At 45.5% G+C, this 172,892-nt stretch carries 153 protein-coding genes, 2 tRNA genes, 1 rRNA gene, 1 other RNA gene and 1 pseudogene (1 of these 158 only partly in view); 59 read left to right on the forward strand and 99 right to left on the reverse strand.

The features are described 5' to 3' along the window. Together corC and lnt are read left to right on the forward strand one after the other, a co-directional pair. Positions 1-733, forward strand: the 3' portion of a protein-coding gene (gene corC / locus UF05_RS15765) for a CNNM family magnesium/cobalt transport protein CorC (RefSeq protein WP_005483493.1). Its footprint begins 167 nt before the window's first position; the window shows 733 of its 900 coding nt (coding positions 168-900); its start codon lies beyond the left edge, outside the window; the stop codon is at positions 731-733. Positions 734-772: 39 nt separating this feature from the next. Continuing rightward, positions 773-2,290: an apolipoprotein N-acyltransferase gene (gene lnt / locus UF05_RS15770; RefSeq protein WP_025535088.1), complete on the forward strand. Its 1,518-nt coding sequence runs from the start codon at positions 773-775 to the stop codon at positions 2,288-2,290. Positions 2,291-2,384: 94 nt separating this feature from the next. On the opposite strand, the gene UF05_RS15775 is transcribed toward lnt, so the two are convergent. Further along, positions 2,385-2,855, reverse strand: a complete 471-nt coding sequence (locus UF05_RS15775; protein ID WP_005454505.1) for a zinc ribbon-containing protein — start codon at positions 2,853-2,855, stop codon at positions 2,385-2,387. A gap of 155 nt (positions 2,856-3,010) precedes the next feature. Between UF05_RS15775 and leuS the strand changes: the two genes are divergently transcribed. The 12 genes from leuS to lipA all read left to right on the forward strand — a co-directional run bounded on the left by leuS (position 3,011) and on the right by lipA (position 15,577). After that, complete coding sequence (leuS, locus tag UF05_RS15780; protein WP_045545476.1) at positions 3,011-5,584, forward strand: leucine--tRNA ligase; 2,574 nt, start codon at positions 3,011-3,013, stop codon at positions 5,582-5,584. A 171-nt stretch (positions 5,585-5,755) separates the two neighbouring features. Next, positions 5,756-6,298, forward strand: a complete 543-nt coding sequence (locus UF05_RS15785; RefSeq protein WP_005454508.1) for an LPS-assembly lipoprotein LptE — start codon at positions 5,756-5,758, stop codon at positions 6,296-6,298. Between the two features lie 5 nt (positions 6,299-6,303). Beyond that, entirely contained in the window at positions 6,304-7,323 is a 1,020-nt protein-coding gene (gene holA / locus UF05_RS15790; RefSeq protein ID WP_045545477.1) for a DNA polymerase III subunit delta, read from the forward strand. 90 nt (positions 7,324-7,413) lie between these two features. Beyond that, positions 7,414-7,731: a ribosome silencing factor gene (gene rsfS, locus UF05_RS15795; RefSeq protein WP_005456130.1), complete on the forward strand. Its 318-nt coding sequence runs from the start codon at positions 7,414-7,416 to the stop codon at positions 7,729-7,731. Between the two features lie 4 nt (positions 7,732-7,735). Beyond that, a complete protein-coding gene (gene rlmH, locus UF05_RS15800; RefSeq protein ID WP_005456129.1) occupies positions 7,736-8,206 on the forward strand; it encodes a 23S rRNA (pseudouridine(1915)-N(3))-methyltransferase RlmH in 471 nt (156 codons plus the stop codon). 29 nt (positions 8,207-8,235) lie between these two features. Beyond that, on the forward strand, positions 8,236-10,161 hold the full coding sequence (gene mrdA, locus UF05_RS15805) for a penicillin-binding protein 2 (protein ID WP_005483660.1): 1,926 nt from the start codon (positions 8,236-8,238) through the stop codon (positions 10,159-10,161). Continuing rightward, positions 10,161-11,282 carry a rod shape-determining protein RodA gene (rodA, locus tag UF05_RS15810; protein WP_005483658.1) on the forward strand — a complete coding sequence of 374 codons (1,122 nt, stop codon included), beginning with the start codon at positions 10,161-10,163 and terminating at the stop codon, positions 11,280-11,282. Before mrdA ends, rodA begins: the two co-directional genes overlap by 1 nt. Before the next feature lie 2 nt (positions 11,283-11,284). Then, positions 11,285-12,088, forward strand: coding sequence for a septal ring lytic transglycosylase RlpA family protein (locus UF05_RS15815; protein ID WP_005483406.1), 804 nt, complete (start codon positions 11,285-11,287; stop codon positions 12,086-12,088). 92 nt (positions 12,089-12,180) lie between these two features. Further along, entirely contained in the window at positions 12,181-13,359 is a 1,179-nt protein-coding gene (locus UF05_RS15820) for a serine hydrolase (protein ID WP_005488796.1), read from the forward strand. Between the two features lie 138 nt (positions 13,360-13,497). Continuing rightward, complete coding sequence (gene ybeD / locus UF05_RS15825; RefSeq protein ID WP_005488798.1) at positions 13,498-13,776, forward strand: DUF493 family protein YbeD; 279 nt, start codon at positions 13,498-13,500, stop codon at positions 13,774-13,776. A gap of 176 nt (positions 13,777-13,952) precedes the next feature. Next, positions 13,953-14,615 (forward strand): lipoyl(octanoyl) transferase LipB, encoded by a 663-nt coding sequence (gene lipB, locus UF05_RS15830; RefSeq protein WP_045545478.1) that lies wholly within the window; start codon positions 13,953-13,955, stop codon positions 14,613-14,615. Beyond that, positions 14,612-15,577, forward strand: a complete 966-nt coding sequence (lipA, locus tag UF05_RS15835; protein ID WP_005496220.1) for a lipoyl synthase — start codon at positions 14,612-14,614, stop codon at positions 15,575-15,577. Before lipB ends, lipA begins: the two co-directional genes overlap by 4 nt. A 261-nt stretch (positions 15,578-15,838) precedes the next feature. Here lipA and glyA read toward each other — a convergent pair whose 3' ends face one another. Further along, positions 15,839-17,089 (reverse strand): serine hydroxymethyltransferase, encoded by a 1,251-nt coding sequence (glyA, locus tag UF05_RS15840; RefSeq protein WP_005479594.1) that lies wholly within the window; start codon positions 17,087-17,089, stop codon positions 15,839-15,841. 347 nt (positions 17,090-17,436) lie between these two features. Here glyA and UF05_RS15845 point away from each other — a divergent pair, with 347 nt between their 5' ends. After that, positions 17,437-18,039, forward strand: a complete 603-nt coding sequence (locus UF05_RS15845) for a YitT family protein (RefSeq protein ID WP_005496223.1) — start codon at positions 17,437-17,439, stop codon at positions 18,037-18,039. Between the two features lie 90 nt (positions 18,040-18,129). Continuing rightward, positions 18,130-19,182: pseudogene (locus tag UF05_RS15850) on the forward strand (winged helix-turn-helix domain-containing protein); the annotation flags it as partial. Between the two features lie 76 nt (positions 19,183-19,258). Here UF05_RS15850 and treC read toward each other — a convergent pair. The 4 genes from treC to gmhB form a co-directional block, all read right to left on the reverse strand. Continuing rightward, positions 19,259-20,944: an alpha,alpha-phosphotrehalase gene (treC, locus tag UF05_RS15855; protein WP_045545479.1), complete on the reverse strand. Its 1,686-nt coding sequence runs from the start codon at positions 20,942-20,944 to the stop codon at positions 19,259-19,261. A gap of 87 nt (positions 20,945-21,031) precedes the next feature. Further along, positions 21,032-22,456: a PTS trehalose transporter subunit IIBC gene (treB, locus tag UF05_RS15860; RefSeq protein WP_045545480.1), complete on the reverse strand. Its 1,425-nt coding sequence runs from the start codon at positions 22,454-22,456 to the stop codon at positions 21,032-21,034. 176 nt (positions 22,457-22,632) lie between these two features. After that, positions 22,633-23,580: a trehalose operon repressor TreR gene (gene treR, locus UF05_RS15865; protein ID WP_023623214.1), complete on the reverse strand. Its 948-nt coding sequence runs from the start codon at positions 23,578-23,580 to the stop codon at positions 22,633-22,635. Positions 23,581-23,682: 102 nt separating this feature from the next. Further along, on the reverse strand, positions 23,683-24,234 hold the full coding sequence (gmhB, locus tag UF05_RS15870) for a D-glycero-beta-D-manno-heptose 1,7-bisphosphate 7-phosphatase (RefSeq protein ID WP_005459163.1): 552 nt from the start codon (positions 24,232-24,234) through the stop codon (positions 23,683-23,685). Positions 24,235-24,576: 342 nt separating this feature from the next. On the opposite strand from gmhB, the gene metN reads away from it, so the two are divergent. From metN to UF05_RS15885, 3 genes are read left to right on the forward strand one after another with little or no spacing between them, the layout of a single operon-like run. Next, positions 24,577-25,611 carry a methionine ABC transporter ATP-binding protein MetN gene (gene metN, locus UF05_RS15875; RefSeq protein WP_005459161.1) on the forward strand — a complete coding sequence of 345 codons (1,035 nt, stop codon included), beginning with the start codon at positions 24,577-24,579 and terminating at the stop codon, positions 25,609-25,611. After that, positions 25,601-26,278, forward strand: coding sequence for a methionine ABC transporter permease (locus tag UF05_RS15880; RefSeq protein ID WP_005459160.1), 678 nt, complete (start codon positions 25,601-25,603; stop codon positions 26,276-26,278). Before metN ends, UF05_RS15880 begins: the two co-directional genes overlap by 11 nt. Before the next feature lie 32 nt (positions 26,279-26,310). Then, positions 26,311-27,120, forward strand: a complete 810-nt coding sequence (locus UF05_RS15885) for a MetQ/NlpA family lipoprotein (protein ID WP_005459159.1) — start codon at positions 26,311-26,313, stop codon at positions 27,118-27,120. Between the two features lie 104 nt (positions 27,121-27,224). Here UF05_RS15885 and UF05_RS15890 read toward each other — a convergent pair whose 3' ends face one another. Together UF05_RS15890 and syd are read right to left on the reverse strand one after the other, a co-directional pair. Next, the gene (locus tag UF05_RS15890; RefSeq protein WP_005459158.1) at positions 27,225-28,001 is read right to left on the reverse strand and encodes a Zn-ribbon-containing protein; all 777 of its coding nucleotides are present in this window, start codon (positions 27,999-28,001) and stop codon (positions 27,225-27,227) included. A gap of 2 nt (positions 28,002-28,003) precedes the next feature. Next, positions 28,004-28,549, reverse strand: coding sequence for a SecY-interacting protein (syd, locus tag UF05_RS15895; protein ID WP_020840191.1), 546 nt, complete (start codon positions 28,547-28,549; stop codon positions 28,004-28,006). 108 nt (positions 28,550-28,657) lie between these two features. Here syd and queF point away from each other — a divergent pair, with 108 nt between their 5' ends. The 6 genes from queF (at position 28,658) to UF05_RS15925 (ending at position 37,065) form a co-directional block, all read left to right on the forward strand. Beyond that, positions 28,658-29,503: an NADPH-dependent 7-cyano-7-deazaguanine reductase QueF gene (gene queF, locus UF05_RS15900; protein ID WP_020840190.1), complete on the forward strand. Its 846-nt coding sequence runs from the start codon at positions 28,658-28,660 to the stop codon at positions 29,501-29,503. A gap of 162 nt (positions 29,504-29,665) precedes the next feature. Continuing rightward, positions 29,666-31,948 carry a tetratricopeptide repeat protein gene (locus UF05_RS15905; RefSeq protein WP_031816724.1) on the forward strand — a complete coding sequence of 761 codons (2,283 nt, stop codon included), beginning with the start codon at positions 29,666-29,668 and terminating at the stop codon, positions 31,946-31,948. A 98-nt stretch (positions 31,949-32,046) separates the two neighbouring features. Then, entirely contained in the window at positions 32,047-33,612 is a 1,566-nt protein-coding gene (locus tag UF05_RS15910; protein WP_029830098.1) for a GGDEF domain-containing protein, read from the forward strand. A 289-nt stretch (positions 33,613-33,901) separates the two neighbouring features. After that, the gene (gene ppnN, locus UF05_RS15915) at positions 33,902-35,263 is read left to right on the forward strand and encodes a nucleotide 5'-monophosphate nucleosidase PpnN (RefSeq protein WP_005496242.1); all 1,362 of its coding nucleotides are present in this window, start codon (positions 33,902-33,904) and stop codon (positions 35,261-35,263) included. 73 nt (positions 35,264-35,336) lie between these two features. Continuing rightward, positions 35,337-36,119 carry a flap endonuclease Xni gene (xni, locus tag UF05_RS15920; RefSeq protein ID WP_005459149.1) on the forward strand — a complete coding sequence of 261 codons (783 nt, stop codon included), beginning with the start codon at positions 35,337-35,339 and terminating at the stop codon, positions 36,117-36,119. Between the two features lie 193 nt (positions 36,120-36,312). After that, positions 36,313-37,065, forward strand: a complete 753-nt coding sequence (locus UF05_RS15925; protein WP_045545481.1) for a DNA/RNA non-specific endonuclease — start codon at positions 36,313-36,315, stop codon at positions 37,063-37,065. 91 nt (positions 37,066-37,156) lie between these two features. On the opposite strand, the gene rlmM is transcribed toward UF05_RS15925, so the two are convergent. From rlmM to pomA, 7 genes are all read right to left on the reverse strand, one after another. Continuing rightward, positions 37,157-38,248, reverse strand: a complete 1,092-nt coding sequence (gene rlmM / locus UF05_RS15930; RefSeq protein ID WP_015296337.1) for a 23S rRNA (cytidine(2498)-2'-O)-methyltransferase RlmM — start codon at positions 38,246-38,248, stop codon at positions 37,157-37,159. Next, positions 38,245-38,643 (reverse strand): DUF423 domain-containing protein, encoded by a 399-nt coding sequence (locus tag UF05_RS15935; RefSeq protein WP_005496247.1) that lies wholly within the window; start codon positions 38,641-38,643, stop codon positions 38,245-38,247. The genes rlmM and UF05_RS15935 overlap by 4 nt, the downstream gene beginning before the upstream one ends. Continuing rightward, the gene (locus UF05_RS15940) at positions 38,633-39,256 is read right to left on the reverse strand and encodes an alpha/beta fold hydrolase (protein ID WP_031782197.1); all 624 of its coding nucleotides are present in this window, start codon (positions 39,254-39,256) and stop codon (positions 38,633-38,635) included. The genes UF05_RS15935 and UF05_RS15940 overlap by 11 nt, the downstream gene beginning before the upstream one ends. Beyond that, positions 39,237-40,157, reverse strand: coding sequence for a transcriptional regulator GcvA (locus UF05_RS15945; protein ID WP_011105705.1), 921 nt, complete (start codon positions 40,155-40,157; stop codon positions 39,237-39,239). The genes UF05_RS15940 and UF05_RS15945 overlap by 20 nt, the downstream gene beginning before the upstream one ends. A 547-nt stretch (positions 40,158-40,704) precedes the next feature. Next, on the reverse strand, positions 40,705-42,153 hold the full coding sequence (gene thiI, locus UF05_RS15950) for a tRNA uracil 4-sulfurtransferase ThiI (RefSeq protein ID WP_045545482.1): 1,449 nt from the start codon (positions 42,151-42,153) through the stop codon (positions 40,705-40,707). 294 nt (positions 42,154-42,447) lie between these two features. Continuing rightward, the gene (locus tag UF05_RS15955; RefSeq protein WP_005460634.1) at positions 42,448-43,395 is read right to left on the reverse strand and encodes a flagellar motor protein MotB; all 948 of its coding nucleotides are present in this window, start codon (positions 43,393-43,395) and stop codon (positions 42,448-42,450) included. Positions 43,396-43,410: 15 nt separating this feature from the next. Continuing rightward, a complete protein-coding gene (pomA, locus tag UF05_RS15960; protein ID WP_005482965.1) occupies positions 43,411-44,172 on the reverse strand; it encodes a flagellar motor protein PomA in 762 nt (253 codons plus the stop codon). Positions 44,173-44,433: 261 nt separating this feature from the next. Between pomA and xseB the strand changes: the two genes are divergently transcribed. Genes xseB through dxs form a run of 3 tightly spaced genes read left to right on the forward strand, consistent with a single transcriptional unit; the run spans position 44,434 to position 47,468 of the window. Next, positions 44,434-44,676: an exodeoxyribonuclease VII small subunit gene (gene xseB / locus UF05_RS15965; protein ID WP_005381566.1), complete on the forward strand. Its 243-nt coding sequence runs from the start codon at positions 44,434-44,436 to the stop codon at positions 44,674-44,676. A gap of 21 nt (positions 44,677-44,697) precedes the next feature. Then, entirely contained in the window at positions 44,698-45,582 is an 885-nt protein-coding gene (gene ispA / locus UF05_RS15970; RefSeq protein ID WP_015296332.1) for a (2E,6E)-farnesyl diphosphate synthase, read from the forward strand. 20 nt (positions 45,583-45,602) lie between these two features. Then, a complete protein-coding gene (dxs, locus tag UF05_RS15975) occupies positions 45,603-47,468 on the forward strand; it encodes a 1-deoxy-D-xylulose-5-phosphate synthase (RefSeq protein WP_045545483.1) in 1,866 nt (621 codons plus the stop codon). Between the two features lie 76 nt (positions 47,469-47,544). Here the strand turns inward: dxs and pgpA are convergent, their stop codons facing one another. From pgpA to UF05_RS16045, 14 genes are all read right to left on the reverse strand, one after another. Beyond that, a complete protein-coding gene (gene pgpA, locus UF05_RS15980; protein ID WP_005482983.1) occupies positions 47,545-48,051 on the reverse strand; it encodes a phosphatidylglycerophosphatase A in 507 nt (168 codons plus the stop codon). Between the two features lie 37 nt (positions 48,052-48,088). Continuing rightward, positions 48,089-49,054 (reverse strand): thiamine-phosphate kinase, encoded by a 966-nt coding sequence (gene thiL, locus UF05_RS15985; RefSeq protein WP_045545484.1) that lies wholly within the window; start codon positions 49,052-49,054, stop codon positions 48,089-48,091. A gap of 83 nt (positions 49,055-49,137) precedes the next feature. After that, complete coding sequence (gene nusB / locus UF05_RS15990) at positions 49,138-49,605, reverse strand: transcription antitermination factor NusB (RefSeq protein ID WP_005456038.1); 468 nt, start codon at positions 49,603-49,605, stop codon at positions 49,138-49,140. Beyond that, positions 49,605-50,075: a 6,7-dimethyl-8-ribityllumazine synthase gene (gene ribH / locus UF05_RS15995; RefSeq protein ID WP_005440184.1), complete on the reverse strand. Its 471-nt coding sequence runs from the start codon at positions 50,073-50,075 to the stop codon at positions 49,605-49,607. Before ribH ends, nusB begins: the two co-directional genes overlap by 1 nt. Positions 50,076-50,244: 169 nt before the next feature. Next, positions 50,245-51,354, reverse strand: a complete 1,110-nt coding sequence (gene ribBA, locus UF05_RS16000; protein WP_020840184.1) for a bifunctional 3,4-dihydroxy-2-butanone-4-phosphate synthase/GTP cyclohydrolase II — start codon at positions 51,352-51,354, stop codon at positions 50,245-50,247. Positions 51,355-51,523: 169 nt separating this feature from the next. Beyond that, positions 51,524-52,177, reverse strand: a complete 654-nt coding sequence (locus UF05_RS16005; protein WP_045545485.1) for a riboflavin synthase — start codon at positions 52,175-52,177, stop codon at positions 51,524-51,526. Between the two features lie 12 nt (positions 52,178-52,189). Beyond that, positions 52,190-53,314, reverse strand: coding sequence for a bifunctional diaminohydroxyphosphoribosylaminopyrimidine deaminase/5-amino-6-(5-phosphoribosylamino)uracil reductase RibD (gene ribD, locus UF05_RS16010; protein ID WP_045545486.1), 1,125 nt, complete (start codon positions 53,312-53,314; stop codon positions 52,190-52,192). Between the two features lie 7 nt (positions 53,315-53,321). Then, on the reverse strand, positions 53,322-53,771 hold the full coding sequence (gene nrdR / locus UF05_RS16015) for a transcriptional regulator NrdR (protein WP_005482986.1): 450 nt from the start codon (positions 53,769-53,771) through the stop codon (positions 53,322-53,324). 127 nt (positions 53,772-53,898) lie between these two features. Next, the gene (locus UF05_RS16020) at positions 53,899-55,149 is read right to left on the reverse strand and encodes a glutamate-5-semialdehyde dehydrogenase (protein ID WP_045545487.1); all 1,251 of its coding nucleotides are present in this window, start codon (positions 55,147-55,149) and stop codon (positions 53,899-53,901) included. A gap of 17 nt (positions 55,150-55,166) precedes the next feature. Continuing rightward, the gene (gene proB, locus UF05_RS16025; protein ID WP_005483011.1) at positions 55,167-56,306 is read right to left on the reverse strand and encodes a glutamate 5-kinase; all 1,140 of its coding nucleotides are present in this window, start codon (positions 56,304-56,306) and stop codon (positions 55,167-55,169) included. 121 nt (positions 56,307-56,427) lie between these two features. Then, on the reverse strand, positions 56,428-56,817 hold the full coding sequence (gene crl, locus UF05_RS16030; RefSeq protein ID WP_005455997.1) for a sigma factor-binding protein Crl: 390 nt from the start codon (positions 56,815-56,817) through the stop codon (positions 56,428-56,430). Between the two features lie 116 nt (positions 56,818-56,933). After that, positions 56,934-58,181 carry an esterase FrsA gene (gene frsA, locus UF05_RS16035; protein ID WP_005455935.1) on the reverse strand — a complete coding sequence of 416 codons (1,248 nt, stop codon included), beginning with the start codon at positions 58,179-58,181 and terminating at the stop codon, positions 56,934-56,936. Positions 58,182-58,272: 91 nt separating this feature from the next. Beyond that, positions 58,273-58,737, reverse strand: a complete 465-nt coding sequence (tet(34), locus tag UF05_RS16040; RefSeq protein WP_005381590.1) for an oxytetracycline resistance phosphoribosyltransferase domain-containing protein Tet(34) — start codon at positions 58,735-58,737, stop codon at positions 58,273-58,275. A gap of 268 nt (positions 58,738-59,005) precedes the next feature. Further along, positions 59,006-60,295 (reverse strand): NCS2 family permease, encoded by a 1,290-nt coding sequence (locus tag UF05_RS16045; RefSeq protein ID WP_005456001.1) that lies wholly within the window; start codon positions 60,293-60,295, stop codon positions 59,006-59,008. Between the two features lie 1,022 nt (positions 60,296-61,317). Between UF05_RS16045 and UF05_RS16050 the strand changes: the two genes are divergently transcribed. Continuing rightward, positions 61,318-62,790: an aminoacyl-histidine dipeptidase gene (locus UF05_RS16050; RefSeq protein WP_015296328.1), complete on the forward strand. Its 1,473-nt coding sequence runs from the start codon at positions 61,318-61,320 to the stop codon at positions 62,788-62,790. A 76-nt stretch (positions 62,791-62,866) separates the two neighbouring features. Here the strand turns inward: UF05_RS16050 and UF05_RS16055 are convergent, their stop codons facing one another. Continuing rightward, positions 62,867-63,406, reverse strand: a complete 540-nt coding sequence (locus tag UF05_RS16055) for a DUF3332 domain-containing protein (protein ID WP_005455994.1) — start codon at positions 63,404-63,406, stop codon at positions 62,867-62,869. A 330-nt stretch (positions 63,407-63,736) separates the two neighbouring features. Here UF05_RS16055 and UF05_RS16060 point away from each other — a divergent pair, with 330 nt between their 5' ends. Together UF05_RS16060 and UF05_RS16065 are read left to right on the forward strand one after the other, a co-directional pair. After that, positions 63,737-64,807 carry a succinylglutamate desuccinylase/aspartoacylase family protein gene (locus UF05_RS16060; protein ID WP_005455969.1) on the forward strand — a complete coding sequence of 357 codons (1,071 nt, stop codon included), beginning with the start codon at positions 63,737-63,739 and terminating at the stop codon, positions 64,805-64,807. Positions 64,808-65,016: 209 nt separating this feature from the next. Then, a complete protein-coding gene (locus tag UF05_RS16065; RefSeq protein WP_025442216.1) occupies positions 65,017-65,460 on the forward strand; it encodes a hypothetical protein in 444 nt (147 codons plus the stop codon). Between the two features lie 87 nt (positions 65,461-65,547). Here UF05_RS16065 and UF05_RS16070 read toward each other — a convergent pair whose 3' ends face one another. Next, positions 65,548-65,850, reverse strand: a complete 303-nt coding sequence (locus tag UF05_RS16070; RefSeq protein ID WP_005455950.1) for a DUF3622 domain-containing protein — start codon at positions 65,848-65,850, stop codon at positions 65,548-65,550. Positions 65,851-66,119: 269 nt separating this feature from the next. Next, positions 66,120-70,028 carry a phosphoribosylformylglycinamidine synthase gene (purL, locus tag UF05_RS16075; protein WP_045545488.1) on the reverse strand — a complete coding sequence of 1,303 codons (3,909 nt, stop codon included), beginning with the start codon at positions 70,026-70,028 and terminating at the stop codon, positions 66,120-66,122. 299 nt (positions 70,029-70,327) lie between these two features. Between purL and mltF the strand changes: the two genes are divergently transcribed. Together mltF and UF05_RS26665 are read left to right on the forward strand one after the other, a co-directional pair. Then, positions 70,328-71,905, forward strand: coding sequence for a membrane-bound lytic murein transglycosylase MltF (gene mltF, locus UF05_RS16080; RefSeq protein ID WP_005455996.1), 1,578 nt, complete (start codon positions 70,328-70,330; stop codon positions 71,903-71,905). A 308-nt stretch (positions 71,906-72,213) separates the two neighbouring features. Then, positions 72,214-72,348 carry a hypothetical protein gene (locus UF05_RS26665; RefSeq protein WP_005488686.1) on the forward strand — a complete coding sequence of 45 codons (135 nt, stop codon included), beginning with the start codon at positions 72,214-72,216 and terminating at the stop codon, positions 72,346-72,348. 57 nt (positions 72,349-72,405) lie between these two features. Here the strand turns inward: UF05_RS26665 and tadA are convergent, their stop codons facing one another. From tadA to UF05_RS16110, 6 genes are all read right to left on the reverse strand, one after another. Continuing rightward, positions 72,406-72,930: a tRNA adenosine(34) deaminase TadA gene (gene tadA, locus UF05_RS16085; RefSeq protein ID WP_020840176.1), complete on the reverse strand. Its 525-nt coding sequence runs from the start codon at positions 72,928-72,930 to the stop codon at positions 72,406-72,408. Between the two features lie 166 nt (positions 72,931-73,096). Then, complete coding sequence (locus UF05_RS16090; RefSeq protein WP_045545489.1) at positions 73,097-74,656, reverse strand: AbgT family transporter; 1,560 nt, start codon at positions 74,654-74,656, stop codon at positions 73,097-73,099. A 287-nt stretch (positions 74,657-74,943) separates the two neighbouring features. Then, the gene (locus UF05_RS16095) at positions 74,944-75,354 is read right to left on the reverse strand and encodes a type IV pilus modification PilV family protein (protein ID WP_045545490.1); all 411 of its coding nucleotides are present in this window, start codon (positions 75,352-75,354) and stop codon (positions 74,944-74,946) included. Next, the gene (locus UF05_RS16100; protein WP_025818551.1) at positions 75,344-76,585 is read right to left on the reverse strand and encodes a hypothetical protein; all 1,242 of its coding nucleotides are present in this window, start codon (positions 76,583-76,585) and stop codon (positions 75,344-75,346) included. The genes UF05_RS16095 and UF05_RS16100 overlap by 11 nt, the downstream gene beginning before the upstream one ends. Continuing rightward, positions 76,585-77,211, reverse strand: coding sequence for a PilW family protein (locus UF05_RS16105; RefSeq protein ID WP_031778398.1), 627 nt, complete (start codon positions 77,209-77,211; stop codon positions 76,585-76,587). The genes UF05_RS16100 and UF05_RS16105 overlap by 1 nt, the downstream gene beginning before the upstream one ends. A gap of 8 nt (positions 77,212-77,219) precedes the next feature. After that, positions 77,220-77,735, reverse strand: coding sequence for a GspH/FimT family pseudopilin (locus tag UF05_RS16110; protein ID WP_021487286.1), 516 nt, complete (start codon positions 77,733-77,735; stop codon positions 77,220-77,222). Positions 77,736-77,838: 103 nt separating this feature from the next. On the opposite strand from UF05_RS16110, the gene UF05_RS16115 reads away from it, so the two are divergent. Then, entirely contained in the window at positions 77,839-78,270 is a 432-nt protein-coding gene (locus UF05_RS16115; RefSeq protein ID WP_024700118.1) for a type IV pilin protein, read from the forward strand. A gap of 68 nt (positions 78,271-78,338) precedes the next feature. On the opposite strand, the gene dnaJ is transcribed toward UF05_RS16115, so the two are convergent. From dnaJ to grpE, 4 genes are all read right to left on the reverse strand, one after another. Continuing rightward, a complete protein-coding gene (dnaJ, locus tag UF05_RS16120; RefSeq protein ID WP_005482993.1) occupies positions 78,339-79,484 on the reverse strand; it encodes a molecular chaperone DnaJ in 1,146 nt (381 codons plus the stop codon). A 204-nt stretch (positions 79,485-79,688) separates the two neighbouring features. Next, positions 79,689-81,602 carry a molecular chaperone DnaK gene (gene dnaK / locus UF05_RS16125; RefSeq protein WP_005455943.1) on the reverse strand — a complete coding sequence of 638 codons (1,914 nt, stop codon included), beginning with the start codon at positions 81,600-81,602 and terminating at the stop codon, positions 79,689-79,691. A 345-nt stretch (positions 81,603-81,947) separates the two neighbouring features. After that, positions 81,948-83,222, reverse strand: coding sequence for a dicarboxylate/amino acid:cation symporter (locus tag UF05_RS16130; protein WP_017448814.1), 1,275 nt, complete (start codon positions 83,220-83,222; stop codon positions 81,948-81,950). Positions 83,223-83,639: 417 nt separating this feature from the next. Further along, on the reverse strand, positions 83,640-84,236 hold the full coding sequence (grpE, locus tag UF05_RS16135) for a nucleotide exchange factor GrpE (RefSeq protein WP_005455958.1): 597 nt from the start codon (positions 84,234-84,236) through the stop codon (positions 83,640-83,642). A 145-nt stretch (positions 84,237-84,381) separates the two neighbouring features. On the opposite strand from grpE, the gene nadK reads away from it, so the two are divergent. The 4 genes from nadK to bamE all read left to right on the forward strand — a co-directional run bounded on the left by nadK (position 84,382) and on the right by bamE (position 89,138). Next, positions 84,382-85,266, forward strand: coding sequence for an NAD(+) kinase (gene nadK / locus UF05_RS16140; protein WP_005455932.1), 885 nt, complete (start codon positions 84,382-84,384; stop codon positions 85,264-85,266). Between the two features lie 250 nt (positions 85,267-85,516). After that, a complete protein-coding gene (locus UF05_RS16145) occupies positions 85,517-86,707 on the forward strand; it encodes a DUF3103 domain-containing protein (protein ID WP_190970632.1) in 1,191 nt (396 codons plus the stop codon). 167 nt (positions 86,708-86,874) lie between these two features. Continuing rightward, positions 86,875-88,539: a DNA repair protein RecN gene (gene recN, locus UF05_RS16150; RefSeq protein WP_045545491.1), complete on the forward strand. Its 1,665-nt coding sequence runs from the start codon at positions 86,875-86,877 to the stop codon at positions 88,537-88,539. A gap of 239 nt (positions 88,540-88,778) precedes the next feature. Then, positions 88,779-89,138, forward strand: a complete 360-nt coding sequence (gene bamE, locus UF05_RS16155; RefSeq protein WP_005455981.1) for an outer membrane protein assembly factor BamE — start codon at positions 88,779-88,781, stop codon at positions 89,136-89,138. A gap of 100 nt (positions 89,139-89,238) precedes the next feature. Here bamE and UF05_RS16160 read toward each other — a convergent pair whose 3' ends face one another. After that, entirely contained in the window at positions 89,239-89,586 is a 348-nt protein-coding gene (locus UF05_RS16160; RefSeq protein ID WP_031858987.1) for an RnfH family protein, read from the reverse strand. Then, complete coding sequence (locus UF05_RS16165; protein ID WP_005381641.1) at positions 89,576-90,019, reverse strand: SRPBCC family protein; 444 nt, start codon at positions 90,017-90,019, stop codon at positions 89,576-89,578. Before UF05_RS16165 ends, UF05_RS16160 begins: the two co-directional genes overlap by 11 nt. A gap of 118 nt (positions 90,020-90,137) precedes the next feature. Here UF05_RS16165 and smpB point away from each other — a divergent pair, with 118 nt between their 5' ends. The 3 genes from smpB (at position 90,138) to UF05_RS26580 (ending at position 91,573) form a co-directional block, all read left to right on the forward strand. Beyond that, complete coding sequence (gene smpB, locus UF05_RS16170; protein ID WP_029830164.1) at positions 90,138-90,623, forward strand: SsrA-binding protein SmpB; 486 nt, start codon at positions 90,138-90,140, stop codon at positions 90,621-90,623. Positions 90,624-90,690: 67 nt separating this feature from the next. Continuing rightward, positions 90,691-91,058, forward strand: a transfer-messenger RNA (tmRNA) gene (ssrA, locus tag UF05_RS24875). 398 nt (positions 91,059-91,456) lie between these two features. Next, complete coding sequence (locus UF05_RS26580; protein WP_231583882.1) at positions 91,457-91,573, forward strand: lipase family protein; 117 nt, start codon at positions 91,457-91,459, stop codon at positions 91,571-91,573. Between the two features lie 66 nt (positions 91,574-91,639). On the opposite strand, the gene UF05_RS16175 is transcribed toward UF05_RS26580, so the two are convergent. Next, positions 91,640-92,203, reverse strand: a complete 564-nt coding sequence (locus tag UF05_RS16175; RefSeq protein ID WP_005483028.1) for a porin family protein — start codon at positions 92,201-92,203, stop codon at positions 91,640-91,642. Between the two features lie 399 nt (positions 92,204-92,602). On the opposite strand from UF05_RS16175, the gene UF05_RS16180 reads away from it, so the two are divergent. The 4 genes from UF05_RS16180 (at position 92,603) to UF05_RS16195 (ending at position 97,505) form a co-directional block, all read left to right on the forward strand. Next, a complete protein-coding gene (locus UF05_RS16180; protein WP_024699669.1) occupies positions 92,603-93,493 on the forward strand; it encodes a LysR family transcriptional regulator in 891 nt (296 codons plus the stop codon). A gap of 135 nt (positions 93,494-93,628) precedes the next feature. Next, complete coding sequence (locus UF05_RS16185) at positions 93,629-95,161, forward strand: bifunctional GNAT family N-acetyltransferase/carbon-nitrogen hydrolase family protein (RefSeq protein ID WP_005464264.1); 1,533 nt, start codon at positions 93,629-93,631, stop codon at positions 95,159-95,161. Between the two features lie 222 nt (positions 95,162-95,383). Continuing rightward, positions 95,384-95,971: a DedA family protein gene (locus UF05_RS16190; RefSeq protein WP_031791282.1), complete on the forward strand. Its 588-nt coding sequence runs from the start codon at positions 95,384-95,386 to the stop codon at positions 95,969-95,971. 166 nt (positions 95,972-96,137) lie between these two features. After that, entirely contained in the window at positions 96,138-97,505 is a 1,368-nt protein-coding gene (locus UF05_RS16195; RefSeq protein ID WP_005464256.1) for a Na+/H+ antiporter NhaC family protein, read from the forward strand. 75 nt (positions 97,506-97,580) lie between these two features. On the opposite strand, the gene UF05_RS16200 is transcribed toward UF05_RS16195, so the two are convergent. From UF05_RS16200 to UF05_RS16210, 3 genes are all read right to left on the reverse strand, one after another. Further along, a complete protein-coding gene (locus tag UF05_RS16200; protein WP_045545492.1) occupies positions 97,581-98,420 on the reverse strand; it encodes a 3-keto-5-aminohexanoate cleavage protein in 840 nt (279 codons plus the stop codon). Further along, positions 98,411-99,742: an aspartate aminotransferase family protein gene (locus UF05_RS16205; protein WP_045545507.1), complete on the reverse strand. Its 1,332-nt coding sequence runs from the start codon at positions 99,740-99,742 to the stop codon at positions 98,411-98,413. Before UF05_RS16205 ends, UF05_RS16200 begins: the two co-directional genes overlap by 10 nt. Positions 99,743-99,949: 207 nt before the next feature. Next, complete coding sequence (locus tag UF05_RS16210) at positions 99,950-101,218, reverse strand: O-acetylhomoserine aminocarboxypropyltransferase/cysteine synthase family protein (RefSeq protein ID WP_045545493.1); 1,269 nt, start codon at positions 101,216-101,218, stop codon at positions 99,950-99,952. Between the two features lie 291 nt (positions 101,219-101,509). Between UF05_RS16210 and UF05_RS16215 the strand changes: the two genes are divergently transcribed. Further along, positions 101,510-103,255 (forward strand): amidohydrolase, encoded by a 1,746-nt coding sequence (locus UF05_RS16215; RefSeq protein WP_045545494.1) that lies wholly within the window; start codon positions 101,510-101,512, stop codon positions 103,253-103,255. Positions 103,256-103,409: 154 nt separating this feature from the next. On the opposite strand, the gene UF05_RS16220 is transcribed toward UF05_RS16215, so the two are convergent. The 3 genes from UF05_RS16220 to UF05_RS16230 form a co-directional block, all read right to left on the reverse strand. Then, on the reverse strand, positions 103,410-104,546 hold the full coding sequence (locus UF05_RS16220) for a lipase family protein (protein WP_005464246.1): 1,137 nt from the start codon (positions 104,544-104,546) through the stop codon (positions 103,410-103,412). A 20-nt stretch (positions 104,547-104,566) separates the two neighbouring features. Then, positions 104,567-105,133, reverse strand: coding sequence for a DUF6795 domain-containing protein (locus UF05_RS16225; protein WP_017448840.1), 567 nt, complete (start codon positions 105,131-105,133; stop codon positions 104,567-104,569). Between the two features lie 152 nt (positions 105,134-105,285). After that, entirely contained in the window at positions 105,286-106,206 is a 921-nt protein-coding gene (locus tag UF05_RS16230; protein WP_045545495.1) for a LysR family transcriptional regulator, read from the reverse strand. 107 nt (positions 106,207-106,313) lie between these two features. Between UF05_RS16230 and UF05_RS16235 the strand changes: the two genes are divergently transcribed. Both UF05_RS16235 and UF05_RS16240 read left to right on the forward strand, forming a co-directional pair. Continuing rightward, positions 106,314-107,570 carry a D-amino acid dehydrogenase gene (locus UF05_RS16235; protein WP_045545496.1) on the forward strand — a complete coding sequence of 419 codons (1,257 nt, stop codon included), beginning with the start codon at positions 106,314-106,316 and terminating at the stop codon, positions 107,568-107,570. Between the two features lie 304 nt (positions 107,571-107,874). After that, the gene (locus UF05_RS16240; RefSeq protein ID WP_005464242.1) at positions 107,875-109,422 is read left to right on the forward strand and encodes an alanine/glycine:cation symporter family protein; all 1,548 of its coding nucleotides are present in this window, start codon (positions 107,875-107,877) and stop codon (positions 109,420-109,422) included. Between the two features lie 104 nt (positions 109,423-109,526). On the opposite strand, the gene UF05_RS16245 is transcribed toward UF05_RS16240, so the two are convergent. The 6 genes from UF05_RS16245 to guaB all read right to left on the reverse strand — a co-directional run bounded on the left by UF05_RS16245 (position 109,527) and on the right by guaB (position 118,176). Beyond that, a complete protein-coding gene (locus UF05_RS16245; protein WP_045545497.1) occupies positions 109,527-110,507 on the reverse strand; it encodes an HAD family hydrolase in 981 nt (326 codons plus the stop codon). Positions 110,508-110,692: 185 nt separating this feature from the next. Further along, positions 110,693-111,283 carry an acetate uptake transporter gene (locus UF05_RS16250; RefSeq protein ID WP_005460258.1) on the reverse strand — a complete coding sequence of 197 codons (591 nt, stop codon included), beginning with the start codon at positions 111,281-111,283 and terminating at the stop codon, positions 110,693-110,695. Between the two features lie 171 nt (positions 111,284-111,454). After that, complete coding sequence (locus UF05_RS16255; protein ID WP_029865746.1) at positions 111,455-113,158, reverse strand: chitinase; 1,704 nt, start codon at positions 113,156-113,158, stop codon at positions 111,455-111,457. A 214-nt stretch (positions 113,159-113,372) separates the two neighbouring features. Next, entirely contained in the window at positions 113,373-114,893 is a 1,521-nt protein-coding gene (locus UF05_RS16260) for a Na+/H+ antiporter NhaC family protein (RefSeq protein ID WP_045545498.1), read from the reverse strand. 164 nt (positions 114,894-115,057) lie between these two features. Beyond that, positions 115,058-116,611, reverse strand: a complete 1,554-nt coding sequence (gene guaA / locus UF05_RS16265) for a glutamine-hydrolyzing GMP synthase (protein ID WP_005460250.1) — start codon at positions 116,609-116,611, stop codon at positions 115,058-115,060. Positions 116,612-116,709: 98 nt separating this feature from the next. Next, positions 116,710-118,176 (reverse strand): IMP dehydrogenase, encoded by a 1,467-nt coding sequence (guaB, locus tag UF05_RS16270; protein ID WP_020840142.1) that lies wholly within the window; start codon positions 118,174-118,176, stop codon positions 116,710-116,712. A gap of 232 nt (positions 118,177-118,408) precedes the next feature. Between guaB and xseA the strand changes: the two genes are divergently transcribed. Next, the gene (gene xseA / locus UF05_RS16275) at positions 118,409-119,740 is read left to right on the forward strand and encodes an exodeoxyribonuclease VII large subunit (RefSeq protein ID WP_020840141.1); all 1,332 of its coding nucleotides are present in this window, start codon (positions 118,409-118,411) and stop codon (positions 119,738-119,740) included. A 21-nt stretch (positions 119,741-119,761) separates the two neighbouring features. Here the strand turns inward: xseA and UF05_RS16280 are convergent, their stop codons facing one another. The 20 genes from UF05_RS16280 to trmJ form a co-directional block, all read right to left on the reverse strand. After that, entirely contained in the window at positions 119,762-119,986 is a 225-nt protein-coding gene (locus tag UF05_RS16280) for a zinc ribbon domain-containing protein (RefSeq protein WP_005460239.1), read from the reverse strand. 293 nt (positions 119,987-120,279) lie between these two features. After that, entirely contained in the window at positions 120,280-121,161 is an 882-nt protein-coding gene (locus tag UF05_RS16285) for an alanyl-tRNA editing protein (protein ID WP_045545508.1), read from the reverse strand. Between the two features lie 233 nt (positions 121,162-121,394). Further along, positions 121,395-122,891 (reverse strand): ribosome biogenesis GTPase Der, encoded by a 1,497-nt coding sequence (der, locus tag UF05_RS16290; protein WP_005483018.1) that lies wholly within the window; start codon positions 122,889-122,891, stop codon positions 121,395-121,397. A gap of 167 nt (positions 122,892-123,058) precedes the next feature. Next, on the reverse strand, positions 123,059-124,219 hold the full coding sequence (gene bamB / locus UF05_RS16295) for an outer membrane protein assembly factor BamB (protein ID WP_045545499.1): 1,161 nt from the start codon (positions 124,217-124,219) through the stop codon (positions 123,059-123,061). Between the two features lie 15 nt (positions 124,220-124,234). Next, positions 124,235-124,849 (reverse strand): YfgM family protein, encoded by a 615-nt coding sequence (locus UF05_RS16300; RefSeq protein WP_005460236.1) that lies wholly within the window; start codon positions 124,847-124,849, stop codon positions 124,235-124,237. Positions 124,850-124,974: 125 nt separating this feature from the next. Next, the gene (hisS, locus tag UF05_RS16305; protein WP_020904180.1) at positions 124,975-126,243 is read right to left on the reverse strand and encodes a histidine--tRNA ligase; all 1,269 of its coding nucleotides are present in this window, start codon (positions 126,241-126,243) and stop codon (positions 124,975-124,977) included. Between the two features lie 26 nt (positions 126,244-126,269). Further along, entirely contained in the window at positions 126,270-127,388 is a 1,119-nt protein-coding gene (ispG, locus tag UF05_RS16310; protein WP_005460234.1) for a flavodoxin-dependent (E)-4-hydroxy-3-methylbut-2-enyl-diphosphate synthase, read from the reverse strand. 6 nt (positions 127,389-127,394) lie between these two features. Then, a complete protein-coding gene (rodZ, locus tag UF05_RS16315; RefSeq protein WP_045545500.1) occupies positions 127,395-128,345 on the reverse strand; it encodes a cytoskeleton protein RodZ in 951 nt (316 codons plus the stop codon). Positions 128,346-128,758: 413 nt separating this feature from the next. After that, complete coding sequence (locus UF05_RS16320) at positions 128,759-129,886, reverse strand: bifunctional tRNA (adenosine(37)-C2)-methyltransferase TrmG/ribosomal RNA large subunit methyltransferase RlmN (RefSeq protein ID WP_015296287.1); 1,128 nt, start codon at positions 129,884-129,886, stop codon at positions 128,759-128,761. Positions 129,887-130,105: 219 nt separating this feature from the next. Next, positions 130,106-130,531 carry a nucleoside-diphosphate kinase gene (ndk, locus tag UF05_RS16325; RefSeq protein WP_005460254.1) on the reverse strand — a complete coding sequence of 142 codons (426 nt, stop codon included), beginning with the start codon at positions 130,529-130,531 and terminating at the stop codon, positions 130,106-130,108. 86 nt (positions 130,532-130,617) lie between these two features. Beyond that, positions 130,618-131,916, reverse strand: coding sequence for an aminopeptidase PepB (pepB, locus tag UF05_RS16330; RefSeq protein WP_029799231.1), 1,299 nt, complete (start codon positions 131,914-131,916; stop codon positions 130,618-130,620). A gap of 171 nt (positions 131,917-132,087) precedes the next feature. Further along, positions 132,088-132,282 carry a Fe-S cluster assembly protein IscX gene (gene iscX, locus UF05_RS16335; protein WP_005460231.1) on the reverse strand — a complete coding sequence of 65 codons (195 nt, stop codon included), beginning with the start codon at positions 132,280-132,282 and terminating at the stop codon, positions 132,088-132,090. Positions 132,283-132,326: 44 nt separating this feature from the next. Next, positions 132,327-132,665: an ISC system 2Fe-2S type ferredoxin gene (fdx, locus tag UF05_RS16340; protein WP_005460237.1), complete on the reverse strand. Its 339-nt coding sequence runs from the start codon at positions 132,663-132,665 to the stop codon at positions 132,327-132,329. Positions 132,666-132,677: 12 nt separating this feature from the next. After that, the gene (gene hscA / locus UF05_RS16345) at positions 132,678-134,531 is read right to left on the reverse strand and encodes a Fe-S protein assembly chaperone HscA (RefSeq protein WP_045545501.1); all 1,854 of its coding nucleotides are present in this window, start codon (positions 134,529-134,531) and stop codon (positions 132,678-132,680) included. Between the two features lie 21 nt (positions 134,532-134,552). After that, positions 134,553-135,068 (reverse strand): co-chaperone HscB, encoded by a 516-nt coding sequence (gene hscB, locus UF05_RS16350; RefSeq protein ID WP_005460241.1) that lies wholly within the window; start codon positions 135,066-135,068, stop codon positions 134,553-134,555. 55 nt (positions 135,069-135,123) lie between these two features. Then, positions 135,124-135,447, reverse strand: coding sequence for an iron-sulfur cluster assembly protein IscA (iscA, locus tag UF05_RS16355; protein ID WP_025795048.1), 324 nt, complete (start codon positions 135,445-135,447; stop codon positions 135,124-135,126). A 71-nt stretch (positions 135,448-135,518) separates the two neighbouring features. Further along, entirely contained in the window at positions 135,519-135,902 is a 384-nt protein-coding gene (gene iscU / locus UF05_RS16360; protein ID WP_005483070.1) for a Fe-S cluster assembly scaffold IscU, read from the reverse strand. Positions 135,903-135,939: 37 nt separating this feature from the next. Next, positions 135,940-137,154, reverse strand: coding sequence for an IscS subfamily cysteine desulfurase (locus tag UF05_RS16365; RefSeq protein ID WP_005483767.1), 1,215 nt, complete (start codon positions 137,152-137,154; stop codon positions 135,940-135,942). A gap of 28 nt (positions 137,155-137,182) precedes the next feature. Beyond that, on the reverse strand, positions 137,183-137,689 hold the full coding sequence (gene iscR, locus UF05_RS16370; RefSeq protein WP_005496331.1) for a Fe-S cluster assembly transcriptional regulator IscR: 507 nt from the start codon (positions 137,687-137,689) through the stop codon (positions 137,183-137,185). A 125-nt stretch (positions 137,690-137,814) separates the two neighbouring features. Beyond that, complete coding sequence (gene trmJ / locus UF05_RS16375; protein ID WP_005460175.1) at positions 137,815-138,534, reverse strand: tRNA (cytosine(32)/uridine(32)-2'-O)-methyltransferase TrmJ; 720 nt, start codon at positions 138,532-138,534, stop codon at positions 137,815-137,817. 231 nt (positions 138,535-138,765) lie between these two features. Between trmJ and suhB the strand changes: the two genes are divergently transcribed. Beyond that, complete coding sequence (suhB, locus tag UF05_RS16380) at positions 138,766-139,569, forward strand: inositol-1-monophosphatase (RefSeq protein ID WP_005460178.1); 804 nt, start codon at positions 138,766-138,768, stop codon at positions 139,567-139,569. 222 nt (positions 139,570-139,791) lie between these two features. Here suhB and secF read toward each other — a convergent pair whose 3' ends face one another. The 6 genes from secF to UF05_RS16410 form a co-directional block, all read right to left on the reverse strand. Next, positions 139,792-140,739 carry a protein translocase subunit SecF gene (gene secF / locus UF05_RS16385; RefSeq protein WP_025795050.1) on the reverse strand — a complete coding sequence of 316 codons (948 nt, stop codon included), beginning with the start codon at positions 140,737-140,739 and terminating at the stop codon, positions 139,792-139,794. Positions 140,740-140,753: 14 nt separating this feature from the next. After that, a complete protein-coding gene (gene secD, locus UF05_RS16390) occupies positions 140,754-142,610 on the reverse strand; it encodes a protein translocase subunit SecD (protein ID WP_005460193.1) in 1,857 nt (618 codons plus the stop codon). A gap of 21 nt (positions 142,611-142,631) precedes the next feature. Beyond that, positions 142,632-142,961, reverse strand: coding sequence for a preprotein translocase subunit YajC (gene yajC / locus UF05_RS16395; RefSeq protein WP_005460204.1), 330 nt, complete (start codon positions 142,959-142,961; stop codon positions 142,632-142,634). A 165-nt stretch (positions 142,962-143,126) separates the two neighbouring features. After that, complete coding sequence (gene tgt / locus UF05_RS16400) at positions 143,127-144,260, reverse strand: tRNA guanosine(34) transglycosylase Tgt (RefSeq protein ID WP_005460199.1); 1,134 nt, start codon at positions 144,258-144,260, stop codon at positions 143,127-143,129. A 147-nt stretch (positions 144,261-144,407) separates the two neighbouring features. Then, positions 144,408-145,460 carry a tRNA preQ1(34) S-adenosylmethionine ribosyltransferase-isomerase QueA gene (gene queA, locus UF05_RS16405; RefSeq protein ID WP_020840131.1) on the reverse strand — a complete coding sequence of 351 codons (1,053 nt, stop codon included), beginning with the start codon at positions 145,458-145,460 and terminating at the stop codon, positions 144,408-144,410. 305 nt (positions 145,461-145,765) lie between these two features. Further along, positions 145,766-146,914, reverse strand: coding sequence for a S1 family peptidase (locus UF05_RS16410; protein ID WP_020840130.1), 1,149 nt, complete (start codon positions 146,912-146,914; stop codon positions 145,766-145,768). A gap of 317 nt (positions 146,915-147,231) precedes the next feature. Here UF05_RS16410 and UF05_RS16415 point away from each other — a divergent pair, with 317 nt between their 5' ends. Then, positions 147,232-147,690 (forward strand): CBS domain-containing protein, encoded by a 459-nt coding sequence (locus UF05_RS16415; protein ID WP_005460159.1) that lies wholly within the window; start codon positions 147,232-147,234, stop codon positions 147,688-147,690. 78 nt (positions 147,691-147,768) lie between these two features. Here UF05_RS16415 and aceA read toward each other — a convergent pair whose 3' ends face one another. The 3 genes from aceA to UF05_RS16430 all read right to left on the reverse strand — a co-directional run bounded on the left by aceA (position 147,769) and on the right by UF05_RS16430 (position 152,338). Next, the gene (aceA, locus tag UF05_RS16420) at positions 147,769-149,079 is read right to left on the reverse strand and encodes an isocitrate lyase (protein ID WP_005460165.1); all 1,311 of its coding nucleotides are present in this window, start codon (positions 149,077-149,079) and stop codon (positions 147,769-147,771) included. 118 nt (positions 149,080-149,197) lie between these two features. Further along, positions 149,198-150,826 (reverse strand): malate synthase A, encoded by a 1,629-nt coding sequence (gene aceB, locus UF05_RS16425; RefSeq protein ID WP_045545502.1) that lies wholly within the window; start codon positions 150,824-150,826, stop codon positions 149,198-149,200. Between the two features lie 606 nt (positions 150,827-151,432). Then, positions 151,433-152,338, reverse strand: coding sequence for a hydrogen peroxide-inducible genes activator (locus tag UF05_RS16430; protein ID WP_005460156.1), 906 nt, complete (start codon positions 152,336-152,338; stop codon positions 151,433-151,435). A 199-nt stretch (positions 152,339-152,537) separates the two neighbouring features. Here UF05_RS16430 and UF05_RS16435 point away from each other — a divergent pair, with 199 nt between their 5' ends. From UF05_RS16435 to ppk2, 3 genes are all read left to right on the forward strand, one after another. Continuing rightward, positions 152,538-153,149: a peroxiredoxin C gene (locus tag UF05_RS16435; protein ID WP_005381738.1), complete on the forward strand. Its 612-nt coding sequence runs from the start codon at positions 152,538-152,540 to the stop codon at positions 153,147-153,149. 285 nt (positions 153,150-153,434) lie between these two features. After that, complete coding sequence (locus UF05_RS16440; protein ID WP_025500762.1) at positions 153,435-154,178, forward strand: copper homeostasis protein CutC; 744 nt, start codon at positions 153,435-153,437, stop codon at positions 154,176-154,178. A gap of 69 nt (positions 154,179-154,247) precedes the next feature. Continuing rightward, complete coding sequence (ppk2, locus tag UF05_RS16445; protein WP_025624332.1) at positions 154,248-155,024, forward strand: polyphosphate kinase 2; 777 nt, start codon at positions 154,248-154,250, stop codon at positions 155,022-155,024. A 60-nt stretch (positions 155,025-155,084) separates the two neighbouring features. On the opposite strand, the gene phoU is transcribed toward ppk2, so the two are convergent. Genes phoU through UF05_RS16465 form a run of 4 tightly spaced genes read right to left on the reverse strand, consistent with a single transcriptional unit; the run spans position 155,085 to position 160,543 of the window. Then, positions 155,085-155,783: a phosphate signaling complex protein PhoU gene (gene phoU, locus UF05_RS16450; protein ID WP_005440349.1), complete on the reverse strand. Its 699-nt coding sequence runs from the start codon at positions 155,781-155,783 to the stop codon at positions 155,085-155,087. Between the two features lie 30 nt (positions 155,784-155,813). Next, positions 155,814-156,632: a phosphate ABC transporter ATP-binding protein PstB gene (gene pstB / locus UF05_RS16455; protein WP_005460191.1), complete on the reverse strand. Its 819-nt coding sequence runs from the start codon at positions 156,630-156,632 to the stop codon at positions 155,814-155,816. A gap of 2 nt (positions 156,633-156,634) precedes the next feature. Next, a complete protein-coding gene (gene pstA / locus UF05_RS16460; protein WP_045545503.1) occupies positions 156,635-158,308 on the reverse strand; it encodes a phosphate ABC transporter permease PstA in 1,674 nt (557 codons plus the stop codon). Positions 158,309-158,338: 30 nt separating this feature from the next. Further along, complete coding sequence (locus tag UF05_RS16465) at positions 158,339-160,543, reverse strand: ABC transporter permease subunit (protein WP_045545504.1); 2,205 nt, start codon at positions 160,541-160,543, stop codon at positions 158,339-158,341. Positions 160,544-160,751: 208 nt separating this feature from the next. Between UF05_RS16465 and ppk1 the strand changes: the two genes are divergently transcribed. Together ppk1 and ppx are read left to right on the forward strand one after the other, a co-directional pair. Beyond that, positions 160,752-162,842: a polyphosphate kinase 1 gene (ppk1, locus tag UF05_RS16470; RefSeq protein WP_005460183.1), complete on the forward strand. Its 2,091-nt coding sequence runs from the start codon at positions 160,752-160,754 to the stop codon at positions 162,840-162,842. After that, positions 162,826-164,331, forward strand: coding sequence for an exopolyphosphatase (ppx, locus tag UF05_RS16475; protein WP_017448858.1), 1,506 nt, complete (start codon positions 162,826-162,828; stop codon positions 164,329-164,331). Before ppk1 ends, ppx begins: the two co-directional genes overlap by 17 nt. A gap of 24 nt (positions 164,332-164,355) precedes the next feature. Here ppx and UF05_RS16480 read toward each other — a convergent pair whose 3' ends face one another. From UF05_RS16480 to phoB, 3 genes are read right to left on the reverse strand one after another with little or no spacing between them, the layout of a single operon-like run. Continuing rightward, the gene (locus UF05_RS16480) at positions 164,356-165,315 is read right to left on the reverse strand and encodes a PstS family phosphate ABC transporter substrate-binding protein (RefSeq protein WP_015296276.1); all 960 of its coding nucleotides are present in this window, start codon (positions 165,313-165,315) and stop codon (positions 164,356-164,358) included. Continuing rightward, complete coding sequence (gene phoR / locus UF05_RS16485; RefSeq protein WP_025542575.1) at positions 165,315-166,613, reverse strand: phosphate regulon sensor histidine kinase PhoR; 1,299 nt, start codon at positions 166,611-166,613, stop codon at positions 165,315-165,317. The genes UF05_RS16480 and phoR overlap by 1 nt, the downstream gene beginning before the upstream one ends. Before the next feature lie 40 nt (positions 166,614-166,653). Next, positions 166,654-167,343: a phosphate regulon transcriptional regulator PhoB gene (gene phoB, locus UF05_RS16490; RefSeq protein WP_005460184.1), complete on the reverse strand. Its 690-nt coding sequence runs from the start codon at positions 167,341-167,343 to the stop codon at positions 166,654-166,656. Between the two features lie 226 nt (positions 167,344-167,569). Between phoB and rdgC the strand changes: the two genes are divergently transcribed. The 3 genes from rdgC (at position 167,570) to UF05_RS16505 (ending at position 170,307) form a co-directional block, all read left to right on the forward strand. Next, positions 167,570-168,484 (forward strand): recombination-associated protein RdgC, encoded by a 915-nt coding sequence (rdgC, locus tag UF05_RS16495; RefSeq protein WP_025506702.1) that lies wholly within the window; start codon positions 167,570-167,572, stop codon positions 168,482-168,484. 165 nt (positions 168,485-168,649) lie between these two features. Then, on the forward strand, positions 168,650-170,050 hold the full coding sequence (gene trhP, locus UF05_RS16500; protein ID WP_045545505.1) for a prephenate-dependent tRNA uridine(34) hydroxylase TrhP: 1,401 nt from the start codon (positions 168,650-168,652) through the stop codon (positions 170,048-170,050). 2 nt (positions 170,051-170,052) lie between these two features. Then, entirely contained in the window at positions 170,053-170,307 is a 255-nt protein-coding gene (locus UF05_RS16505) for a YfhL family 4Fe-4S dicluster ferredoxin (protein WP_005460170.1), read from the forward strand. A gap of 42 nt (positions 170,308-170,349) precedes the next feature. On the opposite strand, the gene UF05_RS16510 is transcribed toward UF05_RS16505, so the two are convergent. From UF05_RS16510 to rrf, 6 genes are all read right to left on the reverse strand, one after another. Then, a complete protein-coding gene (locus tag UF05_RS16510) occupies positions 170,350-170,658 on the reverse strand; it encodes a hypothetical protein (protein ID WP_020840122.1) in 309 nt (102 codons plus the stop codon). A 309-nt stretch (positions 170,659-170,967) separates the two neighbouring features. Beyond that, on the reverse strand, positions 170,968-171,804 hold the full coding sequence (mepA, locus tag UF05_RS16515; protein ID WP_025633544.1) for a penicillin-insensitive murein endopeptidase: 837 nt from the start codon (positions 171,802-171,804) through the stop codon (positions 170,968-170,970). A 12-nt stretch (positions 171,805-171,816) separates the two neighbouring features. After that, positions 171,817-172,149, reverse strand: coding sequence for a DUF1904 domain-containing protein (locus UF05_RS16520; protein ID WP_005483015.1), 333 nt, complete (start codon positions 172,147-172,149; stop codon positions 171,817-171,819). Between the two features lie 365 nt (positions 172,150-172,514). Then, positions 172,515-172,591: transfer RNA gene (locus UF05_RS16525), tRNA-Trp, on the reverse strand. A gap of 35 nt (positions 172,592-172,626) precedes the next feature. Continuing rightward, positions 172,627-172,703: transfer RNA gene (locus tag UF05_RS16530), tRNA-Asp, on the reverse strand. 30 nt (positions 172,704-172,733) lie between these two features. Then, positions 172,734-172,849: ribosomal RNA gene (gene rrf / locus UF05_RS16535) — 5S ribosomal RNA — on the reverse strand. Between the last annotated feature and the right edge of the window lie 43 nt (positions 172,850-172,892).

Here is a 172,892-nt window from a genome sequence, read left to right on the forward strand (position 1 = left end):
TGACCACGACACTCGCGATATGCTCGAAGGTGTTATGGAAATCTCCGAAATGCGTGTGCGTGACATCATGATCCCGCGTTCGCAAATGGTCACCGTTGAGCGCACTGACGATTTAGATACTCTAATCGCACTTATTACCGATGCTCAGCACTCTCGCTACCCAGTAATCAGCGAAGATAAAGACCATGTGGAAGGTATTCTTCTTGCGAAGGACTTACTTAAATACTTAGGCTCAGGCAGTAACCCATTTGATATTGAAGAAGTAATTCGACCTGCAGTTGTGGTACCGGAAAGCAAACGTGTTGACCGCCTGCTAAAAGAGTTCCGTGAAGAACGCTATCATATGGCGATTGTTGTCGATGAATTCGGTGGTGTTTCTGGTCTTGTGACCATTGAAGATATCCTGGAAGAAATCGTCGGGGATATCGAAGATGAATTCGATGAAAGCGAAGAAACAGACATTCGTAAGCTAAGCAAGCATACGTTTGCTGTCAGAGCGCTGACAACCATCGAAGAGTTTAATGAGACATTCGGTACCAACTTCAGCGATGAAGAAGTAGATACGGTAGGTGGCATGGTCATGACTGCCTTTGGTCACTTACCTTCTCGCGGCGAATTGGTCGAAATTGAAGGCTACAACTTCAAAGTCACCGCTGCCGATAACCGTCGTGTCATTCAACTCCAAGTGACCATTCCAGACGAAGAAACGCTGGTTGAAGCCACTCAAGAGTAACGCGATACCCTACTACCGGGAATATCAGAAAAAACAATAATGATGAATTTACTCTTTCATCGCCTCAAGCGGCCCTTAGTGGCCGCTTTTGTTGGCGCCTCCACTACCCTAGCATTTGCTCCTTACCAGTTGTGGCCAATTGCCATTCTTAGCCCTGCAATATTGCTAATTCTTCTTGCAAACCAAACACCTAAGCGCGCGCTTTGGATAGGTTATGCTTGGGGGTTAGGCCAATTTGCAACAGGTGTTAGCTGGGTTTATGTCAGCATTTCTGGCTTCGGCGGGATGCCGCTGATTGCGAACCTCTTCTTGATGGGTATGCTCATTGCCTACCTTGCAGTTTATTCCGGATTGTTCGCTTGGCTAAACAATAAGTTTTTCCCTCAATTTAGCCTCAGTAAAGCGCTCCTTGCCGCACCAGCCTTATGGTTAATTACCGATTGGTTACGCGGTTGGGTGATGACCGGCTTCCCTTGGTTGTGGTTGGGCTATAGTCAAATTGATGCGCCACTAGCAAGCTTTGCACCGATCGGTGGTGTAGAACTGCTCACGCTGTTTGTTCTTATTAGTGCAGGTGCATTAGCATATGCGTGGATTCACAAACAGTGGTTGATGATTATCATCCCTGTTGTTTTGATGAGCGCAGGTTTTGGGATTCGGCAATATGATTGGGTGACACCTCGCCCAGAAGACACCACCAAAGTGGCGTTGATTCAAGGTAACGTCGACCAGAACCTCAAATGGCTGCCAAGCCAACGCTGGCCAACCATCATGAAGTACGCCGACCTGACGCGTGAAAACTGGGACGCCGACATCATTGTCTGGCCAGAAGCAGCAATCCCTGCATTTGAAGTTGAAGTGCCTTCCTTCTTGAGCAACATCGACAGTGCCGCGAAGATGAACAACAGCGCCATCATCACAGGCATTGTTAATCAATCGGAGGACAGGCAGTTCTATAACAGCATTCTGTCGCTAGGCGTCACACCATACGGTGATTACAGCTTTGATATGAGCGAACGCTACCACAAGCATCACCTATTACCGTTTGGTGAGTTTGTTCCGTTTGAAGATATCTTGCGCCCGCTCGCTCCATTCTTCAATTTACCAATGTCGTCGTTTAGTCGTGGGGCGTTCGTGCAACCTAATATCGTTGCGAACGGCATGCACATGGCACCAGCGCTCTGTTACGAGATCATTTTTAATGAACAAGTGCGTCAAAACGTTACTGACGAAACCGACTTCATTCTAACGCTTTCGAACGATGCATGGTTTGGACATTCGATTGGACCACTTCAACATATGGAAATCGCTCGCATGCGTGCTCTGGAACTGGGCAAGCCGCTGATCCGTTCAACAAACAACGGCTTAACAGCAGTAACCGATTATAAAGGCAAGATTGTAGAGCAAGTTCCTCAATTTGAAACAGCTGTACTACGTGCAGAGCTCACCCCAACAGATGGAACAACACCCTACCGAACGTTTGGCACTTGGCCATTGTATTTTTGGGTTGCGCTGAGTTTAATGCTGGCTTGGTGGTTACCGAGAAAGAAAGACTAAAAACGTCATTTTTTGACATAAGACGAATAACGAAAAAGAGGCCACACGGCCTCTTTTTTCTTATCAAGCAAATACAAAAAGATTGTATAGGTGGCTATGGTTTCAAGGACTGACGACTAAAGCCTTTGTGGCCACATTTGATACATGGAATGATGATAGTTGGATGGTTGTAGGTAGTTTTATGTCCGCACTCATCACAGACAAGTGTGCCTAAGCCGATAACCTCGCCAGCTTCATACAAGCCTTGATGCTCCAAGTCATCAAAAAGCTCTACCCATTCAACTTTGGTACGGTCCGTAATCTCTAGTAAGCCTTGCCAAATGGAATCCGCTACCGTTAAGTAAAAAGGACCGCTTTTGCTGTCTTCATAGCTCTCAGAAAACTCTTTTAAGTCGGCTTTCACATACGCGGCAATTAAGGCCAACTCATCTTTGGTCAAGTCATTGGCGGCTTCCACCACTTTGCCCGACGTTTCTAAAGCTTTGTTAACTTCTTCCGGACTTTGCTTCAAGGTTTCAATCACATCCTCGAGCATTTCCTCATAACCTGTTTTACGTTTAGGCATAACTGACCTCCATTCTTTCTCCTACCTAGGCGCATTCAGTGCGCATGGGTACAGATTGGCTATTGTTGTGATCCCTAGCTTTAGGTATTCTATGACGATCTATTTAAGTCTGTTCTAACCGAACTCACAAATTCCAAGATAACCGGATATCATCGATGCAAGAACAATACAATCCACAAGACATTGAACAGAAAGTTCAAAAGCACTGGGATGACAACAAGACCTTTGTTGTAAGTGAAGACCCAAATAAAGAAAAATTCTACTGTCTATCTATGTTCCCATACCCAAGTGGTCGACTGCACATGGGTCACGTGCGCAACTACACCATCGGTGACGTAGTATCTCGATTCCAACGCCTACAAGGCAAAAATGTAATGCAACCAATTGGTTGGGATGCGTTCGGTCTACCAGCAGAAAACGCAGCGGTGAAAAACAACACAGCACCTGCGCCATGGACTTACGAAAACATCGAATACATGAAAAACCAGCTTAAATTGCTAGGTTTTGGCTACGACTGGAATCGTGAATTCGCAACTTGTACGCCTGAGTACTACCGTTGGGAACAAGAGTTCTTCACTAAGCTTTACGAAAAAGGCCTAGTTTACAAGAAAACGTCTTCTGTTAACTGGTGTCCAAATGACCAAACCGTTCTTGCAAACGAACAGGTTGAAGACGGCTGCTGCTGGCGTTGTGACACTCCAGTAGAGCAAAAAGAGATCCCTCAGTGGTTCATCAAGATCACAGAATACGCGCAAGAGCTACTTGACGATCTAGACAAACTTGAAGGTTGGCCAGAAATGGTTAAGACCATGCAACGCAACTGGATTGGTCGCTCTGAAGGTGTGGAACTGAAGTTTGAAGTGAAAGGTCAACAAGACCTAGAAGTTTACACAACGCGTCCAGACACACTAATGGGTGTAACTTACGTTGGTATCGCAGCGGGTCATCCTCTAGCAACGCTAGCTGCAGAGAACAACCCAGAGCTTGCTGCATTCATCGAAGAATGTAAGAACACCAAAGTTGCTGAAGCTGAACTGGCGACAATGGAGAAGAAAGGTATGGCAACTGGCCTTACTGCTATTCATCCATTGAACGGTCGTGAAGTACCAGTTTACGTCGCAAACTTCGTATTGATGGACTACGGTACAGGCGCTGTAATGGCAGTACCTGCACACGACCAACGCGACTTCGAATTCGCAACTAAGTACGGTCTAGACATCATCCCAGTGATCAAACCAGCAGATGGTAGCGAGCTGGACATCTCTGAAGCGGCATACACAGAGAAAGGTGTATTGTTCGATTCAGGTGAGTTCGACGGCCTAGAATTCCAAGCGGCATTCGATGCAATCGCAGCGAAGCTAGAAGCGGAAGGTAAAGGCACTAAGACAGTTAACTTCCGTCTACGTGACTGGGGTGTATCTCGTCAACGTTACTGGGGTGCACCAATCCCAATGGTAACCACTGAAGACGGTGAAGTTCATCCAGTACCTGCTGACCAACTACCAGTGATTCTTCCAGAAGACGTGGTAATGGACGGCGTAACCAGCCCAATCAAAGCAGACAAAGAATGGGCGAAGACCACATTCAACGGCGAACCGGCTCTACGTGAGACAGATACGTTCGATACGTTCATGGAATCTTCTTGGTACTACGCACGTTACTGTTCACCACAAGCTGACGATATCCTAGATCCAGAAAAAGCAAACTACTGGCTACCAGTAGACCAGTACATCGGTGGTATCGAGCACGCTTGTATGCACCTATTGTACTCACGCTTCTTCCACAAACTGCTACGTGATGCAGGCTACGTAACGTCTGACGAGCCGTTCAAACAACTACTATGTCAAGGCATGGTACTGGCTGACGCGTTCTACTTCGAGAACGAGAAAGGCGGTAAAGAGTGGGTTGCACCAACAGATGTTGCTGTAGAGCGTGACGGTAAAGGCCGCATCATTTCTGCTAAAGACAACGAAGGCCGTGATGTAACACACTCAGGCATGATCAAAATGTCTAAGTCTAAAAACAACGGTATCGACCCTCAAGAGATGGTAGACAAGTACGGTGCTGATACAGTGCGTCTATTCATGATGTTCGCATCTCCAGCAGACATGACGCTTGAGTGGCAAGAGTCTGGCGTAGAAGGTGCAAACCGCTTCCTAAAACGTGTTTGGAAACTAGTGAAAGAACACGCAGAGAAAGGCGCAGCAGAAGCAGTGGATACAGCAGCACTTTCTGGTGAGCAAAAAGCACTTCGTCGTGACGTTCACAAAACTATCGCGAAAGTGACTGACGATATCGCTCGTCGTCAAACGTTCAACACAGCAATCGCAGCAATCATGGAACTGATGAACAAGCTAGCGAAAGCACCTCAAGAATCTGCACAAGATCGTGCAATTCTTGATGAAGCGCTAAAAGCGGTTGTAACGATGCTTTACCCAATCACTCCGCACATTTCATACGAGCTATGGACTGCGCTTGGTGAGTCAGACATCGACAACGCAGCATGGCCAACGTTTGATGAGAAAGCGCTAGTTGAAGACGAAAAAACTGTCGTTGTTCAAGTTAACGGTAAGCTACGAGCGAAGTTAACAGTAGCGGCAGACGCAACGAAAGAACAAGTTGAAGAGCTTGGTCTAAACGACGAAAACGTTACTAAGTTCACAGATGGCCTAACAATCCGTAAAGTAATTTACGTACCAGGTAAACTGCTGAACATCGTTGCAAACTAAGCGGTCACTGTAAGCAAATTACAGCTTGCAATAACGCAACGCAGAGCGAACTAATTCGCGCGCTAAGAGTCTTTAAACAGGGTAGTTCACTACCCTGTTTATTTACCTTAAACCATTCACAGTGAGTGGTTTAAGGTAAATAACCCCTTCAATTTAGGATGAATACAATCAATGCGCTTTTTCTCTTTGATTAAACTACCAGTGGTATTGGTACTAGCGGGGCTTCTTTCTGCCTGTGGTTTCCACCTTCGTGGCGAGTATTCCGTTCCGGAAGAGCTGCACACCATGTCATTCTCTAGCTACGATGAATACAGCAAACTCACACGCTATGTACGCTCTCAGCTGCAACTCAACAAAGTTGACCTAGTTCAGCCGTCATCTTCAGTACCAAATCTGCATTTAATCAAAGCAACCATGGATGAGAGAACACTCTCGCTTTACCAAAACAGTCGTGCGGCAGAAAAAGAATTGACTTACGTGGTGCAATATCGCGTCACAATTCCAGGATTTGGCTCAAAAAATTTCACCACAACCGTGAACCGCAACTACCTAGACAACCCGTTAACGGCATTGGCAAAATCGGTTGAACGTGACGTAATCGAAGACGAGATGCGTCAACAAGCAGCGAAACAGATGATGCGTCAGCTTGGCCGAATCCGTGCCGAGTACGAAGCGGGGCAAATTGCAGCGCCAACTGAGAAAACAAACTCTTAATCAACATGCGAATTTATGCTGACAAGCTAGCTGACCATCTAGCCAAACACTTAAAGCAGGTTTATCTGATCTTCGGAAACGAACCGCTACTGATCCAAGAAAGCCGCCAAGCGATTCAAAAAACCGCTCTACAACATGGTTTTGAAGAAAGACACCGTTTTGCTGTCGATGCAAGTTTAGATTGGAACCAAGTATATGACTGCTTTCAAGCTCTGAGCTTATTTTCTAGTCGACAACTCATTGAGCTTGAGATCCCAGAAAGCGGTGTCACTACAGCTATCAGCAAAGAGCTACAGACTCTGTGTGACATGCTGCATGATGACATCATGCTAGTGATCATCGGAACGAAGCTGACTAAAGCGCAAGAAAATGCCAAATGGTTTAAAGCACTGAATGCCAAAGGCGACTGGGTCAGCTGCCTAACCCCGGATCTTCAGCGTTTGCCTATGTTTGTGCAAACGCGCTGCCGCGCATTGGGTTTAAAGCCCGATCAGCAATCCTTACAGATGTTGGCACAGTGGCATGAAGGCAACTTATTTGCACTTTCTCAGAGTCTAGAGAAACTGGCTTTGCTCTATCCTGATGGCGAACTGACAGTTGTACGCTTAGAGGAAGCCTTAAGTCGACACAACCACTTTACGACGTTTAACTGGATTGATGCATTACTTGCAGGTAAAGCTAATCGTGCTCAACGCATCCTGCGTCAGTTAGAAGCCGAAGGCATTGAAACGGTCATTCTCATCCGAAGTGTGCAGAAAGAGTTCAACCAACTATTAAGCATGCATCAAGATCTGACTCAAATGCCGATTAGCCAAGTCTTTGAGAAGTATCGCGTTTGGCAAAATAAACGTCCGCTTTATAACGCCGCGTTAATGCGCTTATCAGCAAGCCGTATTTGCGCCCTAATCTCCTTGCTTGCGCAAGCTGAGATTAAAGCCAAAACCCAGTATGACGAGTCCGTCTGGCCAACTATTCATCAATTGAGCTTAGAAAGCTGCTCTCCTGATATTAAGCTGGCAATTTAAAAATCAAAGCGTGCTATAGTGCGCGACCTATTTTGCCCAACTACACGCAAAATAGATGAGATGTAAAAGAGATAACCCGAGGAAAACCGAGTGCTTCGCGAAGAACTGAAAGACTTTTTAGCAGACAAAGCCGACGATATGAAAGCGGAAGATATTGTCATCCTAAACGTGGAAGACAAATCCAGCGTAACAGACTACATGATCATTTGTACGGGTACGTCTAAACGCCACGTTTCATCCATCGCCGATCACGTTGCATCTGAAGTAAAAAAAGCAGGCCTTGAACCTTTAGGTATGGAAGGAGAAAACGAAGGTGAATGGGTTGTCCTAGATATGGGCGACGCGATGCTGCATGTCATGCAGGAAGAACACCGCTCTCTGTACCAATTAGAAAAACTCTGGGGTTAATCTTTTGAAAATTCAACTAATTGCCGTTGGCACAAAAATGCCAAAGTGGGTTGAAGAAGGCTTCCAAGAATACCGTCGTCGTTTCCCTCATGATATGCCACTAGAGTTGGTTGAAATCTCAGCAGGAAAACGTGGCAAAAACGCTGATATTGCTCGAATTCTACAAAAAGAAGGCGAAGCGATGTTAGCAGCAGTGCCAAAAGGCAATCGTATCGTGACCCTAGATATTCCCGGTAAAAAGTGGGACACCCCACAACTGGCAGAGCAGCTAGAAGCTTGGAAACTCGATGGTCGTGACGTTTCTATTCTGATAGGTGGTCCTGAAGGTTTAGCACCTGCATGTAAAGCCGCAGCCGACCAAAGTTGGTCACTGTCAGCGCTAACGTTACCGCACCCACTTGTGCGTATCGTCATGGCAGAGAGTTTATACCGAGCGTGGAGCATTACCGCTAACCACCCTTACCATCGCGAATAATCGTTGTTTAACTTTAGAGCCAAGCGTTAATGATTCGTAGACGCCGCAGTCAAATCCGAGATTATCAAGCCGAAGCGCGCCTATTCGCCAGCCGCGCTATCGTTGCTTTTTTCGGCATCGTTATATTGATGGGCTTGCTGGTCGCCAATATGTACAACATTCAGGTGAACCAGTTTCAAGATTATCAAACCCGTTCAAATGACAACCGCATCAAAGTGGTTCCTATTGCGCCAAACCGCGGTCTTATCTACGACCGAAATGGTGTCCTGTTAGCCGAAAACCGTCCTGTCTTTAACTTGGAGCTGACTCCAGAAAAAATCAAAGACATCGACGCTACTATCCAAGAATTGCAAACCATTCTGGAAATCACACCAGAACAGATCGAACGCTTCCATCGTGAGCGTAAGCGTACCCGTCGATTCAAATCCGTCCCATTGCTAACCCAGCTGAACGAAAAGCAGGTCGCGGTCTTTTCCGTCAACCAATACCGTTTTCCTGGTGTTGAAATCAGTGCCACACTCAAACGTTACTACCCTTACGGGGAAGTGTTAACGCACGTAATCGGCTATGTTTCTCGTATCAATGACCGAGACATGCAGCGTTTGATTCGAGAAGAAAAAGACGCCAACTACCAAGCGACTCGTGACATCGGTAAGTTGGGCATCGAAAAATACTACGAAGATCTGCTGCACGGCACTGCTGGCTACCAAGAAGTGGAAGTCAACAGCCGAGGACGCGTGATTCGCACGTTAAAATACGTACCGCCAGTTCCGGGCAAAGACATTGTCTTAAACCTCGATATCAACTTGCAGCTTTACGTTCATCAGCTTTTGGATGGTCGACGTGGCAGCGCTATCGTGCTTGATCCTCGTGACAATGGGGTGCTAGCTATGGTGTCTAGCCCAAGTTACGACCCGAACGCTTTTGTCCACGGCATTTCAGGTAAAGCCTATCGCGACTTGTTGAACGATAAAAACCGCCCGTTGGTAAACCGCACGACCCTAGGTATTTATCCGCCAGCTTCAACAATCAAGCCATTTATGGCAGTCGCAGCGTTGCAAGAAGGCGTAATCACGCCAAATACTACTCGCAACGACCCAGGTTATTGGCGCATTCCTAACTCAGACACTCGTCCATTCCGTGACTGGTTGCGTTGGGGACATGGCCGCGTAGATGTCATTAAATCCATTGAAGAGTCTGTTGATACGTTTTACTACCAAATTGCTTATGACTTGGGGATCGACCGAATTTCAAACTGGATGATGATGTTTGGTTTTGGTGACTACACAGGCATCGATATCTACGAAGAAAGTAAGGCTAATATGCCAACTCGTGATTGGAAGATGTCTCGTCACAAAACGCCTTGGTATAAAGGTGACACCATTCCTGTTGGTATCGGCCAAGGCTATTGGACGGCGACACCTATGCAAATTGCGAAAGCAACATCGGTGTTAGTGAATAATGGTGCGGTTTCCGCTCCTCATCTCCTAAAGTCCACCATCGATAATGGTGATAACTTTGAGGAACAAGAAACCTCTGAATACGTAACCTACCCACCGATTCAAAATGTGCCAGAAAAATACTGGGATATTGCGAAAGAAGGTATGCGCCGTGTAAACCATGGTACTCGTGGTACGGCTCGTCGTTCTTTCTACAATATGAGCTACCAGACAGCCGGTAAATCAGGTACAGCGCAGGTCTTTGGCTTGGGCGAGAACGAAGAGTACAACGCAGATGAAATCGCGGAACACTTGCGTGACCACGCCCTGTTTACGGGCTTTGCTCCGTTTGACGATCCAAAAGTTATCGTTACTCTCGTGCTAGAAAACGCAGGCGGTGGCTCAAGTAACGGTGGCCCAATGGCGAGAAAAATCTTTGACCGAGTGGTACTTGGCCCAGAAGAAATCAAACCAGAAGATGACAAAACCAACGCGCAAAAAGAGGTTACACGCTAATGAAGATGGATCCCTCTACAGGTAAAAACCGCGCCTTGTTTGAGCGCTTCCATATCGACTTGCCCCTCCTACTCGGCATCTTTGCTTTAATGGGTTTTGGTCTTGTGATCATGTACAGTGCCAGCGGACAAAGTTTGGAGATGATGGATCGCCAAGCAATGCGCATGGTATTGTCTCTTGTCGTGATGGTGGTTCTGGCTCAACTTTCTCCACGAACGTATGAAAGCCTGGCGCCACTAATGTTTGTTGCCGGTGTAGTTTTACTATTTGGCGTACTGTTCTTTGGTGAGGCCTCGAAAGGTGCGCAACGCTGGCTCAACCTAGGCTTTGTTCGATTCCAACCGTCCGAATTACTCAAACTTGCGGTACCGTTGATGGTTGCGCGCTATATCGGTCGCCAACCATTACCACCAACATTCCGAACGCTGATTGTTGCGCTAATCATGGTGTGCTTACCAACGATTCTTATCGCGAAACAACCAGATTTGGGAACGTCGATTCTGATTGCGGCTTCAGGTATTTTCGTTATTTTCCTAGCAGGCATCAGTTGGAAGATCATCGCAGCGGCTGCCATTGCCTTAGGTGGTTTCATACCAATTTTGTGGTTCTTCTTGATGCGCGAATACCAAAAGGTTCGCGTTCGTACTCTGTTCAATCCAGAATCTGACCCACTTGGCGCGGGTTACCACATTATCCAAAGTAAAATTGCGATTGGTTCTGGCGGTATTTCCGGTAAAGGTTGGTTGCACGGTACGCAGTCACAACTGGAATTTCTTCCTGAACGACACACTGACTTTATCTTTGCAGTAATTGCTGAGGAATGGGGTATGATTGGCTTCCTTTGCCTATTAGCCATCTATCTCTTCATTATTGGTCGAGGTTTGTACCTTGCTAGCCAAGCACAAACCGCGTTTGGACGAATGATGGCAGGCAGTATTGTACTTAGCTTCTTCGTGTATATTTTTGTAAATATCGGCATGGTGAGTGGCATCCTACCTGTTGTAGGTGTACCGTTACCACTGATCAGCTACGGCGGTACCTCGATGGTGACCCTAATGGCTGGTTTTGGCATTTTGATGTCGATTCATACGCACCGAAAAGCATTCTCTAAGGCGACCTAGACATGCAAAAACGCGCTTTATATTCCTTAGTTTTTTCTGCACTGATTTTGGCTGGTTGTTCATCCACCAGCCAAAAGACACAAGAAGGCCGTTACGAACTTGAATCCGATGTAGCACCTGATACACCGCTTTCAGTCGAACACATCGAGGATGCGCATCCCAAATACGAACCTTACAGTCTAGGTGGTAATACCGATTACCACTTGCGCGGTAATGATTACAAGATCGTTCGCGACGCAAAAGGGTTTACTGAAAAAGGTCGTGCATCTTGGTACGGTAAAAAGTTCCAGGGGCATTTGACGTCTAACGGTGAAATCTACGACATGTACTCCATGACCGCTGCACATAAAACGCTACCGTTACCAAGTTATGTGAAAGTGACCAACACCGACAATGGCAAAACCACAGTCGTTCGAGTAAATGACCGAGGTCCGTTTCACGATGGCCGTATCATTGACTTAAGCTACGCCGCTGCGCATAAATTGGATGTCATAAAAACAGGAACAGCGAATGTTGAAATCGAAGTTATCAGCGTAGAGAAACCTACCGATCAAAAGTCGCTAGAATCTCACCCAAAGTACGTCATTCAAGTCGCATCTTCAAAAAATGAAGATCGCGCACGAACTTTAGGCGCAGAGCTTGGTCAAAAGCTGGATACCGAAACTTTCTTAGAAAACGCGAAAGAGTCTTATCGCTTGTTATTGGGTCCATTTACTGACTATTCCCTGACGCAAGCCACACTGGATAAAGTAAAGTTGCTCGGCTATTCGTCCGCATTTATTAAAAAACACAACACTGCGAAATGACCTTGAGTCATGAATTTCTAAACGAATCCCCTCTTACATAAGTGGGGATTCTGGTAAGATGTGTGCAGTTAAACCCAAAAATTTGAATTACCATGAATAAAAATAAGTTTGTGAAATCTATTCTCGTTTCTTCGGTTGCCCTTTCTGCAACCTTCGCTCAATCTGCTTTTGCATCACCAGTCGTTGTTCCAGATGCGCCTCAAATTGCGGCAAAAGGCTACGTACTGATGGATTACCATTCAGGTAAAGTGCTAGCAGAAAAAGAGATGAACACAAAATTGTCTCCTGCTAGTCTAACTAAAATGATGACCAGCTACGTAATCGGCCAAGAGCTAGCGCGTGGTAATATCTCAGAAGATGATGACGTAACCATCAGTAAGAATGCATGGGCGAAAAACTTCCCAGATTCTTCAAAAATGTTCATTGAAGTAGGTACTACGGTAAAAGTACGCGATCTTAACCGTGGTATCATCATTCAATCAGGTAACGATGCTTGTGTGGCAATGGCTGAACACATCGCAGGTTCTGAAGATGCATTTGTTGACCTAATGAACGCGTGGGCAAATACCCTAGGCATGAAGAACTCTCATTTTGCCAACGTTCACGGCCTAGATAACTCAGAACTGTACTCAACACCTTACGACATGGCGCTACTTGGTAAAGCCCTGATTCGTGACGTGCCAGACGAGTACCGTGTTTACTCTGAAAAGAAATTCACTTACAACGGCATCACCCAATACAACCGCAACGGTCTACTTTGGGATAAGAGCATGAACGTTGATGGCATCAAAACTGGGCACACAAGCAACGCAGGTTACAGCCTAGTAAGCTCGGCAACAGAAGGCCAAATGCGTTTGGTTGCTGTAGTGATGGGCACTAAAGATGCAAATGCTCGTAAATCAGAAAGTAAAAAACTACTGAGCTACGGCTTCCGCTTCTTCGAAACAGTAGCGCCTCATAAAGCGGGTGAAACCTTCGTAGAAGAAAAAGTGTGGATGGGTAACAAAGACACCGTTGCTCTGGGTCTTGATCAAGACACTTACGTAACACTGCCACGCGGTGAAGCGAAAAACCTAAAAGCAAGCTTCGTACTTGAAAAAGAGCTAGAAGCCCCAATTAATAAAGGTGATGTAGTCGGTAAGCTATACTATCAAATCGATGGTGAAGATATTGCTGAATACCCGCTAATGGCGCTAGAAACCGTAGAGCAAGGCAGCTTGTTCAGCCGTTTGTGGGATTACATCGTATTGTTATTCAAGAGCTTCTTCTAAACGAGTCGCAGAATAGCAAACTTATTCGCAAAGCCGCCAATTATGGCGGCTTTTTAAGTCTGTGATCCTCACCTTGAGTTCACCCTAATTTGACTGTACTATTTCGCACCGCAACGAATACCAACTGGAGTTATCGATATGCTAACCATCAACTCTGATGCAAAATTGAAAGACCTGCTTGAGTTCCCTTGTTCTTTTACTTACAAGGTAATGGGTCATGCAAAGCCTGAACTTCCAGAACTCGTTCTTGAAGTAATCCAGCGCCATGCTCCAGGTGACTACAGCCCAAAAGTCAAACCAAGCGCTAAAGGCAACTACCACTCAGTGTCTATCAACATCACTGCAACATCTATCGAGCAGGTTGAAACCCTATACAAAGAATTGGGCGAAATCGACATCGTTCGTATGGTTCTATAATTTTTTGATAGATTAAATTTTTTTTGAAAGCAGCTTCGGCTGCTTTCTTTTTATTTATCAACCAGATAACTCGATATCCTTGTGCTTTCAGTTAAAAATCTGTTACTCAGCGGTAGAGCATCTGGGTCATCCGGTTTATAATCCAAAAACTTTATATATTAGCGACAGGAATTCCCATGCAACACCAACTTGTTGTAAAACGACTTGGCCGCCAAGACTATGAGCCTGTATGGAAGGCGATGCATGAGTTCACCGACCAACGCACAGAAGAAACCCCTGATGAAGTCTGGTTGGTCGAACATAACCCAGTATTTACCCAAGGGCAGGCAGGCAAAGCCGAGCACTTAATTAACACTGGTGATATTCCTGTCGTACAAAGTGACCGTGGTGGTCAGGTAACCTATCATGGTCCTGGTCAACTCGTGGCTTACTTCTTGATCAACCTACGTCGCAAAAAATTAGGCGTACGAGATCTCGTTACAACCATCGAGAACCTCGTGATCAACACATTAAAAGCATACAATATCGACTCTGCCGCAAGACCAGACGCCCCTGGCGTTTACGTCGATGGCAAGAAAATATGCTCTCTCGGTCTACGTATTCGTAAAGGTTGCTCATTCCATGGGTTAGCCCTGAATGTAAATATGGACTTAACGCCGTTCCTACGCATCAACCCTTGTGGTTATGCAGGCATGGAAATGGTTCAAGTGAGCCAATTTAACGGCCCGAGTGACGCAGAAACCGTAGAAAAACAATTAATAGAAGAACTCGTTACTTTGCTCGATTACGAGCGAGTAGAATTCAGCACAGAAGCACCTTCTCAAGGTAATAAAGCATGAGCAAACCAATCCAGATGGAAAAAGGCGTTAAATATCGTGACGCCGATAAAATGGCATTGATTCCCGTAAAGAACATGCCTACAGAGCAGAAAGAAGTGCTACGTAAGCCTGATTGGATGAAGATCAAGCTACCAGCCGACAGCCAACGAATTCAAGACATCAAAGCTGCGATGCGTAAGAACAAGCTTCACTCCGTATGTGAAGAAGCGTCTTGCCCTAACCTAGCGGAATGTTTTAACCACGGTACAGCAACCTTCATGATCCTAGGTGCTATCTGTACTCGTCGTTGTCCTTTCTGTGACGTTGCTCATGGCCGTCCATTACCACCAGAAGCAGAAGAGCCACAAAAACTGGCAAGAACTATCGCCGACATGAAACTGAAGTACGTTGTTATTACTTCAGTAGACCGTGACGACCTACGTGATGGTGGCGCACAACACTTTGCCGATTGTAACCGTGAGATCCGCGCGTTAAATCCAGACATCAAGATCGAAACACTGGTTCCTGACTTCCGTGGTCGTATGGACGTAGCGCTTGACCTGATGAAAGACAACCCGCCAGATGTCTTCAACCACAACCTAGAAACTGCACCGCGTCTTTACCGTAAAGCTCGCCCAGGTGCGAACTACAAGTGGTCACTTGAGCTTCTTAAGAAGTTCAAAGAACAGCATCCAGATGTACCGACCAAATCAGGTCTGATGATGGGCCTTGGTGAAACCAAAGAAGAAATCATCGAAGTGCTTAAAGATCTGCGTGCACACGGTGTAACGATGCTAACTCTAGGTCAGTACCTAGCGCCAAGCCGTCACCACTTGCCTGTAGAACGTTACGTTCCACCATCAGAGTTTGACGAGCTAAAAGAAGTCGCACTAGAGCTAGGCTTCACGCACGCAGCATGTGGTCCATTTGTTCGCTCTTCATACCATGCCGATATGCAGGCACAAGGTCTTGAGATAAAATAAGCATCTTGAACTCGAAAACTGAAAAGGTTGGCTTAGTGCCAACCTTTTTTGTATCTGCCAAACAAGAGATGCCCTGCACTACTCTCTTTTATTCGATGGCACGATTAAACAATCCCAGACGCCAGAAAAACAAAAAGGCCCTCAATTGAGGACCTTTAGTATTTTCAAATTGATTTGTTTCTAGTTCAAGGAAAAGGCGCGCAGTTTACAACTGTAAATGGGCACCTTTGACGCAGAAATAGAGTGAATCAGACAGAACAATTAGGCGTAAACCGGTAGACGCTTACAGATTTCTAATACTTTCTGTTTAGTCGCTTCGATAACTTCTTCGTTGCCGATGTTATCTAGGACGTCACACATCCAGTTTGCTAGATCTTTTGCGTCTTCTTCAGTAAAACCACGACGAGTGATCGCTGGTGTACCTACACGAATACCAGACGTTACGAATGGGCTGCGTGGGTCATTTGGTACTGAGTTCTTGTTTACTGTGATGTTTGCTGCACCTAGTGCCGCGTCTGCATCTTTACCAGTGATGTCTTTGTCGATTAGATCAACAAGGAACAAGTGGTTTTCTGTGCCGTTAGATACGATTTTGTAGCCACGCTCTTGGAACTGACCAACCATTGCTTTTGCGTTTTTCACTACGCGAGCTTGGTAAGCTTTGAACTCTGGCTCCATCGCTTCTTTGAACGCTACTGCTTTACCAGCGATAACGTGCATTAGAGGGCCACCTTGACCACCAGGGAACACAGCTGAGTTCAGCTTCTTGTACATATCTTCGCCAGCATTAGACAAGATAAGACCACCGCGAGGGCCTGCTAGTGTTTTGTGCGTCGTTGTTGTTACTACGTGAGCGTGTGGAACAGGTGTTGGGTATTCGCCTGCTGCGATAAGACCAGCTACGTGTGCCATATCAACGAAAAGGTAAGCATCTACTTTGTCCGCGATTTCACGCATGCGCTTCCAATCAACGATTTGCGAGTAAGCAGAGAAACCACCGATGATCATCTTAGGCTTGTGCTCAAGCGCTAGCTGTTCCATCTCGTCGTAATTGATTTGACCCGCTTCATCGATACCGTAAGGGATAACGTTGTAATGCTTACCAGAGAAGTTTACTGGAGAACCGTGAGTCAGGTGACCACCGTGCGCTAGGCTCATACCTAGTACTGTATCGCCTGGGTTAAGAAGCGCCATGTAAACTGCGCTGTTTGCTTGAGAACCTGAGTGAGGTTGTACGTTCGCGTACTCACAACCGAATAGTTTGCATGCACGATCGATAGCAAGCTGTTCTGCTTTATCTACGTACTCACAACCGCCGTAGTAACGCTTGCCTGGGTAGCCTTCAGCGTATTTGTTCGTTAGCTGAGAACCTTGCGCTTCCATTACACGTGGGCTTGTGTAGTTTTCAGAAGCGATAAGTTCAATGTGTTCTTCCTGGCGAAGGGTTTCTTCCTGGATAGCTGCGAACAGTTCCGCATCGTAATCTGCGATGTTCATATCACGCTTAAGCATCTGTATCTCCTGACTCAGATTAGTACTGAAAGTTGCAAAAAAACTGGTTAACGACCTAACGCAAACGTTTTCGTCGCATCAATGGCGCGCATTCTACATAATTTGATCTAGGTCATAAAGAGAAATTTACAATTTTTCTCATGCAGTTTTTTCATGATGACAAGCAATAGTTATCATGGTGATGTTGCAATTGTTCAACCACGATTTATTGCCTGTCAATTTTGTGCTTTACACCCTGTAAAACAGCAATTACATAGGTTTACCGCAAATTTTACCCTCTAGCTACCGAAAAGATCATCTTTTTACTACTATGCACGCCTTATTTCTCACCGATGACTGCACTTTTGATGGAAAAACACTCAAGAAAAGAAGACTGGATAGCAATTCTCACTGGTACCTTTTTGGTCGCTCAGGGCGTTTTCTTTCTCCAATCCGCGAACCTTCTAACAGGAGGCACGACTGGATTGGCATTGCTAATAAGCCAATTTACACCTTTTACCTTTGGTGTGCTGTACTTTTTGGCAAACTGTCCTTTTTACTTACTCGCATGGAAACGCTTCGGCCGTCATTTCGCAATCAATAGCGCTATTTCTGGCGCTTTGGTTTCTATCTTTGCCGATCACCTTTATTTGCTGATCTCACTCGAATCGGTTAACGAAATTTATTGCGCGGTAGCTGGTGGCCTATTGATGGGATTAGGTATGCTGATTTTGTTCCGACATCGCTCCAGCCTAGGTGGCTTTAACGTGTTGTGTTTGTTTATTCAGGACAAGTTTGGCATTTCTGTTGGCAAAAGCCAGATGGCAATCGATGCATGTATCCTGTTTGCTTCATTCTTCTTTGTCACTCCAGAGGTGATTGGCCTTTCGATTTTGGGTGCCTTTGCACTGAATGTCGTATTGGCGATGAATCACAAACCACACCGATATTCCGTTACCTACGGTTCATAAACTTTTGATGATAATTGACGCGCGATTTATAAGATTTCGCGCTTCAATAACTATATAATATTTCGCGATTTCCAAATAACTCGGTACGGTATGCGCGACTTTCTACAACAAGCCAAACAAACTCATAGTTGTATTGCGATTGGCGAGTTGGTCTACAATCCGAAAACACAGACTCTTCATCAAGACACTATCGCGATTGATCTCGAACCTCGTACCATTGAGTTATTAGAACTTCTGCTAACAAGCGTGGGGCATCCGCTCTCTGCCGACACCATTATCGAAACCATTTGGCAGAGCAAATTCATCTCCAAGAATGTGCTCACTAACCGCATTAGCACCTTACGTGCGCTGCTACAGCAACACCTACCCGAGTACGATGCGGCTAAGCTCGTGGTCACTTATCCTCGCAAGGGCTATTTTCTTAACCCTGCCAATATCCGTTTAATACCACCAGCGAAAAGCCATCGACGCGTTATTCCAACTCAGGTTGCGAGTAATAAGAACTTCAAGCTAATTTTTGCTTATAGCTTGTGTGCCATACTTGCGGTTTGTAGTGTGACGCCCGCAAGCTTGCTATGGCAACGCCAAGAGATTTCAACACAACAAACACGTCATCAGTTACTTATCCCCAAAGTCGAGTTGCTGCTCAACCGTGTCGATGCAATCGGCTCTCAGGCGCGAAAATATCGCACACTGGTCAAAGCCGTCTTACTGCAACAACAAGTTGAATATCCATATACCGACATCGCTAACCAAGACGCTCCAAGTTACTTTCTGGATCCCATTGGTCATACACCGTATTTCCCTGGTGTACGAAATATGCAAACCAGTGATTACGAACTCAACATAGAGTTAAAAGACGGCGCAGAACAAGGCACCTTGAAAGCGCAGATGAACCTTATTTATCCTGCGACAGGGAAGCTGGCATTTCGCAATGAATACACACTGCGCTTATCCGACCTACAATCGGACATCTTCCAAATTCACTCGGATGTCGCACAATACTTCAACTTGCCTGCACCTTCGGCAAGCACATGGCAGCTGTCAGACGTTCACCAAAAAATGCTGTTTGAGAATGTCTTTTCTAACCAACCTCTCCAACAAGCTGATGAGTTTGCGGCTATCACAGCCGCAAGGTATCTCAAATAAAAGAAGGCTTTGGGGAGCACACCAAAGCCTTCATCTCGAACATCAATCCTAGGGGTGATGACACCCGAGTTTATTCTTCTATCAATAAAATAAGAGTTTCGTAAGGTCGTAACACTTGATGGTTTGACGCGACTGCGCTCGCTGAGTTTTGATAATTGGATAGCAAGTTTTTCGCTTTACTCAGTTCAAAACGTTCTGGCAGAACGCATTCCACCTCTTCAGCGTAGTAGTTATTGATACAGAGCAGCGTTTGTTTGTCGTTCTGGCGAGCGTAAGCAAAAATGCGTTGATGCTCTGGCAGTAAATCTTCATAACGGCCATCGGTGATCACCGGAACCTGTTTACGTAGCTCAATCAAACGTTTGTAGAAGTAGAACACCGAGTTCAAATCAGCAACCGCCGCTTCTGCGTGGATTTCAGAGTAATTCTGCGCCACCTCAAGCCACGGTGTGCCTTCGGTAAAACCAGCGTGCTTTTGGCTATTCCACTGCATTGGCGTACGTGAGTTATCACGCGACTTCTGCGCCAAAATCGCCATCATCTCCTCGTGTGATACGCAATCGCGGTTGACCATGATGTCGTACATGTTGGTGCTTTCTACGTCGCGGTACTGGCTGATCTCAGTGTAACCAGGGTTGGTCATACCAATCTCTTCACCTTGATAAACATACGGCGTGCCTTGCATCATATGTACAGACGCCGCCAGCATTTTCGCCGACTCAACGCGGTATTGTTTATCATCACCTAAGCGGCTGACCACACGAGGCTGATCGTGGTTACACCAGAACAGTGCGCCCCACCCTTTGCCATTTAAGCCCGTTTGCCAATGGTTGAAGATCTGCTTTAACTGAATGAAATCAAACGGCGCTTTGGTCCATTTTTCACCATTCGGATAATCGACTTTCAGGTGGTGAAAATTGAACACCATCGACAGCTCTTTGCCATCTAATGAAGAGTATTGCTGGCAGTGCTCTAGCGTGGTCGAAGACATTTCCCCCACCGTCACGCTGCCGTACTTTTGAAACACGGCTTCGCTGATTTCTTGCAGATATTCGTGCACGCGAGGACCATCAGTATAGAAACGACGGCCATCGCCAATATCATCACTTGGGAAGTCTTGCTGTTTAGAAATCAGATTGATGACGTCGAGACGAAAACCATCCACGCCTTTGTCTGCCCAGAAACTGATGACTTCTTTGACTTCTTCACGCACCGCTGGGTTTTCCCAGTTCAAATCCGCCTGCTCTTTAGCAAAAAGGTGCAAGTAGTACTGCCCTGTCGCATCATCCAATTCCCAAGCATTGCCTCCAAACTTCGATTGCCAGTTGTTAGGTTCAGCGCCATCAATCGGATCTTTCCAGATGTAGTAGTCACGGTATGGGCTGTTTTTGTCCCCTAACGCGGATTGGAACCAATGATGCTCAGTCGACGTGTGGTTCACTACAATGTCCATGATGATACGAATACCCAACTGATGCGCTTCTGCCAGCAAGGTATCGAAATCATCCATAGTGCCAAACTCTGGATTGATCGCGTAGTAATCGGAAATATCGTAACCGTTATCAACCATTGGAGACTGATACACTGGCGTCAGCCAAATCGCATCCACACCAAGGTGTTTTAGATAATCCAGTTTAGAAATGATCCCTTTAATGTCGCCCGTGCCTTTACTGCCACTGTCACAAAAGCTTTTTGGGTAAATTTGGTAGATGGTTGCGGTTTTCCACCAGCTCTCATCATGCTTGGTCATAGCCATTTCTAACACTCACTTACCAGTAATCGGAAACTTAAAATTTGAAAAGAAAAACAGGAGGAGGCAGCCAAGTCACTGCCTCAAATTGAATTACGCGTTTGCCGCTTCAAGCTCACCTTTCGCTTGTGCACGCTTATAGAGAATTAATGTTAATGCGGCAGGTACCACCATCGCGACTAGCATCGCCAGAGCAAAGATACCCCAGAACTGCGGCTGGATAGATAAGATACCCGGCAAGCCGCCTACGCCGATACCGTTCGCCATTACGCCCGCACTACCACAGATAGCAGCAGCACATGCACTACCGATCATCGCGCTCAACATTGGGAACTTGTATTTCAAGTTGATGCCGTACATGGCTGGCTCTGTTACGCCAAGGTAGGCAGAAATCGCCGCAGGCACTGAGATTTCACGCTCATCCTGCTTTTTACTGATGATAATGATGCCAACCACTGCCGATGCTTGAGCAATGTTCGATAGTGCAATTAAAGGCCAAATCGGAGTGCCACCCAATTCTTGCATCAACTGTAAGTCAACGGCATTGGTTGTGTGGTGGATACCAGTAATCACAAGTGGCGCGTATAGGAAGCCGAAGATGGTTGAGCCAATCATCGCGAAGTCACCCGTCATGGCCGCTTTTGCTGCGAATGCCACGCCATCACCCAACATACGACCAAATGGACCAATGATCGAGTGCGCTAAAATCACCGAGGCAATGAGAGAAACAAACGGCACGACCACAAGGTATAGATAAGATGGGATGATGCGTTTTAAGTGCGTTTCGATAAACGCCAGTGCCATACCCGCTAACATCGCTGGAATCACCTGCGCCTGATAGCCCACTTTCTCAATCACAAACAATCCGAAATCCCAAACTTCTGGTGCTTGTTTACCGATCAAGTACGCGTTCATTAACTGCGGCGAAACCAACGTCACACCGAGCGTGATGCCCAGAATCGGTGTACCGCCGAGCTTTTTCACGGTCGACCAACACACACCAACGGGTAGGAAGAAGAAAATCGCTTCACCAATTAACCATAGGAATGAGTGAACAGTCGCCCAAAACTGACTGATTTCCGTTAGGGTTTGACCATCAAACATTTTGATGTCGCCAATCACATTACGGAAACCAAGGATCAGACCACCAGTGATGATCGCAGGCAGCAACGGTACAAAGATTTCTGCAAGGTGGGAAATACCGCGCTCAACAATATTCATGTTTTGACGAGCAGCGTTCTTGGATTCGTCTTTGCTCGCTTCACTTTTACCGCTTAGCTCGATCAGAACTTTGTAAACCTCATCAACTTCAGTGCCGATGACGACTTGGAATTGACCTGCGTTGGTAAAACAGCCTTTCACCATACGCAAGGCTTCTAACTGTTTCATGTCCGCTTTGTCGGTATCATTTAGAACAAAACGCAAGCGAGTTAAACAGTGGCTTACACTGGCAATATTGTCCGGCCCCCCGACCAGCTCAATAAGACGCTCCACGTCTTTACGCGCAATCTTACTCATAACTTTGTCCACCCTGTATTGGATACATTCGATTCATCATTTTATTTTTATAAATGGGAACATTCCCATTTCTTAATTTTAATATTGCCACCCAAAGACAAAAAACAAAATGGGAACAGTCCCATTAATTGAGAATGATCACAGTATAATTTTAGAGCAGATCGTTTTAGAACGGGTTAACGGCAAACAGGATGTTGAGTGAAGTGAACGACTTCTTCATCGCCATTTAATTGATTAATCAGCATCTTAGCGGACTTTTCACCCGCAAGGGTATAACCCGGGTCAACACTAAATACTTTAGGGAAAAGGAAAGAAAGCAACTCGTTACCACCCACGCCTGTCACGACCACATCTTCACGACCTAACTCTTGAAGACGCTTAATTACTCCTAATGCAATGGTATCGCTGGCACACACAATCGCTTGCGTGTCTGCTTTTAAAACGTGATCCACCAACTGATAAGCACTTTCATGGCTGAGCTTACCGGTTTGGAAACAAGGTGTGAGTTGTTTACGTTGACACCAAGCTTTATAAGCATTTAAACGCGCCAAGCCTGTGGTTTTGTCTTCAGGATCAACACCAATGTAAGCAATGCGAGATAAAGCTTGCTGCTCAAGATGAGACAAAGCCATGTCTATCACACCTTGGTTATCATAATTGATGGAAGAGACGTTATTGGTATCCATCGCAATCACCACAATGCGATTGCCCCACTCGGCTAAGGCTTGCTCATCGCACCCAGTAAAGCCAAACACGATCACCCCATCCACATTGCGACGCTTAAGCACGTTTAGGTGTTCGTTGGTTTTGTCGCGATCAAACTGGCTTTCCATGATCACCGCATCATAACCAGCGGAATACAATGCATTGAGCATTGTACCAACAGCACGATTTTCGGATGGCGAGTCCAGACGGGAGATAATAACTCCAATGACTTTTTGGCTACCGCCTCGCATTGATTGCGCAGATTTGGACGGTATATAACCAGATTCACGAATGATTTGCTCTACTTTCTCTCGCGTTTGAGGTTTCACTTTTGGATCGTTGGTAAGCACACGGCTTACTGTTGATTTGCCAACGCCTGCCAATTTCGCGATATCAAGAATGGTGAGTTTTTTGCTCATAAGTGATCAAACTAGAATGGATGAATGCTTAGGTGACTGAACTTTAACAGCAATAAAAGAAAAGGGAAGCAAACGCTTCCCTTAAACATGCAAATTGTGGTGTTATTTTTGTAAATACGCTGGCACATCTGCGATGCTATCGAGCACTACTGTAGCTAATGCTTCACCTTGCTCGGTGATTGGCTTACCTGTGCGAACCAGAATCTTAGTGCCAACACCTGCGGCTTCTGCTGCCATCATGTCTTCGGCTTTATCACCAATCATCACAGATTTTTCCATGTCGATTTTCAAGAAGTCGCGAGCAGAGATAAACATACCAGGTTTAGGTTTACGGCAATCACAATCTTGCTTGTAGTCACCGATGCCATGCTCAGGATGATGTGGACAGTAGTAAAAACCATCAAACTCAACGCCATTATCAACGAAGTTCCAGTCCATCCATTGTGTCAGAGACAAGAAACGGTCTTCACTGAATTTACCGCGCGCGATGCCCGATTGATTCGTTACAAGCACCAACAGGTAACCTTTATCTTTCAGCGCTTTTGTCGCTTCAAACACACCGTCAATGTACTCAAAATCATGTTCGTCATGAACGTAGCCGTGGTCAACGTTGATCACGCCGTCACGATCGATAAAAACAGCAGGTTTTGCCAAAACGTATTTCTCTATTAACTCGGTTTAATCAGATTATTACATACCTTATAAACTTCAACACTATCTAATTCGTTCTAGGCCTCGACAAAACGGTTGATTTGTTGGGCAAGAATCGGTAAATCTGAGGGTGCCCCTCCGCTCATCTTCTTGTTGTTATCTACGCCTCTTTCTTTCCAAAACAGAACATCCATACATTTAGACGTCTAGACGTAAAAATATCTATTGACTTCATTCTGGTTAACCCATAGCATCAACTGAGAATTGAGATAAAGCTCAAAATTAAGTTCTGTCAAAGGCCGTTTTTGACAGCGAAGTTCCCCTTATCTCTGGGCAGGTTGAAACATGATAGAAATAAAAAACGTCAATAAAGTGTTCTACCAAGGCAGTAAGGAAATCCTTGCCCTGAAAGACATTAACCTACACATCGCCAAGGGCACCATCTTCGGTGTTATCGGTTCATCAGGCGCTGGTAAAAGTACTCTGATCCGCTGTGTAAACATGCTAGAAGCACCAAGCTCTGGATCCATCATCGTTGATGGCGTTGATTTAACAACACTCAGCAAAAAGCAGTTGGTTGAAACGCGCCGCAACATTGGCATGATCTTCCAGCACTTCAATCTGCTTTCGTCTCGTACTGTGTTTGATAACGTGGCTCTACCACTGGAACTGGCTGGCAAAGACAAATCGCAAATCACAACAAAAGTGACTGAGTTGCTAAAGCTTGTTGGCTTAGCGGACAAGCACGAAAGCTATCCGTCCAACCTAAGTGGCGGCCAAAAACAACGTGTGGCTATTGCTCGTGCATTGGCATCCGACCCAAGCGTACTGTTGTGTGACGAAGCCACCAGCGCACTGGATCCTGCAACGACTCAATCCATCCTTGAGCTATTAAAAGAGATCAACCGCAAACTCAACATCACGATTCTACTGATCACCCACGAAATGGAAGTGGTAAAAAGCATCTGTCACGAAGTGGCGATCATCGGTGGTGGTGAATTGGTTGAGAAAGGCACGGTTGGCGATATTTTTGCGCACCCGAAAACGGAACTGGCTCACGAGTTCATTCGTTCCACATTGGATCTTTCCATTCCAGAAGATTACCAAGCGCGTTTGCAACCAAATCGAGTTGAAGGCAGCTACCCTCTTGTCCGTATGGAATTTACTGGCGCAACCGTAGATGCACCGTTGATGTCGCAGATTTCGCGTAAGTACAACATCGACGTCAGCATTCTGAGTTCCGATCTTGATTACGCTGGCGGCGTGAAGTTCGGCATGATGGTCGCAGAGCTGTTTGGTAACGAACAAGACGACAGTGCAGCAATTGAATACCTGCGCGAGCACAACGTAAAAGTAGAGGTACTTGGTTATGTCCTTTAATACGATTTTTGAATGGCTAAGTTTAAACAGCAAACTACTTTTAGGTGCTACGTGGGAAACCATCTATATGGTCGCGGTTGCTGGCGTAGTGGGTTTTGCGGTCGGCATTCCATTGGGGGTGATTCTGCATATTACTAAGAAAGGCGGCTTGCTAGAAAACACCAAACTGAACGGAATTCTTGGTGCAGTGGTTAACGTTGGGCGCTCAGTTCCTTTCCTTGTTTTGATGGTTGCGATCATTCCAGTAACTAAGATGTTAGTGGGCACTTTCATTGGTACAACTGCGGCAATCGTTCCGCTGACTATTGGTGCGATTCCGTTTGTCGCTCGTCTCATTGAAGGGGCATTGCTGGAAGTACCAACTGGCTTGGTTGAGGCTGCGCAATCCATGGGCGCAACACCAACGCAAATCATCACAAAAGTTCTCCTACCAGAAGCAATGCCGACTATTGTTAACTCAGTGACGATTACTCTAGTGACATTAGTGAGCTACTCTGCGATGGCAGGAACGGTGGGCGGCGGCGGCCTCGGTGACGTAGCCATCCGATACGGCTTCCACCGTTACGACATTACTATCATGGCAGTAACCGTTGTGATGTTGATTGTTCTAGTACAAATTATTCAGTCTATCGGTGACGCAGTGGTGCGCCGTGTAGACCACCGATAAGCATTGAAAATACATATTATAAGGAGATAAACATGAAATTTAGCCTTAAAGGTCTTTTGACTGTAGCAACTGCTGCTTCTGCTCTTGTTCTAGCCGGTTGTGGCGATAAAGAAGTGGACGTTAACAAGGTAAAAGTTGGCGTAATTGCAGGTGCTGAAGCGCAAGTTGCTGAAGTAGCGGCAAAAGTAGCGAAAGAAAAGTACAACCTAGACGTTGAACTGGTTACGTTCACGGACTACGTAACACCAAACGCTGCGCTAGATGACGGCTCTGTAGACGCGAACGCTTTCCAACACAAACCTTACCTAGATCAACAAGTTAAAGATCGCGGCTACAAACTGGCTATCGCAGGTAACTCGTTTGTTTACCCAATCGCAGGTTACTCAAAGCAAGTAAAATCAGTGGATGAAATTCAAGATGGCGCACGCATCGCGGTTCCAAACGATCCAACCAACCTAGGTCGCTCACTACTGCTTCTTGAGCAACAAGGTTTGATCACTCTACGTGATGGCGTTGGTCTACTCGCTACAGTACGTGACATCGTAGGCAATCCTAAGAACATTGAAATCATTGAGCTAGAAGCACCGCAACTTCCTCGCTCTCTGGATGACGTAACGCTGTCTATCATTAACACCACTTACGCAAGCTCTATCGACCTGTCTCCAGAGCGTGACGGTGTGTTTGTTGAAGATAAAGAATCTCCATACGTAAACCTAATCGTAGCGCGTGAAGAGAACGTTAATGCTCAAAACGTACAAAACTTCGTAAAAGCTTACCAAACTGAAGAAGTTTACGAAGCAGCGAAAAAACTATTCAAAGGCGGCGTAGTGAAAGGTTGGTAATCCCACTTTTCTAAAACCGAACTATTCGAAAACAAAAGGGCTGATGTGAAAACATCAGCCCTTTTTAGTCTTTCTCAATCTATCAAGTTAGGCCAAGTAAGAACCTATTTAATATGATCCCAAGAGATGTTCGAAACAATTCGGCACGAGTCGCACTTAAAATAGAAGATGTCATGCAATGGCTCATCAAGCAGCCATTCTCCACCACACTTCGGACACTTACGTGCTTTCTCGCTCTCCAACGACTGACCACCCACACGATACTGATAATAGTAAGTTGGAATCTTGGTGATGTATTCGATACGACCACGCAAATCCCAACCGCGGCGGAACAACACACTGTCTACGTCGCAAATCTCGTGCAGTGCCGCATGCTCTGCGCGGCACCCACCCGCCATTTGGATTTCATCGCACGCTTGCCATTCCGTCTGCCATTTGATGACCGCTTTATGATCGCCATTGAGTGTCGGATCATTACGATACAGTGGAATTGGCAACAAAGTTTCACCACTGCGCAGTGGCGAGCACGTGTGCACATACGTCGTGTAGAGCACTTGCCAACTTGGCGCTTCGTCTTCGGCCGCTTGTTCTGAATTTAAATCACGACCAAGCATACGCATTTTCGGCGCAAGCAAAGACGCATCCGACAAACGATTCATGCACACTTTAACGAAATCTGAATGATAACGCGGATGCAAACTGTCTTGCTCCGGGCAAACCACGCGCACAAAAAATTCGCCGTCACCCATCACTATCGGGAATTCACGACCTAGCACTTGGCCGTTGTAACGTAACGCATCCATCAAACCGTTAATGGCTTTATCTACCGCACTGACGGTGGTGTTATCAAAACACTCAAATTGCAACTCAACAACGTACATGCTTACACCGCAGCCTCAATTTTGGCCAAAAACTCCACAATATTCTCTGCGAGCACTTCGCGCTTATCTGTTCCTAAACGCTCTAAAATCACATTGCCCGTTAAGTTACAAATTGAAATCACGTCCAATTCTGCATCCGTCGCTGCAATAAACACCGTCGGTTTTAGCTTTAGACGACGCTGTGTCACCAAGTGACCCAAAATGTTCTCTTGTAAGCGAACAAAATCGTCATCGCTCCAAACTTGAAGCAATGTCAGAGGATTCGTCTGCCACGTTGCGTCCATATCCGCACTGTATTGAGAGCCATAAAACGCTTTAATGTCTTCATGCAGCGTCAACTCAATCGCATTTTCAACGTTAGTGAAATCCGCCATCTCTTCTCGCGGGAATGCTTTCCACAATACCGCGCCGTCACACTTCTCTTCGACACATGGAGAAACAAGATCAGCAAGCTCCTCATTGCGAGGCAATTCATTGTGCTTATTTTGCCAAGCTTGTTGGTAGCGCAGGCTGAAGTCTTGTAGCGCCTGAGTAACGGTTTGGGTCATGAAGGTCTCCTCATTCCTTATTTGTCAGATAGCAGAATTTGCCGGATAGCAATTAATCAGCGGATTCAGTAAAATTCTCGCCATTCTAATCGAAAACGACCACAAAGTATGAGCAAATATTCTGACGCTAAAGAGCTTGCTGGCCTGACTCTGGGCAAAAAGACTGAGTACGCTAACCAGTACGATGCAAGCCTACTGCAACCTGTACCTCGCAGCCTAAACCGTGATGACCTTGAACTAGGCGACACCTTACCTTTCTTGGGACATGACATTTGGACTCTGTACGAACTGTCTTGGCTAAACAGCAAAGGCTTGCCTCAAGTGGCCGTTGGTGAAGTGTACATTCCTGCAACCAGTGCAAACTTAATTGAGTCGAAGTCATTTAAGCTCTACCTAAACAGCTACAACCAAACCCGTTTCGCGAGTTGGGAAGAAGTAGCGGAGCGTTTAACGCAAGACCTATCCGCGTGTGCGGGCGAAAAGGTATTGGTCGAAGTGAACCCTGTAGGTCACTACACCAACCGACCTATCGTGACAATGGAAGGCGAATGCATTGACGACCAAGACATTGAAATCAACAGCTACGATTTTGATGCTGATTTGCTAGCAGGTGCTGCTGGCGAAGAGCAAGTAGAAGAAGTGCTGCATAGCCATCTGTTGAAATCGAACTGTTTGATCACCAACCAGCCAGACTGGGGTAGCGTTGAAATTCGCTACCAAGGTGCCAAGATCGATCGTGAGAAGTTGCTGCGCTATTTGGTGTCTTTCCGTGAACACAACGAGTTCCATGAGCAATGTGTAGAGCGTATTTTCACTGACCTGATGAAATACTGCCAACCAAACAAATTGACGGTGTTTGCGCGTTACACTCGTCGTGGCGGCTTGGATATCAACCCTTACCGTTCGACAGAACAAGATAAGCCAGCTCATAATCATCGCATGGCTCGTCAATAATAGCGTGATAGGCAGAAATAAGTTCGGCAATCAAAAGGATTGCCGGGCGTTTTTATTGCCCAAGCATGTTACTATACCAAACGACTTCAACCGGCTATAAAAAGCAAGTTGAAGTCATTTGGGTTTATCCGCTATCTAAAACAGTTCGAGGGAACGAAAAGAATGTTTTGGGACAGTTCGCGTCTAATTAAATTAATAGGCTTTTTTTGTCTACTCTTGGCACAGCCACTCTACGCGACCATTTTATCTTCGGCTTTGCTTAACGAAGCACAACAACTGGCTGAGATAGAACCAGCTCAAGCAAAGCAAGCAGCCAAAAACTACTTATCGCAACGCGAACTGACCGAACGTAAAGAAAGCGGTAGCCCTTCTGCGATGTCTCGAGAAGAGACCGACCGCAGCATTCGTACCCCAGCCAGCACCATCGAAGCACACAAGATCATTGCGCAAGCCGACTATACGATGGGCAATGTCCGCTCAGCGATCGATAACCTCAATGAAGCAGAAAAGCTCGCGAAAGAATACCAACTGCCTTACATGACTTTGGATGTGCAACTCATGCGCAACCAAATGATTTGGATGTACGACCACAACTATTCAGCAGCCGAAGACACCCTCAATCAAATTGAAAAACAGCTAGACGAAGCCGACTCTGTACTTCAACGTACAGACAGCGTCCGTTATCGTCTAGTGATGCAACGAGCCCTGCTAGCGGCTCATCGTGGCGATAACGTTGGCGCAGAGCGTTTGTATGCTCAAGCGAAAAGCATGCTTGAGGACAGTCGTTCCGATTTGGCCTTAATTGATTACTACACTTCTGTTGGTGAGTTTTACCTTAACAGTAAAAAATACAACCTTGCGCTTTCAGAACTGCTTTACGGTTATTGGCAGTCCATAGAAAGTGACAGCGGTACTCGCCTTGCTAAAGTAAACCGCTTGCTGGCGAGACTTTTCCAAGAGCGTCGTGTGTACGACAAAGCCATTGAATATCTGTCTCAGGCTGCAGATTTCTACGACTCTTACCCAAGCTCCCCTATTTTGGCCGATGTGCTTGAACAAATGGGCGACATCTATTTTTATCAAGGCAAGTTCAATCTTGCTTTGGTGCACTACTTCAACGTACTGGATCACGAAAGCACCAGTCGTAATATCAATCGCACCATTAAGATTCGGTTGAGCTTGGCTGCGACTTACCTGCAACTCTACAACTACGCACTTGCAGAGCAATATCTGGAACGTGCGACAGAGTTACTGGAATACGCGGATATCCCTCAGCTTGAAGCGAAAGCCGCCCTACTTCAGTCTGGTCTCGCTTATCATCAGAACGACAGCAAAAAAGTAATTGAAAACGCGAAGAAAGCCTTAGAGCTTGTCGAAAAAGCGCCGGAAAACAAAAACTTCATCAAACAGCAATCTTACCGTTTGTTGGGCTTGGGTTACGAACAGGCGGGCGAATATCAACTGTCACTGCAAGCGTACAAAAAATACACCAGCTTAGTGCGTTTGGAGCAAAAACAACTCAACCAAATTAGTGAAGATGCGTTCCGTCAGCAAAAAGAGTTTGCGGAACAGACCATTCACTATGTCGGTCAATCAGAGCGTCTAGAGCAGGTGGAAATGGAACACCGTAAGTTCCAGAAAATTTCCTTTGCCCTATTCATCACCGTTCTGGTTATGTTTTTGTTCATTATGCGCCGCGGCGTGATCATGCAGCGCCAAGCGGGTGAAATCGAAAAACTTCGTAACGACCTCTTTACCCATTCCCGCTCTCGCTTACGTAATCTGCGCATGCTGAACGTGAAGTTGTCTCGCTCACTGAAAAAATCGCGTGACACTTTTGAACAGTGGCAAATGGGTGAACTTATCCATGAACCGCTCAACGACCGACTACGTTTTGTGATGATCGACCTACCGTTCTTACGCAGCATGTACGTTCAAAATGGTTACAAAGCGGGCTTGGAATTAGAACGCGCATTCGGTGAATACCTAGCAGAGCGCATCGAAAAACCGGCACGTTTATACCACTTCTCGGATGCAAACTTACTTTACATCGAACCTAACGCAGACCGTGACGCCTCTGCTGAAGTCATGTTTGAAAAATTCCAAGCGTGGGTAGACGAATTTGCGACTCAACATAACGTCAATCGCATCATTCGTATGGGCATCAGCGACTACCCATTCTTGCCTCGTGCTTACACCGCTATCAATGATGAAGAACTGCTCGATTTACTGCTACTTGCGACGCACATTGCACGCGAAGTTAGCCTCAAAGATAAACAAAGTCATTGGGTATTTTTGAAAGCCATTGACAACGCGCCAGCAGCGAGCTTTGCAACCGGTAACATAAGAACCGCTTGCCAACACGCCATCAACCAAGGCCTGATCAAGATCCACTCCTCTTACAAGAATGAGGACGACATCAAGAAAATATTAAAAAATGGATAATTAACCATCGGTTAAGCGTAATAACTAATGACGCTATAAAGTTTTTTGTTATTATCAGTTAATTGTCAGTAGTACATGGGCTTAACCGTAGTCGTTTCATGGGAATCTTGGAATCCGATATTCAGTCGCAGCTTCATCAGCTGAGTTGTCAACTTGACCAACTCAGGCTGACACATCGTGATACTTCGCTCAAATTTAAGCGAGAACAACAAGTTCTCAAGCGCGTTGTGGCATCTTTGTCGTCTGCTTGCCAAGGCTCAAACACCCAAGTTGCTAACTATCTGTTTGAAATTCAGCAAGAGCTGCAACATCAAAAAGACATCAGCACTCTGATCCCGCGTTTGGCGGTACTTGAAAGAATGCTCAAACAGCAGTCGAAAACGATGGATAAACAGAACGGCTACCTCGATGAACAAATCAAACACAGCGGTGAGACACTCCAACGTGTTACGGGTTTGCCAGCGCAGTTAAAACGCGAACTGCGCAACTTAATGAGCTTCTCGGAAGTACACGCAGGGAAGAAAGTCGATCAAGCTACCCGTCTACTGAGCATCTACGAACGCGCGATTAAAATCATCACTTCGAACTCGCGTTTACAACTCAGCGAATTCGAAAACAACCCAGACAAATCTCAACTAGAATGCCTCGCCGTCGATCTACAACATACGATTACAGAACTTGATTTTGAAGGCGAATGTGGCGAGAGACTGCTTGATATTCGTGCAAAACTGTTGCTTGGCGTGAATGCAGAATCCTTAATCGAGCTGACGTTAAGCACTCTGAAGTTAGTCGTCGAAGCGACTAAGTTTGAGCGCAAAGCATCAAGCCAATTTCTCGATCAGTTAAACTCAGCGCTGGCGAGTAACCTCAAAACCGTCCATCAAAACGTCGATCAACACCATACTTATTTTGAGCATCGCCAAGAGCTGAATGCGGAAATGAATGGTTTGGTTGAACTCAGCCAACAATCTCTCGACCAAGCACAGGATTTAGCAGAACTCAAACAAGAAGTCGCTCCATTGCTGGCAAAAATGGCCTCGTTAACCGAGCGCCTCAAGATGACGGAAGAGAGAGAACAGGCCCTGCAAGAGCGTTTAAGCTACAGCAAAAATCAGCTTGAAGCGGTGTTTGAAACCACACAAGATTACCGCCGCCGCTTAGACGACCAGACACAGCGAATGTTGCTTGATCCACTCACGAAGGTTTACAACCGAACAGCATTTAACGATCGTCTTGAGCTCGAATACCGTCGTTGGATTCGCTCTCAACAAAATCTACGAGTGGTACTGTTTGATGTCGATAACTTCAAAGCCGTAAACGACAGTTATGGTTATACCGCTGGTGATAAAGCGCTGAAGATCATCGCTCGAACCATCAATAAGCGCGTGTCTGATACCGAAACCGTCGCTCGCTTTGGCGGTGAAGAGTTTATTCTGCTGATTCCAGAACAAAGTGAAGAATACACGTTAGAGCTGATGAAGAATATTCAGCGCGATATCTGTCAGCTGCCGTTTAAGTTCCGCGAGCAAAACATCATCATTACTCTGACAGCCGTCTCTACTTCATTTAAGGAATCAGACGCACCAGAATATGTGCTCGATCGCCTTGGGCAAATGCTCACTGACGCTAAAAAACGGGGCACAAACCAGCTAAACTGGAACTAAAAGCCGTTCAAAAAACAAGCAAACAAACACTTTTATCCCCTCTCAAACGCTCATAACCTCCCATTTTCAACGAGTTATCACATTTATCCCCTTTCAGTCTGCTAAGCTGTTAAAACCCAAGTCACTTCAAGATGATGTATTCATTCATGACGAATATGGCATCTTGAGGTTGCTTGGGACTCGATAACCATAAAACCAAACCCTCCAGCCATCTGAGTAAAACGACACGTACAACTAAGTAAGATGCGTTGGAACTATCCCTCAAAATAATGCAACACAAGGAGGCGTTATGATTACCCATATAAGCCCCGCAGGTAGCATGGACTTGCTATCCCAACTGGAAGTTGAACGCTTAAAGAAAACCGCTTCGAGTGATCTTTACCAGCTTTATCGTAACTGTACGTTAGCGGTATTGAACTCTGGTAGCCACACAGATAACTCCAAAGAGCTTCTCGATAAACACCAATCGTTTGATGTGAATGTAGTGCGCCGCGAGCGTGGCATTAAGCTAGAGCTGACCGACCCACCAGAGCATGCGTTTGTCGATGGAGAGATCATTAAAGGCATTCAAGAACACTTATTCTCTGTACTGCGTGACATCGTTTACGTGAACATGCACTTGGCTGACAGTCAGCGCCTCAATCTCACTAACCCAACGCATATTACCAACCTTGTGTTTGGTATTTTGCGTAACGCAGGCGCGCTCACTCCCGGTATTGAACCAAATCTCGTCGTCTGTTGGGGCGGCCATTCAATCAATGGCGTTGAATACCAATACACGCGCGAAGTGGGTAACGAGCTTGGCTTACGTGAACTTAATATCTGTACGGGTTGTGGACCAGGTGCGATGGAAGGCCCGATGAAAGGAGCGGCAATCGGTCACGCTAAACAGCGTTACACCGAGCAACGCTACCTTGGCTTGACGGAGCCTTCAATCATTGCCGCTGAGCCGCCAAACCCAATCGTTAACGAGCTGATCATCATGCCGGACATCGAAAAACGTTTAGAAGCGTTTGTTCGTATGGCACATGGTATTGTGATCTTCCCGGGTGGTCCGGGTACTGCCGAAGAGTTGCTGTACATTCTTGGTATCATGATGCATCCAGACAATGCTGATCAGCCGATGCCGATTGTGTTAACCGGACCAAAAGAGAGCGAAGAATACTTCCGTTCTATCGATGCGTTTATTCGCGATACCTTAGGTGAAGAAGGTCAAAAACACTACCAAATCGTCATTGATGATCCTGCCGAAGTTGCACGTATCATGAAGCGCTCGATGGAAGATGTACGCCTTCACCGTAAAGAAAAAGGCGATGCTTACAGCTTCAACTGGTCATTGAAAATCGAACCGGATTTCCAACTGCCATTTGACCCAACGCATACATCAATGGAAGGGTTGAATTTGAACTTGGATCAAGAACCTCAGGTTCTGGCGGCTAACTTACGCAAAGCCTTCTCTGGTATTGTGGCAGGTAACGTCAAAGCCGAGGGCATTCGTGAAATAGAATGCAAAGGTCCATTTTCCATTCATGGCGATCCTGTACTGATGAAGAAGCTCGACAAGCTACTGCAAGACTTCGTTGAACAACATCGAATGAAATTGCCAGGCGGTTCTGATTACGAACCATGCTATCGAATTGCCCATCCATAAATTGGTGGTCGATAGTCTGGCTTGCATTCGTTACACTAGGGGCATTACGCCCCTTTTTTATTGCTAAGTCATTATGTCTATTCATCTTGTTATTATTGATGCCCTCAACTTGATTCGCCGTGTGCACTCTGCACAACCGGATCCAACTGACATCGCAAGAACCATCACGACGACTCAGCGAACCCTTACGCGTATTCTTTCCGAAGCGAAACCAACACATATCATCGCGGTGTTTGATCACCATGAACAAGATAGAGGTTGGCGCGCTGAAATCCTTCCTGACTACAAGCAAAATCGCAAACCGATGCCAGAGCCGCTGATGCAAGGTTTGGATGCCATCCAACAAGCATGGTGGGAGCAAGGTATTGATTCACTGCTATCAGAAGGCGATGAGGCGGACGATTTAGTTGCGACACTGGCGACCAAAGTGGCAAGCCACGGCGAGAAAGTAACGATCGTTTCAACCGACAAAGGCTACTGCCAGTTACTTTCACCGACACTGCAAATTCGCGATTACTTTCAACACCGTTGGTTGGATGAACCGTTTATCGAGAAAGAGTTTGGAGTAAAGCCAAGCCAACTCGCTGATTATTGGGGGTTAACTGGCATTAGTTCAAGCCAAGTGCCGGGCGTTCCGGGCATTGGACCAAAAGCTGCCAAAGAGATCCTAACTCAATTTGAAGATATTGAAGCGGCCTACGCCAGCGATGAACTTGCACCGAAATATCGCAAGAAGCTGGATGAACACATTGAGTCTGCACGTCTATGTAAACGAGTAGCGGCGTTGAAATGCGATATCGAGCTAGGCTTTAACCTGCAAGACATTCGCTTTACCGGACCAAATAAAGCCGAGTAAGCACATCTCTTTTACGCTGTGAGTTTTGGGTTAGACAACACGTTTATAAAATCTGTTGTGTAACCCTTTACATTCACGGCAATGATATTTGCCTCACCATTAACCTACAAGATACTGATTAGTTTATAAGCTAATTCACAGTCTTAGTGAGTAATTTCATTATTTTTAAATCTCTTAATAACGGAGAAAAATAATGAAAAACATCATCTTAGTATCTTTAGTCACACTCCTATCCTTCCATACTCTTGCTGAAACTTGCGGTCAACACCTTGATAAAGGCATACCTTCAAGCAACAGCGATCAGTTCCTTTGCCGAGATGGCTATGCGGTTGGGTACAACTACAACACCAAAAACGCAGACTGGGTTGCTTACCACATTACCGCGGAAAGCGTGAACATCACCAACAAACGCAGTAACGCCTTCCAAGAAGACACTGAAATGCCGGATTACGCACGCTCTACCTTAGCGGACTACAAAGGCTCAGGATACGACAGAGGGCACCTTGCGCCGTCAGCGACAATGGATTTCACCCAAGAGTCAATGAAGCAAAGCTTTTTGATGAGCAACATGTCGCCTCAACTGCCGGGGTTTAACCGCGTTGGTTGGCGCGTTCTAGAGGAACATGTTCGTGATCTCGCCAATGAGTACAATGAGCTTTATGTGGTGACCGGACCGATTTACCAAGGTAACGAAGGAACAATCGGTAATGGTGTGGCGATCCCGAGCGCATTTTACAAAGTCATTCTTGATCCAAGCTTTGATGAAGCCATTGCGTTCATTGTCCCGCATCGTGATGTTTCAAGCTCTGAGTTAGCCAACTTTATTACCACCATTGACGAAGTTGAACGTCAAACTGGATTAGACTTTTTTGCTCAAACGCCAGATAGCATCGAAGACAACATGGAATCAGTAAAATGGGAAGAGATGTGGCCAACCAACCAGTAATTGAGTGACTGTCGCGATTCCTAAACCGCAATAAAAAAGCGCCTGAAGTAGGCGCTTTTTTATTAATGTTCAACCACATAGAAACGATAACTTAGTGTGGAGAGATATTAGATAGACACTGAATGTGAATCGTGATCTCTTCACGGTCATGATACAGATGCTTCGCTTGCAGCTTGAATTTCACCTTGTTCTCAATCAAGAACATTTTTAGATTTTCAAGATCTTGCAATACTTCATCGTAACGACCTTTCATAGGCAATTTCAGGTTAAAGATGGCTTCTTTCGCCCAACCTTTAAGCAGCCATTGGCCCATAAGATGTGCCACGCGAGCTGGTTTCTCAACCATATCACACACAATCCAAGTCACGTTCTTGCGGTCTGGTTCAAACTTAAAGCCATCCACCATGTGGTGCTTAATTTGACCGGTTTCCATCAAGCTGTCTGCCATCATGCCATTATCAACACAATGAACGAACATAGAACGTTTCACTAATTGGTACGTCCAACCACCTGGACATGCACCTAAGTCAACGCCCCACATGCCTGGCGCCAAACGCTCATCCCACTCATCTCGCGGAATAAATACGTGGAAAGCTTCTTCCAGTTTTAGCGTTGAACGGCTTGGTGCGTCTGCTGGGAATTTCAAGCGAGGGATACCCATAAAGAACTGCGAGTTGTTGCCTGGTAGTGAGTACCCCACGTAGCAATGACCCGGTGCGACAAAACAGATGTGTAGCACTGGCTTCTTCGCGTTGTCTTTATTCCACATCAAGCCTTTTCCGCGCAACGCTTGGCGCATTGGTACGGTGAACTTGCGGCAGAACTTCAATAGCTCTTTTGCTTCGTTCGTGTCTGGCGTTTCGATACGTAGATCACCACAACGTGGGAACGATTCAAACTCTGACAGCTCGGCAAGAATTGGGCTGATGCGGTCTTCACTTGGCAGCGCTTCAAACTCAGCCGCTACAGCAAACATCTGACGCGCAAAAATCAATGAGCTAAAGTCTAAGCCTTTAACTAGCTTCTCTGCGTCTCCATCTTGGTAACACTCGAAGACAACATAACCTGAGTTTTTCTTCACACGAGGGAAGCCATACACTTCCAACTGTGTCGCTTTGTCCTGAATTTCACCAGCACACTCTTTCTCAAAGCCAGCACGGCAATAGAGCATTAGTTGTTTCACTTGGAGACCTCTTTGATATTAAACGCAGCAAAAAAGAACAGACACCAGCCGATCATGAACATGAATCCTCCCATTGGGGTGATGGGTCCAAACCATTTAATGCCCGTCAGCGCCAGCGCGTAAAGACTGCCGCTAAAACAAAAGATGCCGATGATAAAGCAAATCGCCGCGATGAAAAAATATTTTTGTGCTTTTTGTCCCAAATTGAGCAGAAGCAAAATGGCACAAAATGCAACCGCTAAGGTGTGGATGAACTGATACAACACGCCCGTCTCAAACACGCCAAGCAAATAAGGCGCAAGCTTGGCTTTTAGGCCGTGCGCTGCGAAAGCGCCTAGTGCAACAGAAACTAGTCCCGAAAGTCCCGTAAAAGAGAGTAACCACTTACTTTTCACTGTACACCTCATTGATGAATGCTGACAGTTGCTCTACTGCAAGTGCAATATTGCCCGCTTCGGTATGTCCCGAGCTCTTGCGCGGCTTAAAGCTATGATCGCCATCAGGTAAGAAGCTCACTTTCACTTGCTGAGAAAACACAAACTCATCAAACTCTTCACGCTTACCAAAAGTATCTCGCTCACCTTGAAGAATCAGAGTGGGCTTGTCGATGCTTGCAAGATGATCACCTTTGAATTTTTCTGGCTTACCCGGAGGGTGAAATGGAAAGCCTAAACAGGCAATGCCCGCCACCAGCTCGTGCTCTGCGAGTAAACTCGCCATTCTCCCTCCCATCGACTTGCCACCAATGACCACGGGAGAAGAAGCAAAGTGAGCGTTCACTTCGCTGTATGCTTCGAGCAACTTTGGTGCGCGATCGGGCGGACGCTTTTTGCCATCTTCCGAACGTTTCACCATGTAAGGGAAATTAAAACGCACCACACGAATGCCTTGCTCAACTAATCCTTTGGCGACAGCAGTCATGAAGTCATGCTCCATCCCCGCCCCTGCGCCGTGAGCAAAAACAAACAGCGGCCCGTTTTCAGGCCCCTCAACTATCCACTGGCTCATCCAATACTTCCTCTTGTTCTTTTCTCGCCGTTGCCAGCATCCAATCTCTAAATGTCGCGATGCGTCCCATGTCTGCCTGCTGCTCATGGCACACCACATAGAAGGCATTTTTGGAGATAAGCACCTCATCAAACGGCGCAATCAGTCGTCCCGCTTCCATTTCTGGTTTCGCTAACACGTTGTTGCCCAATGCTACGCCTTGTCCGTGTGCAGCAGCCTGCAGCACCATAGTCGAGTGACTGAAAATCGGACCGTGATTCACGTTAATGCCTTCGATATTGTAATGACGAGCGAACTGCTTCCAATCTTTACGCGAAGTATCATGTAACAAAGTGTGTAATTTGAGGTCACTTAGAGATTCTAATGGTTTGTTACCTAAAAGTAACGAAGGTGAACAAAGTGGGATCAGAAACTCTTGGTACAGTTTATCCGCTCGCAAACCCGGCCAGTTCCCACGGCCGTAGTAGATCGCTACATCTACATCATCAGTCAGTGAACCTTCATCCATATCCACGGCTTTGATGCGCACATCGATGTCTGGCTCTTGAGCATTAAAGTCCGCCAAACGAGGCACCAACCACTGAATGGCAAAGCTCGGTGGCAAGCTGATGGTCAACGCGCCTTTTTCACTACGTTCCAATACCTTATCGGTCGCTTCAGCAATCGAGGTAAAGATGTCTTTGATGTCGAGAAAGTAACTTTGCCCTTCTTCTGTTAACAGCAAAGAACGGTTACGGCGACGGAAAAGTTTTAGAGATAGAAACTCTTCTAGGGCTTTAATTTGATGACTCACTGCGGCTTGAGTCACAAATAACTCTTCTGCCGCACGCGTAAAACTGAGATGACGAGCGGCTGCTTCAAATACTCGAAGCGAATTTAAAGGAGGCAATCTGCGAGACATATGGGACCTCAAATAGGATTAGTTTTTTTAATCTGAAACATTATAAAATGTCCGTTGTCGAACAGCCAGATAAATTCTATATTTCACCCCGCAACACGAGCCTGAACGGCTTGATTTCCTTGGAAATCAATTGGCTTCGTTGTTGCGATGTTGTGTTTGCAAACTCGTATTTCGAGTTAGGTAGATTTCTACCATGATGTTTTGTCCACACTCCCTGTGACAAAACAGATACTTCCTGTATTTATTTTTGACCTGTCTGTCAAATTTGTTACACCGCCTTTTTAGGCGGTGTTTTTTTATCTAAAGAAAATCCCACCTTTCAAATCTGGCATCAACATCACTTTTTATCTGTATTTCGGATTAATTATCGTTATATCAACACAACCAATATAGCTTTGCGATAAGCCTCAACATTATGCCGAGTTACGCTTCTTTATTGCGCGATCAAAAACAAAAAAGCGCAAATTACATCAGCAATTTGCGCTTTGGGTCTGCTTCAGATCACCGCCATTGGCGGCCATCGAAAGTGTGTTTATTTACTGAGTGACTATGGACGGTAAACTTTCACGTTGTTAAAGCCTTGCTCTTGCAAGTAAAGTGCTTGCAGACGGCTCATTACGCCACGGTCACAGTACAGTAGGTAAGTTTTCGACTGGTCTAGGTCACCGAATTGCGTACCCAGCTTGTAGAACGGAATGTGTTTCACATCCACACCATCGATTTCTAATGGGTTATCGTCTTCCTCATCAGGGCTACGAATATCCAATACTACCGCGTGTTCTTCTACTGCTTGTACTTGCTCAACTTCTGGTGCCGCTTGCTCAGATTCTTTTGCGATATCACGAATGTCCATTTGACGCGCTTCGTAAACCACTTTTTCTAGAATGCTGAAGTCAAACTTCGCTTCTTCTGCTTCTAGCTTCTCTTTCACCGCTTTTACTGTTGGCTTCTTAGAGATCACGCCACAGTACTCAGGCATAGTTTTCGCGAAGTCTTCTGTACCGATTTCACGAGCTAAGTTGATGATGTCTTCTTTATCCCAGTTGATAAGAGGACGCAGAATCAGCGTATCCGTAACATTATCGATGTGACGAAGGTTCGTTAGCGTTTGGCTAGATACCTGGCCAAGAGCTTCACCCGTTACCAACGCTTCAATCTTAAACTTCTCAGCAATCATGCCAGCAGCGCGCATGAACATACGCTTCAAGATGACGCCCATTTGACCGTCATCTACTTTCTCAAGAATTTCAGCAACCACAGGTTCGAAATCAACAGAGATGAAACGCACCTTCGCTGATGAGCCGTATTTGTTCCATAGGTAGTGAGAAACCTGCTTAACGCCGATTTCATGAGCTGGGCCACCTAGGTTAAAGAAACAGTAGTGAACTTTAGAGCCACGTTTGATGTGTAGGTAGCTTGATACGCCAGAGTCGAAACCACCTGAGATCAGGCTTAGTACGTCTTCTTGAGTACCTAGAGGGAAGCCACCTAGACCTTTGTGACGTGCCAACACTTGGTTAAGTTTGTCACCCGACACTTCAACTTTTACCGTCACATCAGGGTTGTGCAATTTAACGCGTGCGCTTTCTACTGCTTGGTTTAGACCACCACCAACGTAACGTTCAAGCTCGATAGACGTGAAGTCATGCTTACCACGGCGTTTTGCACGAACCACAAACGTTTTATTTTCAATAAGCGGACGGCTAAGTTCCAGCACCTGCTCGTAGATGTCGTGCAGGTCTTTAAACTCAGATTGCTTCACTTCTAGAACGTGATGAATGCCTGGCGTGTGAATCAGGATTTCTAAAACTTCAGCGTGGTATTCGTTGCTCTCAGAGGTCACTTCAATGTGATCACGACGGTTAAATACTGCGACAGATTCCGTGCGGCTCTTGACGATATTACGAATGTTGCACTCTAAAATCTTTGTGAAGCGCTTACGCACAGATTCACTTTTTACAAAAATTTCTGGATGGGGCTTTACAATAAATTTCATAGTCTAATTCGCAGGTTAGTTTCGCAATCAACAATGAGTGAACTCTCATAACTATAGAATCAAATCGAAATCCGCGTGAAAGGCACGCCATTTTCAACGATGTAATGAGCTCACTTTTAGGGCGCAAGATTATATACCCAAACAACCTTAAGATGCTAGGTGCAGCGAGAATGCCTTGGATTGCAGGCAAGGCTTCGATTTTAAGAACAAGCGACTCTCGACTAAAAATCTTCAATAAAAAAGCGAGCACTCTGCTCGCTTTTTATCTTCTGAACTATTTATAGACGCGCTTTGTTATTGAATAACGGGCACTTCTTCACTGTATAAAGGTTCACCTTGCATGATACTGATTTCAACACGACGGTTAAGTGCGCGGTTTTCATCAGAATCATTTGGCACCAAAGGCTCGGTATCCGCCATACCTCGCACACGAAGACGCTGATGCGAGAAACCTCTGACCTTTTCCATCTCTTGAGCGACCGACACTGCACGCTGCGATGACAAGTCCCAATTCGAGCGATACAGCTCAGAATCCAAACGCTGATTGTCTGTGTGACCAGAGATTCGGACAATACCTGGCACATCTTTCACTAGCTCAGCAATCTGTCTCACTAATGGTCTGAACTTCGGTTGCAGGAATGCAGAACCTTCTGGGAATGCGCCTTTCTCTCGCATTCGTATAACGATTTGCTGACCGAGGTTCTCCACTTCAATCGCGCCTTGTTCGATTTCACGTTCGAGCGCCTTCTTGATGCTCTCCATCAAGGTTTCCATCTCTTGTGACATCTCTTCAGACTGCTGCTGTTGCATGTCTGACTCTGCGGACTGATTGCTTTGCGTCGAGGTTTCCGGTGATTGACCGCCCGTCAGCTTGCCTTCATCACGCTTAGTACCACCAGCTCGGTCAGACTCACCTTCGTGGAATTCTAGCGTCTGCTGAGTGATATCCATGGTTTGTTGCATGATGACATCAATCGGTGTCGGCTCAGGACGGCCTGGTCTAAATTCTTGTGCGATGATGCTGGTGCCTTTAGGAATGTCTTTCACTTCCAGTTGGTTTTGCACACCAAATGCAAATTTCATCGAACCAGCAATCTGTTTGAACTTCAAAACATCCATTTCAGAGAATGAAAGCAGCAGTACGAAGAAGCACATCAACAGCGACATCAAGTCCGCGAATGTCCCCATCCACAACGGGAGACCGGGTGGCGGACAATCGCATTTGTTATCTTCATCATCCATCACAAATCTCCGCGATTACTCATCAATCTCAAGAGCACGTTTACCCTCGTTGAGGTAGTTCTTCAGGTAGCTGTCGATAACTCGTGGGTTTTGACCATCTTGAATGGCAAGTACGCCGTCCATGATCAAACGGCGGTTAAGCGTTTCTTGATCACGGCGTAAAGAAAGCTTATCGGCAATTGGGAAGAACAGCATGTTTGACAACACCGCACCGTAAAGTGTGGTTAACAGGGCTACCGCCATTGCAGGGCCGATCGCTTTTGGGTCATCCATGTTCGAAAGCATCGCAACCAGACCAACCAGCGTACCGATCATCCCCATCGCTGGAGCAACGTCACCAAACGCCCGGAAAACACCAGTGCCTTGCGTGTGTCGCTCATCCGTCAAGGCAATGTCTTTTTGCAACGCAGCGCGAACCACATCCGCATCGTGACCATCCACCAAAAGGTCAATGCCTTTCTGCATAAAGCTGTTGTTGATTTCCATCTCTTCCAAAGCTAGGAAACCGCCTTTACGCGCCGCATCAGCCATTTCAACAATCTTTGCGATGAGGTCTTCTGGCTCATCGGCTTTAAACATGAATGCCTTGCCTGCAATTTTCGCCGCACCAAAGAACTGGCCGAGCGTAAACTTCATCAATACTACAAATGCAGAGCCACCTACTACGATAAGGATCGATGTAACGTCGACGAACATGCCGATACTGCCACCTAGCACCATTGCCATGATGACGAAGGCAAAACCACCGATCAAACCTATTAGGGTTGCTAAATCCACAAAGCACTCCTCACGCTATTTTAATACTGCCGTTAGGCGGATTATTACTTGTATCGACAACTAGAACAGATTTTTTAGGAAAATCTTAGCTAATAGATCACAAATTAACGCCAACAACCTTAACTAAAATATGGGGTTTGTCTAATCAGACCCGTTTAGAGCCAATTTTGTGACAATTATGTAAGGTTAAATTTGACCAAGTAACTAGGCTAAGGTAACTTTCGTGCATCCTATTCAAGGCTTGATTAAGGCAGAAAAAAGATGGCGGTCAAGAAACCAGAAAACATGACCTTCGAAGCAACCATTGAAGAGCTTGATAGCTTGGTTGATCAATTAGAAAACGGCGATCTTGCCCTAGATGATGCCTTACGTAAATTTGAACGAGGCATTGCCTTAGCTCGTGCTGGCCAAACCAAACTGAGCGACGCAGAACAGCGCGTAAGCATTCTTCTTAGCGAAGATGACGAAGCCCCTCTTAGCGACTTCAAACCAGATTCAGAATAACCATCAGTAGTGAGCAATGTGATGCAACAGACATTGACGTCTTTCCAAGAAAGAAACAATCAGCAATTGAATTTGTGGCTAGAACAGCTTCCATATCAAGAGCAGCCATTGATTCAAGCAATGAAATACGGCCTTTTGTTAGGCGGCAAACGCGTTCGCCCATTTCTTGTTTACATCACAGGTCAAATGCTCGGCTGTAAACCTGAAGATCTAGACACTCCAGCTTCAGCCATCGAGTGTATTCATGCCTACTCGCTCATCCATGACGATCTTCCTGCTATGGATGATGATGATCTGCGCCGCGGTCAGCCAACCTGCCATATCAAATTTGATGAAGCGACCGCCATTTTAACCGGTGATGCCCTACAAACTCTTGCTTTTACCATCATTGCTGACGGTCCGTTGAGCCCAAGCGCAGAAAGCCAACGTGTCAACATGATCAAAGCGTTAGCTCACTCCTCTGGTGCGAACGGCATGTGTGTCGGCCAAGCATTGGATTTGGGTGCGGAGAATCGCCAAGTTTCTCTTGCAGAAATGGAAGAGATACACCGTAAAAAAACCGGAGCCCTGATTGATTGTGCGGTAAAATTAGGTGCTCTGGCCGCTGGTGAAAAAGGTATCGAGGTTTTACCTCATTTAGAACGCTATTCAAAAGCAATTGGTTTGGCGTTTCAGGTTCAAGACGATATTCTTGATATCATTAGTGACACAGAAACATTGGGTAAACCTCAAGGTTCAGACCAAGAACTGAACAAAAGCACTTACCCATCCCTGCTGGGTTTAGAGGGAGCCATTGAGAAAGCTCACACTCTATTACAGGAAGCACTTCAAGCATTGGAAGCTATCCCATACAATACTCAGTTACTCGAAGAGTTCGCCCGATACGTCATCGAGCGCAAAAACTAACACTATAAGCGCGCATTTATATGACTCTTGATATTTCAAAGTACCCAACACTGGCGTTAGCAAATACACCGGAAGAATTGCGTCTTCTTCCAAAAGAAACATTACCAACTCTGTGTGATGAGCTGCGAACGTATCTGCTAAATTCAGTGAGCCAATCTAGCGGACACTTAGCGTCTGGCTTAGGCACCGTAGAGCTAACTGTGGCTCTGCATTATGTTTACAACACACCCGTAGATAAACTTATCTGGGATGTTGGTCATCAGGCTTACCCACATAAAATTTTGACGGGTCGTCGCGATCAAATGCCAACGATTCGTCAGAAAGACGGCTTACACCCTTTCCCTTGGCGCGAAGAGAGCGAGTACGACACGCTATCAGTTGGTCACTCTTCTACTTCCATCAGTGCAGGGCTTGGCCTAGCCATCAGCGCTCAAAAAGAAGGTAAAGGTCGTAAAGTCATCAGTGTGATTGGTGATGGTGCGATTACTGCCGGCATGGCATTCGAAGCCATGAACCACGCAGGCGATGTTCACCCTGACATGTTGGTGATTCTGAACGACAATGAAATGTCGATCTCAGAAAACGTTGGCGCTCTAAACAACCACCTAGCGAAAGTGCTTTCCGGTAGTCTTTACACCTCTATCCGTGAGGGTGGGAAAAAAGTGCTATCAGGTGTACCACCAATCAAAGAACTGGTTCGTCGCACTGAAGAACATCTAAAAGGCATGGTTGTCCCTGGCACTCTGTTTGAAGAGTTTGGCTTTAACTACATTGGTCCAATTGATGGGCACGATGTGAATGAGCTCGTTAAAACACTGAAGAACATGCGTGAGCTTAAAGGCCCTCAGTTCCTGCACATCATGACTAAGAAAGGCAAAGGTTATGAGCCAGCAGAGAAAGATCCTATTGGCTACCACGGCGTCCCTAAGTTCGATCCAAGCCATAACTGCTTACCAAAAAGCAGTGGCGGCAAACCAACTTTCTCAAAGATTTTTGGTGACTTCTTATGTGACATGGCAGCGCAAGATCCTAAGCTAATGGCAATTACGCCAGCAATGCGTGAAGGTTCTGGCATGGTGCGTTTCTCGAAAGAGTACCCAGACCAATACTTTGATGTGGCAATTGCAGAGCAACACGCAGTGACACTTGCAACGGGTATGGCAATTGCTGGCGATCATCCGATCGTTGCTATCTACTCAACCTTCTTGCAACGTGGTTACGATCAACTTATCCATGACATCGCTATCATGGACTTACCAGTAATGTTCGCTATCGACCGCGCAGGTTTGGTGGGTGCAGATGGTCAAACACACCAAGGTGCATTTGATCTTAGCTTTATGCGCTGCATTCCTAACATGGTGATCATGGCACCAAGCGACGAAAACGAATGTCGCCAAATGCTGTACACCGGTCATAAGCACACTGGACCAAGTGCCGTACGTTATCCTCGTGGTAGTGGTATGGGTACAGAGATCGAAAAAGAGTTTACCGCTCTTGAGATTGGTAAAGGTCGAGTGGTACGCAAAGGTGAAAAGGTGGCAATCCTGAGCTTCGGTACTTTCTTACCGAATGCACTAGAAGCAGCTGAAAGCCTCAATGCAACGGTTGCTGATATGCGTTTCGTCAAACCTCTTGATGAAGCATTGATTCGCCAACTCGCTGATGAACATGACGTTCTTGTCACACTAGAAGAGAACGCAATCGCAGGTGGTGCTGGCGCAGGTGTAGTTGAGTTCATGATGAAAGAAAAAATCATCAAACCAGTACTCAATCTTGGTTTACCTGATAAATTCATCCATCAAGGTACTCAAGAAGAGCTTCATGAAGAACTTGGTTTGGACGCAAAAGGGATTGAAAAATCCATTGCGGAATACCTTGCGAAGTAAGCAATTAAATAGCAAAAAGGGATGCCAGTGGCATCCCTTTTTAATTCTTGTTGTTCTTCGAGTGATAGGTGATGTACTAACTCATCCAACCCGCATACTTTGCAACGAGAAACAAAGCAATACCCGCCATAATACCCGCCACAATATCATCGAGCATAATGCCAAGCCCGCCATGGATGCGTTTGTCTAACCAACCTATTGGCCACGGTTTGACCATATCGAAAAAGCGGAAAAGAATGAAACCCGTCAACAACCATTTCCATTCCGTGATAGGAATATTCAGGGCTGGTACAATACTCATGGTGATCCAAAAGCCCGCAAACTCATCCCATACAATTGAACCGTGATCATGCACCTTCATATCATCTGACGTGACTTGACAGATTTTGATGCCAATCACGCACGAAAGTAATACCACAACGACATAAGCCGGAAATGGCAGCTGAGCCAACAACAGAAAAAATGGAACCGCAGCAAGCGTCCCCATTGTTCCAGGAACTACTGGCGACAAACCACTGCCAAACCCCGTCGCCAACAAATGCCACGGGTTCTTTAATGAGATCAGAGAAAGAGGGTTGGTCATATCCTTAAACCTATACTGCTAGTTTAACTCGATGAGCTTATTTAAAGTGGTCGAAACCACTTAAATCCCAGTCGAGAGGTTGGTTGTTATCGTGAAGCTCAAACGTTCCATTTGGTCTAATTTGGCCAATGCACGTCACTTTGCACCCGCTATAAGACAAAGCACTCTGCAAAGAACCTCGATTTTGTTCTGATACAGTGAAGCACAACTCGTATTCTTCACCGCTAGATAAAGCATACTGCTGTGCGCTGACCTTATCATCTAAAAATTGTACCAGCTCAGAAGAGATTGGTAATTGAGACACATCGATACTCACACCAACTTGTGAGCGTTTTAAAATATGTTTGATATCCAAAATCAGGCCGTCTGAAATATCAATCGCCGAAGATGCTAATCCTACCAAAGCTTGCCCCGCTAACACTCTCGGAGTACTTAGGTAGTGGGCTTTTTCTAGTTCATCAGCACCAATGCGACTGCGAAGTGTTTCATCTAAGATGACATCCAGCCCTGCTTTTGCGTCACCCAAATTCCCCGTGACATACACCCAGTCCCCGACTTTCGCGCCAGAGCGAGTCAACGCTTTGCCCTCAGGCACAAAACCTTGCACTGTCAGTGTTAGGCTTAATGGGCCTTTCGTTGTATCACCGCCGATTAACTGAATACCAAAGTAATCCGCCAGTTCGAAAAACGCATCACAGAAGGGTGCGAGCCATTCTTCATCCGCTTCAGGCATGGTCAATGCAAAGCTTACCCAAGCAGGTGTTGCGCCCATGGCAGCTAAGTCGCTGATGTTGGATGCAAGCGCCTTGTGAGCAACCCAAGCAGGGTTCGCGTGAGGAAGGAAATGGGTTCCAGCAACCAAGGTATCAGTGCTGATAGCAATCTGTACATTTGCTGGCGCCTTAACGAGAGCGCAATCGTCCCCTGCGGCGAGGTGTACGTCTTTGCGCTGGTTTTGTCGGCCAACAAAATACTTATCAATCAGGTTAAATTCACCAGACATAATTCATTTATCTTTTCATGCCAATGGCATTGATATCATACAAAAAAGGTCAGCATGTGCTGACCTTTTTATTGAAGAAATCGTTATTTCTTACGTACGTGTGGTGCGGCTTTATCTAGCACACCGTTCACGAATTTGTGGCTGTCTTCTGCAGCGAATACTTTAGCAAGTTCAATCGCTTCGTTGATTACCACTTTGTAAGGAACATCTTCGCGACGAGTCATCTCGTACATAGCAAGGCGAAGAAGAGCAAGTTCCATCATATCTAGATCCTGCATAGGACGAGATACGTAAGGACGAATTTTGCTATCTAGCTCAGCGTGGCTAAGTACAACACCGCTTAATAGTTCACGGAAGTAAGCAACGTCTGTTTCTGGAGCAGCAAGTGCTGGCTCAGATGCACGAAGTTCTTCTTCATCGTATTTGTCGCCAGACAAAAACTGTTCTTCAATCGTGGCAACATTCTCTTTAGTAATTTGCCATGAGTAGATCGCCTGTAGAGCGAATTGACGTGCGTTACGACGTGCGGCTGGTTTCACACTGGCCCCCATTAGGAATCAATTTCAGATAGTACATTAATCATTTCAAGTGCGCTTAGTGCAGCCTCTGCACCTTTATTACCAGCCTTGGTTCCTGCGCGTTCAATCGCTTGATCGATAGTATCAACAGTCAGCACACCGAATGCGACTGGAAGACTGTATTCCAGAGACACTTGTGCTAGGCCCTTGTTACATTCACTACAAACATAATCAAAGTGTGGTGTACCGCCACGGATTACTGTACCTAGAGATACGATCGCATCGTATTTACCAGTTTTAGCAACACGTTGAGCTACTAGAGGTAGTTCTACGGCACCTGGACAACGTACAACAGTGATGTTGTCTTCGCTTACTTGTCCGTGACGCTTTAGTGTATCGATCGCACCAGAAAGTAAGCTTTCGTTAATAAAACTGTTGAAGCGAGAAATAACGATAGCAATTTTTGCATTTGGCGCTGGGAAGCCACCCTCGATCACTTTCATAAGCTTTCCTTTAACTCTATTTATAAGTGAAATTTGTTCATCAAGTGAGAATCGCCGGATTCTAGCACAAATTTGTGAGCAATATCTAATGGAAATTGGCCGCGTGTCACGAGTTCCTAGTCCACACCAAAATAGGTGTGCATGGGACTAGGAACTTATCGTTCACTTCTTATTCGCAAACGTATTCAACCACGTTCAGGCCGAAACCGCCCAATGCATGGTATTTTTTGTTAGTCGAAGACAGAAGACGCATATCGTGAACACCAAGGTCTGCGAGAATTTGCGACCCCACTCCCACGCGGCGAGACGTGCCCTGCTTTTTCGCTAAAGTAGGTGCTTCGCCTTTATCTTGCGCTTCGAACATCTTCACGCGGTGGATGAGCAACTCGGTTGATTCTTCATTGCCAAGTACAACCAGAACACCGCCTTCTTCACCGATACGCTTCATCGCTCTATCCAGTGTCCAGCTGCGCTCTGCATTGCGGTCACTGCGTAATACATCGGTGAATACGTCTTGTAGATGCACACGAACCAGCGGCGCTTCGCCGGCCAAATCACCTTTACACATCGCGTAATGCACTTGATTATCGATGGTGTCTTTGTAAGTCACCAAAGTGAACTCACCGTGTTCAGTTGGCAGTTTGCATTCTGCTACACGCTCAATGGTCGTTTCTGTGTTGTTGCGGTATTCGATAAGGTCCGCAATAGTGCCTAACTTCAAGCCGTGTTTTTCAGCAAAGATTTCAAGATCAGGGCGGCGAGCCATGGTGCCGTCGTCGTTTAGAATCTCAACAATCACAGAAGCAGGCTCAAGCCCCGCAAGGCGAGCTAAATCACAACCCGCTTCGGTGTGACCAGCGCGAGTCAATACACCACCATCTTGCGCAGCAAGAGGGAAAATATGCCCCGGTTGAACCAAGTCTGCCGCTTTTGCGTTTGGCGCAACCGCAGCTTGAACGGTACGTGCGCGGTCAGCCGCTGAAATACCCGTGGTTACGCCTTCAGCAGCTTCGATAGAAACGGTAAAGTTAGTGGTGTACTGCGCGTTGTTGTCTTGCACCATTGGCGGCAAGCCGAGATTTTCACAACGCGCTTTAGTCATGGTCAGACAGATCAAGCCACGACCGTAAGTCGCCATAAAGTTGATCGCTTCCGGCGTAATATGCTCGGCAGCCATGATCAAGTCACCTTCATTCTCACGGTCTTCATCATCCATTAGGATGACCATTTTGCCTGCACGAATATCATCAATAATTTCTTGTGGTGTACTGATTGGCATATTCTGTTTCCCGTTATTCTAAAATTTATTTTCCGACAGCAATGCGTGAAATCTTATTGCAATGGTAATGACATCAACAGTTTGAGCCTTGCACAATGCAAGTCAATTGCCCTAACGATGTTCTGTGAATCCGGTCTGTTATGGCAATTATCGCAACGTGGCTGAGCGCTTACGCAAAGCCATTTTGTTGTAAGAAATCCATGGTGATGCGAGATTCAGGCAGCTCTTCTTGCTGACCTTGCAGCAAGCGTTCCATGTAACGCGCCAACACATCCACTTCTAAATTCACTTTGCGGCCCACTTGGAACTGGTCAATGGTGGTTTCTTCACTGGTGTGAGGCACAATCGTCAGTTTGAATGCGTTTTTACGTAAATCATTCACCGTTAAGCTGATACCATCAACGGTGATAGAGCCTTTTTCTGCCACGTACTTGCTGATCTCAGCAGGCATCGCGACCCAAAACTCTATCGCACGACCAACTTGATTGCGCTCCACAATTTCACCCACGCCGTCCACGTGTCCAGATACAATGTGTCCGCCAAAACGTGTCGTCGGCAGCATGGCTTTTTCTAAGTTAACCTTTTCGCCTACTTGGTAGTTTGCAAAACCGGTTTTTTTCAAGGTCTCGAGAGACAAATCCGCGCTGTAGTAATTGCTTCCAAAGTCAATCACCGTTAAGCACACACCATTAGTTGCGATGCTGTCGCCTAACTTTACGTCAGACATGTCTAACTTACCTACTTCTACCGTAACGGTAATGTCTTCGCCTTTTGGCGTAATCGCAGTTAATTTACCAACTGCTTCTACAATTCCTGTAAACATAGTGCTTCTTTTCTAAATTTCTTTACGTACAAGGGTGGCGGTAATACGGATATCTCTGCCCACCATTCGCACATCAGTAATATTTAAATCGATGACCTGCGCCATCTCCGTCAATCCCAGCGCGCCAATTAAACCACGTCCATCGCTTCCCATTAGCTTCGGAGCGAGATAGACAATCAACTCATCTACAAGGTTAGCTTTGATTAGAGAACTCGCGAGCGTCGCGCCAGCTTCCACCCATAAATGGTTGATATTATGCTGAGTCGCGACCGCTTTTAGGGTGGCAGCTAAATCAATTTTTCCGCTTTGATCGAGTTGTGGGCAAACATCGCCTTCGCTGCTGACAATAATTCGCTCACCTTCGGTACTGAACAGTTTAAGGTCATCACTCAGTTGCTGTTGACGGTCGAGTATTACCCTTGCTGGTTGGCGAACTTCCGTCAGCTCATAGTGCGCTTGAACACTCTGCGGCAAATCTTCCCAACGAACGTTGAGAGAAGCGTTATCATCCATCACTGTTTTGCTTGTAGACAGAATGCCACCGCTTTGCGCTCGATAACACTGCACGTCTTGGCGAGCCTGTGGGGAGGTGATCCATTGGCTCTTGCCATTACTTAGCGCACTCTGTCCATCTAAGCTTGCTGCCATTTTTAATTGGATAAATGGCATGCCTGTTTGCATGAATTTAATGAAGCCACGATTGAGCTCAATCGCATCGTTTTCTAACAGTCCAACCTGAACCTCAACTCCGGCTTCACGTAGCATTTGGATGCCACGTCCAGCCACTTTTGGATTCGGATCTTCCATCGCACACACTACTCGCGCCACTTTGGCTTTTATCAGCCCTTCAGCGCAAGGTGGCGTACGTCCATAGTGGGAGCACGGTTCAAGGGTAACGTATGCCGTTGCACCTTCAGCTTTATCACCAGCCATGCGCATCGCGTGCACTTCAGCATGCGGCTCTCCAGCGCGATGATGATAACCTTCACCAATGATCACGCCATCACGAACAATTACGCAACCGACGTTCGGGTTTGGAGCCGTCGTATAAATGCCGCGTCGAGCTAACTTGAGCGCACGCGACATCATTGAAAAATCTTGAGGAGAAAATGGAGATGCAGAAGTGTGTTGAGGCATGATTTAATCAGTCTTCAAGGCGGGCAATTTCTTCGCCGAATTCACGAATATCTTCAAAGCTACGATAAACCGATGCAAAACGGATGTAAGCCACTTTGTCGAGCTCTTTAAGCTGATCCATAACCAAGTTACCAATCATTTGGCTCGGTACTTCACGCTCACCAGTTGCGCGGAGTTGCGACTTAATCATACTGATTGCAAGCTCGATAGAGTCGGCACTTACCGGACGTTTCTCTAATGCGCGCTGAATGCCACCGACCATTTTATCTTCATCGAATGGTTCACGATTGCCATTCGACTTAATGACTTTAGGCATGACCAATTCTGCCGTTTCAAACGTAGTAAAACGTTCACTACAGGCTAAACACTGGCGGCGGCGACGGACTTGATGACCATCCGCAACCAATCGGGAATCAATTACTTTTGTATCGTTCTCTGAACAAAAAGGACAATGCATATCACCTCCAAATAACGTGCCTTTGGGGCCGTCCCAAAAGCCAGACTAGTGTAGCGGAATTGATATGTGAGAGAAAACAAAAAGGGGCACTAGTGCCCCTTTTTCAATCAATATCGAGTCGAATCTGTTAACTGCGTGCTAAGTAGTTCGCTTTGCCGACCCATTTGTAGCTTGTTAATTCTTCCAAGCCCATCGGGCCACGTGCATGCAGCTTTTGAGTTGAGACGGCCACTTCAGCCCCCAAGCCAAACTGAGCACCGTCAGTAAAGCGCGTTGCCGCATTCACATAAACTGCAGCCGAGCCCACCGAATTGATGAACAACTCTGAGTTAATCAAGCTGTTGGTCATGATTGCATCTGAGTGACTCGCATTGTGAACTCGCATGTGTTCAATCGCATCTTTCACGTCAGCGACAACTTTTACACCTAACGTGTAGCTTAGCCATTCGGTATCAAAATCACCTTCTACGGCATCGCGAATTTGCGTAGCTTGAGCCATTAGCGCTTTCGCTTTTGGTTCTGCTACAAACGTCACTTTGTCACTCATTCGCTCGACAATCATTGGCAAGAATTTCGCCGCCACTTTCTCGTGAACAAGCAGTGTGTCTAACGAGTTACATGCCGAAGGACGTTGAGCTTTCGAGTTTTCAACCACGTTTAGCGATTTCTCTAGGTCCGCGGATTCATCAACAAAAATGTGACTGATACCAAAACCGCCGATGATCACTGGAATTGTGCTGTTCTCTTTACACATTTTGTGCAGACCCGCTCCACCACGTGGGATGATCATATCAACGTAGTCATCCAGTTTAAGCAGTTGAGAAACCAGCTCGCGATCTGGCTTTTCAATGTACTGTACTGAAGCGGCTGGCAAGTTTGCTTTTGCAAGGGCTGATTGGATAACTTTCACAAGTTCCATGTTAGAGAAAAACGTCTCTTTACCACCGCGTAGGATGCTGGCGTTACCCGTTTTCAGGCACAGTGCGGCAATGTCGATGGTCACATTTGGACGCGCTTCATAAATCACACCCACAACACCAAGTGGTACACGGCGGCGAGAGAGAGACATGCCGTTTTCTAGCACTTTACTGTCGATTTCGCTGCCCACAGGATCGTTTAGGCTGATCACATTGCGAACATCATTTGCAATGCCCGTTAAGCGTTCTTCATTCAGCAGTAGACGGTCTAACAGCGCATCGGTCAGACCAGCTTCGCGACCAAGTTCGATGTCTTTTGCGTTTGCTGCCAAAATCGCAGCTGAGTTTGCTTCTAGCTCATCTGCGATGATCGCTAGAGCTTGGTTCTTTTGAGCAGTTGACGCCGTCGCCAATTCGAAAGCTGCATCTTTAGCAGCTTTACCCATATTCGTTAAATCCACGTTGCTTCCCTCAATTTCTATTCTTGAATGACGACAAGATCATCGCGATGAATCACTTCTGAGCCGTAGTCATGACCCAAAATAGAGATGATGTCTTTACTGTGTTTGCCAGTAATTTTTGCCAAGTCTTCACTTGAGTAGGCACTAATACCACGCGCAACCAGTTTGCCATGAGAATTTGTTACGCGAGCAACTTCACCACGGGCAAAATCACCGCTCACCTTGATGACCCCTTTTGCTAGCAGGCTGCTGCCTTTGCCAACAACCGCATTTACCGCACCATCATCGATGATAATATCACCCGATGCTGCAGGACCAGCGAGGATCCAACGCTTACGGTTTTCCAATGCTTCTGAACAAGGTAGGAAACGCGTACCTTGAGGCTCCGTGCTCAACGAGTCAAAAATTACGTTTGGCGCACTACCTGCTGCGATAATAACTTCAATACCCGCGCGACGTGCGATGTCGGCTGCTTGAAGTTTCGTCGCCATACCACCCGTACCGAGTGTTGTACCGCTGCCGCCAGCAATTTTACGCAACGTGTCATCAATGGTTTTAACTTCTTTGATCAGCTCTGCATTCGGATCTTTTCGTGGGTCAGCAGTAAACAGACCTTTTTGATCTGTCAGTAGCAATAACTTATCTGCACCACACAAAATACCCACTAAAGCCGATAGGTTGTCATTGTCGCCGACTTTGATTTCACTGGTGGCTACTGCATCATTTTCGTTCACGATTGGAATAATATCGTTCGCCACAAGCGCATTGATGGTGTCACGCGCATTAAGAAAACGCTCACGATCATCCAAGTCAGCACGAGTCAGTAGCATTTGACCAATCTTGATACCGTAAATACCAAACAAAGACTCCCATGTTTGAATCAAACGACTCTGACCCACAGCAGCAAGCAACTGTTTGCTCGCCATCTCGTTGGGCAGTGCGGGGTATCCAAGATGCTCACGGCCTGCTGCAATTGCACCAGACGAAACCATTACCACTGAATGGCCTTGTTTCTTAAGCTCAGCACACTGACGCGCTAGTTCAACCATGTGAGCGCGATCTAGCGCCAATGTGCCGCCAGTCAGCACACTTGTACCCAGTTTCACAACGACGGTTTGTGGTTGCGAAACAACTGCGTTTTGTTGATTCGTTGTCATGATGTCTTCTGAAGTGAAAAACAAATAAAGAGAGGATGTTTTAACAATCAAATAGGGATTTAACAAGAGAAAAGGTGCGAAAACGCACCTTTTTGTTCAGTCGAAAAAGAAAACCGCCAAATCAGGCGAAATCAAATGACTCGGTATGATATTCCACTTCGAGTTTGAAGTGTTCAGCCAAGGTATCAATGAGCTTCTGATGAAAGGTACTTTGTGTAAAGTACACTTCCTCTACCACTTTTTGCGGCAGAGCTTCAGACACCCATTTCCCTTCTTTGTTGTATTTCCCAATATGGTACTTAGCGGTAAAGCCCCCTTCGATGGATTCTAGATCCATCCACCAGCCCCAGAACTCGCGTTTCTCAGGTGACTTTTTGTCATCTACACAAACAGATAGACAATCAAAATAGTAGCGCCCTTCTTGTGATTGCGGTTCACGCAGGTAAGGCCCAATGGCCTTCAGCTTTGACATCAAGCGAAAGTGTGTTGGACCCTGAGTCGTCTCTGACATATGAATCTCCGTTTCCATATAGTTAAAGTAAACACCCAATAATGATTATTATTTTTTATTATCATGAGCTTATTTTTTGCTCAGGTATATCACTCTTAACTAAATTAGGAGATTTGTCATCTTAATAATTCATCTTCCAACCACTTTATCGCCAAATCGAGGGATTGCTCATATCCTTTTGTAATTGTCTTGGAACTGATCTTCTTCGCCTGCCCATAGTGGCTAAATAGCGCGACTAACTGGTTGTCACTGTAAGGAGAAACGGGGTCACCTTCTAAGCTCAACGCTAAAATGGGCACCTTAGTTTTACGACTGCTCAAGAAGCCTTGAACTTTCAATGACCAAGCCATCATCTGTCCAGCCATGCTGTTGATATCAACTGCGCTTTTACCCAAACGAGAAGCCAGCATATCCAGATACATCTTCGGCATTTTTTGCAGCTTTTTCGGCGAGGTAAACAGATCATGCACAGGTGCGCCTAGTGCCACACACGCTTTGATCTTTTCTTGCTCAAGAAAAGACAGACGAACCATGGCATTGCCACCAAAACGAAAACCGACCAAACCAACTTTGTGATGATCGACGTAAGGAATGGAATAAAGCTCATTCAACACGGCTTGATGAAGACAGCTTGAATCTTCCGTCAAAGGCCAATGAGAACTGTGTCCGACTGATGGCATATCGACGGTTAACATTGCAATATCTTTAGGAGCAAAGTGATTGCGGAACAAACGCCACATGTCGGTTTGTAAACTGTCAAGTCCTGCACTCACCATCACAACTGGCAGCTGCTTATCGGTTCTTGGCAAATGCAAGTTAGCGATAATTTTGCGTTTTTGGTAAGGCACCTCAATTTGCTTGATGGTGTATTGAGTTTTCTCAGCCCCTTCAGAATAGGCTTTGTTTGCTAACACCTGAGCCTGAAGCGCCAAGTTGTCGTTTTTTAAATGAGGATAGCCCGCAATGCTGAAACACAACGATGCGGTAAACAGCTCGTCGGCAGCATCCTCACCTTTAAGATCATTGGCACGTCGTTGGTGTTCCATACCTAACTTGATCCACTCAAACGTCCAGTTACCGCTGTGATACCCCATCACAGTATCTAACCAATCATCGTGAGTACGAGAATGCGTTGACGAAGCAATGCGCGACAATACGCCTTCCATTTCAATTGGAGATAAGCCTTGCCACGCCCACTGCAAGCGACGCAAATGACGATACCAAGCACGATCTTCTTGCTGTTCTCGATCATCAAGAATCTTTTTGCTGGTTGGCATGTATTGAGTGAGCGCGGAGGTTTCTTTCGCTTGCTTATGTTTTACGAACAAAGTCTCGGAAAGATTTTTACTGACGTCTTCAGACATAGGAAGAACCTTTGGCTATTAGCATTAGCTGTAATGATAATAAAAAAAATGCCCCTATAAAGGGGCATTTCTCAATATTCTTCGCTAGCGATTACTTTTGCTTGCGGTTTACTGGCTCTGCATACTGGATAGACATATCCCAAGGTTGCTCGATCCAAGTGTCTTGCGCGATGTCTACTACGTAGTCATCTAACAATTCTTTACCCGACGGTTTTGCACATACTGCAATCATTTTTGCTTTCGGGTACATTTCACGCAGTTTACGCGCTGTATCACCGCTATCTACTAGGTCTTCAACGATTAGGTAGCCTTCACCATCGCCTTCAGGTGCTTTAAGCACTGTCATATCACGTTGATGATCATGGTCGTAGCTTGAGATACAAATTGTATCAACGTAGCGAATACCCAGTTCACGAGCCAAGATAGCACCCGGTACTAGACCGCCACGGCTTACCGCCCAAATACCTTTCCATTGCTCAGCTGGCATCTGTTTCTCAGCCAGTTCACGGCAGTAAGTCTGCATCGCATCCCAAGTGATAATGAATTTTTTACTCATTGTAATAACCTAATAATTTGAAAATATGCATCCTCAAAATCTAGCGAAACGGCTTTAAAGCGGAATATTCACTATGCTCTCCAGAGGTCAGGAGACGAGGATTTCAAGCTGCGCAAACGATTATTCTACCGAAACACACCGTTAATACCAACGGTGATATCAAAATTCTCCGCCTATTACGCAGAAAAATCGAATTCAGTGAACAACGCTAAAAGCAAAAAGCCAGCACGAACAGCTTTTGCTGCTCGCGCTGGCTTTTTAAAAGTAATTACCCAGCTAGGTATTTAACGATGAAGATGGCAGACATAACCCAAACACTCATCGATACATCGCGGCCTTTGCCACTAAACAATTTGATTGCAGCATACGCAATAAAGCCTAGGGTGATGCCTTCTGCAATAGAGAAAGTAAGCGGCATCACAAGACAAGTTACAACGACTGGAGATGCTTCAGTTAGGTCACGCCAATCAATGCTCACCAAGCCAGAAAGCATCAAAATTGCTACATAGAACAATGCACCTGACGTTGCATACGCAGGGATCATACCCGCTAGTGGCGAGAACAATAGTGCAAGCAGGAAGAGTACACCAACAACCACTGCGGTTAAACCAGTACGACCACCAGCAGCTACGCCCGAAACACTTTCAATGTATGAAGTCGTGTTTGACGTACCTAGCAACGCACCAACAGAAGTCGCTGTTGAGTCAGCAAGTAGTGCTTTGTTTAGACGAGGAATGTTGCCATTCTCATCCGTTAGACCGGCTTTTTGAGAAACGCCAACGAGCGTACCAGCCGTATCAAATAAGTCGACGAATAAGAAAGCGAACACAACAGAGATCATGCCGACTTCAAATAGACCTGAGAAATCCAATTGCAAGAATGTTGGTGCGATACTTGGTGGGGTTGACATGACACCGTTCCATTGCACATCACCAAATAGAAGACCAAGCGCCGTCACACCCAAAATCGCGATCATCACTGCACCTTTCACACCACGGTGAACAAGCGCGATAGTAAGGAAGAAACCAATCGCCGCCAACACTGATGGCAATGACGTGATATCGCCCATTGAAACCAATGTCGCTGGGTTATCAACCACAATACCTGCGTTTTTAAGGGCGATAAACGCCAAGAAAAGGCCAATACCTGCAGAAATGCCGGTGCGAAGCGAATGCGGGATCGAGTTAATGATCCATTCACGAATCTTAAAAATGCTCAGCAGAATAAATAAAACACCTGAAACAAACACTGCAGCCAGCGCGACTTGCCATGTGTAACCCATGCCTAACACAACGGAATATGTGAAGAATGCGTTTAGACCCATGCCCGGAGCCTGAGCAATTGGGTAGTTTGCGACTAAGCCCATAATGAAACAGCCAATCGCGGCGGCAAGACACGTTGCAACAAAGATCGCACCACGATCCATACCGGTATCAGACAAAATAGCTGGGTTTACAAAAATAATGTAAGCCATGGTAAGGAAGGTCGTAATACCTGCAATGATCTCAGTGCGCACATTTGTGCCGTTTTCACTAAGTTTAAAGAGCCTTTCGAGCATGATCGAATCCTGTAAAGGTAAAAAGTAAACGGTTGCGTAATCGATTGGCAGGAATTATAAAGTTATCAAATAGCAAATTCTAGATAGAATCATCACTCTAAAGCGATTTTTTTCGCAGGATATGAAACCCATCCGTTAGTATTTAAAATCAAGAATGAATATAACGCTTATTAAACAATAACTAACCGCTCATGTTCACTTTGCCTTCAATGCGTGCAAATTGAGCAATGTTCTAAACTTTCAAACAAAAATGGACGTTAAAGGACAATATTCACTCACAATTTACTGCGTAAGTGGGATTCCTTTTAGCAGCAATAAGAGAATGGAGGCTTAGTGGTGGAAATTTGGTCGGAAGTAGAAAAAAGAGATAAAAAAACGCCACTCAATTTGAGTGGCGGTGAATCATGTCAGCACTATCACTGAAAAAAAATTCCAATTTATAGGGGTGAACAAACTGTTCGAGTCACATGCGTTGACTTCACTTAGTAGCCAAAGCTTGTTGGGTATACAAAGTTACCGGTATATACAGATTTGCTATTCCAGAACATTGCACTTGGTAAACCTTTCATAAATATCACCTTCTAAATCAATTAAAACAGTCGTTGATTTCTCGGTTCCTTGGAGGCGATAAACGGACTCATCCTTTGAGCATTTCATTCTTCATCTCAGAAGCTGGTTACAAATATACCACCAAGAAATTTAATTACAAGCATTTTAGTGATAAAAGTCACAAAAAATCCATAAATTGACGTCAATCAAATTTTAACTGTAATTAAATTACATTTTTGTGAATTAAAAATTATTCTACTTTCAGTTCATATAAACATAAGCGCATTTACGACTTATACCATGTTCATAAAGTGTGACAGTGAGGAAGGAAATCCTTTTGTTCTCGACTACTAGTAGCCTTCGTCTGGTGGTATCCTTGAGCTAATTCATGCCAAATATCATTAGCATTTCCTGCTAATCACACATTATTTATACGGTATATATTTGGCAAAGCACATCAAAAGGAGTCTTCCGTGTCTGAATTCCATTCTGAAATCAGTACCTTGTCACCTGCTCCACTTTGGCAGTTTTTCGATAAGATTTGTTCCATCCCTCATCCATCTAAGCATGAAGAAGCATTAGCACAGTACATTATCAACTGGGCAACAGAGCAAGGCTTCGATGTTCGCCGAGACCCAACGGGCAACGTATTCATCAAAAAGCCAGCAACGCCTGGGATGGAAAACAAAAAGGGCGTGGTTCTTCAAGCACACATTGACATGGTGCCACAGAAGAATGAAGACACTGACCACGACTTCACAAAAGATCCAATTCAACCGTACATCGATGGTGAGTGGGTAACAGCGAAAGGCACGACGCTTGGTGCAGACAACGGTATTGGTATGGCTTCTTGTCTTGCTGTATTAGCATCTAAAGATATCAAGCATGGGCCAATTGAAGTTCTACTAACAATTGATGAAGAAGCAGGCATGACTGGTGCATTCGGGCTTGAAGCAGGTTGGTTGGAAGGTGATATTCTTCTAAACACCGACTCCGAGCAAGAAGGCGAAGTGTACATGGGCTGCGCTGGTGGTATCGATGGTGCGATGACTTTTGACATCAAACGCGACGCGATCCCTACTGGCTTTGTGACTCGTCAGCTAACCTTGAAGGGTTTAAAAGGCGGTCACTCTGGTTGTGATATCCACACTGGTCGTGGTAATGCCAACAAACTGCTTGGCCGATTCCTAGCGGGCCATGCACAAGAGTTGGATCTTCGCTTGGTTGAATTCCGTGGTGGTAGTTTGCGTAATGCTATTCCTCGCGAAGCTTTCGTAACAGTTGCTGTTCCTGCTGAAAACCAAGAGAAACTTGCAGAGCTTTTCAACTACTACACTGAGCTATTAAAAGCAGAGCTTGGCAAAGTAGAAACGGGTATTGTGACGTTCAATGAAGAGATCGTAACCGAATCACAAGCTTTCACCGCGGCGGACCAACAACGCTTTATTGCTGCTCTCAACGCATGTCCAAATGGCGTGATGCGCATGAGCGACGAAATTGAAGGTGTGGTTGAAACGTCACTGAACGTTGGCGTGATCACTACTGAAGAAAATAAAGTCACGGTTCTGTGTCTGATTCGCTCTTTAATTGATTCTGGCCGCAGCCAAGTAGAGAGCACGCTACGCTCTGTTGCTGAACTCGCAGGAGCACAAGTTGAGTTCTCAGGCGCTTACCCTGGTTGGAAACCAGACGCTGATTCAGAAATTATGGCGATTTTCCGTGATATGTACGAAGGCATTTACGGTCACAAACCAAACATCATGGTTATTCACGCAGGTCTTGAATGTGGTCTATTTAAAGAGCCATACCCGAACATGGACATGGTTTCTTTCGGCCCAACGATCAAGTTCCCTCACTCTCCTGATGAAAAAGTGAAGATTGATACCGTTCAACTGTTCTGGGATCAAATGGTAGCGCTTCTAGAAGCAATTCCTGAGAAAGCGTAATCCAAACGCGACAACAAAACAAAAAGGGTGCCGAGGCACCCTTTTTTATTGCTATTTGTCACGAGAGTATCGCGAATTATGCACGAGTTTGCGCGTACGCTGCTAGCTCATCCATAGAAGTCTTCGCGACCACTTCACCATTGATGTAGTAAGTAACAAACTCACCCTCACGTACACCCATTAATGTCGCTTTTTCGCCGTTGTTGTATGTGATGTTCATCTGAACCGTATTTTCATCGATTTGGTGCATTTGACCTTGCTCGATAACGCGGTTGTTTGTAAGTGGGCCAATCGGCGCTGTTGTAAGCGACTTATCTAGCTGGTGGTTTACATCAATGTAAGTGTCCATCTTAGTATCGAAGATGTGTGGTTTGCCGTTTAGCGGGTTTTTACCAGTCCAGAACTCTAGAGAGTTAAATACGATGTAGTCAGCTGCGATTGCCACACCGTAAACTGGTGCCATAAGCATGTTTAGACCACCACGAGCGTAACGGTTATCTACCGCTTTCAAGTTGAAACCCATAACATAGCCAGTTACCGCGTTGCTGCCAACACAACCTGAAAGTGAAACTGCCACAGCAGTCAATGCGCCAATTTTAGCAATTGCCTTTTTCATCAAAACCTCTAGTTAGAAAGTATTAGGTCGAAAATTCGGCGCGGATATTAGCTTATAAAAACTAGGGATAAAAGACAGAATTTTCCGAAGAAAGCATCTTTATTATTTTTAATACGTGGACATTTATCTAAACAATAAATAACCAATTAAAGATAAGGGTGACGAGATGTTCAGCAAATAATAAACGTCACATTTACAACAAACTTTCCACAAAAGGTTATTATTCGCCCTCCTTGATTAAAATAATTTGTCGTATCCTTAATTAGAATGATTAGTGTGATTTTGACGCGATTGTTACATTGTTGCTAACTTATTTGACAGAGATGGTTTATGGCCAGAAGTAAAACAAGCAAAGTATTTGAGCTGCTCGGGCATAAAATACAACCAGGACAGCGTTTAGAAGTAGAATTCGAAGCTGCTCAGCTATACACGCACTCTCCACTTTCTATCCCTGTGGAAATCATTCACGGGAAACAAGAAGGTCCAGTGCTGATGGTGAACGCCGCAATCCATGGTGATGAGCTTAATGGCGTAGAGATCGTTCGTCAGATGATCAACCAGTTAAACCCATTAAAGCTAAAAGGTACGGTTATTGCGGTGCCAATCGTAAACGTATTTGGCTTTATCCATAAGTCTCGTTACTTACCCGATCGCCGCGATCTAAACCGTTGTTTCCCTGGCAGCGAAAAAGGCGCACTCGCCTCGCGTATGGCGTATGGATTCTTCAATAATATAGCGAAACGTTGTGATTACATTTTAGATTTACATACAGGTGCGATTCATCGTACTAATCTACCCCAAATACGCGCTAACCTGAGCAATCCGGAAACACTGCGCATTGCTAAAGCATTTGCCACGCCAGTGATCGTTGACTCTGCATTGCGTGATGGCTCGCTACGTAGCGAAGCCGAGAAGTGTGATATCCCAGTATTGACTTACGAAGCTGGTGAAGCACTTCGCTTTGATCCGCTATCTATCAGTGCTGGTGTTTTAGGCGTTCAACGCGTTATGCAAGCGATCGGTATGTTAAGAGCCAGCCGTAAAAAACTGCCTGAACCTGTTATCGCGAAATCGACCAGCTGGGTTAGAGCGCCAGGCAACGGTATTTTGCGCACGGTGGTGAACCTAGGCGATAAAGTAGAAAAAGGTGAAACCTTAGCTTACATCAGCTCACCCCTCGGTCACGATGAAATAGAGCTAAAAGCACCTAAAAGTGGTTTAGTGATCGGTCAGCAAACGCTGCCATTGGTAAACGAAGGCGATGCCATTTTCCACCTCGCATACTTCAGCCAAAGCGACGATGAAGTAGAACAAGCGGTAGAAAGCTACATTGAAGGATTAACTGAGTTTGACGTCGAACAGGTAACGACGGGACAAATCCCACTCGACACTCAGTCATAATTGCATGCTCTATGATCTCAAAGCCCAGTACCTAGTGCCGGGCTTTTTTGTTATGTTTACTCACCAATATTATTTATTACAAATACTTAAACACGAAAACTCAACGTTTGTGCTTCGTGTTTAGCTTATTTCAATTCATCTTGTTCATCGCACAATTGCACAGCGTTTTATTTATTCGTATTATGTTTTCTTTTTGCTTGCACACATCTATGAATAAAACACAACTCATTAGCTGTTTGTTGGGACTTGGACTTTCTGCAAATCTCCTCGCTCAAGAATCTGAAAACATCGCTCAATACTTACAAGAACAAAGTCAACAACATTCACTAGAAGATCATTATGCTTCATCTGTTCCAGATGAACTCAACTTGGACGCGCAACGCTCAGAACTCAAATGGCGAGAGGAAGGCAAGCCAGATCATTGTTACCAAACAAAAAATAACGCCGAGGTTACAACAGACTTTGACTATGGTGAGGCCAACGATCTTTCGGATGGCTTACATCATATTGATTTACCGCCTGTGCATACGCGTAATAACAAATCATCTCATCGTGTTTACGCAAACAATCCTCACTTACTGCCTGGCAACCAACAGTTTGCCGCACCTTCCGAAGGCTCTTTTGGCTTCTCGGTTTCTTCTGACTGCTTATGAAAATGAGCCAACAAAAAAGCCCTGAAGAAAACTTCAGGGCTTTTTAGCATTACCGACAGATCGAAACATCAATCGGAATATATGCCATTATTCTTCGTCAGCTTCAGCTTCGCGTGCTTTACGAGCTTCTTCTTTGCGAACTTTTGCCGCAAGTTGCTCTGCTTCACGTTCTTGACGCTGTACAGCTTTACGCTCATTACGAACAACTTGGTTTTCGATGAAGCCCGCAAGTTCTTGTTCAGCCCAAGCTTGTGCTTTTTCTTCGCTGTCAAACCCAGTTTCACGTTTTGAAACCATTGTTTTGCGAGACGTTACTTGACGAGTGATTTCTGCGCTCCAACCGTTACGTTTTTCAGTTACGCGGATAGCAAATTTTGGATTTTTAGACATCTATTTCAGTTCCTAAGGGATTAATCAGGGATTCGGTCAACTTGATAACTCCATCTAAGCTGAGCTGTTTAACACCATCCCTTGGTAAGCGCGGTATTAGAGCATAAATCATTATGATTGGCTGCAAAAATTTTATTTTCCACACTTAAACCACATTGGTTGTTGGCAATAAGTGTACTAGCCCGTTTTCGACTTCGCACTTCCACAATCCCAAAAAAGAAAAGCGCAGATCTTTCGATCTGCGCTTCGCGTTTGTAAAGTATTAATACTTAACCGATGTTCTTGCGCGCGTTTTGGAACATACGCATCCAAGCGCCATTTTCACCCCAACCTTCCGGAGCCCAAGAGTTTGCAACTGTGCGGAATACACGCTCTGGGTGAGGCATCATGATGGTTACACGGCCACCTGCGGTAGTCAGACCGGTAATCGCATTCGGCGAACCATTCGGGTTGTTCGGGTATTGTTGCGTTGGGTTACCGTTATTATCAACGTAACGTAGCGCGACAGTACCTGACGCTTCAATTGCGTTTAGGTGCTCACCGTCACGTACTTCGACACGACCTTCACCGTGAGAAACCGCGATAGGCATACGTGAGCCAGCCATGCCGTCGAAGAACACAGAATCAGACTTCTGTACTTCAACCAGGCTAAAGCGTGCTTCAAAACGCTCAGATTCGTTGCGAACAAAACGTGGCCACAAGTCTGCACCCGGGATAAGCTCTTTCAGGTTAGAAAGCATCTGACAACCGTTACAAACACCTAGAGAGAATGTCTCTTCACGGTTGAAGAACGCTTGGAACTGCTCACGAGCTTGTGCGTTAAACAGGATAGACTTCGCCCAACCTTCACCCGCACCTAGCACGTCACCGTAAGAGAAACCACCACAAGCTACCAGACCTTGGTATTCATCAAGTACCGCTTGGCCTGTCAGAATGTCGCTCATGTGGATATCAGTTGCTTCAAAGCCAGCACGGTCAAAGGCTGCTGCCATTTCAACGTGAGAGTTAACACCTTGTTCACGAAGAATCGCCATCTTAGGTTTCGCGCCTTTCGCAATGTAAGGTGCTGCGATATCTTCATTCACATCAAAGCTTAGAGATACGTTCAGACCAGGGTCAGTGTTGTCTTTCTTCGCTTCAAATTCTTGGTCTGCACATGCTGGGTTATCACGTAGCGCCTGCATTTTATGCGTAGTTTCTGCCCAGATAACACGTAGTTCGGTACGTGAACGCTTAAGCACAACATCATCACCAGAAGTGATAACAAAGTCGTCTGATGCTTCAACAGAACCAATTACATGTGAACATGCTTCTAAGCCATTCGCTGCTAGCGTAGACAGAACTGAATCCAGATCGTCGTTTTTAACCTGAACAACCGCGCCTAATTCTTCGTTAAATAGGACCGCCAGCGCATCTTCACCCAGCTCTGCGATGTTCGCCTTTACGCCACAGTGACCCGCGAACGCCATCTCAGCCAACGTTACAAATAGACCGCCGTCACCTTTATCGTGGTAAGCAAGCAGCTTGTCGTTACGTACGAGATTTTGCATTGCATCGAAGAAGCCTTTTAGTTGCTCTGCGTTGTCTACGTCTGCCGGCTTATCACCCAGCTGCTTGTAAACCTGTGCCAGTGCTGTTGCACCCAAACGGTTTTTGCCGTTACCTAGGTCTACAAGAACAAGTGAAGTGTCACCTAGTCCTTCCAAGGTATCAGATGTGCGTAGCTGAGGCGTTACTGTCTTACGTACGTCTTCAACACGACCAAACGCAGTGATAACTAGCGATAGTGGCGAAGTCACTTCTTTGCTTTCGCCATTCTCTTCCCACTTAGTCTTCATTGACATTGAGTCTTTACCAACCGGGATAGTCAGACCTAGCGCCGGACATAGCTCTTCACCAACCGCTTTCACTGCTTCGTAAAGACCCGCATCTTCACCTGGGTGACCCGCTGGAGACATCCAGTTCGCTGACAGCTTAATGCGTTTGATATCGCCGATATCTGTCGCTGCGATGTTAGTCAGAGATTCACCAACCGCCAGACGAGCAGACGCGCCGAAGTCTAATAGAGCAACCGGAGTACGCTCACCCATCGACATCGCTTCACCGTGGTATGTGTCGTAACTTGCCGCCGTAACTGCACAGTTCGCCACAGGCACCTGCCAAGGACCAACCATTTGGTCACGAGCAACTAAACCAGTAACTGAGCGGTCACCGATCGTGATCAGGAATGTTTTCTCAGCAACCGTAGGAAGACGAAGTACGCGATCTACCGCTTCGTTGATTTCGATACCGTCGCGTACGATCGCTGGGCTATCTACTTTCAAAGTCGTTGCTTCACGGTGCATCTTCGGTGTTTTACCAAGCAAGATATCCATTGGCATATCAATTGGCGTGTTATCGAAGTGAGAATCTTCTAGCGTCAGATGACGCTCTTCTGTTGCCACACCAACCACTGCGTAAGGTGCACGCTCGCGCTTACAAATCGCATCGAACGCTTCCATGTTTTCTGGTGCTACCGCAAGAACATAACGCTCCTGAGATTCGTTACACCAGATTTCCAGAGGGCTCATGCTCAATTCATCATTTGGTACGTCACGTAACTGGAACTTACCGCCACGCTCACCGTCGTCACAAAGCTCAGGAAGTGCGTTAGAGATACCGCCCGCACCCACATCGTGGATAAATGCGATTGGGTTCGCTTCACCTAGCTGCCAACAGCGGTCGATCACTTCCTGACAACGACGCTCCATCTCTGGGTTTTCACGTTGTACTGAAGCAAAGTCCAGATCTTCCGCTGACTGACCAGATGCCATTGAAGACGCCGCACCGCCACCAAGACCGATGTTCATTGCAGGCCCACCAAGTACGATCAGGCTCGCACCCACTGGGATCTCTTTCTTCTGTACGTGTTCGTCACGGATGTTACCCATACCACCAGCAATCATGATTGGCTTGTGGTAACCACGAATTTCTTCACCCGCGTGAGAAGTCACTTTCTCTTCGTAGGTACGGAAGTAACCTAATAGGTTTGGACGACCAAATTCGTTGTTGAATGCTGCGCCACCCAGAGGGCCTTCAAGCATGATATCTAACGCGTTTACGATACGACCCGGCTTACCGAAGTCGGTTTCCCAAGGCTGTTCAAAACCAGGAATACGCAAGTTAGACGTTGTAAAACCAACCAGACCCGCTTTTGGTTTACCACCGATACCCGTCGCGCCTTCGTCACGGATTTCACCACCAGAACCGGTTGATGCACCAGGCCATGGAGAGATAGCCGTTGGGTGGTTGTGCGTCTCTACCTTCATTAAGATGTGTGCATCTTCATGGTGGTAAGTGTATTGACGAGTTTTAGGATCTGGGAAGAAACGACCCACTTTAGAACCAGTCATTACCGCTGCATTATCTTTGTAAGCAGACAGAACATGGTCTGGTGTCGTTTCGAATGTGTTTTTGATCATCTTAAACAGAGACTTCTCTTGGTCTACGCCATCGATAGTCCAGTCTGCATTAAAGATCTTATGACGACAGTGCTCTGAGTTCGCCTGAGCAAACATCATCAGCTCGATGTCGTTAGGGTTACGACCTAACTTAGTGAAATTCTCCACCAAGTAATCAATTTCATCTTCTGCGAGTGCCAAACCAAGGGAAACGTTTGCTTCTTCAAGCGCAAGACGACCGCCCGCTAAGATATCAACATGCGCCACAGGCTTTGGCTCTGCGACTGTAAACAGCGCTGACGCGGCTTCAAGTTCTGTGAACACCGTTTCCATCATGCGGTCGTGAATTAACGCTTTGACAGCGTCAACTTGAGCTTCTGATAGAACAACTGAAGATTCTACGTAGTAAGCCGTACCGCGCTCCAGACGCTTAACAGTGTCCAGACCACAGTTAATAGCGATATCGGTAGATTTAGAAGACCAAGGCGAGATAGTGCCTGGACGAGGCGTAACAAGAAGTAGAAGACCTTCTGGCTCATGCTCTTCAATTGTTGGGCCGTAAGTTAGTAACTTTTCAAGTTTTTCTAACTCTTGGTCATCAAGGTCAGACTTTAGATCTGCAAAATGCATAAACTCTGCATAGATGCCAGTTACAGGCAGATCTTGTTCACGACAAAGTTCCAGTAGTTTATTAACACGAAACTCAGAAAGAGCTGGGGAGCCACGCAAAATTCTCATGTGCTTAGGTCTCTTATGCAATTGATTAAGGTGATATTGGAATAAATTCAGACACTTAACTTGAGCTCTATCGAACCTATGCCGATTCCACCTCGTCATTGCGAGCGCATTATATAGCAATTGTTTTTGTGATGTAACACCAAAAGCAACCGTTTGCGTCATTTTTTTTGTCAAATTTGAGTTGTAGCCGAAATGTCGATAAAACACACAATGTCGCACTCTATCTGTCCGATTCGCTTTGCCCCACCTCCGCGCTTTGATATAAAGACCACTAGAAATTTTCTGAGATGTACCGATCAATGCAAATACGCCACTTCAACCGACTCAAGCGCAGCGTCCTACTTTTTGCTTCTGTGCTACTGCTTTCTGCCTGCCAAATTGAGTCGCAGCCGAAAAGTGAATTCGAGAAAATCCAAGAGCGCGGAGTGCTACGCGTTGGCACGCTCAACAACCAACTCTCGTACTACATTGGTCCTGATGGCCCTGCGGGTTTGGATTATGAGCTGGCGCGTAAATTTGCAGAAGAGTTGGGCGTAAAGCTAGAAATCAAACCCGCTTTCAGACAAGCCGACCTTTTCCCTGCCTTAAAGAAGGGCGACATCGATATTATTGCTACGGGGCTTAATCAAACATCACAAGCCGTCAAGCGTTTTAGACCTGGCCCTGCTTATTATTATGTAAGCCAGCAAGTGGTCTACAAAAAGGGCCAGCTTCGTCCTCGTGATATTGAGCAGCTTATCGAGTATCAAGCATCCAAAGACAGTCAATCAGAAGAAGACGTGAATGCTGGCGCGCAAACATTGAAAATTGTCGAACAGTCTCAATATGTTCCGACACTGACGGCATTGAAAAAGCAGTATCCTGAATTGCAGTTTGAAATCGTGGGCGATGCTGACACTCGCGATTTACTGAAACATGTATCGACTGGAGAACTGCGTTTCACCGTCACTGATTCCGTAGAACTGTCTCTCGCGCAGCGCCTGTATCCAGATTTAGCACTTGCTTTTGAGCTCACCGAAGATCAACCAGTATCATGGTTTACTCGCCGCTCAGAGGATGAGAGCTTGTATGCGATGCTGATTGAGTTTTTCGGCAATATCAAACAATCTGGCGAGCTAGCTTCTCTTGAAGAGAAGTACATTGGCCATATTGAAGCGTTTGACTACGTGGACACGCGAGCCTTTATTCGTGCTCTTGATGATAAGTTGCCAAGATGGGCTCCGCTGTTCCAAAAATACAGCGAAGAGTTTGATTGGCGTCTCATTGCCGCTTTGGCCTACCAAGAATCTCATTGGAAACCAAAAGCAAAATCGCCTACGGGTGTTCGTGGCATGATGATGCTGACTCTACCAACTGCGAAAAGTGTTGGTGTAACCGATCGTCTAAACCCAGAGCAATCTGTTCGTGGTGGTGTGGAATACCTGCGTCGCATCGTCGCTCGCGTACCTGATACGATTAACGAACATGAAAAAATTTGGTTTGCATTGGCATCGTACAATATTGGTTATGGCCACATGATGGACGCGCGTCGATTAACCAAGGCACAAGGTGGCGATCCAAACGCATGGGCAGATGTAAAAGACCGACTACCGCTGTTACGACAAAAGCGTTACTACAGCCAAACCCGTTATGGCTACGCTCGTGGAGACGAGGCGCGTAATTACGTTGAAAATATTCGACGCTACTACCAATCAATCATTGGGCATGTCAGTCAAAAGCCTTCCATTGATGAAGATACGGATGATCTACAGGTTATCCCACCACTAAATCCAGAGTTGCTTATTTCTGGTGCGGTGGAAACCATTGCAGAAGAAGTGTCTGGAGCCTCTGATATCACCAATGAAGTCGATGAAGATTTAGACCAAGAAGAAGAATAAACACGCAAAAAAGACGAGTGTGAAGCTCGTCTTTTTTGTTGAGTCCAAGGTAGAACTTATCTAAAATCCGATGTTCCGAACCAGACCGGTCATCATAGTAAGTGTATACAAACGTGATTGGTCAACACCTTACTGCAGCGTCCATACCCGTTAATTGATGCTTGCGGAATAAATCGGTTCGGTTGGTTTCCCTCTCTCCTAATTTGAAGTGACTCCATCACTAGAATGTCATCCACAATGCAAAGTAGATGCAGCGTGCGCTGTATCGCGAGAGGGTGTTTGTAGTCTTGTCTGCAGGAGGTTCGGATATGAGAAGACGTAGAGTGCAGTCAAAGCGTTTGAATAAGACAGTGGCTGCGATTCGCCGCAAGCGAAAGCTGACAACGATGAAAAAGAAAGTCAGCTCACGCAATCGTGTATTCGTTCACTTAGTAAATCACTAAGAACTTAAAGCAAACATCTACACACCCGTAGATGTTTGCTGAACACAACTCACCAACTTAATCTTCTTGCTTACCTTCTAATACTTTTTTCTCTTGTTTCTTAGCCTTAATTTCTTTGCGACGACGCTTGAAAAAGGCCTGCAACTGCTCACGGCACTCATCCTCTAACAGCCCTTTTTCGACCGTTGCGTAATGGTAAGCCGCTTGGCTCTCAAACAAGTTCAATACCGTACCAGCCGCGCCAGCTTTAAGATCTGGCGCGCCAAATACCACGCGTTTCACTCTGCTGTGCAACAGTGCTCCTGCGCACATCGGGCAAGGCTCTAGTGTGACATAGAGAGTGGTGTCTAAAAGTCGATAGTTTTCTAATACAGTCCCAGCTTTACGTAGAGTCTGAATCTCCGCATGTGCTGTTGCATCATGAGAGCAGATAGAGCGGTTCCAGCCTTCTGCAATCACTTCTCCATCTTTAACTAATACCGCTCCCACAGGCACCTCTCCTTCCAATTCAGCTTGTTCAGCTAATGCAAGTGCACGGCGCATAAAAATTTCGTCTTGTGGGGTAAATTGATGCTCAGACAAAAGGGCTCCAGAAAGGAAGGTAACTATGAATAGCGAAATATTACCACCAACATCGCTTTCACTACAGCAGGACATAAGTTTTGGAGATGCGCCTCTTTCGTAATGGCACCTCAAAACAAAAAAACGCAGACCTTTCGACCTGCGCTTTTCTCTAATATTCGATCATTTACATCGTGTATGTGTACGGTGCTTGAATACCTAGTGGGATACCTACCATCCAGTAAAGAACTAGGAAGATTGACCAACCAATCAACATAGCAATCGAGAATGGCATCATCAGTGACGCAAGTGTACCAATGCCTGTCGACTTCACGTAACGTTGACAGTAAACCACTACAAGAGGGAAGAATACCATCAGAGGCGAAATGATGTTCGATACTGAGTCACCCACACGGTAAGCCGCCTGAGATAGTTCAGGAGAAATACCTACCGCCATTAGCATTGGAACTAGGATTGGACCAATCAAAGCCCATTTCGCAGAAGCGGAACCGATAAGTAGGTTTACAGCCGCTGTTAGCAAGATCATACCAATAATGGTTGCTTCACCTGGTAGGTTCATCGCTTTTAAGCCTTCAGCACCATACAACGCTAGCATCGTACCGATGTTTGACTGAGCAAATGCAGATAGGAACTGAGCACAGAAGAACGACATGACAATGTATGCGCCCATGGTCGACATGGTATCCGCCATCGCTTTGATGATGTCGTTACTTGTCTTAAAAGTGCCAGATACTTTACCGTAAACGTAACCTGGGATGATAAATAGAATGAAGATCAGTGGAACAATCGACTTCATGATAGGCGCAGAAAACGCCGTAATTTCGCCTTCAGGAGAACGAAGTGCCGAGTTCTCAGGCAATAACGCGGCAACAAGAAGTGCGATACCCACCATCATAGCCCAGCCAGCGTAGCGGAATGCTTTTGATTCCAACTCAGTGAAAGAGCCTAAGTTTGGTGCCGTTTCTGCATCTTCATCAATTGGCATCTTTGCAAGACGTGGCTCGATGATTTTCTCAGTCACGTACCAACCGATAGCAACGATGATCACTGAAGATAGACCAGTGAAGAAGATGTTTGCTAGAGGGTTAACCACGTATTCAGGATCAAGAACCTGTGCTGCCGTTTGTGTGAAACCAGCGAGCAATGGGTCAATACCTGAAGGAATGAAGTTTGCAGAGAAACCACCAGACACACCAGCAAATGCTGCTGCGATACCAGCTAGAGGGTGACGACCAGCGGCATGGAAAATGATACCACCTAGAGGAATAACCAAAACGTAGCCCGCATCAGCCGCGGTATGCGAGATGATTGCGACAAGAATAAGCATTGGTGTAAGTAGCTTCGCTGGAGTGAAGTTCAGCATCTTCTTAAGGCCAGTCGTGATAAAACCAGAAGAATCCGCAACACCTACACCCAACATTGCAACTAATACGATGCCTAGAGGTGCAAAACCAGTAAACGTAGTGACCATGTTAGCAAGGAAACTTGCTAGAGCTTCACCCGTAAGTAAGTTAGTAATGGTAAGAGCTTCGCCCGTTCGAGGGTTTGGAAGGTCGAAAGTAACATTCGACAAAAGTGCAGACGCAGCCCAAGTAATGATCAGTGCCCAGAAAAACAAAATCGCAGGATCAGGAATTTTATTACCTGCACGCTCGATAAAGTTTAGAAAGCGATCCATCCAGCTCGGCTTCGATGATGGTGCCTTATTTACAGCTTGGTTACTCATGGTAACTCCATATGAATGATGTTGGTGCCAAGGCCTATTTGAATAATTATAATGGCCTATTATCAACACAGCATTCTAGTAAATAAGGATAGGGAAAGCACAAGGTTCTATGATTTTTTCCATAATTGGAGACATATTTTGCAAAAACGCCACTCCGATTAAACATAATAAAAACAGTAGCACACCAACCACATTAACAGTTCAAAAACCATTCATTAACCGAGACAAACCCGGTATCAAAAAGAAATTATCCGCGACTTTGTCTCAAGCTATGTATGCAATTGAACTTAGTTTTCGAATTCACTGTACTGTGAAATCATAGTTTTCAACTGAACTGATTGCGTTTGTCCCACTCTGTCTTTCCAACTGGTCGTAATAGTAATGGTTTTAAGAGATCCAGACACAGTAGCCGACGGCACAACCCACTCCACTGTATACGCACCAGTAGCGGAAGATCCTGTTACAATAGAGGCAAAGCTAGCCGTAGAGATCGTCGAAAGCGCATCCGAGGCTCCACGCGTACGGAACCATTCAAACTGGTTCTCTGCTAGACGCAGTGCTTCAATACTTTTTATTGCATATTCGGATTCACGTTCGAGATACACGTTTAGCTTTGTTAAACCTAGAGCCCCGACACCGATAAGCAAAAAAGAAATTAGAACCTCAAGAAGGTTAAAACCTTTTTGTTTAGAGATCATTCCAAGAGCCCTTTTTCCATTTAATTTTCTTGTGATCATTGGGTACAGATGTTGAATCAAACTCCAGGTTAACTGCAGCACCAAAGACACTTAACCCACCAGGGGTGTCGAAAACATATCCACCTACAGGCTTAAAAGCGCCACGGGAAAAAAAAGTAAGTTTCTTTATTTCGTCTGTAGAGAGTCCTCCTATAAATGGAGTGACTGAGACATCCGATGTCCATCTTGCGGTCATGTCACTAACTGTAGAAGTAAACAATTGGTAAACAGTTCCGGGAAAAGAGTCAGCACCATTAACCGACAATAATCCATTCTCGATAACAAGAAGCTTAGGGCTAGCATTGAGACTGGTTCCTATACCAGTTTCTAGGTCACAATCACCAACCACCCAAACTTTGTCGCTCACAGAAAACGCACTGACAATTCTATCAACACAAGATTGAGCTGTTGACGAGCTGCTTGCCACACTCCCATCAATCACCACAAATCCATTTTTTATTTGAGTTAATTGGGAGCGAGGGTAACCAAAAAAAGCTTCAAAAGGGTCAAGGTTTGGGTCATGAACAAAATCATGCTCAAACATCTTTTCGTCGCCAATATAATTTTGATTGTTACCAATGACTTTCACTTTGTAGTCGTTTATGCCACCAGAATCATCACAGTTAGAGTCACCAGAAACGCATAACCCTGAGCGTGCAGTATTAGTCATATGAGATGAACTACACGTTTTTCCAGAAGGGTGTGTAGTAACAAAAGCGCCCTCCATTGCTACTGATGTCATAAATCGGACAGACACACAAATATCCGGTTCGACAAATTCAGGCGTAAAAAGATAGGAGCCCATTAACTTCAAATCAGAGCGGGCTTGTATAGCTCCGCTTGGTCTACCAACCACTTCAATACTTTTGAAGGTCTCAACTCGGTTATTTACGCTTGAAGATAGCTCGTAGAATTTGGGATCCACCAAAGATTGAGTTGCGACAACAGTACTTTGTAAACAACTAGAGTAGTCTTGCGTATTTGGTGTGATCGACATATCCGCTTTATTTATCGCGTAGCCACACTCCAATCCCCCCTCTGCACGCCAATACTCTTGTCGTGCTTCAATTTGATTGTTGGCTCGTTTAATTTGGTAAAAGAGGGATTTATAGCTACCGAGAGACATCATTAATGCCGCAACTAGCAATACGCTCACAACTAATAACGCAGCTGCACCTTGTTGTTTCTTCATTACTGCCAGTTCCTTTGCATTGCAGTAAACGACTGCTGCGTGCGAATATCAGTCGCGTCTTTCAATTCGGTTCCCAATGTAATAGTCACCAGTGCACTTTTTGCATCAGTGCTTTCTAGCAATTCACTAGTCAGGTCAAATCGATTAACGTGAATAACTTTTTTATCAAAGAGAGTGTTACATGAGCCTGTGCCTGCAAGGTTGACCACGTCATTAACATCCCATATCGTTATTTGCTTTTTTTCACACACAAATAGCGACTCTGGCGTGTTAACTCGTTGCTCATAAGCCACGTTTTTATACAAAGGAGCAGAGCCAGAAACACCTATGTAATAGACGTAAGCAATTAGCCCTCTATCAACATCATCAAGAGTGTAAATTGTGTTCGCTGAGCCCGATATTTTTATAGAATGACCATCGTTACCGTCAAAACCAGCACGCTGAATGTCACTCTTGAGCATCTGCACGACACTTGCAGAGTTCTGTAACAACATTAACTCTTTCGAACGTTCCATTATCACTCGTTGACCACTCACATAGATTGACCCCACTGTCGCTAGAGAAATAAGCCCAAGTGCAGATGCGATCATAAACTCAACAAGGCTCGCCCCTTTTTGTTTAAACATAGCCATCCTTAAGAGCAAGTTGAATAACCGTAATATTCTGTGCCGCTGTTATCACTACATACTCTTACGCGGGCTGATAAAGTATGAGAAATGAGTTTTAAGGCTTTTGATGATTCACCAACAGGATAAAACTTCAAGTTTCCTGATGATGGTCGCCCATGGACATCGTCGAAGCTGATTTGATCGGAAGCATAGCTCGGGGTAACGACAATACCGTCATACGGCTTACCTGATAAAGAGAACAACACAGTTCCAGCCCCCTCAGCCGCGTTGTCTGTCAAATCAATACGCCAGTTTCCGTCACTGGATGAACTCCCAGACATGATGATGTGCGCCCAGAGTCTTTCGCGCCGTAATACTGCTTCAGACTTACCTTCAATAACAAAGCCATGTAATTCATTAGCTAAACGCTGCATTTTATTGGTTTCAAAGACATTCTTGAAAGATGGTGCAGCTGTAGCCAATAAAGCACTCAGTACAGCAACAGTGATCATAAGTTCCAACAACGTAAACCCGCGAGGCATTTCCCAAATTCCTATGCAAACGGCTAGTCGACCGTAATTCATCTTGCACAGATGCTATCACCTGCCAAAAATAGGCGGAAAAGTGAAAAGGAAACTACTCGTGATGATTCGAATTTCTCGTTGTAACAGCTACAAAAAAAGATTGAGAGGGATGACATTGATCGAATTACTGATAGCCGTAACGATCGTCGGAATCATTGCAGCAATCGCCTACCCTTCTTATACCAATCATGTGATCAAGTCCCATAGAACGGTTGCCTTGAGCGATCTTAGTCGAATTCAACTGGAACTAGAGACATCTTATGATGGTGGGTATGACTGGAGTCATATTATTTCTGGTGGCGCCTGTACTCTATGTGATTCCGACACAGATCGATTTTCGTTCGATATTGCGAGCTCTGCAAGCACAGCCTACATCATTACAGCAACAGCAAAATCGGATCTTGGACAGGACGACGACGAGTGCTTGAATGGCACTACAACTATTACTTTAACGTCAACAAATGTTGAATCACCAAGTGCTTGCTGGAACTAAAAAACTACAAATGCAAAAAGGCCTGCGTTTCAGCAGGCCTTTGTTTTTGAGCTTTTAGTGAACTTATCTTAGCTGGTTAAATCATCAAAGAACTTCTTCACACCATTGAAGAAGCCTTCAGATTTTGGTTTGTGTTTAGTTGCAGCTTCACCGCCACAAGACTCTTCAAACTCTTTCAACAGTTCTTTTTGGCGAGAGCTTAAGTTAACTGGCGTTTCTACAACCAATTTAACGATCAAGTCACCAATACCACCGCCACGGACGCCTTTCACACCTTTACCGCGCATACGGAACATACGGCCAGTTTGTGTTTCTGACGGCACTTTTAGGCTTACTCGTCCATCAAGAGTTGGAACTTCAACTTCGCCGCCGAGTGCAGCCATAGCAAAGCTTACTGGCACTTCACAATAGAGGTTGTTGCCGTCACGCTCGAAAATGTGGTGCTCTTTCACGTGTACTTGTACGTATAGATCACCTGATGGTGCACCCATTTCTCCCGCTTCGCCTTCGCCAGATAGACGAATGCGATCGCCAGTATCCACGCCAGCTGGGATTTTAACGTTAAGTGTTTTCGTTTTTTGCTTGCGACCTTGACCATGACACTCATTACAAGGGTCTTTAATGATCTTACCTTTACCATGACAGGTAGGACAGGTTTGCTGAACAGCGAAGAAACCTTGACGCATTTGCACTTGGCCATGGCCATGACAAGTACCACATGTTTCCGCTGATGAGCCTTTCTTCGCACCGCTACCGTCACAAGAGTCACAGTGAACCAGTGTCGGAACTTCAATCTCTTTAGTTACACCACGAACGGCTTCTTCTAGCGTTAGTTCCATGTTGTAACGTAAGTCGGCACCACGTTGCGCACGATGACCACCGCCACCACGGCGACCGCCACCGAAGATATCGCCAAACACATCACCAAAGATGTCGCCGAAGTCAGCGCCGCCTCCACCAAAGCCGCCGCCGAAACCACCGCCACCTTGTTCAAAAGCAGCATGGCCATATTGGTCATAAGCCGCTTTTTTCTGAGAGTCGGTTAGAACTTCGTACGCTTCTTTTACTTCTTTAAACTTGTCCGCCGCAGACTCATCACCCTGGTTTCTGTCTGGGTGGAATTTCATCGCTAGGCGCTTGTACGCCTTTTTGATATCACGCTCTGAGGCATCACGGCTTACGCCTAATACTTCGTAAAAATCACGTTTTGACATGTTCTTCGTCACCAGTTAATTACTACAAACGGCATCGATTCACCGCTTGGTGTTTGTATCGTTCTAGGTAAGTGCACTTATTGCAAAATACTTAACTAGAAAGACAGCGTTTACAAACAGACGGGCGTAAGAGTCACCCCAAACGCCCGCACACCGAAGTCGTATCGACTCCAGATGGCTTTGCAGCCATCTGGTTAAGAAAGATTATTTCTTGTCGTCTTTAACTTCTTCGAACTCCGCATCTACAACGTCGTCATCTTTTGACTGTGCGCCAGCGTCAGCACCTTGTGCTTGTTGCGCTTGAGCTTGTTGTTGAGCGATTTCCATTAGTTTTTGAGCAGCAGTCATAAGAGCTTGAACTTTTGCGTCAATTGCTTCTTTGTCTTCGCCTTTACGTGCTTCTTCTAGCTCTGAGATAGCAGTTTCAATCTTCTCTTTCTCTTCAGCTGGAAGTGCGTCACCCGCTTCTTCCATTTGCTTACGAGTACCGTGAATCATTTGGTCTGCTTGGTTACGTGCAGTTGCTAGCTCTTCGAACTTTTTGTCCGCTTCTTTGTTAGCTTCTGCTTCTTGAACCATTTTCTCGATTTCGTCGTCGCTTAGACCACCAGAAGCTTGGATTGTGATCTTCTGCTCTTTACCAGTCTGCTTGTCTTTCGCTGATACGTGTAGAATACCATCCGCATCAAGGTCGAAAGTTACTTCGATTTGTGGCATACCACGTGGTGCAGGCTGGATGCCCTCTAGGTTAAATTGACCTAGAGACTTGTTGTACATCGCTTGCTTACGCTCACCTTGTAGAACGTGGATAGTTACCGCGCTCTGGTTGTCTTCTGCAGTAGAGAAAACTTGGTTCGCTTTAGTTGGGATAGTTGTGTTCTTCTCAACTAGCTTAGTCATTACGCCACCCATAGTCTCGATACCTAGAGACAGTGGAGTTACGTCTAGTAGTAGAACATCTTTAACTTCACCAGCAAGTACACCACCTTGAACTGCAGCACCCATTGCTACTGCTTCGTCAGGGTTCACGTCACGACGCGCTTCTTTACCGAAGAACTCAGCAACTTTCGCTTGAACCATTGGCATACGAGTCTGACCACCAACTAGGATTACGTCAGTGATGTCGTTTACTGATAGGTCAGCGTCAGCTAGAGCTACTTTTAGTGGCTCAAGAGAGCGTTGTACTAGGTCTTCAACTAGAGATTCTAGTTTCGCACGAGTCACTTTGATGTTCATGTGCTTAGGACCAGTTGCATCAGCAGTAACGTAAGGTAGGTTTACGTCTGTTTGAGAAGTAGAAGAAAGCTCAATTTTCGCTTTTTCTGCTGCTTCTTTAACACGCTGCATTGCTAGTGGATCGTTTTTAAGATCGATACCTTGCTCTTTCTTAAACTCGTCTACTAAGTAGTTGATAAGACGGTTATCAAAGTCTTCACCACCTAGGTGAGTATCACCATTAGTTGCTAGAACCTCGAATGTTTTTTCGCCTTCAACTTCATCGATTTCGATGATTGAAATATCGAATGTACCACCACCAAGGTCGTATACAGCGATAGTGCGGTCACCGCCTTTCTTGTCTAGGCCGTAAGCTAGCGCAGCTGCTGTTGGTTCGTTGATGATACGTTTAACTTCTAGACCTGCGATACGGCCAGCATCTTTCGTTGCTTGACGCTGTGCATCGTTAAAGTAAGCAGGTACTGTGATAACTGCGCCGGTTACTTCCTCACCTAGGAAGTCTTCAGCAGTTTTCTTCATTTTCTTAAGAACTTCAGCAGAAACCTGAGGAGCTGCCATTTTTTGGCCTTTCGCTTCTACCCAAGCGTCACCGTTGTCAGCCTTAACGATTTTGTAAGGCATGATTTCGATGTCACGCTGAACTTCTTCGTCTTCAAAACGACGACCAATTAGACGCTTAATTGCAAATAGCGTGTTAGTTGGGTTAGTTACTGCTTGACGTTTCGCAGGTTGACCTACTAGCGTCTCACCGTCAGTGTAAGCAATAACCGATGCAGTAGTACGTTCACCCTCTGCGTTTTCAATTACACGTGGTTTGTCGCCGTCTAGTACAGCAACACATGAGTTAGTAGTACCTAAGTCAATACCAATGATTTTACCCATCTGGCTATCTCCGAATAAATTCTATTTTCGTTTGGTTATAACCCCAATGTGGGGGGAGGAGAATCGGGTTTCAACCCTTGCTCACAAACAAAAATAATCAATGTTTGCTTCTCTATGCCACATAGATAAGGGCGTCAAAACGCTTTTCAAGGGCAGAATTGAAAAAAAGCGTATTTTTTATGAATTAATTGATTTCTTTCAAGCTTGTTGGGAATGCATCACATTCCAGCGACAACTTCCAAAGTAAACATGATGAAAAGCGGTTATTTTTCTGTGACATAAAAACAAGAAAGCGAGCTCATTCCGCTCGCTTTCTATATATGGATTCAACTCTATTGTTCAAGACTAGGCATTAGCTTGTGCAGGCTGCGCCTCTACTTCTTCTTGATTGCCAATCTCACCTTCTGTTTTGGCGACAATAGTGTTCACTGCGGTATCCCCTACCACGTTCGAAGAGGTACAGAACATATCGTTGATACGGTCAACCGCTGCAATGATAGCTAAACCTTCTGGTGGAAGACCCAATTGGTGAAGAAGCACACCAACCATCACCACACCACCACCTGGTACGCCACCAGCACCAATAGAAAGAAGAAGAATCGTCAGACCGAGTGTAAACACATCAGCGGTGTTAATTGGCTGGCCAAACGCGTTAGCAACGAAAATTGTTGCAAGCGCGATGTAAATAGATACACCTGACATGTTCATCGTCGCGCCTAGCGGTACACCAAAACCCGCAACTGATTTAGAAACTTGCAGTTTCTCTGTCAGAGTACGCATGGTTACAGGGATGGTTGCATTTGAACTTGCAGTAGATAGAGAAAATAGGATTTGTTCACGAGTTGCACGGAGAAACGCCTTTGGAGAAGTTCCAGTCGTAATGCCAACTGCCATTGGATAGAAGATGAAAATCCAGAACACAAGCATAGCCACGACAAGCGCAACGTAACCTGCAACAGACATCAATGTATTCGCATTTAAGGTTGCACCTAGTTGAATCATCAGAGCAAACACACCGTAAGGTGCTAGACTCATGACCAAACCAACCAGCTTCATCATGATCTCATTGGCCATCTTAAACGTGCGGATAGCAGGGCCACCACGAGAATCCAGAGCTTGAATGGCTAGACCTGTCAAAATAGCCATAAAGATAATTTGTAGCATGTCGCCGTTAGCAAAAGCTTGTACTGGATTGCTTGGTACAATGTTTACCACGAGCGAGAAAATATCTGGTGTTTCAGTTGTCGTCAGCTTGACGGTTTCAGAAACCGTACCCGCTAAGTTTGCACCAGCACCCGGTTGGAAAATTAAACCCACGGTCAACGCTGCTGCGATCGCAATGATGGTATTGAGAATGTAGAGAGTAAAAGTTTTCCCACCAAGACGACCAAAAGCACTAATGTCTTTCAAATCGACAATGCCGCACACGATTGAAACATACACAAGAGGCACAACCAAAAGCTTGATCAGCGAGACAAACATGCCGCCAACCCCTTCTGCCGTTCCAAGTAGGTAAGTATCAAAAATCGCAATACCACTAAATAAGTACTGAATAGCTGTGCCCAGCACAAGGCCGGCAAACAAGCCTATGAAAATCTTACTAGAAAGCGATTTATCCATTATAAATCTCCGATATGTTGTGTTTGCTATTTACATTTTTGTAGTTATATCTGCTTATTTCTAAAGCAGTGTTCGCAAATAATACATATCAAAGTTACAAAATAAAGCGATAATTTACATTTTTGTTAACAATAAAATTCAGCAAAACAAACTATGAATACATTCATATTCAGAACAAAGCTCACTTAGTCAAATGATAACAACCAGTTATCGGTTTAGGGTTGTATAACTACGCAGTTGATAGAAAGAAAATTCCCTATAAGAAAAAATATCCTCAATAGGAAAAACTTTGAAAGGGATCAAATTTTAGATATCTATGGTTCAGCGAGACGGAGGGAGCACACCTTTGTTTAAAACAAAAATGCCCATCACAAACGTGACAGGCATTTTGTATCTACTTTGCAGTGACTTGCGTCGTTATTTAGCAACCATAACCATTGCAGGACGAATCACACGGCCGTTTAACTCATAACCCTTCTGCATAACAAACATCACGGTGTTTGATTCATGATCTGGGCTTTCTTGAATAGACATTGCTTGGTGGAATTCAGGGTTGAACGTTTCACCTTCAGGGTTGATTTCTTTCAAACCAAACTTAGCAACCACATCAACAAACGTCTTGTGAGTCAGCTCAACACCTTCAAGGATCGGCTTAATCACTTCGTTTTCTGTATCTGCTGCTTGAATCGCACGCTCTAGGTTATCGATAACAGGAAGCAGTTCTTCAGCGAACTTGTTAAGAGCGTATTTACGCGCTTTGTCGATTTCCTGTTCAGTACGACGACGCATATTTTCAACTTCAGCTTTTGCACGAAGCACTGCGTCTTGCTGATCTTTTACTTTGGTTTCGCTAGACAATAATGCCGCTTCTAGTTGAGCAATCTTAGCGTCTTTCTCGTCACCAATTTCTTCAAGTTCTGCTTCAGCTTCTTGAGCCGCAGCTTCTACTTTTTCAGCCTCTTCGATGATTTGATCAAGCTCTTCTTCTGTAACTTTGTTTTCTTCGTTGCTCATGATATCTCCAGAATTCAACGTAATGCCCTTAAAGCCATGCTCGTTTTGCGGGCTTTAACCACATAAAAATTCGCATATTTAGGTAACTTGCCATTATTATGGGGATGAAGATTCCTGATTCAAGCCTCTTTAATGCGGAAATGCTATGAAAAATCCATGTAACGTGATCGCGATTATCGGAAAACCAAGAGATCAACAAGCGATTCAGACTCATAAAGAGCTTTACGAATGGCTGACCTCAGAAGGTTACAAAGTGTTTATTGACGATCGCCTTGCAGCGATTTTGGACGAGATCCCGCAAAACCACTTCGCCAGCTTAGTTGAGTTGGGCAAAAACGCAGACCTTGCGATAGTTGTCGGCGGTGATGGCAACATGCTGGGCGCAGCGAGAATTTTATCGCGTTTTGACGTGCCTGTGATTGGCGTAAACCGTGGCAATCTAGGCTTTTTAACTGATTTAAACCCAGACGATTTCCAAGCGGCACTCAAAGCCGTACTTGCGGGAGAGTACATTGAAGAAGAGCGTTTCTTACTTGAGGCAGAAGTGCATCGTCATGGTCAAATAAAAAGTCATAACGCCGCTTTAAACGAAGCCGTACTCCATCCTGGGCAAATCGCACATATGATTGAGTTTGAGGTGTACATTGATGAAAGCTTTGCCTTCTCTTTACGCGCCGATGGGTTGATTGTCTCCACACCAACTGGCTCGACAGCATACTCACTTTCTGGTGGTGGCCCTATTCTGTCACCAAGCCTGAATGCCATTTCACTGGTGCCTATGTTCCCTCATACCTTATCTAGCCGACCGTTGGTGGTTGATGGCAAACGCAGAATCAAACTGATTGTGTCACCAGAAAATCGCGGTACACAAGAAGTAAGTTGTGATGGACAAGTGTCGCTGCCAGTTTCTCCCGGCGATGAGATCCACATTTATCAAAGCCCAAATGTACTCAAACTCATCCATCCGAAAGACTACAGCTACTATCACGTATTAAGGAACAAACTCGGTTGGTCTAGTAAGTTATTCTAGCTTTCATGAACACGAATTTAAGCCAGTTGCTGATTGCTGCTGGCTTTTTTCTTTTTTGGGATAACACGTAAAACCTTACTAATAAGGCGACGCGATATATCCTGCCGTTAAAACGAAATTTATAAACTTTGATCCTGTGTGCAAAGTTTAACTTATTCCAGAAAAGCAAATTGAATGGAGTATGTCGGGTGATATTCTCACCATGAATAGAGTATTAACTCTATTTCATAAAATCAATAAAGGACATACTATGAAAAAAACTATCATTCTGTCTGTTCTCAGTACATTAGCACTGATAGGCTGCCAATCTGAAGATACTAAAGTGACAAACGTATCTAATGCGCGTGCGGACGACATTACACAAACCAAACGGGAACTTGCTCAACAACTGAGCGAAAACTATACGGCAATTGAGCCAATGTTGAGAAGAGATATTACTGCTCAACAAACCAATGTTCCTGTCTCCTCTTTCATTGAGCAAAACCCTACTGCAGAATTTAGCCAACAGCTCGTTGAAGCCGACACTCAAATTCGTAGCTGGAAAGGCATTACTGAATTCTCAGATCAATTGCTAGAAGTGCGCTTAGCCAACGAAAAAATGCTAGGAGCATGGCTCAATGGCGACGTTGCACCACTCTTTGCCTTTGAACCAAGCGGTGATGATGAAAGCTGGCAATACATCGAAGCGTTTGACGTTTACGGGCAAATTCATCAACTTGATGTGTATCAGCTTCCTGACGTTCCCGTTCTAGTTGTCGATAACAACAGCTCTGCAGAGCTCAAAGCAGGCTTACAGGCGATGCAGGCAGAAATGAAAAAACTGGGGCAGCCAGCTCTAATTCAGCCTTATTATTCAGAGAGTCAAAAACAATCTTCACCAATGCTACAAAGCGCAGTGACAAGTGATGTCGCTCCGATTCAAACAACTCAACTGAAGAAAATTCGCTTAGCGGATGACAAAGAACCGTGGATCTCTGGCAAAGCAGAGGTTTACGCCATCGTGACAGGTGTCAATCCAAGCCGCGACGAGCCGACAATTGATCTGGTAGAGCTTCCTTACTTGGATTACGACAACCAAGATTACTACCCAAATCAAATCATCATTCACTGGTCTCGCTACCGCTGGGGCGCTGCAGATATTGTTCTGATGGAGCAAGATGACGGCACAGACTACAAACAGCTGGCTAAACTATTGGTGCAAGTCGCTGAAGAAGTTCTGAAAGCCATCCCAGATCCGCAAGTTCAGGCATACGCAGTCATCCCACAAATCACAAACAAGATCATCGATGCCATTCCAGATGGTGTGCTTACCAACGATGATGACTTTGTTGACGTTTTCTACACGTTGATGCAAGACACGTCGTATGTCGATCACCCAGGAGCAAGTGTTAATGCTGTCGTGACACTAGAGCCACTGACGATCAATCCAACTCGCCCATAACCCTTTCAATTTCAATGAGTCGTTGTCGAGACTTCGACTCATTTTTCCCACCTCATCACAAAAAATAACCTGTTAGATAAAAATATTCCCGCTCATCTTTACTGTATAAAGAAACAGTATATACTGTTCTCATATACAGTATTGTTCAGTTATACAGGTAAATAAAAATGCTGGCTCATCTAAGTGTTAATAATTTTGCGATTGTTAAGTCTTTACAACTCGAGCTTTCTAAGGGCATGACCACCATTACAGGTGAAACAGGCGCTGGTAAATCTATTGCGATTGATGCGTTAGGTCTGTGCCTAGGCGGACGTGCCGATGCAGGTATGGTGCGTCAAGGTGAAGAGAAAACCGAAGTCAGTGCCGCCTTTTTACTGGACAACAACCTACATGCAACGCGTTGGCTAGAAGACAACGATCTGCTGGATGGCACTGAATGTATCTTGCGTCGCATCATAACTAAAGAAGGCCGTTCAAGAGCCTTCATCAACGGCAGCCCAGTACCACTTTCACAATTAAAATCTCTTGGGCAGCTGTTAATTAACATCCATGGACAACACGCGCATCATCAACTGATGAAAAGCGAATACCAAATGGCGATGTTGGACCAATATGCCGGACACTTAAATCTATTAAAGAGCACACGCAGTGCGTACCAACATTGGCGTCAGGCAGACAATAGCCTCAAGCAACTCAAGGAAAATAGCCAGCAGAATCAGGCGCAAAAACAGTTGCTTGAATACCAAATCAAAGAACTGAATGAGTTATCGCTAGGTGAAGAAGAATTCGCAGAACTCGAGCAAGAGCACAAACGACTGTCCAATAGCGGTGAACTCGCCGCTACCTGTCAGCAAGCCCTCGAACTTATTTACGAAGGTGAAGAAGTCAATGCGCTTGGTATTTTGCAATCGGCCAATCACTCCCTAATTCAATTAGCGGAATTAGATGAGAAATTAGCCGAGCTACCAAATATGCTGGCTGACGCGATGATCCAGCTAGAAGAAACCAAAAACGAACTTCGTAACTACTTGGATGGCATCGATGTCGATCCAGGTCGTATGGCTTATGTCGAAGAGCGTTTTTCTAAAGTGATGTCGATGGCTCGTAAGCATCATGTTATGCCTGATGAGTTATACCAACATCACCAAGACCTTCTAGCACAAATCGAAGCATTGGATTGCTCTGATGAACGTCTGGATGAATTAGCTCAAGAAGTGGAACAGAAATACCAAAGCTTCCTGACTCAAGCGGAAAAGCTGCATAAATCACGCAGCCGTTACGCAAAAGAACTGAACAAGCTGATCACACAAAGCATGCACGAACTGAGCATGGAAAAAGCCGTCTTCAGTATTGAAGTAAACAACGAAAACACACATCCGTCGCCATTGGGGATGGACAGTGTGTGCTTCTTGGTCTCCACTAACCCGGGTCAACCTTTGCAACCAATTGCGAAAGTTGCGTCAGGTGGTGAGTTGTCCCGTATCTCGTTAGCGATCCAAGTGATCACTGCTCAAAAAGTAGACACACCAAGTTTAATCTTCGATGAGGTGGACGTGGGTATTAGTGGCCCAACAGCTGCGGTAGTAGGCAAAATGCTACGCAAGCTTGGAGAATCGACTCAAGTCATGTGTGTCACACACTTACCGCAAGTAGCCGGTTGTGGCCACCAACAAATGTTTGTCGCAAAACACACCAAAGGCGGTCAAACGGAAACACAAATGCGCGCACTAGATGAAGAACAACGTGTGGCAGAACTGGCTCGTTTACTCGGTGGTAGCCAAATCACTGATTCAACATTAGCTAACGCGAAAGAGCTCCTTATCGCCGCCTAACCCTATGACACAGAGTCATCGGCAATCCAGTTGATGACTCTTTTCATATTAATCACTTCAGTGACTCGGCTAACGAAAACACTATTGGGCTCCCTATCACCCCTTAATATCTGCCAATAAATGCAACTCAACTCAAAATTCGTTGTCAGATTCCCTACCATGCGACGCATAGCTTTTTACATCTGCGTCGAGCTTGTTTATTATCAGCGCAGTATTTTAAAGGTTACTAAGAAATTATTATGCAATTAAAGAAGTGGTTAGTTGCCGTACCATTAGCAATGACATTGCTGACAGGATGTTCGGTATTGGAAAAACTGGTTTATCGTATTGATATCAACCAAGGCAACTATGTAGAACAAAGTGCGGTTGATAAATTAAAGTTTGGGATGACTAAAGCACAGGTTCGCTTCGTACTTGGATCGCCAATGCTTATCGAAAATGGCTATCCTAACACTTGGTATTATATCTACCATCACACGCCAGGCCACGGTGACCCAGTACAGAAAGATCTTGTCGTAAACTTTAATGACCAAGGAACGCTGGCCGATATCAGCGGTGACTTCCCGAAAAGTGACGCGTTTTACGAACAGATCCAATAAACCAATCCTGTCATTACATCGATTGGCATCATAAAACCTTTATGCAAAAAAACCTCCCACTTGGGAGGTTTTTTATCATCTAAAATATCGCTTATTCTGCTTACTTGCGCAGAGCATTTGGCTTGCCACCAGTCACTGGATCGGCATTCCCAGCCGCTTTTGCTTGCTCTGCTCGCTTACGACGAATCTCTTTTGGATCTGCCAATAAAGGGCGATAGATTTCAATGCGGTCTTTATTACGTACGGTCGCGTCTAGTTTTACATTACGACTAAACACACCTACTTTGTTTTTTGCTAAATCAATTTCTGGATACAATTCCAAGACACCCGACTGACGAATGATCTCTTCAACCGTCGCGTGGTTATTCACAACTAAGTTAAACACGCGTTGCTCATGAGGCAATGCATACACGACCTCAACGTGAATCATGTCTGACTCAATACTCATAACACTCGTACACCTGTTTCGCGCGTTTGGTAAATGCATTAACCATATTGCTAGTTAGCTCGTTAAAAATCTTGCCGAACGCCATTTCAATCATTTTGCTCGAAAACTCAAACTCAAGCTTAAGTTCAACCTTACATGCCTGCTCATCCAACGCAGTAAAAATCCAACCACCTCGGAGCGTTTTAAACGGACCATCAACCAAGTTCATCATAATAGCTTGGCCAGGAATAAGCTCATTGGACGTAGTGAACGTTTTACTGATGCCCGCTTTCGCAACATCGACAGAAGCGACCATGCCATTACCCGAAGACTCAATAATTCGAGAGCCCGAACAACCAGGCAAAAATTCAGGGTATTTAGCAACATCATTGACCAGATTAAACATCTGTTCTGCACTAAAAGATACCAACGCAGAACGGCTGACTTGCTTCATACATACTCCTATCGATACATGTACAGATTTAAAGCTCGCGACAATTTTACTTTTATTCCACGATTGCGCAAATAAAAGGATTTCCTATCCGATATCCAACCCGTATAATGACGCCATTATGGCAAAGAAAAAATCAAAACAAAAAGCGGGTAGTAACACTATCGCGCTGAACAAAAAAGCTCGCCACGAGTTTTTCATCGAAGATGAAATCGAAGCTGGCTTGGAGCTCCAAGGTTGGGAAGTGAAAGCCCTTCGCCAAGGTAAAGCCAATATTTCTGAAAGTTACGTATTCATGCGTGACGGTGAAGCCTTTGTGAGTGGCATGACAATCACTCCTTTAAATCAGGCATCGACACACGTAGTGGCGAACCCTACTCGTGTGCGCAAACTACTTATGAGTCGTCGTGAACTTGACAACCTACTCGGTCGCATTAACCGTGAAGGTATGACACTTACGGCACTCTCTCTGTACTGGTCTCGCTCTTGGGTGAAGATAAAAATAGGTGTAGCAAAAGGTAAAAAGCTTCACGATAAACGTACAGATCTTAAAGAAAAAGACTGGGCAAGAGAAAAAGCACGCGTAATGAAGAGCGCACTGCGTTAATCTTGACCACTTAAACGCATAGTGCTGGACAGCTAAGTCTTTTCTGTTACTATGCGAATCATACCTTGGGGCTGATTTAGGATTCGACGGGAATTCAGAAGTCTGAGGTGCATGCCGAGGTGCGGTAGGCCTCGTTAACAAACCGCAAAAAAATAGTCGCAAACGACGAAAACTACGCACTAGCAGCTTAATACCCTGCTCAGAGCTCTCTCGCCCTAGCTTCCGCACGTAAGACGGGGAATAACGAGAGATCAAACCCAAACGCGCTAGCCCGGATTCTCCCGCCTGAGAGATGAACGGCGAATTATAATTCAGGATAGTCATTCATTAGCGTGTCGGTTCGCAGGTGGATGGTGAATTTAAAGATCGACTAAGCATGTAGTACCAATGATGAAAGGTTTTCGGACGCGGGTTCAACTCCCGCCAGCTCCACCAAACGTTTGGAAAAGGCCACCTTCGGGTGGCCTTTTTTGTATCAACAATCATATTGCCTTCTTTTCTCAGGCACTCATGCTACCTGATAACTTATCACAAGCATTACTGCGTAACTTTACAACCTATGCTAATTTAAAAACTCGTTGAGTATTAAGTCGCAGACTATATGCTCATAAGTACAACACCAACCACACATGAGAATTCAAAAGTACTCACTAAAAGGTAGAAAGTGTGTACTTACTATATACTTTTCAATTTAAAGTTCTCTAAGCTTTTGGGATATCAGGTACCTCATCCGGTTACAGAGCACATGCAGGTTTTGTAGATCTCTTCAATACAATAAAGTTGCAGCATACATCGCTGGTTATTCGAAAAAGAACATAAAAGCACCAAAGTTAATACACTGCGTAGGTCATAGTTTAGGTGGTGCTCTTGCTTCATTAGCAACAGATCGGGTGAGTAAAATAGTCTCTTCAATTTTGACCTTACTACGAATTTCAGGTCGATTCATATAACACAACAAAAAATGCGAAGCTATTTAAGCTTCGCATTTTTATTATGGCTTAGAATTATTAGCAATATTAGAATCTATATTCCACACCTAAAGATGCTTGTTTAAAGTCTGTATTTGTATTCGCACCATCAAATACATTTTCTGCATTCAGTTCCACATCGTACCAAGTGTATTCTGCGTTAACTAAAAAGTTATCTGTTACTTTAAAACCTACACCAGCACCAGCAAATACCCCTTCGTCATCTTTGTTTCCATGGAATCCAGCAACGTTATAGTCTGTCGAATACCACATTTGGCCACCTTTCGCGTACACATCCACTCTATCGGTGATTGGAGCCGTCACTTTCAATGCTGCGGTATAACCATCCGTCTCTGCATTAGCCAAGTTGTTACCATAGCTACCAAAATCAATGTAGCCACCTTCCAACGCTAAGTAACGGTTAAAGCGATAACCCACCAATGCTTGCATTGCATCGCTGTCGTCATCGAAATCATCTTGTCCATCAACTTTTAAATAACCGTAGTTCGCACCTACATAAACGCCATGATCTTTGGAGTCCGCTGCGTAAGATAAAGTACTAAACGTTGTTAGAGAAAATAGACCAACCAGAGTAACAACATTGCTTTTCATTTCGTTCTCCTAAATTAACTGATTATCGAAAATTCCAGTCATAAATTGCAAAAGCAATGCCAATATTAAATTCATGAAAAGCTATTTTAATTTAATAAGATTCTGACAATTAGCTAAAAACACTCGTACAAAAAACAAAATACAGGCTATTTATTTACCTTACACAAACAATATAAATTTAGGATAAATATAACTAGTGAAAAAGCTTCTCGCTAATTTGTAGTTTTTTCAAAATAAAAACACACAGCGTGAATATTCTTGAGTTGTTAAATAGTCATTGAAATATCGCGTTGCGTGTTTATTAGAAAGGAAGCCAATCACACATCCGTCGTGCCTTGCTTTGCTTAAAAGCACAAATCCTCTACTCTGTGCCTAAGCAAATTCAATGGAATTGAAAGAATGATAAAAGGCAGTGAGTACCCTTCCATTCGTGCGTTGAGGACTTTTGTTGCTGTGGCTAACTATCTCAGCTTTTCTAAAGCCGCCGATGACCTGTGCGTAACACAAGGAGCGGTCAGTAAACAGATGGCATCTTTAGAGCAACTCGTTGGGCTTCCTCTCATTCATCGAGGGTTAAACGGCGTGGAGCTAACAGAGGAAGGAAAGCGCTATTTGCCCCAAATAACAGAAGCTCTGGAGCTCATTCAGCATGCAACCGCCAGCCTAATTCAGACCAATACTGATCAAGAGCTGTTGGTTGTCGATGTCACACCCTCATTTGCCAGTCTTTGGCTGGTGCCAAATATCGATGATTTCCACCAGCGCCATCCAAATATTCGCGTGAAAATTCTTACCGGAGATGGCGCAGTTAAAAACATTCATGGCGAAAGTGATCTGCATGTGCGGTGTTTGCCTCTTTCTACTCATTATGAATATAGCCAGCTCTTATGTGAGGAAACCTTGTTGCTGATTGGCAACACCAACCTACCAAAACTGTCAGACAACCAAGCTATCAGCCATTACCCATTTATTCCGCAAACGACTCGCCCGCAGCTGTGGGAGCAATTCAAACAGGAGAACGATTTAGAGTGCCCAATCACCTATCACTCCGTCGGGTTTGAGCATTTTTATTTGGCGTGTGAAGCCGTGAGAATGGAGAAGGGCTTGGCTTTGCTGCCCGATTTTATGGCGCAATTTTCTATTTTACGTGGTGACATCCAACATATTGGGAATCTAAAGCTTCACAGCGGCTATGGCTATTATGTGGTGATCCCAAACTTCCGGTTAACGTCAAGAAAAGTGGCACTTTTTCATGACTGGTTAAAAGACAAACTTACCCATCATACCTAAAGCTACCGATATGAAACCAGTATAAATATGAAGATTGTGCAGAGCCTATCACCTACCGCGCCTCAAATGTAAGTATGGTTAAATTTATGGCATTCTCATCCATACTATTTGAAAAGGATAAATGGATAGTAGGATATGGACAGCAACACGCCAAGACTCTCTTTACGTACCATTGAGCCGACCGATTACCCAGAGCTCGCGGAATTAATGGACCTCGTTTTTCCTGATGTGGGCGGCTCATGGCCACGCCTGACCATCATGGATCTCATTCATCAGTTTCCCGATGGACAAATCTGTATTGAGGATAACGGCAAAATTGTCGGCGCAGCGCTGACGATCAAAGTGGACTACAACCGATTTTCACTTCCTCACCTGTACACTGACATCATCACCGAAAATAACGTCATTCAGAACCAAGTGACAGGCGATGCCATGTATGGCCTAGATGTGTTTGTTCACCCTGATTACCGTGGGCTTCGCTTGGGCCGACGTCTTTACGACGCGCGCAAAGAGTTGTGCCGCAGCAAAAACTTTAAAGCGATACTAGCCGGTGGCCGCATTCCGAATTACCACCAATACGCGGATGAACTGAGCGTTGCAGAGTACATCGACAAAGTAAAACGCCGCGAATTGCACGACCCGATCCTCTCATTCCAGCTTGCGAATGACTTTGATGTTAAACGCATCATGCGAGGCTACTTGCCAGAAGATAACGCCTCAAAAGGCTACGCCACGTTGCTAGAGTGGGACAATTTTTTCTACGAGGAAGACATTCAATCCGTTCACGACATTGAGAAAACCTTGATTCGTATTGGCGTGGTGCAGTGGCAAATGCGCGCGATGAACGATTTGGAAGACTTGCTCGATCAAGCCGAGTTTTTTATCTCCTCTCTGGCCAACTACAAAGCCGACTTCGCTTTGTTTCCCGAGTTCTTCAACGCTCCGTTGATGGGATTGCAAAACGATCAAAACTCGGTTGAAGCTATTCGCTTTCTTGCTAGCTTTACAGAAGAGATCAAAAACCGTTTCTCACAAATGGCGGTCACTTACAACATCAATATCATTGCTGGCAGTATGCCGCTCATCGAAGATGGCAAGCTCTACAACGTTGCGTACTTACTGCAACGCGATGGGGAAATTAACGCTCAGTACAAAATCCACATCACGCCACACGAACAAAAAGACTGGGTAATTGATGGCGGTGATAATGTACAAGTGTTCGAAACCGATGCTGGTAAAGTCGGCATTCTGATTTGTTACGACAGCGAGTTCCCTGAGTTGGGTCGTATGCTCGCCGAACAAGGTGCGCAAATTATTTTTGTGCCATTCTGGACCGATACCAAAAACGGCTATCAACGTGTGCGGATCTGTTCTCAATCTCGCGCGATCGAAAACGAGTGTTATGTGGCGATTGGCGGCAGTGTCGGCAACTTACCGCGCGTGGACAACGTGGACATTCAATATGCTCAATCAGCGGTGTTCTCACCTTCAGACATTTATTTCCCCCACGACGCCACATTGACGGAAGCCAGTGCGAATACGGAAATGATCATCTTTGCCGATGTTGACTTAACCAAACTGAAACAGCTCAACACCGAAGGCTCGGTAACGAACTTGCGCCATCGACGCCTCGATTTGTACGGTGCGTTCACAACACCAAAAGAGTAGCCTGAGACCCAAGCCATGGTAATGACCGCTCGCCGTCACGAATCAAACGGCGAGCGGAATCCAGAACAACAGCGCATCAGGTAAACACAATTATCAGAGGTGTGTCAGTTTTTCTCGGGAATGAGAAACAAGAATTGACCAGAGAAAACAACAGGAGTATCACTCCAATTTCCTTCCGATTTTATTAGAGGAAAGCATTTGGAACACATTAACGCTTTACTCATCTCCATGAAGCCTCTGCTGGAGCAGTACGGTTACCTTGCGCTTATTGTCAGCATCTTTTTTGAAGGTATTGGCATTCCCATGCCTGGGCAATCTTTGATGATCGCAGCATCAATTCTGGCCTCAGAACAAGTCATGAATCTGAGTATGGTTATGGTTATATCTTGGCTCAGCTGCTTTTTGGGCAATACTTGTGGTTACTTACTTGGTTACTACTTTGAAGGATGGCTAGATAAAAAAGGTTACATCTCTGGCCCTAAAATGCAGAAGCTCCAAATCACCATTCAAAAATATGGCCCTGCTTGTTTGGTGGTCAGCCGGTTTATTGAAGGGATGAAGCAATTTATGCCTCTGGCGTGTGGGATAGCAAAAATGCCACGCAGAGAGTTTTTACTCGGCAACGCACTCGCTGCCACCATTTGGGTTTTGGTGTTCAGTTTACTTACGCATTTTGCATTTGAGCACCTCAGCGCACTCAGCCATTTATATAGCCACTACAAATACGCAATCTGGGCGAGCGCCGCGGTTGTGTTCGCATTGATGCTCCTAGGCTTACTCAAGCGAAAAAAAGCAAAATCGTCGCTATAAATGCACTTTCAATAAAGGCTCATGGTATCAGTAAGATAGATGCCATGAGCTTTTTTCTTTCATCCAAATACAAAAATTACGCAGCCATTTAGACGTCTAGACGTTGACAATAAAAGTCGGTGAGATTAGTCTGCTCACTTCTCTTATTATTATCTTTGTCGTTTACATGTCCGGTTCCCAACAAACTACTAAAACAGTTGCACCGTCTGCGGTCGCACTGATCCCATTGATCGTATTCCTTGCGCTATTTATTGGCGTAGGCACGTACTTATCTTTGCAAGGTGTTGAATTTGCCTTCTACCAGCTGCCAGCACCAATTGCGGTATTACCAGCCATCATCATTGCGTTTCTTCTCAGCAAAGAGAAACTTAACCGCTCTATCGAACATTTTATGCGTGGTGTTGGTCATCAAGACATCATCGCGATGTGCATGATCTACTTGCTTGCAGGTGCGTTTGCTGCCGTTGCAAAGGCTTCTGGCGGTGTCGATGCTACCGTAAACTTAGGTCTATCTGCCATTCCGACCAGCATGATTTTGCCTGGTATTTTCATGATCTCAGCCTTCATTGCGACAGCGATGGGCACTTCGATGGGCACCATCGCTGCCGTTGCACCTGTGGCTTTGGGCATTGCTCAATCTGCAGGTATGAGCTTGCCATTAACCGCTGGTGTTGTGCTCAGCGGCGCGATGTTTGGTGATAACCTTTCTATCATCTCTGACACCACCATCGCGGCAACACGCTCTCAGGGCTGTGAAATGAAGGACAAGTTCAAAGAGAACATCCGCATTGCACTGCCTGCAGCACTGGTTGCTATGGGTATTTTTGCGTTCAACAGCACTGCGACTCAAGTGCCAGAGACTGGCCCAATTGAATGGTTAAAAGTGCTACCGTACGTCACCATTTTGATTTTGGCGGTTTCAGGGCTTAACGTATTTGTTGTACTGACTATCGGTATTTTATTGGCGGGTGGCGTAAGCTTGGTTTCGATTGACGACTACGGTCTAACGAACCTAGCACAAGACGTGTACAGCGGTTTTGGCAACATGCAGGAAATCTTCCTACTATCGATGCTGATTGGTGGTCTGAGTGAGTTGATGCGTCGTCAAGGCGGTCTTGCTTTCCTAACCAACTTAGTGAGCAGCATGATCCACGCGTTTGGCTCTAGCCATTCAAAACACGCGAACAGCCGCGCAAGTGAGCTAGGTATCGCGGGCTTGGTTTCTATGGTGAATGGTTGCACGGCAAACAATACGGTCGCCATCATCGTATCAGGTAGCGTGGCGCGCCAGTTGGCGGAAGAGAACAATGTCTCTCCTCGTCGCTCAGCAAGCTTGTTGGATATTTTCTCGTGCGTGGTACAAGGCATTTTGCCTTACGGCGCGCAAGTATTGTTGCTAGGCTCAGTATTTAACCTTTCTCCATTAGAAGTGGTTGCCAACTCTTACTACTGTTTCGCGCTGGCAATTGCAGCTATTGTGGCGGTGTTTATCAAACACCCAGCTCGCCAACCCGCAGTGCAAACCGAAAACTAACGACAAATACCGAAAAGGCTCCGATGGAGCCTTTTTGCTTTCCGTTCTTCTTTATTTTCCTGGCTTCAAACAGATTCACTTTAAAACTGAACGCAAACTTTGCGCACTGTGTAAAGGAATCGCGAAGCGATGCGCCACATCGCGTAGAGCCTCCACCTGATCCGCGTTACTGATTGCTAATTCGCCTGCCACATCGAAGTGGTTATTCTCAAACCCAACTCTCACATCGAATCCAAGTAACATCGCACTCGCTAAGCAGTCTTGCTCTCGCGCGCCAAAAGCACAAATGGCACATCGAATTTCTTCCTCGTCAAAACGCGCCAAATTCAAACCTCGTAAATCCCATGGCGAAGACTGTTGAGCTTGGTGATAACGCCCTAACACCACTAATGCATGCTGATACGTTTTAGGTAACACGCCCGCATCGCGTAGTTGGAAATAACGTTCAATGTCGGTTGTATCGTAGAAAATAATTTGGCTCACGATGCTGTTCTCTGCCAACCAATGGAAAAAGGCATGCCCTTCTTTCTCACTTGCGCGATCGGGGATTAACTCCCTCAATGCGAAAGAAGCCGCTTCAGGTTTCACAGCTTTGACTAACGCCCGCTGTTGTGGCGGAGAATATAAACCCACCGCTTCTGTGGTGAGCTGAACCATCATGGTTTCTCCCACCGCTTCTTTCACGGCATGGTAAATTACCATGTTGTCGTCGATGTCTAATGAATGACGTCCGTTGGCGTCTCTAGCATGCAAATGGATCATGGCAGCCCCTGCCGTTTGACAAGCAATAGCCTCTGCAACCAGTTCGTCTTTTGTCATGGGTAAGTTGGCGTGATCGTACTTAGTTTTTCTAGCACCGTTTGGGGCCACGATAATGGCGATAGGTTCTCGCAAATATTGGTTTGCTACTTCCATGTCTCCGCCACCTCTTTTAACGTCAGTGAGAGTTTACCGACTAGTTCATCAATATGATGAGACTGAATAATGAATGGCGGTGCGAGCAAAATATGGTGTCCATTAACGCCATCAATCGTTCCGCCCATAGGGTAGCACATTAAGCCATTTTCCATTGCTCGCTGTTTGATGCGTTTGTCTGCCAATGTGGCTTTACTCAGAGGCGCCTTGCTTTCTTTATCCGCCACCAGCTCAATGCCAAAAAACAAGCCTTTACCACGAATGTCGCCAATGTACGGTAAATGGGCCAATGCAGAAGTAAGCTCATTACGCAGCAAAGCACTTTGCTGATTCACCGCCGTTAATAAATCATCTTGGAAGATGGTTTCAATTGTTGCCACGGCAGCAGCGCACGCCACAGGGTGCGCCATAAAGGTATGACCATGTTGGAAAAAACCGCTTCCATCGGCAATAGCTTGATAGACTCGATCATTCGCAACCACCGCGCCAATAGGTTGATAACCCGCACCAAGCCCTTTAGCCATACAAACCAGATCGGGCTCTGCCTCTTCTTGCTCAAACGCAAAAAAACTGCCACTTCGCCCAACGCCACACATGACTTCATCCAAGATCAATAACACATCGTATTGGTCGCATATTTCGCGAATACGTTTGAAGTAACCTTGAGTTGCAGGCACAGCTCCAGCGGTGGCTCCCACAATAGGCTCGGCGACAAAAGCCATGACATTATCAGCCCCCAACTCAAGAATTTTTGCCTCTAGTTCATTCGCCGCTCGCAATGAGTAACCCAATTCAGACTCATGACTCTGCTGATAACGATAAGCATAGCAAGGGGCAATGTGATGACTCGGATGTAAGATAGGTTTGAACGGTTCACGTCGCCATTCATTACCACCGACCGCCAGAGCCCCCAACGTATTGCCGTGATAACTTTGCTGACGCGCGATGAATTGCTTCTTCTCTGGCTTACCTGATTCCACAAAATACTGCCGCGCCATTTTTAGTGCCGACTCCACCGCTTCTGATCCGCCACTGACTAAATACACATGGTTGAACTGCTCAGACATATGCTGACAAATCAATTCCGCTAGTCGCTCACTGCTGTCACTAGTAAAAAATCCAGTATGAGCAAACGGCACTCGCTCGAGCTGTTCCAACATGGCTTTTTTAACGGCTTGATGACTGTGGCCAAGGTTTGATACCGCAGCGCCGCCACAAGCATCGAGGTACTGTTTTCCTTGTTTATCGAATAGATAAACACCTTCACCTTTATCGATGATTGGCAGCGTGGCATGGCAATGACGGTGAAATACGTAAGACATTTGAGTCCCTTCCAATGTGTAAGATTTGCACACATCATCAGGAACAAACCCAAATGCAACAAGGGAATAAATTTCACCCACCATGAGCTTTTGGAATACCACAACCCAAAAACACTAAAACCTTTGATATTTAAACAATAAAAAAAAACGGACCAGCTTTTTTAAAGGCTGGCCTATAGGTAACTAAAAGCTACAAAAAGAATCGTTTTACGCGTTTAGTGCCTGTTCTAAATCGGCTAGGATATCGTCAATATGCTCAATACCCACAGATAACCGAATCATCTCTGGTGACACACCAGCTTGTTTTTGTTCTGCTTCGCTCAACTGACGATGAGTCGTCGATGCTGGATGGCAAGCCAATGATTTTGCATCGCCAATGTTCACCAAACGCTTAAAGATTTTCAGAGCATCATAAAAGCGCACACCTGCTTCATAACCGTCTTTTAAACCAAACGACAAAATCGCAGAAGGCTTACCTTTCATGTATTTTTCGGCGAGGTTGAAGTGTGCTGAACTTGGCAAGCCGGCATAACTCACCCAACTGACTTTGTCATGCTGTTCCAAGAACTCAGCCACTTTGAGAGTGTTCTCGGTATGGCGCTCCATACGCAGCGGTAACGTTTCTAGCCCTTGCATAAGCATAAATGCATTCATCGGTGATAATGCCGATCCGGTATTACGCAATGGTACGGTACGCGCACGCCCGATAAATGCCGCCTCACCAAACGCTTCGGTATACACGACTCCGTGGTAAGAAGGTTCTGGTTGGTTGAAAACTGGAAAGCGGTCTTTGTGCTGCGCCCAAGGGAATTTACCGGAATCCACAATCACGCCACCTAATGTGGTGCCATGCCCACCAACGTATTTAGTGAGAGAGTGAACTACGATATCCGCACCGAATTCGATGGGTTTGCACAGTACTGGTGTCGCGACGGTGTTATCCACAATCACAGGTACGCCTTGTGCGTGAGCAAGCTCCGCTACACGTTCCAAATCAATGATATTACCCGCAGGGTTACCAATGCTCTCGCAGTACACCGCTTTGGTATTTTCATCAATTAACTCGGCCAAACTTTCTGGCTTGTCATCTTTGGCAAACTTCACTTGAATACCTTGATTTGGCAGCATATGCGCAAACAAGGTGTAAGTACCGCCATAAAGTTGCGGCGTAGAAACGATGTTATCGCCTGCTTGCGCTAAGGTCAGAACCGCATAGTTAATCGCTGCACTCCCCGCACTCACGACCAATCCAGCAATGCCGCCTTCTAACGCCGCCATGCGTTTTTCCAGAACATCGTTAGTCGGATTCATGATGCGAGTGTAGATATTACCCAGCACTTCCAAGTTAAACAGATCAGCGCCGTGCTGCGCGTTATCAAACTCGTACGCGACCGTTTGATAAATCGGCGTCGCGACAGATTTAGTGGTAGGGTCAGTTTCGTAACCAAAATGGATGGATAGCGTTTCGTCTTTCATGTTCTTCCTTGAGCGTCATCGAGATAAATCGTGGACTTATCATGCCGACTTTTTAACCACAGAACCTCGTTATGGGTCACATTGCCTAAGTCCAGAATCGTTTATGAAATGGAAAAATGTAACATTTTTGATATTCATCGATGGGTATAACGTGCGCTTGATTGAAAGTCTTTAATCTTGTTGATAATCCTCCTTCAATATGAACTAAAGTGAATTTGACCTATTGCGTTCTCAAACTCATTGAGACTGGGGCTCAATAGGCAAAAAACTTACTCTGTATGGAGATGACCGATGAACAAAAACTGGATCCCTATTGCCCTATCTGGGCTTGCTTTAACGGGGTGTTTTTCTGAAGAAGCGAAAGAAGTAGAAGCCGTCGCCGAGCCGCTAAAAGTAACCGCCGCAGACAAAATTTATTATGGTGGCGACATCCTAACCATGGCAGGCGATAAGCCAGAGTACGCCGAAGCCGTCGCGACATTAGGCGAGAAAATCATTTATGTCGGCAGCAAAGATGGAGCGATGGAACACAAGTTCGGTAAAACACAGTTGGTCGACTTAAAAGGCAAAACCATGTTGCCTGGCTTTGTTGATCCGCACAGTCATGTGTATGGCGTTGGTCTACAAGCCATGGTCGCAAACGTACTACCATCTCCTGATGGCGAAGCCGATACCGTGGCGAAAATCATCGAAACTCTAAAAAATTCCGCGAACAATGACACGCAACGCCTATTCATTGAGAAAACCGGGTGGATTTTAGGTTTTGGTTACGACGACGCCCAACTGGATTACTACCCTACCAAAGCGGATCTCGATAAAGTCAGCACAGATAAGCCTGTATTGATCATCCACACTTCGGGGCATTTGAGTGTCGCGAACAGTAAAGCGTTAGAGCTAGCAGGCATCACATCAGAATCGGAAGATCCAAAAGGTGGCATTATCCGCCGAATGGAAAACAGCCAAGAACCCAATGGGGTCCTAGAAGAAAACGCGCACTTTGCAATGCTGTTCAACCTCAATAAGTTGATTGATTCTGAACTTCAAGATCGCATGTTAGAAGCCTCGCAAGGTATGTACGCGAAATATGGCTATACCACAGCTCAAGAAGGACGAGCAACATCAGAAGGTTATGAAGCGATGAAACGCGCGTCGAAAAACGACAAGCTGATGATCGACTTGGTTGCGTACGCCGATATGGTATCGAGCAGTGATTTTATGGACTCGGAATACAACACGCCAGAGTACACCAACCATTTCCGCATCGGTGGCGTAAAGCTGAACTTTGATGGCTCTCCACAAGGTAAAACGGCATGGCTAAGTCAGCCTTACTTCCACCCACCACATGGACAAGATAAAGACTACGCTGGCTACCCAACTTTCGAAGATAAACAAGCTTACGATTACGTAGAAACGGCCTTTAAAAATGAATGGCAAGTGCTGACGCATGCCAATGGTGACGCGGCGATCGAGCAATTTATCAATGCGGTAACCAAAGCAAATGAAAAGCTAGGAAAGCAAGACCGCCGACCTGTACTCATTCACGGCCAAACCATGCGCCAAGACCAAGTGGATCGCTTAGCTGCGCAAGGCATCTTCCCTTCTCTATTCCCAATGCATACTTTTTATTGGGGTGACTGGCATGTGGACTCGGTACTCGGCCATCCTCGTGCCGATTTCATTTCACCAACTCAAGCGGTGAGAAAGGCAGGGTTAAAGTTCAGTACTCACCATGACGCACCTGTGGCGCTGCCAAGTTCATTCCGAGTATTGGATGCGACCGTCAATCGCACCACCAGAACTGATAAAGTACTGGGTGCAGATCAGCGCGTTGACACGTACACCGCGCTGCAAGCCATGACCATTTGGCCGGCTTACCAACACTTTGAGGAGTCGTATAAAGGTTCTATCGAAGTCGGTAAGAATGCGGATTTAATCATCCTCGATAACAACCCGATGAAGATTGAACCTAAGGCGCTAAAAGACCTAAACGTGGAAGAAACCATCAGCAGAGGTCAATCGGTTTATCAACGACAGTAATCCAGAATCAAACACCGCCGCTATCGAGGCGGTGTTTTCTATCTGACTCACCAAGCACTTTATCTATTTGCTCGCCACTTGTTGTAATAACCAAGTACGAAACTTTTCGTATTTAAGAATAAACCACACCTAAGCAAAGGTGGATTTATCAAAATCAGAAGGTCGTTTTGAGGGCGGCTTTAACAGCCTGATTCAACTTACTTAGCACCAATTCAAACACCCAACGAATAAAGGAATAAGTAAATTTGATCGCGATATTTGCACCTTTCCCCGCAAATACCAACATGTGGCCAAGTAAACCTTTTACGCGTTCAGAAAATTCGCTAGAGAGTTCTGAAATTTTGACGATTGAACGAGCAATCGCGTCATATATAGTAGCAATAGCAGAACCTACATTTTGCAGGGCAAAGACTGACGCCGCAGCACCACCATCAACTAGCAACGTAAGGAGCGCTGCCGAGATTTTATCTGCCCAATCAGCAGAAGGTGTGGCTTGAAGTCGATTCTCATAGTTTAAAACGACGCGTTTAAAAGTGGAGCTTGCCTTTTGAAAGCCAAGGCTATCCCAGGTTGCAGTCTGTGTATAAGAACTGTACTCCGCCATAAAATGTGCGCTAGGAAAAAGACCTTGAGCACGATTCAATATGTACTCCGAACCATCATAAGGCACATGATAAAAAGGCCATACTGGCGCTTTTGTTACGGGGTCCGCACCATTGACACAACGGAAGTGCGTCGATATCCGAGATGATGAGTTGATCGAAAAAGATTTCATTCCGACTCTTGGTGAGCCAAAAGTATATAAGTTAACTCTGCCTTTAAACTCTGGAGAAGCAGAAATCCAATTAGCAACCAGAGTCGCTAATGCGCCACCTAAACTGTGTCCAACACAATGTATAGTACCGTTAGCGGTTACCGGATTATCACGAAGAAAACGAGTTAGACCTTTTCTCATAGAATAGAACGTAGTTTGGAATCCCGAATGGACGGTCTCTCCGGTATCTGTTCCTTTCCCACTACACGTCAAGTCAGTAATCCCATCAGCTAATCCAGCTGTACCTCTAAAAGCTAAGACAAGGTCATTTTTATAACGCTCACTTTTTCCCTTTCCTAGCAGAGCAAACCCTGTTTCAGGACGAAAGAAAAAACCACCACTTGTACCTACCGCTACTTTCGAAAAACCAAAGTGATTATCAACAACAGCTGGCAGTTTCACACGTTCAAGATTGTGCTTCACTTCGTATGCAATATTACATAGTTCACTCGCCATAAATGGAGAAATAGTGCTCATTAGTTGTTTTTCCTTACTCTTTATTTTTTCAATACGTGGGTATCAGTAGTTTCGTCATATTCGTATGTATTTATTCTCTCGCTATTCCAATCACATACAGAATGAACAGGAGTTCGCCTTGTGCTTTCTGGTGAAATATCAACCTCGTGGATTTGCTTGTTGTTCGATAACTCACAGTCAATATTCATCAGCATCCATCTCAATGAGTCTGCGCCTTCTGTTGGCACCCACGCCCCCCAGACTTCTTTCTTTTCAGACTCGCAATCAACGCAGACATATTGATACACCTTCAAACTCCCGCCAAATATGTCTCCGGGAGCTCGCGACCGAACAGTAACGCCAGGAAAGAAAAACTCACCTAGTTCATTGGTTTGGGCTTCATCCTTTAGCGTTTTTCCTTTTTTATATCCTTCATAAAAAAGTTCTCGATGAACCGTTAGCCCAACTTGTGGTTTCCCATCAAGCTTAATAACACCACGTACTTCTGGTGACATTTCCACATCGTATTTTTTAAACGGCCAAAACATTGCACTTGCTCCTACCGAAAATAGAGCTAGGACCAATATAAGCGAGTTTTTTTTAGCCATAGCCTTTCTCTATCCATTAGTTATTTTCTAGGATGATATGGAAAAAGATGAGTAAGAGAGAGAAGTTAATAAAGTGAAGATAATTTGTGGGAAGTGGCTCAAGATAATATGTAATTAAGAAATTTATTTTTATTATTTCTTAAACACTTAAATCATCGTCGTGACTCAATCTGCTTCAAAAGCCACTCTCTAAATCGCTCAGTTGACTGGCTTCTTGTATTCATGATCAAGTAATACCCAGCATTGGCAGGAATGGGGGCGAATGGAGAAACCAAACGTTTCGTCGTCAATTCATCCTCAATCAACGCCATGCGTGCCATCGCGATCCCGACTCCAGCTTCCGCCGCAGACATCGCCATGTCTGTTCGATTGAAAAAGTGACCGACATCGGTTTTAAAATCCAATCCCATTGCCGAAGCCCAATACAACCACTCATAGTCACGTGTCGCTTTTTCCCACGGCATCGCGTCGTGCAACAACGTAGCCGCTTGCCATTGATTCGCAGACATCGACGATGTTTGATCACCAAAAGGAGTTTTTAGCCACCGATGATCCTCAAGGTATTTAGGACTCATCACTGGCAGCAATTGTTCATCGAGAATCAACTCGGCATCGTGGTCTCGATAAGGGTGAAGACCGTAGTCAATGGCGACGTCATAGTCTTTCAAATCGCTGTTGACTAGCGCTCCTTCCGCAAAGATCTGCACTTGTATTTCTGGGTTCTCTAGTTGAAAGCTTTCGAGTTTAGGAACTAGCCACTTAAAGGCGAATGAGGGAGTGAGCTTCAAGCGAACCTCATTGATATGCTTTTCTACTCTCAGATCATCAAGCAACTTGCCTAACTCAGAGAAATGCAACTGCGTGGCTTGTTGCAGTTGTATTCCCTTTTCGGTGAGGCGGATCCCTCGAGAGTGGCGTTCAAAAAGAGTAAAACCTAACGACTCTTCTAAGTGGATTATTTGTTGGCTTACAGCTCCTGTCGTAAGGTGTAGTTGCTTAGCAGCGCCTGTAAAACTGGCATGTTCCGCTACTTGGTTAAATAACCATAAACCACTTATCACGTTACTTCTCATCACTAAGCCTATAGTTTTTCTAAACGCTGTATGTAATTTATATCGATTGTTAACAAAAGGTAAAGAAAAGAAACTAACCGCTACTGATAAATGTGTGGAGTACCTCAATGGAAGTCATCGTATTAGGCAGCGGTGTTATCGGTTTAACCTCTGCTTGGTATTTATCTCAAGCAGGCTATCAAGTCACGGTCATCGATCGCCAACCAAGCAGCGCGATGGAAACAAGCTTTGCCAATGCAGGACAAATTTCTTATGGCTACTCATCCCCATGGGCGGCTCCGGGTATCCCGCTCAAGGCGATCAAATGGCTGATGGAAGAACACGCTCCACTAAAAATAAAGCCGTCGCTAAGCACAGACATGATCAGTTGGGCAAGCAAGATGGTTGCGAACTGCACCTTGCCTCGCTATCAAATCAACAAAGCTCGCATGCTGTCTATCGCCAACCACAGCCGAACTTGCTTGGAACAATTACGTAATGAGCACGCGATTGAATACCAAGGACGCCAGTTTGGTACCTTGCAAGTGTTCCGCACAACTCAACAGTTAACCGCAATCGAAAAAGACCTCAAGCTGCTTGAGCAAAGTGGTACTCGATTTGAGTTGATGGACGTTGAACAGTGCCTTCGACAAGAACCCGGTTTAGCACTGGTCAAAGATAAAATCGTAGGCGGGTTGTATTTGCCTGATGATGAAACAGGTGACTGCTTTCAGTTTTGCCAACAGCTGACAGAACTTGCGAAAGCGCATGGAGTCACGTTTAGATTCAATACCGAAGTGAGTAATTGGGTTACTGTAGGCAAAAAGATCATAGGTGTCCAAACGAACCACGGTTTGTTTAAGGCCGACCAATTTGTCGTTGCTTCTGGTAGCTTTTCCACTGCGCTTTTAAAGCAGCTCGATATTGATATTCCAGTGTATCCGGTTAAAGGATATTCACTGACGCTACCGATAAAAAATGAAGAATACGCACCGCGCTCTACCGTCATGGATGAGACTTACAAAGTCGCTATGACTCGATTTGATGACCGCATACGAGTGGCTGGCACCGCTGAGCTTGCAGGTTTCGACCCATCCTTGCCACAAAAGCGAAAAAACACGATTGAGATGGTGGTTCGCGATTTGTTCCCTCGCGGCGGAGATTTCAGCCAAGCAGAATTCTGGACAGGATTTCGCCCAATGACGCCAGATGGCACACCAATCATAGGTGCAACGCCATACGACAACCTCTTTACTAATACCGGACATGGGACGTTAGGGTGGACAATGGCATGTGGTTCTGGGCACTTATTGGCCAATATATTGACAGGTGAAAAAGCCAAAATCATGGAGAACTCAGAGCTCAACTTACTTCGTTACGCGTAAATAATCGCACAAAAATCAAACAGGCCTTTACTCTACATACTGCATAGTAGTTAGCATTTTTAACTCATCGAATATGCAGCACATTAAAATGACAACGTGCTGCATATTTAATCAAACCAATAAATTCCCCATCTAATTGCGCACAATAATCAGCTAGAACCAAATTTTAACAACACCAAGCCATTCTGTGCCCGCCATCACGCTATAAGCGATTTATAGACAAAAAAGTTAACAATTACATTACAAAAAGGGTAATGTGTTGTTTGAAAAATAACCACAAACACAACTAACAGGGAAAATACTCATGCAGTCATTAGTTGATTTTCTGAATGGAATTATCTGGAGCCCAGTACTGATCTACCTGTGTCTTGGGGCGGGTTTGTTCTATTCGATCATGACACGCTTTGTGCAGATTCGTCATTTCTTTGAGATGTGGCGCTTGCTACTTTCGGGCAAAAGTTCAACCAAAGGGATCTCATCATTTCAGGCGCTTGCCGTTTCGCTATCTGGCCGTGTAGGTACAGGTAACATTGCCGGTGTTGCTGCGGCTATCGGGTTTGGTGGCCCTGGCGCCGTATTCTGGATGTGGGTTGTTGCCTTCTTTGGCGCAGCAACAGCATATGCAGAATCTACTCTCGCTCAAATCTACAAAGAAGAAGATGAAGGTGAATTCCGTGGCGGTCCTGCTTACTACATCGAAAAAGCAATGGGGCAAAAATGGTACGCATGGATCTTTGCTATCTCGACCATCTTTGCGTGTGGTGTGCTACTTCCTGGCGTTCAATCCAACAGTATTGGTAACGCGGTAGAAGCAGCATTTGGCTCTGGTGACATGATCGAAACCGCTATTGGTACCTTCAGTTTTGCTAAAATTTTCACTGGTACGGTTGTCTGTGTCATTCTTGCCTTCATCATCTTTGGTGGCGTAAAGCGTATTGCGAACTTCACTCAGATCGTTGTGCCATTCATGGCATTGGCGTACATCATCACCGCTTTCGTTATCATTCTTCTAAACATCGGTGAAATCCCACGCATTATCGGCATGATCCTAGGAGACGCGTTCACTCCTATGGCTGGTGTTGGTGCTGCCATTGGTTGGGGTGTTAAACGTGGTGTTTACTCAAATGAAGCAGGCCAAGGTACCGGCCCTCACGCAGCAGCGGCAGCAAGCGTTGATCATCCTGCACAGCAAGGTCTGGTTCAATCATTCTCAATCTACATCGATACACTACTAGTATGTTCGGCAACTGCGTTTATGATTCTTATCACAGGGGCGTACAACGTACACGGTGCGGTTGAAGGTGCATTCCTTGTGCAAAACCTACCCGCTGACATTGGTGCGAATGGTCCAGTATTCACGCAAATGGCGATTGAAAGTGCTCTACCTGGAGTTGGTAAACCGTTCATCGCTGTTGCACTGTTCTTCTTCGCATTCACCACTATCTTGGCTTACTACTACATCGCAGAAACAAACATTGCCTACATTCGCCGTACCTTTAAAGTGAACGGTCTGATGTTTATCTTAAAACTGGTACTTATCTCAGCAGTGTTTTACGGTACAGTAAAAACCGCAAACCTAGCATGGGCGATGGGTGATGTTGGCGTAGGTTTGATGGCTTGGCTGAACATCGTGGGTATCTTGATCATCTTCTTTATGTCGAAGCCTGCTCTGAAAGCGCTGACCGACTACGAAGAACAACAGAAGCAAGGTGTCACAGAGTTTACGTTCAACCCAGTTGCGCTAGGTATCAAAGGTGCAGATTACTGGGAAGAGAAATACAAACGTAAAACGGGTCAAGCACCAACGACTGAAACTACCGCAACAGACACGGTAGAACAGCCTTCGACCTAAGTTTCTTTCCTTAAAAATAAGAAAAAGCAGTGGTCCGTTCTTCGGACACAACAAAGGGGTTAACCACTGGTTAACCCCTTTTTATATCAGTCAAATTTGAAATCTTACTTGGTAGGATACACTTGCTTCCAATCGTTTTTCATATCAGCGATTAACCAACCTTTCGCTTTCGCTTCATCCAATCCTTTATCTAGCTTACCAATGCTAGAGGTGCGGTCATATTTCCACTCACGTTGGTCATCCGTGTGATGAACGTACATTGCTAAACGAGGACCAGTACCTGACGTCGTCCATTGCAGCATTTGTAGGTCACCATCTGAGTTGCCAAACGAAGCTATTGGGCGCTTACCAATGTGCTGATAAATTTGCTGCGGTTTTTCCGCTTTGTCGTTATTCACTTCAATGCCCGGTACGCGCTTAACTTGGTAACTACCATCAACATGAACGAACTCTGTAGATAGACGAGTACCAATGATACGCTCGGATGGGATGTTGTAGACATCCGTCGCCCAAGCTCGCATAAAGGCATTGCCACCACCAGACACAATGAAGTTTTTAAAGCCGTTGCTATCAAGATAGTCCAACAGTTCTAACATTGGTTGATACACCATATCGGTGTATGGGCGACCCGTTACGGGGTGCTTAGCCGTACTTATCCAAGCTTGCACAATAGACGTGAACTCATCGCTGCTCATTCCTGAATGCGTTTTTTGCACCATGGTTAGAACATCTTCTAAGCTCAGCTTATCTATCTGCCCGCTTAACACCAGTGAGTATGGTTTAGTCGTCTTCCAATCAGGGTGGCTAGCCGCTTGCTCTTTAATTTGGTCGAGCACAAACAAGATTTGGAAGTACATCGGCTTTTCTGACCATAACGTTCCGTCGTTATCAAAAGTGGCAATACGATCTTGAGGAGCAACAAAATTGGGAGAGTTAGCGTCAGTAACATCACTGACAAATTGGATAATTGCTTGTTTGGTTTGACCGTCGTTCCACGAAGGCAATGGGTCACTATTTTGCGCTAAAAGCGGAAATGAAATCACCGCGACAGCGAGCGTAAAAACATTCAAGAGGTAATATTTCATCAGTTGTAAACTATTTATATAGGGGAGTTTAATAATGGAGCATTTTCGAAGAAAAAATTCGCTCTTGGTCACAACAATGTTTTATTCGGAATATTCCTACTTGAAAGCCCAAAAGATTCATAAAATTCAATGAAATAAAAAAGCGGACCTATTGGTCCGCTTTTTCAATGAGTTCGATTTAACGCTTAAGCTGCGACTGCTTCAACTTTACGAGCGATTTTTGCTTTACCTACAGGCAGAACTTCACGACCAAATTCGTTGTTTAGTACTTGCGCCATTGCGAAGTAAATTGCGCTTGCGCCACAGAAGATACCTTCGAAGCCAGCGATAGCACCGATAACTTCGCTACCAGTGAAATCACGAGCAGCAAGCAAGAAGAACAGGATAGTTAGAGAACCAAATACCACCTGCTTCGCTGTTGGGTAACATAGAGAACCAATGAACATGAAACCAGTGAAGATACCCCAAAGTGCTAGGTACCAACCCATAAAGCTTGCTGGGCTTGCAGGAAGACCCATGTGAGGCATTACGATTAGACCAACCAATGTTAGCCAAAATAGACCGTAAGAAGTAAACGCAGTTGTGCCGAACGTATCGCCGCGTTTAAAGCACATGATGCCAACGATTACTTGGCTAAGGCCACCGTAAAAGATGCCCATCGCTAGAATCATAGAGTCAAGTGGGAAAAATCCTGCGTTATGAATGTTCAGCAGAATAGTGGTCATACCGAAACCCATCAGACCTAGCGGTGCTGGGTTAGCCAGTTTTGTCGACATGTACAAATACCTTTTTTCAAAAATGTTGATAAAAAATGCGCGCGAATTTTAATGGACACCCAATCAAAAGAAAAAAGCCGTTATTGAAAACTTAGATTCCACAAATAAGCAACAACACAAATAAAAAAAGACCCTGCTAAAAAGCAGAGCCTTTATAAAGAGTTAAATTATTTATTGGCAGGAAATCTCATCCCAGAACCAGTTGCTCTGCGTTGGGCTTTCCCACACTCCAGGGCCGTTTTTTGCGACAAAGCATTTGTTTTGGTACGTCACTTTATCACCGTTAGCCACTTGAGTTACGCCTGGCTCCCACTGAATGAAGCTACCTGTTACTGGTGGCACTGGCTCAGTGACCGGAGGCTCTGGTTCTGTGACTGGCGGTTCTGGTTCAGTCACAGGTGGTTCAGGTTCCGTTGTTGGCGGCTCCGTAGGAGTGCCTGAAACCAACTTCCAAGGGTCTCCTTTCGTTGGCTCATTACCTTGTGACCACCATTTCGCTTCGTAAACAGCACCTTGGTAAGAAACTTGATCACCAGTGTTGTAGACTTTGCCTGAATCCCAAGCTGCCACGCCACCTACAGGTGGATCGACCGGATCTACAGGGTCTAACTTGTCAACCACACGAACTTCAGGCCAACCCGCATGAGATTGGTAGAAGTTAGTTACACACTTCTCGTAATCACCCGTAACTAGCGCAGAGTAAGCCGTTTGGAAACCAACCAACTCACATTCAAACGAATGGCCTCCAGGGCGATCTGAGTAGTATTTCCAGTTACCATCCCAATTCGTGTAAAGCACGTCAGTTGCGCCATTTAGGTTCAGGCTGCCGTAAGGCGTTTGCTGCCAACAAGTGTTCTTCTCGTCAGCTTCAATTGGAATTTGGTAGTGTGCAGCCAAACCTTCCCAGTAACGGATACGGTTAACAGGCTGACCTTTATCCTTGTTTTGCTCACCACACTCAATACCACCATTGATCACGTTGATAGTGGTGCCGAAACCGTAACCAATGCCTGCATCAAGTTCCCGTTGTGAAGGAACCCAAGTCCGGTCAATCACATGTAGCATTGCTGGTTTAGGTGCTTGTGGGGTTAGGAAGAACCAGATGGCCGATGCCAAGTTCAGCCACGAATCCGCAACCAAACCTGGATTTTTCAGTAATACGGATGCATCGCCATCAAACATCACTTCAGAGAACGCGCCATAGTTAAAGTGGTAAGAAAGCTGTTTAGCACCACGTCCAAAGTAACCTTGTCCCGGTTCACATGGCCAACGTTTGTTTTGCCAGTCATTCTGACCACAACCTGTCGTGTAACCTTCTTGACCTTCTGACCAGCCCATTTCACGTACGTGAACCAAAGCTTGCTGCCACTCTTCCAATCCAAGAGGGTTATCCGATACGTTATCAATCGAAATATGACCACCGGTTTCCTGCGCAAAGTGAGCAAAGGCTGTCACGATCGATTTTTTACAAATCGCATCCGAATCACGGCCATCAGTGTACTCACCACAGAATGCTGGGAATTTACCAATCGCACGTAGGAAACGCGTGTAAGTGTATTCAGGTGCTGCCATTTGAGTCAGGAAGTCCCACTCACTTTCAGGGAACACACGCTCTACACGCTTCACGTTTTCTGGGTTGGTTGCCGCTCCAGGAACAATCGCTTCGACGACTGAGTTAGGACGCGTCTCGAGTGCTTGTGACCAAATGGCATACATAGGGTCAGAGGTTTTGCTTTGCTCCATAGCTTGAACGTCACCACGAGCAATGACATAACCATTCGGATTTTGCGGATCAGGCTGGATATTCATACTTGCATTCGCTTGTGCCGCTAGGACACAACTCAATGCAATAGGAAGATGTTTGAGTGCAAACATGTCTAGTCTCCGGGTTTAACAATACAATATACAAGGAATAACTAGACATATAGTGGATCATATATAAAAAACACCGAGCGAAGTGAGTTCATTCTGCGAGACAAAATGAATAAATAAGTCCTTGCACACATTTTGTCACAAGAAAAATGTTACCTTGACTCAAAAGAAAAGCGGAGGCTGACTACGCCTCCGTTTGATGATATTTCTATCTCTATTACTCTGCTGAAACAGACTCAAGTTGCTCGGTTGGCTTCTGTTTTGATAGCACATAGTAAATAGCGAACTGAGCGACAATCGCCGCAAGTACAATCACTGGTGAGGCAGCAACGCCTGCCAAAAGAAAGCCCCCAAGTGCAATCAAGCCATTCAACATCGCGTAAGGCAACTGTGTACGGAAGTGCTCATACTGTTCACACCCAGCTCCTGTTGACGACAGAATCGTGGTTTCAGAGATTGGAGAACAGTGATCACCAAATAAACCGCCAGATAACACGGCACCAATGCAAACTAGCAAAGGAGCATCAATCGCAACGGCCGTTGGGATCACTAATGGCATCATGATGGCGAACGTGCCCCAAGATGATCCCGTAGCAAACGAGATAATACCGGCAAGCAAAAAAGCAACGGCTGGCAATAGCCAATACGGGAAACCGGCTTGAGCTTGTTCAGCAATATATGCAGCTGCACCTAATTCTTTCCCAACAGAGCTAAGCGCCCAAGCCAATACCAAGATAACCGCGACAGACATCATGTTTGACATGCCTTTGAGGTACACTTGGATACCATCGGAAAGCTTTCTGACGCCATAAAATGCCATCAGCGCAATTAAAGTGAAGGCAGCGAAGAAGTATGCAGAAGAGAGTGCAGCCCTAAACGTTGAGCCTGCCACTTTTTGAAATGGAAAACCGTGTGGCACCAGGATGGTACATAGAACCACCAGCATAACGAGCAAAGGTGCCCATACAAAACTGGATTTTGCATTTTTATGCGTAAACACATTCATCGATTCCTGCACTTTCCCAAAATCGGAACCCTGTTCTGCTAACTGCTCAGCCTTCGCCATCGGTCCGAAATCTAACTTGAAGAAAGAGACAATCGGCACAATCGCGATCGCAAGAAAGGCATAAAACTGATACGGGATCGCACCAATGAAAGCATCCCAGTCACTCATACTGACATTCAGGGCAGTAAACTCTTTTTGAATCAATCCCATGATGTAAACGCCCCACCCGATAAAAGGAATCAAGATTGCGACGGGAGAGGAAGTAGAATCGATAATGAAAGCTAATTTTTGGCGTGATACTTTTAACTTATCAAATAAAGGGCGAAAAACAGGGCCAACAATCAAGGGCGTACCAAGGTCTGAGAAGAAAATAACGACACCACCAAACCATGCCGAGATCTGAGCTTGGCATTTACTCGCCACCCACTGAGTGACCTTTTTAGCAAAGGCAACACCACCGCCTGACTTTTCCATTAAAGCGACGAAACCACCAATAAACACTAATAACAAAATCACACCAGCGTTGTAGCTATCCGTAAGTTGCGGCAGTAGATAGCTTTTCATCAACGAACTAAACGAGTCTAGTGGTCCTTTTTCGACAAATGTCCCTTCAAGCATGGCGACGCCACTGGCCACACCGGCGAATAAACCAACGACGACATTTCTCGTAGTCAGCGCGAGGAAAAGAGTAATAAGGATGGGAATGAGAGAGGTAACGTCAGCCTGTTCCATAGCAATACCATTTTAATATTTAAACAATAAAAATGAATATATATTTAATTTGGACGTGTGTATATATTTCTCACGAAAAAGTTGAGCCACCTCTTCACAAATTTGAAGTACAAAAAAACCAGCCCGGAGGCTGGTTCTTGTAAACTCAACAATCTAGAGGAAAATTATTCCCACTCGATTGTCGCTGGTGGCTTACCAGAAATGTCGTAAACAACTCGTGAAATACCTTCAACTTCGTTGATAATACGGTTAGATACCTTACCTAGGAAGTCGTATGGTAGGTGTGCCCAATGCGCTGTCATAAAGTCGATAGTTTCAACTGCACGCAGTGATACCACCCAATCGTATTTACGACCGTCGCCCATTACGCCTACAGAACGAACTGGTAGGAATACCGTGAACGCTTGAGATACTTTGTCGTATAGGTCTGCTGCGTGAAGCTCTTCAATAAAGATAGCGTCAGCACGACGTAGCAAGTCACAGTATTCTTTCTTGATCTCGCCAAGAACGCGAACACCTAGACCAGGACCTGGGAATGGGTGGCGGTAAAGCATGTTGTACGGAAGACCTAGCTCTAGACCTATCTTACGAACTTCATCTTTGAACAATTCACGTAGTGGCTCAACTAGACCCATTTCCATATCGTCAGGTAGACCGCCCACGTTGTGGTGTGATTTGATCACGTGCGCTTTACCAGTTTTAGATGCAGCAGACTCGATTACGTCTGGGTAGATAGTACCCTGAGCAAGCCATTTTGCGTTTTTCAGCTTCTTCGATTCTTCATCGAATACGTCTACGAACACGTGGCCGATAGTTTTACGTTTTTCTTCTGGGTCAGACTTGCCTTTCAGCGCTTCAAGGAAACGCTCTTCTGCGTCAACTTTGATGATGTTTAGGCCGAACTTATCGCCGAACATATCCATTACTTGCTGACCTTCGTTTAGACGAAGCAGACCGTTATCCACGAATACACATGTAAGCTTGTCGCCAATTGCACGGTGAACCAGCATCGCCACAACGGATGAATCTACACCACCAGAAAGACCTAGGATCACTTCATCGTCACCCACTTGCTCTTTAATACGAGCAACAGCGTCTTCGATGATAGATTCAGAGGTCCATAGACGCTCACAGCCACATACGCCAAGAACGAAGTTCTCTAGCATTTGTAGGCCACCTTTCGTGTGCGTTACTTCTGGGTGGAACTGAACGCCGTAGTATTTCTTCTCTTCGTTCGCCATTGCCGCGTAAGGACAAGTGTCTGTCTCACCGACTTTTACGAAGTCTGCTGGAATTTCTACAACTTTGTCGCCGTGGCTCATCCAAACGTCTTGAGTCGCTTCAAGATCTTTGAAGATCGCAGATTCGCCAGAAACTTTTACTTGTGCGTAGCCAAATTCACGCTCGTTTGAGCCCGCTACTTTACCACCTAGCTGTTCTGCCATGGTTTGCATGCCGTAACATACACCAAGTACAGGAACACCTGAGTCAAATACATATTGAGGAGCGCGAGGAGAGTTTTCTTCTGTAACGCTTTCTGGGCCACCAGAAAGGATGATGCCATCTGGGTTGAATTCGCGAATATCCGCTTCTTCTACGTCCCAGCTCCATAGCTCACAGTAAACGCCGATTTCGCGTACGCGACGCGCAACTAATTGAGTGTACTGAGAACCGAAGTCCAAGATCAGAATACGTTGGTCATGGATATTTTTAGTCATTTTGAGCAGTCTTTTAAGGCTAAGTGATTAAAACCGAGGCGAGTGTACTCGCCTCTTCTTAATGCTTCAAGGAAAAAGCAAACGTTTACGTTAGGCTATTAGTTACCTAGACGGTAGTTTGGCGCTTCCTTAGTGATCTGAACGTCGTGTACGTGAGATTCTTGCATACCCGCACCAGAAATACGTACAAATTCAGCTTTAGTACGCATGTCTTCGATAGTTGCAGAACCCGTTAGACCCATGCTTGAACGTAGACCACCCATTTGTTGGTGTACGATCTCTTTTAGGCGGCCTTTGTATGCGATACGACCTTCGATGCCTTCTGGTACAAGCTTGTCTGCTGCGTTATCAGATTGGAAGTAACGGTCAGAAGAACCTTGAGACATCGCGCCTAGAGAACCCATACCACGGTAAGCTTTGTAAGAACGGCCGTTGTAAAGAATCACTTCGCCCGGCGCTTCTTCTGTACCTGCGAACATAGAACCAACCATCACACATGATGCGCCTGCTACGATTGCTTTACAGATGTCGCCAGAGAAACGGATACCGCCGTCAGCAATCACTGGGATACCGTATTCGTTAGCCACTTCAGCCGCGTCAGCGATTGCTGTGATTTGAGGAACACCAACACCCGTTACGATGCGAGTCGTACAGATAGAACCAGGGCCAATACCGACTTTCACTGCACTCACGCCAGCTTCGATCAGTGCTTTCGCGCCAGCACCTGTTGCGACGTTACCGCCGATGATGTCTAGATCTGGGTACGCAGCACGAGTGTCACGAATACGTTGTAGAACGCCTTCTGAATGACCGTGAGAAGAGTCGATAAGTAGTACGTCAACGCCTGCTTCTACAAGTGCAGCAACACGTTCTTCGTTACCCGCACCAGCACCAACAGCTGCGCCAACACGTAGACGACCGCGCTCATCTTTACATGCGTTTGGTTTACGTTCTGCTTTATGGAAGTCTTTTGCCGTGATCATACCGGTTAGTTTGAACTCATCGTTCACTACCAGTACTTTTTCAACGCGCGCTTCGTGCATTTTCTCTTGAACTTCTTCACGAGTTGCACCTTCTTTTACAGAAGCTAGACGCTCTTTAGGCGTCATTACCGCAGATACTTTCTTAGATAGGTCAGTCACAAAGCGTACGTCACGGCCAGTGATGATACCGACTAGCTCGTTGTGCTCTGTTACTACAGGGAAGCCTGCAAAACCGTGCTTTTCAGTCAGAGCGACTACGTCAGCGATGGTTGCGTCTGGGTTCACTGTCACAGGGTCTGATACAACACCAGCTTCGAAACTCTTTACTTTACGAACTTCGGCAGCCTGTTGCTCAATAGACATGTTCTTGTGGATAAAGCCAATGCCACCTTCCTGCGCAAGAGCGATAGCTAGACGGGCTTCCGTCACGGTGTCCATCGACGCAGAAATCATAGGGATGTTCAGACTGATGTTTTTCGTCAACTGAGTGCGAAGATCAGCTGTGTTTGGGAGAACGGTGGAGTGTGCTGGCACAAGTAGTACGTCATCGAATGTCAGCGCTTCTTTGGCAATTCTTAGCATTTGCAATATCTCACAATTAGAGGAGTAAAAAGAACAATCCAATCTCATCGTTTCGCATAATGAGGGTAACTGGTTTTAGGTAACAAGTTACATTTGGATTAGATATTGCGGAGGGATTATACGTTCAACGCAATCGCTTGACTACAAGTTTTTTAATTTTTTTCTTGCAATTACCCCCTTGCTATGTATTATATTTCCGCTAATTTCCATACTCACGTCTAAGAGATTAGCTGTGCTCTCCAAGACCAATCAGAACATCTTCACTGTTTCTCGTCTCAACGCGGAAGTTCGTTTACTCCTTGAAAACGAAATGGGGATCGTTTGGCTTGTCGGAGAGATATCCAACTTCTCTGCTCCTGTTTCCGGTCACTGGTACCTCACCCTTAAAGATTCTCGTGCTCAAGTAAAATGTGCCATGTTCCGTGGTAACAATCGTCGCGTTACTTTCAAACCTGCAAACGGCAATCAAGTTTTAGTTAAAGCCCGTCTGTCTCTGTATGAGCCACGTGGTGACTACCAATTGATCATAGAAAGCATGCAGCCTGAAGGCGATGGTCGCCTGCAACAAGAGTTTGAAGAGCTTAAGATGAAGTTGGCAGCTGAAGGTTTGTTCGCTCAAACCAACAAACTGCCACTACCAGAACACCCAAAGCGTGTTGGTGTCATTACTTCTAAAACAGGTGCAGCGCTTTACGACATATTGGACGTTTTAAAACGCCGTGATCCTTCCCTACCCGTGGTGATTTATCCGACCATGGTCCAAGGTGATGACGCAGCCATTCAAATTGCCCAAGCAATCGGTCGTGCGAATAGCCGAAATGAATGTGATGTATTGATTGTTGGTCGTGGCGGCGGCTCTCTAGAAGACTTATGGTGCTTTAACAATGAGATCCTTGCTCGCACTATTGCTGCAAGTCAAATCCCGATCATTAGTGCTGTGGGCCATGAAGTCGACATGACGATTGCCGATTTTGTTGCCGATGTACGAGCTCCTACTCCATCAGCTGCCGCTGAACTGGTTAGCCGTGACAACAGCCATAAAGATCAATCGCTTGTAGCGAAACAGCATAAACTAGCTAGTGCGATGCGCTACTACTTAGCGCAGCAAAAACAGCAATCTGCGCAACTTCTGCATCGCTTAGAACGCCAACATCCAAGTTATCAGTTGCAGCGTCAGTCACAGCAACTCGATGAGCTGGATATGCGTTTGCGTAGAGCTATACAGCGCTTCATCGATACACGTCAACAAGCCGTTGAGCGTAAACACCATCGTCTGCAATTAAACTCTCCTGTTAAACACTTAGCACAACAAAAGTCGAGACTTGAACGTGTTGAGCACAAGCTATTGGACGCAATGGATCGAAAACTACTGACAATGCGTCATCAGTTAGCGATTGCGGCAGAAAAGTTAGATACCGTCAGTCCCCTAGCGACACTCAAGCGTGGTTACTCCATCACGCAAACGGAGCAAGGTAAGGTCGTTACAAGCGCAGATGATGTAAAAACGGGCGATCTTTTAGTCACCCGTTTGGCTAATGGTGAGATTCACTCTACCGTTAGTTAGTCGACTTTAAAGTGAGCTTAGTCAGCTGATTTTTTGAAACTCAAATCGCACACGAGATTTGGATTTGAGTTCATTACAGGTATTGCAGAAATAATTCGCAGCCCCACAAGCTTGAAGCTTTTCTAACTCAGCACCACAGTCCGGGCAAAAACCTACTTTTTTGAAATCAGATTCACATTGGCCACAATGGTATTGGCCTGTCCATTCTAGTTCTACTTCGCAATCTGGACATTTGTTCTGTTGCATATCTCTCACCTTACTGTTTCACTCACTCCAGTATTCACATTTTCTAACCGCTAACCTTGATGTATATCACCGTATGCAAGGTAATGGGTTTACTTCACGAAAAGCTTACTTTAAGAAAGATCTTATTCTGATCATCGGATATTTACCATTTGATCAGCGATCACCCCCTAAAAGAATATTTATATAACCACACACCGAAAGCATAAGTTACATATTCTGCATTCCAATTTTAAGCAATATAAAACACTAAAATAAAATTAAAAAAAGAAAAAAACAGAATTTAATAAAAAGATCTAACTGGAAAAGCAAGCTATTACATCGGTGTGCATTTCAATCGTTTGTGAATCCATTTCGACCAACTTGACGTGTATCGAGCCAAAGTCACTCAAATGCTCTGCGTGCGTTCCTCCACAAGGGATCACGGCCAATTCCCCCTCTCCCAAGTCACATTTCCAATAACGAGAATCGGTCAAGTTGTCACCATGGCAGTCCATAATGATCGCCGCGTCGCTTTCCAGCCAAAGCTTCAATTGTGCATTCACCTGACTCTCTATTTTCTCTAAGTCTGACAGCATTTCTGCGCTGTTTAGGCCTCTTTTACGGAGTGTTTTACCTAAACGGTAAGTATCTAGGCACTTGTCTGGTGTTACAAAGCTGGCTTCTTGGGCATAACTATTAAAATCATAGTTGCCATGTGGGTCTTTACGATCAGCATCTTTACGCCAGTAACTGGCAGCGAGGACTTTATTTAGGGCTAAGTAGGCGAGATGACCTGCACTGTGTCCACGACTCAATGCTTGTTGGTACTCTTTGTCCACTTTCAGCGTCACTCGTGTATCTTGAGATAGAGTGTCAACAAGCGCTAATACATGTACGACAACAAATAACCAACCTTCTGTATCGCGTTTTACAGGGATTGCCGCTCCAACAAATAACTCTCCGGTTGCCACTTCAATGGCACCAACTTGGCAATCAATCACTTCAAATTGTTGATCATTAAATACTAAGATGCCTTTATCCGCGGGATGATCAGGCCAGATATGGCTAACGGGATGAAACGGAGTCACGTCGGTGACTACGTAGGTCGCTTCATTGTGGTTTTGAACGAGTTGAATCTGAGCGTCCAACTGCCAAGTTTGATGGCAGAAACGGGTTTGTGTCGCGGTAATCGTCATGCTTTGCTTATCTCTGTGAATGTAAGAAGTTAAGGTTTTGTGCTGAGCATTTGAAGATACAGGAATCTGCACGTCATCACTAATATCACTAGAGGAAAACCGCGCAGAAGAATATTGTGATAATGATGAAAGTAAGGTTTAGAAAAGGACACATCTCACATCACTTTTAGAGGTTGCAAAAAACAGATAAAAAAATACCCAAGTAAAAACTTGGGTATCTTCAAATACTTAAATTATTTTTTGCGGTTTTTAACCACAGACATCATACGTTTACGCTTACGCTCTTGAGACAAGGTTAGCTTGTTCGCACGATTCTCAAACGGGTTTTCGCTATTCTGGAAGTTGATACGAATTGGCGTACCCATAATTTCCAGTGACTTGCGGAAGTAGTTCATCAAGTAACGCTTGTATGAATCCGGAAGTTCACGAACCATGTTACCGTGAATCACGACGATTGGTGGGTTGTAACCACCTGCGTGCGCGTATTTTAGCTTGATACGACGGCCACGAACCATTGGCGGTTGGTGATCATCAGTCGCCATCTTCATGATACGAGTCAAAACAGAGGTACCAACACGTGTCGTTGCCGACTTGTACGCTTCTTGGATAGACTCAAATAAGTGACCAACACCAGTACCGTGCAGTGCAGAGATAAAGTGAATACGAGCAAAGTCAACGAAACCTAGGCGGCGGTCCAGCTCTTTCTTCACGTTCTCTTTTACTTCGTTATCTAGACCATCCCACTTGTTTACCGCTAATACGATTGAACGACCAGCGTTCAATGCAAAACCTAGCAGGCTCAAGTCTTGGTCAGAAATATTTTCACGTGCGTCGATAACCAATAGCACTACGTTTGCGTCCTCGACGGCTTTCAACGTTTTAACAACGGAGAATTTCTCAACCGTTTCGTTAATACGACCACGACGACGTACACCCGCAGTATCAATGATTACATACTCACGGCCATCACGTTCCATAGGAATGTAGATTGAGTCACGAGTTGTGCCTGGCATGTCGTATACCACAACACGTTCTTCGCCAAGAATACGGTTGGTTAACGTCGACTTACCAACGTTTGGACGACCAATGATTGCCAGTTTAATTGGCTGTTCTTGTAGACGTTGGAACTCCGCTTCCGCTTCTTCTTCGGTGTATTCGTCTGGTGCAATTTCAGCGTCTTCAAATTCTGTCAGATCTTCAATCTCACCTTCTTCTGATTCACTTGTTAGTAAATCATCAAAGAATGGAGCTAGCGCACGCTCAAGCAACGCTGTAACACCACGACCGTGTGCAGCCGCGATTTGGTACATGTCATCAACACCAAGCTGCCAGAAATCAGCACACGCAGCGTCAGCATCAATACCATCAATTTTGTTTACTACCAGCATCGCTGGTTTTTCAATTTTACGCAGATGCGCCGCAATCGCTTCATCAGCAGGTGTAAGACCAGCACGACCGTCAACAAGGAATAGCACAACGTCAGCTTCATCAATCGCTGCTAGCGACTGCTCTGCCATTTTGGTTTCCACGCCTTCTTCTGTGCCATCAATACCGCCAGTATCAATGACAATGAATTCGTGCTCTTCATCAAGACGAGCTTGGCCGTATTTACGGTCTCGCGTTAGGCCTGGAAAGTCCGCAACCAACGCGTCACGTGTGCGTGTCAATCGGTTAAATAGTGTAGATTTACCTACGTTCGGACGCCCTACTAGAGCAACAACAGGTACCATAACAACCTCTACAATAATCTTTCTTCTGTAGTTATAGGTAACGACTTGCCCGATGCCAAATCAAGCCAGCTTTTTACCTATAACCACGTCAGGGTTAAAAATTTCAAACAACAAAACGGCTCCTAACTGTCACCAGCCAGGAGCCGAATGTGAATTATATCACGATATTATTCGTTAATGGTTAGTTTCTTTACATCGCCGTTGCGAGTTGTAATGACATAACCATCAGACAATAGAGTCGGACCAACCGCAAAACCACTGTCATCAACGAATTGTTGAGCTACGAACTCACCCGTCGAACGATCTAACCAGTGCAGGTAACCTAGGGTATCACCTAAAACTAAATAGTTACCGAAGATAACTGGCGCAGTTAACTGACGGTGTTCTAATAGGCTATTTTCCCACAGTTCAGTACCGCTTCGAGCATCAACCGCGACCACGTGATCTTTTTCGGTGATCACAAAGATACGACTGCCGTCCGTTGCGATATCGTTCGCTGACGAATAATTACGCTTCCAGATTGGGTTAGCCGAACGCAAATCAATAGCGATCAACTGACCATTGTATCCAATGGTGAAAAGAGTTCCGCCCAGTACAATAGGAGAAGAGTCAACGTCAACCAGACGGTCAATTTCCGTAGCGCCTTTCGGTGTGCCTACTGGCTGTTGCCAAATAAGCTGACCACGTTCCACAATCGCTGCGGCTAGTCGACCATTTGCCGTACCCCAGAAAACACCACCACCAATCGCAGTTGGAGTGCTGTCTCCGCGTAGTGTCAGGTTTGGAACTTCAGTACTTAGTGCCCAGCGCTGCTCACCAGAGCTTTCATCCAAAGCAATCAACATACCACGGCTGGTATTTACGATGATCAAGCCTGAATCCGCAACGGGTTTCGCCAGAACTTCACCACCGACTTTAATGCGCCAAATGATTTCACCAGTTTCTTGGCTTAGTGCAATCACTTCACCATTTTCAGAACCGATGTAAAGATGTTCGTACGCCGCAGTAATACCGCCAGACAGACGAGCAATCACGTCTTCTTCCAGATCGGTTTGCCATAATTGCTTACCATTTTCTGGATCAAGCGCTTTCACCAAACCATCACGGCTCGCGACAAACAACATGTCGTTTGCGTAGACAGGAGAAAGCTTTGAGAAGTAATGACCAACACCATCACCAATCGATGTGTTCCATTCACTCTTGGTCGTAAACTGGCTATCTACCTGCGGTAGTGGTGCCATAACGATGGTATCTTCCTCGCCAGCACAACCAGCTAGGATGCCCACCGTTAATGCCCCTAACAAGGCTTTCTTAAAGACTCTTTTCATCCAATGCGGTCCTTATTATTTCGCCAAGTCGTCCAATTTCATTTGCAGTGTTGGGCTTGCATCTGCTGCTTGCTGCGCTTCTGTGTAAGCCGCGTAAGCTGCATCTTTGTCACCTTGACGAAGTGCAATATCACCACGCAATTCAGCAATGCGACCAGCCCATGCTGTATCTGTCACTTTGCCTAGCTCAGTGTTTGCAGCATCAAAGTTACCCATTTCTGTCTCGATACGAGCGATGCGGTAGCTAATTAGTGGAGATAAAGCAGCATCTTTCGTATTGCTTTGAGCCCATTTAAGTTGCTCAAGAGCAGCAGCAAAGTCTTTCGCTTCGACTTGTGCTTTTGCTAGTTGCAGAGCAGCCAATACTGAATATTCTTTAACTTCGTTCGATTCGATAAAAGCTTGCACATCTGATTGCGCATCTACGCCTTTTTCTTGCAGCGTATTCATTGCGGTTGTGTAGCTTTGCGAAGCTGTTTCACTCGCCTGAATCACAGTATCCTGGTAGTAACGCCAGCCAAATAGACCACCTAAGCCAACAACAGCACCGATGATGACGGCTTTACCGTTTTCCTTCCACCAGTCTTTAATAGCTTCAACTTGTTGTTCTTCAGTATCGTAAAGTTCCACTTCCTGTCCTCTTAAAACATGTAAATGGCAGCAAAGCTGCCATTGCTCCTATTTCGTCGAAAGGCTCCGATTTTGGGAGCCTTATTGTTACGAACTAGGATTTAATCTTTAGCTTATTAAAAGACTTAAATCAGTGCTGCGATCTTCTCAGCAACTTCAGCTTGGCTGTAAGTCTCTTGCTCACCACCAACTAAATCTTTTAGTACAACGGTATTGTCGGCAACTTCGTTTTCGCCCAGAACCAATGCTACAACAGCACCTACTTTATCTGCGCGTTTAAACTGTTTCTTGAAGTTACCACCACCGAAGTGATTCATCACGCGAACGCCTGAAATAGCTTCACGAAGCTGCTCTGCTAGCTTCATACCTGCCATCATGGTGCCTTCACCTGCAGTTACCACGTAAACATCCACACTGCGACGTACGTCTGTAAGCTCTAAAGTTTCCAACATAAGAACTAGACGCTCTAGACCCATTGCAAAGCCAACTGCTGGTGTTGGTTTGCCACCAAGTTGCTCTACAAGACCGTCGTAGCGACCACCGCCACACACAGTGCCTTGAGCACCAAGGCTTTCAGTGATCCACTCAAATACTGTGCGGTTGTAGTAATCCAGACCACGAACAAGACGTTCGTTAACTGTGTATTCGATACCTGCTGCGTCTAAAAGTTCACATAGACCTGCGAAGTGTGCTTTAGATTCTTCACCTAAGTACTCAGAAAGACGCGGTGCATCACCTAAAATAGCCTGAATGTCAGGGTTCTTCGTATCCAGAACACGCAGTGGGTTAGTGTGCATGCGGCGCTTACAATCTTCGTCTAGCACATCGATATGTTGTTCAAGGAAGGCAACCAGTGCTGTGCGGTAGTCTGCGCGATCTTCTTGAGAACCGATTGAGTTCAGTTCAAGACGAACGTGCTTGTCGATGCCTAATTCACGCCATAGACGTGCAGTCATCATGATAAGCTCGGCGTCAACGTCAGGGCCATTTAGACCAAACACTTCCACACCACATTGGTGGAATTGACGGTAACGACCTTTCTGCGGACGCTCATGGCGGAACATAGGCCCCATGTACCACAGACGCTGTTCGTCACGGTTGATCAGGCTGTTTTGAATACATGAACGTACACAACCCGCAGTACCTTCAGGGCGAAGTGTTAGGCTGTCTCCGTTACGATCATCAAAGGTGTACATTTCTTTTGAAACGACGTCTGTCTCTTCACCAACAGCGCGGCTGAATAGGTTTGTTTCTTCAACGATTGGCATGCGCACTTCGTTATAACCGTATGCGCTAATTACATTTTTCACTGTGTTTTCAAGTTTCTGCCACAGTGGAGATTGAGTTGGGAGACAATCGTTCATGCCTCGGATTGCTTGGATTGTTTTTGCCACAATACTTACCGTAATACTCGTTGAGATTAATCTTGTACTTTTATTTCAATGCGATTTTCGCTATCCATCATAGACGCTTTCGCACGGATCTTTGCTTCTAGCTGATTCACAAGGTCATTGTTATCGAAACGCTCTTTTTGACGTTTTCCGTCTTCATAGAACGCACTCTTCTTGTTGCTACCCGCAAGACCCAAATGGGAAACCTCAGCTTCACCAGGACCATTTACCACACAGCCAATAATAGACACATCCATTGGTGTGATTATGTCTTCTAAACGCTGCTCAAGCGCATTTACGGTACCAATAACATCGAATTCTTGGCGTGAACAACTTGGGCAAGCAATAAAGTTGATGCCACGAGAGCGAATACGCAAAGATTTCAGAATATCGAAACCGACTTTGATTTCTTCGACTGGATCAGCAGCTAAAGAGATACGTAACGTATCACCAATACCTTCCGATAAAAGCATGCCCAAGCCAACTGCTGACTTCACGGCACCTGCGCGTGCACCACCAGCTTCAGTAATACCTAAGTGAAGCGGCTGGTCGATTTTCTTCGCTAGCAAGCGGTAAGAATCAACCGCAAGGAATACATCCGATGCTTTAACGCTGACTTTGAACTGATCAAAGTTAAGACGATCGAGATGATCAACATGACGCATCGCTGATTCAACTAGGGCTTCAGGCGTTGGTTCACCGTATTTCATCTGCAGATCTTTTTCCAAAGAGCCGCCATTAACGCCAATACGGATCGGGATATTCTTATCACGCGCACAATCAACAACCGAGCGAATACGCTCTTCGTTACCAATGTTACCTGGGTTGATACGCAAACAATCGACGCCGTATTCCGCGACTTTCAGTGCGATACGGTAGTCAAAGTGAATATCAGCAACCAGAGGAACAGATACTTGCTGTTTGATCAGCTTAAACGCTTCTGCTGCTTCCATCGTTGGTACTGAAACACGGACGATGTCTGCGCCGACTTTTTCTAGTGCTCGGATTTGTGCGACTGTCGCTTCCACATCAGTCGTGCGAGTGTTAGTCATTGACTGTACGGCAATTGGCGCACCATCACCAATTGGCACATCACCCACATAAATACGCGTCGATTTACGACGAATAATTGGAGATTCGTGTTGCATAATTTTTTATAACGGTAGAGTGAATCTAGCTACTTTGCCTGAAGTATACCCAGAAAGGTCGACAGGTTCACTTGCAAATGTCATTGTTACACCTTCCGGTGCGCCTAATATCACTTTAAATGGCGCTTTTCCGGTAAGTTCTACGTCTTGACCCGGTTTCTGAGTGCCACTTACGAGCGTTTTGCCGTTTGTATCTTTTACTTGGATCCAGCAATCTGCTTTAAATTTCATGGTGAGCAGAGTCATACCTTCTGGCACTACAGGAGATGCATCTTGAATCTCTTCTGCTGCTTCAATCACAGCAACTGGCTCTTTAGTTGCTTCTGTTGTCGACTCTTCTGTTTCCGCAGGTACCACTTCATCAGTTTGCGCTGCATTGATGGATGATTCTGATGCTGTATTGTTTGATGCCGCTAGTTCTGCTGGAGTACTTGCGATCAGCTCTTCTTCGGTCATGAGATCAATATCAGCAATTTCATCGGCACTTGGTTGGCTTGTTTCAACATTAGCCTCTGCTACAACTTGAGCGAGACTATTTTCTTGCTGATTTTGCCACCACCAAGCTGCTGAGATACCGATGATGACAATGGCTATTACCCAAGTCAGCAACATAATTCGGCTGTTGTGTTTCTCGTGTTTGGTTTTACGAGAAAAGCTTTGCATTTCGATTTCTTGCTCTTTTGGCTTTACATCTGCCGTCTGTTCTAGAGCAACCAGCACCACTTTCTCATCTAGCCCAACAAACTTTGCGTAAGAACGCAAATAGCCGCGAGTGAATGTCGCTACTTGCTGAGATTCAAATCGGTTGTTTTCAATATCCTCAATAACAGAAACGCGAAGTCTCAGGCGATCAGCAACTTGCTTTTGAGTCATACCTAAAGATTCGCGTTTATTTTTGAGTAATGTGCCCGCTTCAATCGAAAGCGGTACTTCATTGGTATTTTCGTGTTCTGTCATAATGGTGGTATTTAATCTGTTTTAGTGGCTAACACGGTTATTTATTTTCGTTGTTGTTCTTAAGCCTCACTTAAAGATAGCTAGCCTGTTCGCGTTAACCAAAATTATATTTTTAAGAAATTCTCAACAATTGAGTGTGAATACCCGTTTTGCAAAAATCAGCAAAGCGTATGAGAAAAAATGTTGAGAATAATCGGTGTCTTCATGAATGTTCTTCACCATGATAAGCGAATGTATAACGAAGACAAAAACTCTTTCCACTCAAACTAACAGATAGCTCAAGCTTTTGTCCAAACTTTGACACAGTAAATTGAAATAAACGCCAAAACCATTCAATTTCAGGGGTTACTTTACAAATACAACAAACAAAATAGCCAGAGCAAAGGCTCTGGCTATTTTTAATTTGGGGCAAATTATACCGCTTTTACGTCGATGGTTTCTGCACCGCGCGCAGCTTTTAAAGCCGCAGTACGTTTAGTACGGTCAATAACATCACCAACTAACTGACCACATGCCGCATCAATATCATCGCCACGTGTTTTACGAACCGTCACTGTATGTTCGTATTGCATCAATGTTTTTTGGAATCGGTCAATACGTGAGTTGCTTGGCTTCTTGTAAGGAGAACCTGGGTACGGGTTAAACGGAATCAGGTTGATCTTACATGGTGTGTCTTTCATCAACTCAGCCAGCTCACGTGCGTGGTCCATGTCATCGTTCACATGATCAAGCAACACGTACTCGACTGTTACTTTGCCACGGTTTGCGTTCGAAGATGCGATGTAACGACGAACTGATGCTAAGAAGTCTTGAATATCCCAACGGTCGTTGATTGGCATGATTTCACTACGTAACTTGTCGTTTGGCGCGTGTAGAGAAATCGCCAATGCTACGTCGATTTTGCCTGTCATCTGATCAAGGCCTGATACTACACCAGAAGTCGATACAGTGACGCGACGCTTAGACAGGCCAAAACCAAGATCGTCTAACATGATTTCTAGCGCAGGGATCAAGTTCTTCATGTTAAGAAGAGGCTCTCCCATACCCATCATTACGACGTTAGTGATTGGACGACGACCAGTTTCTTTTTGCAAACCGATTTCACGTGCAGCACGCCACACCTGACCGATGATTTCAGATACTTTTAGGTTACGGTTGAAGCCTTGTTGAGCGGTCGAACAGAACTTACACTCCAACGCACAACCTACCTGAGAAGATACACACAACGTCGCGCGATCCTCTTCTGGGATGTAAACCGTTTCTACGTCTTGGTCACCCACCTTCATTGCCCACTTAATCGTGCCGTCTGAAGAGTGCTGAGCTTCTGCAACCGTTGGGGCTTTAATTTCGCACTTGTGCTGCAGTTTTTCACGTAGTTTCTTGTTGATGTTCGTCATGTTGTCGAAGTCATCAACACCGAAATGGTAGATCCACTTCATAACCTGATCAGCACGAAACGCTTTCTCGCCTAGTTCTTCCGCGAAAAACTGACGCATGCCTTTGCGATCAAAGTCGAGTAGATTGATTTTTTCAGTAGTCATGTTGCCTCTCAATGACTGAAACAAGAATAAGGGCGCGAATTGTACAGCCTTTATGCAGCTACAACAAGAGGTCTAAAACCCTGTCTTTGCTAAGGCATTAAAAACACATCGGTTAAATATCAAACAACCTAACCAATGCGTCTTCGAACTGTTTCGATAATAAAAAGCCCCGGAATTATCCGAGGCTAACTATCTTTACGAGCACAAACTAACTACCAATTAGCGAGGGCAAATTTCTGACTCAGGGAAGAAGAACTCAATCTCACGAGCCGCTGATTCAGGACTATCTGAACCATGCACAGAGTTATGACGCATGCTTAGCGCGTAATCTGCGCGAAGTGTGCCTGCTGCCGCTTCTTCTGGGTTGGTTTTACCCATCAATTCGCGGTAACGTGCAATCGCATTTTCGCCTTCCAACACTTGAACCATAATAGGGCCAGAAGTCATGAACTCTTTTAGAGGTTGGAAGAATTCTTTACCTTCATGTTCTGCGTAAAAGCCGCTCGCCTGCTCTTCTGTCAGGTGAACCATTTTCGCTGCAATAATACGCAGGCCTGCCTTCTCGATTCGATTGTAGATTTCACCGATCAGGTTTCTTTCCACAGCGTCAGGCTTAACAATGGAAAACGTTCTTTCTAGAGCCATAAAGTTTCCTTTTTGTACTTGTAATAATAGTGTTTAAAAGTGACTTACTTGACTACGGCAGCGCCTAACTGACGCCACCATAAATATTATTTTTCTGCTTGCTCATTAAGAAGGCGAGCAAGAGTGCGGACACCCATACCAGTCGCGCCAGCTGCCCACTTGTCTGATGCAGACTTACGGTAAGTACCAGCACAGTCGAAATGCAACCAGCCTTTCTTGTAGTCTTCAACAAAGTAAGACAAAAATGCAGCAGCGGTACTTGCGCCAGGACTGTAGTCTCCAGAGCTGATGTTCGATAAATCAGCGAAGTTTGACGGCAACATTCCACGATGGAAATCAGCAAGAGGTAGTGGCCACAAACCTTCTTTTTCTTGGTTTGCCGCGGTTAGCGCTTGATGAGAAAGTTCATCATCAAAGCTCATTAACGCATGGTAATCATTGCCCAAGGCGTTTTTCGCCGCACCGGTTAATGTTGCGCAGTCGATGATCAACTCAGGGTTATGCTCGCTTGCATAGATAAGACCATCGGCAAGTACCAAACGACCTTCTGCATCGGTGTTCATTATCTCAACAGTCTTACCGTTTTTGTAGGTGATGATGTCGCCAAGCTTAAGCGCACGACCAGAAACCATATTCTCAGCACAACATAAGATCAGTTTTACGCGCTTGTTCAAACCACGTAAAATAGCTAACCCCAAACCGCCAGTAATCGTACCTGAACCGCCCATATCGGCTTTCATTGCACTCATAAAGTTTGAAGGCTTAAGGCTGTAACCGCCTGAATCAAAAGTAATGCCTTTACCTACTAGACACGCGAATACTGGTGCGTTTTCATCGCCAGTCGGGTTGTAATCCAATTGCAGCATTGCTGATGTGCGATCCGAACCGCGACCAACCGCATAGATACCTTCCCAACCTTCCGCTAATAGATCTTTATCTTTAACAATACGAGCCGTTACTGTGCCTTCTGGTGCGACAGATTTGATGAACTCAGCCGCCATCGTAGCAAGTTGACGAGGTGCAACTTCTTCCGCCGTTTTGTTGATGATATCGCGCGTAAAATCGGTCGCTTTAATGCGAGCTTGAAGTTCAGTTTGGTCTTCTTCAGAAAGCGCAGTCCATTCTAGTAAACCGTGTTTTTTCGGGTTGCGGTAACCTTGATGGAAAGCCCAGATGCTTTCCAAATCCCAATGTTCACCAGAAAGTAGAACTGAATGAATTCCTTGGCCATCTAGCTGACGAGCTGCACGCTGAATTGCACCAAGATCATGACCCTCACCTAGATGAATCGTCGCACCGGTTTCAGAGAATGAAAGTAGTGCTTTCTCACCCCAGTGTGGAGCAGCAGAATCTTGACTTAAAAATACAGACATCTGTGTAGACATGGTTTCTCCTTGTCTTATATCGGCGTAGCCTACGCCGCTTCTTTTTAATAACTCACGGATGTTAGCATTATGTAGGGTAAAAATGTCAACTTGATAAAAAAACGGACCTAGAGGTCCGCTTTTTTTAGTAAGAATTGTTAACTCGGCTGCGTTTTACCGCCGAATTGAGCATCAGTCTGCTTCGTCCATCCAGCACATGATGACCGCTTCTAGGATCTTTTCGTTACAATGGTTTGGCTCATCGTCAAACTCATCTAACTCCATGATCCATTGATGAAGATCGGTAAAACGCACGGTTTGTGGATCCACATCTGGAAACTTGTCACAAAGCTCAATCGCGATATCGCGAGAATCTGTCCATTTCATTGCTCATCTTCCTTTTTCTTCGCCCCTATTTTGGAGCGATAGTATTAATGATCTTCTGATGCGTGGTTTAGCGTGTATTTTGGAATTTCAACAACCAAGTCTTCATCCGCAACTTTCGCCTGACAACCAAGACGAGACTCCGGCTCAAGACCCCATGCTTTGTCTAGCATGTCATCTTCTAGCTCTTCGCTCTCTTCAAGAGAATCAAAACCTTCACGAATGATCACATGGCAAGTAGTACAAGCACACGATTTTTCACACGCGTGTTCAATACCAATACCGTTTTTTAGTGCTACGTCTAGAACGGTTTCACCCGTCTTCGCTTCCAACACTGCGCCTTCTGGGCACAAATCTTCGTGTGGTAATACAATAATCTTAGGCATAACTACTTTCTCTTATATATCGTCTACTGATTGACCTGACAATGCAGCTCGAATCGATTTATCCATACGGCGTGACGCAAAGTCTTGGCTAGCTTTGTCTGTATCTTTGATGCCTTGCTCAATGGCATTTGCATCATCACTATTACGCAGCTCAATCAGTGCTTCAATGGCTTTTAATAGATCTTGTTTTTCTTGCTCTGATAGTAGTTCATCACCATCAGCTTGCATTGCAGCGATCAAACCTTCAATCACCCGGTCGGCTTCAACGCGTTGTTCAGCTAACGCACGAGCTTGCATGTCTTCTTTGGCGTGAGTCATCGAATCACGCAGCATGTTCGCAACTTCGTTATCGCTTAAACCGTAAGAAGGTTTCACTTGAATTTCGGACTGAACACCAGTGCTCTTTTCCATTGCAGTCACAGATAGTAAACCGTCAGCATCAACTTGGTACGTCACTCGGATGTGCGCAGCACCTGCCGCCATAGGAGGAATACCTTTTAGTGAGAAACGCGCAAGTGAACGACAATCATCCACCATCTCGCGCTCACCTTGCACAACGTGCACGCTCATCGCCGTTTGACCATCTTTGAAGGTGGTAAACTCTTGCGCGCGAGCAACAGGAATCGTGGTGTTGCGCGGAATGATTTTCTCAACCAACCCACCCATGGTTTCAATACCCAATGATAATGGAATCACGTCAAGCAGCAGCATTTCAGAGTCAGGTTTGTTACCAGCAAGAATATCTGCTTGGATGCCCGCACCAATAGCCACCACTTCATCAGGATTGATGCTAGTGAGTGGTGTGCGGCCAAAGAATTCGCCTACCATTTCACGGACAAGCAAGGTACGAGTTGAGCCACCAACCATCACCACTTCAAGTACTTCCTCCGCTTCTACGTCAGCATCTTTCAGTGCACGACGACAAGACATCAGAGTTTTCTTCACGAGTGGGCGAATCAGATCTTCGAACTGCTCGCGTGTTACAGTGCCTTTCCAGCCAAACACGTCAACTTCTACGCTGTCTTGCTCAGAGAAAGCAATTTTGGTCGCCGTTGCAATGTTCAGTAATGCACGGTTTTTCTCAGCAGAAAGCGGCGCTTCTAGGCCAGCTTGCTCCATTAGGTAATCCGCTAATAGGTGGTCAAAGTCATCACCGCCAAGTGCAGAGTCGCCGCCTGTTGCTAATACTTCAAATACGCCTTTCGACAAACGTAGGATAGAGATATCGAACGTACCGCCACCTAAATCGTAAACGGCAATCACGCCCTCTTGACCTGAATCCAGACCGTAGGCAATCGCCGCAGCGGTTGGCTCATTAAGAAGACGCAGTACATGTAAACCCGCTAGCTTAGCCGCATCTTTCGTGCCCGCGCGTTGCGCGTCATCGAAGTACGCAGGAACGGTAATTACCACGCCCGCAAGCTCTCCACCTAGAGTTTCTTCTGCGCGTTTACCTAGCGCTTTTAGAATATCTGCAGAAACTTCAATCGGGTTTTTATCCCCTTGAGCAGTTTGCAGTACTGGTAAGCCATTATCACTCTCTTTAAAACGGTAAGGTAATGATGGGTAGCGAGATTGAATGTCTTTTAGCGAGCGGCCAATCAAGCGTTTCACTGAGATAATGGTGTTCTCAGGTTCAAACTCTGCTTTGGCTTTCGCATCGTAACCAACCACTGTTGATTCTGCTGAGTAATTCACCACCGATGGCAAAATGCTACGACCTTGCTCATCATTTAATGTGGTGGCATCGCCACTGCGTACAGAAGCGACCAAAGAGTTGGTAGTACCTAAGTCGATACCAGCCGCTAACTTATGCTCATGAGGTGCCGAGCTTTGGCCCGGTTCTGCGATTTGAAGTAGTGCCATGATTGGTCCTTGTCACGCTAACTAGCCGAGAAGCTTATCTTCGACCAGTTCAATTTCGTTCTTTAGTTTGGCAATGAATTTCAATTTACGAACTCGGTCTGCGGCTTCAGCCCAAAGACCGTCGTTAAGCTCTTGCTCAACGCTTGCCAAATGCTGCTTATACATTTTGCTGACCTTAGAATCGAAGTCAAAAAGCGCCGATTCAGGATCAGAGCAGTCAGCAATATCTTCTAGTTCTTCGCGCAGTTCCATTTGTTCCATCAGGAACATCGGATCTTGCATGGTTTGTTGCTCACCGCGGATTTCCATTCCCTGCTCTGCCAAGATGTACTCCGCACGAGAGATAGGATGTTTGAGGACTTGGTACGCATCGTTAATTTGCGCAGCCTTTTGCACCGACATCAAGCGGTCTCGCTCAGAGGCGGTAGCAAAGTTGTCCGGGTGGAAGCGTTTTTGTAGTTCTCGGAACTTAGAAGAAAGAAGGCTACCATCCAGCTGAAACTGACTTGGTAGCCCAAATAATTCAAAGTGATTCATTAAGATCGGGTCCTAGTAAAGCCTTCCGGACTCGCTTGCCCAGAAGGACAATCAATTAGACGTTGAAGCTTTCACCACAACCACATTCACTTTTCGCATTAGGGTTGTTGAATTCAAAACCTTCATTCAACCCTTCTTTCACGTAATCCAATTCGGTACCGTCTAAGTACACCAAGCTTTTCTTGTCGATGATGATTTTCACGTCTGAGAAATCAAACACTTCATCTTCTTCGTTTAGCTCGTCAACAAACTCAAGTACGTAAGCCATGCCGGAACAACCTGTCGTCTTCACTCCAAGACGTAAACCGATACCTTTACCTCGGTTATCTAGGAATGCTTTTACGCGACTTGCCGCTGTTTCTGTCATTGTGATGGCCATACTGCACCTTAGTCTGTCTAAATTACGATTGGAATGGGAGCGTTAAAGGCTCCCATTATATTACGGAATAATTATTCTTGGTGTTTTTTCTTGTAGTCAGCAACCGCTGCTTTGATTGCGTCTTCAGCAAGAATTGAACAGTGAACTTTCACCGGTGGAAGTTCTAGCTCTTCTGCAATTTCAGAGTTCTTAATTGCAGCCGCTTCATCAATTGATTTGCCTTTTACCCACTCTGTTACTAGTGAGCTTGACGCGATTGCACTACCACAACCGTAAGTTTTGAACTTCGCATCTTCGATGATACCTTCCGGTGTCACTTTGATTTGCAGTTTCATTACGTCACCACAAGCTGGAGCGCCAACCATGCCGCTGCCTACTGATGGGTCTTCTTTGTCAAATGAACCAACGTTACGCGGGTTCTCGTAGTGATCAATTACTTTTTCGCTGTATGCCATGATAAATTACCTCGAATCCTCTATTCAGTCCGTGAGATTAATGGTGAGCCCATTCAACAGTGCTCAGATCAACCCCTTCCTTGTACATATCCCATAGAGGAGACATGTCGCGTAGCTTAGTCACTGCAACGCGGATTTGTTCAATTGCGTAATCAATTTCTTCTTCAGTGGTAAAACGACCGAATGAGAAACGAACCGAGCTGTGAGCCAATTCATCATCCATGCCTAGGGCACGAAGTACGTAAGAAGGCTCTAGACTCGCAGAAGTACATGCACTACCTGAAGATACCGCTAGATCTTTTAGCGACATCAGTAGCGATTCGCCTTCTACGAAAGCAAAACTGATGTTTAGGTTTTGTGGTACACGCTGCTCTAGGTCACCGTTCACTGTCACCGCTTCAAGGTCTTTCACACCGTTAAGAAGGCGGTTGCGAAGTGCAAGTGCGTGGTCGTAATCTTTCTGCATCTCTTCTTTTGCGATGCGGAAAGCTTCACCCATACCTACGATTTGGTGAGTTGCTAGCGTACCAGAGCGGAAACCACGCTCATGACCACCGCCGTGCATTTGCGCTTCAAGACGGATACGAGGTTTACGACGTACGTAAAGTGCACCGATACCTTTTGGACCGTAGATTTTGTGTGCTGACAAAGAGATCAAATCAACTTTCATTTCTTGAACGTCGATTGGCAATTTACCAGCAGACTGAGCTGCATCCACGTGGAACACGATCTTGCGCTCACGACATAGTTCGCCGATGGCTGCGATGTCTTGAATTACACCAATTTCGTTGTTTACGTGCATAATAGACACAAGCACGGTGTCATCGCGCATTGCCGCTTTCAGCTTCTCAAGATCGATAAGGCCATTTGATTCAGGCTCTAGGTAAGTCACTTCAAAGCCTTCACGCTCTAGCTGACGACACGGGTCAAGAACCGCTTTATGCTCTGTTTTACAAGTGATTACGTGTTTGCCTTTTTTCGAGTAAAAGTGCGCAGCACCTTTAATCGCAAGGTTGTCAGACTCTGTCGCACCAGATGTGAATACGATTTCGCGAGGATCTGCATTTAGAAGGTCAGCAATTTGCTCACGAGCAGTATCTACCGCTTCTTCTGCCTGCCAGCCGTAACGGTGCGAACGTGAAGCTGGGTTGCCAAATGTGCCATCCATTGTCATGTACTGAACCATTTTTTCAGCAACACGTGGATCAACTGGACATGTAGCGGAATAATCAAGATAAATCGGCAGTTTCATTCTCTACTCCAATGTAAAATGCTGACCGCTAAGAGCGGACGTTTACACCGATGGGCGCGGCGGTTGTATTTTTGTTTGAAAGCCCATGAGTTACCGCCAGACCAATATCCTGACGATCAGAAATTTCTAGCACTTCATTGTCTGTCATCAACTCACCAAGAGTGATGTTATTCAAGAAGTCACTAATGCGAGAACTTAGGTCACGCCATAGCGTATGAGTTAAGCAACGAGTCCCGCCTTGGCAATCTCCTTTGCCCTGACATTTGGTTGCGTCAACTGACTCATCAACGGCCGCAATCACAGTACCGATAGCGATACTATGTGCGTCGGCACCAAGTCGGTAACCACCACCAGGACCACGAACGCTGGCAACGAGACCTGCTTTACGCAATTTAGAAAAAAGCTGCTCTAAGTAAGAGAGCGAGATCCCCTGACGTTCTGAAATATCAGCAAGAGGTACAGGGTTTTGTTGCGAATGCAGTGCCACATCCAGCATGGCTGTCACCGCATATCTTCCTTTAGATGTAAGTTTCATACCACACCGTATCCACATGGTTTGTAATGGTTAAGATTTTTCCATACCCGAGTAAAATGGTCAAGTATTTATTTGACTAAATTACTCAGGTATTCATCCTTACACCTAAAAAGGTTATTCTTTATTCAGAGTTTCTTTTCAATCGAGGTCAAAATACCGCGAAGAATATTCAACTCTTGAGTCTCTGGTCGTGCTCGAGAGAAAAGACGACGCAATTTATTCATCACCTGGCCAGGTTGTTCTTTGTTTATAAACTGGGTCTCTACGATGACCTTTTCAAGATGGTCAAAGAACATTTCTAGCTCTTTATGACGAGGGTACTCTTCGACTTCAACTGGTGAGAATTGTTTCTGCTCAAGATTAAGATGAGCAACACGAACTTCATAGCTTAGCGTTTGAACCGCCATCGCTAAGTTCAGGGAACTGTATTCAGGGTTAGCAGGAATGCATACATGATAGTGGCACTTTTGTAGCTCTTCGTTAGTTAGGCCTGTTCTTTCACGCCCAAACACTAATGCTACCGGATGTTTTTGGCCTTCAACTGCAAACTTTTCACCACATTCACGTGGCTCAAGCATTGGCCATTCTAATGTGCGAGAGCGAGCACTTGAACCTACCACAAGACCACAGTCTTCAATAGCTTCTTCCAGTGTGCTTACGACTTGAGCATTCTGAGCGATATCAGCGGCACCAGCGGCCAGTGCTAGCGTTTGTTCATCCACTTCACATTGTGGATCGACCAATACAAGTTGGCTTAAACCCATCACCTTCATTGCTCGGGCTGCTGAGCCAATATTGCCAGAATGTGAGGTACCTACGAGTACGACTTTTACTTGATCCAACATCTATGATTGCTACCTAAATTAAAACCGCAGGATGTTACCATAGTTTTTTAACACACCCTAGGGAGAAGCTGACTTCTATTCGCATTCTCATCAATTGTTGTGTTGTATGACGCGATATCAAAGATGACACCATTCATTAACGTATAAAAAATAACCACTTCCTTTTTCGTTTATCTTTGGTATACTCGCCGCCGCTTTTATTCGTTCTTTAACATCCGTTGGGAAATTTGTATGCATCCAATGCTAAACATTGCTATTCGCGCTGCGCGAAAAGCAGGCAATCATATTGCTAAATCATTAGAAAACACTGATAAAGTAGAATCTACACTTAAAGGCACTAATGACTTTGTCACTAACGTAGACAAAGAAGCAGAATACATCATCATCGATACTATCAAGCAGTCTTACCCAGAGCACTGCATCGTTGCTGAAGAACAAGGTCTTATCGAAGGTAAAGATAAAGACGTACAATGGATCATCGACCCACTGGATGGCACTACTAACTTTGTAAAAGGTTACCCACACTTCGCGGTTTCTATCGCTGTTCGTATCAAAGGCAAAACTGAAGTTGCTTGTGTTTACGATCCAATGCAAAACGAACTATTTACTGCACAACGCGGTGCTGGTGCTCAGCTAAACAGTGCACGTATTCGTGTTACTCCGCTGAAAGACCTTCAAGGTACTGTTCTAGCAACAGGTTTCCCATTCAAGCAGAAGCAACACTCAGAGTCTTACATTAAGATCGTTGGTTCTCTATTCACTGAATGTGCTGACTTCCGTCGTAGCGGCTCTGCTGCTCTTGACCTATGTTACGTGGCTGCTGGCCGTGTTGATGGTTACTTCGAGCTAGGTCTAAAACCTTGGGATATGGCTGCAGGTGAGCTTATTGCTCGTGAAGCAGGCGCAATCCTAACTGACTTTGCTGGCGGCACTGAGTACATGAAGTCTGGTAACATTGTTGCTTCAAGCGCTCGTGGCGTGAAATCTATGCTTAAGCATATTCGCGAAAATGGTAACAGCGCGATCCTTAAGTAAGATTTAAAAGTCAATTTAGCCCGTCACGCTGATGACTTTAAGAAGCCCCGCTCAACGAGCGGGGCTTTTTTGTATCCAAACCCACATTGTTTAGATTCTAAAAACTTGGGCTAGATTATAAAAACTTGATGGTCGCAAAACACTCTACTTCTTCGCTCAAAGTCTAGATACAAAAAAACCGCTGAGAGTTCAACGGTTTTTGTTTTCGATTCTCAATCAGCCTTATGGCATCTCGTCGAATTCTACGCCTTCTTTTTCTACTTGCGGTGGCATCAAGTGCTCTTTCTGGATACCCAGTTTTAGAGCAAGTGCAGATGCTACGTAGATAGAAGAGTAAGTACCAACCGTGATACCTAACAACAGTGCCGTTGCAAAGCCGTGGATCATTGCCCCGCCCTGTACAAACAGTGCAATAACTACGAACAACGTTGTACCAGAAGTAATCAACGTACGGCTCAATGTTTGTGTAATCGAAGCATCCATGATGTCCGCAGGATCACCTTTACGCATCTTGCGGAAATTTTCACGAATACGGTCGAATACTACAATGGTATCGTTGAGCGAGTAACCAACAACCGTTAGCAACGCAGCCACGATAGTTAGGTCCACTTCAATCTGTAGGAATGAGAATACACCCAGCGTGATAATAATATCGTGCGCCAACGCCATTACAGCACCAGCCGCTAGACGCCATTCAAATCGCATTGATACGTAAATCAGGATACAGATGAGCGACACAAGGATCGCCAGACCGCCGGCTTCAGTTAGTTCATCACCAACGTTTGGACCAACAAACTCGATACGGCGCATTTCTACGCTTTCACCGGTACCTTCTTTGATCGCACCGATGATTTGGTTACCTAGCGTTTCGCCAGAAACGTCGTCACGAGGACGAAGACGCACCATCACATCGCGAGCACTACCAAAGTTCTGCACTGTCGCATCTCCGAAACCTTTTGCATCAAGTGCTGTACGGATTTCTTCAAGGTTAGCTGGTTTTTCAAAGCCAACTTCGATTAGCGTACCGCCCGTGAAGTCTAGCCCCCAGTTCAGCCATTTGGTTGATAATGTGAAGATAGAAGCGGCAATCATAAAGATTGAGAATACGAACGCCACTTTTGACCAACGCATAAAGCCGATCGACTTCTCTGCTTTTAGAATTTGAAACATATTAATTCCCAGCCTTAGATCGACAATTTATCAACGCGTTTGCCACCGTACAGTAGGTTCACGATACAACGTGTACCAATGATGGCGGTGAACATTGAAGTTAAGATACCGATAGATAGAGTAACTGCGAAACCTTTCACTGCACCTGTACCAACAGCAAACAGAATGATTGCAGTGATAAGCGTCGTGATGTTCGCATCGGCAATGGTACTAAATGCGTTGGCGTAACCTTGGTGAATCGCTTGTTGTGGACTGCGTCCATCTCGCAGCTCTTCACGGATACGTTCAAAGATCAGTACGTTAGCATCGACGGCCATACCCACAGTCAATACGATACCGGCAATACCTGGCAGCGTCATCGTTGCCCCTGGAATCATCGACATCACACCAATGATCAACACTAAGTTAGCCATCAACGCAATATTGGCAATCAGACCAAAGCCGCGGTAGTAAAGCAGAGTAAATAGCATTACAGCTACCATACCCCAAACACACGCTTGGATACCCATGTCGATGTTTTGCTGACCCATTGACGGACCAATGGTACGTTCTTCAACGATAGAGATCGGTGCGATAAGTGCACCAGCACGTAATAGAAGTGCGAGGTTGTGCGCTTCAGCAGCTGAGTCGATACCTGTAATACGGAAGTTACGGCCAAGTGCAGATTGAATCGTTGCTTGGTTAATCACTTCTTCGTGCTTAGTCAGGATAACTTTGCCTTCAGGCGTTTTACGACCGCTATCTTTGTACTCAGCAAACACGGTAGCCATTAACTTACCAATGTTTTTCTTCGAGAACGCCGACATCTTGTTACCACCCTCGCTGTCTAGCGAGATGTTAACTTGAGGGCGACCGTATTCATCCACACTAGAACTTGCATCCGTGATGCTAGCGCCGCTTAGGATGACACGCTTTTTAAGTACAACAGGACGACCATCGCGATCTTGTTTGATTTCACTGCCCGCAGGTGCACGGCCATTCGCCGCCGCTGCTAAATCAGCTTTATCATCAACTTCACGGAATTCAAGGGTTGCCGTGGCACCGAGAATTTCTTTCGCACGAGCAGTGTCTTGAACACCTGGCAGCTCAACAACGATGCGGCTAGCGCCTTGACGTTGCACAAGCGGCTCAGCAACACCCAGCTCGTTTACACGGTTACGTAGAATCGTGATGTTTTGTTCTACAGCGTAGTTACGAATCTCTTGCAAACGTTGCTCAGTAAAAGTGGCGATAAGAGCGTAACGACCATTCGAATCAGACTCGACAAAGTTCATGTCAGGATGATTCTTCGTTAGCGTGCGCTTCGCTTCAGCCAGTTGCTCTTCGTCACGTAGCAGTACTTCCACCCCTTCTTTGCCAGAAGGACGGATTGCACGGTAACGAATCTTAGCGTCACGAAGTTCACTACGGAAAGCTTCCTCTTGTTGACCAACAAGCTTTTCCATTGCTGCGTCCATATCCACTTCCATCAAGAAGTGAACACCACCACGTAGGTCAAGACCTAGTTTAAGTGGCGACGCACCAATTGCTTCTAGCCAATCTGGAGTAGAAGGAGCAAGGTTAAGTGCAACAATTTTGTCTTTGCCAAGCGCTTCGCTGATGACATCACGAGCACTAATTTGAGTATCAGTGTCGTTGAAACGAACAAGAATTGATCCATTCTCGAGAGCAATGGATTTATGAGAGAGATGCTCTTTATCAAGAGCAGTGGTGACAGCATCCAGCGTTGACATATCTACAGAGGCGCCACGCGCCCCTGTAACTTGAATAGCCGGATCTTCACCGTAGATATTTGGAAGTGCATACAATGCAGCGGTGATGATGGCAAAAAACACCATCAAGTACTTCCATAATGGGTAACGGTTTAGCACAGCGAGGACCCTTTAGCTGTTTTATAGAGACTTAAGCGTACCTTTTGGCAGCACTGCAGTGATGAAGTCTTTCTTGATTACAACTTCATTGTTCGCGTTAAGCTCAATTGAAATGTAGTCGTTGTCTTCAGCGATTTTAGTGATTTTACCCACTAGACCGCCGCTGGTCAGAACTTCGTCACCTTTGCCCATAGAAGACATTAGGTTCTTGTGTTCTTTAACACGTTTCGCTTGTGGGCGGTAAATCATGAAGTAGAAAATCACTGCGAACATGCCAAGCATGATTAGCATTTCGAAACCACCGCCAGCTGGCGCGCCTTCTGCTGCTGCGTGAGCCTGAGAAATAAACATTAAAACATCCTCATTATATTTTATTGATAATCCAACAAGTTGGGCTTTCGCAATTTAGATTCAAGTCTGAGAGTGACTAATAGAGATCGCTCTCTCAAAAATAACGTGCGTTAGCCTACTTTATTAGCAAAAGCCTCTGGCGACATGCCAAAGGCTTTAATTCTTTTAAGCTTTGCTTAGTGGTGGCACTTCGCGGTCACGACGAGCGTAAAACTCTTGAACAAACTCATCGAAACGGTCTTCATCAATCGCCTTGCGAATGCTTTCCATCAGACGCTGGTAGTAACGCAGGTTGTGGATCGTATTCAGACGAGCACCTAGAATTTCGTTACAACGCTCTAGGTGATGAAGGTACGACTTGCTGTAGTTCTGACAAGTGTAACAGTCACAGTGCGGATCTAACGGCGTTGTATCCGTTTTATGTTTCGCATTACGGATCTTGATCACACCACCAGTCACAAATAGGTGGCCGTTACGTGCGTTACGCGTAGGCATTACACAGTCAAACATGTCGATACCGCGACGAACGCCTTCTACCAAGTCTTCCGGTTTACCTACGCCCATTAGGTAGCGTGGCTTATCTTCTGGAAGTTGTGGACAAGTGTGCTCAAGAATACGGTGCATGTCTTCTTTTGGCTCACCAACCGCCAAACCACCCACTGCGTAGCCGTCAAAACCGATCTCAGTTAGGCCTTTTACCGATACATCACGAAGGTCTTCGTAAACACCACCTTGAACAATACCAAATAGGTTGTTCGGGTTTTCTAGCTTATCGAAGTGATCACGTGAGCGTTGAGCCCAACGTAGCGACATTTCCATCGATTTTTTCGCTTCGTTATGTGTCGCAGGGTATGGCGTACACTCGTCGAAAATCATTACGATGTCAGAGCCTAGATCTTTTTGAATTTCCATCGACTTTTCTGCATCCATGAAAATCTTGTCGCCATTCACAGGGTTACGGAAGTGAACACCTTTCTCTGTGATAGTACGCATCTTACCTAGGCTGAATACTTGGAAACCGCCTGAATCGGTAAGAATAGGACCGTGCCAGTTCATGAAATCGTGCAGGTCACCGTGCATTTTCATCACTTCTTGACCAGGACGCAGCCACAAGTGGAACGTGTTGCCTAGCAGAATTTCTGCCCCTGTGCCTTTTACTTCTTCTGGTGTCATGCCTTTAACCGTACCGTAGGTACCGACTGGCATGAACGCTGGAGTTTGGACAGTGCCGCGTTCGAAAGTCAGTTGACCACGACGCGCATTGCCGTTTTTCTTCTTAAGATCGAATTTTAATTTCACGATGCCTCCGAATGTCAGAGAAACAGTCTGACTGAGTGTTTAGGGCTCTGCCCTACTTAAGGAGCGGTCGCTTTTCCTTGCGAGAGACAAAGCAATGAATGCTTTATTTCCTAGCTTACTGCTAGCACTCGTAAATCTAATTTTTTACTAAATCGTTTTCTTTTTGATGAACATTGAGTCACCGTACGAGAAGAAACGGTATTTGTTTTCCACCGCATGCTTGTAAGCATTCATGGTGTTCTCATAGCCAGCAAACGCACTCACCAACATGATCAATGTTGATTCTGGTAAGTGGAAGTTAGTGATCAAGCAATCTACCAGCTGGTATTCGTAACCAGGGTAGATAAAAATTTCAGTATCGCCGAAGAATGGAACCAATTCTGTGCCTTTCTTCAATGCATCTTGCGCTGCACTTTCGAGTGAACGTACTGATGTTGTACCCACTGCGATGATACGACCACCGCGAGCTTTGGTTGCATTGATGGCATCCACCACTTCTTGCGGTACTTCTACATACTCTGCATGCATGTGGTGATCGTTGATGTTATCCACTTTTACTGGTTGGAACGTACCTGCACCGACGTGTAGTGTAACGTAAGCAAACTCAGCGCCTTTGGCTTTGATCTTATCTAAAAGAACGTCATCAAAGTGCAGGCCAGCCGTAGGTGCTGCTACTGCGCCTGGTTTTTGGTTATATACGGTTTGGTAACGCTCTTTATCTGCGTCTTCATCTGGGCGGTCAATGTATGGCGGAAGTGGCATGTGGCCAATTTCTTCCAGGATTTCTAATACCGTCTTATCAGAGTTAAATTTCAGTTCGAATAGGGCATCGTGGCGAGCCACCATTTCCGCTGAGTATTCGTCATTCTCGCCCACAATAATAGTAGTGCCTGGTTTTGGTGATTTAGAGCAGCGAACGTGCGCAAGAATGCTTTTATCATCTAGCATGCGCTCCACTAGCACCTCTAACTTACCGCCAGATTCTTTACGACCAAACATACGCGCTGGAATAACACGGGTATTATTGAAAACCACTAAGTCACCAGCTTGAACTTGGTTTAACACATCGGTAAATGTGCCATCTATAAGCTCGCCAGTATTGCCGTCCATTTGTAGTAGTCGGCTTGCGGTACGCTCTGGTTGAGGGTAACGAGCGATGAGTTCATCTGGAAGGTCGAAATGGAAATCTGATACTTGCATGTTACTTGTCTTATATATTGGTCAAATCACGTCAAAGAAGACGATTAAATTGCGACGAGTTTTTCGCAGCAGACTAGTATATGTTTACATGCTGCAATAGCAAGCAAATCCCCAGAATATCGCTGTAAAAGCCATGGTGAAGAGTGTAATAAAACGTGAAAATCCGCGATCACTTGGCAATATTCTTACACGGCGTAAGGACATTCATTTTGACGACGCACTCATCGTCATTTATACAGCGCCAACCTAACAATAAAACGAGCAGCGACGTGCGCTGCTCGTTTCTTTCAACATCGTTAACGTGATTAAGCTTCGCGTCTGCGCCACCATGCTAAATGAGCAAGCAGAGCCAACAACCAGAGATTTAGACTGCCGCCATCGTCATCGGACCCTTTGAAATCACAATTATTGGTTGCAATACCATCGTGACACTCTTTGCCCGCTTCTTCTCTAGCATTGATGATAAAATTTGGTTCAGTGATGTAACGGTTTGGTGGTGTGTCGGCAGTAATGTAAGACTGAACCCAATCGTAGTAGTTACTGACCTTCGTATAAAAACTTGGAATGGTCAGCGAGCCACAAGTCGGCAATACCAAAGGACCACCACTCACGACCCCAATTTGCTTGCCTGTCGCAATGTCCAGGAGCGGGCCACCGCTGTCCCCTTTACAAGCAGAGTTACCATATTGAGTGCTGCTGCTTGGCTCTAAAATCCTATTGAATGTGGGCACTGTACAGATCTTAGTCGCGTTGCTTCTAGAGTTAATCAACCCCGGATAGCTATTGCCAATTTCCAGACGCTCATAACACTTGTCTATCGGAAGAAAGCCGATCTGAGTGGTTTGTAACAAAGGAGAAGCCTCCGATGCCATTGGCGTTGTTGTTCCCCATCCATACACCTGAACATTTTCAGTTCGCTGGTTGGTGTCGTAGTTATCGTTCCAATCCGCAGCTAATCGTGCCTCAATGCTGATCATGTCTTCTTTCGTGGCGAGGTCAGCCACATTCACCCCAGTAACTGGGCGAGTAAGGTAAAGCAGCGCAATGTCATTATCGAGCGCCGTTTGAATAGGCTTCACATTCCCCTTGCTGTCAACATCCGCTTTCGAGATGCGAGTGTAGTTTGGATGCACGACAACATGCGAAACGGTGTAGTAGTTGTCGATACTCGTATCGTGAAGATTATGTACACGAGCAGTGATAGACAGTTCACCCGGCTGGGTAACGTAATAGCTCGCTTCGTTCGAACCTTGCCCCATTACGACACAGTGGGCCGCAGTCATTACCCACTGGTCAGTGACCATAGTGCCGCCACAGTTTTGAAATTCCGCCATGTTACTGGCTCGAATCGCAACGCGATCTGCAGGATTTGACTCCACACTGCCCAAAACGATGGCCTGAGCGGATTGGACACTCATTGCAGCAGCCATCAGTGCAAATAATTTTTTGTACATAATCGTCTTCAATTTGGTAAGCCTGAGCGTATCTTCTTCGAGAGACGAATCTTGGAAAATCCAACGAATAAAAATGTGCGATTCAATTCATTGGATTACCTTGGGTACACATTCAATATCAATCAAAAATGCCAACTGACTCGCACGCAAACCGACTTATTCAAATTAATAAAAACATCGATAACACACAGATTACGCAGTAAAAAAGAGGTGCAAGAGCATTGTGCTATTTAATTGATGAAAAACGAGTTGGCTCCCAGATATACGGCAAAATATTCTCTATATTTAAAGAAAGGACAATGCCGCTGGAGGTCTCTATGATCAAGGTTGAAGACATGATGACTCGCAACCCTCATACCTTGCTACGCACGCATACCTTGCGCGATGCAAAGAGCATGATGGACGCGTTGGATATTCGACATATTCCGGTTGTTGACGCCAATCATCACTTACAAGGCTTGGTGACTCAACGTGATATTCTTGCTGCTCAAGAATCCTGTTTGCACCCAGATGACGCTGAACAATCTTTTACCCTCGATACGCCTCTCTACGAAATGATGCACACTAACATCATGACTGCAGAGCCAAGAGCAGGTCTAAAAGAGAGCGCCATTTACATGCAAAAGCATAAAGTGGGTTGCTTGCCTATCGTGCATAAAGGGCATCTGGTTGGAATCATTACTGACACGGACTTCGTTACGATCGCGATCAACTTACTTGAACTGCAAGAAGAGGTTGAGCCGGAAGAAATTGAACCGGATGAAGAAGCGTTATAAAGACGAAAAAAGAGCGGCCGGGATGCCGCTCAAAATATGCCATTACTGACGCTGATTAAGGAAGTGTTGCAGTGCCAATTAGAATTGGTCTTCTTCGGTCGAACCGGTAAGCGCAGTGACAGATGAGTTACCACCTTGGATGGTGTTCGTCATTCTATCGAAGTAACCTGTACCCACTTCTTGTTGGTGAGCCACAAAGGTGTAGCCTTTCTCTGCTGCTTGGAATTCAGGACGTTGAACTTTCTCAACGTAATGACGCATACCTTCACCTTGCGCATAAGCGTGTGCCAATTCAAACATGTTAAACCACATGTTGTGGATACCCGCTAGCGTGATGAACTGGTACTTGTAGCCCATGTCTGAAAGCTCTTGCTGGAACTTCGCAATGGTTTCTGCATCGAGATTTTTCTCCCAGTTGAACGATGGCGAACAGTTGTATGCCAGCAGCTGATCTGGGTACTCAGCGTGAATCGCTTCTGCGAACTTACGCGCCTCTTCTAGACACGGCGTCGCAGTTTCACACCAAATCAAGTCTGCATATGGTGCGTAAGCCAAACCACGAGAAATCGCTTGGTCGATACCTGCACGTACACGGTAGAAGCCTTCTTGAGTACGCTCACCTTCAATAAAGTCTTTATCGTATGGGTCGCAATCTGAAGTTAGCAGATCTGCCGCGTTCGCATCAGTACGTGCAATAACTAGCGTTGTTGTGCCAGAAACGTCTGCAGCAAGACGCGCAGCTACCAGTTTTTGTACCGCTTCTTGAGTCGGAACCAGTACTTTACCGCCCATGTGACCACATTTTTTAACCGAAGCGAGTTGGTCTTCAAAGTGAACACCAGCGGCACCGGCTTCGATCATCGACTTCATCAGTTCATATGCGTTTAGCACGCCACCAAAGCCCGCCTCTGCGTCCGCTACGATTGGTAGGAAGTAATCAATACCACCTTCATCTTCAGGAGACTTGCCATTCGCCCACTGAATTTGGTCAGCACGACGGAAAGAGTTGTTGATGCGCTTAACCACTGAAGGCACTGAGTCCACTGGGTATAGCGACTGATCCGGGTACATAGTCGATGCAGTGTTGTTATCTGCCGCTACCTGCCAGCCTGATAGGTAAATCGCTTCGATACCCGCTTTCGCTTGTTGTACGGCTTGACCACCTGTCAGTGCACCAAGACAGTTTACATAACCTTTTTTCGCACTGCCGTTGACCAGTGACCACAGCTTATCAGCTCCACGTTGTGCGATTGTATTTGCTGGTACCATCGAGCCACGCAGTTCTACGACTTCTTCTGCAGTATACGTACGCTTTACGTTTTTCCAGCGTGGATTCGTTGCCCAGTCTTTTTCCAGAGCTTCAATTTGTTGGCGGCGAGTCAATGTCATTGGTCTATCCCTCTTTATTATTTGCACTTTTGTTTGTGCGTTGAGTTTCCGTTCTCAGGCAGTACATCCCTATCTGCCTCGAAAGTTTTCACGTTATTGGTATTACAGTTAAGAATTCTTAGTCCAGATAGTCATAACCAGGGACGGTTAAGAAGTTGGTTAGCTCATCGCTAGTTGTTAGCTTCGCCATCAATTGTGCGGCTTCTTCAAAACGCCCGGCTTGATAACGTTCTTCGCCCACTTCTTGTTTCACTACTTCCACTTCTTCTTGCAAGTAGGTTTCGAACAGTGCTTTTGTCACCTGTTGACCATTGTCGAGTGACTTACCGTGCTGAATCCATTGCCAGATTGAGGCGCGAGAAATCTCAGCAGTCGCAGCATCTTCCATTAATCCGTAGATTGGTACACAGCCGTTTCCAGAAATCCAAGCTTCGATGTATTGCAGCGCAACGCGAATGTTGTGGCGCATGCCTTCTTCTGTACGTTCACCGTCACACGGTTCTAGCAACTCGGCTGCGGTAATTGGCGCATCTTCGGAGCGACTAACATCTAGTTGATTTGTTCGCTCTCCAAGTGCCGCACTGAATACTTCCATAGCAGTATCAGCTAGACCCGGGTGAGCAACCCACGTACCGTCGTGACCGTTATTCGCCTCAAGTGATTTATCATTGTGAATTTTATCCAACACTTTCTGGTTTTCTTGCGGGTCTTTCGCGGGAATAAAGGCGGCCATTCCTCCCATCGCGAAAGCACCACGCTTGTGACAAGTACGAACCAACAAACGCGAATAGGCGTTCAAAAATGGTTTGTCCATGGTGACGACTTGGCGATCCGGCAGAACACGATCTGGGTGTTTCTTCAATGTTTTGATGTAACTGAAAATGTAATCCCAACGACCACAATTCAGCCCTACGATGTGCTCTTTAAGTGAGAACAAAATCTCATCCATCTCAAACACAGCTGGTAACGTTTCGATCAGCACGGTCGCTTTGATCGTGCCAGTCTCTAAACCAAAATATTCTTCTGTGAAATGGAACACTTCACTCCACCACTTCGCCTCATGATGAGACTGCAATTTAGGAAGATAGAAATATGGACCGCTGCCTTTTTGAAGCAATGCTTTGTGGTTATTGTAGAAATACAGTGCAAAATCAAAAAGCGCGCCTGGAATGATCTGACCGTGCCACGTCACGTGTTTTTCTTTTAAGTGAAGGCCGCGAACACGGCAGATCAACACCGCTGGGTCGTCCACCAGCTGATAATGCTTGCCATTGCTAGGGTTGGTGTAGCTAATGTTGCCATTAACGGCATCTCGCAAGTTAACTTGACCATCGAGAACCTTGTCCCAAGCTGGCGACATAGAGTCTTCGAAATCCGCCATGAATACTTTTACATTTGCATTCAAAGCGTTGATCACCATTTTGCGATCCGTTGGGCCTGTAATCTCAACACGGCGATCTTGTAGATCCTGAGGAATACCTAAGATCTTCCAGCTACCTTCACGAATATCTTGTGAGTCAGGCAGGAAGTCTGGCAACTCCCCAGCGTCGATGCGTGCTTGCTTTTCTTCTCTCGCTTCCAACAACTCTTCAACACGCCCAGCAAATTTTTCACACAGCAGAGATAAAAAGGTTTGGGCTTCAACAGGGAAAATAGCTTGATGCTCCGGAGCAAGTGCTCCAGTCACCTCAAGCATGCCTTGGGTTTGCTGTGATGGTGGTGTTTTTTGTTCTGTCTGAGCAAGCATAATCATTCATCCTTAACGTGCTTTATCTATCTTGGGCAGTCAGCGTAAAGCTACATTTGTAAGTTATGAACAACAAAATACATCCTTTAACTTTGTGTTCAATCTGTGTGGCCGTGTTCATAGATTGCTTAAGCCTGAGTGCTTTTTCAATCTAGACATAAGTCTTAGCAGCCTTTAAATAAGCTATATCAACAAAGGGTTTAACGAAACCCCCTAGACAAACAAAACACAAAATTCGAAGTTTTATTCGGCACCAAACAAAGCACTGATTTTGGATGCTAATTTGTAAGTTATTACGTAATTAAATTACATTAAATTTTGCAATGAAATATGATTTAAAACAGGTGTATGAATATAGAGGCAAGCGAGAAAACCTTGTACTCATAAGGTCTAGCGTAAGGAATTTAAACGGAGGTTAAACACAATGCGCAGCCAATTGTGTAAAATTAACATTGTGAAATTTCACAATTTTATGAAAGCTTCACGAAAATAAAGCTGTGAAATTTTACAAGTCAAAGTTCACCGACAGAATAAAATACTAGAAAGCGCACCGTTTCCAGTGCGCTTTTAGAGAAATAGTGAGGAAGTAAAGGCTAATACTAATAGCTAAAGCAGTTCGGAAACCACATCTGCAAGTTGGTTAAAAGTGTTTGTTCTTGATGAACTAGGGCGCCAAACCAAACCAATTTCGCGATACGCTTGCTGGCCAGGAGGGTCGATCACCACCAAATTTTGGTTGTGTAACAAGCCGTGTTCGATTGCCATTTGAGGAATAAAAGTGGTACCTAAGCCGTTCGCGACCATCTGCACCAAGGTATGTAAGCTGGTTGCCGTAAACGGGTTAATTTTCTCTTTATCGGTCAGCTTACAAGCGGAAACTGCATGTTCAGTTAAACAATGCTCTTTCTCTAATAGGAACACCGACTCATCCGGCAGATCGTCATAACGGATCGGTACAGGAATCGAATCGACTTGGTTTGCACTGATCACCATACGGAACGGATCTTTGCCGACGACGCGACTCTCCATACCATCGATTTCAACTGGCAACGCTAAGATCAGTACATCTAACTCACCATGACGCAGCGCTTGCAACAAATTGGTGGTGGTGTCTTCTCTTAATAGAAGGTTTAGCTGAGGGAATCGATAATTCACCTCTTGGACGAGGTCACACAATAAGAACGGTGCAATCGTCGGAATACACCCAACCTTCAACTGGCCTTTCATATCATCGCCCTGACATAATCGGCCAAGTTCTACTAAATCTTGTCCTTTGGCCAATAGCTCTCGACCTTGCTTTACGACCATTTCTCCGGTCTGGGTAAAAACCAACGGGCTTTTCTTGTCTTTCTTTTCGTAAAGCGGACAACCGATCAACTCTTCAAGATTCTGAATCCCTTTACTTAACGTTGATTGACTGACAAAGCAGCGTTCTGCTGCCTCGCTAAAATGTCGAGTTTCATGCAGTGTCACTAAATAATGTAACTGCTTCAGACTGGGCCATTTATTCATAATTGTATTTGTATCTACCGCTGTTCCAGTGATCGAGTTAATAGTTTTGTTGTTATCGCTTTTTTCGATTAACTCAATCTATTTATTTCGCTTTTTTCAATACTACAATCTGTACTATAGTTTGTCTCGAACAAACACGGACCAAACCGACATTACTGTATTTGGTTTGGAACTAACCATACTTTTTAGGAGCAAAAAAATGGTACTAGTAGGTCGTCAAGCCCCTGATTTTACTGCAGCAGCTGTTCTAGGTAACGGTGAAATCGTTGAAAACTTCAACTTTGCAGAGTTCACTAAAGGTAAGAAAGCAGTAGTTTTCTTCTACCCACTAGATTTCACTTTCGTTTGCCCATCAGAGCTAATTGCATTCGACAACCGTCTAGCTGATTTCCAAGCTAAAGGTGTTGAAGTTATCGGTGTTTCTATCGACTCTCAGTTCTCTCACAACGCATGGCGTAACACTGCTATCGAAGATGGCGGTATCGGTCAAGTTAAGTACCCACTAGTTGCTGACGTTAAGCACGAAATCTGTAAAGCTTACGACGTTGAGCACCCAGAAGCAGGCGTTGCTTTCCGTGGTTCTTTCCTAATCGACGAAGAAGGCGTTGTACGTCACCAAGTAGTTAACGACCTACCTCTAGGCCGTAACATCGACGAAATGCTACGTATGGTTGATGCTCTAAACTTCCACCAGAAGCACGGCGAAGTATGTCCTGCACAATGGGAAGAAGGCAAAGCAGGTATGGACGCATCTCCAAAAGGTGTTGCAGCGTTCCTATCTGAGCACGCAGCTGACCTAGGCAAAAAATAATAGACCTTCACCCAAGCTCAACGGGTGTGATGGTTGGATGTATATATAAAGCAAAAAGCTATAGCGGGAAAACCGCAAACGCCAATCAGTCTAAGTAAAGTCCTATCGAAGCCCAGAGTATATGCTCTGGGCTTTCTTTTATCTTCAATAAATGTGCTCAAATGAGGTAACACCTAGGCGAAAACTTTACCTCTATTTCCCATCGACATCATACAGATTCTGCCTGTTGGCCCTGCTAATATCTTAGCCATAACACTTACTGTAACGTTAGTAGGATGAATCAAAGTGGTTACTCATCTAGAAGTCTGTATTGATAATATTGAATCTCTTCATTACGCCATTGCTGGTGGCGCAACTCGTATTGAGCTTTGCTCATCTCTCGCATTGGGTGGCTTAACGCCAAGCTTCGGTTTTATGCAGCAAGCGGCCAAACAATCTTCTGTGCCTGTGTATGCCATGATTCGTCCACGCCAAGGCGACTTTTTCTATAACGAAGAAGAGCTAGATATGATGCGCTGGGACATCGAAGCCGCCCATCAATCTGGTTTAGATGGAGTGGTGCTTGGCGTACTGACACAAGAAGGTGATATCCACATGCCGTTTGCCACCGCATTGTGCGAATTTGCACAAGCTCTGGGTCTTGGCATCACGTTTCATCGTGCGTTTGATCAGTGTCGCAATGCAGAACAAGCGTTGGAAGATATCATCCATTTAGGTTGCGAACGTATTCTGACTTCAGGCCTCGCTCCATCTGCACCAGCAGGCGAGAGCGTACTTAAATCTCTTGTGGAACAAGCCCAAGGGCGCATTGCGATCATGGCCGGGGCGGGAGTGAATGCAGACAACGTCCGTCATTTAGTCAAAAACACGAACGTGCAAGAAGTCCATCTTTCAGGCAAGACCACACGCCCTAGCCAAATGACCTTTATTGCTGAACAAAGCAAAATGGGCGCTTCAGATGTCGATGATTTTGCGATTCCTATTACCAGTACTCAAGCCATCGCCAACGTCGCAGCAGCTCTCAAATAACACAATCGAAATCCCCACTTTCTACGTTGAGTGCTAACATATTGAGCATCAAGGAGTGAGGAACGAATAATGTCTAAGCTAAAGAAAAAGGAATACGAACAAGAGCTTAAAAAGCTGCAGGTCGAATTGGTAAAGCTGCAAGAATGGGTTAAACACAAAGGACTAAAAGTCGTCGTTCTGTTTGAAGGCCGTGATGCCGCAGGCAAAGGCGGCGTAATTAAGAGAATTACGGAAAAGTTAAATCACCGAGTTTGCCGCGTAGTGGCATTGCCCGCACCGACTGAAAAAGAAAAGACACAATGGTACTTTCAACGTTATGTCGCGCACCTGCCATCCGCCGGTGAAATCGTCTTGTTTGACCGCAGTTGGTATAACCGCGCAGGCGTCGAAAAAGTCATGGGCTTTTGTACGCCAGATGAATATGAAGAATTTCTACGCTCTTGCCCTGAATTCGAGAGAATGCTGCAACGCTCAGGCATTATTTTGCTCAAGTACTGGTTTTCGGTATCCGACGAGGAGCAGGAAAAACGCTTCTTAGGGCGAATCAACACGCCGATAAAGCGCTGGAAGTTCAGCCCGATGGATCTAGAATCTCGACACCGCTGGGCTGAGTATTCTGAAGCAAAAGACAAGATGTTCGCTTACACCGACACCAAAAACTGTCCTTGGTGGGTTGTACCTTCAGATTCAAAACAAAAAGCGCGCTTAAATTGCATTAGTCATCTACTCAGTCAAATTGAATACAAAGCGCTAAAGTACCCACCAATTGAGTTACCAGAGATCAATAAAGAGGGCTACGTCAGAGCGCCAATAGACGATCAAACGTTTGTGCCGGATAAGTACTGATCTCGGATTCTAAGATCCAAAAGACCAGCGTTCGCTGGTCTTTTTCATTTACATGAAGCGTTACTTCAACACATCATCAATGCTTTGATCACCAAGGTGACGAACGTCCTTACCTTTCACAAAGTAAATAATGTATTCACAAATGTTTTGGCAACGATCCCCTACTCGTTCAATAGCGCGAGCAGACCACATCACCTGAAGAATATGCGGAATATTTTTTGGGTCTTCCATCATGTAAGTCATGAGCTGACGGATCACCGCTTCGTATTCGGCATCCAGCTTATCATCGAGTTTGTGAACCTCTGCTGCGGCTTCAACATCCATACGAGCGAATGCATCCAAAACCTGATGCAACATTTGAATCGCCTGACGGCAGAGAGGTTCTAATGAAACTTGGAATTGGCGTTCTTTCGATGACGGGCTTTCGATAGCGACATAAGCAATGCGTGTCGCGACATCCCCAATGCGTTCAAGATCAGTAATGGTCTTGATGATCGCCATAATCAGACGCAAATCTTTCGCAGTCGGCTGACGTTTGGCGATGATGCGAGTACACGCGTCATCAATCGATACTTCCATTGCATTCACTTTATGATCGTCACGCACAACCTTTCGCGCGAGCTCAATGTCTTCTTTATGCAAGGCTTGAATAGCATACGAAAGCTGCTGTTCCACCAAGCCACCCATGGTTAACACATGAGTACGAATCGATTCTAGCTCTACGTTAAATTGTCCTGAAATATGACGTCCAAAGTGCATGATTTTCCTTATTCCGTGTTTGGTCGAGCCTTAGCCGTATCGACCAGTAATGTAGTCTTCTGTCTGTTTCTTCATTGGCGATGTGAAGATTGAGTCTGCGTCGGAGTATTCAATCAACTTACCCATGTGAATGAATGCGGTATGGTCACTCACTCGCGCGGCTTGCTGCATGTTGTGGGTAACGATCACGACAGTATATTGAGTCTTAAGCTCGTTGATAAGTTCTTCAATAGTTAAAGTTGATATTGGATCCAGTGCCGATGTTGGCTCATCCAATAGCAGCACTTCTGGTTCAATTGCTACAGCACGCGCAATAACTAAACGTTGCTGCTGACCACCCGAAAGTCCAAATGCGTTTTCGTGCAATCTATCTTTCACTTCATCCCACAACGCAGCAGAGCGAAGCGAGCGTTCAACCGCATCATCTAATGTGCGACTGTTCTTAACACCTTGTAAGCGTAAGCCATAAACCACATTCTCATAAATCGACTTAGGAAATGGGTTGGGACGCTGAAAAACCATTCCAACGCGACGCCTAAGCGTTGCTACATCGACATTCGGGTGATAGACGTTCTTACCGTGCAAACGAACTTTTCCGGTGACTTTACATCCTTCCACCAAGTCGTTCATACGATTGATACAGCGCAACAATGTCGATTTACCACAACCAGACGGGCCGATAAATGCTGTCACTCGCCCTTTTGGGATACGCATCGAAATATCGTGTAATGCCTGCGCTTGACCGTAGAAAAGATTAAGGTTCTCTATCGAGATCGCCGTTTGTTCATCCGTTAAGTTATGGACGTCCAGTGGTGGCTCATAACCTAATGTATTATCGAAATTAAACATACTTAATCTTGTCCTAACGTTCTGTATTTTTCTCGTAAATTATTGCGAATGCTGATTGCTGTTAAGTTTAGTCCGACAATCACGGTAACGAGTAAGAAGGAAGTGGCATACACCAGCGGGCGCGCCGCTTCAATGTTGGAGGTTTGAAATCCAACGTCGTAAATATGAAAACCTAAGTGCATGAACTTTCTGTCCAAATGCACGTAAGGGAACTGACCATCAACAGGCAAACTGGACGCCAATTTCACAACCCCCACTAGCATTAGTGGCGCGACTTCCCCTGCGGCACGCGCAATCGCCAGAATCAAACCAGTGATAATCGCAGGCGTTGCCATTGGTAATACCACGCGCCACAACGTTTCAAATTGCGTCGCGCCAAGCGCCAAAGAACCGTGGCGTACTGAGCTCGGAATACGTGTTAAGCCTTCCTCTGTCGTAACAATAACCACGGGCAGTGTTAATACTGCTAGCGTCAAAGCCGACCACAACAAACCCGGCGTACCAAAAGTTGGCGCTGGTAATCGCTCGGCATAAAACACGTTATCGATGGAGGCTCCGATGGTATAGACAAAGAAACCCAACCCGAACACGCCATACACGATCGAAGGAACCCCCGCCAAATTGATGACCGCAATTCGAATAATTCGCGTAAGTGCGTTGTTCTTCGCGTATTCATGCAAGTAAATCGCAGCAACCACCCCAAGCGGCATCACGATAATCGACATGATAAGCACCAAGAAAACGGTTCCGAATATTGCAGGAAAAACGCCGCCCTCAGAGTTCGATTCTCTTGGGTCTTCGGATAAGAATTTCCAGACCTGTTTACCCCAATGCATCACTTTGTCAGGTAACGACATTTGGTTTGGGTACCAGTAGTCCAAAATATCTTCAAGGGGAATCGAAACATGAGAACCCGTCATGTCCTCAACAATTAGTGCATAGCCAGAAAGCTGTAAACGCAAGCCATCCAGTTGTAAGTCCAACTTCGCCAGCTCTTGTTCCACTTGCTCTTTTTGTTGCAAGTTCTGCGCTAAAAAATCCTCCGTTACGGTGTTGTTGAGCTCATGTTTACGCTTGTCTAAACGCAATTGCTCAAGCTTCCAACCCAGGTCTTTCAGTTGGTCGACGACCAAAGAATCAATCTCGTGGCGCAGCGTTTCTGCGTCATCAAGTTTTTTGTTCAACACCGTTTGGATATCAGTTTGATAGAGCTTGTCGCCATCTTGAAACGCCACCAGCTTACCAAAAAAGTATCCACCACTGCTGCGCTCAATCACCGCCCACTCTTTGGGTGTAGTTGGCTCATCCAGCTGCATCTGCAATACGGAAATAAAATCGGCCGGATATAACTCGCGATTCGCAATTTTGATGTTCAATCGAGTCGCGAAATCCTCATCTTCGTCTAACTTCTTGACGGCATCCACTGGAAGATAGCTTCTCGGAACAAAGCTGCGCTCGTAAATCTGGCCAATCAAAATGGTGTTTTCATGCAGCACTTCACCTTGCACCGGTGTCAACGACGTTACGTTCCATTGATACAATGGCACAGGCCAGAAATAGGTTAACCCTTTCCAACCAATGAGGAGCAATAACCCTAACACCGATAACAGACTAATGCTGACCGCACCGCCTGTTAGCCATATCCACGGTGCGCCAGAACGAATCCAATTTAACATTCAGTAACTCGCTCTTTTTCCTGTTCTAAACTACAACGCACGGTATTTATCTCTCAATCTTTGACGTACCAACTCTGCCAGCGCGTTCACAGCAAAGGTGAAGACAAACAAAATCAACGCAGCGAGGAACAACAAACGATAATGCGAACTGCCAACCTCTGACTCTGGCAACTCCACCGCAATGGTTGCCGATAAGCTGCGAAGTCCTTCTAAAATGTTCCAGTCCATCAACGGCGTGTTGCCAGTCGCCATCAAGACAATCATCGTCTCACCAACTGCACGTCCAAGCCCCATCATAATGGCGGAGAAAATACCTGGGCTGGCCGTAAGTAGCACGACGTAAATCAAGGTTTGCCAAGGAGTGGCCCCAAGCGCTAACGATCCATCAGACAAGTGCTTTGGTACAGAGAAAATGGCATCTTCCGCAATGGTAAAAATGGTAGGAATCACGGCAAAGCCCATCGCAAGGCCAACCACCAAAGAATTACGCTGATCAAAACCAATCCCGTGATTGGTCAAAAACAAACGCATGTCGCCACCAAAGAAGGTTTGTTCAATACTTGGAGAAATCCAAACTCCGATACCAATCAACAGTAAAATCACTGGCATAAGAACCAGCGCATGCCATCCATTAGGTAGACGATTACGCAGAGATTGAGGTATCAGAGCCCACAAGCCCCCCATGACCATGGTGCTCAATGGCAACACAAACAACATCACCACGACAGTAATCAGATGGTCTTCGACTATCGGAGCAAACCATAACCCGGCAAGGAAACCGATGATGACGGTCGGCAGTGCTTCCATCAATTCAATGGACGGCTTAACTACTCGACGCATGCGTGGCGACATAAAATACGCCGTATAAATAGCGCCTAGCACCGCCAAAGGCACTGAAAACAGCATCGCAAACATAGCCGCTTTTATCGTGCCGAACGCAATCGGCACCAAGCTAAATTTGGCTTCAAAGTTATCGCTGGCCGATGTAGATTGCCATACAAATTCAGGCTCTGGATAGCCTTCGTACCACACTTTCTGCCACAGTGAAGAAAGCGAGACTTCAGGGTAAGAGTTATCGACCTCCGCCACCTTTAACGAGTCATCATTCCAAGTAATCAGATAGCGTTCATTGTTCGACATTGCCGCCATCGCAGGCGCTTGTTTATAAGCTCGCTTAAACAACACCAGTTTTTCACTGGTCGTGTAATGACTCTGAAGCGTACCGTTGGTGTAGAAACTGTAGAATCCTTTGCGGTGTGAATCCGGCAATAAGTATTTAAGTTCAGACGCTAATTTGAAGTCACGAATATGAGTTAAGGTTCGCTTATCATTTTGCAAAGTATCAAACCATTGCGAAACGCGACCATCATTGTGCGTCACCAACAGGGAATATGCGCCCGCAAGCAAATCAATCGTTCTTACAGAATGCTTTTTATCCCCTTGAGTAAGATCGATAACTTCGCGCACCGTAAACTTTTGAGCGGCTTTGGTCAGAACAATTAACTCCGAACCATCACGCAAATAAAGCGTTTCACCATCCGGTGTTAAGAGCATCTGTTGGGGAGCGTCAAAGCCCGCAGAAAAGGAAAAATCTATCGTGGTTGGAGCGACGCCTAGCGCAGACTTTTCTTGCCAACGCGCTTTGACTTTCCCGCTGCGAGTCTGCCAAACAATAGTTGGAGTTTGTGTTGACGCATTGAAGGCAAATTGAGTCACAGGATCTTGCGCGTCGGTGAGCGTCAAATTCATATCCGTCGACAGCGCCACCACTTCTGGCGGGCGAGTATTTTCTCTCAACGTCGCGTTGAATTCTGGCTTGAAGATATGAGCTAGACCTTGTTCATCCACTAATCCATACCAACCAAGGCCAGGAGCCGATTGAGAAAAAGATACCGGATTAGTCGCTAACTGTTGAGTATAAATGGCGGGCTTGTCAGGTGCGTCCATCGATAAATATTGAATCTCACCACTTTGCGTTAAAACGAAAGCAAGTTGTGAATAGTCATCGACAGAAATGGCCAGAGGCATGCCTACTTGCGTGGTTCGAGTCGCGTGATTAGGTTTGATCTCTGCATCAGAAAACAGAGGAATGATCACCATCGCAAGGTAGACGAAGATCAGAATAAGGGCAGCGAGCACACCCACTCCACCAGATGTCACTGCAAGTCGAACTAAACGATCTTTAATCAGCCGTTTCTTATCTTTTTCCTGCAATGAAAACTCGGCTTGGGCCATGTATCTCTCTACCTTTTTTGACTTAGTACTAGAATATGTCGTTAAGATGACAATTATATTACAGATCACATTAAACACCTGAAAAGAATACAACTCTTATGCAATGCGTGGTATGAAATATATCTGTAACAAAAATCTCATAATGTTTTCACTCGTCTGTTTATCCCCATGATCAGTACGATTACTTCACTTTAGGCTAGGTAAGGTTATGAGCGCAGAAAAACTATATATAGAAAAAGAGCTTAGTTGGTTATCTTTCAATGAACGAGTGTTACAAGAAGCGGCCGACAAAACCGTTCCGTTGATCGAGCGTATTCGTTTTCTTGGGATCTTTTCCAACAACCTCGACGAATTCTACAAAGTGCGCTTCGCTGATGTGAAACGTCGTATTTTGATCAACCAAGAGCGAGGAGGGAGTGACAACTCCAAGCGTCTGTTGAGTAAGATGCAAGCCAAAGCCCTTAAGCTTAACGAACAATTCGACGAACTTTACAGTGAATTAATTAGAGAAATGGCACGGCGTCGCATTTTCTTGGTCAATGAGCATCAACTCGATGAAGCGCAGGAAAAGTGGATCACCAAATACTTCCGCAAAGAAGTCATGCCACATATCACGCCTTTGTTGATGAAAGATGAAATCGACGTGCTGCAATTCCTCAAAGACGAATACGCTTACATCGCCGTCGAACTGCGCAAAGAAGACCACTCTCAATACGCTCTCATCGAAATTCCAACCGACCACCTGCCACGCTTCGTGATGGTGCCAGAGCAAAAAGGCAAACGCCGTAAGACCATCATCTTGCTTGATAACATCATCCGATACTGTTTAGACGAGCTATTTAAAGGCTTTTTCGATTATGATGAGCTCGCAGGCTACGCGATGAAAATGACGCGTGATGCAGAGTACGACTTGCGTAATGAAATCGAATACAGCTTGCTAGAGCAAATGTCAGCAGGCGTAAACCAACGTTTAACCGCCATGCCAGTACGCTTTGTGTATGAGCGTGAAATGCCGCAAGAGATGCTCGACTTCTTGTGCAGCAAACTAAGAATTTCCAATTACGACAACCTAATTCCAGGTGGACGCTACCACAACTTCAAAGATTTCATCGCTTTTCCAAACGTCGGGCGAGAATACCTCGAAAACAAACCAATGCCACCAATGAAGTGTGCAGACTTTGAAGGTTACGCCAACAGTTTCGAAGCCATCAAAGCCAAAGACATTCTGCTCTACTACCCTTATCACACCTTTGACCATATTGGTGAATTGGTTCGCCAGGCCTCCTTTGACCCGAAAGTGCTCAGCATCAAAATTAATATCTACCGTGTAGCCAAAGACTCTCGCTTGATGAACTCTTTGATTGATGCAGTGCATAACGGCAAAAACGTTACTGTAGTCGTTGAGCTGCAGGCGCGATTTGATGAAGAAGCAAATATTGAATGGTCAAAAGTTCTGACTGAAGCTGGCGTGCACGTCATCTTTGGTGCGCCCGGTTTAAAGATTCACTCAAAGTTATTGATGATCAGTCGCCGTGAAGGTGACGATATTATTCGCTACGCGCACATTGGCACGGGCAACTTCCACGAAAAAACCGCTCGAATCTATACCGACTTTTCGCTGCTCACCGCAGACCAAGAAATCACCAATGAAGTGCGCAACGTGTTTGGATACATTGAGAACCCTTATCGCCCAGTGAAGTTCAATCACTTGATGGTTTCTCCGCGTAATTCGCGCACCCAAATTTACCGCCTGATTGACAATGAAATCGCCAATGCAAAGGCGGGCAAAAAGGCAGGATTAACCATAAAGGTCAACAACCTCGTAGATAAAGGCATCGTCACCCGTCTTTACGCAGCAAGCAACGCGGGGGTAAAGATCAACATGATCATCCGAGGCATGTGTGCGTTGGTTCCTGGAATTGAAGGCGTCAGCGAAAACATTCGAATCATCAGTATCGTTGATCGCTTTTTGGAACACCCACGCGTAGTGATCACGCACAATGATGGGGATCCTCAAGTCTACATTTCATCTGCCGATTGGATGACACGAAACATCGATCATCGTATCGAAGTTGCCGCTCCTGTTCGTGATCCACGTTTGAAACAGAGAATTATTGATATAACTAACATCCACTTTACCGATACAGTAAAGGCACGTTTGATAGACAAAGAGATGAGCAATAGCTATGTACCGCGCGGAAACCGTAAAAAAGTTCGCTCACAAGTTGCCATCTACGACTATCTTAAAAATATAGAAAAGCAAACGAGAAGACAAAAGTCAGATGTCTCAGATACTTGAACAAGATGAACGCTATATTGCCGCGATCGATCTCGGCTCTAATAGCTTCCACATGGTGGTGGCGAAAGTGGTCGGCAGCGACCTACAGCTCATCAGTCGCCATAAACAGAGGGTTCGTTTAGCCTCTGGCCTAGACAGTGAATTGAATTTAAGTCACGCCTCCATGGAGCGAGCGTTGGAGTGTCTTGCGATGTTCGCAGAGAGGCTGCAAGGCTTTGAGGAATCCAATGTGCGCATCGCTGCTACACACACGCTAAGAAGAGCGAAAAACGCGCATTTGTTTATCCAACGTGCAAAAGCAGTCATGCCGTTCCCGATAGAGATTATTCCGGGAGAGGAAGAAGCGCGCCTAATTTACTTGGGTGTCGCACACACTCAAGTGGAATCTAATTCTAAACTGGTGGTCGATATTGGCGGTGGCAGCACCGAGATGATCATCGGACAAGAGTTCGAGCCAGAACTGCTTAATAGCAAACAGATGGGTTGCGTCAGCTTTACACAGCAGTACTTCAAAAATGGCAAGTTATCGAGCAAAAACTTTAGCAAAGCCATGCTCGCTGCCGAACAAAAGCTAGAGTCCATCGCGACCAAATACCGCAAGAAAGGTTGGGATATTGCACTCGGCTCATCAGGCACCATCAAAGCGATTCAAGAAGTATTGATTGGGCTGGGCTTTGAAGACGGTCTAATCACAGCAAAGCGTCTGAGTAAGCTCATTGATACTTTAAACGAGTTCGCGTCAATTGATGATATTCAGTTGACTGGCTTGACCGATGAACGTAAACCGGTATTTGCCGCTGGTGTGGCGATTTTAGCTGCGATTTTTCAGGCACTAAAAATCGACCAGATGTTTTTCTCTGATGGAGCATTGAGAGAAGGCTTGTTATATGAAATGGAAGAGCGGTTTGCTCGCTCTGACATTCGCATGCGTACCACGGAAAACCTAGCACAAAAACATCGTGTGGATCTCGAGCACGCTGCACGCGTAAAAGGTCACGCACGCGAGATGCTTGAACAAGTACATTCTGAGCTTGGGATTAAAAAGAAAAGCGAACTGTTTGATTTATTAGAATGGGCCGCTCTGCTGCATGAAGTTGGGCTAAGCATCAACCTACGCAGCTTCCATCGCCACTCGTTTTATATTCTTCTGCATTCAACCCTGCAAGGTTTTAACCGTGAGCAACAACTCGTCTTGGCGACGCTTGCACGCTTTCAACGCAAAGCGCTAAGGCTCAATGAGTTACCAGAGTTCAACCTCTACAAACAAAGTGATGTGTTAAGCCTGATTAAGATTCTTCGTCTGTCCATAGTCCTTAATGGGCAACGCAACGACGACCCACTACCTGACATCACTTTATCGATCAAAGGCGATGAATGGATGCTCACTTGTACCGATGAAGCATGGTTAGATAATAATAAGTTGCTGCATGCCGATTTGCTGGAAGAACAAGATAGATGGGCAAGTGCGAGGTGGACACTCACTTTTTAGTTTTCGGTACAATAAAAAGTCGGCTTAAAGGCCGACTTTTTTTAACTCTTCCGCTGCGAAATCTGCAGTGATCGGTACATAGCCATCTTTTTCGACTAACGCTTGTCCCTGAGCAGAGAACATAAAACGAATAAACTCGGCTTCTATTGGAGATAACGGGTAATCAGGATGCTTGTTCACGTACACATAAAGGTAGCGTGATAGTGGGTACTTACCTGAGACAATATTCGTGCGAGTCGGGCTAACATAGTTAACCCCGCGTTTAGCTATGGGAACCAACCTTACGCCAGCCACTCGATAACCAACGCCAGAATAACCAACTCCGCTGATGGTCGATGCCACAGATTGCACCACAGAAGCCGAGCCCGGTTGTTCATTCACTCGGGTTTTGAAGTCACCGCCACACAGCGCATTGCTTTTGAAGTAACCATACGTCCCGGACACAGAGTTACGCCCAAACAACTGCAAGTTGCGCTTCGCCCATTCGGCTTTTAAACCTAATTGCTGCCAGTTAGTGATGAACTGACTTTCTCCACAACGCAACGTAGCGGAAAACATCGCGTCCAATTGATTAAAGTTCAAACCTTGAATGGGATTGTCTTGATGCACAAAAATACCAATAGCATCAATAGCAACGCGCAACGCTGTAGGTTTGTAACCATGCTGTCGCTCGAACGCCTCGATTTCTTTCAAACGCATCGGGCGGCTCATTGGGCCAAACTGCGCCGTTTGCTCTGTTAAAGCAGGTGGCGCCGTTGACGAGCCTGAAGCTTGAACTTGCGCGTTGATGTTTGGGTAAATGGATTTAAACTCTTCCACCCAAAGTGTGGTCATCCCTGCCAAAGTGTCTGAGCCTACCGAAAGCAAATTACCAACAATGCCAGTGGTTTTATGGTAGTTCGGTAATGGCTTATCTTGAGCAACCGCCATACTCGAACAAATAAGCGCGATACAAGCGATGGCTTTACTGACTCGACGTCCCATTATTTCACCACTAAACGACTTGGAAGTACGAACGAGAACTTGCTTCCTACACCGACTTCACTTTGAATTTCCAGGTGTGAGTCATGATGGCTCAACGCATGTTTCACAATTGCCAATCCTAAACCACTGCCACCCGTATCGCGTGAACGTGCTTTATCAACTCGGTAGAAACGCTCAGTCAGTCGATGCAAGTGTTGTGGCTCAATGCCATCACCACTGTCTTCAACTTCAAGGCACGCACCTTGTGCGGTTTGATACCAACGAACATGAATATTGGCTCCCGGAGGAGTGTACTTCACTGCGTTGTAAACAAGGTTGGAGATCGCGCTGCGCAATTGGTCATCATCTCCAAGCACGCGAAGGCTAGTATCGACATCAAACGTGAGTTTATGTTGGTCATCACCACTTAAGCTGATCGCTTCTTTCTCTAATACTTCAAGCATTGCTGGCACATTAACGACATCTTCCAACTCATGCATCGGCGCGGCTTCAATCTTAGATAAGGTAAGAAGTTGATTCACTAAGCTGTTCATGCGGTTAAGCTGCTCCGTCATCACCCCATGCGCTTTAGTCCACATAGGGCCGACGATCATGTCTGGGTCTTCCGTCATCTCCAGATAACCTTGTAGTACGGTCATCGGAGTGCGTAGCTCATGAGAAACGTTAGCGAAGAAGTTACGACGCATTCCTTCAAGTTGCTTAAGTTGGCTCACGTCACGCACCACCATCAGGTGTTCACCTTCAGTGTAAGGCACGATACGCAGTTCTAACATACGTTCGACATTCAACGGCGAGCGCATTTCTAGCGGTTCAGAGAAATCTTTTTTATTGAGGTACTTGATGAAATCTGGAGTTCGAATCAGGTTCGAGATAGGTTGACCGGAATCTTCTGGCCAATGGAAGCCTAACAGGTGTTGAGCTAATCGGTTACACCAAACAATGTTGCCTTCCGCGCGAAATACTACGACGGCATCGGGCAATGATTCGGCACCGTTTCTAAAGCGACGGATCAGATTGGTGAGCTCTTTGCGTTTACGACGTTGACGCTGTTGCAAACGATAGAGACCGTTAAAGAGAGACTCCCAGTTACCACTGCCAGACGGCGGAGTCAGGCGTTTTTCATCCCATAACCAAGAAGACAAGCGCACTTGGTTATGCAAATGCCACACAAGCTGCAAAGCCGTGGCAGCCAAAAGCAACCACGGCATATAACCGAATATCCACCCCACTATCACCCAAGGGGTGTAAAAAAAAGCCAGCTCCCAGGCCAGCTTTTTCCACGTTAATCTTTCAACCACTCATTACTCCAGAAATGGCATTGATAAGCTGCGTAAAAATCTAAGCCTTTGTTGAGAAGCGGTAACCAGCGCCACGAACGGTTTGAATCAGTTTGTCGTGACCGGCAGCTTCCAGTGCTTTACGAAGACGACGGATATGAACGTCAACAGTACGGTCTTCAACATAAACATTGGTGCCCCACACGTTATTTAGCAGCTGCTCACGGCTGTAAACACGCTCTTGATGGGTCATAAAGAAGTGCAGCATCTTGAACTCGGTAGGCCCCATATCAACCGCTTCATCATTCGCAGTAACACGGTGAGAAACAGGATCGAGTTTGAGACCTTGAACATCAATCACATCTTCTAATGCGGTCGGCGTAACACGGCGAATAACCGCTTTAAGGCGAGCAACTAACTCTTTAGGAGAAAACGGTTTGGTAATGTAGTCATCTGCACCAACCTCTAAACCGCGAACTTTATCTTCTTCTTCACCGCGAGCAGTCAGCATCACAACAGGAATGTTGCGTGTAAGCTCTTCACGTTTCATGTGTTTGATAAAATTAATGCCACTACCGCCAGGTAACATCCAATCCAGTAATACTAAATCAGGGAAGGGTTCAGCCAGTTTGGTTACAGCAGTATCGTAATCTTCCGCCTCTACCGCCTGGTAACCTTTTTGTTCAAGCACGAAGCAAAGCATTTCACGAATTGGAGCTTCGTCTTCAACAACCAGAATCCTTCTAGACATAATTGAGTAACCTTATGTTTGTTGAGCTAATGAATTTAAGAGACAAAGCGCGCCCCTCGATGCATAAGCATTATCACTACCAATTATGACACTTTTGTGACCTTTGAAAACAAATTTTCATATAACTTTCTTTTGGGGTTCATCCTGATATTTTTCATTTCTATTAAGACATCAGCTCAAAAATTCCCTATGATTACTCCCTTGTCATCAAGCCTAGAGAAGATTTATGTGGTTTAAAAACTGTCTGGTATATCGCGTTAACCGCGAGGTTAACTTCAACGCCGATCAACTAGAAACTCAACTCGCTGAGTTTCGATTCACCCCTTGTGGTAGCCAAGATAAACAAAAGTTTGGTTGGGTTAGTGCTATGGGTCGACATGGCGACATGATGACGCACGTGTCAGAAAACCGCATTCTGATCTGTGCAAAAAAAGAAGAGAAAATGCTGCCTGCTTCTGTGATTAAAGAGTCTCTGAATGCAAAAGTAGACGCTATGGAAGCGCAAGAAGGTCGCCCTCTGAAGAAGAAAGAGAAAGACAACTTAAAAGATGACATCGTGATGGACTTACTGCCTCGCGCTTTTAGCCGCAGCAGCCACACTCACGTGTTGATTATGCCAAAAGAAGGCTTCATCCTTGTCGATGCAAGCAGCTACAAAAAAGCAGAAGACGTATTAGCGCTACTGCGTAAAACCATGGGTAGCTTACCTGTTGTTCCTGCGATTCCAGAAGTAGCAATTGAAACAACGCTAACTGATTGGGTTAAAACAGGTAACACGCCGCAAGGCATCACCATGATGGACGAAGCTGAGTTAAAATCAGTACTTGAAGAAGGTGGCGTGATTCGCTGTAAGAAGCAAGAGCTGACCACAGATGAAATCCGCAATCACATCGCAGCTGACAAAGTCGTGACGAAACTTGCACTTAACTGGCAAGACCGAATCGAGTTCATCATGGCTGAAGATTCCGGCATCAAACGTCTAAAATTCTCAGATGAGTTGAAAGATCAAAACGACGATATCCCACGTGAAGATCAAGCGGCTCGCTTTGATGCTGACTTCTCACTAATGTGCGGTGAATTCAGCGCTTTCCTACCAAATCTATATGAAGCGCTAGGCGGCCTGCCTAACCCTAACGCATAAGATAACCCTACTTTTTAATAAATACGCCCTCACTTTTTGTAGGGCGTTTGTTCATCTAAAGCACAATTCTCCTAGTCACAGTTCACATTTTGACGTAAAATTTGCGCCCCATTTCCATAAGGTGGAATTGGCCTGACTTGTGATCAGATAAAAGAGAATTGAGCAATGACAACTGAGAAAGCATTCGTACCTGAGCTACTGTCTCCAGCGGGCAGCCTGAAAAATATGCGTTACGCATTCGCCTACGGCGCAGATGCAGTTTACGCTGGCCAACCTCGCTACAGCCTTCGCGTACGTAACAACGAGTTTAACCACGAGAACCTAAAAATCGGTATCGATGAAGCACATGCCCTAGGCAAAAAGCTTTACGTGGTATGCAACATCCAACCACATAACTCGAAGCTAAAAACCTTCATTCGTGACCTTAAACCAGTCGTTGAGATGGGCCCTGACGCGTTGATCATGTCAGATCCTGGTCTAATCATGATGGTTCGTGAAGCTTTCCCAGAAATGCCAATTCACCTTTCTGTACAAGCAAACGCTGTAAACTGGGCAACCGTTAAGTTCTGGGCAGCGAATGGCGTTGAACGTGTAATCGTTTCTCGCGAGCTCTCTCTAGAAGAAATCGAAGAAATTCGTGAGCATTGCCCTGAAACTGAACTAGAAGTATTCGTTCACGGTGCACTATGTATGGCTTACTCTGGTCGTTGCCTACTTTCTGGTTACATTAACAAGCGTGACCCTAACCAAGGTACATGTACTAATGCATGTCGTTGGGAATACAAAGTTGAAGAAGGCAAAGAAAACGACGCTGGCGACATCGTTGAGAAGTTTGACCCAACTGAAGCACAGCCTGTTGAAATTCAAGACGAGCGCCCTGAAACCACTATCGGTCGTGGTAAACCAACGGATGAAGTGGTTCTGCTTTCTGAAGCGCATCGTCCAGAAGAAAAAATGGCTGCCTACGAAGATGAACACGGCACTTACATCATGAACTCAAAAGACCTACGCGCGGTTCAGCACGTAGAGCGTCTAACGAAGATGGGAGTTCACTCACTAAAAATCGAAGGCCGTACTAAGTCGTTCTACTACTGTGCACGTACTGCTCAGGTTTACCGTAAAGCGATCGACGACGCAGTTGCAGGTAAACCATTCGATGAAAGCCTAATGGGTACACTAGAAAGCCTAGCTCACCGTGGTTACACAGAAGGTTTCCTACGTCGTCATACACACGATACTTACCAAAACTACGACTACGGTTACTCAGTCTCTGACGCACAACAATTTGTTGGTGAGTTCACAGGTAAACGTCGTGGCGACATGGCAGAAGTTGAAGTGAAAAACAAATTCGTTGTAGGTGACAGCCTGGAGTTAATGACACCAAAAGGTAACGTTGTTTTCACTCTAGAAGCGATGGAAAACCGCAAATCAGAGTCAATTGAAGACGCAAAAGGTAACGGCCACTTCGTATTCATTCCTGTTCCTGAAGACATGAACCTAGAATACGGCCTGTTGATGCGAAATCTAAACGCAGGCCAGGACACTCGTAATCCTACTGGTAAGTAATCATGGCGTTACTCATCACTGACAAATGCATTAACTGCGACATGTGTGATCCGGAATGCCCGAATGGCGCGATCAGCATGGGAGACAGCATCTTCGAAATCGACCCTAACTTATGTACTGAGTGCAAAGGTCATTACGAAAAGCCTACCTGTCAGTCAGTTTGTCCAATAACAAAATGTATTATTACTGATCCAAACCACATTGAGACAGAAGAGCAATTGCTTGAAAAGTTTGTGGTGATTCAGGGACTCGCCTAAATAAAATGAGGTTCAACTTTGCGAACAAAGTTGAACCTTTTTTTATCCTGATTTTTCGATTGGATAGATATTGCAAAACAACTCTTTCTCAAAGTGATACTCGAGTCTTTCACGCCAATTTTCAGCTTGGGATACAGGAATTAAATAGAAGTTTTCCCTGCTCGTATCTGTAACGAAAGCCATTCCATATTGCATTAGCTCGTAATGCACATCATTAACAAATCCCGGATCGAGACGCTGACGTCCCGTCAGGTGATTAACATCTTCACGAGTCAGTAAGACTCCCTTGGGATCACTACTAAATCTGTGTCTTAACCACTCTGCAAATTCTTTTGCACAAATAATAGTCATGGTTTTGTCCTTGATTCATTCTACGACAGGTCACTCCACACCCCCGCCTCAATACCTTGTCTGCGTTGCCAATTTTGCTTACCAACCGACAGACATATTGTTCAGAAATCAGAGTATCGTGACGAAAGATCTTTCAAAACAGAGTCGTTACCACTCAACAATACATACAACCCGTTATTTATTTAAGATTTCTATAATATGTCACCCAAACGAGTTGGGTTAGTTTTTGTATTGGTATTATTCACTGTAGACAAAAGTATGATGTTTCTCCAGTTTCACCTGAGCAGAAACAAGAACAAAGATGAGACGTTATTTACTGACGATAAGTGGCTGACATTGTGGTGGAATCGCTTTTTTCTTTTTAGGTTTAGCCGCTACTTTTGCTGGCTGAGGCTTCGCAGGGACAACTGCTTTTGGCTTCCAACTAGCTAACTCCGAACCACACCCATCACCAGAAGGAGGAGGTGCTTGATCTACACAATTAGAGCTTGAGTCAGGGCATGATAAGCGCACATGAAAATGATAATGATGCCCCCACCAAGGACGAACTTTACGTAGCCAAGAACGATCTTTTCCCCCTTCCTGAGCACACAGTTGCTCTTTGATAACAGGGTGAACAAAGATACGAGCCACCTCATCGCTCTTAGCAGCATAACGGATGAGTTCAAAATGCCTCTTATCCCATCGATGATTTAATATCGAGTAGTCTTGCAGATCAACCACACTCATCGGTTTCGGCAATTGAAGTTCGTTATAGGAGAGAGGAGAGTCAGCTAAACGCAACCAGATATCAATATCCAGCCCCGTTTGATGGCTTGAATGACCAGATGAAAAACGGCCGCCACGAGGTAAAGAAAGGTCGCCAATTAGTAAAGTAGTTTTTAACTTTTGATTCGCCTTTAAAGCTAGGCTTTCAACAAAATCTATAGTGTTAGGGTGCCCATAGTAGCGATTCGTTCGACTACGTAACACTTGATAACCTGTACCTTCTAAAGGCAGCGGGGAAGCCCCATCTAAGCAGCCATTCGCGTAACTACCAATAGAAGAGGACATATTATGAGTGGGAGCACTAACTTGCTCCCATGGCGTAGCATAAAGAGGAGCTGAGAAAAATAAACTTAAATAAAAAGAAAGACTCAGCCGCATCATACATCCCCTTTAGTAATGTTCACCATTATCATAGTAGGCATTTGGCGATAGTGCAGAAAAAATGACTGCTACATCAATATCTTCACCGACTACACCACGAACCTGTTGTGTAATTACTTTCGCCACCTTGTCTTGGGTCTCTTGTCCTCGATCAAACCACAAAACTTCAACAAAAGGATAAGCAGGACTTACCTCGCCTTCACTAAAGAAAGTTGTGTAGATGTACTCAAAAGTAAAATCTTCTCGTGGACTATTCATTAGTGGCTGGAGCTCGTCAGTCAGTGGCTTTGATAAAGCTTGTACTGCTTGAGGTTCTACAGCGCGAAATCGTAGATGTGGCATAAGGTTAATCCTATATTTGTAGTGTCCTAAGATGATAACAGGAACAACAACGCTAATCATCCCAACAACAACTAGACGCGTTCTTAAAAATACCCAGAAAAACGCTAATAAATATCAACAAGACCTTGAGATTCCCATCAGTGACATACAACGACAAGGTATCACTAGCGGCTAGATATTAATCCTGCTGGAAAGTTGCTGTTCTTTATATAGGGAAAGTAGATAAGAGATTAGGGCAGTTAAGACTTAGCAACCATTAGCTACGCGCCTAGAATCGCCTATTTGGGAACTTGAATTCACAAAGAATAAATTTGCCATTTTACAAACGTAAAAAAGCCTCAGTCTTTCGACTGAGGCTTTAAATATGGCAGGGGTGGAGAGATTCGAACTCCCAACACGCGGATTTGGAATCCGCTGCTCTGCCAATTGGAGCTACACCCCTGTAGTTCGTGTTTAATGAGACGACTCTCAAATAAGTGGCGGAGCGGACGGGACTCGAACCCGCGACCCCCGGCGTGACAGGCCGGTATTCTAACCAACTGAACTACCGCTCCGCACTGGTTAGACCTAAGTCTAAATTTAAAGCCTGGCGATGTCCTACTCTCACATGGGGAAACCCCACACTACCATCGGCGCTATTTCGTTTCACTTCTGAGTTCGGAATGGAGTCAGGTGGGTCCAAAACGCTATGGTCGCCAAGCAAATTCTTTAATTCGGAAAGCTGTTTCTGTGTTCTCTACACA

It is taken from the genome of Vibrio sp. S457-15, assembly GCF_000960545.1.
GTDB lineage: Bacteria > Pseudomonadota > Gammaproteobacteria > Enterobacterales > Vibrionaceae > Vibrio > Vibrio parahaemolyticus.

What these genes read in the sequence shown, in the direction of transcription:
- lnt (WP_025535088.1), top strand. Translation starts at nt 773, where the DNA reads ATGATGAATTTACTCTTTCATCGCCTCAAGCGGCCCTTAGTGGCCGCT.
- UF05_RS15775 (WP_005454505.1), bottom strand. Translation starts at nt 2,855, where the DNA reads ATGCCTAAACGTAAAACAGGTTATGAGGAAATGCTCGAGGATGTGATT.
- leuS (WP_045545476.1), top strand. Translation starts at nt 3,011, where the DNA reads ATGCAAGAACAATACAATCCACAAGACATTGAACAGAAAGTTCAAAAG.
- UF05_RS15785 (WP_005454508.1), top strand. Translation starts at nt 5,756, where the DNA reads ATGCGCTTTTTCTCTTTGATTAAACTACCAGTGGTATTGGTACTAGCG.
- holA (WP_045545477.1), top strand. Translation starts at nt 6,304, where the DNA reads ATGCGAATTTATGCTGACAAGCTAGCTGACCATCTAGCCAAACACTTA.
- mrdA (WP_005483660.1), top strand. Translation starts at nt 8,236, where the DNA reads ATGATTCGTAGACGCCGCAGTCAAATCCGAGATTATCAAGCCGAAGCG.
- rodA (WP_005483658.1), top strand. Translation starts at nt 10,161, where the DNA reads ATGAAGATGGATCCCTCTACAGGTAAAAACCGCGCCTTGTTTGAGCGC.
- UF05_RS15815 (WP_005483406.1), top strand. Translation starts at nt 11,285, where the DNA reads ATGCAAAAACGCGCTTTATATTCCTTAGTTTTTTCTGCACTGATTTTG.
- UF05_RS15820 (WP_005488796.1), top strand. Translation starts at nt 12,181, where the DNA reads ATGAATAAAAATAAGTTTGTGAAATCTATTCTCGTTTCTTCGGTTGCC.
- ybeD (WP_005488798.1), top strand. Translation starts at nt 13,498, where the DNA reads ATGCTAACCATCAACTCTGATGCAAAATTGAAAGACCTGCTTGAGTTC.
- lipB (WP_045545478.1), top strand. Translation starts at nt 13,953, where the DNA reads ATGCAACACCAACTTGTTGTAAAACGACTTGGCCGCCAAGACTATGAG.
- lipA (WP_005496220.1), top strand. Translation starts at nt 14,612, where the DNA reads ATGAGCAAACCAATCCAGATGGAAAAAGGCGTTAAATATCGTGACGCC.
- glyA (WP_005479594.1), bottom strand. Translation starts at nt 17,089, where the DNA reads ATGCTTAAGCGTGATATGAACATCGCAGATTACGATGCGGAACTGTTC.
- UF05_RS15845 (WP_005496223.1), top strand. Translation starts at nt 17,437, where the DNA reads ATGGAAAAACACTCAAGAAAAGAAGACTGGATAGCAATTCTCACTGGT.
- treC (WP_045545479.1), bottom strand. Translation starts at nt 20,944, where the DNA reads ATGGCTATGACCAAGCATGATGAGAGCTGGTGGAAAACCGCAACCATC.
- treB (WP_045545480.1), bottom strand. Translation starts at nt 22,456, where the DNA reads ATGAGTAAGATTGCGCGTAAAGACGTGGAGCGTCTTATTGAGCTGGTC.
- treR (WP_023623214.1), bottom strand. Translation starts at nt 23,580, where the DNA reads ATGAGCAAAAAACTCACCATTCTTGATATCGCGAAATTGGCAGGCGTT.
- metN (WP_005459161.1), top strand. Translation starts at nt 24,577, where the DNA reads ATGATAGAAATAAAAAACGTCAATAAAGTGTTCTACCAAGGCAGTAAG.
- UF05_RS15880 (WP_005459160.1), top strand. Translation starts at nt 25,601, where the DNA reads ATGTCCTTTAATACGATTTTTGAATGGCTAAGTTTAAACAGCAAACTA.
- UF05_RS15885 (WP_005459159.1), top strand. Translation starts at nt 26,311, where the DNA reads ATGAAATTTAGCCTTAAAGGTCTTTTGACTGTAGCAACTGCTGCTTCT.
- UF05_RS15890 (WP_005459158.1), bottom strand. Translation starts at nt 28,001, where the DNA reads ATGTACGTTGTTGAGTTGCAATTTGAGTGTTTTGATAACACCACCGTC.
- syd (WP_020840191.1), bottom strand. Translation starts at nt 28,549, where the DNA reads ATGACCCAAACCGTTACTCAGGCGCTACAAGACTTCAGCCTGCGCTAC.
- queF (WP_020840190.1), top strand. Translation starts at nt 28,658, where the DNA reads ATGAGCAAATATTCTGACGCTAAAGAGCTTGCTGGCCTGACTCTGGGC.
- UF05_RS15905 (WP_031816724.1), top strand. Translation starts at nt 29,666, where the DNA reads ATGTTTTGGGACAGTTCGCGTCTAATTAAATTAATAGGCTTTTTTTGT.
- UF05_RS15910 (WP_029830098.1), top strand. Translation starts at nt 32,047, where the DNA reads ATGGGAATCTTGGAATCCGATATTCAGTCGCAGCTTCATCAGCTGAGT.
- ppnN (WP_005496242.1), top strand. Translation starts at nt 33,902, where the DNA reads ATGATTACCCATATAAGCCCCGCAGGTAGCATGGACTTGCTATCCCAA.
- xni (WP_005459149.1), top strand. Translation starts at nt 35,337, where the DNA reads ATGTCTATTCATCTTGTTATTATTGATGCCCTCAACTTGATTCGCCGT.
- UF05_RS15925 (WP_045545481.1), top strand. Translation starts at nt 36,313, where the DNA reads ATGAAAAACATCATCTTAGTATCTTTAGTCACACTCCTATCCTTCCAT.
- UF05_RS15940 (WP_031782197.1), bottom strand. Translation starts at nt 39,256, where the DNA reads ATGAGCCAGTGGATAGTTGAGGGGCCTGAAAACGGGCCGCTGTTTGTT.
- UF05_RS15945 (WP_011105705.1), bottom strand. Translation starts at nt 40,157, where the DNA reads ATGTCTCGCAGATTGCCTCCTTTAAATTCGCTTCGAGTATTTGAAGCA.
- thiI (WP_045545482.1), bottom strand. Translation starts at nt 42,153, where the DNA reads ATGAAATTTATTGTAAAGCCCCATCCAGAAATTTTTGTAAAAAGTGAA.
- UF05_RS15955 (WP_005460634.1), bottom strand. Translation starts at nt 43,395, where the DNA reads ATGGATGATGAAGATAACAAATGCGATTGTCCGCCACCCGGTCTCCCG.
- xseB (WP_005381566.1), top strand. Translation starts at nt 44,434, where the DNA reads ATGGCGGTCAAGAAACCAGAAAACATGACCTTCGAAGCAACCATTGAA.
- ispA (WP_015296332.1), top strand. Translation starts at nt 44,698, where the DNA reads ATGCAACAGACATTGACGTCTTTCCAAGAAAGAAACAATCAGCAATTG.
- dxs (WP_045545483.1), top strand. Translation starts at nt 45,603, where the DNA reads ATGACTCTTGATATTTCAAAGTACCCAACACTGGCGTTAGCAAATACA.
- pgpA (WP_005482983.1), bottom strand. Translation starts at nt 48,051, where the DNA reads ATGACCAACCCTCTTTCTCTGATCTCATTAAAGAACCCGTGGCATTTG.
- thiL (WP_045545484.1), bottom strand. Translation starts at nt 49,054, where the DNA reads ATGTCTGGTGAATTTAACCTGATTGATAAGTATTTTGTTGGCCGACAA.
- nusB (WP_005456038.1), bottom strand. Translation starts at nt 49,605, where the DNA reads ATGGGGGCCAGTGTGAAACCAGCCGCACGTCGTAACGCACGTCAATTC.
- ribH (WP_005440184.1), bottom strand. Translation starts at nt 50,075, where the DNA reads ATGAAAGTGATCGAGGGTGGCTTCCCAGCGCCAAATGCAAAAATTGCT.
- ribBA (WP_020840184.1), bottom strand. Translation starts at nt 51,354, where the DNA reads ATGCCAATCAGTACACCACAAGAAATTATTGATGATATTCGTGCAGGC.
- UF05_RS16005 (WP_045545485.1), bottom strand. Translation starts at nt 52,177, where the DNA reads ATGTTTACAGGAATTGTAGAAGCAGTTGGTAAATTAACTGCGATTACG.
- ribD (WP_045545486.1), bottom strand. Translation starts at nt 53,314, where the DNA reads ATGCCTCAACACACTTCTGCATCTCCATTTTCTCCTCAAGATTTTTCA.
- nrdR (WP_005482986.1), bottom strand. Translation starts at nt 53,771, where the DNA reads ATGCATTGTCCTTTTTGTTCAGAGAACGATACAAAAGTAATTGATTCC.
- proB (WP_005483011.1), bottom strand. Translation starts at nt 56,306, where the DNA reads ATGACAACGAATCAACAAAACGCAGTTGTTTCGCAACCACAAACCGTC.
- crl (WP_005455997.1), bottom strand. Translation starts at nt 56,817, where the DNA reads ATGTCAGAGACGACTCAGGGTCCAACACACTTTCGCTTGATGTCAAAG.
- frsA (WP_005455935.1), bottom strand. Translation starts at nt 58,181, where the DNA reads ATGTCTGAAGACGTCAGTAAAAATCTTTCCGAGACTTTGTTCGTAAAA.
- UF05_RS16045 (WP_005456001.1), bottom strand. Translation starts at nt 60,295, where the DNA reads ATGCTCGAAAGGCTCTTTAAACTTAGTGAAAACGGCACAAATGTGCGC.
- UF05_RS16055 (WP_005455994.1), bottom strand. Translation starts at nt 63,406, where the DNA reads ATGAAAAAGGCAATTGCTAAAATTGGCGCATTGACTGCTGTGGCAGTT.
- UF05_RS16060 (WP_005455969.1), top strand. Translation starts at nt 63,737, where the DNA reads ATGGCCAGAAGTAAAACAAGCAAAGTATTTGAGCTGCTCGGGCATAAA.
- UF05_RS16065 (WP_025442216.1), top strand. Translation starts at nt 65,017, where the DNA reads ATGAATAAAACACAACTCATTAGCTGTTTGTTGGGACTTGGACTTTCT.
- UF05_RS16070 (WP_005455950.1), bottom strand. Translation starts at nt 65,850, where the DNA reads ATGTCTAAAAATCCAAAATTTGCTATCCGCGTAACTGAAAAACGTAAC.
- purL (WP_045545488.1), bottom strand. Translation starts at nt 70,028, where the DNA reads ATGAGAATTTTGCGTGGCTCCCCAGCTCTTTCTGAGTTTCGTGTTAAT.
- mltF (WP_005455996.1), top strand. Translation starts at nt 70,328, where the DNA reads ATGCAAATACGCCACTTCAACCGACTCAAGCGCAGCGTCCTACTTTTT.
- UF05_RS26665 (WP_005488686.1), top strand. Translation starts at nt 72,214, where the DNA reads ATGAGAAGACGTAGAGTGCAGTCAAAGCGTTTGAATAAGACAGTGGCT.
- UF05_RS16090 (WP_045545489.1), bottom strand. Translation starts at nt 74,656, where the DNA reads ATGAGTAACCAAGCTGTAAATAAGGCACCATCATCGAAGCCGAGCTGG.
- UF05_RS16095 (WP_045545490.1), bottom strand. Translation starts at nt 75,354, where the DNA reads ATGATCTCTAAACAAAAAGGTTTTAACCTTCTTGAGGTTCTAATTTCT.
- UF05_RS16100 (WP_025818551.1), bottom strand. Translation starts at nt 76,585, where the DNA reads ATGAAGAAACAACAAGGTGCAGCTGCGTTATTAGTTGTGAGCGTATTG.
- UF05_RS16105 (WP_031778398.1), bottom strand. Translation starts at nt 77,211, where the DNA reads ATGTTTAAACAAAAAGGGGCGAGCCTTGTTGAGTTTATGATCGCATCT.
- UF05_RS16110 (WP_021487286.1), bottom strand. Translation starts at nt 77,735, where the DNA reads ATGCCTCGCGGGTTTACGTTGTTGGAACTTATGATCACTGTTGCTGTA.
- UF05_RS16115 (WP_024700118.1), top strand. Translation starts at nt 77,839, where the DNA reads ATGATTCGAATTTCTCGTTGTAACAGCTACAAAAAAAGATTGAGAGGG.
- dnaJ (WP_005482993.1), bottom strand. Translation starts at nt 79,484, where the DNA reads ATGTCAAAACGTGATTTTTACGAAGTATTAGGCGTAAGCCGTGATGCC.
- dnaK (WP_005455943.1), bottom strand. Translation starts at nt 81,602, where the DNA reads ATGGGTAAAATCATTGGTATTGACTTAGGTACTACTAACTCATGTGTT.
- UF05_RS16130 (WP_017448814.1), bottom strand. Translation starts at nt 83,222, where the DNA reads ATGGATAAATCGCTTTCTAGTAAGATTTTCATAGGCTTGTTTGCCGGC.
- grpE (WP_005455958.1), bottom strand. Translation starts at nt 84,236, where the DNA reads ATGAGCAACGAAGAAAACAAAGTTACAGAAGAAGAGCTTGATCAAATC.
- nadK (WP_005455932.1), top strand. Translation starts at nt 84,382, where the DNA reads ATGAAAAATCCATGTAACGTGATCGCGATTATCGGAAAACCAAGAGAT.
- UF05_RS16145 (WP_190970632.1), top strand. Translation starts at nt 85,517, where the DNA reads ATGAAAAAAACTATCATTCTGTCTGTTCTCAGTACATTAGCACTGATA.
- recN (WP_045545491.1), top strand. Translation starts at nt 86,875, where the DNA reads ATGCTGGCTCATCTAAGTGTTAATAATTTTGCGATTGTTAAGTCTTTA.
- bamE (WP_005455981.1), top strand. Translation starts at nt 88,779, where the DNA reads ATGCAATTAAAGAAGTGGTTAGTTGCCGTACCATTAGCAATGACATTG.
- UF05_RS16160 (WP_031858987.1), bottom strand. Translation starts at nt 89,586, where the DNA reads ATGAGTATTGAGTCAGACATGATTCACGTTGAGGTCGTGTATGCATTG.
- UF05_RS16165 (WP_005381641.1), bottom strand. Translation starts at nt 90,019, where the DNA reads ATGAAGCAAGTCAGCCGTTCTGCGTTGGTATCTTTTAGTGCAGAACAG.
- smpB (WP_029830164.1), top strand. Translation starts at nt 90,138, where the DNA reads ATGGCAAAGAAAAAATCAAAACAAAAAGCGGGTAGTAACACTATCGCG.
- UF05_RS16175 (WP_005483028.1), bottom strand. Translation starts at nt 92,203, where the DNA reads ATGAAAAGCAATGTTGTTACTCTGGTTGGTCTATTTTCTCTAACAACG.
- UF05_RS16180 (WP_024699669.1), top strand. Translation starts at nt 92,603, where the DNA reads ATGATAAAAGGCAGTGAGTACCCTTCCATTCGTGCGTTGAGGACTTTT.
- UF05_RS16185 (WP_005464264.1), top strand. Translation starts at nt 93,629, where the DNA reads ATGGACAGCAACACGCCAAGACTCTCTTTACGTACCATTGAGCCGACC.
- UF05_RS16195 (WP_005464256.1), top strand. Translation starts at nt 96,138, where the DNA reads ATGTCCGGTTCCCAACAAACTACTAAAACAGTTGCACCGTCTGCGGTC.
- UF05_RS16200 (WP_045545492.1), bottom strand. Translation starts at nt 98,420, where the DNA reads ATGGAAGTAGCAAACCAATATTTGCGAGAACCTATCGCCATTATCGTG.
- UF05_RS16205 (WP_045545507.1), bottom strand. Translation starts at nt 99,742, where the DNA reads ATGTCTTACGTATTTCACCGTCATTGCCATGCCACGCTGCCAATCATC.
- UF05_RS16210 (WP_045545493.1), bottom strand. Translation starts at nt 101,218, where the DNA reads ATGAAAGACGAAACGCTATCCATCCATTTTGGTTACGAAACTGACCCT.
- UF05_RS16215 (WP_045545494.1), top strand. Translation starts at nt 101,510, where the DNA reads ATGAACAAAAACTGGATCCCTATTGCCCTATCTGGGCTTGCTTTAACG.
- UF05_RS16220 (WP_005464246.1), bottom strand. Translation starts at nt 104,546, where the DNA reads ATGAGCACTATTTCTCCATTTATGGCGAGTGAACTATGTAATATTGCA.
- UF05_RS16225 (WP_017448840.1), bottom strand. Translation starts at nt 105,133, where the DNA reads ATGGCTAAAAAAAACTCGCTTATATTGGTCCTAGCTCTATTTTCGGTA.
- UF05_RS16230 (WP_045545495.1), bottom strand. Translation starts at nt 106,206, where the DNA reads ATGAGAAGTAACGTGATAAGTGGTTTATGGTTATTTAACCAAGTAGCG.
- UF05_RS16235 (WP_045545496.1), top strand. Translation starts at nt 106,314, where the DNA reads ATGGAAGTCATCGTATTAGGCAGCGGTGTTATCGGTTTAACCTCTGCT.
- UF05_RS16240 (WP_005464242.1), top strand. Translation starts at nt 107,875, where the DNA reads ATGCAGTCATTAGTTGATTTTCTGAATGGAATTATCTGGAGCCCAGTA.
- UF05_RS16245 (WP_045545497.1), bottom strand. Translation starts at nt 110,507, where the DNA reads ATGAAATATTACCTCTTGAATGTTTTTACGCTCGCTGTCGCGGTGATT.
- UF05_RS16250 (WP_005460258.1), bottom strand. Translation starts at nt 111,283, where the DNA reads ATGTCGACAAAACTGGCTAACCCAGCACCGCTAGGTCTGATGGGTTTC.
- UF05_RS16255 (WP_029865746.1), bottom strand. Translation starts at nt 113,158, where the DNA reads ATGTTTGCACTCAAACATCTTCCTATTGCATTGAGTTGTGTCCTAGCG.
- UF05_RS16260 (WP_045545498.1), bottom strand. Translation starts at nt 114,893, where the DNA reads ATGGAACAGGCTGACGTTACCTCTCTCATTCCCATCCTTATTACTCTT.
- guaA (WP_005460250.1), bottom strand. Translation starts at nt 116,611, where the DNA reads ATGACTAAAAATATCCATGACCAACGTATTCTGATCTTGGACTTCGGT.
- guaB (WP_020840142.1), bottom strand. Translation starts at nt 118,176, where the DNA reads ATGCTAAGAATTGCCAAAGAAGCGCTGACATTCGATGACGTACTACTT.
- UF05_RS16280 (WP_005460239.1), bottom strand. Translation starts at nt 119,986, where the DNA reads ATGCAACAGAACAAATGTCCAGATTGCGAAGTAGAACTAGAATGGACA.
- UF05_RS16285 (WP_045545508.1), bottom strand. Translation starts at nt 121,161, where the DNA reads ATGACGATTACCGCGACACAAACCCGTTTCTGCCATCAAACTTGGCAG.
- der (WP_005483018.1), bottom strand. Translation starts at nt 122,891, where the DNA reads ATGGTACCTGTTGTTGCTCTAGTAGGGCGTCCGAACGTAGGTAAATCT.
- bamB (WP_045545499.1), bottom strand. Translation starts at nt 124,219, where the DNA reads ATGAAAAGAGTCTTTAAGAAAGCCTTGTTAGGGGCATTAACGGTGGGC.
- ispG (WP_005460234.1), bottom strand. Translation starts at nt 127,388, where the DNA reads ATGCAACACGAATCTCCAATTATTCGTCGTAAATCGACGCGTATTTAT.
- rodZ (WP_045545500.1), bottom strand. Translation starts at nt 128,345, where the DNA reads ATGACAGAACACGAAAATACCAATGAAGTACCGCTTTCGATTGAAGCG.
- UF05_RS16320 (WP_015296287.1), bottom strand. Translation starts at nt 129,886, where the DNA reads ATGACTACTGAAAAAATCAATCTACTCGACTTTGATCGCAAAGGCATG.
- ndk (WP_005460254.1), bottom strand. Translation starts at nt 130,531, where the DNA reads ATGGCTCTAGAAAGAACGTTTTCCATTGTTAAGCCTGACGCTGTGGAA.
- pepB (WP_029799231.1), bottom strand. Translation starts at nt 131,916, where the DNA reads ATGTCTACACAGATGTCTGTATTTTTAAGTCAAGATTCTGCTGCTCCA.
- iscX (WP_005460231.1), bottom strand. Translation starts at nt 132,282, where the DNA reads ATGAAATGGACAGATTCTCGCGATATCGCGATTGAGCTTTGTGACAAG.
- fdx (WP_005460237.1), bottom strand. Translation starts at nt 132,665, where the DNA reads ATGCCTAAGATTATTGTATTACCACACGAAGATTTGTGCCCAGAAGGC.
- hscA (WP_045545501.1), bottom strand. Translation starts at nt 134,531, where the DNA reads ATGGCACTACTTCAAATCGCAGAACCGGGCCAAAGCTCGGCACCTCAT.
- hscB (WP_005460241.1), bottom strand. Translation starts at nt 135,068, where the DNA reads ATGAATCACTTTGAATTATTTGGGCTACCAAGTCAGTTTCAGCTGGAT.
- iscA (WP_025795048.1), bottom strand. Translation starts at nt 135,447, where the DNA reads ATGGCCATCACAATGACAGAAACAGCGGCAAGTCGCGTAAAAGCATTC.
- iscU (WP_005483070.1), bottom strand. Translation starts at nt 135,902, where the DNA reads ATGGCATACAGCGAAAAAGTAATTGATCACTACGAGAACCCGCGTAAC.
- UF05_RS16365 (WP_005483767.1), bottom strand. Translation starts at nt 137,154, where the DNA reads ATGAAACTGCCGATTTATCTTGATTATTCCGCTACATGTCCAGTTGAT.
- iscR (WP_005496331.1), bottom strand. Translation starts at nt 137,689, where the DNA reads ATGAAACTTACATCTAAAGGAAGATATGCGGTGACAGCCATGCTGGAT.
- trmJ (WP_005460175.1), bottom strand. Translation starts at nt 138,534, where the DNA reads ATGTTGGATCAAGTAAAAGTCGTACTCGTAGGTACCTCACATTCTGGC.
- suhB (WP_005460178.1), top strand. Translation starts at nt 138,766, where the DNA reads ATGCATCCAATGCTAAACATTGCTATTCGCGCTGCGCGAAAAGCAGGC.
- secF (WP_025795050.1), bottom strand. Translation starts at nt 140,739, where the DNA reads ATGTTTCAAATTCTAAAAGCAGAGAAGTCGATCGGCTTTATGCGTTGG.
- yajC (WP_005460204.1), bottom strand. Translation starts at nt 142,961, where the DNA reads ATGTTTATTTCTCAGGCTCACGCAGCAGCAGAAGGCGCGCCAGCTGGC.
- queA (WP_020840131.1), bottom strand. Translation starts at nt 145,460, where the DNA reads ATGCAAGTATCAGATTTCCATTTCGACCTTCCAGATGAACTCATCGCT.
- UF05_RS16410 (WP_020840130.1), bottom strand. Translation starts at nt 146,914, where the DNA reads ATGTACAAAAAATTATTTGCACTGATGGCTGCTGCAATGAGTGTCCAA.
- UF05_RS16415 (WP_005460159.1), top strand. Translation starts at nt 147,232, where the DNA reads ATGATCAAGGTTGAAGACATGATGACTCGCAACCCTCATACCTTGCTA.
- aceA (WP_005460165.1), bottom strand. Translation starts at nt 149,079, where the DNA reads ATGACATTGACTCGCCGCCAACAAATTGAAGCTCTGGAAAAAGACTGG.
- aceB (WP_045545502.1), bottom strand. Translation starts at nt 150,826, where the DNA reads ATGCTTGCTCAGACAGAACAAAAAACACCACCATCACAGCAAACCCAA.
- UF05_RS16430 (WP_005460156.1), bottom strand. Translation starts at nt 152,338, where the DNA reads ATGAATAAATGGCCCAGTCTGAAGCAGTTACATTATTTAGTGACACTG.
- UF05_RS16435 (WP_005381738.1), top strand. Translation starts at nt 152,538, where the DNA reads ATGGTACTAGTAGGTCGTCAAGCCCCTGATTTTACTGCAGCAGCTGTT.
- ppk2 (WP_025624332.1), top strand. Translation starts at nt 154,248, where the DNA reads ATGTCTAAGCTAAAGAAAAAGGAATACGAACAAGAGCTTAAAAAGCTG.
- phoU (WP_005440349.1), bottom strand. Translation starts at nt 155,783, where the DNA reads ATGCACTTTGGACGTCATATTTCAGGACAATTTAACGTAGAGCTAGAA.
- pstB (WP_005460191.1), bottom strand. Translation starts at nt 156,632, where the DNA reads ATGTTTAATTTCGATAATACATTAGGTTATGAGCCACCACTGGACGTC.
- pstA (WP_045545503.1), bottom strand. Translation starts at nt 158,308, where the DNA reads ATGTTAAATTGGATTCGTTCTGGCGCACCGTGGATATGGCTAACAGGC.
- UF05_RS16465 (WP_045545504.1), bottom strand. Translation starts at nt 160,543, where the DNA reads ATGGCCCAAGCCGAGTTTTCATTGCAGGAAAAAGATAAGAAACGGCTG.
- ppk1 (WP_005460183.1), top strand. Translation starts at nt 160,752, where the DNA reads ATGAGCGCAGAAAAACTATATATAGAAAAAGAGCTTAGTTGGTTATCT.
- ppx (WP_017448858.1), top strand. Translation starts at nt 162,826, where the DNA reads ATGTCTCAGATACTTGAACAAGATGAACGCTATATTGCCGCGATCGAT.
- UF05_RS16480 (WP_015296276.1), bottom strand. Translation starts at nt 165,315, where the DNA reads ATGGGACGTCGAGTCAGTAAAGCCATCGCTTGTATCGCGCTTATTTGT.
- phoB (WP_005460184.1), bottom strand. Translation starts at nt 167,343, where the DNA reads ATGTCTAGAAGGATTCTGGTTGTTGAAGACGAAGCTCCAATTCGTGAA.
- rdgC (WP_025506702.1), top strand. Translation starts at nt 167,570, where the DNA reads ATGTGGTTTAAAAACTGTCTGGTATATCGCGTTAACCGCGAGGTTAAC.
- trhP (WP_045545505.1), top strand. Translation starts at nt 168,650, where the DNA reads ATGACAACTGAGAAAGCATTCGTACCTGAGCTACTGTCTCCAGCGGGC.
- UF05_RS16505 (WP_005460170.1), top strand. Translation starts at nt 170,053, where the DNA reads ATGGCGTTACTCATCACTGACAAATGCATTAACTGCGACATGTGTGAT.
- UF05_RS16510 (WP_020840122.1), bottom strand. Translation starts at nt 170,658, where the DNA reads ATGACTATTATTTGTGCAAAAGAATTTGCAGAGTGGTTAAGACACAGA.
- mepA (WP_025633544.1), bottom strand. Translation starts at nt 171,804, where the DNA reads ATGCGGCTGAGTCTTTCTTTTTATTTAAGTTTATTTTTCTCAGCTCCT.
- UF05_RS16520 (WP_005483015.1), bottom strand. Translation starts at nt 172,149, where the DNA reads ATGCCACATCTACGATTTCGCGCTGTAGAACCTCAAGCAGTACAAGCT.